The 207,772-nt window shown below is 35.3% G+C and carries 215 protein-coding genes, 8 tRNA genes, 1 other RNA gene, 1 pseudogene, 1 riboswitch and 6 other annotated features; of the genes and pseudogenes, 196 read left to right on the plus strand and 29 right to left on the minus strand.

The annotated features are described in order from the left end of the window. From HP569_RS06520 to HP569_RS06530, 3 genes are all read left to right on the plus strand, one after another. Positions 1 to 197 (plus strand): IS3 family transposase (locus tag HP569_RS06520; RefSeq protein ID WP_182199027.1); only part of this gene is annotated, 197 nt, incomplete at its 5' end. A gap of 340 nt (positions 198 to 537) precedes the next feature. Continuing rightward, positions 538 to 813 carry a DUF1294 domain-containing protein gene (locus HP569_RS06525; RefSeq protein ID WP_182200367.1) on the plus strand — a complete coding sequence of 92 codons (276 nt, stop codon included), beginning with the start codon at positions 538 to 540 and terminating at the stop codon, positions 811 to 813. Between the two features lie 44 nt (positions 814 to 857). Then, on the plus strand, positions 858 to 1,448 hold the full coding sequence (locus HP569_RS06530) for a TVP38/TMEM64 family protein (RefSeq protein WP_182200368.1): 591 nt from the start codon (positions 858 to 860) through the stop codon (positions 1,446 to 1,448). A gap of 34 nt (positions 1,449 to 1,482) precedes the next feature. On the opposite strand, the gene HP569_RS06535 is transcribed toward HP569_RS06530, so the two are convergent. Further along, complete coding sequence (locus HP569_RS06535) at positions 1,483 to 1,872, minus strand: protein kinase family protein (protein WP_182200369.1); 390 nt, start codon at positions 1,870 to 1,872, stop codon at positions 1,483 to 1,485. Between the two features lie 121 nt (positions 1,873 to 1,993). Here HP569_RS06535 and HP569_RS06540 point away from each other — a divergent pair, with 121 nt between their 5' ends. Together HP569_RS06540 and HP569_RS06545 are read left to right on the plus strand one after the other, a co-directional pair. Continuing rightward, positions 1,994 to 2,479: a dUTP diphosphatase gene (locus HP569_RS06540; protein WP_182200370.1), complete on the plus strand. Its 486-nt coding sequence runs from the start codon at positions 1,994 to 1,996 to the stop codon at positions 2,477 to 2,479. Positions 2,480 to 2,541: 62 nt separating this feature from the next. Continuing rightward, positions 2,542 to 3,627 carry a M42 family metallopeptidase gene (locus HP569_RS06545; RefSeq protein WP_182200371.1) on the plus strand — a complete coding sequence of 362 codons (1,086 nt, stop codon included), beginning with the start codon at positions 2,542 to 2,544 and terminating at the stop codon, positions 3,625 to 3,627. 53 nt (positions 3,628 to 3,680) lie between these two features. Here HP569_RS06545 and HP569_RS06550 read toward each other — a convergent pair whose 3' ends face one another. After that, on the minus strand, positions 3,681 to 4,289 hold the full coding sequence (locus HP569_RS06550; protein ID WP_182200372.1) for a lytic transglycosylase domain-containing protein: 609 nt from the start codon (positions 4,287 to 4,289) through the stop codon (positions 3,681 to 3,683). A gap of 99 nt (positions 4,290 to 4,388) precedes the next feature. Next, complete coding sequence (gene sspI, locus HP569_RS06555; RefSeq protein WP_182200373.1) at positions 4,389 to 4,604, minus strand: small acid-soluble spore protein SspI; 216 nt, start codon at positions 4,602 to 4,604, stop codon at positions 4,389 to 4,391. Between the two features lie 97 nt (positions 4,605 to 4,701). On the opposite strand from sspI, the gene HP569_RS06560 reads away from it, so the two are divergent. The 4 genes from HP569_RS06560 to HP569_RS06575 all read left to right on the plus strand — a co-directional run bounded on the left by HP569_RS06560 (position 4,702) and on the right by HP569_RS06575 (position 9,712). Next, positions 4,702 to 5,439 carry a TrmH family RNA methyltransferase gene (locus tag HP569_RS06560; RefSeq protein ID WP_182200374.1) on the plus strand — a complete coding sequence of 246 codons (738 nt, stop codon included), beginning with the start codon at positions 4,702 to 4,704 and terminating at the stop codon, positions 5,437 to 5,439. Between the two features lie 97 nt (positions 5,440 to 5,536). Continuing rightward, positions 5,537 to 5,774, plus strand: a binding site (T-box leader). Between the two features lie 58 nt (positions 5,775 to 5,832). After that, positions 5,833 to 6,867: a phenylalanine--tRNA ligase subunit alpha gene (gene pheS / locus HP569_RS06565; protein WP_182200375.1), complete on the plus strand. Its 1,035-nt coding sequence runs from the start codon at positions 5,833 to 5,835 to the stop codon at positions 6,865 to 6,867. A gap of 14 nt (positions 6,868 to 6,881) precedes the next feature. Further along, positions 6,882 to 9,308 carry a phenylalanine--tRNA ligase subunit beta gene (gene pheT / locus HP569_RS06570; protein WP_182200376.1) on the plus strand — a complete coding sequence of 809 codons (2,427 nt, stop codon included), beginning with the start codon at positions 6,882 to 6,884 and terminating at the stop codon, positions 9,306 to 9,308. A 173-nt stretch (positions 9,309 to 9,481) separates the two neighbouring features. Beyond that, a complete protein-coding gene (locus HP569_RS06575) occupies positions 9,482 to 9,712 on the plus strand; it encodes a hypothetical protein (RefSeq protein ID WP_182200377.1) in 231 nt (76 codons plus the stop codon). Between the two features lie 370 nt (positions 9,713 to 10,082). On the opposite strand, the gene HP569_RS06580 is transcribed toward HP569_RS06575, so the two are convergent. Both HP569_RS06580 and rnhC read right to left on the minus strand, forming a co-directional pair. Next, positions 10,083 to 10,274: a hypothetical protein gene (locus tag HP569_RS06580; protein WP_182200378.1), complete on the minus strand. Its 192-nt coding sequence runs from the start codon at positions 10,272 to 10,274 to the stop codon at positions 10,083 to 10,085. 120 nt (positions 10,275 to 10,394) lie between these two features. Continuing rightward, a complete protein-coding gene (gene rnhC, locus HP569_RS06585; RefSeq protein WP_182200379.1) occupies positions 10,395 to 11,330 on the minus strand; it encodes a ribonuclease HIII in 936 nt (311 codons plus the stop codon). Positions 11,331 to 11,456: 126 nt separating this feature from the next. Here rnhC and zapA point away from each other — a divergent pair, with 126 nt between their 5' ends. The 7 genes from zapA to uvrC all read left to right on the plus strand — a co-directional run bounded on the left by zapA (position 11,457) and on the right by uvrC (position 19,314). Beyond that, positions 11,457 to 11,732, plus strand: coding sequence for a cell division protein ZapA (gene zapA / locus HP569_RS06590; protein WP_182200380.1), 276 nt, complete (start codon positions 11,457 to 11,459; stop codon positions 11,730 to 11,732). Continuing rightward, the gene (locus HP569_RS06595) at positions 11,725 to 12,279 is read left to right on the plus strand and encodes a CvpA family protein (protein ID WP_182200381.1); all 555 of its coding nucleotides are present in this window, start codon (positions 11,725 to 11,727) and stop codon (positions 12,277 to 12,279) included. The genes zapA and HP569_RS06595 overlap by 8 nt, the downstream gene beginning before the upstream one ends. Before the next feature lie 87 nt (positions 12,280 to 12,366). Further along, positions 12,367 to 14,088: a DNA polymerase/3'-5' exonuclease PolX gene (polX, locus tag HP569_RS06600; RefSeq protein WP_182200382.1), complete on the plus strand. Its 1,722-nt coding sequence runs from the start codon at positions 12,367 to 12,369 to the stop codon at positions 14,086 to 14,088. A 15-nt stretch (positions 14,089 to 14,103) separates the two neighbouring features. Continuing rightward, entirely contained in the window at positions 14,104 to 16,449 is a 2,346-nt protein-coding gene (locus HP569_RS06605) for an endonuclease MutS2 (protein ID WP_182200383.1), read from the plus strand. 66 nt (positions 16,450 to 16,515) lie between these two features. After that, positions 16,516 to 16,923 (plus strand): DUF350 domain-containing protein, encoded by a 408-nt coding sequence (locus HP569_RS06610; RefSeq protein WP_182200384.1) that lies wholly within the window; start codon positions 16,516 to 16,518, stop codon positions 16,921 to 16,923. Between the two features lie 191 nt (positions 16,924 to 17,114). Next, positions 17,115 to 17,429, plus strand: coding sequence for a thioredoxin (gene trxA / locus HP569_RS06615; RefSeq protein WP_182200385.1), 315 nt, complete (start codon positions 17,115 to 17,117; stop codon positions 17,427 to 17,429). Positions 17,430 to 17,526: 97 nt separating this feature from the next. Then, a complete protein-coding gene (uvrC, locus tag HP569_RS06620) occupies positions 17,527 to 19,314 on the plus strand; it encodes an excinuclease ABC subunit UvrC (protein WP_182200386.1) in 1,788 nt (595 codons plus the stop codon). Positions 19,315 to 19,374: 60 nt separating this feature from the next. Here uvrC and HP569_RS06625 read toward each other — a convergent pair whose 3' ends face one another. Then, positions 19,375 to 19,809 carry a YslB family protein gene (locus HP569_RS06625; RefSeq protein ID WP_182200387.1) on the minus strand — a complete coding sequence of 145 codons (435 nt, stop codon included), beginning with the start codon at positions 19,807 to 19,809 and terminating at the stop codon, positions 19,375 to 19,377. A 170-nt stretch (positions 19,810 to 19,979) separates the two neighbouring features. Between HP569_RS06625 and HP569_RS06630 the strand changes: the two genes are divergently transcribed. Both HP569_RS06630 and HP569_RS06635 read left to right on the plus strand, forming a co-directional pair. Further along, positions 19,980 to 22,646: a YhgE/Pip domain-containing protein gene (locus HP569_RS06630; RefSeq protein ID WP_182200388.1), complete on the plus strand. Its 2,667-nt coding sequence runs from the start codon at positions 19,980 to 19,982 to the stop codon at positions 22,644 to 22,646. Between the two features lie 137 nt (positions 22,647 to 22,783). After that, positions 22,784 to 23,008 carry a helix-turn-helix domain-containing protein gene (locus HP569_RS06635; RefSeq protein ID WP_182200389.1) on the plus strand — a complete coding sequence of 75 codons (225 nt, stop codon included), beginning with the start codon at positions 22,784 to 22,786 and terminating at the stop codon, positions 23,006 to 23,008. A 152-nt stretch (positions 23,009 to 23,160) separates the two neighbouring features. On the opposite strand, the gene HP569_RS06640 is transcribed toward HP569_RS06635, so the two are convergent. Continuing rightward, positions 23,161 to 23,820 (minus strand): excalibur calcium-binding domain-containing protein, encoded by a 660-nt coding sequence (locus HP569_RS06640; protein ID WP_182200390.1) that lies wholly within the window; start codon positions 23,818 to 23,820, stop codon positions 23,161 to 23,163. A 449-nt stretch (positions 23,821 to 24,269) separates the two neighbouring features. Here HP569_RS06640 and HP569_RS06645 point away from each other — a divergent pair, with 449 nt between their 5' ends. The 10 genes from HP569_RS06645 to HP569_RS06690 all read left to right on the plus strand — a co-directional run bounded on the left by HP569_RS06645 (position 24,270) and on the right by HP569_RS06690 (position 31,161). Continuing rightward, entirely contained in the window at positions 24,270 to 24,734 is a 465-nt protein-coding gene (locus tag HP569_RS06645; protein WP_246366967.1) for a MarR family winged helix-turn-helix transcriptional regulator, read from the plus strand. A 23-nt stretch (positions 24,735 to 24,757) separates the two neighbouring features. Beyond that, the gene (gene racE / locus HP569_RS06650) at positions 24,758 to 25,564 is read left to right on the plus strand and encodes a glutamate racemase (protein WP_182200392.1); all 807 of its coding nucleotides are present in this window, start codon (positions 24,758 to 24,760) and stop codon (positions 25,562 to 25,564) included. A 184-nt stretch (positions 25,565 to 25,748) separates the two neighbouring features. Next, the gene (locus HP569_RS06655) at positions 25,749 to 26,837 is read left to right on the plus strand and encodes a GerMN domain-containing protein (protein ID WP_182200393.1); all 1,089 of its coding nucleotides are present in this window, start codon (positions 25,749 to 25,751) and stop codon (positions 26,835 to 26,837) included. A 190-nt stretch (positions 26,838 to 27,027) separates the two neighbouring features. Beyond that, positions 27,028 to 27,780 (plus strand): ribonuclease PH, encoded by a 753-nt coding sequence (gene rph, locus HP569_RS06660; protein WP_182200394.1) that lies wholly within the window; start codon positions 27,028 to 27,030, stop codon positions 27,778 to 27,780. A 3-nt stretch (positions 27,781 to 27,783) separates the two neighbouring features. Beyond that, positions 27,784 to 28,377 (plus strand): XTP/dITP diphosphatase, encoded by a 594-nt coding sequence (locus HP569_RS06665; RefSeq protein ID WP_182200395.1) that lies wholly within the window; start codon positions 27,784 to 27,786, stop codon positions 28,375 to 28,377. Between the two features lie 11 nt (positions 28,378 to 28,388). Beyond that, positions 28,389 to 28,907: a metallophosphoesterase gene (locus tag HP569_RS06670; RefSeq protein ID WP_182200396.1), complete on the plus strand. Its 519-nt coding sequence runs from the start codon at positions 28,389 to 28,391 to the stop codon at positions 28,905 to 28,907. Between the two features lie 138 nt (positions 28,908 to 29,045). Beyond that, positions 29,046 to 29,119, plus strand: a tRNA-Gly gene (locus HP569_RS06675). Between the two features lie 3 nt (positions 29,120 to 29,122). After that, a tRNA-Arg gene (locus HP569_RS06680) sits at positions 29,123 to 29,196 on the plus strand. A 100-nt stretch (positions 29,197 to 29,296) separates the two neighbouring features. Beyond that, positions 29,297 to 30,265, plus strand: coding sequence for a tyrosine-type recombinase/integrase (locus HP569_RS06685; protein WP_182200397.1), 969 nt, complete (start codon positions 29,297 to 29,299; stop codon positions 30,263 to 30,265). Between the two features lie 161 nt (positions 30,266 to 30,426). Beyond that, the gene (locus HP569_RS06690) at positions 30,427 to 31,161 is read left to right on the plus strand and encodes a helix-turn-helix domain-containing protein (RefSeq protein WP_182200398.1); all 735 of its coding nucleotides are present in this window, start codon (positions 30,427 to 30,429) and stop codon (positions 31,159 to 31,161) included. Between the two features lie 1,153 nt (positions 31,162 to 32,314). On the opposite strand, the gene HP569_RS06695 is transcribed toward HP569_RS06690, so the two are convergent. Then, complete coding sequence (locus HP569_RS06695) at positions 32,315 to 32,542, minus strand: helix-turn-helix domain-containing protein (RefSeq protein ID WP_182200399.1); 228 nt, start codon at positions 32,540 to 32,542, stop codon at positions 32,315 to 32,317. A gap of 148 nt (positions 32,543 to 32,690) precedes the next feature. Here HP569_RS06695 and HP569_RS06700 point away from each other — a divergent pair, with 148 nt between their 5' ends. The 13 genes from HP569_RS06700 to HP569_RS06760 all read left to right on the plus strand — a co-directional run bounded on the left by HP569_RS06700 (position 32,691) and on the right by HP569_RS06760 (position 40,738). Beyond that, complete coding sequence (locus tag HP569_RS06700) at positions 32,691 to 33,017, plus strand: hypothetical protein (protein ID WP_182200400.1); 327 nt, start codon at positions 32,691 to 32,693, stop codon at positions 33,015 to 33,017. A gap of 2 nt (positions 33,018 to 33,019) precedes the next feature. Beyond that, entirely contained in the window at positions 33,020 to 33,316 is a 297-nt protein-coding gene (locus tag HP569_RS06705; RefSeq protein WP_182200401.1) for a hypothetical protein, read from the plus strand. After that, a complete protein-coding gene (locus HP569_RS06710; protein WP_182200402.1) occupies positions 33,313 to 33,594 on the plus strand; it encodes a hypothetical protein in 282 nt (93 codons plus the stop codon). The genes HP569_RS06705 and HP569_RS06710 overlap by 4 nt, the downstream gene beginning before the upstream one ends. A gap of 232 nt (positions 33,595 to 33,826) precedes the next feature. Beyond that, positions 33,827 to 33,988, plus strand: a complete 162-nt coding sequence (locus tag HP569_RS06715) for a hypothetical protein (RefSeq protein WP_182200403.1) — start codon at positions 33,827 to 33,829, stop codon at positions 33,986 to 33,988. A gap of 10 nt (positions 33,989 to 33,998) precedes the next feature. Beyond that, the gene (locus HP569_RS06720; protein WP_182200404.1) at positions 33,999 to 35,426 is read left to right on the plus strand and encodes a TOTE conflict system archaeo-eukaryotic primase domain-containing protein; all 1,428 of its coding nucleotides are present in this window, start codon (positions 33,999 to 34,001) and stop codon (positions 35,424 to 35,426) included. A gap of 119 nt (positions 35,427 to 35,545) precedes the next feature. Continuing rightward, entirely contained in the window at positions 35,546 to 36,106 is a 561-nt protein-coding gene (locus tag HP569_RS06725) for a CGNR zinc finger domain-containing protein (RefSeq protein WP_182200405.1), read from the plus strand. Positions 36,107 to 36,251: 145 nt separating this feature from the next. Next, positions 36,252 to 36,455, plus strand: coding sequence for a helix-turn-helix domain-containing protein (locus HP569_RS06730; protein ID WP_182200406.1), 204 nt, complete (start codon positions 36,252 to 36,254; stop codon positions 36,453 to 36,455). 382 nt (positions 36,456 to 36,837) lie between these two features. Next, positions 36,838 to 37,023, plus strand: a complete 186-nt coding sequence (locus tag HP569_RS06735; protein ID WP_182200407.1) for a hypothetical protein — start codon at positions 36,838 to 36,840, stop codon at positions 37,021 to 37,023. Positions 37,024 to 37,025: 2 nt separating this feature from the next. After that, positions 37,026 to 37,736 carry a hypothetical protein gene (locus HP569_RS06740; RefSeq protein WP_182200408.1) on the plus strand — a complete coding sequence of 237 codons (711 nt, stop codon included), beginning with the start codon at positions 37,026 to 37,028 and terminating at the stop codon, positions 37,734 to 37,736. Then, complete coding sequence (locus tag HP569_RS06745; protein ID WP_182200409.1) at positions 37,733 to 37,909, plus strand: hypothetical protein; 177 nt, start codon at positions 37,733 to 37,735, stop codon at positions 37,907 to 37,909. The genes HP569_RS06740 and HP569_RS06745 overlap by 4 nt, the downstream gene beginning before the upstream one ends. Position 37,910: 1 nt before the next feature. Then, on the plus strand, positions 37,911 to 38,534 hold the full coding sequence (locus HP569_RS06750; RefSeq protein WP_182200410.1) for a hypothetical protein: 624 nt from the start codon (positions 37,911 to 37,913) through the stop codon (positions 38,532 to 38,534). A 4-nt stretch (positions 38,535 to 38,538) separates the two neighbouring features. After that, positions 38,539 to 38,874, plus strand: coding sequence for a hypothetical protein (locus HP569_RS06755; protein ID WP_182200411.1), 336 nt, complete (start codon positions 38,539 to 38,541; stop codon positions 38,872 to 38,874). Between the two features lie 4 nt (positions 38,875 to 38,878). Then, on the plus strand, positions 38,879 to 40,738 hold the full coding sequence (locus tag HP569_RS06760; protein WP_182200412.1) for a phage tail spike protein: 1,860 nt from the start codon (positions 38,879 to 38,881) through the stop codon (positions 40,736 to 40,738). Positions 40,739 to 41,860: 1,122 nt separating this feature from the next. Here HP569_RS06760 and HP569_RS06765 read toward each other — a convergent pair. The 3 genes from HP569_RS06765 to HP569_RS06775 all read right to left on the minus strand — a co-directional run bounded on the left by HP569_RS06765 (position 41,861) and on the right by HP569_RS06775 (position 42,814). Further along, positions 41,861 to 42,145 carry a hypothetical protein gene (locus tag HP569_RS06765; RefSeq protein ID WP_182200413.1) on the minus strand — a complete coding sequence of 95 codons (285 nt, stop codon included), beginning with the start codon at positions 42,143 to 42,145 and terminating at the stop codon, positions 41,861 to 41,863. A 75-nt stretch (positions 42,146 to 42,220) separates the two neighbouring features. Continuing rightward, a complete protein-coding gene (locus HP569_RS06770) occupies positions 42,221 to 42,451 on the minus strand; it encodes a hypothetical protein (protein ID WP_182200414.1) in 231 nt (76 codons plus the stop codon). Positions 42,452 to 42,574: 123 nt separating this feature from the next. After that, complete coding sequence (locus tag HP569_RS06775; RefSeq protein WP_182200415.1) at positions 42,575 to 42,814, minus strand: hypothetical protein; 240 nt, start codon at positions 42,812 to 42,814, stop codon at positions 42,575 to 42,577. A gap of 245 nt (positions 42,815 to 43,059) precedes the next feature. On the opposite strand from HP569_RS06775, the gene HP569_RS06780 reads away from it, so the two are divergent. Beyond that, the gene (locus HP569_RS06780) at positions 43,060 to 43,674 is read left to right on the plus strand and encodes a hypothetical protein (protein ID WP_246366969.1); all 615 of its coding nucleotides are present in this window, start codon (positions 43,060 to 43,062) and stop codon (positions 43,672 to 43,674) included. Between the two features lie 125 nt (positions 43,675 to 43,799). Here the strand turns inward: HP569_RS06780 and HP569_RS06785 are convergent, their stop codons facing one another. The 3 genes from HP569_RS06785 to HP569_RS14430 form a co-directional block, all read right to left on the minus strand. Continuing rightward, positions 43,800 to 44,531, minus strand: coding sequence for a potassium channel family protein (locus tag HP569_RS06785; protein ID WP_182200416.1), 732 nt, complete (start codon positions 44,529 to 44,531; stop codon positions 43,800 to 43,802). Between the two features lie 82 nt (positions 44,532 to 44,613). After that, positions 44,614 to 45,138: a dihydrofolate reductase family protein gene (locus tag HP569_RS06790; RefSeq protein WP_182200417.1), complete on the minus strand. Its 525-nt coding sequence runs from the start codon at positions 45,136 to 45,138 to the stop codon at positions 44,614 to 44,616. A 136-nt stretch (positions 45,139 to 45,274) separates the two neighbouring features. Then, entirely contained in the window at positions 45,275 to 47,320 is a 2,046-nt protein-coding gene (locus HP569_RS14430) for a BMQ_0737 family morphogenetic spore coat protein (RefSeq protein WP_246366971.1), read from the minus strand. Between the two features lie 158 nt (positions 47,321 to 47,478). Here HP569_RS14430 and HP569_RS06800 point away from each other — a divergent pair, with 158 nt between their 5' ends. The 7 genes from HP569_RS06800 (at position 47,479) to yihA (ending at position 56,613) form a co-directional block, all read left to right on the plus strand. Continuing rightward, positions 47,479 to 47,745, plus strand: a complete 267-nt coding sequence (locus HP569_RS06800; protein WP_182200418.1) for a holin — start codon at positions 47,479 to 47,481, stop codon at positions 47,743 to 47,745. Positions 47,746 to 47,793: 48 nt separating this feature from the next. After that, on the plus strand, positions 47,794 to 48,783 hold the full coding sequence (locus HP569_RS06805; RefSeq protein ID WP_182200419.1) for a hypothetical protein: 990 nt from the start codon (positions 47,794 to 47,796) through the stop codon (positions 48,781 to 48,783). Positions 48,784 to 48,933: 150 nt separating this feature from the next. Beyond that, a complete protein-coding gene (tig, locus tag HP569_RS06810; RefSeq protein ID WP_182200420.1) occupies positions 48,934 to 50,220 on the plus strand; it encodes a trigger factor in 1,287 nt (428 codons plus the stop codon). Positions 50,221 to 50,609: 389 nt separating this feature from the next. After that, complete coding sequence (gene clpX / locus HP569_RS06815) at positions 50,610 to 51,887, plus strand: ATP-dependent protease ATP-binding subunit ClpX (RefSeq protein ID WP_182200421.1); 1,278 nt, start codon at positions 50,610 to 50,612, stop codon at positions 51,885 to 51,887. A gap of 147 nt (positions 51,888 to 52,034) precedes the next feature. After that, positions 52,035 to 53,684 (plus strand): ATP-dependent protease LonB, encoded by a 1,650-nt coding sequence (gene lonB / locus HP569_RS06820; RefSeq protein WP_182200422.1) that lies wholly within the window; start codon positions 52,035 to 52,037, stop codon positions 53,682 to 53,684. A 29-nt stretch (positions 53,685 to 53,713) separates the two neighbouring features. Further along, a complete protein-coding gene (gene lon / locus HP569_RS06825) occupies positions 53,714 to 56,029 on the plus strand; it encodes an endopeptidase La (RefSeq protein WP_182200423.1) in 2,316 nt (771 codons plus the stop codon). Between the two features lie 2 nt (positions 56,030 to 56,031). Beyond that, a complete protein-coding gene (gene yihA / locus HP569_RS06830; protein ID WP_182200424.1) occupies positions 56,032 to 56,613 on the plus strand; it encodes a ribosome biogenesis GTP-binding protein YihA/YsxC in 582 nt (193 codons plus the stop codon). A 79-nt stretch (positions 56,614 to 56,692) separates the two neighbouring features. On the opposite strand, the gene HP569_RS06835 is transcribed toward yihA, so the two are convergent. Further along, a complete protein-coding gene (locus tag HP569_RS06835) occupies positions 56,693 to 57,175 on the minus strand; it encodes a LiaI-LiaF-like domain-containing protein (RefSeq protein WP_182200425.1) in 483 nt (160 codons plus the stop codon). A 239-nt stretch (positions 57,176 to 57,414) separates the two neighbouring features. Between HP569_RS06835 and hemA the strand changes: the two genes are divergently transcribed. The 10 genes from hemA (at position 57,415) to HP569_RS06885 (ending at position 67,718) form a co-directional block, all read left to right on the plus strand. Further along, on the plus strand, positions 57,415 to 58,788 hold the full coding sequence (gene hemA, locus HP569_RS06840; RefSeq protein ID WP_182200426.1) for a glutamyl-tRNA reductase: 1,374 nt from the start codon (positions 57,415 to 57,417) through the stop codon (positions 58,786 to 58,788). A 66-nt stretch (positions 58,789 to 58,854) separates the two neighbouring features. Then, a complete protein-coding gene (gene hemC / locus HP569_RS06845) occupies positions 58,855 to 59,790 on the plus strand; it encodes a hydroxymethylbilane synthase (RefSeq protein WP_182200427.1) in 936 nt (311 codons plus the stop codon). Further along, positions 59,783 to 60,565, plus strand: a complete 783-nt coding sequence (locus tag HP569_RS06850; protein WP_182200428.1) for a uroporphyrinogen-III synthase — start codon at positions 59,783 to 59,785, stop codon at positions 60,563 to 60,565. Before hemC ends, HP569_RS06850 begins: the two co-directional genes overlap by 8 nt. Before the next feature lie 16 nt (positions 60,566 to 60,581). After that, the gene (gene hemB / locus HP569_RS06855) at positions 60,582 to 61,559 is read left to right on the plus strand and encodes a porphobilinogen synthase (RefSeq protein ID WP_182200429.1); all 978 of its coding nucleotides are present in this window, start codon (positions 60,582 to 60,584) and stop codon (positions 61,557 to 61,559) included. Between the two features lie 21 nt (positions 61,560 to 61,580). Next, positions 61,581 to 62,882, plus strand: coding sequence for a glutamate-1-semialdehyde 2,1-aminomutase (gene hemL, locus HP569_RS06860; RefSeq protein ID WP_182200430.1), 1,302 nt, complete (start codon positions 61,581 to 61,583; stop codon positions 62,880 to 62,882). Positions 62,883 to 63,996: 1,114 nt separating this feature from the next. Continuing rightward, positions 63,997 to 64,479, plus strand: a complete 483-nt coding sequence (locus HP569_RS06865) for a DUF4825 domain-containing protein (protein ID WP_246366986.1) — start codon at positions 63,997 to 63,999, stop codon at positions 64,477 to 64,479. A gap of 31 nt (positions 64,480 to 64,510) precedes the next feature. Next, complete coding sequence (locus HP569_RS06870) at positions 64,511 to 64,792, plus strand: hypothetical protein (RefSeq protein ID WP_182200432.1); 282 nt, start codon at positions 64,511 to 64,513, stop codon at positions 64,790 to 64,792. 63 nt (positions 64,793 to 64,855) lie between these two features. Continuing rightward, on the plus strand, positions 64,856 to 65,350 hold the full coding sequence (locus tag HP569_RS06875) for a hypothetical protein (protein ID WP_182200433.1): 495 nt from the start codon (positions 64,856 to 64,858) through the stop codon (positions 65,348 to 65,350). A gap of 180 nt (positions 65,351 to 65,530) precedes the next feature. After that, positions 65,531 to 66,610, plus strand: coding sequence for a stage VI sporulation protein D (gene spoVID / locus HP569_RS06880; RefSeq protein WP_182200434.1), 1,080 nt, complete (start codon positions 65,531 to 65,533; stop codon positions 66,608 to 66,610). A gap of 85 nt (positions 66,611 to 66,695) precedes the next feature. Continuing rightward, entirely contained in the window at positions 66,696 to 67,718 is a 1,023-nt protein-coding gene (locus HP569_RS06885; RefSeq protein WP_182200435.1) for a protein kinase family protein, read from the plus strand. Here the strand turns inward: HP569_RS06885 and HP569_RS06890 are convergent. Next, the gene (locus HP569_RS06890) at positions 67,715 to 67,903 is read right to left on the minus strand and encodes a hypothetical protein (RefSeq protein ID WP_182200436.1); all 189 of its coding nucleotides are present in this window, start codon (positions 67,901 to 67,903) and stop codon (positions 67,715 to 67,717) included. The genes HP569_RS06885 and HP569_RS06890 overlap by 4 nt on opposite strands. A gap of 138 nt (positions 67,904 to 68,041) precedes the next feature. Then, positions 68,042 to 68,278 (plus strand) — a binding site (T-box leader). Positions 68,279 to 68,714: 436 nt separating this feature from the next. Between HP569_RS06890 and HP569_RS06895 the strand changes: the two genes are divergently transcribed. The 5 genes from HP569_RS06895 to HP569_RS06915 all read left to right on the plus strand — a co-directional run bounded on the left by HP569_RS06895 (position 68,715) and on the right by HP569_RS06915 (position 76,207). Continuing rightward, on the plus strand, positions 68,715 to 71,363 hold the full coding sequence (locus HP569_RS06895; RefSeq protein ID WP_182200437.1) for a valine--tRNA ligase: 2,649 nt from the start codon (positions 68,715 to 68,717) through the stop codon (positions 71,361 to 71,363). A gap of 180 nt (positions 71,364 to 71,543) precedes the next feature. After that, a complete protein-coding gene (locus HP569_RS06900) occupies positions 71,544 to 72,218 on the plus strand; it encodes a response regulator transcription factor (protein ID WP_182200438.1) in 675 nt (224 codons plus the stop codon). After that, positions 72,215 to 73,225 (plus strand): sensor histidine kinase, encoded by a 1,011-nt coding sequence (locus HP569_RS06905; RefSeq protein WP_182200439.1) that lies wholly within the window; start codon positions 72,215 to 72,217, stop codon positions 73,223 to 73,225. Before HP569_RS06900 ends, HP569_RS06905 begins: the two co-directional genes overlap by 4 nt. A gap of 239 nt (positions 73,226 to 73,464) precedes the next feature. Further along, positions 73,465 to 74,232, plus strand: coding sequence for an ABC transporter ATP-binding protein (locus tag HP569_RS06910; protein ID WP_182200440.1), 768 nt, complete (start codon positions 73,465 to 73,467; stop codon positions 74,230 to 74,232). Then, a complete protein-coding gene (locus HP569_RS06915; RefSeq protein ID WP_182200441.1) occupies positions 74,222 to 76,207 on the plus strand; it encodes an ABC transporter permease in 1,986 nt (661 codons plus the stop codon). Before HP569_RS06910 ends, HP569_RS06915 begins: the two co-directional genes overlap by 11 nt. 77 nt (positions 76,208 to 76,284) lie before the next feature. Here HP569_RS06915 and HP569_RS06920 read toward each other — a convergent pair whose 3' ends face one another. After that, entirely contained in the window at positions 76,285 to 77,175 is an 891-nt protein-coding gene (locus HP569_RS06920) for an ATP-grasp domain-containing protein (RefSeq protein WP_182200442.1), read from the minus strand. A gap of 78 nt (positions 77,176 to 77,253) precedes the next feature. Here HP569_RS06920 and HP569_RS06925 point away from each other — a divergent pair, with 78 nt between their 5' ends. The 41 genes from HP569_RS06925 (at position 77,254) to yajC (ending at position 112,069) form a co-directional block, all read left to right on the plus strand. Then, the gene (locus HP569_RS06925) at positions 77,254 to 78,522 is read left to right on the plus strand and encodes a bifunctional folylpolyglutamate synthase/dihydrofolate synthase (protein ID WP_182200443.1); all 1,269 of its coding nucleotides are present in this window, start codon (positions 77,254 to 77,256) and stop codon (positions 78,520 to 78,522) included. A gap of 118 nt (positions 78,523 to 78,640) precedes the next feature. Then, complete coding sequence (locus HP569_RS06930) at positions 78,641 to 79,111, plus strand: type IV pilus modification PilV family protein (protein ID WP_182200444.1); 471 nt, start codon at positions 78,641 to 78,643, stop codon at positions 79,109 to 79,111. A gap of 12 nt (positions 79,112 to 79,123) precedes the next feature. Next, entirely contained in the window at positions 79,124 to 79,543 is a 420-nt protein-coding gene (locus HP569_RS06935; protein WP_182200445.1) for a PilW family protein, read from the plus strand. A 10-nt stretch (positions 79,544 to 79,553) separates the two neighbouring features. Next, positions 79,554 to 81,008 carry a DUF7305 domain-containing protein gene (locus HP569_RS06940; RefSeq protein WP_182200446.1) on the plus strand — a complete coding sequence of 485 codons (1,455 nt, stop codon included), beginning with the start codon at positions 79,554 to 79,556 and terminating at the stop codon, positions 81,006 to 81,008. 32 nt (positions 81,009 to 81,040) lie between these two features. Next, positions 81,041 to 82,666: a GspE/PulE family protein gene (locus HP569_RS06945; RefSeq protein ID WP_182200447.1), complete on the plus strand. Its 1,626-nt coding sequence runs from the start codon at positions 81,041 to 81,043 to the stop codon at positions 82,664 to 82,666. 9 nt (positions 82,667 to 82,675) lie between these two features. Next, the gene (locus HP569_RS06950; protein WP_182200448.1) at positions 82,676 to 83,707 is read left to right on the plus strand and encodes a type IV pilus twitching motility protein PilT; all 1,032 of its coding nucleotides are present in this window, start codon (positions 82,676 to 82,678) and stop codon (positions 83,705 to 83,707) included. 42 nt (positions 83,708 to 83,749) lie between these two features. Next, positions 83,750 to 84,952, plus strand: a complete 1,203-nt coding sequence (locus HP569_RS06955) for a type II secretion system F family protein (RefSeq protein ID WP_182200449.1) — start codon at positions 83,750 to 83,752, stop codon at positions 84,950 to 84,952. A 70-nt stretch (positions 84,953 to 85,022) separates the two neighbouring features. Beyond that, positions 85,023 to 85,106: riboswitch (cyclic di-GMP riboswitch) on the plus strand. Positions 85,107 to 85,160: 54 nt separating this feature from the next. Next, complete coding sequence (locus HP569_RS06960) at positions 85,161 to 85,502, plus strand: prepilin-type N-terminal cleavage/methylation domain-containing protein (protein WP_182200450.1); 342 nt, start codon at positions 85,161 to 85,163, stop codon at positions 85,500 to 85,502. Between the two features lie 68 nt (positions 85,503 to 85,570). Then, positions 85,571 to 86,326, plus strand: a complete 756-nt coding sequence (locus tag HP569_RS06965; RefSeq protein WP_182200451.1) for a prepilin peptidase — start codon at positions 85,571 to 85,573, stop codon at positions 86,324 to 86,326. A gap of 12 nt (positions 86,327 to 86,338) precedes the next feature. Further along, positions 86,339 to 87,274, plus strand: coding sequence for a type IV pilus biogenesis protein PilM (gene pilM / locus HP569_RS06970; protein ID WP_182200452.1), 936 nt, complete (start codon positions 86,339 to 86,341; stop codon positions 87,272 to 87,274). A 41-nt stretch (positions 87,275 to 87,315) separates the two neighbouring features. Then, complete coding sequence (locus HP569_RS06975) at positions 87,316 to 87,843, plus strand: hypothetical protein (protein ID WP_182200453.1); 528 nt, start codon at positions 87,316 to 87,318, stop codon at positions 87,841 to 87,843. A gap of 1 nt (position 87,844) precedes the next feature. Beyond that, the gene (gene pilO, locus HP569_RS06980) at positions 87,845 to 88,378 is read left to right on the plus strand and encodes a type 4a pilus biogenesis protein PilO (RefSeq protein WP_182200454.1); all 534 of its coding nucleotides are present in this window, start codon (positions 87,845 to 87,847) and stop codon (positions 88,376 to 88,378) included. Between the two features lie 143 nt (positions 88,379 to 88,521). Beyond that, a complete protein-coding gene (locus HP569_RS06985; protein ID WP_182200455.1) occupies positions 88,522 to 89,457 on the plus strand; it encodes an SPOR domain-containing protein in 936 nt (311 codons plus the stop codon). 202 nt (positions 89,458 to 89,659) lie between these two features. After that, a complete protein-coding gene (radC, locus tag HP569_RS06990; protein ID WP_182200567.1) occupies positions 89,660 to 90,328 on the plus strand; it encodes a RadC family protein in 669 nt (222 codons plus the stop codon). Between the two features lie 222 nt (positions 90,329 to 90,550). Continuing rightward, entirely contained in the window at positions 90,551 to 91,585 is a 1,035-nt protein-coding gene (locus HP569_RS06995; protein WP_182200456.1) for a rod shape-determining protein, read from the plus strand. 14 nt (positions 91,586 to 91,599) lie between these two features. After that, positions 91,600 to 92,484 (plus strand): rod shape-determining protein MreC, encoded by an 885-nt coding sequence (gene mreC, locus HP569_RS07000; protein ID WP_182200457.1) that lies wholly within the window; start codon positions 91,600 to 91,602, stop codon positions 92,482 to 92,484. Then, entirely contained in the window at positions 92,484 to 93,014 is a 531-nt protein-coding gene (gene mreD / locus HP569_RS07005; RefSeq protein WP_182200458.1) for a rod shape-determining protein MreD, read from the plus strand. The genes mreC and mreD overlap by 1 nt, the downstream gene beginning before the upstream one ends. Before the next feature lie 126 nt (positions 93,015 to 93,140). Beyond that, on the plus strand, positions 93,141 to 93,827 hold the full coding sequence (minC, locus tag HP569_RS07010; protein ID WP_182200459.1) for a septum site-determining protein MinC: 687 nt from the start codon (positions 93,141 to 93,143) through the stop codon (positions 93,825 to 93,827). Continuing rightward, positions 93,820 to 94,617 (plus strand): septum site-determining protein MinD, encoded by a 798-nt coding sequence (gene minD / locus HP569_RS07015; protein ID WP_182200460.1) that lies wholly within the window; start codon positions 93,820 to 93,822, stop codon positions 94,615 to 94,617. Before minC ends, minD begins: the two co-directional genes overlap by 8 nt. A 150-nt stretch (positions 94,618 to 94,767) precedes the next feature. Beyond that, positions 94,768 to 95,541, plus strand: a complete 774-nt coding sequence (locus HP569_RS07020) for a M23 family metallopeptidase (protein WP_182200461.1) — start codon at positions 94,768 to 94,770, stop codon at positions 95,539 to 95,541. Then, positions 95,528 to 96,376 carry a M50 family metallopeptidase gene (locus tag HP569_RS07025; protein WP_182200462.1) on the plus strand — a complete coding sequence of 283 codons (849 nt, stop codon included), beginning with the start codon at positions 95,528 to 95,530 and terminating at the stop codon, positions 96,374 to 96,376. Before HP569_RS07020 ends, HP569_RS07025 begins: the two co-directional genes overlap by 14 nt. An 18-nt stretch (positions 96,377 to 96,394) precedes the next feature. Further along, positions 96,395 to 97,846, plus strand: a complete 1,452-nt coding sequence (locus HP569_RS07030; protein WP_182200463.1) for a ribonuclease E/G — start codon at positions 96,395 to 96,397, stop codon at positions 97,844 to 97,846. Positions 97,847 to 97,882: 36 nt separating this feature from the next. After that, positions 97,883 to 97,960, plus strand: a sequence feature (ribosomal protein L21 leader region). Positions 97,961 to 97,976: 16 nt separating this feature from the next. Next, positions 97,977 to 98,285 (plus strand): 50S ribosomal protein L21, encoded by a 309-nt coding sequence (gene rplU / locus HP569_RS07035; RefSeq protein WP_182200464.1) that lies wholly within the window; start codon positions 97,977 to 97,979, stop codon positions 98,283 to 98,285. An 11-nt stretch (positions 98,286 to 98,296) separates the two neighbouring features. Next, on the plus strand, positions 98,297 to 98,629 hold the full coding sequence (locus tag HP569_RS07040) for a ribosomal-processing cysteine protease Prp (RefSeq protein ID WP_182200465.1): 333 nt from the start codon (positions 98,297 to 98,299) through the stop codon (positions 98,627 to 98,629). 14 nt (positions 98,630 to 98,643) lie between these two features. Continuing rightward, complete coding sequence (gene rpmA / locus HP569_RS07045; RefSeq protein ID WP_182200466.1) at positions 98,644 to 98,940, plus strand: 50S ribosomal protein L27; 297 nt, start codon at positions 98,644 to 98,646, stop codon at positions 98,938 to 98,940. A gap of 165 nt (positions 98,941 to 99,105) precedes the next feature. Then, a complete protein-coding gene (locus tag HP569_RS07050; protein WP_182200467.1) occupies positions 99,106 to 99,633 on the plus strand; it encodes a Spo0B domain-containing protein in 528 nt (175 codons plus the stop codon). A 12-nt stretch (positions 99,634 to 99,645) separates the two neighbouring features. Next, positions 99,646 to 100,926: a GTPase ObgE gene (obgE, locus tag HP569_RS07055; protein ID WP_182200468.1), complete on the plus strand. Its 1,281-nt coding sequence runs from the start codon at positions 99,646 to 99,648 to the stop codon at positions 100,924 to 100,926. A 65-nt stretch (positions 100,927 to 100,991) separates the two neighbouring features. After that, the gene (locus tag HP569_RS07060; protein ID WP_182200469.1) at positions 100,992 to 101,441 is read left to right on the plus strand and encodes an ACT domain-containing protein; all 450 of its coding nucleotides are present in this window, start codon (positions 100,992 to 100,994) and stop codon (positions 101,439 to 101,441) included. A gap of 12 nt (positions 101,442 to 101,453) precedes the next feature. Further along, entirely contained in the window at positions 101,454 to 102,308 is an 855-nt protein-coding gene (pheA, locus tag HP569_RS07065) for a prephenate dehydratase (RefSeq protein WP_182200470.1), read from the plus strand. 473 nt (positions 102,309 to 102,781) lie between these two features. Beyond that, on the plus strand, positions 102,782 to 103,807 hold the full coding sequence (safA, locus tag HP569_RS14535) for a SafA/ExsA family spore coat assembly protein (protein WP_182200471.1): 1,026 nt from the start codon (positions 102,782 to 102,784) through the stop codon (positions 103,805 to 103,807). Further along, the gene (locus tag HP569_RS07075) at positions 103,800 to 104,756 is read left to right on the plus strand and encodes a phosphotransferase (protein WP_182200472.1); all 957 of its coding nucleotides are present in this window, start codon (positions 103,800 to 103,802) and stop codon (positions 104,754 to 104,756) included. The genes safA and HP569_RS07075 overlap by 8 nt, the downstream gene beginning before the upstream one ends. Before the next feature lie 30 nt (positions 104,757 to 104,786). Beyond that, positions 104,787 to 105,530 (plus strand): NAD(+) synthase, encoded by a 744-nt coding sequence (gene nadE, locus HP569_RS07080; RefSeq protein WP_182200473.1) that lies wholly within the window; start codon positions 104,787 to 104,789, stop codon positions 105,528 to 105,530. A 125-nt stretch (positions 105,531 to 105,655) separates the two neighbouring features. After that, entirely contained in the window at positions 105,656 to 106,393 is a 738-nt protein-coding gene (locus HP569_RS07085) for a YebC/PmpR family DNA-binding transcriptional regulator (protein WP_182200474.1), read from the plus strand. 97 nt (positions 106,394 to 106,490) lie between these two features. Continuing rightward, complete coding sequence (locus HP569_RS07090; RefSeq protein ID WP_182200475.1) at positions 106,491 to 106,820, plus strand: hypothetical protein; 330 nt, start codon at positions 106,491 to 106,493, stop codon at positions 106,818 to 106,820. Positions 106,821 to 106,984: 164 nt separating this feature from the next. Next, a complete protein-coding gene (locus HP569_RS07095) occupies positions 106,985 to 107,554 on the plus strand; it encodes a BofC C-terminal domain-containing protein (protein ID WP_182200476.1) in 570 nt (189 codons plus the stop codon). A gap of 187 nt (positions 107,555 to 107,741) precedes the next feature. Next, positions 107,742 to 108,353, plus strand: coding sequence for a Holliday junction branch migration protein RuvA (ruvA, locus tag HP569_RS07100; protein WP_182200477.1), 612 nt, complete (start codon positions 107,742 to 107,744; stop codon positions 108,351 to 108,353). Positions 108,354 to 108,368: 15 nt separating this feature from the next. After that, complete coding sequence (gene ruvB, locus HP569_RS07105) at positions 108,369 to 109,370, plus strand: Holliday junction branch migration DNA helicase RuvB (protein WP_182200478.1); 1,002 nt, start codon at positions 108,369 to 108,371, stop codon at positions 109,368 to 109,370. Further along, positions 109,367 to 109,567: a DUF2905 domain-containing protein gene (locus HP569_RS07110; protein WP_182200479.1), complete on the plus strand. Its 201-nt coding sequence runs from the start codon at positions 109,367 to 109,369 to the stop codon at positions 109,565 to 109,567. The genes ruvB and HP569_RS07110 overlap by 4 nt, the downstream gene beginning before the upstream one ends. A 13-nt stretch (positions 109,568 to 109,580) precedes the next feature. Next, on the plus strand, positions 109,581 to 110,609 hold the full coding sequence (queA, locus tag HP569_RS07115) for a tRNA preQ1(34) S-adenosylmethionine ribosyltransferase-isomerase QueA (RefSeq protein ID WP_182200480.1): 1,029 nt from the start codon (positions 109,581 to 109,583) through the stop codon (positions 110,607 to 110,609). Positions 110,610 to 110,638: 29 nt separating this feature from the next. Continuing rightward, positions 110,639 to 111,778 (plus strand): tRNA guanosine(34) transglycosylase Tgt, encoded by a 1,140-nt coding sequence (gene tgt, locus HP569_RS07120; protein ID WP_182200568.1) that lies wholly within the window; start codon positions 110,639 to 110,641, stop codon positions 111,776 to 111,778. 18 nt (positions 111,779 to 111,796) lie between these two features. Next, on the plus strand, positions 111,797 to 112,069 hold the full coding sequence (gene yajC / locus HP569_RS07125; protein ID WP_182200481.1) for a preprotein translocase subunit YajC: 273 nt from the start codon (positions 111,797 to 111,799) through the stop codon (positions 112,067 to 112,069). A gap of 258 nt (positions 112,070 to 112,327) precedes the next feature. Here the strand turns inward: yajC and HP569_RS07130 are convergent, their stop codons facing one another. Then, entirely contained in the window at positions 112,328 to 112,702 is a 375-nt protein-coding gene (locus HP569_RS07130) for a TIGR04086 family membrane protein (RefSeq protein ID WP_182200482.1), read from the minus strand. Positions 112,703 to 112,847: 145 nt separating this feature from the next. Between HP569_RS07130 and HP569_RS07135 the strand changes: the two genes are divergently transcribed. Continuing rightward, positions 112,848 to 114,146 (plus strand): ArsB/NhaD family transporter, encoded by a 1,299-nt coding sequence (locus HP569_RS07135; protein ID WP_182200483.1) that lies wholly within the window; start codon positions 112,848 to 112,850, stop codon positions 114,144 to 114,146. A gap of 70 nt (positions 114,147 to 114,216) precedes the next feature. Then, positions 114,217 to 114,873, plus strand: a complete 657-nt coding sequence (locus HP569_RS07140) for a DUF421 domain-containing protein (RefSeq protein ID WP_182200484.1) — start codon at positions 114,217 to 114,219, stop codon at positions 114,871 to 114,873. Here HP569_RS07140 and spoVB read toward each other — a convergent pair. Continuing rightward, positions 114,870 to 116,423: a stage V sporulation protein B gene (spoVB, locus tag HP569_RS07145; protein WP_182200485.1), complete on the minus strand. Its 1,554-nt coding sequence runs from the start codon at positions 116,421 to 116,423 to the stop codon at positions 114,870 to 114,872. The two genes, HP569_RS07140 and spoVB, sit on opposite strands and share 4 nt — an antisense overlap. A gap of 119 nt (positions 116,424 to 116,542) precedes the next feature. Between spoVB and HP569_RS07150 the strand changes: the two genes are divergently transcribed. From HP569_RS07150 to dtd, 7 genes are all read left to right on the plus strand, one after another. Further along, complete coding sequence (locus HP569_RS07150) at positions 116,543 to 116,842, plus strand: post-transcriptional regulator (protein ID WP_246366973.1); 300 nt, start codon at positions 116,543 to 116,545, stop codon at positions 116,840 to 116,842. 117 nt (positions 116,843 to 116,959) lie between these two features. Next, a complete protein-coding gene (gene secDF, locus HP569_RS07155) occupies positions 116,960 to 119,215 on the plus strand; it encodes a protein translocase subunit SecDF (RefSeq protein WP_182200486.1) in 2,256 nt (751 codons plus the stop codon). 145 nt (positions 119,216 to 119,360) lie between these two features. After that, entirely contained in the window at positions 119,361 to 119,690 is a 330-nt protein-coding gene (locus HP569_RS07160) for a LapA family protein (RefSeq protein WP_182200487.1), read from the plus strand. A 79-nt stretch (positions 119,691 to 119,769) separates the two neighbouring features. Next, positions 119,770 to 122,124 (plus strand): single-stranded-DNA-specific exonuclease RecJ, encoded by a 2,355-nt coding sequence (gene recJ, locus HP569_RS07165; RefSeq protein ID WP_182200488.1) that lies wholly within the window; start codon positions 119,770 to 119,772, stop codon positions 122,122 to 122,124. Further along, complete coding sequence (locus HP569_RS07170) at positions 122,114 to 122,626, plus strand: adenine phosphoribosyltransferase (RefSeq protein ID WP_182200489.1); 513 nt, start codon at positions 122,114 to 122,116, stop codon at positions 122,624 to 122,626. Before recJ ends, HP569_RS07170 begins: the two co-directional genes overlap by 11 nt. A gap of 214 nt (positions 122,627 to 122,840) precedes the next feature. Beyond that, a complete protein-coding gene (locus tag HP569_RS07175; RefSeq protein WP_182200490.1) occupies positions 122,841 to 125,042 on the plus strand; it encodes a RelA/SpoT family protein in 2,202 nt (733 codons plus the stop codon). 20 nt (positions 125,043 to 125,062) lie between these two features. Further along, positions 125,063 to 125,509 carry a D-aminoacyl-tRNA deacylase gene (dtd, locus tag HP569_RS07180; protein WP_182200491.1) on the plus strand — a complete coding sequence of 149 codons (447 nt, stop codon included), beginning with the start codon at positions 125,063 to 125,065 and terminating at the stop codon, positions 125,507 to 125,509. A gap of 48 nt (positions 125,510 to 125,557) precedes the next feature. Here dtd and HP569_RS07185 read toward each other — a convergent pair whose 3' ends face one another. Next, a complete protein-coding gene (locus HP569_RS07185; protein ID WP_182200492.1) occupies positions 125,558 to 126,469 on the minus strand; it encodes an N-acetylmuramoyl-L-alanine amidase family protein in 912 nt (303 codons plus the stop codon). 104 nt (positions 126,470 to 126,573) lie between these two features. Between HP569_RS07185 and HP569_RS07190 the strand changes: the two genes are divergently transcribed. The 4 genes from HP569_RS07190 to ssrS all read left to right on the plus strand — a co-directional run bounded on the left by HP569_RS07190 (position 126,574) and on the right by ssrS (position 130,446). Then, entirely contained in the window at positions 126,574 to 126,747 is a 174-nt protein-coding gene (locus tag HP569_RS07190; protein WP_182200493.1) for a hypothetical protein, read from the plus strand. Between the two features lie 52 nt (positions 126,748 to 126,799). Then, positions 126,800 to 127,032: a binding site (T-box leader), on the plus strand. Between the two features lie 94 nt (positions 127,033 to 127,126). After that, positions 127,127 to 128,407, plus strand: coding sequence for a histidine--tRNA ligase (gene hisS, locus HP569_RS07195; RefSeq protein WP_246366975.1), 1,281 nt, complete (start codon positions 127,127 to 127,129; stop codon positions 128,405 to 128,407). Further along, complete coding sequence (gene aspS, locus HP569_RS07200; protein WP_182200494.1) at positions 128,408 to 130,192, plus strand: aspartate--tRNA ligase; 1,785 nt, start codon at positions 128,408 to 128,410, stop codon at positions 130,190 to 130,192. It begins immediately after the preceding gene. Positions 130,193 to 130,267: 75 nt separating this feature from the next. Then, positions 130,268 to 130,446: non-coding RNA, 6S RNA (ssrS, locus tag HP569_RS07205), on the plus strand. A gap of 98 nt (positions 130,447 to 130,544) precedes the next feature. On the opposite strand, the gene HP569_RS07210 is transcribed toward ssrS, so the two are convergent. Beyond that, complete coding sequence (locus HP569_RS07210; protein ID WP_182200495.1) at positions 130,545 to 131,216, minus strand: RsfA family transcriptional regulator; 672 nt, start codon at positions 131,214 to 131,216, stop codon at positions 130,545 to 130,547. Positions 131,217 to 131,334: 118 nt separating this feature from the next. Further along, positions 131,335 to 132,597, minus strand: a complete 1,263-nt coding sequence (locus tag HP569_RS07215; RefSeq protein WP_182200496.1) for a replication-associated recombination protein A — start codon at positions 132,595 to 132,597, stop codon at positions 131,335 to 131,337. A gap of 278 nt (positions 132,598 to 132,875) precedes the next feature. Here HP569_RS07215 and cymR point away from each other — a divergent pair, with 278 nt between their 5' ends. The 18 genes from cymR (at position 132,876) to HP569_RS07305 (ending at position 149,467) form a co-directional block, all read left to right on the plus strand. Continuing rightward, positions 132,876 to 133,301: a cysteine metabolism transcriptional regulator CymR gene (gene cymR, locus HP569_RS07220; protein WP_182200497.1), complete on the plus strand. Its 426-nt coding sequence runs from the start codon at positions 132,876 to 132,878 to the stop codon at positions 133,299 to 133,301. A 44-nt stretch (positions 133,302 to 133,345) separates the two neighbouring features. Further along, positions 133,346 to 134,485, plus strand: a complete 1,140-nt coding sequence (locus HP569_RS07225; protein ID WP_182200498.1) for a cysteine desulfurase family protein — start codon at positions 133,346 to 133,348, stop codon at positions 134,483 to 134,485. Positions 134,486 to 134,499: 14 nt separating this feature from the next. Continuing rightward, complete coding sequence (gene mnmA, locus HP569_RS07230; protein WP_182200499.1) at positions 134,500 to 135,609, plus strand: tRNA 2-thiouridine(34) synthase MnmA; 1,110 nt, start codon at positions 134,500 to 134,502, stop codon at positions 135,607 to 135,609. Between the two features lie 65 nt (positions 135,610 to 135,674). Next, positions 135,675 to 136,343, plus strand: coding sequence for a tetratricopeptide repeat protein (locus tag HP569_RS07235; RefSeq protein WP_182200571.1), 669 nt, complete (start codon positions 135,675 to 135,677; stop codon positions 136,341 to 136,343). Positions 136,344 to 136,367: 24 nt separating this feature from the next. Next, positions 136,368 to 138,692: an SF1B family DNA helicase RecD2 gene (gene recD2 / locus HP569_RS07240; RefSeq protein ID WP_182200572.1), complete on the plus strand. Its 2,325-nt coding sequence runs from the start codon at positions 136,368 to 136,370 to the stop codon at positions 138,690 to 138,692. A gap of 146 nt (positions 138,693 to 138,838) precedes the next feature. Then, a complete protein-coding gene (locus tag HP569_RS07245) occupies positions 138,839 to 139,027 on the plus strand; it encodes a hypothetical protein (RefSeq protein WP_182200500.1) in 189 nt (62 codons plus the stop codon). Between the two features lie 21 nt (positions 139,028 to 139,048). Further along, positions 139,049 to 140,107 (plus strand): AI-2E family transporter, encoded by a 1,059-nt coding sequence (locus HP569_RS07250; protein WP_182200501.1) that lies wholly within the window; start codon positions 139,049 to 139,051, stop codon positions 140,105 to 140,107. A gap of 67 nt (positions 140,108 to 140,174) precedes the next feature. Further along, positions 140,175 to 140,381: a binding site (T-box leader), on the plus strand. Between the two features lie 69 nt (positions 140,382 to 140,450). Further along, positions 140,451 to 143,084, plus strand: a complete 2,634-nt coding sequence (gene alaS / locus HP569_RS07255; protein ID WP_182200502.1) for an alanine--tRNA ligase — start codon at positions 140,451 to 140,453, stop codon at positions 143,082 to 143,084. Between the two features lie 106 nt (positions 143,085 to 143,190). Next, on the plus strand, positions 143,191 to 143,457 hold the full coding sequence (locus HP569_RS07260; protein WP_182200573.1) for an IreB family regulatory phosphoprotein: 267 nt from the start codon (positions 143,191 to 143,193) through the stop codon (positions 143,455 to 143,457). 1 nt (position 143,458) lies between these two features. After that, on the plus strand, positions 143,459 to 143,878 hold the full coding sequence (gene ruvX / locus HP569_RS07265) for a Holliday junction resolvase RuvX (protein ID WP_182200503.1): 420 nt from the start codon (positions 143,459 to 143,461) through the stop codon (positions 143,876 to 143,878). Between the two features lie 10 nt (positions 143,879 to 143,888). Then, positions 143,889 to 144,167: a DUF1292 domain-containing protein gene (locus HP569_RS07270; RefSeq protein ID WP_182200504.1), complete on the plus strand. Its 279-nt coding sequence runs from the start codon at positions 143,889 to 143,891 to the stop codon at positions 144,165 to 144,167. A gap of 205 nt (positions 144,168 to 144,372) precedes the next feature. Then, positions 144,373 to 145,551, plus strand: a complete 1,179-nt coding sequence (mltG, locus tag HP569_RS07275) for an endolytic transglycosylase MltG (protein WP_182200505.1) — start codon at positions 144,373 to 144,375, stop codon at positions 145,549 to 145,551. 89 nt (positions 145,552 to 145,640) lie between these two features. Beyond that, on the plus strand, positions 145,641 to 146,294 hold the full coding sequence (locus tag HP569_RS07280; RefSeq protein WP_182200506.1) for an O-methyltransferase: 654 nt from the start codon (positions 145,641 to 145,643) through the stop codon (positions 146,292 to 146,294). A 19-nt stretch (positions 146,295 to 146,313) separates the two neighbouring features. After that, the gene (gene udk / locus HP569_RS07285; protein ID WP_182200507.1) at positions 146,314 to 146,949 is read left to right on the plus strand and encodes a uridine kinase; all 636 of its coding nucleotides are present in this window, start codon (positions 146,314 to 146,316) and stop codon (positions 146,947 to 146,949) included. 168 nt (positions 146,950 to 147,117) lie between these two features. Then, positions 147,118 to 147,594, plus strand: coding sequence for a transcription elongation factor GreA (gene greA, locus HP569_RS07290; RefSeq protein WP_182200508.1), 477 nt, complete (start codon positions 147,118 to 147,120; stop codon positions 147,592 to 147,594). A 141-nt stretch (positions 147,595 to 147,735) separates the two neighbouring features. Continuing rightward, the gene (locus HP569_RS07295; protein WP_182200509.1) at positions 147,736 to 148,449 is read left to right on the plus strand and encodes a DUF1510 family protein; all 714 of its coding nucleotides are present in this window, start codon (positions 147,736 to 147,738) and stop codon (positions 148,447 to 148,449) included. A gap of 13 nt (positions 148,450 to 148,462) precedes the next feature. Then, positions 148,463 to 149,158, plus strand: coding sequence for a 5'-methylthioadenosine/S-adenosylhomocysteine nucleosidase (gene mtnN / locus HP569_RS07300; protein WP_182200510.1), 696 nt, complete (start codon positions 148,463 to 148,465; stop codon positions 149,156 to 149,158). An 84-nt stretch (positions 149,159 to 149,242) separates the two neighbouring features. After that, positions 149,243 to 149,467, plus strand: coding sequence for a YrhC family protein (locus tag HP569_RS07305; protein ID WP_182200511.1), 225 nt, complete (start codon positions 149,243 to 149,245; stop codon positions 149,465 to 149,467). A gap of 111 nt (positions 149,468 to 149,578) precedes the next feature. Here HP569_RS07305 and sigK read toward each other — a convergent pair whose 3' ends face one another. Further along, positions 149,579 to 150,277 (minus strand): RNA polymerase sporulation sigma factor SigK, encoded by a 699-nt coding sequence (gene sigK / locus HP569_RS07310; RefSeq protein WP_182200512.1) that lies wholly within the window; start codon positions 150,275 to 150,277, stop codon positions 149,579 to 149,581. A gap of 105 nt (positions 150,278 to 150,382) precedes the next feature. Beyond that, positions 150,383 to 150,529 carry a sporulation histidine kinase inhibitor Sda gene (locus HP569_RS07315; RefSeq protein ID WP_182200513.1) on the minus strand — a complete coding sequence of 49 codons (147 nt, stop codon included), beginning with the start codon at positions 150,527 to 150,529 and terminating at the stop codon, positions 150,383 to 150,385. A gap of 380 nt (positions 150,530 to 150,909) precedes the next feature. On the opposite strand from HP569_RS07315, the gene HP569_RS07320 reads away from it, so the two are divergent. The 12 genes and pseudogenes from HP569_RS07320 (at position 150,910) to holA (ending at position 160,889) form a co-directional block, all read left to right on the plus strand. After that, positions 150,910 to 151,425, plus strand: a complete 516-nt coding sequence (locus tag HP569_RS07320) for a YqeG family HAD IIIA-type phosphatase (RefSeq protein ID WP_182200514.1) — start codon at positions 150,910 to 150,912, stop codon at positions 151,423 to 151,425. Beyond that, on the plus strand, positions 151,413 to 152,516 hold the full coding sequence (gene yqeH, locus HP569_RS07325) for a ribosome biogenesis GTPase YqeH (protein ID WP_182200515.1): 1,104 nt from the start codon (positions 151,413 to 151,415) through the stop codon (positions 152,514 to 152,516). The genes HP569_RS07320 and yqeH overlap by 13 nt, the downstream gene beginning before the upstream one ends. 21 nt (positions 152,517 to 152,537) lie before the next feature. After that, positions 152,538 to 153,356, plus strand: coding sequence for a shikimate dehydrogenase (aroE, locus tag HP569_RS07330; protein ID WP_182200516.1), 819 nt, complete (start codon positions 152,538 to 152,540; stop codon positions 153,354 to 153,356). A gap of 16 nt (positions 153,357 to 153,372) precedes the next feature. Then, a complete protein-coding gene (yhbY, locus tag HP569_RS07335) occupies positions 153,373 to 153,663 on the plus strand; it encodes a ribosome assembly RNA-binding protein YhbY (protein ID WP_182200517.1) in 291 nt (96 codons plus the stop codon). 10 nt (positions 153,664 to 153,673) lie between these two features. Next, positions 153,674 to 154,252, plus strand: a complete 579-nt coding sequence (locus HP569_RS07340) for a nicotinate-nucleotide adenylyltransferase (RefSeq protein WP_182200518.1) — start codon at positions 153,674 to 153,676, stop codon at positions 154,250 to 154,252. After that, the gene (yqeK, locus tag HP569_RS07345) at positions 154,230 to 154,802 is read left to right on the plus strand and encodes a bis(5'-nucleosyl)-tetraphosphatase (symmetrical) YqeK (RefSeq protein WP_182200519.1); all 573 of its coding nucleotides are present in this window, start codon (positions 154,230 to 154,232) and stop codon (positions 154,800 to 154,802) included. The genes HP569_RS07340 and yqeK overlap by 23 nt, the downstream gene beginning before the upstream one ends. Continuing rightward, complete coding sequence (rsfS, locus tag HP569_RS07350) at positions 154,803 to 155,159, plus strand: ribosome silencing factor (RefSeq protein WP_182200520.1); 357 nt, start codon at positions 154,803 to 154,805, stop codon at positions 155,157 to 155,159. It abuts the gene before it with no gap. Positions 155,160 to 155,165: 6 nt separating this feature from the next. Then, positions 155,166 to 155,915, plus strand: a complete 750-nt coding sequence (locus HP569_RS07355) for a class I SAM-dependent DNA methyltransferase (protein WP_182200521.1) — start codon at positions 155,166 to 155,168, stop codon at positions 155,913 to 155,915. Between the two features lie 210 nt (positions 155,916 to 156,125). Further along, positions 156,126 to 156,737, plus strand: coding sequence for a helix-hairpin-helix domain-containing protein (locus HP569_RS07360; protein ID WP_182200522.1), 612 nt, complete (start codon positions 156,126 to 156,128; stop codon positions 156,735 to 156,737). Positions 156,738 to 156,800: 63 nt separating this feature from the next. Beyond that, positions 156,801 to 157,262, plus strand: a pseudogene (locus HP569_RS07365) (ComE operon protein 2); the annotation flags it as partial. Positions 157,263 to 157,293: 31 nt separating this feature from the next. Further along, positions 157,294 to 159,558 (plus strand): DNA internalization-related competence protein ComEC/Rec2, encoded by a 2,265-nt coding sequence (locus HP569_RS07370; protein WP_246366989.1) that lies wholly within the window; start codon positions 157,294 to 157,296, stop codon positions 159,556 to 159,558. A gap of 302 nt (positions 159,559 to 159,860) precedes the next feature. After that, positions 159,861 to 160,889 carry a DNA polymerase III subunit delta gene (gene holA, locus HP569_RS07375; protein ID WP_182200525.1) on the plus strand — a complete coding sequence of 343 codons (1,029 nt, stop codon included), beginning with the start codon at positions 159,861 to 159,863 and terminating at the stop codon, positions 160,887 to 160,889. 107 nt (positions 160,890 to 160,996) lie between these two features. Here holA and rpsT read toward each other — a convergent pair whose 3' ends face one another. Further along, positions 160,997 to 161,263, minus strand: coding sequence for a 30S ribosomal protein S20 (gene rpsT / locus HP569_RS07380; protein ID WP_182200526.1), 267 nt, complete (start codon positions 161,261 to 161,263; stop codon positions 160,997 to 160,999). 162 nt (positions 161,264 to 161,425) lie between these two features. On the opposite strand from rpsT, the gene gpr reads away from it, so the two are divergent. The 12 genes from gpr to mtaB all read left to right on the plus strand — a co-directional run bounded on the left by gpr (position 161,426) and on the right by mtaB (position 175,803). Then, the gene (gpr, locus tag HP569_RS07385; RefSeq protein WP_182200527.1) at positions 161,426 to 162,526 is read left to right on the plus strand and encodes a GPR endopeptidase; all 1,101 of its coding nucleotides are present in this window, start codon (positions 161,426 to 161,428) and stop codon (positions 162,524 to 162,526) included. A gap of 109 nt (positions 162,527 to 162,635) precedes the next feature. Continuing rightward, positions 162,636 to 163,814, plus strand: a complete 1,179-nt coding sequence (spoIIP, locus tag HP569_RS07390) for a stage II sporulation protein P (RefSeq protein WP_246366980.1) — start codon at positions 162,636 to 162,638, stop codon at positions 163,812 to 163,814. 23 nt (positions 163,815 to 163,837) lie between these two features. Beyond that, positions 163,838 to 164,164: a hypothetical protein gene (locus HP569_RS07395; RefSeq protein ID WP_182200528.1), complete on the plus strand. Its 327-nt coding sequence runs from the start codon at positions 163,838 to 163,840 to the stop codon at positions 164,162 to 164,164. Between the two features lie 128 nt (positions 164,165 to 164,292). Beyond that, positions 164,293 to 166,107: a translation elongation factor 4 gene (gene lepA / locus HP569_RS07400; protein WP_425501840.1), complete on the plus strand. Its 1,815-nt coding sequence runs from the start codon at positions 164,293 to 164,295 to the stop codon at positions 166,105 to 166,107. 352 nt (positions 166,108 to 166,459) lie between these two features. Then, complete coding sequence (gene hemW / locus HP569_RS07405) at positions 166,460 to 167,605, plus strand: radical SAM family heme chaperone HemW (protein WP_182200575.1); 1,146 nt, start codon at positions 166,460 to 166,462, stop codon at positions 167,603 to 167,605. Between the two features lie 129 nt (positions 167,606 to 167,734). Next, a complete protein-coding gene (hrcA, locus tag HP569_RS07410) occupies positions 167,735 to 168,757 on the plus strand; it encodes a heat-inducible transcriptional repressor HrcA (protein ID WP_182200530.1) in 1,023 nt (340 codons plus the stop codon). A gap of 179 nt (positions 168,758 to 168,936) precedes the next feature. Continuing rightward, on the plus strand, positions 168,937 to 169,491 hold the full coding sequence (gene grpE, locus HP569_RS07415; protein ID WP_182200531.1) for a nucleotide exchange factor GrpE: 555 nt from the start codon (positions 168,937 to 168,939) through the stop codon (positions 169,489 to 169,491). 30 nt (positions 169,492 to 169,521) lie between these two features. After that, on the plus strand, positions 169,522 to 171,354 hold the full coding sequence (gene dnaK / locus HP569_RS07420) for a molecular chaperone DnaK (protein WP_182200532.1): 1,833 nt from the start codon (positions 169,522 to 169,524) through the stop codon (positions 171,352 to 171,354). A gap of 195 nt (positions 171,355 to 171,549) precedes the next feature. Continuing rightward, positions 171,550 to 172,671 (plus strand): molecular chaperone DnaJ, encoded by a 1,122-nt coding sequence (gene dnaJ, locus HP569_RS07425; RefSeq protein ID WP_182200533.1) that lies wholly within the window; start codon positions 171,550 to 171,552, stop codon positions 172,669 to 172,671. Positions 172,672 to 172,735: 64 nt separating this feature from the next. Further along, positions 172,736 to 173,671 carry a 50S ribosomal protein L11 methyltransferase gene (gene prmA, locus HP569_RS07430; protein ID WP_182200534.1) on the plus strand — a complete coding sequence of 312 codons (936 nt, stop codon included), beginning with the start codon at positions 172,736 to 172,738 and terminating at the stop codon, positions 173,669 to 173,671. A 21-nt stretch (positions 173,672 to 173,692) separates the two neighbouring features. Beyond that, a complete protein-coding gene (locus HP569_RS07435; RefSeq protein WP_182200535.1) occupies positions 173,693 to 174,445 on the plus strand; it encodes a 16S rRNA (uracil(1498)-N(3))-methyltransferase in 753 nt (250 codons plus the stop codon). 5 nt (positions 174,446 to 174,450) lie between these two features. Further along, a complete protein-coding gene (gene mtaB, locus HP569_RS07440) occupies positions 174,451 to 175,803 on the plus strand; it encodes a tRNA (N(6)-L-threonylcarbamoyladenosine(37)-C(2))-methylthiotransferase MtaB (protein ID WP_182200536.1) in 1,353 nt (450 codons plus the stop codon). A gap of 115 nt (positions 175,804 to 175,918) precedes the next feature. Here mtaB and HP569_RS07445 read toward each other — a convergent pair whose 3' ends face one another. Next, on the minus strand, positions 175,919 to 176,836 hold the full coding sequence (locus HP569_RS07445) for a Na/Pi symporter (protein ID WP_182200537.1): 918 nt from the start codon (positions 176,834 to 176,836) through the stop codon (positions 175,919 to 175,921). 180 nt (positions 176,837 to 177,016) lie between these two features. On the opposite strand from HP569_RS07445, the gene rpsU reads away from it, so the two are divergent. The 24 genes from rpsU (at position 177,017) to HP569_RS07565 (ending at position 200,782) form a co-directional block, all read left to right on the plus strand. Continuing rightward, positions 177,017 to 177,190 carry a 30S ribosomal protein S21 gene (rpsU, locus tag HP569_RS07450; protein WP_067837072.1) on the plus strand — a complete coding sequence of 58 codons (174 nt, stop codon included), beginning with the start codon at positions 177,017 to 177,019 and terminating at the stop codon, positions 177,188 to 177,190. Between the two features lie 60 nt (positions 177,191 to 177,250). Further along, positions 177,251 to 177,697 carry a GatB/YqeY domain-containing protein gene (locus HP569_RS07455; protein ID WP_182200538.1) on the plus strand — a complete coding sequence of 149 codons (447 nt, stop codon included), beginning with the start codon at positions 177,251 to 177,253 and terminating at the stop codon, positions 177,695 to 177,697. 216 nt (positions 177,698 to 177,913) lie between these two features. Next, the gene (locus tag HP569_RS07460) at positions 177,914 to 179,200 is read left to right on the plus strand and encodes an NfeD family protein (protein ID WP_182200576.1); all 1,287 of its coding nucleotides are present in this window, start codon (positions 177,914 to 177,916) and stop codon (positions 179,198 to 179,200) included. A 13-nt stretch (positions 179,201 to 179,213) separates the two neighbouring features. Next, a complete protein-coding gene (floA, locus tag HP569_RS07465; protein ID WP_182200539.1) occupies positions 179,214 to 180,200 on the plus strand; it encodes a flotillin-like protein FloA in 987 nt (328 codons plus the stop codon). Positions 180,201 to 180,252: 52 nt separating this feature from the next. Continuing rightward, positions 180,253 to 180,699 (plus strand): hypothetical protein, encoded by a 447-nt coding sequence (locus tag HP569_RS07470; protein ID WP_182200540.1) that lies wholly within the window; start codon positions 180,253 to 180,255, stop codon positions 180,697 to 180,699. A gap of 117 nt (positions 180,700 to 180,816) precedes the next feature. Continuing rightward, positions 180,817 to 181,113 (plus strand): sporulation protein YqfC, encoded by a 297-nt coding sequence (gene yqfC / locus HP569_RS07475; protein ID WP_182200541.1) that lies wholly within the window; start codon positions 180,817 to 180,819, stop codon positions 181,111 to 181,113. 22 nt (positions 181,114 to 181,135) lie between these two features. After that, positions 181,136 to 182,350: a sporulation protein YqfD gene (yqfD, locus tag HP569_RS07480; protein ID WP_182200542.1), complete on the plus strand. Its 1,215-nt coding sequence runs from the start codon at positions 181,136 to 181,138 to the stop codon at positions 182,348 to 182,350. A gap of 3 nt (positions 182,351 to 182,353) precedes the next feature. Beyond that, entirely contained in the window at positions 182,354 to 183,319 is a 966-nt protein-coding gene (locus tag HP569_RS07485) for a PhoH family protein (protein WP_182200543.1), read from the plus strand. Positions 183,320 to 183,559: 240 nt separating this feature from the next. Then, complete coding sequence (locus HP569_RS07490) at positions 183,560 to 185,695, plus strand: HD family phosphohydrolase (protein WP_246366982.1); 2,136 nt, start codon at positions 183,560 to 183,562, stop codon at positions 185,693 to 185,695. Continuing rightward, positions 185,696 to 186,163: an rRNA maturation RNase YbeY gene (gene ybeY, locus HP569_RS07495; RefSeq protein WP_182200544.1), complete on the plus strand. Its 468-nt coding sequence runs from the start codon at positions 185,696 to 185,698 to the stop codon at positions 186,161 to 186,163. It begins immediately after the preceding gene. Further along, positions 186,138 to 186,515, plus strand: a complete 378-nt coding sequence (locus HP569_RS07500; RefSeq protein ID WP_182200545.1) for a diacylglycerol kinase family protein — start codon at positions 186,138 to 186,140, stop codon at positions 186,513 to 186,515. The genes ybeY and HP569_RS07500 overlap by 26 nt, the downstream gene beginning before the upstream one ends. Positions 186,516 to 186,614: 99 nt before the next feature. Beyond that, positions 186,615 to 187,517 carry a GTPase Era gene (era, locus tag HP569_RS07505; RefSeq protein ID WP_182200546.1) on the plus strand — a complete coding sequence of 301 codons (903 nt, stop codon included), beginning with the start codon at positions 186,615 to 186,617 and terminating at the stop codon, positions 187,515 to 187,517. Positions 187,518 to 187,645: 128 nt separating this feature from the next. After that, positions 187,646 to 187,789 (plus strand): YqzL family protein, encoded by a 144-nt coding sequence (locus HP569_RS07510; protein WP_182200547.1) that lies wholly within the window; start codon positions 187,646 to 187,648, stop codon positions 187,787 to 187,789. Between the two features lie 38 nt (positions 187,790 to 187,827). Beyond that, entirely contained in the window at positions 187,828 to 188,598 is a 771-nt protein-coding gene (gene recO, locus HP569_RS07515; protein WP_343051110.1) for a DNA repair protein RecO, read from the plus strand. A gap of 60 nt (positions 188,599 to 188,658) precedes the next feature. Further along, positions 188,659 to 188,832, plus strand: a binding site (T-box leader). Between the two features lie 74 nt (positions 188,833 to 188,906). Then, a complete protein-coding gene (gene glyQ, locus HP569_RS07520; protein WP_182200549.1) occupies positions 188,907 to 189,800 on the plus strand; it encodes a glycine--tRNA ligase subunit alpha in 894 nt (297 codons plus the stop codon). Further along, a complete protein-coding gene (gene glyS, locus HP569_RS07525; RefSeq protein ID WP_182200550.1) occupies positions 189,787 to 191,880 on the plus strand; it encodes a glycine--tRNA ligase subunit beta in 2,094 nt (697 codons plus the stop codon). The genes glyQ and glyS overlap by 14 nt, the downstream gene beginning before the upstream one ends. 18 nt (positions 191,881 to 191,898) lie before the next feature. Continuing rightward, complete coding sequence (locus HP569_RS07530; RefSeq protein ID WP_182200551.1) at positions 191,899 to 192,702, plus strand: pyruvate, water dikinase regulatory protein; 804 nt, start codon at positions 191,899 to 191,901, stop codon at positions 192,700 to 192,702. A gap of 302 nt (positions 192,703 to 193,004) precedes the next feature. Continuing rightward, positions 193,005 to 194,825: a DNA primase gene (dnaG, locus tag HP569_RS07535; RefSeq protein ID WP_182200552.1), complete on the plus strand. Its 1,821-nt coding sequence runs from the start codon at positions 193,005 to 193,007 to the stop codon at positions 194,823 to 194,825. Positions 194,826 to 194,857: 32 nt separating this feature from the next. Continuing rightward, positions 194,858 to 195,973 carry an RNA polymerase sigma factor RpoD gene (gene rpoD, locus HP569_RS07540; protein ID WP_182200553.1) on the plus strand — a complete coding sequence of 372 codons (1,116 nt, stop codon included), beginning with the start codon at positions 194,858 to 194,860 and terminating at the stop codon, positions 195,971 to 195,973. A gap of 135 nt (positions 195,974 to 196,108) precedes the next feature. Further along, positions 196,109 to 196,657: a hypothetical protein gene (locus HP569_RS07545; RefSeq protein ID WP_220464454.1), complete on the plus strand. Its 549-nt coding sequence runs from the start codon at positions 196,109 to 196,111 to the stop codon at positions 196,655 to 196,657. A gap of 22 nt (positions 196,658 to 196,679) precedes the next feature. Beyond that, the gene (locus HP569_RS07550; protein WP_182200555.1) at positions 196,680 to 197,390 is read left to right on the plus strand and encodes a tRNA (adenine(22)-N(1))-methyltransferase; all 711 of its coding nucleotides are present in this window, start codon (positions 196,680 to 196,682) and stop codon (positions 197,388 to 197,390) included. Further along, positions 197,383 to 198,492: a Nif3-like dinuclear metal center hexameric protein gene (locus HP569_RS07555; RefSeq protein WP_182200556.1), complete on the plus strand. Its 1,110-nt coding sequence runs from the start codon at positions 197,383 to 197,385 to the stop codon at positions 198,490 to 198,492. Before HP569_RS07550 ends, HP569_RS07555 begins: the two co-directional genes overlap by 8 nt. Positions 198,493 to 198,549: 57 nt before the next feature. Next, positions 198,550 to 199,860 carry a DEAD/DEAH box helicase gene (locus tag HP569_RS07560; protein ID WP_182200557.1) on the plus strand — a complete coding sequence of 437 codons (1,311 nt, stop codon included), beginning with the start codon at positions 198,550 to 198,552 and terminating at the stop codon, positions 199,858 to 199,860. Between the two features lie 31 nt (positions 199,861 to 199,891). Further along, on the plus strand, positions 199,892 to 200,782 hold the full coding sequence (locus tag HP569_RS07565; RefSeq protein WP_182200558.1) for a deoxyribonuclease IV: 891 nt from the start codon (positions 199,892 to 199,894) through the stop codon (positions 200,780 to 200,782). A 72-nt stretch (positions 200,783 to 200,854) separates the two neighbouring features. Here HP569_RS07565 and HP569_RS07570 read toward each other — a convergent pair whose 3' ends face one another. Beyond that, on the minus strand, positions 200,855 to 201,139 hold the full coding sequence (locus HP569_RS07570; RefSeq protein ID WP_246366984.1) for a DUF2624 family protein: 285 nt from the start codon (positions 201,137 to 201,139) through the stop codon (positions 200,855 to 200,857). Between the two features lie 151 nt (positions 201,140 to 201,290). On the opposite strand from HP569_RS07570, the gene HP569_RS07575 reads away from it, so the two are divergent. Both HP569_RS07575 and HP569_RS07580 read left to right on the plus strand, forming a co-directional pair. Next, a complete protein-coding gene (locus HP569_RS07575) occupies positions 201,291 to 201,992 on the plus strand; it encodes a lytic transglycosylase domain-containing protein (RefSeq protein ID WP_182200559.1) in 702 nt (233 codons plus the stop codon). 80 nt (positions 201,993 to 202,072) lie between these two features. Beyond that, positions 202,073 to 202,504, plus strand: coding sequence for a DUF4190 domain-containing protein (locus tag HP569_RS07580; RefSeq protein ID WP_182200560.1), 432 nt, complete (start codon positions 202,073 to 202,075; stop codon positions 202,502 to 202,504). 90 nt (positions 202,505 to 202,594) lie between these two features. On the opposite strand, the gene HP569_RS07585 is transcribed toward HP569_RS07580, so the two are convergent. Continuing rightward, on the minus strand, positions 202,595 to 202,768 hold the full coding sequence (locus HP569_RS07585; RefSeq protein WP_182200561.1) for a hypothetical protein: 174 nt from the start codon (positions 202,766 to 202,768) through the stop codon (positions 202,595 to 202,597). A 251-nt stretch (positions 202,769 to 203,019) separates the two neighbouring features. On the opposite strand from HP569_RS07585, the gene HP569_RS07590 reads away from it, so the two are divergent. The 10 genes from HP569_RS07590 (at position 203,020) to HP569_RS07635 (ending at position 207,622) form a co-directional block, all read left to right on the plus strand. Then, on the plus strand, positions 203,020 to 203,652 hold the full coding sequence (locus HP569_RS07590; RefSeq protein ID WP_425501843.1) for an NfeD family protein: 633 nt from the start codon (positions 203,020 to 203,022) through the stop codon (positions 203,650 to 203,652). A 254-nt stretch (positions 203,653 to 203,906) separates the two neighbouring features. Further along, positions 203,907 to 205,550 carry a Na/Pi cotransporter family protein gene (locus tag HP569_RS07595; protein ID WP_182200562.1) on the plus strand — a complete coding sequence of 548 codons (1,644 nt, stop codon included), beginning with the start codon at positions 203,907 to 203,909 and terminating at the stop codon, positions 205,548 to 205,550. A 190-nt stretch (positions 205,551 to 205,740) separates the two neighbouring features. Beyond that, positions 205,741 to 205,815, plus strand: a tRNA-Asn gene (locus tag HP569_RS07600). A 4-nt stretch (positions 205,816 to 205,819) separates the two neighbouring features. Further along, positions 205,820 to 205,896 (plus strand) — tRNA-Met (locus HP569_RS07605). Positions 205,897 to 205,927: 31 nt separating this feature from the next. Beyond that, positions 205,928 to 206,003 (plus strand) — tRNA-His (locus tag HP569_RS07610). An 11-nt stretch (positions 206,004 to 206,014) separates the two neighbouring features. Continuing rightward, a tRNA-Ile gene (locus HP569_RS07615) sits at positions 206,015 to 206,091 on the plus strand. A 15-nt stretch (positions 206,092 to 206,106) separates the two neighbouring features. After that, positions 206,107 to 206,199: transfer RNA gene (locus HP569_RS07620), tRNA-Ser, on the plus strand. Positions 206,200 to 206,224: 25 nt separating this feature from the next. Next, positions 206,225 to 206,297 (plus strand) — tRNA-Phe (locus HP569_RS07625). Between the two features lie 140 nt (positions 206,298 to 206,437). Then, positions 206,438 to 206,785: a TraR/DksA C4-type zinc finger protein gene (locus HP569_RS07630; protein WP_182200563.1), complete on the plus strand. Its 348-nt coding sequence runs from the start codon at positions 206,438 to 206,440 to the stop codon at positions 206,783 to 206,785. A 225-nt stretch (positions 206,786 to 207,010) separates the two neighbouring features. Next, positions 207,011 to 207,622 carry a superoxide dismutase gene (locus HP569_RS07635; RefSeq protein WP_182200564.1) on the plus strand — a complete coding sequence of 204 codons (612 nt, stop codon included), beginning with the start codon at positions 207,011 to 207,013 and terminating at the stop codon, positions 207,620 to 207,622. Positions 207,623 to 207,681: 59 nt separating this feature from the next. Here HP569_RS07635 and HP569_RS07640 read toward each other — a convergent pair. After that, a partial coding sequence (locus tag HP569_RS07640; RefSeq protein WP_182200158.1) for an IS3 family transposase occupies positions 207,682 to 207,772 on the minus strand: 91 nt, incomplete at its 5' end.

Raw genomic sequence — 207,772 nt, forward strand, 5'->3', positions numbered from 1 at the left:
ATAATTCGCCCATGGAGAACTTTTTTGGTTTACTAAAACAAGAGATGTATTACGGAGAGGCACTGTGCTCGTTTGAAGAATTAAAAAATAAAATTAAGGAACATATCAATTATTATAATAATAAGCGTATAAAGCAAAAATTGGCAGGCATGAGTCCAGTTCAATACCGAATTCACACCAGCCAATTAGCTGCTTAATATAATACTCTAACTTTTTGGGGTCACATCTTTTCCGAAATGAAGATAGTAGTTCTTTTTTATGATTAAATAATATATAAGGATGTCCATTTTGTTTATAAAAATTAATCATTTTGATCCTATGTACACGTTTTATGACCATTTTAATAAACAGATTGTTGATTGTGGTCACGAGAAGCTGTTTTTAACTACTTTTTAAAAATCAAGGTAAAAATGTGGTCAATTCATTATTCACAATAAAAAATATCAATTAATGAATAGCTAATCCATGTTATTATTTGTATTACATTAGATGTGAAAAGTGGTTAAACTAGACAGTCAAAATAAAAGGAGAAAAACTATGCAGTGGATTAGTTTAATTTATATTATAGCAGTAAATGGTATCGCGTTTATCGTAATGGGGATCGATAAGCATCGAGCAGAAAAAAGAAAATGGCGTGTGCCTGAGAAAAATTTATGGTTACTTGCTATTATTGGCGGTTCGATAGGTAGCATAATAGGAATGAAGACCTTCCGACACAAAACAAAGCACCGATCGTTTCAATTTGGTATGCCAATCCTACTAATCGGACAAATTTTACTTTATATTTTCTTGAATACATCAATCCTGTCATAAAGGCTCGTCTCCTGTCATAGAATGAATATGAAGGAGGAGAAGTTATGGAGTATATCGGTGCTTCTGTCACAATGATGATGGAAACAGCGGGGATTTTTGCACCTTTGATATTCATTGCACTGCATTTACTTCGACCAATATTATTTCTTCCCGTCGTTTTTCTATGCATCACTGGAGGACTTTTATTTGGGGTGATACCAGGTATTGCATATTCCCTTGTAGGTGTAACATTATCTAGCCTTATGTTTTATAAAATGAGTGAAAAAATGCCTAGTACACTACAACGCTTTATTCGAATGAAACAAAAATTGTTAGGAAAACAGCCTGATTTAACCACTTCTCAAATTGCTATTTTAAGATTAATTCCATTTATTCATTTCCATCTATTATCGCTATGCATCCTAGAAGTATCCCGTCATCTAAAAGATTATATGCGATCCTCTATCATTTCGAATATTCCACTAACAGTCGTGTACACATCAATTGGAGAATCGATTACAAATTTATCACCAGCCTTGAGTGGTAGTATGATGATAGGAATATTGCCGCTTCTATATTTCGTGAGGAGAAAAGAAATATATATTAGCTGGCATGACTTCTTTCATCCAAAAACAACAAATAGTGATGTAATCTAAAAATGAAACAGTATGCTGCTGTTTCATTTTTAGATTAATAAATATCTAATAATTGACTAATTGGATGCTTCCACTCTACTTTTGCATAAGGATAATATATAAGTATTTCTTTTTCAAGAAAATATAAGTCGTCACGCTCTAAACCCTTTAATTCGTGTGGCTGTTTGGCGTAAACAATGACGGTGACAACATCAAACGCGCTTTCGGTTGTTCCAATATATTTTTCCCCTTCAAATAAAATCCCTTTATAAGTCATAAGAAAATTTTTTTCAACATGATCAGGTTCATCTAAGAAATAGAACTGTTTTTTATTTTTGGCTACTTCTAGCTTTCTAGCTGGATTAGTGACATATTTATAAACGGTATACAATAGAAACAGAATAGCTATAACAATAAATATACGAAATAGGTATACAATAAACATTGGCATCACTCCCTATGAGTATGTTCACCCTACTATACGAATAAGTATACCGTTTGGTTTCACGAAAATAAATAAATTCATGTTATAATGAAAAAAGTTTGCCACAGAAAGAGGGATATAAATGAATTGGGAAAAGCTTTTTGTTATGCAAAAGCAATTAGATCAGTACATAGAATCAAATCATCGCCTAGAAAAAAGCGAGTTATTTGATAAAAAGGTTTTAGCTTTACTGGTTGAATTAGGGGAGCTTGCGAATGAAACGCGCTGCTTTAAGTTTTGGAGTAAGAAAGGTCCGAGTGAAAATCATGTTATTTTAGAAGAGTATGTGGATGGACTTCACTTTATTTTATCACTTGGGATTGATCAAGGATTTGAACAGAATCAAATTGATATTCCAACAAAAGAAGCTGATCCGACAACATTATTTCACCAAGTTTATCAAGCGAGCTTAAGTTTAAAAACTGAAACGACGAGTGAAAATTATCAAAACTTATTCGGAGTCTTTTTACGATTAGGACAAGTACTTGGATTTTCTGAACAAGCAATTATGACCGCTTACATAGATAAAAATGAAGTGAATTTTAACCGACAAGACCAAAACTATTGAGTGAAACGTTTCAAATTAGATAAGAATAAGTCTATAATGATTGTAAGAGGAGGTTATACATAATGACACAATTAAATGAAAAATTAACAATGCTTAAAGAATTAACCGATGCAAAAGGGATTTCAGGAAATGAAAAAGAAGCAAGAGAGGTAATGAAGAAATATATTGCACCTCATGCGACAGAAGTTTACACTGATAATCTTGGAAGTTTAATTGCAAAAAAAGTAGGTAAAGAAGATGGACCGAAAGTAATGGTAGCCGGACATTTAGATGAAATTGGTTTCATGGTGACACGAATCGATGATAAAGGATTCTTATATTTCCAAACCATTGGTGGCTGGTGGAGTCAAGTTATGTTAGCGCAGCGCGTGACGATTCAAACATCAAAAGGTGATGTTACTGGAATTATTGGCTCAAAACCGCCACACATTATGCCTGCTGAAGCGCGTAAAAAACCATATGAAATAAAAGATATGTTTATTGATATCGGAGCATCTAGTCGTGAAGAGGCAGAAGAATTTGGTGTACGACCAGGCGATTCTGTTGTCCCATATTTTGAATTCACACAGATGAATAATGAAAAGCTACTATTAGCAAAAGCGTGGGATAATCGCATTGGTTGTGCAATTGCGATTGAAGTATTGAAGCAATTAGACGGAGTAGATCACCCGAACGTCGTATATGGTGTGGGTACAGTGCAAGAAGAGGTTGGCTTACGTGGTGCAAAAACCGCAACGAGCACGATTCAGCCGGACATTGGCTTTGCAGTTGATACAGGTATTGCTGGTGACACACCTGGTATTTCGCCTAATGAATCTGATAGTAAGCTTGGTGAAGGACCACAAATTATTATATACGATGCATCTATGATCTCTCATAAGGGTGTACGTGATTTTGTAGTAGAAACGGCAGAAACAAATAATATTCCATTCCAGTATGCTAGCCTCGCTGCTGGTGGAACAGATTCAGGTTCTATTCACTTGACTGCGAATGGTGTTCCTGCACTATCGATTACTATTGCGACAAGATATATTCACTCACATGCTGCAATGATTCATCAAGATGACTTTGATCATGCCGTACATTTGATTGTCGAAGTGATTAAACGCTTGGATACAGATAAAGTGAAAGAAATTACTTTTGATTAAATCATAAAAAGTTGCTGGGGTATCGTTCAATCATACTCCAGCAACTTTTTTATTTAAACATATTGTGACATTATCTTAGTTACATAGTTTTGCGTTTCTTTAAAAGGAGGAATTCCACCGTATTTATCTACATTTCCAGGACCTGCATTGTATGCTGCAAGCGCTAGCGATGTATCTCCATTGTATTTCGTAAGCATTTGCTTCAAATAACGTGTGCCACCGTTAATATTTTGGCGTGCATCGAAAGAATCGGTCACTCCAAGTCCAGCTGCGGTTCCAGGCATCAATTGCATAAAACCTTGAGCTCCAGCACTACTTACTGCATGTTGATTAAAATTAGACTCTGCCCGAATGACAGTAGCGATTAAATTTCGGTCAACACCGTATGTATTGGCGGCCTGATCAATAATGCTTTGCACGTCATTGGAGACTTTTGATTGAACAGGTGATGGGCTATTATATAAACGATTAGTAGTTACTTGATTCGGTTGTAATTGACTTCGAATTGATGGACCGGTCGAATCTTTTATCTGTTGAGCCATCATTGATTCTAGAACATTTTGAAACATAGTAGAAGTACTAGAATTAGTATTCATTGTATTCGATGAAAAGTTTGCCATCGCTTGAGCCTTCATCATACTCTGTATCAATCGAATATCCATTATTAATCCCCTTTTTTTCGACAACATATTAAGTTTAGTTTATCTGAAACGGGGCATCAAAGCAATGTTATTTGTAAAAATAAAGTAAAAAGTACTAATTTAGTGTGCTTGTTTTACACCTTGCTCTAGCGCAGTTAACATTTCTTCTTTTTCACTATTATCTGATTCTTGCCAGATCAGTTCAAATAGAACACCCAAACCAGGTAACATTTTTTCTTCTCCACTTTGGATTGCATCAACAATCGTCGCTTCTAATTGCTCTTTATTATTCTCCGAGATATTTGCTAAAATCGCCTTGCGTAAATTTAAATCCAATTCAATCACCTCAACAATAATTTATTTTAAAATTAGTTTGACCATAAGACTAAAAAATATGTATGATAAGATATGAGATTAAAAAAGGATGAGTAAAATGATTACATCAGTAAAAAATGAAACAGTGAAACAATGGAATAAAATGAAGAAAAGAAAACATCGTGAACAAACAAATCATTTTTTAATAGAAGGTACACATTTAGTAGAAGAAGCAATCAAAAGTGATTGGTCAATTGAAACGTTGATTGTACAAGAAAACATGGACATCCCTTTTAGTAATGGAGATTTTGATATTATTACCGTTTCAGCTAACGTAATGGACCATTTAGCAGATACAAAAACACCTCAAGGAATCATGGCGGTAGTTAATCGAAAAGAAATACGACTTACAAACAATCATCGCTTACTATTGTTAGATTCGATCCAAGACCCTGGTAATGTAGGCACAATGATTCGTACAGCTGATGCAGCAGGTTTCACAGGGGTTATTTTAGGTGAAAATACAGTAGATCTGTTTAATGATAAAGTGATTCGATCGACACAAGGTTCATTGTTTCATATCCCTGTCATACAAGCTAATTTGGAAACGTTTTGCCGAAAATTAAAAAAGGAGTCTGTTTCCATCTGGGCTTCTACCTTAGAGCGAGCTGATGCGATTAATGAATTAACAGTCCCAGACAAAGTGGCATTAATTGTCGGCAATGAAGGTGCAGGTGTTTCTAGTACTTTAATAGAGCAAGCAGACCAACGTGTGCATATTCCTATCTACGGTCAAGCAGAGTCTCTAAATGTTAGTGTTGCGACTGGAATTATGTTATATCAATTAGTTCAATAATAATTTCTGATAATTTTTCGGTAAGTAGTTGCATATTGTCGGTTACTTTCCTATAATAAAGTAAGATATCGAGCGAAAGTACTCGAAAATTGAATAGAAATAGGCTGAGAAAGAGTCAGTAGACTTTATAAGTAAACAATGTTTAGGGATAAAAAGCCATGGACTGGAAGCTTTTTTCATTGTAGTAAGGTTGAAATTTCACTCTGGAGCCGACGTTTGGGACCTTGTTATTTACAAGTAAGAACGTTTCCGGAATGTTTTCCGTTATCAATGAAAGTGGGCAAATGCTAATTTGTCAACAAGGGTGGTACCGCGATCCAAGCCTCGTCCCTTTTTATAAGGGATAGGGGCTTTTTCTATTGCAAAAAACTGTTATATAGGAGGGTGTTAGAAATGAAGGAACGTCTACAAGAGCTTCAACAAGAAGCATTAGACAAAGTAAATGAAGCGACAACACTTGAAGCATTACAAACGATTCGTGTTTCTTATTTAGGAAAGAAAGGACCAATCACAGAAGTATTACGAGGTATGGGGAAATTATCTCCGGAAGAACGTCCAGTCATTGGAGAGCTAGCTAACAAAGTTCGAGAGGCGATTGCTAACCAATTAGACAATAAGAAAGCGGACTTAGAGGCACAAGCTTTGGAGAAAAAGTTAGAAACAGAAAAAATTGATGTCACACTTCCAGGACGTCCAGTTTCTGTTGGAGGACCGCATCTTCTAACGAGTATCGTAGAAGAGATAGAAGACTTATTTATCGGAATGGGCTTTGAGGTTCGAGAAGGTCCAGAGGTGGAGACAGATTATTATAATTTTGAGGCATTGAACTTACCAAAGGATCACCCAGCAAGAGATATGCAAGACTCATTTTACATTACAGAAGATTTGTTGCTACGTACGCACACCTCACCTGTCCAAGCACGAACAATGAATGAATACAAAGGGAATAAGCCTGTGAAAATGATTTGCCCGGGTAAAGTGTATCGTCGTGATACGGATGATGCAACACACTCACACCAATTTACTCAAGTGGAAGGCCTTTATGTAGATAAAGACGTACGAATGAGTGATTTAAAAGGGGTATTAAATCAATTTGCTAAACAATTCTTTGGCGAAGAAAGAGAGATTCGCTTACGCCCAAGCTTCTTCCCATTTACAGAGCCATCCGTAGAAATGGATATCTCATGTAAGGTGTGTCATGGAGAAGGCTGTTCTGTTTGTAAGCAAACAGGTTGGATTGAAATATTAGGTGGAGGAATGGTGCATCCACGAGTGTTAGAAATGGCAGGATATGATCCAACTGTTTACAGTGGATTTGCATTCGGTATGGGGCCAGAGCGAATTGCAATGTTAAAATATGGTGTCGATGATATAAGACATTTCTATACAAATGATGTTCGATTTTTAAAACAATATCATAAAGCGTAAAAAGGAGGAATAGCATGCTTGTTTCATTAAATTGGTTAAAAAATTATGTTGATTTACAAGGGTTACCCCCTGAATCATTAGCAGATAAAATAACAAAGACAGGTATTGAAGTAGAAGGTATCGATTATGTTGCAGCGAAAAGCACCAATGTTGTCGTTGGTTATGTAGAAAGCTGTGAAAAGCATCCAGATGCGGATAAATTAAATGTGTGTCAAGTAAATGTTGGGGAGGAAACACTGCAGATTGTGTGTGGTGCACCTAATGTAGCGGCTGGACAAAAAGTTGTAGTTGCAAAACCAGGTGCTGTTTTACCTGGAAACTTTAAAATTAAAAAGGCGAAGCTAAGAGGCGTGGAGTCTAATGGCATGATTTGCTCCTTGCAAGAGCTTGGCATCGTGGAGAAATTCGTACCTAAAGATGTAGCTGAAGGAATATTCGTTCTTCCAAATGATGTAGAAGCTGGAGCGGATGCACTACAATTATTAAATTTAGATGATGCAATTTTAGAGCTTGGATTAACACCAAATCGCTCAGACGCATTAAGTATGCTTGGTGTTGCTTATGAAGTAGCAGCTATTTTAGATGTAGATGTTAAACTACCTGATACATCCGTAAGCATGATCGAAGCAAAAGCAACAGATGAAGTTGGATTAACAGTAGATGCTCCAGAATTAAATCCATATTATGCTGCATTTGTAATTAAAGATATCAAAGTAGGCCCATCACCGTTATGGATGCGAAATTATTTAATAGCAGCTGGTATTCGACCAATAAATAATGTGGTTGATATTACGAACTATGTATTACTTGAGTATGGTCAGCCACTTCATGCTTTTGACTTTGATACATTTGGTTCAGATGAAATCGTCGTTCGTCGTGCTAAGCAGAATGAAACAATGACAACATTAGACGATCAAACAAGAGATTTAACTACTGATCATTTAGTCATTACAAATGGGCAAGAACCTACAGCGCTAGCAGGCGTAATGGGTGGAGCAAACGCGGAAGTATCTGATACAACAACAACTGTTCTGTTAGAAGCTGCTTATTTTGACCCGAAAGCCGTGCGTATTGCATCGAAGCACCATGGTTTACGCAGTGAATCTAGTGCTCGTTTTGAAAAAGGAATTGATCCGAACCGTGTTTATGCAGCAGGTCTTCGTGCTTGTCAGTTATTAGCAGCACATGCAAATGGAACAGTACTAAGCGATCCTGTGATTTTTGATCGATTAGATAAATCAGAAAAGCAAGTTACGATTGAAACGACTCGGATAAATGAACGTCTTGGAACAGATATGACAGACGAAGAAATTGCTATAATCTTGAAAAAATTAGGGTTCACATTTGAGCAAGATGGAGAAAAATTTGACGTAGCTATCCCGACAAGAAGACAAGATATTAGTCAATTTGAGGACATGTTAGAGGAAGTTGCTCGTATTTATGGGTATGATCACTTACCATATACGTTACCTCAGGGCGCAGCACAAGCAGGTGGTTTAACAAAGGCGCAAGAATTAAAGCGTTTTGTGAAAAATTACTTTGAAGGAGCTGGTTTAAAAGAGGCTATTACTTACTCCTTAACAACAACGAATCGTGCGCAAATGTTAGTAAGTCCTGAGATTAAAGCACAATCAGTAACGCCAATTCGTTTAGCTATGCCAATGAGTGAAGAGCATAGTACACTGCGATTGAGTATTTTACCAGAAATGCTAGATTCATTAGCGTATAACCTGGCACGTAAGCAAGCCAATCTTGGTTATTATGAAGTAGGAACAGTCTTTATTTCTGAAGAAGAAAAAGTAACAAAGCAACCGAAAGAACTCTTGCGTGCTGGTGCAGCCGTTACTGGCGAATGGCTTGCTCATCCTTGGCAGCAAGAAAAGAAAGCAGCCGACTTTTTCTTAATAAAAGGTATCTTAGAAGGATTATTTGACAGATTACATGTCGATGCAACATTCGAGCCTACGAAGATCGACGGCATGCACCCTGGACGTACTGCAATCGTGAAGGTAGGTCATACGGTAATTGGTTTTGTTGGTCAAGTACATCCAAAGCTTCAAAAAGATTTTGACTTGAAGGATACATTCGTATTTGATATTGATTTAGAATATCTTATCGAACAACATGAAAATGAACCAAGCTTTAATAAAATACCACGTTTCCCTACAGTTACTCGTGACATTGCACTAGTTGTTGATGAGACAGTTTCTGCAGGTGATATTCAACAAACGATTGAAACAAACGCTGGTCCATTATTGAAGGAAATACAAGTGTTTGATCTGTATCAAGGCGATCGATTAGAAGCAGGGAAGAAATCATTAGCGTTCCACTTGCTTTATTTAGATCCAGAGCGTACTTTAACAGACGATGAAGTAGAAGCATCGTATCAAACAATCTTAACAGCAGTACAAGATGCACATAAAGCTGAATTAAGAAGTTAAGTCTATTTGTAAGAAGGTTTTGATTTCAAAGATGAAGTCAAAGCCTTTTTTATTATAATTCATATATCATGGTTATATATTTAAATAAGACCTAGAAGTGGGAACTGTTATAGAATAGTAAACGTCTAATTATTAGAAAAAAAGAAATCATGATTAAAGAGGAGGGTTTTTTTATGCTATGGATAATGATTCAAAACAGACAAAGCTTGGTTAAAGTAAAAGATGTAACTGTAAAAGGAAAAAACATAGAAGGATTTATAGAAAATAGTTTTTTAGACCAATGGAACAAAACGTTGGGTAAATATGAATCTAAACAAAGAGCAATGAAAGTTATAGGTGAAATATTTATGGAAATAAAGGAAAATAATAATTTACATGTGACCTACACGATGCCTGAAAAATAAAAGTCAACAAATTCAATTATTTTAATAAAAATTCGAGGTAAGATCACATATAAGTCTAGATTATGGAGGCGTTTTTTTTTTTGGAAGAAGTAAAAAAGAATGTAATAAAAATTAAATTTATAGTAGTTATAGGATCGTTTTTGGTGATAGCAATACCTTTTATATTTAAGGCTTTTAGTTAAAAGTTTTAGAGAAAAATGGTGCAGTTGTTTAATATGCGATTGTGAATAAAATTATCATTTTATTGGATTAGTAACGATAAGCATGATTAATAACAGAAAGATTAAAAAGAAATCATAGTTTATAAAACAATCCCTCAAACTTATTCGTTCGAGGGATTGAAGTATGATTTTAAAGAAATTCAATTCAACTAAAACTGCGGCAATAGACCTAATACATACATAATACCCAACACTATTACAAGAACACCAGCAATTTTGTAAATCCATTTTTGGCCGTTAGATAACTTATGTTCATTTGAACCAATTGTTTTTCCTTTTATTCCAATCGTTAAATTAATAACCCCAACAACGATTACTAATAACCCTATTAAATAATTCATGCTCCGTCTCCTTTGATGTTGTTATCGCTTTAAGTATATGAATCTTTCTCAAACTTTGTATGTTAAAGTTTGCATGACAAGTGATCGAACGTCAACCTTTATTTATTTGAAAAAATTCACTTATAAATAAGCGGATGCTTTTTTTGTGTTTGCAAAATGTACTTTTGCAAAGCTGTTTAGGTTATCTCTTCCATATTTCTTAATCATAGTAGCAATCGCCCGGTCTACTTTTGCAGATGCGCCCTTAGGCAATGTCATTTCGGCTTTCTTTGATAGTTTGTTCATCTCTTGAACAAAACTAGCACGTGCAATAATCGATCCAGCAGCAACCGCAATGGAATGACTTTCTGCTTTCGTCATAAAATACACATTTTCTTGTAGCGCATTTTTTTCTGATTGTAAGTGACGCTGATATACTTGCGGTTCACAGAACTGATCAATAATAATTCCGTCTGGCTTTACTGGTTCAATTTTTTTAATTAATTGATTGATTGCATGGTTGTGTAACATAGCTTTCATTTTCCCTTGCGTCCAACCTTTTTGTTGTAGCTTATTGTATTTGGGATTATGTAAGATTACTAATGAGTATGGTAACTCAAGCTGAAGTAGTTTTCTTGCAATGGAAGTAATAGAGGCATCCGTCAAATTTTTTGAATCCTTTACTCCTAGTTCCTTTAATAATGGAATTTGACTTTGCTCCACGTAAGCTGCGGCTACAGTAATTGGTCCAAAGTAATCTCCAGTACCTGCTTCATCTGACCCGATATGTGATTGTGTGAATAAACTAGGGTTAGGCATAAAGTTATGTTGTTTTGGTTTAGAATTGTTTGATGGACTAAAGGAACCAGTTTCTTCAATATCCCCCCATTTTCCAGCCTCTATTTCAGGGTTTTTACCTTGAAATAATACCTTACCAGATCGATAGGCTGTAATAGAACTGTTTGGTGTTTTTGCAGCGAATACAGCTCCTTGAGGTGCCTGCTTTAACTGTGATTGATAAGCTTGCATCATTTCTTCAATTTTATTTAATGGCAATTTTAGTACAATTTGTCCCATAATAACTCCTTCTTTGATAAGATAAATATAGTATAGCAAAAGAAAACACAATAGAATAGTTTCCTAAATGATAATGTTCATGTTAATATTAACTTTAGGATTTGATAGAATTGAGGGGGTATAATCGTGTCCCAATCAGATAAAACACGGATAACGGTTGATATATATGGTAAGACTTACAAAATTATAGGTGAAGAAAATTTACATCACGTTAAATTAGTCGCTAGCTTAGTTGATGAAAAAATGAGAGAGATTCATGATGTGAACAAAAGCTTGGATACGTCCAGATTAGCGGTATTAACAGCTGTTAATACAATGAATGATTATATGAAATTACAAAAAAAATATGAAGAATTAGAACAGACATTAAATCAGAAAGAGGACCAAAAATATCATGATTAGTATATTAATAATTGGCCTATTAGTATTAGGTTTATTACGTGGTTTAAAAAGAGGTTTCATTCTACAAGCTTTTCATTTAGTAAGCTTTATCATTTCATTTATTGTAGCAGCAATATACTATGATAAATTAGCGGATAAGCTTATTATGTGGATACCTTACCCTAATTTACCTGAAGGAGAAACATGGGCAGTATTTCTTGATTCTCTACCATTAGAAGCTGCGTTTTATAATGCTATTGCGTTTGCAATTATTTTCTTTAGCGTAAAAATTATATTAAGCATTATAAGCTCTATGTTAGATTTTGTTGCAGAACTTCCTGTTTTGCATTCCATTAATCGTTTATTAGGTGCGATCTTAGGATTTATTGAATCATATGTTGTTTTATTTGTTTTATTATACATAGCAGCACTTGCACCAGTAGGAATTGTACAGCAAGCAATAGAGGGCTCTTCTGTTGCACAATTTATTATCGAACATACACCAATATTATCAGCAGAACTAAAATCATTATGGTTTGAGCATGTTGCAAGCTTGTTTGGTGAATAATGATTGAATAAGTATATCAAAGAAACCCTTGCGCATATTGATAAGCAAGGGTTTCTCTACTGAATAAAAGTACCGGAGGATGAAGAGATGAATCAGATTAACAAAAAAGATGTCATCGGTTTATTAGAAAAAATAGCGCTTTATCTAGAACTTAAAGGAGAAAATCCGTTTAAAATTTCTGCCTATCGAAAGGCGGCGCAGGCATTAGAAACAGATAATCGTTCTTTATCAGAAATTGATGATTTCACCGCCCTAAACGGCATCGGTAAAGGAACTGCCGCTGTGATTCATGAATACGTAGACCAAGGTACTTCAGAAGCTTTATCGGCTTTAGAAGAAGAAGTTCCTGCTGGTTTAATTCCTTTATTAAATTTACCTGGCTTAGGTGGGAAAAAACTGGCCAAACTTTATCAAGAATTAGAAGTTGTTGATGCAGATTCATTACGTGAAGCATGTACAAGCGGAAAGGTTGCTGAATTAAAAGGATTCGGTAAAAAAACGAGTGAAAAAATAATTAAGGCTCTAGATGAAGCAGACAGCCAACCTGATCGTCTCCCGATCGCAAATATGCTACCCATTGTAGAAAAATTAGAAGCGTATTTAGAAGAAATAAATACTGTATTGCGCTATTCACGCGCTGGAAGTATTCGACGCATGCGTGAGACAGTGAAAGACTTAGACTTTATCATCGCTAGCGACGAGCCTGATAAGGTTAGAGATGAATTATTAGCGATAGCCAATATAAAAGAGATTATCGCATCAGGAAATACAAAGGTTTCGATTGTATTAGAAGAATCCTATGATATTTCTGTAGATTTCCGCATTGTGAAACCAGAGGAATTCACAACAACATTACATCATTTTACTGGTTCTAAAGATCATAATGTAGCGATGCGCCAACGAGCGAAAGCACAGAATGAAAAGATTAGTGAATATGGTGTGGAAAATAATGATACAGGCGAATTGTTAACTTTTGAAACAGAGAAAGATTTCTTCCATCACTTTGGCTTAACTTATATTCCGCCAGAAGTACGCGAGAATGCAGGGGAATTAGATGCATTTGAGCAAGAAGTAGCTTTAGTAGAGCCTGATGATATTAAGGGCGATTTGCATATGCATACAACTTGGAGTGATGGCGCGCAATCTGTAGAAGAAATGGTGAATGCGGCAATCGATCGTGGATATCAGTATATTGCTATAACGGATCACTCAAAGTTTTTAAGAGTAGCAAACGGATTAAATGAAAACCGATTACGAGAACAAAGAGAAGAAATTGAACGATTAAAACAAAAGTATCCAGCTATTCATATTTTTGCAGGGGTAGAAATGGATATTTTACCTGATGGGAATTTAGATTTTGATGATGCATTTTTAAAGGAAATGGATTATGTAATTGGTGCAATACATTCTAGTTTTAACCAAACAGAAGAAGAAATTATGAAACGGCTTTATCATGCATGTGATAACCCGTATGTTACGATTATTGCACATCCAACTGGAAGAATTATCGGTCGCCGTAAAGGATACCAAGTCAATGTAGAAAAATTAATTAAGCGGGCGAAGGAAACGGGTACTGTGTTAGAATTAAATGCAAATCCGAATCGATTTGATCTAGCGCCTGAGTGGTTGCAGTTAGCACAAGAACAAGGGGTTAAGATCGCGATAAACACGGATGCGCATAATGAAGCCTCGCTTGATTATATGAAAGATGGTGTCCGTGTAGCAAAACGCGGCTGGTTAAAGAAAGAGACTGTAATCAATACATGGTCAAAGGAAGAACTCACAAACTTATTTAAAAGCAAACGGTAAAAGGGGTCACAATATATGAATGATCGAATATTTCATGTGTTAGAATTTCATAAAATTATTGAACAACTAGAAAATCATGCCGCATCATCACTTGGAAAAGAACAAGCACGAAAGTTAAAACCTTTAACTGATTTGCAAGAGGTGCTGCAGTTGCAAGCAGAAACAGATGAAGCTGTAAGTATTGTTAGGTTAAAAGGAAACGTACCACTTGGTGGAGTCGTCGATATAAGACCAAGTATTAAGCGTGCACTGATTGGTGGTGCTTTAAATACACAGGAATGCTTAGATATCGCAGGTACTATTTATGGCGGAAAACAGTTAAAACGATTTATTCATGCGATGGAAGAGCCAGAACTACCAATTATTCGAGGCTTGGTAGAAGAAATAACCTCACTAAGTGAATTAGAAACAGAAATTAAGAGCTGTATCGATGACCATGGACATATGATGGACGGAGCATCTGACAAGTTACGTTCCTTGCGTTCTAAAATAAGAACAAATGAGTCTAGACTAAGAGATAAATTAGATAACTATACAAAATCAAAAAGTAGTATGTTATCTGATGCAATTGTAACGATTCGAAATGATCGTTATGTCATACCGGTAAAACAAGAGTATCGTGGGGCAATTGGTGGTATTGTTCATGACCAATCAGCGTCTGGTCAAACACTATTTATGGAACCACAAGCAGTAGTAGACTTGAATAACCAGCTGCAAGAAGCAAAAGCTCAAGAGAAAACCGAGATTGACCGGATTCTTCATGAATTATCTACTAGAATAGCTGCGGACCATGACTTTTTAGCGCATAATGTAGTGATCTTAGCAAAATTAGATTTTATGTTTGCACGAGCACATTTAGGGCAATCAATGCGCGCAGCTATGCCGAAAATGAATGATCAAGGAATTATTGAAATGAAGCAGGCGCGTCATCCGTTATTAACAGATGATGAAGTAGTAGCTAATGATATTGCATTAGGAAAAGATTATCATGCGATTGTGATTACTGGACCAAATACAGGTGGGAAAACAGTTACACTAAAAATGGTAGGATTATTTACATTAATGGCACAATCCGGCCTTCAAGTACCAGCTTTAGATGGCTGTGAATTAGCAGTTTTTGAGGATGTATTTGCTGATATTGGAGATGAACAATCTATTGAGCAAAGCCTAAGTACATTTTCATCACATATGACTAACATTGTAGAAATTTTAAAGCATGTTAATGAAAAAACATTAGTGTTGTTTGATGAATTAGGTGCGGGAACAGACCCACAAGAAGGTGCTGCTCTTGCGATGGCTATTTTAGATGATGTTGTTAGACGAAATGCAAGGATTATTGCGACGACACACTATCCAGAATTAAAAGCGTATGGCTACAATCGTGAAGGAGTAATCAACGCTTCTGTTGAATTTAATGTCCAGACTCTTCAGCCGACTTATCGTTTACTAATTGGTGTACCAGGAAGAAGTAATGCATTTGAAATTTCTAAACGTTTAGGGCTAAATGCAGAAGTAATTGACGCTGCCAAGGGGCATATCGGTACCGATTCAACAAGTGTAGAGAACATGATTGCATCACTTGAGAATGCAAGAAGAGAAGCGGAGAAGGACCAAGAGGAAGCAGCACGTTTATTAGAAGAAGCTGATGAGCTGAAGAAAGAACTAGAAAATCAATGGAATCAATTTGATCAAAAGAAAGAAAGTCTATACCAAAAGGCGGAAGAAAAAGCGGAAAAAGCACTTCAAAAGGCACGCGAAGAATCAGAAGCAATTGTTGCAACGATTAGAGACATGAAGCATCAGGCTACATTAAAAGAACATGAATGGATTGAAGCACGTAAACTATTTGATGAGGCACAACCTCAACTTTCTAGTAAGAAAAAACAACCGAAGAAAATCGTTAAAGATGAAGACCGTGAGCTAGAGCCAGGTAATGAAGTACTGTTATTAACATTGAATCAACAGGGAAGCATTGTTAATAAAATTAGTAAAAATGAATATCAAGTACAAGTTGGTATTATGAAAGTAAAAGCAAAACGTAAAGATTTACAATTCGTTAAACGTCAAGAAGCGATCATCGAAAAACCAATGGCTACTGTTAAAGGATCAAATTATCACGTTAAACCTGAGCTTGACTTACGCGGGGAAAGATATGAAGATGCATTGCACCAACTTGAAAAATATGTGGATGATGCATTATTAGCAGGATATCCCAATGTATCGATTATTCATGGAAAAGGAACCGGGGCGTTAAGAAAAGGTGTACAAGCTTTCGCGAAACGTCATTCACATATTAAAAACCAACGAGCTGGTGAAATGAATGAAGGCGGAACGGGTGTGACAATACTAGAATTCAAGTAAGAGACTTTCTTACATTGGTCAAAGTAGAAAGTTGATAACTAGGAAAGGGAGATTGAGATGTATATCATGGCAGCGTTTTGGGAAAATCCATTTATTGCTTCAGCAGCACGATACAGTGTAGTCATTCTATGTATGATCGTCTTTCTAGCAATATTTGAACTTGTAACCTCCTATAAAAACTGGGAAGAAATAAAAAAAGGAAACTTTGCAGTAGCGATGGCAACAGGCGGAAAAGTGTTTGGAATTGCTAACGTCTTTCGTTTTTCGATTCAACATAATGATACAATACTTGAAAGTATAAGTTGGGGTGCGTTTGGCTTTGTGCTACTTTTGATGGGATATTTTATATTTGAGTTCCTTACCCCCACATATAAAATTGATAAAGAAATAGGCAATGATAATCGTGCTGTAGGATTTCTTTCCATGGTGATATCAATCGGGTTATCATTCATTATCGGAGCTAGCATTATATAATCTACATTTTTAATTTATAAGAACGATTCTTGTGTAACGATAAGTAACTAAAATTAGAAGATACCAAACAAAGGTTTTATTTCTAATTTATCGGGTAAAGTAATAAATGAGCAAACTATTAGCCAGTTAACAAAACGTCATGATATACTACAACAAGTAAGATGGTTAAGTAATAAAGGAGGACGAAATAAATGGCAATTGTAAATGCAACAGACCGTTCGTTTATCAATGATACACGTGATGGTCTAGTATTAGTGGACTTTTGGGCAACATGGTGTGGCCCATGTAAGATGATTGCTCCAGTATTAGAAGAAATCGATGCTGAAATGAGCGATACAGTTAAAATTGTAAAACTTGATGTGGATGAAAACCAAGAAACTGCAGCGAAGCACGGTGTGATGAGTATTCCAACACTACTATTATTTAAAAATGGAGAAGTAGTAGATCAAGTAGTTGGTTACCAACCAAAAGAAGCACTTGAAGCATTAATCAACAAGCACGCATAATCAATAAGATTAATATATCCCTTGTTACTTTATGAGTAGCAAGGGATTCTTCTTTATTATACAATAGATGTAAGTATATCTAGTGGAGTTGTCAATTATGTCAGATAAAATTAAAGAGAAATTAGCTGTGCTCCCTGCCCAACCAGGCTGTTATTTAATGAAGGACAAGCATGGCACAATCATATATGTCGGAAAATCTAAGCTGTTGCGTAATCGTGTGCGGTCATATTTTACAGGGGCAAATGATCAAAAGACACAACGGTTAGTGCAAGAAATTGTTGATTTTGAATATATTGTTACCTCATCTGAGATTGAAGCATTGATCTTAGAGATGAATCTAATTAAAAAATATGATCCTAAATATAATGTATTGCTAAAAGATGACAAAAGTTATCCCTATTTAAAAATTACAAATGAACGTCATCCGAGATTAATCATTACACGTAAAGTGAAAAAAGATAAAGGGAAATACTTTGGACCATATCCAAATGTTCTAGCAGCAAGAGAAACAAAAAAGCTACTTGATCGTATGTACCCTCTAAAAAAATGTAATAATCCTCCTGGTAGACATTGTTTGTATTACCACATGGATCAATGCCTAGCATGTTCAGAAACACCACCAACTGTTGAAGAATATAGACAGATTGTGCAACAAATTGTCTCTTTTTTGAATGGTGGTCATAAGGAAATTAAACAACAAATTCAACAAAAAATGATGATCGCTAGTGACGCATTGAATTTCGAGCGGGCAAAAGAGTTAAGAGATCAAATACAGCATATTGAAGCAGTTATGGAACAACAGAAAATGACTCTAAATGATCAAGTCAATCGTGATGTATTTCATTATGCGTATGATAAAGGGTGGATGTGTGTTCAAGTCTTCTTTATTAGACAAGGGAAATTAATTGAACGTGACGTATCTATTTTTCCATTTTATGATGAAGCACAAGAAACGTTTATGAGCTTTGTAGGACGGTTTTATTTACATCAAAATCATCCTAAGCCAAAGCAAGTGTTAGTTCCTGCACCAGTTGATTACAAATTGTTAAGCGAGTTGTTAGAAATAGATGTAACAATTCCATATCGTGGACGTAAAAAAGAATTAATTGATTTAGCTGGGAAAAATGCTGAAATTGCACTAGAAGAAAAATTTTCTCTTATTGAAAGAGATGAGGCGAGAACAATCAAAGCTGTTGAAGGCTTAGGTGAGAAGCTTCATATTGAAACACCACACCGAATTGAAGCGTTTGATAACTCAAATATCCAAGGGACAGATCCTGTTTCAGCAATGGTTGTTTTCATGGATGGCCGTCCACTAAAAAAAGAATATCGGAAATATAAAATACGAGACGTCAAAGGTCCAGATGATTATGAAACGATGCGAGAAGTCGTTCGAAGACGTTATACAAGAGTGTTAAAAGAAGGACTACCTTTACCAGATCTAATTGTGATCGATGGAAGTAAAGGGCAAATGAGTGCTGCATCAGATGTATTAGAAAATGAATTAGGATTAGAGATTCCATTATGTGGTTTAGCCAAGGATGATAAACATAAGACAAGTGAATTACTATATGGCGTACCTCCAGAAACAATACCTTTGGACCGGAAATCACAAGAATTTTACTTAATCCAACGTATCCAGGATGAAGTCCATCGATTTGCGATTACCTTCCACCGCCAATTGCGAGGAAAAAGTGCTTTTAAGTCAGAGCTAGACGCTATTCCTGGTGTGGGAGAAAAGCGCAAGAAATTATTGTTAACACACTTTAAGTCGATTACTGAGATCAAGCAAGCAACAATAGAGGAACTCCAACGGTTAGGCATACCTAAACCAACAGCACAAACAATTCTTGATAATTTAACTAAAGAAAAAGATGATAAATAACAAGATGCACCTTATACATCGGTATTTTCAATGTTTAAGGTGCATCATATTATTCACTGTTTATTTTGATATAAGTACTTTAAATTCTACATAATTTTTCTTTGATTTGATTTCATCGATACATTCACAATCCAGCTGCTTTATTTGCTGTAATGCTTCGGCTAAAAAACCCGCCTCAAGTCTATAATCAGTAACGATATCTTGTTTCATTCGTTGTGTGATCGCCGAACCAGTCAATGAGAAAATAAACTCCCTACGTTTTTCTTTTACATCAACTAATTCTCCCCAACCCACTTTATAAAAAAAGTCTTTCACTTGTTCTATAGAATCCCATTTTATTTGTCGTGCTAAATTCTTTCCAAGTACATAAAGGATCGTTGCTGCATCTTTTCCAAGCAAATCTGGTAAACAAACATAGCGCAGTAAATCGTATCCACTACCTGTAGTTTGCATTAAATCTGCTATTTCCTCAGTTCTTTGTAAATTAGTATGCACAAATTTTTCCCCTTCCTAACAATAACCTGTTTATATTATCTCTTGAAAATGCAGGGATTGCAACGGTCAATTCTACTAATATAAAAGAGGTTAGAACGTGACATTTGTTAGAGAAAGTTTTACAATAACATGCATGATAAGTTTGTAATGAAAAAGTAGAAGGTGTAAAAATGAGAAAAATAATAGAGATTGTAAAAACAGATTGGAAGAACATAATTAAAACTCCTGTAGCTGCCTTTTTAATTGTATCATTAATGATTCTTCCATCTTTATATGCTTGGTTTAACTTAAAAGCGTCATGGGATCCATATTCCAATACAAGTGACATCGCCATTGCAGTAACAAATGATGACCGAGGAACAGAGGTAAGAGAGAAAGACATTAACATTGGTGAACAAATCATTGATAATTTAAAAGAAAATGATGCGCTTGGATGGACCTTTGTTTCAAAACAAGATGCTGAGCATGGTGTCAAACACGGGGATTATTATGCTAGCATTTATATTCCAACCGATTTTTCTGAAAAGATAGGTACGTTACTAGAAGAAGAACAGATTAGACCAGTGATTGAATATAGTGTTAACGAAAAGATTAACGCCATAGCACCGAAAATGACCTCTACTGGCGCATCGACTATCGTAACTCAGACTAGTGAAAGCTTTGTTGAACAAGTTAGTCAAGCGGTGTTAACAGGGTTTAATGAAATCGGAATAGAATTAGAAAAAGAATTGCCAACTATAAGAAATATAGAAAATAAAATATTTGCGTTAGAGGAACGACTACCCGATATTGAGGCTCTAGGGGATAAGGCAATTACACTTGAAGAAAAATTACCCGAAATTAATAAACAAGCAGAAAAAATAACAGAGCTTCAACAAGTTATGCCTGAAATAATGGATGCTGCCGACAGTGTGGTTCGATTAAATGAGAAGATGCCACAGATAGAAAAAGTAGGAGAGGGCATTGTGACGCTACAAGATAAAATGCCTGAAATAAAGCAAGTAGCAGACACCATTATTGATGTAGACAAAAACTTTGCTAAGATTGAGGAGTTAGTTGCTAATACATTACAAGATATACAAAGCGCACAAGATGTAATGAATAAAGCACAAGATGCATTACCTGAAATTAAAAAAGTGGCGGAAAATAGTGAAGTATTTGCAAAAGCGATTAGTGACTTTTTAGAAAATAATAATGGAGCTTTCGATACAGTTAACCCGGTATTAAAGCAGAACATATTACTATACCAGCAAACAGCTAATGCCGTCCATCAATTCGCTGTTCATCTAGATCGTAACGAGTTAGCTACACCTGAAATAGAAAAAGCTATCCCACAGCTGTTAAGTGATTTAGAGTCCAGTATAACTAGTATAGATCAATCTATACAATTATTAGAAGTGATTAATCAGCAAGCAAGTAACAAAGATTTAAAGCAAACGTTAAGTAACCTACAAGCATTGCAGGAAAGATTCTACTCCGAGCAAGATATGTTAACGAAGATGGGAAATAATATTCCTAACATAACAGACAGTCAAATCAATGACTTAGTGAATGTATCAGAACAAGCTTTAAATCAAGCCAATACACTTGTTTCGGATTATGACCAAACGATTTCTCCAGTTATAGATGAAGGAATTGGTCATTTGCAGGAGAGTGCAACGAACGCTAGTGACAATTTAGAGCAAGCTCAAGAAGCATTGCCTAAAGTAGAGACCATTTTAAAGAATACAGAAGAATCATTAGCTTATGGAGAAAAGCAAATTAAGGAATTACAGCAGCGTTTACCCGAAATAGGTGACGAAATTCATCAAACAGCGTTGACGATAAATGACAAACTTGATGATGTGGAAAGCGGAGTTAATCAAGCGGTAAGTTTTTATCAGAATCAATTCCCAAAGGTAAAGGATCAAATTCAACGAGCGGCATCTTTTGTTGAAAAAGACTTACCAGAAGCAGCAAAAGAAGTGGATAAAGTGGCAGATTTTATTGATAACCGACTGCCTGAATTGGAAACATCTGTTCACAAAATTGCTGATATTGTACAAAACGATCTGCCTGGATTAGAAGATACGGTACGACATACTGCTGATCGTATTAGGCAGTTTGAAGGCAGTCATGATCTGAATGATATTATTCAACTGTTGAAAAATGATATTGAACAAGAAAGTGATTTTCTTGCTAATCCGATTGAATTAAGTGAGAATAAAGTTTTTCCAATTCCAAACTATGGTTCAGCTAATTCTCCATTTTATACGACACTAAGTTTGTGGGTTGGAGCATTATTATTAATTTCTTTACTAACAGTAGATGTTCATAACAGGGAAGGTGTTTATAAGCATCATCATGTTTATTTTGGTAGAGGTTTAACCTTCGCCAGTATTGGATTGATGCAAGCATTAATCGTAACATTGGGTGACCTGTTTATTTTAGATGCATATGTTAAAGAACCAGTCTGGTTTGTTATCTTTGCTATTTTTATTAGCATGGTATTTATGTCGATTGTTTACACGCTTGTTTCTGTTTTCGGTAATGTTGGAAAAGGATTAGCAATTATATTGCTAGTGCTTCAATTGTCTGGATCAGGTGGTACATTTCCAATTCAAGTAGCACCTGCGTTTTTCCAAACAATTAATCCATTTTTACCATTTACGTATGCGATTAGCTTATTACGTGAAGCGGTAGGAGGAATAGTGCCAGAAATTGGTGTTCGTGATATTCTCGTTCTACTTGCGTTTATGATCATAGCAATTTTGTTCGCGATTTTATTAAAAAAACCTCTCGATTCACAAATTAGAAAAGTGTCTGAACAAGCGAAGAAGAGTGGGTTAATTCATTAGATTTGTAGGACAACGGTATATTTATCTTAAAACACGATAAAAGCAAGCACAGAAACAATTTTTAGAACATAAAATACTCTGACTAAATAAATACCCTTCAAAGCGTGGCTCTAAGAACAGCAAGGAGGGGTTAAGACTTGAAGGATAGTGAGTACAAGCCGAAGCAATTATTGACCAAACGAGAAAAAGAAGTGTTTGAGCTTTTAGTACAGGATAAAACAACAAAAGAAATAGCCCAGGAACTGTTTATATCCCAAAAAACAGTACGGAATCACATTTCGAACGCAATGCAAAAGCTTGGTGTGAAAGGGCGTTCGCAGGCAGTGGTAGAGCTTCTACGTATGGGAGAATTAAAGCTCTAATAAAAACCGACTTTCGTTTTTGAAAGTCGGTTTTTTGCATGAATTGATTATTTATCATAGTTTGTTTGTAAATTAAGGTCTTAACTAAATCAACAATTATGAATGTTTAAAGTACTATCTACTTTTGCTAACCTAATATTTGTAGCATTAATTTAAGATTCACATCCTACTCCATCACCGTCTCGATCTAGATGTCTAGCATACCCAGGGTCACCTTTGTAAACTGGAGCCGCTCCTGCTTCTTTTGCTGCGGTACAATTTTTATAGTAAGCAGAGGTAGAAAAATTACTGGATGTATTTGAATTAGTATTATTGTAAGAATTTGATGACTTGTTAGTAGATTGAATATCTAAGCTACTTTGTAAAGAAGCATTTTCATTTGTCAATTTGTCAATTTTTACATTTAACTCTTTAATTTCATTTTTTAATTCTTTATTGCTTTTAACTTGTTCATTAAGCTTACTATATTGTTTCTTAGCTTCATTAAGTTGGTCTTCAATTTCGGATTTGCTAGTGATTAAATCTTTAAGTTGTTTTTCAAGTTCCTTATTTTCATCAGTTATTTTTTCATTTTTTATTATAAGATCCTCATTTTTTTCTATTAACTCATTGTTTTCGTTCATTACTTGAACTAATTTTCCAGAAGCGGCAAATTCACTGTCGATTATTAAGAATATAATTCCTATTCCAAGAATTAAAAAAAATACTTTTTTTGATATATGCCTCTCTTTATTGGATATTTTCTTTATAAAATGATAAATAAGATAACCTAACGAATATAGGATAATCAATAGGCCAATAGCTGCAAACATTTTAAATCCTCCTAGTAAATCAGAATAGTTATATAATACAAATGTTATACCATATAGTGTATAAAATCTACCAAAAATAACATTTTATAAATTTATATGGAAATTAACAAAATGCACATCAAAATATTTAAAGCTATTTTCGGTAATAGAGTTATTTTGGAAATTAATTTATCTTTGATATTTTCTACTCCTTCTTCAATAACTGTTAAAAGGGTTACGGGTGTTGAATGTAAAAAAGTATCTATGAATTCAAAGATGCTCATTAGTAATATCTTCTAATTTTTATATGTATTTTTAAAATAATGAATTCTGTTACAAAACAACTATATTACAGATAAAAACATTAAAAATGCAGTCTTTCCCCAGCTTTCTAAACAAAATATATCCATCCCACCAAAAAAAATGATATGATGAAGGATGAATGTACTTTTAAAGGAGGATTTGCACTCGTGAATGAAGTAAAAAGTGCAACGACAATAGCGGAGATTGAAAGGGAATTACGCTATATTTCTGGTATTATCAAGCAAAAAGGACGAGAAATCTTAAACAATTATCCGATTACAACACCACAGTTTATTGCGCTGCAGTGGCTTTTGGAAGATGGCGACTTAACGATTGGTGAATTATCTAATAAAATAAATTTAGCTTTTAGTACCACAACGGATTTAGTAGACCGTATGGAAAATAATTTATTAGTAGAACGAAAAAAAGATACAAAAGATCGACGCGTTGTTCGAATATATCTATTAGACAAAGGAAAACAAATCATTCGAGAAGTCATTGAAAAAAGACAAGTATATCTACAAGATGTGCTAAATGATGTACCGAATGATAAAGTGGAGTCGTTATATGATGTCTTATACTTGCTTCATAATCAAATGAAAATGGACAAGGAAAAGGTCAATAACAAGTAGTATATAAAGAAGAGGGGATTTATGTGGATCAGCCGATAGGAGTCATTGACTCAGGAGTTGGTGGTCTGACAGTAGCTAGTGAGCTGATGCGTCAATTACCAAAAGAACAATTAATTTATTTAGGAGATACATTAAGATGTCCTTATGGTCCGCGGCCAAAGGAAGAAGTTATACAATACACATTAGAAATGGTCGATTTTCTAATGAAAAAAAACATCAAATTATTAGTGATTGCCTGTAATACGGCAACAGCATTTACATTAGATTTACTTAGAGAAAAATTAACTATCCCAGTGATTGGTGTAATTCAACCAGGTGCCCGTGCGGCGATTAAAACGACTCAAAATATGAAGATAGGTGTTATTGGGACGGAAGGAACGATTACAAGTAAAGCATATCCAGATGCATTACACAGCATCCATTCAGATATTAATGTTTATGACTTAGCATGTCCTCGTTTTGTTCCTATGGTAGAAAAAGGGGTACTAACAGGTGAGGAAGCGTATCGTGTGGTAGAGGAATCATTACAACCTTTAAAAAGTGAGAAAATTATTGATACATTAATTTTAGGTTGCACACATTATCCATTGTTAAAAGATACGATTCAGTCTGTAATGGGGGAAGAAGTAACAGTGATCTCTTCCGGTGAAGAAACTGCACGTGAAGTCAGTGCAATTTTAGGCTATCAAGCGTTATTATATGAGGGAGAACGCGCAACCAAACATGTTTTTTATACAACGGGATCATCCGAAGTATTTGCTCATATCGCAAAGCAATGGTTAGATATCCCGATAGCAACGGTAGAAACTGCATATCTTATATCAACTTAAACAAGTGGAATACACCACTTGTTTTTTCTATGTCCCAAAAGCATCTAATAATAGGATTAAGTATGAGTTATCGATACACTTTGAAAAATATTTTTTATTCTAAAATTCATCTATAACTGTTTGGTCTATTTTAAATAGCAGGCTCGTATACATAATAGTACAAACCATCGTAGGAGGGGAAAGCATGAAGCGAAACATAGAAGTGAAACGGAAATTGTCTATTGGGTTGCTTATGTTGTTTGTACTCTTGTTGACAGCCGGATGTGGTCTATTTAAAGGAGAACAAACATTAGAAGAGATAGATGTGCCGAAAGATCAACCAAGTGAAGAAACAATTGGTGAAGCGGCTGAAACATCTGAAGAATCAAATGGTATTGAAGTAGAAGCAGGTGACGCAGAAACAATCCCGAGAGAATTGTATTTATTGAATGAAGAAGGTTTGGTTGTTCCTCAAACGGTAGAGCTTCCGAAAACTGATGCCGTTGCGCAGCAAGTATTAGAATATATCATTAAAGACGGACCTGTAACATCCATTTTACCAAATGGATTCGAAGCGGTTCTGCCTGCTGGTACACAAGTAATAGGATTAAATCTGCAAGCGGATGGTACTTTAATAGTAGATGTATCAGAGGAATTTAAGCAATATCAGCCAGAACAAGAAGAACAAATTATTCAAGCAATGACTTATACTTTAACGCAATTCGACAATGTGGAACGTGTGACACTTTGGATTAATGGCCATGAACAAACAGAAATGCCAGTGAATGGTACACCTTTGCAGGAAGGGTACTCTAGAGCAGACGGAATAAATATTTATCACCCAGATGGTGTCGATCTAATGGATAGTAAAGCTGTTACGCTTTACTATCCAACACAGCAAGCTGAACAATTTTACTATGTACCAGTAACGCAATATGTTGAAATGGACAAGCAAACGAACTATCAAGCAATGGTTGAAGCATTGTTAGAAGGACCAGCATATGACTTGAATTTGCTAAACGTCTTCAATCCAAACATCTCGATTGTTGAAAAGCCTAAAGTAAAAGACGGTGTGCTACATGTCATGTTTAGCAAAGAGATTTTAAATGATGAGAATACTTCTTCGATTTCTGATGAAGTAATGGAGACATTAGTTCGGACATTAACAGATAAATCAGAAGTTGATGCAGTTTCAGTTGAAGTTAAAGGGGTAAAAGAAGTATTTAATGAGCATGGCGTTCCTTATACAGAGCCTGTTACAAGAGATGCTTTTGTACCAACAGGAAGTCTATAATATTTATGGAGAAGAGCTGAATCGTTCGGCTCTTTTTTTGTTTGTAAGACTAAAAAAACGAATACAAAGATGATAAGCTATAGTTGGATTAAAAAAGTTAAATCTATTTTCTAGAAATAAGCATGAATTTCTCGAACATGCCGAAAATATGTTAAGATGATGGAGTATGATAAGGAAGGATGAATAAACAATGAGACCAAATAATCGTCAAGTAAATCAATTACGTGAAATTACAATTGAAACTGGCTATACAAAACATCCTGAAGGCTCTGTTTTGATAACAGTTGGAGATACGAAAGTGATATGTAATGCAAGTATTGAAGAACGCGTACCACCATTTATGAGAGGGCAAGGAAAAGGCTGGATAACAGCGGAATATGCGATGTTACCGCGTGCAACCGATCAGCGGAATATCCGTGAATCCTCTAAAGGAAAAGTTTCAGGTAGAACAATGGAGATTCAACGCTTGATCGGTAGAGCATTACGTGCAGTTGTTGACTTGGATAAAATTGGGGAACGAACCATATGGATTGATTGTGACGTCATTCAAGCAGACGGTGGAACAAGAACAGCCTCTATTACGGGTGCATTTGTTGCAATGGTTTTAGCTTTTGGTAAGCTTATCGATAAATCAGTAATAAAGGAAATGCCTATCACTGATTATTTAGCAGCTACATCTGTTGGTGTGATGCCTGATGGAACAGAAATTTTAGATTTAGAATATGTAGAAGACTCCCAAGCACATGTGGATATGAACATTGTCATGACAGGTAAAGGAGAATTCGTTGAAATACAAGGCACAGGAGAAGAAGCAACGTTTAGTCCAGCACAATTACAAACGATGCTAAATCTTGCTGATCAAGGGTTAAAAGAAATTTTCGGTAAGCAACAAGAAGCAATTGGAAAATGGGCGAGTCATTTTGAGGCAAAGGAAGAGGAATAAGCAATGAAGAAATGGTTAATCGCAACAAAAAATAAGGGGAAAGTAGAAGATTTTCGACATTTATTTGTTAAATACAACATCGAAATTATATCATTACTTGATTTAGAAGAGCCGGTAGACGATGTTGAAGAGACAGGAACAACTTTTGAAGAGAATGCGATACTAAAAGCGGAAGCAATTGCAGAATTATTGAATATGCCAGTACTAGCAGATGACTCAGGTTTAGAGATTGATTCTTTAGATGGCAGGCCAGGCGTTTATTCAGCGCGCTATGCTGGTAAAGACAAAGATGATACGAAAAACTTACATAAAGTACTGAAGGAAATGGAAGACGTACCCGACGAGAAGCGTACAGGGCGATTTGTTTGTGTGTTAGCTGTTGCAAGCCCTGGAGAAGAAACCATAACTAAGCGTGGGACCTGTGAAGGGAAAATCATACGTGAACCAATTGGAACAAATGGATTTGGCTATGATCCAATCTTTCAACCAGACAACACGGAGAAAACGATGGCAGAACTTTCCGCAGCTGAAAAAAACGAAATTAGTCATAGAGGAAACGCGTTAAAAAAATTAGAAACTTGGGTAAAAGAGCAATAAGGAGTGATTTCATGCCAAGCGTATTAATTATAAGCGATAGCCATGGCTGGACGAACGAGTTAACTACTATAACAGACAAATATATCGATCAAGTAGATTATATGGTTCATTGCGGAGATTCCGAGCTTGATTTTGATGAAGAGCCAATGGATCGTTTTATGAAAGTCGCAGGAAATTGTGACTTTGATTCACGCTATCCAGATGAATTAGATTTTGATGTAGAAGATATAAAGTTTTTTATTACACATGGCCATTTACACAATGTAAAAATGTCATTAATGCCAATTTCCTATCGTGCAGAAGAAGTAGGAGCAAGAGTCATTTGTCACGGTCATTCACATATTGCAGGAGTTTGGCAAGTGGAGGATCATATTATAATAAACCCAGGTAGTATAAGACTTCCACGTGTTCGACAAGAAAAAACTTACGCAATCGCTTCATGGGATCAGGAAGAAACCTTTACCGTTACTTTTTATGATATTAACGGAAAAGAAGTGAAAGACTTAGCATTTGAAACAACACTATCATAAAACCTATTGCGGAAGACTCTTGCTTCTTCCGCAAAGTTTTTTTCATTTATTCATTGACAAACCTAGCTATAATTACTATAATAAATCTTGTCTGTTACAAGAAAAGCAACAAAGATTACATATAACTAATTGAATGATGCGGGTGTAGTTTAGTGGTAAAACCTCAGCCTTCCAAGCTGATGTCGAGGGTTCGATTCCCTTCACCCGCTCCATATGTCCCAGTAGCTCAGCTGGATAGAGCAACAGCCTTCTAAGCTGTGGGTCGGGAGTTCGAATCTCTCCTGGGACGCTACGATTTTAGGCGTTAAGCCGCGGTATATAAGCCTTCTTATTCGTAAGTTAATCGGTCAATGAATCGGTCAACTATCGAATAGGAGGCTTATTTTTTTATGACGAAACGAAAACCTTCACTTTCCGTTCAATCGGATTTATCCGACTTATTCCACGAACAATTAAAATCCCAAAACAAACGAGGCTTCCCGATAGAAAAGGCTCTAATTACGGTAATAAAGCAAATGAGAGCGACAGGGCTACGTCCAAGAACGATAAACGATTACGAGTTACACGTAAGGCATTTTATCAAAGTCACCGATATACAGCACGTAGAAGAAATAAGCGCAGATCATATCTACGAATGGCTATCATCTATGAATGTGAGTAATCAGACAAAACTTACTCGGCTTAAGTGTTTAAAAGCCTTTTTAAGTAGATGTAAAGATAACGGCTGGATTGGTCGCAATTTTTGGCGCAACGTAAAAATTAAAGTAGATAACCCAGTAAAAGAGGGCGTTACGGATAAAGAAATCAATTTACTTTTACATCTTTTAGATTTATCAAAATTTGTTGAGTTGAGGGACGCTACGGCAATTTTATTAATGTATCAAACAGGAATCAGAGTAGGCACTTTAAAAGACCTAGAAACAAAGCACATTAATCTACAATCACGGTTACTCCGAATAGACGGGAAGTTAATCAAAAATCATGAATCTATATATCTTCCGTTTAACGATGTTCTTTTCCGGTTGCTTGAAACGTTAATAGAGCAAAACAAACTTATCAAAATGGAACATGGCGTAAATAACGACTTATTATTTATCACTACAAACGGCGGAAAAATAGCCAGTGGAATGACGCACAACAATATTATGAAACGATTAAACAAATATTCAAAAGAATTTGGATTAAAAAACATAAATGCACATGCAATAAGAAGGGGATTTGCAAAGAATCTTCTGAAAAAGGGAGCTAATATCGCACTTATCTCGAAGGCGCTAGGGCATAGTGACATAGCTGTTACTAGCAGGTATTTGCATTTAGATAAAGAAGAGGTCGCAGAAAGTTTACGAGAGTATTTATAAAAAATAAAAAAAAAGAGCGCATGCACCGCAAACAAGCGATACATAACGCACCTAACCTATGTGTTATTTTATCGAAAAAATAGGCGCTTGTCAAATTCGGCAAGTTCGTCCGTTCAACAGAACATACGTTTGCTAACGCGTGCCTCGAAACGGAGGCTAACATGTACTACTTATCGCAATACCAAACGTTTGACGACGTACAAGAACTAAATTATCACGTGAAACAACACACAAATATACGTAAATACGAAATGAACGATACGCAACGCGATGTACTCCAATTTATTGCTCAATATTCTGTAAAGTATGCAGGGGCTAGTCATTTAAAAACGGAAACAATCGCAAAAGGGATTGGAAAGTCCCGGAGAACGATAGAGCGAGCAATTAGTGCGCTAGTAAATTTGGGAATCGTCGAAAAAATCTCTACTGTTCGTATAATTTCCGGTGGGAAAGGCGCAAATATTTATCGTATCTTGCCGTTTGTTTATCAAAGTGACGAGTCGCAAATGTCGCATTGCAGGGAGGTAGAGTTAGCTACGCAGACAAGCGATTCTAACGACTTTAAGCGAAAAGAATCCGACAATTTTATTAATCTATTAAAAAGTATTACATATACGTATGCAGACACGCCATATATTCGATTTAAAGCGTTTGTCGAGCAATTTGTAGGGGCAACGGAAAAACAGTTAATTCACCGCCTGTATGGCGTATATTTGGCTCAAACAAAGGCGTTACGAAAGGCGTATGAAGTAGACAAGTTAATAGGTATAGCAATCCAAGCGTTAGCCGTTACTTTTTCCCGGAGTAAGCAAATGAGGCTACGTAACCTAGTCGGCTATTTTAACGGAGTATTTGGACGCATGCTGGACGGACTAATGTCCGAATTGTTTGCGTGAAAATAGATTATATAAACGATTGGAGGCGATGAATGTGCGTATAAGACATTGGATAGACTGCCGTATACTTAAAAAACATCGGTATAATTACTATGATGATCGGTGTATAGTTTGCGGGCGTAAATCTAAGCGTTAGGTAAGTAATTCTCCGAAAGTGTACGTTTTCGGTACGAATAACTAATATATATATATGTGTACGTTAGTAAAGTAGTATAGGGACGGTTTTATTATCGGGCGCAAGGCGCAAGCTACCGATTGATTCCACACTTGCGATAATTGCGAACACTATATAGGAAGTGATCGGAATCATTACGTTTTATATGTGCGGTAATTTGTGGTATTGATCGGTAATTTATCATCGTTTTATCGGGCGCATGCCTGCTGCGCGTGACCCCTCGAACACTTTCGGGAGTAGGTATAACAGCATAACCGATAAATACGAACTATCTACAATTCAAACGTATGTAATTACGCTAAAATTGCCTGCATTAACGCCGATTTTATACGTTATTTTATACGGTATAATTTACGTATATTTATTCGGTCATATAAATCCGAAAGGGAACCGCCTTAAAACGTTGATATAAAGGCATTTCCGAAAGTGACTTCCGATAAGATACATTATGTAAACTAGAACGGTCAAAAACGGCTGTAATCGTTGGCGCACAAGGGATTTCGGAAACTGATTTCGGTATATTTACGGTGGAATAGTCAAACATTTTCGGAATATATCGAGCATAAATATACGGAAAATGAATAACCGAACTATGTCGAGGAATCGGCGTAAAAGGTTCGGAATATCCCGTATGTTATGCCGAATGTTACCTCAATCCAACGCATAGAATCGCACGTACTCCGAAATAAGTATAGCCAGCGCGCATATATTTAGGTGCTTCTCCGTACCATAGACGGATAGCTTATGCCGGCAAGCAGGCGTATATATTTACTAACGTATATAGGCGCTTGTGGGCGTAGCTGGCGCGCGGTTGCTTGTGCGCTAGGCTATCGGTATATATATCGCTTGTAATGCGCTTGTATGGCGGTGTAAATGCGGGGGAGATCGAGGGCATTCGGAGGGGCGAGGAATACCCGGGGGGGCGGTCTAAAATAACGGGCCTCCTCCTGGTGGATTTTAAATATGGACAACAAAATTTCACTTTGACTTTTCTATTGACAATAGCTCGTCCATGCTCGATAAGTCCAACGTTTGTATGATCGTCTCCAAGTGTTTTTTATTTATGCTAGTACGTTGATTATTCGCTATCTCGCTAATTGTGGCCGTTCTTAGTCCTGACATTTCCGCAAACTCCTGCTGCGTTATCCCTCTTTGATTTAATAACTCTTTTAGTTTGATCGTTATTTTAACGTTACTTTGCTCCATTGTGTACTCCTTCTTTCCGTTGGTTATATTTTATCCTATTATACGATAATAAAATAAATTACGCAATTTCGGAATTTGGGTTGACGACGACATTAAATTACGGTATATTGTAATTACGAAATAACGAATAAACGAAAGGGGGAACGAAATGAACGTAACTTATACAAATTATAACGAAATATTTCCGCCAGGCTTTGTAATACTTGAAGCCGACGCAACATGTAATAAGACTTATCAAATAGTCGCAAAAAGAACGGTCGTAGGTTGGTATAACGTGTACCTAATCGACGAGGGGGAGCAAATAGCGTGGATTAACGTATCACCGTCGAGGTTTAAGGAGATATTTACGGGAGCAAGCGAACAAAGCCGTCTAGCCTGCGACATGATCGCATATACACAAGTTTGGGACATATTCGGTGAGCAATTATCGGACGAATTGTATGTAAGAGAAAATAAATTAACGGGGGCGATTTAACGATGAAAACGATTGAAAAAACATGGATTAGCAGCGCAGGGCTTGAGGTAGGCACGCCGGTAAACGTAGAGGAGTATGTCGAGCAGAACTATAAGCATGTATACGAGCCATTCGAGGTTAACGTAGCGACGGAGGTATCCGGCAGAGAAGAAATGAAATTAATTTACGAATATATTACTTCCTTTGGAACCGTGGAAAATTTACCGATAAGCCTTATGAATATACTACTTAATCACGAATTTAGCAGGAATGAGCTTGCGCCCATGCGAAAAGAACTAGAAGGAGGTAATCGCTTATGATCGCCTCATACTATGAACAGATCGAACAATTACGCATAAAGGTCGAACAGGATTTTGAGTTTTACCGGAAAATGAATAGCCTTATTGACCGCAGGCTTAACGAATTAGGAAAACGTAATATATGGTCGGACGCGGACGAGATGGCCGAGCTAGCCGAGCAAAAGGCTATGGTCAAGGACGCTAGTTTACGGTTGTTGCCGTTACGGGACTTGTTTAAAAACGGTTGGGGCGAAGTTGTCGAACGCAAAAAGAAATTCGAGAAGTATAATTGCGAGTAGGCGCTGATAATAGCGCTTATTTTTTTTGAGAAAAATTCGCCGAAAACTCCGAACGAGGACAACTTTTGCGTATATATAAGTATAAGAGAAAATTTATTGCGCTTTGCTATGCCAAATTAGGGTGCAAATTGCCATAATGTATATAGAGGAGTTAATTAAATAATTTAGTTGAGGCGCTTATATATTAAGTGCCTATTTTGTTGCACACATTCAAACAAAACGGAGGGATTAAGTGGAAAAATACAAATGTATTTTAAGCCTAAGAGTTGCAAATGATTTAGTCGCAAAAGATTACGAGTTAGTCCATATTGAGCCGTCACACAAACTACCCGGCAAGCTAGTTTTTGTTTTTAGAAATAGCGAACAGCTAGAAAAAGAACTACAAAACTACTAGGAGGGATTAAGTGGAACAGCCTAACAAGCAACTTATTAGTAAGTTTAATGAGTTGTACATCCAAACTCGATACAAGTATTTAGTGCAATTTAACGACGGTAAATATGTGACTTTGATACACAAACCAGGCAAAAAAGTAGTTAAGCTAAACGACAGCATTATAAAAACACACTTAAAAGGCGATCTTACATATGGTATTTTTTCGGGCGGTCACTTCAACAAGTTTATAACTTTTGACGTAGATTGCAAAGAACATCACATTGCGCGCTGGGCGACGTTAAAACTAATTGACGTATTAATAAACAACTTTCAAATTAGCAGAGGCGGCATACACGCCAGTTTTAGCGGTAATAAAGGCTATCACGTGGATTTATTTTTAGATAAGCCAATCCTCGTAAGCGAGCTAAAGACGTTTTATCACAGCGTAATAGCTTGCGTCGGTAAAATCCCGAACGGAGAAATAGAGTTTAGAGCAACCGACACGCAAGGGGTTAAGCTACCGCTAGGCATTCACCAAAAAACGAAAAAGCGTTGTTGGTTTGTCGACAATGAAACGCTAGAACCGATCGAATCATTTGACTATTTGCTTGACGTCGAGCCGATGGACTCGGAGGTAATAACCGATAATGATTTCGGCTTGTCCGAGGAGCAGGTTGTCGAGTTTGAACACGTTGCTGCAAGTACGGACATTACGGTCAATGCCGTGGACATGTCGAAGGCGCTACAAAACGCAGCGAAGATAATAGAAACGGGTAGACTTACGCAAAGTGGGACGAGGCATAAAACGACGTTTACGCTCGCTCTATTCGGAAATACGCAAGGGTGGACAGAGGACGAAACAGTCGCGGTAATTATGGATATTCTACTAGCAACGCCGAGGGGCTACTTCTCCGAGGGGAGTACTCCGGAATACTGGGACAAAGAGGCGAAACGGTTAGTTGAATATGTGTTTACGAAGAATATAACGATAACTAGCAGTAAAGATAAAAAACTGGAAATCTATAAATCTGAAATTTTAGCCGTGTTGGACTGTGGAACCTTCCGCCAAAAACAACTTGCCTATGCAATGCTTATTACGTCAAAACGGTACGGAAAAATATTCTACCTAACTGTTAATACGGCCATGAGAATGATCGGAACAAAGTCTAGGGAGACCGTGCAGAACGCAATTAAACAATTAATAGAGTCCGGCTTTATAGAATATCAAAGAAAGGCTGAAATTGATAAAGCAAGGTCTTTAGAGTTAGGTGTCGCTAGATATAAGCCGAATAAGTATAAACTCTCGTTTGATATTTATTTAGAAAATGATAAATCGGTATTTATTGAAGGTGATAGAAACATGATTGAAGTTGCTTTAATGCTATGCGACGTGGCAGAAATCAAAAAATATGTTAAAAGAAGAGAGTTCGAAAATAGATGGCAAGCGCACGTGAGTTAAACACTGGCTACGCCCATCTCTTTCTAAGTTACATATATATAAATAAGTTATTAGTACCGATTACGTACAACCTATATTTTACCAACTACTAAATGAACAGCCAAAGGAGCAATTTTAAAATGAATTATAACAAAGAGGCAAGCCTGTTATACGAAAAAGGACTTACAAAATTTCAAATTACCAATCTGTATCAAGAAATTCTCGAAGAATTTTACAAGGCTTGCGGACACGTAGAAACAGACGTTTTTATACAGAAAGTGAAGGACGTAAAACGATATGAACGCTCATATCTTCACCAAATAATAGACGAGTCGTGCAAAAGGTATCTATACTCGACGGACTTAACATGGCGCGAGGTCAAGTTTGAGCCTAAACGTATAAAACGATGTAAAAACTGCAACGCGTATTTTTACGATGTCAGCAGGAACGGGCGTAGCTTAACATGTAATATCGGAGGAGACTATTTTGTATATGACTCTACTAATCGTAAATTCAGGAACTTTTACAAGAACGGTGAAAAGTTAAGTGTTTGCGGTGCTGAATTAGAGATACATAAACGCACACCTATCTATAAAAGAAAGGTAAATATGATACTAACAGACTTTTTTCCTGCTGAAGGTGATATTAAAGGACAAGCTTGGCTGGACGAGATAAATATTTTTCATCAGAATCACGGTTAAAACTAAAAACCTATCAAACAAAGGCACAAACCATACTATTAATGAAGGGCTATGCAGACACGGAGCAGTCTTTTTAAAACTGCGCATAGTCTATTTTTTTTTGTGTTTTAACTAAACAATTATTTGATTAAAGGGAGGGAGAAGTGTGGATAAAAAGACTTTTAAGTTAATTAGGCAAGTAGCTGGTCTTAATCAGCATGAGTTTGCTAAAAAAATAGGCGTTAGCCGATCAACAGTTGCTTACGTTGAGGCTGGCTACATAGGTATTTCAAAAGAAGTCGAACAAAAAGTGAAAAATAGATTTTCAGATATCGAGAAAATAAGAAAACTAACAATTGGAGCTGAATAGCAGTTGGCTTACTACGATAGAGAAGAGCAAGAAACAATCTATAATTACGATGTGTACGAAGGTAGATGGCGAGTTTACTCAACTTATCCGTCGCACATTAAAGCAATACTTAAAAAGTGTGATGTTATCCGGACAACGACGGACGAGGAAGGCAAAACGATAGCCGTCGATGGCTATGCAAAAACCAATCAGATAAGGCTTTATCAACAATAAGCTACCCCGCATTTTTTAGATATACCTATGTTCAAGGACTTATCATACTAGGCACAAAGGTAATACGTAAAAAACACCTATTTACCCTACCTTTTTTAGAGAAATAAATCACTTTAGGTAAAAATAGAAAGGAGCTAAACAATTGAAATCATGCAGGATTATTATAAGGGTGCAACAGCAAGCCGGAAATTGTTTGCATGCAACATTTAAAATCATCGACACCGAAACCGACGAAATCGTACATAACGACCGTCATACTTACGTCAATCAACCGTACCATTTTATTGTGGAACACACCAAGCGCAAAGCCTACGAAATAGCGCGCGATTTAGGCTATGACGAGGTGGCCAAATGACAATGGCGTGCGTAAGCGCAGTGAATACGTACATAAGTAATACCTTTAGCAAGCGCGACTTAATTAAAACGGATAGAGCCGGTAACGTAACGCCGTTCTTTAATGGAAGCACCCTAACTTTATCGTTTGAAAACGGCAAATATACGGTCACGATCGATAAAACGGGTGAAGTTATCGACAGAGGCAAGACGACAAATTGTATACGGTCGGTTTATAGCGCTAGATTTAAGCCGGATTACGTAATTGATGAGGGGAAGGAGTACAGTTACGCAGATTTTACGGAGATTTATGACAGCCTGGAAGATCAACGCCAACAAAAAGTTAAGTATAAGGCGTATTTTATCCAAAATGAAGGCGAAACGGGCGTCGGAATCGTTAAGTATTCGGAAGATAAGACGTATGCAATTGCTAGCATTTACGATAATGAGGCGGAAACTAACCGACAAGCATTCGGAATTTTAGAGCGCTATTTACACGAAACTTTGGACTTAGAAGAGTTTGGGTTTGCTAGAATCGGAAATCTAAATGTTAAAAAGTCATTTTTTGAGAACTTTATCGGCGCCGTTTACTTTCAGAAGGAAAGCAACGGGAACAAATTTAACGAGGTGGAGCAACTAGCAGCAGATGCAATTAAGCGTAAGTCAACCATACTAGAAAACTTTGGCGACGAAGGCTTGCCAAGCAATAAAATTAAAAAGGAGAGAGCAGAATGACAAAAGCAGAGCAACTCGCACAAATATTAGAAGAGGTAAATTTTGAAGAAAAACAAAATTACGCTGGTAAATTAGAGCTTTTATTAGTAAAAGAAGGTTTTAAAGAAGATGAGATTGACTTCTTAAAAAAAGTAGCGATGAATGACATGGAACTATTAAAGGAGGAAAAATAAAATGGAACAATTAAAAAACTTTGTAACTTTAAAAACAATTGACAACAAAATTGAAAAAATAACTAACGATTATAGCAACAACAAGAGGAATTTAAAAACAACAGACAGATATTTGGACAACGAGAGCGAGAGAACTTATCTACTGCAGCAATTAGAAGAAAAATTTAACAAAGAATACGACGAAATTGTGGATGAATTCAACCTGGAATTTAAGGTAATTGAGCAGGAAATCGCAAAAAACGCTTTTTCTCAAAAAATAGAGGATGATGGGTTTGCTAAAAATGTATTAGCGCAGATAAAAGCAACTGATAACATCGTAGATACCCTCTACTTACTATCATTAAAAACAATGAACTTATCCGAAACAGAAGAAGCTTCTCTTGCTTCGGAATTGGATTTAATCGAAGAAGCTAGTCTTAAAAAAGCAATCGAAAAACACCGAGAAGCTGAAGCTAAAAGCATACTTAAAGATATAAAGTATCATTTATCAAAGTATGGATTATCTGATCGTAAAAAGTTAGCAGAATTACAAGGGATTAAGAGAAATTACAATCCTAATCGACGAAGAAATATACTTGAAGCGATTGCGCAATCAAAACAAACAACTAGATCAAGGGAGATTTAACTAGATGAATGTAGAAAAACATGAATTGTATAGAGATCATTATTTAACAAGTAAATTGATTGAGATTAAAGTAAAAGACGATGAGTTAGACGCAGCCAAAGAGTTTATACATGACCGTCTAAATGAAAACGACGATAATTTAGACGACGTTTTAGACGAGTTAAAAATAAATATGCGCCTAGCAGAGCGATCAAAATACGTCGATCCCTCGCCCGGAAACTACACAAAGCAACGCCCTAAAAGAACGGATGTTAGCGAAAGGGCAAAGGCGTCATTAGAGCGATTGAGAAAAGCAGGACGACTTAATACTAAAGGACCGAGTATAAAAGAAAAGAGGTAATTAATTGATTACAGTTATACAAAAGAACAGAGAACCAATAGGCGCACTCGAAAACGCCTACGCAATATCCTACGAGAAGCCGTGGAACGAAATTCCGCTGGCTTCTTTTTCTTTGCCGTTAGATGACCCGAAGAATGCGCTATGCACGCCGTTAAATTACGTTGAAATCGTCGATGACAATTACGCAGGCGGGCGGTACATCGGACTATTCCGCATTATGCCGTCCTTAACCGTAAAGGATTCGACGGACAACGTAATTACCTACGAATGCCAGCACGTATTGTCAACGTTACTCGACGACGTGCTGTTCGGCTACCGGCAATTCTCGAATTGGACGACGAGAAACGTGCTTGAGGCGCTATTAAACGAACAAACGACGAAGCATTGGGCGCTAGGCGCTTGCGCGTTCACACGGTATTTCCACTACGGATTCCAAGACGAAAACGGAATTATCGGACCTATCTTCTCGACAGCCGAGCCGTTAGACGAACCGTACGAATGGACGTATGACACGCAGGCTTATCCGTGGACGCTCGGCTTAGAACGTCCTTCCAACGAGGTAAAAGGCGAGATTCGCTACGGAAAGAATATGCGGGCGATTGACCGTGAAATCGACCCGTCCAACGTAACCAACCGGATTTATCCGAAAGGGGCCGGGGAGGGCGTCAATCAGCTTACGATAAAGGATGTAAACGGGGGCGTTCCTTACCTCGAAAATGCCGAATCTATCGCAGAATACGGCTTACGTTCGTACATATGGGTCGACAATCGCTTCGAGGTAGATACGTCGTTAAAGGCGTATGCAAAGTCGCTACTGGACGAATGGTCAACGCCTAAAGTGACGTATCGCATAAGCGCTGCGGACTTATCGAGCCTGCCCGGATTCGAGCACGAAATTATCGAGGTTGGCGACTTAATCCGCATCATCGACCCGGACTTCGGCGAAATTGAAGCGCGCGTCGTCAAGGAATCAAAGTCGGACTTGAACGGGGAGCCTTACGCGATAACCTACGAGATTGCGAACCGCCTCGACGACATTACGACGAATCAAGCGAACCTTGAGCGGAAGCAGCAAGTTAACGAGGTGTATTCGCAAGGCTCAACGAACATCATGCCGTTTGATTACCAGGACAACGCGGACGAGAACAATCCGGCTGTTATCCGATTCTTTATTCCGGAGGACGTCCTCAATATAAATACGCTAGACTTAACGTTTGAAACCGAACAGGCTCGGACATATTCGAAAGCTACGGGTGGTGGTGGTGCAGTCGTCAAGTCAACGGGAAGTGGCGGAGGTACGAATAAAACTACCGGCGGAGGTGGCGGGACTGCGACTACTTCCGGAGCTGGCGGGAATCACCGGCACATGATTGCCTCATATAGCAGTGATCCATCAAGTACATTAGATAAAAAGCGCTATTACACTAGGTCACAGGGAGACGGTGGCTTTAACATAGCGTTGGATATTGAGTCCTCCAACACAGGAGACCTTTACACGCAAGGCGCTAGCGGCAATCATACGCACACAATCACATTAAATAACCACACACACCAATTTACCACAGACCCACATGCACACGAGATTACAATACCCGATCATACACACGGCATCAAACACGGAATATTTAAGCTAGGGAGCACGCCTTCGCAAGTATCAATCGAAGTCGACGGAAATCCCGTTCCTCATAACGGAAATAGAGCGACGAATCTCGATCTAATTCCGTACCTAGCTAAAAATTCAAACGGAAAAGTACGTAGGGGCGCTTGGCACGAAGTATCGATTAAACCTAACGGATTAGGGAGAATTAACGCAAACGTAATAACGCGACTATTTATACAAAGTCATATTGGCGGAAACTATTAAAATATTCGGAGTGATTAGATGAAGTTAATTATCGAACGACACAGTTCTTCGGAAGCCAAAACGGTGGAAGTTACGGAGTACGACGCAAAGTTACTCAACGAGCAAATAAACGACGAGACAATAAACACCGTCGTTATCGGAGATAAAATTATATCACGCATAGACGTGAAACTGGTCGAGCCAGTCGAGGAACCGGCGGAACCGACAACGTAAATAAAAAACGGGACGCGTGCACGCCTAAAACCAACGAAGCAACGAATAAACGGGGCGAATTAACGCCTCTGGCCGAAAAAATCCCACGGAAAAATATATAAATTGTAACGTAGATGGGCGCCTTAACTGGCGCCCGCTCTTTTTTTACCCTTTTTTCGGCGAGGTATTACGTTGGTATATACGAAGCACCCGCAATCACCGTTTTGTATATACGAATGTACTACGAAGGTATAACGATGTACTACGAATGTAATACCAAAAAGATGGGAGTTATGCCCGGACTATTGCCACGATCATCGTCCATTTAACTATTCCTTTTGCGCTTCCTACCTGGAATAGTACGTTGGAATAGTAAGAATGTCGTTATATCAACGTTTATAGCCGTTTTTAACTATTCCCGTTTTCCGGGACTTATATATAAAAGTTACGGGGAGTTATCGTTTTATTTTTCGGTAATGTTGAGCACCTGTACGATTTTATATGTAATCGTTGACTATCTCCGAAAGTTACGGTAAACTTTAAGAAAAGTACGGTTGTTCGACTCAATGACCGGTTCAACTTACGTATAGGATAACGTGGTATACCAACGTATAAACGTAGCAAACGGGAGTTCGAATCTCTCCTGGGACGCTAAAGATAGCCTTACAGCCTTAACAGTTGTGAGGTTTTTTGTTTGTTTGAATATAGGTTATTCCAAACAACTCATTTTATAGATTTTGAAGCACATAGAACAAAATTATTTCACTTAAAATAAAAATAATATGGTCAGAGAATCTCTTCAGCATGAAATATACTTGCTTATCACGGGCGATGAGAAATCAAAAATAATACAACAAGAAAAGCTGTCTTCGGGGAATTAAATGAGAAAAAGTTTATCATCATTAATAGCAAGAAATGATAAGATTGCAATTAAAAAATTGTAATTATAATGATTTTCCTTTGTTTAATTAAAGTTACTAAAGAAACATTATTAATTTTAAAAGAATGGAGTAGTTCTTTCGGATTGTCATCAAAATAACTACTAATTCTTTTTTTACCAATCCAAACAGCTCTACCCTTTTTTTCATTGGATATGAAGTATTGTACTTCATTATAAAAGAATTCAATTTCTCTACCTTGATTAAGATGACGCAAAAATCGATCATAATCTATATGTGAATTTTTAGTTTTATCATTATTTTGATTATTTATCATGTTAACAATATATACCTCCTACTGATCTAACGCGCTAAAAAATTTACTGTACTTTACCGACCTCATCATGATTTTTTATGAGTCTACTCTTTCGAAAGTAAGTATTTTTTCTTCAGGATTAATAGAAATTTTACAATCCCAAGTTGGCTTAATTTGAAGTTGATTCTTTTCATCTATCCAAATAAGACCATTAAATTCAAAATTGGATTCCACAAGTGCTAATTTTTTAGCTTTAATATCTACTACTGGACTTATATCTGCTGCTAACTTAACTGTCCAATCAAAAAATTCAATTTCTTTATACATTAGAATCTATCCTTTCTATCTTTACTAATATTATAGAGCGATCTAGATCATAATTCCTTTAAAAACTAATTATTTTATTGGTGGTTAGTGGGCTACCTTAATGCTATTACCAAATCTTATAATTTAATACATCCATTGTATATAAGGGTATAATAAGTTAAGGTTCTTATTTTTTAATTTTGCATTATTAAATAAAGAATCGACGTTATTAAATGTTTGCGTGAACGAATCTGTTACTCTTGTCAAATGACACAACCCATCAGGTGTATGACTTATCCAATATTCCTCATCATTATAATCAAAATTTATTTCCTCTCCAATTTTTACGAGTTGCTGCAGTTGTGCAAACTGTTGATCATTCATGAAATCACCTCATAAGACTAAATTAGGTATTTTAAACTCTTTTCCTGTATTTAATTTATTCATTATTTACTAATATAGTCTTATTAAGATTAATGTATCTGTTTAATTTTGTAAATGATTGTTTTTACAAATATACATAAAAGTGGTACTAAAACTTAGATAGTATAAAAGTTCTAACCTTCAATGGTAAAACAATCCAATAAATGATAAAATATTAATGAATTTTAAACAGGGGAGAGGTTAGTTTGAAAAAAATTGTACTTATATTATTTAGTATTATGCTAGTCGGTTTGGTTGCTTGTAGTGATGAGTCTTCTAAAGATGATTCATCAAATAAAGACGCTGAAGGGACGGAACAAGTAAAGAAAGAAGAAGATGAGAATGTAGAGGTAGATAAAAATTTATTAAGTGTAGAAATTACAATGCCCGCTTCAATGGTGGAGTCTATTGATCAATCCATTGCTGATGCTGAAGAAGAGGGGCTAAAAGTAAAAAAGAACGATGATGGCAGCTTAACTTATAAAATGTCAAAGGCAAAACACAAAAAATTAATGCACGAATATAAGGATCAAATCAATCAATCTATGGAAGAAATGACTTCAAGTGGAGATTTTCCATCTATACAGGATATAGAAGTAAATAAGGATTTCTCTAAATTCACAATGATTGTAGATCAAGAAAAATTTGAAAATAGTTTTGATGGCTTAGTTTCATTCACATTAGGAATATCTGGAATGTTTTATCAGTTATTCGATGGGGTTTCACCAGAAGACTATGATGTGACAATCGATGTCAAGAATTCGAATGGGGAAGTATTAGATACAATAAATTATCCAGAAGATATGGAAACAGCAGAATAGTTTTTATTAGATCACTTGTTGTAAGTCATTAATATAATTTCGATAGTACAAAAAAGCGTTTGTGAAATTAACCTCACGAACGCTTTTACCAATCTATTGATTACTTAAATCTATTCCATTTTTCTCTAATTAACATAATCATTGCTTTTACGCTTTTTAAGTTCATGTAAAATTGTTATCATTTCATTTATATCTTCTTCAGATAAATCTTCAAAGTTATTAAGCTGATCTTGAATAAACGAAACGCTTTTTATTTTCACCTTGTTTTCTTTTATAAAAAAAGTGGTTATAGAGCTTGTCAACATTCCAATTAAACCTATACCAACAATCATCAGAACTACCGCAACGACTCTGCCGACCATAGTTGAAGGGGAAATATCACCATAGCCAACAGTGGTAGTTGTAACGATAGACCACCAAACTCCATCAGAGAAAGTTTCAATATTTGGTTCAATATATGTAACAATTAAAGATGAAAGAAAGATCATAATAAATGATGTGTAAATAAGCTTATCTAATCCATTCGTTTTTAAGATTTTCAATAGGATAGGTACATGGTTTTTTGTCAAAAGAAATAAGCGAACTAGACGAAGTAATCGAGCGAATCTAGCAGTCTGGAATATAGCGTCCAGTGGAATAATTGCAATAATGTCAAAAATATTTGATTTCAAAAAACGCCATTTTTTTGTTGCAAAAATGAAGCGTACCAATACGTCAATAAAAAGAATTAACCAAACAATCCTATCAAAATAAATAAATAGTTCGTTATCAATCCATATAGTTGCTAGAGAAGCAATCACCAATATGAGGATGAATATTTCATAAATGAGATTAATTTTTACTTTATCAAATTTCATTTTTCTTTTCCTAACATTTAGATTTGGTTCTAATAGTTTAATTTTACCATACCATTGGTTGGAATTAATACATATTTTTCATTCATCTTCTCGTATATGTAAAAATCGGTAACCCTTCTTTCACAGTGTAATCTTCTAATTGTAATGGAATAGTTGGATTGTTGCCTTTAAACAAACGGATGCCGTCACCAAGAATGATTGGGACAATACCGATTATATATTCGTCAATTACATTTGCTTGAATAAAGTCTGCGGTCAAGGCGCTTCCACCAAATAGCCAAATATCTTTTCCCTCACGATTTTGAAGATCTTGAACGAAAGCAACGATGTCTGTATTTATAAATTCTATATTTACTTCATTCTTTTTATCTTGAGAAGTGGCTACAATGATTTTATGGTTAGCAAATGCTTCCATCGGACAATCTTCAAAGGACTTCCTTCCCATAATGATTGTATCTACTTGATTCATAAATTCAGGAAAACTGAAATCTTTTTCCGTATCAAGTTTGGTTTGACTATCTCCCTTGATCCACTCGTAGTTTCCATCCATATCTGCTATGTAGCCATCAAGACTTATTGCTAGATTAAGAATGATTTTTCTTTTCATAACATTCACCTACTTAAAATTATTACGTGAAGTATAACATACAAATAGCCGCAAGAAACCAATTTAAGCTTTTGATTTCGTGCGACTATCTTATAACTATATTAATTATTTTCTATTATAATACCCATCAATAATACTAAGGACGTTCATCACAATCTCCAATAAACGTAATGGGGTTTATTAGTGCTGCAAAAGTAGTAGAGAATGTATTGCCATGCATATCTGTAGCATCTACTGTCCAAGTACCGATGTTTCCAGCACCAATGGTTAACGTAATAATGACTTCATAGATTCCGTTTGGTAAATAGTTTCCTGTTGCTGTAGCTGTACCGCGTACGCTAGCAAATGTGTTTCCATCGCATTCAATTTCTATCCTTCTGCCGTTAATAAAGTTAATTGTATTTCCACCGTTTCCAAAGGCAACGTTAAAGTTGTCTACCGCTGGATTACACATTGGTGCAGCGGTGAAGCATTGTATCGCTGTAACATTAATCGTACCAGATAAGATAGCTGGTACGCCATTTCTAGTAACGTTAACAGTTGCTGGAGCTGCGCCTCCCTCGACCCCAATTCTGAATTTGCATGGACATTCTACTTCTGGACATTCAACCTGCACACCGATTGAAGTAGTGATTATTTCACCGTCTATTAATGTAGAAGCTGTAATAGTAGTAGAGAGTGTTGGTGTACCTTCTGGAATAGTTAGGGTAGTAGAAAAGGTGCCATCTGCGGCTGTTATAGTAGGGTTCGGTGTAAACGTCCCTACAGATGGAAAATCGTTAAATTCGATAAAAGCTCCTTCAACAGGCATACCATCACAAAATAATGAACCAGTAATAATTCCTTCACATGTTATTAGTGCATCTGCATTTAATTCTAATGAGCAATCTCGTTCACAGGAAACAATTACATTGATGGATGTAGTTAGTAAATCCCCATTAACTGTAGCTGAAGCGGTTATTTCAACATTCGTTGGTGGCGTACCAGCAGGAATGCTCACCGCAGACATATAATTACCATTTTCACCTGTATAAGCCGGGTTAGGATCGAAAGTTACAAAGGCTGGATTAGCAGTTAAAGTAACCTCAACATTAGGAATCAATTCACTTCCACATCGCACATTCCCGGCAATCATGTTATTGCATTCGATAAGATCTGGCCCAAATAGTGACAGCTCACAAGGTTCTATTGGACATTGAGCTAAGGTCGGCATTGAAACAGTTAACAATTGATCATCCACCATTGTACTTGCAATAATTTCAACCTCTGTTGGATCGGTACCATCAGGAACGGTTATAGTGCTAGTGAAATTTCCGAAGGCATCGGAAATAGTTGGATTAGGAGAGAAAGAAACGATGTTGGGTGAGGCAGATAAATTTATGATAGCCCCTTCGATAGGTTCATCATCACAAGTGATTGTACCAGATATTGTTCCTTCACAGACAGTTATAGCTGACACAAATAAATCTAATGAGCATATGTTACAAACAAAAGGAACTTGTTCTGCGCTTTTTCTAAGAGTTATCGTGGATTGACGTATAACCCAATCATATACTTTTGGTACATTGATACATACTTTTTCTCTGTTAGTACAATCTTTGTCCTTAAATTCTTCTGAAACGACAGGTAACATATTTTGATTAGGCTGGTTTAAATGATAGCAATTCGTTGTAATGCTTCGTTCATTGCAATGCTTTGCACTAATTTTTTCTCTAAGTTTACATAATTCTTCATCAACCTCAATCGTCGTATCTGTCACTGATTGAATGCTTTGACAGATATCCAGATTGATTTCCACTGACCTATAATTGTTGTTTCGACATTGGATTATTGCTGAACAATCAAACGCTGTGATTTTACACTCTACATCTGTCCCTTCTGGTGCGCAGAGTAACAAATTTTCAGTTTTATTGAATGGGATAGGGTCTGATAAACAAGTATCCATTCCATTTGACACTTTAATAACGATATAACCTGATTTTTGAATCACCACTTTCTGTAATAGGACTTCCTCGCCAGAAGGCAAGGTAACGATTACATCTTCTCTTTCATTTGAATGATCTTTAATTTCCTGACAAAGATTTGACGCAGGATCGCAGGGATCAATAGGATCGCCATTACTATTGCTCAAATAACATGAGACAATTCCCCCGTTATTTAATACGTCACATAATACAGCCAATTAACTCACCTACTTTTAATTAATTAGTACTAAAAGCAGTATATGAAGAGGTGATAAGAATGGTAAAGATACATGCCCTTTTAATAAAAACAATGATCAGGTGTCACTATATCATTTTTCATTCTATTTAATCGTATGCTATAGTGGAGGTGGATATAATGGATCAAGTATTGATGTTTGCAACAGTGTTAATCCCTATCGTTACTTCAATGGTTGAATTGATTAAAAAAACATTTTGTTTGCCGAAAAATTGGATTCCGATGATTAGTTTTGTTATTGGTCTTATTGTTGGTGTCCTCGCCTATCCATTTACAGAAATGGACTTAGTATTACGGTTGTGGGCGGGTGGGTTTGCAGGCTTATCTGCTACCGGATTGTTTGAAGTAATCAATAAAAGGGAAGGTATGACTAAAGAAAAAAAGTGAAAGGATGCTTTAATTCTGAAAATTTAGAACTGAGAGTAGGAATGACTCATGGAATCACATGATAAAAAAATTGTTTTATTTCCAAAATGGAAGGAGGAGATTGAAGGAAAAGCGTTTCAACTTGTAAGGGATAAAAAGTACGATGAAGCTCTAGAAAATCTCGATTTACTTCTTGATTATCAAGAAACAAATCAAGAAGCAGACATTGCTCGCTTAACTTGTTTAATTGAATTAGGTAAACAACAGCAAGCTGAAGTGCTTTGTGAAGAATTACTTGCTAAAAAAGACGATTATTATTTTGCGTACGTACATATTTATGCAACATTGTTATTTCAAGCTAATAAATATCATGATGTGTCACAGCTATTAGATGAAGTTTTTGAATCGGAAACATCTGTACCTGAGCCTTATTTATCACAATTAAATACACTTTATCAGCTAAATGAATCATTATTTAAGGAACAAACAGATCAACAAATTTCAACAACTTTGTCTAAGTTAAAAGAGGCAGTTGAGCAACAGGATGATGTGTTACAGTGGCATCTTGTGAATCACTTACACGATAGTGATATCACTCTATTTCTTGAGTTATTTAAGAAGATGCTAAAAAGTGATTCAATCAATCCGGTGGTAAAAACAGTCATTATTGGTTTGTTACAAGCCAATACATTTAATGAAGAAATAGAAATACGTAAATTTTCGAAAAAATTACATATCAACCCAAATGCTTTTCCTTATATGACAGATCATCCGGTTTATAAAAATATAAAAAAAGAATTGGAAGAGATAGAACAAAAAAATCCAACCCTATATGAATTGACAGATCAAATGTTATATCGGTACTTTTTTGTACTCTATCCATTTGTCTCAGACGATATCAATATTCTACATATTAAAGATGCAATTATCTACTTGAGTTCATTATCATTTAAAGACGAAAAAGCGATAGAATCAGAACAAATTAGTGAAACACTTGCAAGATACATAGAAGATCTTTTATATTATGAAAAAGTCTACTTTTCATTAATGAAGAAATAGTTTGTCGTTCCCAGTGAGTAAATGTTGAAAGGGAGCATGTTTATGTTATAATATAGTGGTTGTAATTTGCGTTCGGTCTCGTATAGAACAATCGTACTTTGAATGAACGGCAAATAGAAAGTATATAAGATTTTGATGGAGGGAAATAAAATGACAGCTAAATGGGAAAAACAAGAAGGCAATAAAGGCCTTTTAACTGTTGAAGTGGATGCGGAACAATTTGATAAAGCATTAGATGAAGCATTCAAAAAAGTAGTAAAGGATGTTCAATTACCTGGTTTCCGTAAAGGACGCGTACCACGTGGGCTATTCGAACAACGTTTTGGTGTAGAATCATTATACCAAGATGCTGTAGACATTATTCTACCAGAAGCATATGGTAATGCAATTGATGAGACAGGTATCGAACCAATTGATCAGCCAGAAGTAGATATTACACAAATCGAAAAAGGCCAACCACTAATTTTCACTGCTACTGTTGAAGTGAAGCCAGAAGTAACTCTAGGCGACTATAAAGGGCTAGAAGTTGAAGAAGTTTCAGTTGAAGTAACAGATGAAGATGTGGATCATGAATTAGAGCATCAACGTGAGCACCAAGCTGAATTAGTTGTAAAAGAAGAAGGAAAAGCTGAAGAAGGCGATACAGTTGTTATCGATTTTGAAGGTTTTGTTGATGGAGAAGCGTTCGAAGGTGGAGCTGCTGAAAACCATTCATTAGAAATTGGATCAGGTTCATTCATTCCAGGCTTTGAAGAGCAACTAGTTGGTAAAGAAACTGGCGAAGAATCAGAAGTAACTGTTACATTCCCAGAAGAATACCATGCAGAAGAATTAGCTGGTAAAGAAGCTACTTTCAAAGTGAAAATTCACGAAATCAAAGCAAAAGAATTACCAGAAATGGACGATGAATTTGCTAAAGATGTAGATGAAGAAGTAGAAACACTTGACGAGCTAAAAGAAAAAACGAAGAAGCGTCTAGAAGAGCAGAAGCAAACAGAAGCAGATAACAACAAGCGTGAATCACTAATTAATCAAGCTTCTGAAAATGCAACTGTTGAGATCCCAGATGCAATGATTAAAGCAGAGTTGGATCGTATGGTTCGTGAATTCGAACAAAGACTTCAAATGCAAGGTATGACAATGGATATGTACTACCAATTCTCAGGACAAGATGAAAATGCGTTAAAAGACCAAATGAAACAAGATGCATCAAAACGCGTGAAAACAAATCTTGTATTAGAAGCAATTTCTAACGCTGAAGAATTAGAAGTAACAGAAGAAGACATTAATAAAGAGCTAGAAACAATGGCTGGTATGTACCAAGTAGATGTTGAGCAATTAACTCAAATGCTTGGTGGCAATACAAACATGATTGAAGAAGATCTAAAATTCAAGAAAGCAATTGATTTCTTAGTAGAAAATAGTACTACAAAGTAAGAAATTATTGAGAAACAAGACACAAGTTGTCTTGTTTCTCTACATAGTAAAGAAAAAATGTATACTTTTAGTTGCTACATACATATAACATATATTAGTTGACAAATACGTAATTTTATACATAATGTAATATACCTTGATTTATAAGAATAAATAATCACGGCAACTAAAAATCATTTTTGAAAGAATATGTAATGATTTTACAGGTTCCAATGTTTCACATGTTTAGTGAAAGTTTGGAATGGAAACACTAAAAAACAGATGACAAAGTATTTTATTTTATTAAGATCCTTTTATCTGATATGATGTGAAAAAGAAGTAATAGGGAATAATATGCATGCTCTGTTTCCTGTTTCAGTAGATTTACTTACACTTGAGGGGTGAAATAGATGTATAAGTTTAATGAAGAAAAAGGACAATTAAAATGTTCATTTTGTGGAAAAAGTCAAGATCAAGTACGCAAACTTGTTGCTGGTCCTGGCGTTTATATATGTGATGAATGTATAGAATTGTGCACAGAAATTGTTGAAGAAGAGTTAGGTTCAGAGGAAGAAGTGGAATTTACAGAAATTCCAAAACCTCAAGAAATTCGTAACATTCTTGATGATTATGTTATTGGTCAAGATAAGGCGAAAAAGAACCTTGCAGTAGCTGTCTATAATCACTACAAACGTATTAATGCACCAAAAGTCGCTGATGATGTAGAATTGGCAAAGAGTAATATTGCAATGATCGGACCAACAGGTAGTGGTAAGACATTATTAGCGCAAACATTAGCGCGAATTATTAATGTGCCATTTGCAATTGCAGATGCAACATCATTAACGGAAGCGGGGTATGTTGGAGAAGATGTAGAGAACATCTTGCTAAAACTTATTCAAGCGGCAGATTATGATGTAGAAAAAGCAGAAAAAGGTATTATCTATATTGATGAGATTGATAAAGTAGCAAGAAAATCCGAAAATCCTTCTATTACACGTGATGTTTCAGGTGAAGGTGTACAGCAAGCATTGCTAAAAATATTAGAAGGTACTACTGCTAGTGTTCCGCCACAAGGTGGGAGAAAGCATCCTCATCAAGAATTTATTCAAATTGATACAACGAATATTTTATTTATTTGTGGTGGAGCTTTTGATGGTATCGAACAAATTATTAAAAGTCGTCTAGGTAAAAAGGTAATTGGATTTGGCGCTGATTCTGAAACGGATGATATGGATAAAGGCGCATTGTTATCAAAAGTATTACCAGAAGATATGCTGAAATTTGGTTTAATACCTGAATTCATTGGACGTCTTCCTGTACTCGGAAGTTTAGAACCATTAGATGAAGATGCATTAATCGAAATTTTAACAAAACCTAAGAATGCACTTGTCAAACAGTATACAAAGTTATTTGACATGGATAATGTAGAGCTTGAGTTTGAAGAGGATGCTCTAGAAGAAATTGCTAAACTTGCAATTGAACGAAAGACTGGTGCACGTGGATTACGTTCTATCATTGAAAATATCATGCTAGACGTCATGTATGAATTACCATCACGTGATGACATTGTGAAATGTATTATTACGAAAGATACAGTAACATTAGAAAATGGTCATCCTAAGTTAGTATTAGAAGATGGTTCAATTAAAGACAAAAACAAACAGACGCCTAAAGAGAGTGCGTAACTTTTGCTAATACGATGTGTTAGAGATCCCTTGTTATGTAGATAGCAAGGGATTTCTATTACATATAAATGAATTCTAAAAAAACGGTTTAGCTTCCATATTTGCGGAAATACTAACAAGTATCATTTATATTGACGGAGGTTAAAAATGGGACTTGTTACTTTTATTGTGATTGCACAGCTGTTTTTTGCTGCAATTGTGGGAATGTATTTTTGGAATTTAATGAGGCGTCAACGTACAACAAAAAATGGAGTTGCTAAAGAATCAAAAAAAGAGTTAGAAAAACTACAACGAATGAGACAAACGCAATTAACCATGCCGCTGTCTGAAAAAATAAGACCGACACTATTAGAAGATGTTATTGGACAACAAAGTGGAATTGAAGCTTTACGAGCCGCAATCTGCCATAGTAATCCACAGCATGTGATTATTTATGGTCCACCTGGTATTGGTAAAACTGCAGCAGCTCGGTTAGTATTAGAAGAAGCAAAAAGAAATATCGACTCACCTTTCTCAAATACAGCACCATTTATTGAATTAGATGCAACAACCGCAAGATTTGATGAAAGAGGTATTGCAGACCCGCTAATTGGATCGGTACATGATCCGATTTATCAAGGTGCAGGGGCGATGGGACAAGCTGGTATTCCTCAACCGAAACAAGGTGCTGTGTCACATGCACATGGTGGTATTTTATTTATAGATGAAATCGGTGAGTTACATACAACACAAATGAACAAACTTCTTAAAGTTTTAGAAGATAGAAAAGTTATTTTTGAAAGTGCCTATTATAGTGAGGAAAATGAACAAATACCTAGTCACATTCATCAAATTTTTTCTGAAGGATTACCAGCTGACTTTCGACTGATTGGAGCGACCACGAGAAGGCCTGATGAAATTGCACCAGCTATTCGTTCAAGATGCTTAGAGATTTATTTCAAAGAACTTGATCAAAATGATATGAGGCAAATTGGCACGAGAGCCTCTGAGAGAATTGGTAGTGGTTTAACCGAAAAAGCATTAGATCTATTAACGATTTATGCGAAAAACGGACGAGAAGCTGTTAATATGATACAAATTGCGTCTACCGTTGCAAAAAACAAAAATAGAAAAGAAATTAATGAAACAGATATAAACTGGGTTGCTGATGTTAGCCGTTTAACCCCTAAATTAGTTCAACGTATTTTACCAAGCTCTCAAATTGGGAAAGTCAACGGTTTAGCAGTATCGGGTCCAAGTACTGGTCATATTCTTTCTATTGAAGTATTGACCCTACCAGCTATTAGTAAAGGGTGTATTACTATTACTGGTATTGCGGAAGAAGAAACATTACGTGCAGGTGGGAAATCGATAAAAAGAAAAAGTATGGCAAGGTCTTCTGTTGAGACTGTAGTTACCTTTTTAAAATCAATTGGTGTGCCGGCTCATCAATATGATATACATATCAATTTTCCTGGAGGCGTACCAGTTGATGGGCCTTCCGCTGGACTAGCAATGGCCTTGGCAGTTTATTCGAGTATAAATAAACTTCCAATTAATCACCTTGTTGCGATCACAGGAGAGATAGGGTTACATGGTGAAGTTCGTCCGGTTGGTGGTGTACCAGTGAAAGTAAAGACAGCAAAGCAAGCAGGTGCAAAGATTGCTCTTGTTCCTAAAGATAATATGGATACATTATCACAGGATGATGCTAGTATAGAAGTTATACCAATTACAAATTTTATGGACGCATTACCATATGTTATACAGTCTGAAGTATCTAAAGAAAAAATAAATATAAAGAAAAAATTAAGTTAAATAGTGCGTAATGTACTGGAGGGAATGACATGCCACGAAAAAAATATACAACGTTACCACTGCTCCCATTACGAGGGCTCTTAGTGTTCCCCTCAATGGTTTTACATTTAGATGTAGGGAGAGAACGATCGGTTCAAGCATTGGAAAAAGCAATGATGGAAGACAACAAAATCTTTTTAGTTGCACAAACAGAAAGTGATATTGAAGATCCAACAAAAAACGACTTGTATCAAGTAGGTACGATTGCACATGTTAAGCAAATGTTGAAATTACCCAATGGTACTTTTCGGGTGCTAGTAGAAGGGTTAGACAGGGGAAAAATAAAGAAAATAGTTGATGATGAGCTGATGACTGCTAATGTGGAAACACTAGCAGACGTTCATGTGGAAGCTAACGAAGAGGCAGCATTAATGCGATCCTTGCTCTCTCAATTTGAAGAATATGTACAAGTATCGTCCAAGCTTACAAAAGAAACCTTACACACAGTTCAAGATATTGAACAGCCTGGGAGGTTAGCCGATATCATCACTTCTCATTTAACATTAAAGTTACCTGTCAAACAACAGCTATTAGAGACAATCGATTTAAAAAAACGCCTACAGCAATTAATATTTATTATTTCCAATGAACGCGAAGTACTAGCTTTGGAGAAAAAGATTGGTCAACGCGTTAAAAAATCAATGGAGAAAACACAGAAAGAATACTATTTGCGTGAACAAATGCGTGCTATTCAAAAAGAATTAGGCGATCAGGATGGAAAAACAGGTGATGTTGCAAGTTTGAAAGAAAAAATTGAGGCTGCTCAAATGCCGGAGCGTATAGAGGAAGTAGCTCTGAAAGAATTGACACGGTTTGAAAAAATCCCGCAAACATCCGCGGAAAGCTCTGTCATTCGTAATTATATTGAATGGTTAGTCACATTGCCTTGGACGGAAGAGACAGAAGATAATTTAAATCTAAATCATGCGGAATGCACTTTAAATAGTGATCACTATGGTTTGGACAAAGTGAAAGAAAGAATATTAGAATATCTCGCTGTGCAACATCTTACCCAATCATTGAAAGGGCCAATTTTATGTTTAGTTGGACCACCAGGTGTTGGTAAAACATCACTTGCCCAATCTATTGCCCGGGCAATAAATCGCAAATTCGTCCGTATTTCTTTAGGTGGCATTCGAGATGAAGCAGAAATCAGGGGACACCGTCGCACGTATATTGGTGCGATGCCAGGGCGAATCATGCAAGGAATGAAAAAAGCAGGAACGATCAACCCTGTTTTCTTGCTAGATGAAATTGATAAAATGGCTAATGATTTTCGTGGTGACCCATCTTCTGCGATGCTAGAAGTGCTTGATCCAGAGCAAAACCACAATTTCAGTGATCACTTTATTGAAGAAACATATGATTTATCAAAAGTAATGTTTATTGCTACAGCAAACAATTTGCAAACTATTCCACGACCATTATTGGACCGAATGGAAATTATCTCACTAGCTGGTTATACAGAAGTAGAGAAACAATATATTGCAAAAGAACACTTGTTGCCAAAGCAAATAAAAGAAAATGGTTTAAAGAAGGGTCAGCTACAATTAAGAGAAGATGCACTATTAAAATTAATTCGCCGTTATACAAGAGAGGCAGGAGTAAGAGGTTTAGAGCGACAAATTGCCTCATTATGTCGCAAAGCTGCCAAAATTATTATTTCAGAAGAGAGAAAGAAAGTTGTTGTGACAGAGAAACAACTTGAGGAATTGTTAGGAAAACCTTTGTTCCGTTATGGTATGATGGAAGAAGAAGACCAAATTGGAGCAGCTACAGGTCTAGCTTATACGGCAGCAGGTGGCGATACTCTTTCCATTGAGGTTAGTATTGTACCTGGAAAAGGGAAATTAACACTGACAGGAAAATTAGGTGATGTTATGAAGGAGTCTGCTCAAGCCGCATTTAGCTATGTTCGTTCGAGGGCAGAAAAACTTAAGATAGATCCAGCATTTCATCAAAACAATGATATTCATATTCATGTTCCAGAGGGTGCGACACCAAAAGATGGCCCATCTGCAGGGATTACAATTGCTACCGCTCTCGTTTCAGCGCTTACGAATCGTCCAGTCCGCAAAGAAGTTGGCATGACAGGTGAAATAACTTTACGTGGTAGAGTGCTTCCGATCGGTGGATTAAAGGAGAAAACTTTAAGTGCACACAGAGCTGGTATCACAACTATTATTATGCCTAAAGATAATGAAAAAGATTTAGAAGATATTCCAGATAGTGTGAAGAAAGAGCTTACCTTTATTCCAGTAGAACATTTAGATACTGTACTAGAACATGCGTTATTGGGGGAATAAAAATGAAAGTAACCAAAGCAGAAATAGTAATTAGTGCTGTTTCACAGAAACAATATCCGGCAGAGCCAATATCAGAAATCGCGTTGGCTGGCCGTTCCAATGTTGGAAAATCATCTTTTATTAATAAGTTGATTAATCGAAAGGCATTGGCCCGAACTTCCTCAAAACCAGGAAAAACACAAACATTAAATTTTTATAATATTAACGATGCATTTCATTTTGTTGATGTTCCAGGCTATGGCTATGCGAAGGTTTCTAAAAAGGAACGAGAAGCTTGGGGAAAAATGATGGAAGAGTATTTTTCTACTCGTGAGCAATTAAAAGCAACCGTGCTTATTGTGGATATTAGACATCAACCAACAAGCGATGATGTCGCTATGTATGATTTTCTAAAGTTTCATGAAATTCCTGTTATTGTTATTGCAACAAAATTGGATAAGATTAAGAAAGCACAAGTTTCTAAGCATGTGAAGCGAGTTAAAGAAACATTGGAAATAGAACCTGAAGATCAAGTGATTCCTTTCTCTTCTGAAACAGCGCAAGGAAAAGAAGAAGCATGGAAAGCAATTCAATCTTTCTTATAAGTCGGTAAATGATAAACAAGGCAGTTTCAATCGTCACGATATAGTGACATTTGAAACTGCCTTGTTTTCTTTAAATCTATTACTTCTTTTTAAATAATAAATATAATCCTAGTACTATTAATGCTAATGGCCAGAAAGATTCTAAAAAGGACATGGATGAATTTATCCAATAAAACCAACTTGGCTTGTTTGAAGCGAAAATTGCGAATAAGGATAAACCGATTAAAAATAATCCAGGGAATAAACCTGATTTTGTTTTCTGGTATCGAATCACGAAAGCAAGACCAACAATTAATGTATAGACTCCCCAATGTTCAATCCAAAAGCCATAATACCGTACTCCGTGAAAATGAACGCCAAGTCCTAAAAGAACAGCTCCTGGGAATAATTTATCATAATCGTTAGCCATATAGGCGTGTAACAAAAAGGCTACACCTAAAATGATTAATAAAGTTGGCCATGAATAGAAGTCTGTAATAATTGGTAATTTTAACTGTCTTAATAAGAAATATCCGCCAATTCCAATTAATAAAAAAGCTGTCAAAGAATGTTGTTTGCGCATCGCTTTCTCCTTGTTTATAATAGTTATTAGATAATATTCGTTTCTTGAATATGTTTAATAGATATGATAAAGTACATTAGTATTGAATAATAGATGAATGTTATTTATACATTCTATCATAGTGGAAATCATTATTGGAAAATAATTTATTCTACATTCAAAGAAATTAAACTTTCATAATTAAAATATAGAAATAAGTCAGGCAGCGTATGCTTGCAAAATACTTGGGGGTAGATAGTGTGCATATCCTTATGGTTGGTGTTAATTTTCGAACTGCTCCAATTGAAATACGTGAAAAGCTAACTTTTCATCAGGATAAGCTCGTTGAAGCAATGCAAACATTAAATCAACAAAAAAGTGTGCTAGAGAATGTGATTATTTCAACATGTAACAGAACAGAGTTATATGCAGTGGTAGATCAATTACACACTGGTCGATATTATCTTAAACAATTTTTGGCAAATTGGTTTGGTATGGAGAAGGAAATCTTTTCTTCACATTTAGTTATATACGAAAATGACGGAGCGAAGGAGCATTTGTTCCGTGTGACAGCAGGACTTGATTCAATGGTTGTTGGAGAAACGCAAATATTAGGTCAAGTGAAGGATGCATTTCATTTAGCTCAATCCAATCAAGCGACAGGTACGGTTTTTAATCAATTATTTAAACAGGCTGTTACTTTAGCAAAGCGTGCGCACAAAGAAACAGGAATTAGCGACCATCCTGTGTCCATTAGCTATGCAGCTGTTAGCCTGATTAAAAAGTTATTTTATGATATGACTTCAAAACACATCGCCATATTAGGTGCCGGGAAAATGGGCGAATTAGCAGCGAAAAGCCTATATGATACTGGGGTTGAAACCCTTACCGTATTAAACCGATCACTAGAGAAGGCGAAAGTATTAGCAAATCAATTTAATGGACAAGCACTAACTACTGCACAATTAAGTCAAACACTGATGGAAACAGATGTCTTAATCAGTTCAACAAATACCGATCATTTTGTTGTTACTAAAAATACACTTGAATCAGTGATGGAAAAACGTCAAAGTGAGCGACCATTAGTAATGATAGATATTGCTGTTCCAAGAGATATAGATCCTGAAATCGCAAAATTTGATAATATTTATCTTTATGATATTGATGATTTACAAGATGTCGTTGATAGTAATCTTTCACAAAGACGCCAAGCTTCCGATGAAATTGAGTTAATGATAGAAGTCGAGATTGTAGCTTTTAATCAATGGTTGAATACATTAGGTGTCGTGCCAATCATTTCATCATTGCGTGAACATGCGCTTTCTATACAAGCTGAAACGATGGATAGTATTGAACGAAAAATTCCGGATTTAACAGATCGTGAAAGAAAAGTAATTAGTAAGCATACAAAAAGTATTATTAACCAATTATTGAAAAAACCAGTATTAGAAGCAAAAGAATTAGCTGTTGAACCAAACGCAACAGAAGCTTTAGAATTTTTTGTAAAAATATTTGGTATAGAAGAGTTAGTAAATCAAAAACTAAAAGAACAAATGAATCAAAATAATGTAATTCCATTAAAAGCAAGTGGCAGTCAATCAGAGCAAGCATTTGAAACAGTTGCAACGCACTAGTCTACTCTATACCCCACCCTTAAAAAGGTGGGGTATTATCCTATTACGAACAAAGGGTGATCAAACATGCGCAAAATTATTATAGGCTCACGTAAAAGTGAACTGGCGATAACACAAACGGAATGGGTAATTGAAAAATTAAAAGCTGCAGGAGCTCCTTTTACTTTTGAAATAAAAAGAATCACAACAAAAGGTGATAAAATTTTAAATGTTACGTTATCAAAAGTAGGTGGAAAAGGATTATTTGTAAAAGAAATTGAACAAGCGATGTACAATGAAGAGATTGATATGGCGGTACATAGTATGAAAGATATGCCAGCAGCCGTGGCAGAAGGCTTAACGATTGGTACAATTCCAGAACGAGAAGATCATCGTGACGCACTTATTTCAAAGAACCATGAAAAGTTAATGGATTTACCAAAAGGGGCAATTGTTGGGACAAGCAGTTTGCGTAGAAGCTCACAGATTCTTGCTGCTCGACCTGATTTAGAAATTAAATGGATTCGTGGAAACATTGGAACACGCCTTCGTAAATTGAAGGAAGAAGACTTTGATGCAATTATTCTAGCAGCTGCAGGGTTAAGTAGAATGGGATGGAGTCAGGAAATTGTTACAGAATATTTGGACCCTACTTTAAGTGTACCAGCAATTGGGCAAGGTGCATTAGCAATTGAATGTCGCGAATCAGATACAGAATTGATTACCTGGCTAGAGAAAATTAAAGACGAAGAAACAACAAATACAGTAACAGCAGAACGAACCTTCTTACACCGAATGGAAGGTGGATGTTCTGTCCCGATTGCAGGCTATGCAAAAATAGATAAAGATGAGATCGTGCTATCAGCATTAGTCGCTACACCTGATGGCAAGACTGTTTTGCATGAAGAGGTAAGAGGAACAGAGCCAGTTCAAGTTGGTGAACGAGCTGCCGATCTTTTAAAAGAAAGAGGCGCAAAAGAAATTATTGATCAAGTGAAGCGGGAGCTAGCAGAAAATGAATGATACCTTGAAAGGTAAAAGAATTCTTGTTACCCGTTCAACTGATCAAGCACAACCGATGATAGAAAGTCTTTCTGCTTTGGGTGCTGAACCGGAGCATATACCTTTAATAACCTTTCAAGCAAAGTATAGTGATCAGAATAGAAAAAAGCTACAACGAGTAAAGTGTTATGATTGGATTTTTTTAACTAGCTCAAATGGTGTTCGTTTTTTCTTTGAAAATATGCAGTATTATCACATTGGAGAAGCACAATTAAAGGATGCGAAATTTGCTGTTATTGGAGAAAAAACAGAGCAAATTTTATTGGAATATGGCTACAGAGCACATTTTGTACCAAGTGAGTATCAAGCAACAGCTATGGCTAATCAATTTATAGACCAATTTGGTAGCTATCATCATGTTTTGTTAGCATTAGGTAAACAATCCTCTCTAGAGGTAAAGAAAGTATTAGAAAATCAAGCAGTTGAAACAGATGTGCTGTTTGTTTATGAGACAATTTATGAGACTGCATACCAAGAAAAGTTAAGGAAATGGATCAAGCAAGATAGACTAGATGTATATACGTTTACTAGTACTTCAACTGTGTATTCTTTTGACGAACAAACAAAAGCTATTCCTAATGAAGTAACGTATATTAAGGAAAATAGGTTATGTGTATGTATTGGTACAACAACAGAAGAGGCTGCTTTAGCTAGTGGGTTTCAACATATACTCATACCAAAAAAATTCACTACAGAAGAGATGATTTCGATCATTTCCGATTTTTTCAAAAAATGAAGTAAGGAGTGTTAAGATGCGTGAGCTAAACTTTAAAAGACATCGTCGATTACGTTCCACAGAGGCAATAAGAGCGTTGGTTCGTGAAACAGCCTTAACGATCGATGATTTAATTTATCCATTGTTCGTGGTAGAAGGAAAAAACATCCGTACTGAGGTTGTTTCCATGCCGGGTGTTTACCAAGTTTCATTGGACTACTTGGAGCAAGAAATACAACAATTAGAGCAATTAGGTATTCGTGCTGTATTACTGTTTGGTATACCAAAAGAAAAAGATGAAGTAGGCAGTCAAGCTTATTGTGAAACAGGCATTGTCCAAGAGGCGTTGAAACTGATTAAAAGTCAATTCCCTGCTATGCTGACTATAGCAGATACGTGTTTATGTGAATATACTTCACATGGTCACTGTGGTGTAATACATAAAGATGGTCATGTTGACAATGACGAATCATTACCTTTGCATGTGCAAACAGCTATCTCACAAGCAAAGGCTGGAGCTGATATCATTGCACCATCTAATATGATGGATGGGTTCGTTTCAGCAATAAGAAAAGGACTTGATGAAGCAGGTTTCAAACAAACACCAATCATGTCCTATGCGGTAAAATATGCATCCGCCTTTTACGGTCCTTTTCGTGATGCGGCTGATAGTGCACCACAATTTGGTGATCGCAAGCAGTATCAAATGGACCCATCTAATCGTATAGAAGCATTTCGAGAAGCAGCATCTGATGTAGAAGAGGGCGCAGACTTTTTGATTGTAAAGCCTGCTTTAGCCTATATGGATATTATTCGTGATACTCGAGAAAGACAAGATGTTCCGGTCGTAGCGTATAATGTTAGTGGAGAATATGCAATGGTCAAAGCAGCTGCTCAGAATGGTTGGATCGATGAAAAAGCAGTTGTGCTAGAATCACTAACAGCGATGAAGCGAGCAGGAGCGGATTTAATTATTAGCTACCATGCCAAAGATGTGGCAAACTGGTTGCAATAAAAGAGAGGATGAATTCTTACAATGAAATCATTTAACCATTCCATTGATGCCTATAAAGAAGCAGTAGATTTAATGCCTGGTGGTGTTAACTCACCAGTGCGTGCATTTAAATCGATTGGTATGAATCCAATTTTTATGGAACGTGGTAAAGGATCAAAAATTTATGATATTGACGGAAATAGCTATATTGATTATGTATTAAGTTGGGGACCGTTAATTCTTGGTCATGCACATCCAAATGTGGTAGATAAATTGAAAAAAGCAACAGAGAACGGAACTAGTTTTGGTGCGCCAACACTGTTAGAAAACGAATTAGCGAAATTAGTTATCGATCGTGTCCCTTCGATTGAAATGGTACGTATGGTCAACTCAGGAACAGAAGCAACGATGAGTGCATTACGTTTAGCGCGTGGCTATACAGGGCGAAATAAAATTCTTAAATTTGAAGGCAACTATCATGGACATGGTGATTCACTTCTGATTAAGGCGGGATCAGGTGTAGCAACACTTGGCTTACCAGATAGCCCTGGTGTGCCGGATTCTGTTGCAGCTCATACCATTACTGTACCTTATAATGATTTAGAAAGTGCGACATATGCATTTGAACAATATGGTGATGATATTGCAGCTGTAATTGTAGAGCCTGTATCTGGAAACATGGGAGTTGTTCCACCGTCTGAACAATTTTTACCTGGCTTACGTCAACTAACAGAACAATATGGTTCAGTATTAATTTTTGATGAGGTAATGACTGGTTTTCGTGTAGGTTACAATTGTGCACAAGGTCATTTTAATGTCACACCAGACTTAACTTGTTTAGGAAAAGTAATCGGTGGAGGTCTGCCTGTTGGTGCCTATGGTGGTAAACGAGAAATCATGGAAAAAGTCGCTCCAACTGGTAATATTTATCAAGCTGGTACATTGTCTGGTAACCCATTAGCGATGACTGCAGGATTAGAAACATTAAAAGCAATGGACAAACCTGCTTATGAAAAATTAAATCTGAAAGTGGATCGATTAATTGAAGGCTTCATGCAAGCAGCAGAAGATTTTCAAATTGACTTGCAAGTAAATCGTGCAGGTTCGATGGTCGGCTTCTTCTTTAATGACCAACCGGTAGTTAACTATGAAACTGCGAGCAATTCAAATGTAAAACGATTTGCTAGCTATTATCGCCAAATGATAGAGCAAGGTGTGTTTCTTCCACCATCTCAATTTGAAGGTGTATTCTTATCAACTGCGCATACCGATGAGGATATTGAAGAAACGATCAAAGCAGTGCGTGTAGCCTTTGAATATATATCAAAAGAAGAAACTGTTTAATATTTTTAATAATTATGTTGCTGAATGAATGAGCTACGCTTTTTCAGGGTGTTTGACGGGGCTAAGTTACCGTTCAAGAGAATTTTTTGCAACGACGGTAACTTAAAAGTGTTCTAAGTTACCGCGTGAGAAGATTTATGGTACAAATGGTCACTTAGAGTCGTTCTAAGTGACCGTTGAAGGAGATTCATAGTGATAACGGTCACTTAAAGCTGTTCTAAGTTACCGTATAAGAAGTTTAACAGCTAAAATGGTCACTTAAAGTAGTTTTAAGTTACCATTCGAGACGAATAGAAGCGATATAGGTCACTTAAAACAGTACTTTGTCATCGAGTAGGTTACAAGAAGTATTTTTTAATAAATACATTTATTAAAATCTCTCTAGCACAGCAAATAATTTTACTGCGAAAGTAATTGTTATTACGAATTGAGAATACAGCTTGTAAAGAAGCAGTTATCAGTAGTGCGATAGCTGCTTTTTTTAACTAACATATTGATTCTATAAGCTAACAAAATATTTACTTAATAATGGAAATGTGATGCATGTAGAATAAAGGCATCTAATACCTATTAAAATAGGGAACTTTTTTATAATGTTTACCGTCACTACAATAGAAGTTAGTCAGTTAGAGCTGTAAGTTGTTGATTTTACACTTATATCTAATTAACTTTAATAATAAAGAGCCCTATGCAACAAACAGGTGTAAAAACCAATAATAAAAATGTAATGTGAAAGTAATGATAGGATGGGCATATGTATCTGAAAGGAAGAGATATTTGGAAAACAAGAAAATTACAGTATTGATATTATTTTTTATTTTAGGTTCTTCAATGGTGAGTAGTATGGATTCACTTAGTCATACGTTTAAGTCGATTTTTTTTGGTATCGCTATGACCGTTTTGATTGTTATAGGGATAATAAGTTTATATCAATATTTCAGGAGTCTTAAGCTCAAATAACTTGTATTTTAATAACATAGAGGTGAGAAAATGAAAAGTCGCCTTATTTTTCTTATAGTGCACCGTTAATAATCAGAAAAGTTAGAAAGATAGAATTTCATGTTATATTTATATGATGATATTTAATAAAGGGAGAGAAATAAAGTTGAGGAAAATGATTAAATGGCTGTTGTTTTCATTACTTGTAATGTTCTTATTAAGTGGTTGTAACTCCAATTCTAGTAATACAGATGCTGATTTATTTCAATACAAAGATTCATATGTAGGTGATAACAGTGCAGTGGTTAATTCTGTTATTCGACTGCAAGGTGAACAACATTTTAGTGGTATAGAATTGAAAACAAAAGAGAAACCATATGGGATAACAGTAAACTATGAATGGTCAGAATCAAAATTAAATACAAAAGAAACAGTAATTAACAATGCATCGTATTTATTCACATTAATACAAAATGTTGACTGGATAACTTTTAATTTTGAAATGGTTGAAGGTATGGAAACGTATAAGATTACGAGAGAGGGTCTACAAGAATGGTATGGAATAGAGTGGAATGAAGTTCAAAATGAAAATAGCTTAAATAAGATCATAAAAGAATCTTTAGAAGACAAAAAGAAGGTAAACCAGTTTTTAAATTAAATGGTACAAATGTAAAAAGGGTGATGCTAGGATGAAAAAAATCAATATTGCATCATTCATATCTTCATTCGTTTGTATTTTTTTATTTTATATCGTTTCTTTTTCAGGCCCAATTGATTATTCCGTTATGGGTTTCCATCCTCTAAATCTAGTCTTAATTATTACGTTAATAACGTTAGTTTTCGGTGTATTAGGTTTTGCAGGTGTTCGAAATTGGAAAGAGATGGTGATGAGTGTAACTACCGTCATTCTTACATTGGGATTATCAACCTTTTTAGCATTCGTTTTATTTTTTGGAAATTTATTAAGCTAGCAGTATCATTCGCTAAAGGTTTCGTCTTTTATAGCCAACTAATAAAAGAAGGTGAAATGGAAGATGTATAGAATCATTTTTATGTTATTTACTATATTATTCTTATTAACTGGTTGTATGGAGAGTAAAGTGAATACAAACAATGAAGCTCCAAAAGAAGGCATCACAGAGTTTTCTTATTTAAATAATTTATCAGAAGATGAAATATCCTCGTACAACCTATTCAAGAAAGACAAAGACATCAATCATCTCAGGTCCTTTTCGTCTGAAAACATTGTCTTAGTTTATTTACATTCAGTGGCTGAAAATGATTTGGAGGGCATTTATTCTTTAACCTATCATGGTGAGATAACGCATGACTTTTTTGAATTTGAAAAGCAATATTCTAAAAAACGTCAATTAAAAGATGAAAACTTTGCATTGACATTTAGGAATTATGATTCTATTTCATCGAAAGAATCGAAAGTGAATTTAAAAGTATCATTCGGTTCTATTTCGTATTCTTTATTTATTGCTGTAAAAAAAGAGCACGATGTTTGGAAAGTTGATATGTCCTAGCCAGCTTTTTCAACAAACCATTTAAAAAGGGAATATTGTACACATTATCCTCTCTAAAAATGATATATCTTATCTCCTCTCCCTTACATGTTTTAAGCATATTTATTGTATAAAATCATATACCTGTAAAAGAGAAGATTGTTTGTCTAATGGTATTTGATTTGGAGAGGAGGAATTTTTGTGTCAGATCAGAATCAGAATGTATTTACATTTGAATTAGATGAATCATTAAGATTGAAAAACGGACAGGAAGTAGGGGAGATGATCCATATTTCCTTGGAGCCTGAAATTTCTATAGAGACATTTTCAGATCACATATCTGTCCGGGGTGTTATGGAATTAAGAGGGGAATATTATGTAGATCTTGATGCTAGTCCAGTTTATATGGATGAAGCACTTGATATTCGAGAGTATCCTAATCAACGGTATTTGGATACTGTTGAACGTCAAGAAGATGGTGTGAATTATTTTGCACATCAATTTCCTATTGAAATTTCCATTCCGTCACATCGAGTTTCTAATTTAGATGAAGTTTTAGTTGGTATTGAAACGTTTGACTACGAAATCCCAGAACAAAGTAAATTGCGATTAAATGCGACCATTGCTATACACGGAATTGATTGTGAAGAACGCAGTGAAGAGCAAGAAGAAGTGAGTGAATTAGAGGAAGTAACTGCTGAACTTGATGAAGAAACAAGCGAATCAGATACTTTTCGTTTTGAGGTGGAAGAACCAGAAATAAAAGAGAGTGATGAAGAATCAGAAGAATCGATAGAATTAAATGAAACAAAAGAAATGGAATCATCGAATGAATCAAGTGAGGACACAACAGACAATGCGGATGATGAAAAAACAGGTAGATGGCCAACAAATAAATCGCAGTCATTTGCAGACTTTTTTGGTAAAAAAACAGAGCTGGATGAATCATCAGAGTCTTCGGATGAGATTGAATCCATTGAGTCAGTCGAGTCTATCGAATCAATTGAAAGTATAGAAGTCAATGAAGTACCATCTGAAGAGTCCTCTGAAACACAAAGAACAGAAGACGAAACGAGTATTGCTAACTTTTTTAACCATGAAGAAGAACAATCTTATACAAAACTACGTATGTGTATTGTTCAAGAATCTGATACATTAGCAACCATTGCTGAACGCTATAAAGTACCAACGATACAGCTTTTACAAACAAATGCATTAGAAAATGATGACTTATCGGCAGGTCAAATTTTATATATTCCAAACAAACGTAAAAAGAAATAATCAATTTGAAATTGACAGGATAAGATTTTCTTGGTAGCTGCACATTGCTGTGTTGTTACCATTTTTTCTTTTAACCTACAAGGAGGTGAAAGGGATCGAGCAATTAAAAGAGATATTAAAACAGTATGGATTAACACAATTTAGAGCAGAACAAATAACCCCGCGTCTGTGGAAAATATATAGCCAAAATGGAGTATTCGCACTGAAAATGTCGTCACTTACACCAAATACATTAAATAATTGGTACGAGATCTATCAATTAAAGGAAAAAAGACAGTTATCTTTCATTTTACCTGTATTTCGGAATTTACAAGGTACTATCTTTACTTCACATCAATCAACCATTTACTATGTTATGCCATGGGTGGATCTACAAGAAAACACACAAATGAATGGCTCCTATAAAGATCTTTTTGGAGTACTTGGGAGTTTACATGATGTAACGAAACAACGTCATTATGTTAACCTTTCTTTAATAGAAGAACAAATAAAGCGGGATAAGCTTGAAACAGAAAAAAAACTCTCATTACTCTTGGATTATGTTGAGCAAATCGAGCAAAAGCGCTATCTATCTCCTTTTGAATTAGAGCTCTGTACACAGTTTCATGAAATAGAACCCATTTTTCAAAACCTAAATAATTGGTACGATAACTATCTAATAGATATAAAGGAAGAAGAAATTGGTTATCAATCAGTATGTCATGGATTTGCAACAGCCTCACATTATGTTGCAACTGGTGATCAAGGCTACTTAATTAACTGGGAGCATACGCATATAGGTGATCCTATGACAGAAATTGCATCCTTCATTTATCATCAGACTTCTACACACGATACGGACATGTCACAGATCACCCAAGCAATCCCTTATTATGAAAAAAATTATCCACTTACAAATAGTCAACGTAGCTTATTAGCTATTTATTTATTACAGCCTGATCCTTATCTTCAAATCATCGAACAGTACTTTGAAAGGAAAAATAAACAAATAGAACTGATTCCTTCACTAATCCAAGGCTATCGTAGGTTAATGGCAGGAGTAATGGTTCAAGAACAACAGCAAATCGCTCGAGACAAAATGATTGAAAACAACAAAGAAGAATCTTAAATCCACTCTAAATAAAAAGCTACATAAATACCAGTAAATAGCCCAAGCAAAAACACATCTAGTGTTGTTGGGAAAAATAATGTACGTAGACATTGAACAATCAAAACAGGCAACAGACATCGTTCAATAATAATTAACCAAGTTCGGCACCATGGTGGTAATCGATAACGATAATAACGACTCATGATAAACACCTCAAATCTTCTTTTGGTGTATAGTATGATTACACTTAGTTTGATGTTCTAATTTTACTGTATTTCGTTTAAATATTGACTTTTATGCTGAGAATTGTATACAATAACGAATATACAATTGAATGAATTTGAAATGCTTAGAAGAGGAAGAGTACAAAATTGACCCCAACAGAGAAGAAAGCCATTTGCTGAAAGGTTTTCTAGGATTGTCCATTTTGGAATGTCGCCTCAGATGCAGCTCCTCAGAAATAGTAGTAAGAGCAGCCGGTGAAGAATCGTTACATCATTATTGAGTGTGCATGTAGGCTTATTTATACATGCAAATGAAGGTGGTACCACGGAAACTAGACCCTTTTCGTCCTTTAATTAGGATGAAAAGGGTTTTTTACGTCCATTTCATGTAGAATAGTAGGCTCTATATTAGAAGACGTGGATTCTTTTGTTAGATAAAGCAAAGGGATAGGAATTTTTAAAACATGAGAACCCTAGCAGAGAAAATATACGAGACTCCTGCAGGAACAGCACGAGTCCGAAGATCCACTTGGATGTATGTTAGACTAAGACCGTCACGTCCTGTGACAACGTCTAACTGACCCACCTCATGTGGGCCCGAGGCCGTGCCTGCGGAAAGCGAGTATATTTTATCTGCGGTTCAAGAATCACCACAATTTTAATTATAAAGTCTTTTATCATAGGTGTTATGGAGCGAACATTACATCACCACTTTTTACAAATAACAAAAAAATGATGGGTAATGATTTTTCATGAAAAAGTTTTTAAAGGAATGAAGGAGGATTATAGCATGGAGCAAAACAATACAAATTTACCACCAAAGTACGATCCAGCAGCAGTTGAAAAAGACCGCTATGATTTCTGGGTGAACGGAAAATTTTTCGAGGCAAGTGGAGACACAGATAAAGAGCCATTTACAATTGTTATTCCACCACCAAACGTAACAGGAAAGTTACACATTGGTCATGCTTGGGATACGACACTACAAGATATCATTACACGAATGAAGCGAATGCAAGGGTATGATGTGTTATATCTACCAGGGATGGATCACGCTGGTATTGCAACACAAGCTAAAGTAGAAGCGAAATTAAAAGAGCAAGGAACAAACCGATATGAACTTGGTCGTGAAACGTTTCTCGAAAAAGCTTGGGATTGGAAAGAAGAGTATGCTTCTTTTATTCGAGAACAGTGGGCGAAGATTGGCCTAGGTTTAGATTACTCGAGAGAACGATTCACATTGGACGAAGGGCTTTCAAACGCAGTAAAAGATGTGTTTGTTTCCTTGTATGAAAAAGGGTTAATCTATCGTGGGGAGTATATTATTAACTGGGATCCAGCGACAAAAACAGCTTTGTCCGATATTGAAGTAATTCATGAAGAAGTAAAAGGCCATTTTTATCATATGCGTTACCCGTTAAAGGATGAAGAAGGTGCAATTGAGATTGCGACAACTCGTCCAGAAACAATGCTTGGTGATACGGCGGTGGCTGTAAACCCTAATGATGAACGTTATCAGCATTTGATTGGTAAGAAAGTAATTTTACCGATTGTAGGTAGAGAAATTGAAATCGTAGCTGATGACTATGTTGATATGGAATTCGGATCAGGAGCAGTAAAAATCACACCAGCGCATGATCCGAATGATTTTGAAATTGGAAACCGCCACAATCTAGAACGCGTTTTAGTAATGAATGAAGACGGTACAATGAATGAAAACGCTGGTAAATACCAAGGACTTGATCGCTTTGAATGTAGAAAGCAATTGGTGGCAGATTTACAAGAGCAAGGTATTTTATTTGGAATTGAAGAGCATATGCATTCTGTTGGTCATTCTGAACGAAGCGGTGCTGTAGTAGAGCCTTATTTATCTACGCAATGGTTTGTGAATATGAAGCCTTTAGCAGAAGCGGCAGTGGAACTTCAGAAAAAATCAGAAGATGAAAAGGTTAATTTTGTACCAAATCGATTTGAAGGAACGTACCTTCATTGGATGGATAATATTCGTGACTGGTGTATTTCCCGTCAATTATGGTGGGGACACAGAATTCCAGCTTGGTATCACAAAGAAACTGGTGAATTGTATGTAGGGAAAGAGGCACCAGCAGATATCGAAAACTGGGAACAGGATAGTGATGTGTTAGATACTTGGTTCTCCTCTGCTTTATGGCCGTTTTCGACATTAAATTGGCCAAACACAGAAGATGAGGAATTCAAGCATTTCTTCCCAACAAATGTGTTAGTTACTGGTTACGATATTATTTTCTTCTGGGTAGCTCGAATGATCTTCCAATCGCTTGAATTTAACGATGAACGTCCATTTAAAGATGTATTAATTCATGGTTTAGTTCGTGATGCAGAAGGAAGAAAAATGAGTAAGTCATTAGGAAATGGTGTTGACCCGATGGAGGTCATTGACCAATATGGTGCAGACGCCTTACGTTACTTCCTAGCAACGGGTTCTACACCTGGGCAGGATTTACGTTTCCAGTATGAAAAAATCGAATCAACTTGGAATTTCATTAATAAAATATGGAATGCTTCTCGATTTGTTTTAATGAATTTAGAAGGATTAAAGTACGAAGATATTGACTTGTCAGGAGAAAAATCGGTTGCTGATAAATGGATTTTAACACGCTTAAATGAAACGATTGAGCAAGTGAACAAACACACGGATAGATATGACTTTGGTGAGGCTGGTCGTCACCTTTACAACTTCATTTGGGATGATTTCTGTGATTGGTATATCGAAATGGCGAAGCTTCCATTGTATGGTGATGATGAAGCGGCAAAGCAAAAAACAAGATCAATCCTTGCTTATGTGTTAGATCAAATCATGCGGATGCTTCATCCATTAATGCCTTTTGTTACGGAAGAAATTTGGCAGTATCTACCACATAAAGGAGAATCAATTACACGTGCGGCATGGCCGGTTGTACGTCCAGAATTACATGATGCACAAGCTGCTGAAGAAATGAATCGTCTTGTAGGAATCATTCGTTCTGTACGTAATATTCGTGCGGAAGTGGATACGCCAATGTCTAAACAAATTGTGTTGCTAGTTAAAGCTGGAGATAAAGCCATTGAATCACAACTACAAGCGAATCGTCATTATCTAGAACGTTTCTGTAATACAAGTGAATTAACAATTGCTACAGAAGTTACAACACCAGAAAAAGCAATGTCTGCAGTAGTTACTGGAGCAGAGCTGTATTTACCTATTGAAGGATTAATCGATATTGATAAAGAAATCGAACGATTAAATGCTGAATTAGATAAATTAAATAAAGAAGTAGAACGTGTACAGAAGAAGCTAGGAAATGAAGGTTTTGTTAAAAAAGCACCTGAAAAAGTAGTCGAAGAAGAGCGTCAAAAAGAAAAAGACTATTTAGACAAGCGTGCAAAAGTACAAGAAAGATTAGAAGAACTAAAAGGTTAATACTAAAAGTCCAAGCATAAAATTGCTTGGGCTTTTTCCTTTCTACAATGAAACCATGATGTACACAGTAGATAACCTAATAGATTTAACCTTATTAAACGATGATTTCAGCAAAAGGTTGTGTGGAATTTGTTTTTTTATTATAGTTAACATAAAAAGTAGGAATGAGTGTCTAATCCAATGAGTGATTTTGAAATACTAATAATTGAAGATGATAAAAAAATACGTGAAGAATTAAGCTATTATTTAAAAAACATAGGATACAAAACAAATACGATTAATGACTTCCAAAACATTTTACTCTATGTTCGCGAATCAAGTTCTAACCTTATTCTTTTGGATATTAATTTGCCCTTCATTGATGGATATACGCTTTGTCGAGAGATACGTAAAGAGTCTGATATTCCCATTATTATTGTAACGAGTAGAGACAGCGAAATGGATGAGTTGATGAGCATCAACCTAGGTGCAGATGATTTCATAACGAAACCATATAACTTACAAATCCTATCTGCAAGAATAGAAGCAATTTTAAAAAGGATATATAAAAGTGCATCTCCCACCATTCTTTCTTATGAAGGTTTAAAATTAGATATAGCAAAAGGAAAGATTTATTATAACGAAAAGGAAGAGATTCTAACTAAGAATGAGCTGAAAATACTTCACTTTTTAATTCTGCATAAAAGCACGATCGTTTCAAGAGAAGATTTAATGGAATATCTTTGGTCTTCTGAATTATTCGTGGATGATAATACTCTTTCCGTTAATATGACGCGTCTGCGAAAGAAGCTTGAGGATATAGGGCTAACTAATCCTATTGAAACGCGAAGAGGGTTAGGATATATAATGCCATGAAGATGATTGATTATTTTTTAGGAAAAGCGACATTCTTAGCCATAAACGTTGCATTGTTTAGTATATTTGGTATTATACTTTGGAAAATCGATGTGAATACATTCATGATTGTTTTGTTAGGTTTAGTGTGGTTTGCTCCATTGCTTCTAGCTTTCCTGCTTGATTATGTGAAAAAGCATAGTTATTATCAAAACTTAGTTCATTATCAATCATCTTTAGATAAAAAATATTTACTTCCAGAAATGTTGGATAAGCCAACTTTTTTGGAAGGGGAAATTGTTCATGAGGCTATAGCAGATGCTTATAAACAAATGCATGAGCACATTAATGAATATAAGCGGGAACAAAAAGAGTACCAAGAATATATCGAGACATGGGTTCATGAAATTAAAACACCTTTAGCTTCTGCTAAACTAATTTTGCATAACCGTGATTTGGACTATGGTATATTAGAAGAACTGAACAAGACAGAACAGTATGTAGAGCAAGTGCTATATTTTGCTAGAAGTAGCCATGTAAGTAAAGACTATCTAATAAGTGCATTTTCACTTCATGAGGTGGTCAATACAGTAGTCAAACGTAACGCAAAGGATTTTATCTACAAAAAGATCAAACTGGACTTAGGGACAATTAGACAAGTAGTCTATAGTGATAAAAAATGGATTGAGTTTATTATTAATCAAATTGTAGGAAATGCGATCAAGTATAGTAAAGAACCAAGTGCTGAGATAAAAATCTCTTCCATGTCATTTGAAAATAAAGTACAGTTGCAAATTCAAGATAATGGAATTGGGATTGGTATGAAGGATGTATCAAGAGTTTTTGATAAAGGCTTTACTGGAGAAAATGGAAGAGTTCATAGTAAATCAACCGGTATGGGCCTGTATTTATGTAAACGCCTAGCGAAGAAACTCCATTTGAGAATTAGTTTGGTATCTGAAGAAGGTGTTGGAACGATGGTTTTATTAACTTTTCCTATCAACAAAGCCTTGATAATAGAGAAATAATGTGACAATTTTTTTAACTTTAAGCCCCTAATGATGATTTATAATTCATCATTAGGGGCTTTGTATTTGATAGATTATTCTTAAATACCAAACTTTAGGGAAGAATGATTATAGAGTGGTTAATTACTGAAATTGAAGCTATCTTTCAAAATTGTAAGATTCATGACACTAAAACGAATAGGACGTTTCGATAATAAAGTGTATGCTAAGATCAGATCAGTTAAAGGAGGAATTCTTTTATGTCTTCTATTTTAGAAGTTACACATATAGAGAAGTATTTTGGAAGTAAAGGTAATATAACGAAGGCCATTGATGATATTTCCTTTGAGGTAGAGAAGGGTGAATTTGTTGGAATTATGGGCCCTTCAGGGAGTGGGAAAACAACTTTACTCAATTGTCTATCGACTATTGATGCAGTAACAACAGGACATATCACGATAGATAACCAAGACATTACGACATTAAAAAAGAAAAAATTAGAAACGTTTCGCCGTGATGAACTTGGGTTTATTTTTCAAGACTTTAATTTGCTAGATACACTCACAGCATATGAAAACATTGCGCTAGCGTTAACGATTAAAAAAACAAAGCCGCATGAAATTCATTCAATTGTTGAGGATATCGCAAAAAAACTAGAAATAAACGAAGTATTGGATAAATTTCCGTATGAAATGTCAGGCGGACAACAGCAACGAGTTGCATCTGCGCGAGCTATAGCAACGAACCCATCGCTTGTATTGGCAGATGAGCCAACAGGATCACTGGATTCAAAATCTTCACGCTTGTTATTAGAGTCATTCAAAAAGCTTAACGAAGAGTATAAAGCGACAATTTTAATGGTAACACATGACGCATTTACGGCTAGTTATGCTGATCGTATTCTATTTATAAAAGATGGAAAAATATTTAATGAGCTAATAAAAGGGTCAGATACGAGAAAGGGGTTCTTTAATCGTATCATGGAAGTCGTTACTCTTCTTGGAGGTGATTTAGACGATGTATTCTAAATTATCACTACGAAATATTAAACGAAGCGTGAGAGATTATACGATTTATTTTCTAACTATTACGTTTGCTGTTTGTCTGTTCTATAGTTTTAACTCATTACATGCACAGCAAGCAATGCTGAAGATTTCAACTAGTCAAGAAGATATGTTGCAAAATTTAACTAACATGATTGGAGCAATTTCTGTTTTTATTTCGGTTGTATTAGCTTTTCTTATTATTTACGCGAATGGTTTTCTAATTAGGCGCCGTAAAAAAGAATTAGGCATGTACATGACGCTTGGAATGAGTAAGTTCCACATTTCTCGAATTCTTGTAATAGAAACTTTATTCATTGGTCTTATTTCTTTAGTAATTGGAATAGCTCTGGGTGTATTGGTTTCTCAGGGGCTATCTATTTTAACAGCTGCCTTATTTGAAGTCGATTTAAAAGCATATACATTTGTTTTTTCTGGAGATGCAACAGTAAAAACTATTTTGTATTTTGGTATTATCTTTCTATTCGTTATGGCGTTTAATGTATTCATAATCAACCGATATAAATTAATTGATTTGCTTACTGCCAGTAAAAAGAATCAACATGTAAAACTACGAAAAACATCAACAGCGATAAGTATTTTTATATTATCTATTATCCTTATTGGAACTGCCTACAGTTTAATGTTGAAGTATGGTTTATTAGAGAGTATGACGCTTGTTTGGATTAGTGTTGGATTAGGAGCAATTGGTACGTTTCTTTTCTTCTTCTCTTTATCAGGTTTTTTATTGAATTTATTTAAGAAAAACGAAAAGTTGTACTATAAGGATATCAACATGTTTGTTCTTAGACAAATCAACAGTAAAGTAAATACAACGTTCATTTCCATGACTATCATTTGTCTGATGTTATTTTTTACAATGGGTGTATTATCAACAGGATTTAGCTTAAAGAATAGTTTAGAAAAAGATCTGACTGTAACTACGCCATATGATGCAACTTTTTACGTATATCATTATGATGAGGAGCAACAAGAAGCTAATGATATGTTTAACTCCTTACAGTTAGAACAGTATGGAGATACCGTCACATATAGCGAGTATGATACAGGGGAAGGTATTAACAGTTATTTATTGAATTATGCTGACAGTGAATCAAAAGATTTACTTAAGGGTATGCCTTTGTATGCGATTAAGCAATCTTCCTATCAAAAATTAATGGAGTTACAGGGGAAAGATCCAATATCTTTAAAACATGATGAAACTTTATTTCTCACTAATAAGAAAGAAATGACTAATACAATTGAACGTTTTTTAAATAAGGAGAATGAAGTGGAAATTGCTAATAAGACATACACCATAGCATCCGAAGGGTACCAATTCACTTCTGTAAAAACAGATATAATGGCACTAGAATTCTTTGTAGCTGTTTTACCTGATGCTGTTGTAAAAGATATGAGTGCAATAACAACAGTAGCGAACCTGCAATATGATGTGGAGAAGCAAACTGCAGATGCAGCGATTTATCAGACTTTGGAAACGTATAATGATAAGTATCAGGGTGATCTGTATTTGTTAGGTATGACTAAAACACTGGCATATGAAAGTGCATCTGGAACGTCTACAACCGTCGTTTACATTGGAGTGTATTTAGGTATTGTATTTCTAATATCTAGTGCAGCTATCTTAGCATTACAACAGCTCTCTGAAGCTAGTGATAATATGGTGCGTTACGACACACTGAAAAAAATTGGTGTAACAAAAGCGGAAGTGAATAAATCTATATTTAGGCAAATTTTTATTTATTTCATGATGCCTTTATCCTTAGCTATTATCCATTCTATTTTTGGAATAATAGTTGTGAATGATGCACTTGCAGTTGCTGGACAAGCTAGTGTATTAGTTCCTTCTCTCCTAACAGCTGGTGTTATTGTTTTGGTATATGGAGGATATTTTATAGCTACCTACTCTGGTTATAAATCCATTGTAAACAACAAATGATAGCAATGAAAGTTTAACAAGAGGTGAAATCATATAGATTTCACCTCTTGTTTTGTTGCAGAATGTTTATTAATACGCTAACTCTTCAATTTCCTTATGGTCCAAGTCATAATATGCTCAGCAATATTTACGCCTGTATAATCGTAAATATTCTTAATATGCGCACTTGTGTTAACCTCACAAACAATCGGTTCTTCGTTTTCATCATACAAGAGATCCACGCCTGCAAAATCTGCTCCAACCGCTTGTGCGGCGTCAATTGCTAGTTTTTTTTCTTTTTCAGTAGCTAGGTGTGCCTTTACTGTACCTCCGACGGAAACATTTGCACGAAAATCATCTTGAGCGGTTCGTGCTAACCCAGCAACTACCTCGTTTCCTACTACATATATCCGAAGATCTCTCCCACAACTAGAACCAATGAATTCCTGGAATAAGAAAGGTCGATCAGCAATTTCTTTTATTTTTTCATCTAATTCCTTTCGATTATGAATCAAATACACTTGTTGACCATATGATCCATAGCCTTCTTTGATAATAAAAGGATATGTAAAAATATCTTCTAGATAATGAAAGGAAGATAACTGTATTGGATTTGCTTTAGAAAATATTTTTGGTGCGATGACTGTTCTGGGAATTGCAATATTAGCTTGATGTAACACAGGATACATGTCTACTTTATTATCGCAGGTGGCAATCGCTTGTGCCGAATTAAATACAGGTATACCAATCGCCTCTAATTGTTTAGCCAACGCAATATCTTTATCAATGAAAATAACGAAATCAGGATTATGTTGGTAATTTAGCGTGTCCATTAACGGCTTATCCTGTTCTAATAATACAAAGAGCTCATTGTTTTTTCGTTGCTCAATCGTAATGCCAAGTTTTTTGCCTGCATCATGTATCCACTGTGAAAAAGTGAGGAATGCTTCACTTTGTAAGTGTCCATTATATATAACCCATCCATGCATAGTTGCTAATCCTTTCTTGTGACGATTTGATATACTATATTATGACGGAAAAACATTGGTAATGGAAGTAGGGATCATATGATACAATCAATCCAACAAGTGAATGAATTTTTAGATAAACGAGAAAAAATAGGAGTTAAACCGGGATTACAACGAGTAGAACGACTGTTAAAAATATGTAACCATCCTGAAAATAGCTTAAAGACGATTCATATTGCCGGTACGAATGGAAAAGGTTCAACCTTAGCGTTTATGGAATCCGCATTACGACAAGCGAATTATACGGTCGGTACGTTTACTTCTCCATCATTAACGACTAGAAATGCGATGATTCAACTAGACGGAAAAGCAATCAGTGATGAATCGTTTGTTAGATATTTTCTTCTATTATTAGAGGAAATCGAACGTCTAGATTTTGAGGGAGATCCCCCAAGTCCATTTGAAATTATTGTTGTCATTTCACTTAACTTTTTAAGTGATCATGCTGATATCGCTTTAATTGAAACGGGAATGGGTGGAAAAGATGATGCTACGAATGTTGTAAAACCAATTCTTAGTATTATTACAACGATAGGGAAAGACCACCAACACTTTTTAGGTAATACCTATGAAGAAATTGCATCACATAAAGCAGGTATTATTAAAGATAAAACTCCAGTGATTGTCGGTGATTTGCCAGCAGAAACAATATCAGTAATCCAAACGATTGCAAAGGAAAAAGATGCACAGCTGTTTCGACTTGGTGTTGATTTTTTCAACGAATTAGAAAATAGCAAAAAAACATTTCATTTTATAAATGCGAATCACCGCTTTCCTGTGTCTTTAGGAACAAGAGGTGTCTATCAAATACATAATGCAACGTTAGCGGTACAGGCATTATTGCTATTAAATGAAAGTAGCCTAAGTCTTTCGAATCACTCAATTCTAACGGGCATTGCAGAAACTAATATAAGTGGTCGGTTTGAACAGGTTTTAGATCAGCCAATAGTTATTGTAGATAGCGCACATAACGCAGAAGGAATCGAACAATTTGTTAGATCAGTGAAAGCCTATTATCCGACAGAAAAGAAGCAACTAATTATGGCTGTATTTAAAGATAAGCCGATCAAACAGATGATTCAGCAGGTTGACCCAGTATTTGATCGAATTATATTTACAAGCTTTGATCATCTTCGTGCTGCACAAGCAATTGATTTATATCATTTTTCGAAAAACGAAAATAAACAGATAATAGAAGATTATCAAGAGGTGTTGAGCGCTCTAAAAGATCAAACGATGCTGACTTGTATTACGGGCTCATTAGACTTTGTCGGAAAAGTAAGAAAAATAATGCAAGGAAATAACTGAGATATCGAGAGTAATATGGTATAGTTAAAATAGTTCATTTTTCTTGGAATTATATATACAAATAGATGCATTTGTACTATATTTAGTGTGAAACCTAGTATAAAGGAATGGATTAATCTTGAGAAAGCTATATCATTTTAGAATAAAAAAATCTATTATAGGTGAAGAAAAAGCTATGACTCTAGTAGAAGTACTGGCTTCTATTTTATTATTGTCTATTATTATTGTGACTTTCTTAACTTTTTTCATTCAATCTAGGAAGACAGTAGACGTATCAAATGAAATAAGTGATGCGACTTATATTGCCCAAACAGAAATAGAGAACATTTATCATATTAGCGAAACAGTGCCTTTTTTAGATGGAGTGGATCAGTTGAAGACCGAATCAAATTCATACGATGGTTCATCTGGTCAGCATAAGTTCACTAAAACAGTAGAGACGAATAAAGTGAAAATTAGTATTGCAGCAGCAAAAGATGAAGCAGATCAAGTAATTAGTGATAAATTGAAAAGTGTACTTGTGCTTGTATATGATCCATCAGGTAAATTAAAAGGTCAAATGGAAACAAAAATTCTTTGGGAAGAATAGTAGGTGTTTTCCATGTGGAAGGAACAAAAAGGAATTACATTAGTCGAGTTGTTAGCTGTTCTATCTTTAATGTCCATCATTATTATGCTAGTAGGTTCTGCTATGATGTTTGGCCAGAAGCAATACAAAAATCAAACAGAAATAATAGAACAACAGGATCAGGTTCGTTACGTCATGGCAACGTTAACGAAGGAAATACGTTCACATAACTCTAGTCAAATAAGTGTGTCTGGTAATGTGTTAAATATCGGATCAGATAGCTATGAATTCAGTGCACCACAAGTATTAAAGAATGGAACTCCAATGAGTGATCGAATTGGAGTATTTGAAGTTGAAAAAAATGATTTAGAACTAGATATTACGATAGCTAGTTCAGCTGTTGGAGGAAATGAACAACAACGCTTATCGACAATATTATACCTAAGGAAGTAGGTGAAAGTCGGTGTTTTTTTCTATAAAAGATCGATGGAAAGAAGAAGATGGTTCCATTTTAGCTACTGTATTGATGACATTAACTGTATTGTCTTTATTAGGTACAGCACTAGCTACCGCTTCATTTGCCAATGTGAATTTATCCAGTGTTGATCGTGCGTATCAATCAACTTTTTATATTGCAGAGGGTGGGGCTAACCAAACGTATGCTTCAATAGAAACTATTGTTAAAGATGTCTATAATACCACTAGTAATCAAGCAGAATTTTATACAACATTTAATAACAAGCTAGACGAGTTAGATAACAAAGTACTGACTAACTTTTCTAGTGTATTTGAAGATAACCCCTCAGCGAATATATCCATCCAAGAGCTAAATACTACAAATCCTAGAAATTATCAAATTGTATCAGAAGGTGTAATTGGTGAAAGAGCCCGTACAGTGACACGCCCTTTTCAGATTAATTGGACATCAGGAAATGTCTTGAATATTCCAGATAGAGCAGTAGCAATCGTTAAAAATGATATTAACTTATCAGGCTCATCAGCTTTAAAAGGAAATGTCTATATTAAATCATCTGATCCTAACACGATCAATATGCGTGGGAACCCATCAATTACAGATGGATTTGCATATGTGCCAGAAGTTGCCGTTGATCAGGCTTTGAATCATTCAGGGGGAACACCACCGGGAGTAAAACCAAATATAGATATATTACCTTGGACAGCATATCACCAGATTGTTGATTCGTTTCCGGTTTTCCCTTCTTATCCTCTAGCAGATGATGAGAGGGTTGGAAGCTTTGATGTTATTAAGAATGGAGATTTGAATATAACCAACTATCAAGCAGACGGTTATACATTAAATTTGTCAGAAGATATATCTCTAAAAAATATATCTATAAATAGCAATTACGATTTACAAATTAACACAAACAATCAGAATGTTGACATTGTCGTTAACAATTTAAATGTAACAAATGGGAAGGTAAAGATTATCGGGAGAGGAACCGTTAATTTTTATATTAAAAATAAACTAGCAGTGGGTTCAGGAAGTGAAGTCAACACTGGAGGTTCGATTAACCAAGTAAATGTCTATTTAGCAGGTAATAAAAGTGTGAATTTAGCTGGTAGTACAAACATTAATGGTTCGTTATTTGCTGAAGCTGCTGATGTTACGCTAAGCGGTGGTGGGGGCTTTAAAGGATTTATTGTTACTGGAGGTAACAACGTAACTTTTAATGGTGGTTCTTTTTCGGATTTATTATTACTAGCCCCGAATGCAAATGTTAATGTCAAGGGTGGAGCAAAGATCACAGGAACATTAATTGGAAATTCATTGACTGGTAGTGGTGGGACTGGTGTTACGTATAAAGATATGTCAAGCGAATTTCCTTTTGACTCAGGTGGCTCAACATCAGATGATGATTTAATTACAAAAGAACCATCGGTAGAAATAAATTGATGTAAGAAAATTAACACGAAACGAGGTATCTCATGGTTACTCGAACGAAACGAAAACTTGGTGATGTTTTAAAGGAAAACGAGCTAATTACAGAGCAAGAAATTATTCAGGCACTAGAACAGAAAAAACCAGAGCAAAAGCTAGGCGATGCATTAGTTGAGCAAGGGTATATCACAGAGCGACAACTGTTAGAAGTTTTAGAGATTCATTTAAAAATTAATAGTGTTTCTTTATATCGCTTTTCAATTGATGTCGAGCTGATCGATTTAGTTCAAAAGGATTTTGCGAGACAATATATCTTATTACCGATCGAGCAAAGAGAAAACATATTGACTGTTGCAATGAATGATCCGTTAGATTATTACGCTATTGATTATTTAGAGCTTTCAACTGGTTTTACCGTAAAACCAGTCATTGCAACAAAAGATGATATCCTTCAAGCCATTAATAAATATTATGATATGGGTAGCGTCTATACAGACGATGAGATGGATGCAGATGACGCGCCAGCTATTCGTGTGTTAGATCAAATATTACAAACTGGTGTAACAATGAAAGCTAGTGACATTCATATTGATCCGACAGAAACGAAAGTAATTATCCGATATAGAGTGGATGGTACGTTGCGTTCTGAAAAAACAGTACCAAGAAAATTACAAAATGCACTAATTGCTCGTGTGAAAATTTTATCAGAATTAAATATTACTGAAACGAGATTACCGCAAGATGGTCGAATTCGGTTAATGATTGATACGAAGCCAGTTGATCTACGTATTTCTACTTTGCCAACTGTTTTCGGTGAAAAAATTGTTATTCGTATTTTAGATTTATCTAATATATTTAAAACATTAACAGAGCTTGACTTCTCTGAAGCGACACTAAATAAATATAGCGAAGCAATTAAACAACCATCTGGGTTAATTTTGCTAACAGGCCCCACTGGTTCTGGTAAGACAACAACCTTATATGGATCGATAAATGAGCTTAATCAGGAAGATGTCAACATTATTACAATTGAAGATCCAGTGGAATATCAGTTGGAAGGGATTAACCAAGTGCAAGTAAACAGTACTGTTGGGTTGACATTCGCTAAAGGTTTGCGATCAATATTGCGACAGGACCCAAATATTATTATGGTTGGGGAAATTCGAGATAGAGAAACGGCTGAGATTGCTATCCGATCAGCACTTACTGGACATTTAGTATTTAGTACACTGCACACCAACAGTGCAATTGCTGCAATTCCCCGTCTTTTTGATATGGGTGTTGAACCTTATCTTGTTGTCTCTGCATTATCTGCGGTTATGGCACAACGTTTGGTAAAAAAAGTATGTCCGGATTGCAAAAAAAAGCGTCCTATTTCTGAGATGGAAAAGCAAATCCTTAAAAACCGTCCAATAGAGATAAATGAAGTATATGAAGGACCAGGTTGTGATGGCTGTAGACATACAGGATATCGCGGACGGTTAGCAATCCACGAATTATTAATCATTGACGAAAAAGTAAAGAGTTTAATGATGAATCAATCAAACATGTCTGAAATTAAAGCATATTTAAAAGATAACCAAATGCGATTTTTATTAGATGATGGATTGTTAAAAGTAAAAAATGGTTTAACAACAATAGATGAAGTATTACGAGTAGCAACGGAAGAGTAGGTGAATTTCATGCATTATGATTTGGAAGATTTACTAATATCCGCACACCGAAAGAACGCATCAGATGTTCATTTAACAGTCGGATCAAAACCTGTATTTAGAATTGATGGAAGACTACAACCTTTTGGTGAAAAGAAACTACAACCAGAAGATACAGAAAGAATGGCAAAGGGGATTTTAACCGAAGCATTATGGGACAAGTTAGTGAAAGAGCGTGAGCTGGACTTATCACATGGAGTGAAGCAAGTTTCGCGTTTCAGAATGAATATTTATTTTCAGCGGAATTGTCTTTCGTTAGCAATTCGAACTATCCCGACATCCATTCCGTCAATTGAGTCTTTAAATCTTTCTGATGTAATCAAAGAAGTTGCGCAATTATCACAAGGGTTAGTATTAGTAACGGGACCTACAGGAAGCGGGAAAAGTACGTCATTAGCTTCGATGATCGATTATATGAATCAACGAATGAATCGTCACATTATAACGTTAGAAGATCCGATTGAATATTTGCATCAACATAATCAGTGTCTAATTGACCAACGTGAAATTGGCTTTGATACGATGAATTTCCAAAAAGGTTTACGTGCATGTTTACGACAAGATCCTGATGTCATTTTAGTAGGTGAAATGAGAGATTTAGAGACGATATCAACAGCCATAACAGCTGCAGAAACAGGTCATTTAGTTTTAGGTACTTTACATACAACAAGTGCAGCATCTACGATGGATCGAATTATTGATGTGTTTCCTGCTCATCAAAAAGGACAAATTAGAGTCCAACTTGCTAACGTATTAGAGGCAATCATTTCGCAGAGATTGTTTCCTTTACTAAAGGGAGCAGGAAGAGTAGCAGCAACAGAAATATTAATCAATACACCAGCTGTTAAAAATTTAATTCGTTCAGAAAAAATGCATCAGATTCCTAATACAATGCAAACATCAAAAGAGTTTGGCATGCACACGATGACAATGGATATTAAACGATTATTGCAAGCAGGTATGATAAGTGAAAAACATGCGGCAGCATATTTGAAAGATTAAAACTATTAAATTCATTGCAAGTAGAGAAAGAAGGTGAAGCGAATGAAGTATTTCTCATATAAAGCAAAAGATCTCGAAGGAAAATTGATCAAAGGAAAAGTTAATAGTGAAACAGAAAAGGAAGCAATTAGACATTTAAAGACAAATGATCTTATCTTGTTTGAACTAAAGGAACTGAACCCATTATTACATAAGGATATTTATATTGGTAGTCCTGTTAAGAATAAGGACTTTGTTATTTTTTTGCGACAGTTTGCTACATTAATTGATGCAGGAATCACCCTGGTTGAGGCGACAGTTATTCTGCAAGAACAAACACAAAGTAAACCGTTAAGAAAAGCGTTAAACCAAGTGCAATATTCATTGGAAGAAGGAATTAGCTTATCAGATTCATTGACGGAGTTCCCTCGACTATTCCCAGAATTATTTATTAGTATGGTGCGAGCTGGGGAAGTAAGTGGTAATTTAGATGAAATACTAAATCGAATGGCCAATTATTACGAAAAACAATACCAACTGCGGCAGAAAATTGTAACCGCATTGACCTATCCAATGGTTGTTGGAGTTGTAGCTGTTGTTATTACTATATTTTTATTAGCGGTCATTGTGCCTATATTTACGGATATGTTTCTATCATTTGATCAAGAGATTCCAGCTTACACGCAAGTCGTTTTACAGATCAGTGAAGTGGTTCAAACATATTGGTGGGTGTTGCTATTTATTGCTTTCATGGGTGTGATTTCTGTACGTCTGTTGGATAAAAACCCAACGATGTCCTACTATATGGATGTATTAAAATTAAGAATTCCGATATTCGGTGTATTTATTCAAAAAGCCTTGTTAGCTAGAATGACTCAAACTTTAAGTTCATTATTAAATAGTTCTGTTCCTATTTTACAAGCAGTCGCTATTACGGAGAACGTGATTGATAACAAGGTGATGAAACAAGTGCTACAAAGCTCCAAAGATTCATTGGAACGAGGAGAATCAATGACGGAACCAATGAAAAAACATTGGATATTTCCTAGATTAATTACACAAATGATCACAGTAGGAGAACGAACTGGCTCGGTGGATGCGATGCTAAAAAAAGTATCGGAATTCTATGAGCAAGAACTAGATGAAAGCTCTGATAAATTAAAATCTTTGATCGAACCTGTCATGATTATTTTCTTAGCTTTTGTTGTAGGAGCAATTGTTTTATCAATTGTCATCCCAATGTTTAGTTTATTTGAAAATATCTAAAAATAATCAAAAATATAGTAGTAAAGTTATAGACAGTTACCAGTTTTATAGTATAATAGTAATTGTTAGAAATGAATATAGGAGTGAAGAAGATCTATCTTTATCTGGGCACTTTGATAGATTGGAGCGAGTAGTGCAACCGACTGACACCATGAATGAGTTTGATGATGTGAGTCTTTTTTTTATATAAAATAGGGGAGGTAACAAAATGGTAAACAAGTTGAAAAAGGTTTTTCGTAATGAGAAAGGTTTTACACTAGTTGAGCTGTTGGCGGTAATTGTTATTTTAGGTATTATTATTGCAATCGCAGTGCCGGCTATTGGTAGCATTATTGATAAAGCGGAAACTGACGCTAGTGAAAGTCAAAAAGAATTAATAATTGATGCTGCAAAGTTAGCAGATGCCAATAATGAATTTACAGGCGCAACTGAGAATGTAATGACAGTTGAAGAATTAGTTAGTGCAGGGTATTTAGAAGATAGTGATGACTCAGATTTTCCTAGCGGTAGCGTTACAAAAAGCGGAAATAAGTTTACGTATAGTGATTAATGATTAAAATCACCCATCTTAAGAGATCCCTTGTACTAGGGGTCTCTCTACATATCTAGGAGAATACAATGGAGCTAACTATTACAATTCTATTTTTTATATTTGGAAGTGTGTTTGGTTCATTCTTTAATGTTGTTGGATTAAGAATCCCGACGAATAATTTTTTAGAGTCAAAACGCTCGTATTGTCCACAATGTAATAAAAACTTATCTTGGTATGAACTTATGCCGATTCTGTCCTATATACTTCAAACTGGAAAGTGCAGAGGGTGTAAGAAGCGTATTTCATCCATCTATCCAACGATGGAATTATTTACAGCTTTATTATTTGCACTAAGCTACTATTTAATCGGTTTTCAAATCGAATTACTAATGGCGTTATTACTTGTGTCACTATGTGCGATCGTCATTGTTTCTGATATAAAATATATGCTAATCCCCAATAAAATTCTTCTGTTTTTTTCACCTTTAATCCTACTCGTGCGCATGCTATCACCACTTGATCCATGGTGGTCTCCAATTGTTGGCTCGCTGTTAGGATTTATTATGATTTTTCTCATTATACTCATTAGTAAAGGTGGGATGGGAGCAGGAGATATGAAGCTATTCGCTTTACTAGGATTGATTGTTGGTTATCAAGGTATATTACTGACATTTTTTCTTTCTACTTTATTAGGAACAATAGGTAGTGCAATATTACTCATTAGAAAAAAAGTAGATCGTAAATCACCAATACCGTTTGGTCCGTTTATTTGTATAGCTGCTTGTATCACTTATTTTTTCGGACAAGACATATTAAATTGGTATATGACATCATTTTTTTAAGGACGGATGAAAATGGGACTTCTCAAAAAAGATCGAATTAATATGATGATAACGGATCATGTTATTCGGTATCTGTATCAAAATAATAGAACAAGTGATCATGGTGAAGTTAAATTAGAGCCTGGTTTAATAGAAGATGGAAAAATTCTTGATAAGCCTAGATTAATCGGCATTCTAAAAACATTAGTTAAAGAGAAGAAGTGGAGAAATAAAGAGGTAGCCTTTTGTGTTCCTGACGCTTTTGTTACATTACGTGATGAAAAGGTTCCGAAGCAATTAAGTGGTGATGAAGTTAAACAATATATACAAATGGAATTAGATAAAACGATTCGATTGCCGTTTAAAAATCCAGTCATTGATTTTGAAGTAATTAAACGGGAAGAAGATTCGAATCACATTTTGCTATTTGCATACCCGAAAGATCGCTTAGAGACATACATCGATGTTTTTCGCCAAGCAAATTGTAAATTGACGATCGCAGACTTTTCTTTTTTATCTGTCTATCGCACTTTTGCTGCACATGAATTAATCAAAAAAGAGTCACATGTACTAATAATTCAATGGAGAAAAGACGATGTTGTTTTGACAGTATTTCATAATGATCGACCATATTTTAATCGACACATTCAGCTTGAAGGATCGAGTCTACCCGAACATGATCAAGTAGTGGAAGATAATATTTCTAGCGTAGTCGAACTAGAAACTTTTCAAAGAGTAGTTGATGAACAGCTTATCACTATTGAGCGTTTTATGGATTTTTATCAATATTCTGTTATGAATAATAGCGCACAAATTGATAGTATTGCGTTAGCTGGAGATTCTACCTATCACTCAGAGATAAAACAATTATTAGAAGATCGGTTCAATTTGACTGTTCTCACGTTATTAAATCATCAAGAGCTTCCACTACCATACACGGAACTATATGGCCTAACGTTAAGAAAATAGATACTTATATCCCATATTAAAACGTATAGGAGTTCAATCATATGATAGAAGTTAATTTAGTTGAAAAGAAACAAACAAATGCCTCTCCGTATATCTTAGTTGGTTTTTTTGTATTCAGTGCTTTGCTAATAGGATTAAGTTTCTTTTTATATCAAAATTTTTTAGAGGGTAAACAAGAGTCGCTAATGAAGGTCTATGCTGAAAATAATATTCATCTCAATGAAATAAGACAGGAAAGCCAAGTGATTCAACAAGTTAATGTGATAGAAAGGGATATAGAGCATTTACAAAGCATTATTTTTCCAAGCTCTCACGTATTACAACAAACCAATGCTACGTTACCTGAGCAATCTACTATTCAGCATTATACTTTCACGATCACTGATGGATTACGAGTGAAATTGAGGGCAGAATCCATTGAAGAGACGTCTCAATTTGTTCAATCTATGCGTAGCTTTTCTTTTGTTGAGCAAGCCGAATTAGTGGAACTAGAGCAAACGGGCGATCAGTATGTAGCTGAATTCACGTTTGCTGTTAATAAAGATTCTTTATTAGAGGAAGCTGATTAAAATGAAAATAGAATGGAATAGAAGTTATTCAATCGCCTTAATCGTCATAGTGTTTGTGCTTATCCTTGGGGGAGTATTAGGTTTCTATAAATATGTTAATCCAACGCAAAAAGAACTGAAGCAGCTTGAAGAAGAGATAGTATCCCAAGAGAAGTTAATTAAAGAAGTAAAAGCAAATCAAAAAGCAATTGGTGAAGCAACCGTACGTAATGAACAATTAGAAAAACAATTGCCAAAAACTTTATTAGTTGATCAATTACTAGTAGAAATAGAAGCGTTAGAAGAGGCATCGGACATTGAAATCTCAAAAATAGTAGCTAGTGAAGCTTCTGTTTTACCAGAATCTTATCCAGCCTTAATCCCAACAAACTACTCGATTGAATTTAACGCGGGTAATTATGATGCAATGTACAATTTTATCGACGAATTAACAAATGCAGAGCGAATATTGGAGATCGGACAGCTTGAGTATGAGCAAAATAGTGAAAGTGGAATGAAGGCTATTGTCAATATAACAGCGTTTAGCTCTGAATAAAATCAGTTATGACTTTTATAAAAAATTAAATGTGGATTGTCGAACGAATGATAACTATGTATTTCAATAGTTAATGATTCGTTTTTTTGTTGAAAAATTGTTTATAGCAATAGACAAAACTCGCCTTTCTTTTTAGTTGAACTGTGATAGAGTATGGCAAAACAGGCTTTGAGATTGGGGAGAGAGTTATGCGCGGTGATGATAAAATTGTTGTGAAATTAAACAATGAAAATATAGAAGCAAACAAACGAAAAGTAGATCCATCTTATGATTGGTATAAGGAGCAGGCTGCCTCAATTGACAGTCAGGATAATGAAATAGATGAATTGGAACGACGAACACCAGTTTATTCTATGTCTAATCCAAAAAAGAAGAAAAATCGATATCTTAAATCTATTCTATTAACAACCAGTCTGGCGATTATAGTAGGTATCGGCTTTGGGTTTGGTGTCCTGAAAATGTTCGTCGAGATCGATAAGCCGAACGCAACTGTATCATCGAATCAATCTATCATAGTAGATGATGAAGAGGAAGATGGTAAAAAGAAATCAGGCGCTGAAACATCATCTATCATACTACCTAGTATCTCAGCATTTATTGTCCAAGCAGGGATGTTTTCTACTGAAGACAAAGCCAGTGAATGGAAAGGAAAGTTAGAACAGGCTGGCTTCAATGCTTTTTCTTGGAAGTCTGATGATGGCGTTCGATTAATTACAAGTATCCACGGGACGAAAGAAAAAGGGGAACAAATGGCTGATAAGTTAGCTGAATCGAATTATGAAGGGTATGTACGTCAGTGGAGTACAGAGGAAAAGGCAATGGAATTATCTGCAGAAGAAGGGAAATGGCTACAGGAATTTGCCTCACTATTCATGAGCATAGTAGAAAACGTTTCGGATGAAAAAGTAATTGGAGATAAATTGGTAGAGTGGAATGATTGGGTAGAATCTGGCCCAAAAGAAATGTCAGACGCGTTAACCAGTTTCAAAAAAACAGCTAGTACGTTTTCTAAAATGAAAACAAAAGAAAAACGTCATGAACATTTGTTAAACATCTGGTACCATTATGATCAATTGTAATTTTCATATCAAAATCATTATTTACAATAGATAATTTGTCAGAAAACCTATGAATTACTGAATGTAGGTTAATTTTAGACTAAATCATTATGCTGTTTATATCTTTTTGACCATTTGTTTTCTATTGGCCATATTCGTAAACTAATAATAATAATATTAATTTTGCGAATGAGGTGGAACATTGAGTAAAACACATGTGACAATGAAAGATGTACCAATGCAAGATCGCCCTAGAGAACGCTTAGCTAAATTAGGGGCACAACAAGTATCCAACCAAGAATTGTTATCAATTCTTTTAGGGACAGGCACAAAAACAGAGTCTGTTCAACAGCTGGCACAACGAGTGCTCATGCATTTTGAAGGAATTAACTTATTGCGTGATTCCACATTAGAAGAATTAACAGCAATTAAAGGAATTGGTACGGTTAAAGCGGTTATTGTTTTAGCCGCAATTGAATTAGGTAACCGGATCAATCAACTCAAGCCGCAGGAACGTTATTGTATACGAAGTCCAGAAGATGGCGCTAACTTCGTAATGGAAGAAATGCGCATGTTGAAACAGGAGCATTTTGTTGTTATTTTTCTGAACACGAAGAATCAAGTTATTCATCGACAGACCGTGTTTATTGGAAGCCTTAATGCATCGATTGTACATCCTCGTGAAGTTTTCAGAGAAGCAGTTAAACGTGCTGCTGCATCAATCATTTGTTGTCATAATCATCCCTCTGGAGATCCCTCTCCCTCACAAGAAGATATTCAAGTAACAAAAAGGTTAGCCGAATGTGGTAAGATGATCGGTATAGAACTTTTAGACCATCTAGTTATTGGTGATCATAAATTTATTTCATTAAAAGAAAAAGGATATGTATAGCACTATCTATTTTTTGTATTTTTTCGTATAATTGTATAGACGAAATTCTTATTAGCGCCATTTTACAAGATTTTCTTGTGTTTGGCGCTAATTGTTATGATAAATCGAAATATCGTCCTAGCCTTTTCATGTTATGATATTTATAATGAAAAATATTACTTCATGGATGCAAATTTGAAAAAATCAATTAGACATTGTGTGTTTTAGAGAGGGAGATTTAAGTTGGCATTTAATTTTTCGCAGGATTTAGGTATAGATTTAGGTACTGCAAATACGTTAGTTTATATGAAATCAAAAGGGATCGTTGTTAGGGAACCTTCTGTCGTTGCTCGCAACAATTCAACAGGAGATATTGAAGCGGTTGGTGGCGACGCACGTAATATGATTGGTCGAACACCAGGAAATATTTCTGTTATTCGCCCGATGAGAGATGGTGTGATTGCAGATTACGATACAACTGCTGCAATGATGAAGTACTATATTCGTTTAGCACAAAAAAATCGCTCTGCTTTTGCTAGAAAACCAAATGTGATGGTTTGTGTTCCTTCAGGGATTACAATGGTAGAAGAACGAGCAGTAATTGACGCGACAAAACAAGCAGGAGCAAAAGAGGCATATCCAATTGCTGAACCATTTGCCGCCGCTATTGGTGCTGGTCTACCAGTTTGGGAACCAACCGGAAGTATGATTGTTGATATTGGTGGGGGAACAACAGAAGTAGCGATTATTTCGTTAGGCGGCATTGTTACAAGTAAATCTATTCGAGTTGCTGGTGACGATATGGACGAAGCAATTATTCAATATGTTAGAAAAAAATATAACTTAATGATTGGTGAGCGCTCGGCTGAATCTATAAAAATGGATATCGGTTATGCAGGAGAACCGACAGAGGATGCCGAAATGGATATCAGAGGAAGAGATCTATTAACAGGCCTACCTAAAACAATTTCAGTAACTGCTAAAGAAATTTCTAGTTCTTTAAATGATACAATTAGCGCTATTGTAGATGCTGTAAAAAATACATTAGAAAAAACACCTCCAGAGCTAGCAGCAGATATAATGGACCGTGGGATTGTGTTATCCGGTGGAGGAGCCTTACTTGCTGGGTTAGATCAGGTAATAAGTGATGAAACGAAAATGCCTGTTTTTCTTGCTGAATCTCCTTTAGATAGTGTAGCGATAGGAACTGGAAAATCATTAGATTATATTCAACACTTTAAATCACAGCCAAATATTGCTACTAGATCAATGGAATAAGTGGGTGTTCATGCATGTCTTTTTTTCGCAGGAAAAGATTATTTACCATACTAATAGGAATCATTATCCTTGTTGGCTTGATTGGATTCTCGATGAGTGATCGAGAAAAACTATCTGCTCCAGAGCAATTCGCTAAGGATGCGACAGGATGGTTGCAACAAATTATTCATACACCAGTTGAGTATGTGTCATCTATTTTTACCGCAATCGATGATATGAAAAATGTGTACGATGAAAATCAGCGATTAAAGGAAGAACTTAATCAGTATCAACAAACACTTTATGAAGTACAAGAGCTTCGTAAAGAAAATAAAAAGCTGGAGTCAATCATAGATAAAACAGATTCTGATAATATTGATGCTTATCGACCGATTCAGGCATCTGTTACGTCAAGAAGTCCTGAGCAATGGTTTAAGCAGGTTACAATTAACAAGGGAACTCAAGATGGGATAAAGAAGAATATGGCTGTTATTACAGGTGAAGGAATGATTGGTAAAATTCAATCGACTTCACAATTTTCCTCTACTGTACTATTGTTAAATGGTTTTGACCGTTCTAATCGAATTTCAGTTAAAGTAAATTTACCTGATAAAGAAGAAGATGCTAGTGGATTTATCTTAGGCTACGATGAAGAAAGAGAATCACTATTGCTTGAATTCACTGACTATGATCATGAAATTAAAGAAGATTCATATGTCTTCTCTTCTGGTTTAGGTGGTGTGTTTCCAAAAGGATTAGAAATAGGGAAAATAACCGAGGTTACAATGGATCAGTATGGATTAAGTAAAGTAGCATATGTAGAGACGTCTGCAGATTTGTCTGACATCTATCATGTTATAGTAATTGATCGACAAATGGATGGTGCAATAGAAGAAACAGAAGGGGAGGACAAAGAGTAATGTCACGTATTTATATTCCACTCTTACTCCTTTTCTTGTTTGTAATAGAAGGTATTGGTTATGACTTTATTCCAAATGCTATGCTGCAACAAGGCTGGTTACTTGTTGCACACTGGGCATTTATCTTCATTATTTTAATGGGATTATTTTATGATTTAGAAAAAACATACTACTCTATTTTGGCTGCAATTATCATCGGTTTAATGAGAGATGTTATCTATACAGATATAATCGGTGTCTACATGTTTGCTTATGGTCTTGTTATCTATTTCATTCATGGTGTTCGAAAGGTATTACACGCTAACTTTTTTGTAACATTATTGCTTGTAATCGTAGGTGTTATATTAGTGGACAGCGGTGTATCTTTTGCGTATTATTCTATTGGAATTAATAAAATGCTGTTTACCGATTACCTTTTCAGTCGGCTTTTACCAACTCTTGGCTTTAATATTCTTGTTTTTTGTTTGTTATACCCTATTTTTAAGAACCGTCTTTTAACCTGGTCAGAAAACCGTTTTTCCAACAAATAATTTTTGACAAGAGTATTATAAACAAATAGCTACTGTATTTTTAAAATATATTATGTTCGCAATAAGTGTATTTTAGCTATTATTTAAAAAAATGTTAATGATAAAGAAGAATGAGGTGAACCAACCGTGACAAAAAGTAAGCAACTGATTACAATTAAAGGAACACGGGATGGCTTAACATTGAATATAGATGATTCCTGTTCGTTTGGGACAGTGTTAAATGAATTAGAGCGCGTCTTATCGACTGAATATATGGATGAAGATGCTCCTATGATCACCGTGACAATTCACCTAGGTAATCGGTATTTACATAAAGAGCAAGAACAGGAGCTTCGTGATTTAATCAGAAGTAAACATAAGTTGGTAGTACAAGCTATAGAATCAAATGTTCTTTTAAAAGAAGATGCTTTAACATGGAAGAATGAAAGTGAATTGAAAGTTATTACTAAAATGGTTCGTTCAGGTCAGGTGGTTGAAATCGTAGGTGATGTGTTACTAATAGGTGATATCAATCCTGGTGGAAAGTTAGTAGCAACCGGTAACATCTTTGTTTTAGGTAGTTTGCGCGGGATTGCCCATGCAGGTACTCACGGAAACCGACAGGCGGTCATTGCTGCGTCTTATATGCAACCAACACAATTGCGCATCGCAGATCATATTAGTAGATCACCCGATTATGAATCCACAGGTGTCTATATGGAATGTGGCTTTATTGATGAAAAGGAAGAAAAAATAGTCATTGATCGATTGCAAATTCTTACACAAAAAAGACCAGATTTAAATGGGTTTGAAAGGAGAATTTTAAATGGGTGAGGCAATTGTAATCACTTCTGGGAAAGGTGGCGTTGGTAAAACAACGACAACCGCCAATCTAGGAACGGCATTAGCATTAAATGATAAGAAAGTTTGTTTGATGGATACAGACATAGGGCTTAGAAATCTTGATGTAGTGATGGGATTAGAAAACCGTATTATCTATGACATCATTGATGTTGCACAAGAACGGTGTAAACTAAAACAAGCATTAATTAGAGATAAGCGATTTGATTATTTGTATTTGTTACCAGCTGCGCAAACAAGTGATAAAACAGATTTAACACCTGAAGCAATGGTGAAAATGATTTCAGAATTAAAACAAGAGTTTGATTATATTTTAATTGATTGTCCTGCTGGGATTGAACAAGGTTATCAAAACGCAGTTGCTGGAGCAGATAAAGCGATCGTTGTAACAACACCTGAGAAATCAAGTGTACGTGATGCGGATCGTATTATCGGTTTATTAGAAAAAGAGGATATTGAACCTGCAAAACTAGTAATCAATCGAATAAGAAATCATATGATGAAAAATGGAGATATGCTAGATATTGATGAAATCGTACAAATTTTATCAATCGAACTTCTGGGTATTATTGCTGATGATGATGAAGTAATTAAGGCATCAAATCATGGTGAACCTGTTGCGTTTCAACCAAACACAAAAGCATCTATTGCATACCGTAATATTAGTAGACGAATCTTAGGGGAATCAGTACCTTTACAATCCTTTGAAGACGAAAAAGGTATGTTCTCAAAAGTGAAAAAATTCTTCGGCATGCGTTCATAAAAAAACAAAAAGTATTTACGCTCAAACGTAAATACTTTTTGTTTTGGTCGTAATCTTAATGGAACTAAAGTGAATTATCAAAGTCTGTTCATATTAAACCTATTTTGTTCATAGACTTGTACAAATCGTTTATGAAGGATAGTGAAGCTAATGAAAAAAGATGTGGAACAGATTAGAAAAGAAATCGCCCGACGTAAACAAAAAAAAATACCAGCTAGTCAAAGAAAAACAAACCACTTACCAACGTCTACTAATAGATATTTTTTAGACGATGAAGAAAAACACGGTTACATGCCAACATTTGCATCAACTTCTACATCTTCAGATAAAAACAAACGAAACGCCTCATTTTTATTAAAATCAATGATTGCCGCAATTATCTTTATGTTTTTTACAATCAGTCATCAAGTCGACCAGTCATGGTTAGCTAAACCGAAGCAATGGGCGACTACTGCTTTGACTGAAGAATTCCCATTTGCAACCGTCAATCATTGGTATCAACAACAATTTGGTTCACCATTAGCATTGGTTACTAATGATACAACAATACAAACGGAACCTGTTTCTGCTTTACCGGTAAACGGAACGATTAGTGAGTCATTTCAAGCAAATGGACAAGGGATTATGATTAAAGCGGACGAGCTTTTAAAGGTATACGCTATGGATGGTGGAACGGTTATTTTTGCCGGAAATGATAGAAAGACAAACAAAACGATTATTGTGCAACATCCCGATAAAAGTACATCGATTTATGGAAACTTATCTGACATTCAGGTTAATCAATATCAATTTATTAAAGCAAATCAGCAAATAGGTGTATTTTCTCCGTCAAAGGACAATGAAAAGGAGCTGTACTTTGCTATTAAGAAAAACAATCAATATCTTGATCCAGTGCAGGTGATTCAAGTTGATGATGCTTCGTAATCAACTGCCACCACTTGTTATTCACCCAACTTTATGGTTTAGTTTAACCGTTTCGTTATTGACTGGTACGATCATGGAATTCATCATCATTTTCTCGATTGTATGTATACATGAATCAGGGCATTTTGTTGCGGCCAAATTTTACAAGTGGAAAATAAGAAAGGTAATGCTATGGATGTTTGGGGGAGTGATGGAAACAGATGAATATGCAAATCGTCCCTTGCATGAAGAAATGGTCATAACATTAGCCGGTCCCTTTCAACATATAGGGATATTTTTTTTATTGCAATGGATCGAGCAACATGCTTTACTTTCAGATTCATTATTGAGTTTGGCTTATCAATATAATTGGACGATTTGCTTTTTTAATCTACTGCCTATTTTTCCTTTAGATGGTGGGAAGATTTTATTGACCATTTTATCTTTTCAATATCCATTTCGTAAAGCACATTCGATGACAATCATTACATCCATCATGTTCTGCCTCTTTTTAGTAGCTTTCATGCTATATGAACAAACCGTAGCATTTAGTACATTATTATTATTTGCTTTTATCCTATGGGAAAATCGATTAGAATGGAAACAACGCTTTTATGTGTTTATCCGTTTTTTATTGAATCGACAACAGACAAAGTATGCTAAACAAAAAAAGCGACCCATTATAGTACCGACACAAACGAAATTAATTGATTTATTTAGTCAATTTCATAGAGGCTACCATCATGAGATCTATGTTCAGAATAGTTTACGTGTGAGGAATGAAGAGCAATGCCTTTATACATATTTCATATTGAAAAAGTATTTAGCAACGGTTGAAGACGTGCGTGAAAATTAGTAGAAATGAGGTTTATCTGTGGTTTCCCTTTATATCTTTGATGAAACAACCGAAAAAATAGCCATAGCTATGGAGGACAATCAAGTAAAAGAACTGTTGATCGATCGTCCAGACCACCCGCAACAAGTTGGCAATATTTACTTAGGAAAAGTAGAAAACATTGAAAAAGGCTTACAAGCAGCTTTTATTGATTTTGGGGCAGAAAAAAAAGGGTTTTTACAACGAAAAGAGCTGCCTTTTAGTCCAGACAAACGAATAGAATCCATTATAACAGAAGGACAAACATTGATCGTGCAAGTGATGAAAGATGCATATGAATCAAAAGGGGCCAAATTAACAGCTAATATTACTCTACCTGGCCAGCACCTCATTTATTTGCCATACGGAAGGCATGTTGTTGTTTCTAAAAAACTGTCTGCGTCAATAATTGAATCTAAAAAAGTATTGCTCACTACACTGCGTGAAAAAGAGGAAGGAATCATTGTTCGGACAGCTGCTTCAGAGGTAGAAGACGACATACTTAAAACAGAATTTCTTCTTTTACAGGCTCAGATGAATCAATTATTCCATCAGGTTAAATTAAGCAAGGCTCCGTCTCTACTTTTTAATGATTCGGTTGCTGATCGACTAATACGTAGCTACAAACTGGATGAGATTAAAGAGATCAATCTAGATAGTAGTTACCGTAGTAAGCAATTAAAAGAGCGGTATCCAACAATGGCAAAATGCATTAAGTATAAAAATGCACTAGAACAAGCTTTACCAACATCAATGGATCAACTGTACAAGCAATTACTTGATCCAACAGTAACTTTGCAAAATGGAATTACTATAACAATAGAAGAAACAGAGGCAATGGTTGTCATTGATGTGAACTCTGGAGGTTTTACTGATAGTTATCACCATGATAAAACTTATGTAAAAACGAATATTATCGCAGCAAATGCTATTGCTAAACAAATTCGTTTACGTAATTTATCTGGTATTATTATCATTGATTTTATAAATATGAAATCTACTAAAGACCAACCGAAATTAGTTCAGGCATTAAAAAAAGCCCTTAAGTCTGATCGTGCTCATTCTGTTATATACGGATTTACGAAGTTGGGTCTACTTGAGTTAACGCGTAAGAGGGAAGCTCCTTCCATTGCTAAATTACTTGGTGAAACAGTCGAAACTAAAAAAATTAATTATTCCCCAATTTCTTTTGTGTTTAGTTTGGAACGTACATTGTACCAATATCAATCAAATAATGTGGAGGCATTACTTATTCAAGTAGAACCAAAAGTAATTGAATTGTGGCACCAATATATCGATCATGAAAAGATAGAAGCGAATATTCATTTATCGATTTATTTTGAGCATTCAAAAGGCGTAAAAGGGTTTCACATTAAACGAGCAGGGACAGAACAATTAATTGATGAATATATCGAAAAGAATAAGGATCGAGTTATTGACAAACTAGTTTGATTCATGATAATATCAATACGTTATTCATCGTAGCACCCGTTGCTACAACCGCACAGAACAGGTAACATATAAGTTGTATTTTACAACACCTGTATGGCGAGTCTGAGTTTTTGAAGGAGGTGCAGGTAGTATGTACGCTATTATTGAAACTGGTGGTAAGCAAGTTAAAGTTGAAGAGGGACAAACAGTTTATGTTGAGAAATTAGAAGCAGAAGCTGGAGAAGCAGTAACTTTTGATAAAGTACTTTTCGTTAGTGGTGATGATGTAAAAGTCGGAGCTCCTTACGTTGAAGGTGCAACCGTTGCGGCGAAAGTTGAAAAGCAAGGTCGTCAAAAGAAAGTAACTGTATTCAAATACAAACCTAAAAAGAACTACCACCGTAAACAAGGTCATCGTCAGCCATATACAAAAGTAACGATTGAAAAAATCAATGCGTAAGGTTGACTCATATGATTAAAGTTACGATTTATCGTAAATCGGATAAGAAAGTTTACGCTTTTGAGTTAAGCGGACATGCAGAAAGTGGTCCTGCTGGTCATGATTTAGTTTGTGCAGCAGTTTCAGCCGTTTCGTTTGGGTCCGTAAATGCTGTAATAAAGCTTTGTGAGATTGAGCCAATTATTGGCCAAGGTGGCGAAGGTGGATATCTACATGTCGAGCTTCCTGAAAAGTTAACGACAGAGACACGCAGACGTGCTGAGTTGTTACTTGAAGGAATGATTGTATCATTAGAAACCATCGAACGTGATTATGGTCGATATATTACCATCTCTGAAAAATAAGGAGGTGCAAACCAATGCTACGTTTAGATTTGCAATTTTTCGCATCTAAAAAAGGTGTGGGTAGTACAAAGAACGGTCGTGATTCAGAGTCAAAACGTCTAGGCGCGAAACGTGCTGATGGGCAATTTGTTTCTGGTGGATCTATTCTTTACCGTCAACGCGGAACAAAAGTATATCCAGGCGTCAATGTAGGACGTGGTGGAGACGATACGCTTTACGCTAAAACAGACGGTGTTGTTCGCTTTGAACGTGTTGGACGTAACCGTAAAAAAGTGAGCGTATATCCATTGCCAGAAACACAAGAAGCATAATATTCACAAACGATTTTGTGATAAAAAAGAAACCAAACTATTCTATATTTGAATAGTTTGGTTTCTTTGTTTTTTATCCAATACAATTATAGGCGATATATTTTCTTTTAACAAACACCTATTTTTGCTATACTTTTAATAATGCAGGATAAGGTGGTGTAACCTATGGATGAACAAGAAGTAATGAAACTATTGCGTCACTATCGTCATGATTGGATGAATGAGTTACAAATTATTTTAGGGTATGCGCAAATGGGTAAATTAGATAAAGTGGAAGAAAAGATAAAAAGTTCAGTGGAAATAGCAGAAAAAGAACGTGAATTACAACGCCTACCACTACCAAAGACAGCATTACGAATTATACAATTAAAATGTTATTATGAAAACTTTCGAATAGATTTTTTAATTCAGCAAGAAGGAACAATTTCTGCTGATGATGATCAGCTAGTTACTCAATTGGATCAACTAATGAATTATTTTGTTGAACATAGTATCAAAACAACACTTTATCATGGTACAATAAAACTTCATCAAGCGAAGGATAGCCAATTACAGCTGTCTTTTGATATCAGTGATGAATTTCTTGAAAGAGAAAACTTGTTAAAAAAAATATCAAAAATCGATCACTCTATGGTGATGGAAAAGCGTTCATATAAAGAAGATTACATAAATTTTTTATGGACAGTAAATTGAAGAGGTGACAATATGTTTGTCGATCAGGTTAAAGTATATGTAAAAGCAGGAGACGGCGGTAACGGCTTAGTTGCATTTCGTCGTGAAATATATGTTCCAATGGGAGGACCAGCAGGTGGCGATGGTGGTAATGGGGCAGATATTGTTTTTGAAGTAGATGAAGGGTTAAATACCTTAATGGACTTCCGATATCAACGTCATTTCAAGGCAAAACGTGGAGAGAATGGAATGAGTAAAGGCCAGCATGGTAAAAATTCCGCACCAATGATATTAGCTGTACCTCCAGGAACTACAGTGAGAGATGAGCAAACTGGAGAAGTATTAGCAGATCTAACAGAACATGGCCAACAAGCTGTGATCGCAAAAGGTGGTCGCGGTGGTCGTGGTAATATCCGTTTTGCTACGCCTCGAAATCCGGCACCAGAGCTTGCAGAAAATGGTGAGCCTGGAGTAGAGCGAGATATTATTATTGAATTAAAAGTATTAGCAGATGTTGGTTTAGTAGGTTTTCCTAGTGTAGGAAAGTCCACCTTGTTATCTGTCGTAAGTGCTGCAAAACCTAAAATTGCAGACTATCATTTCACCACATTGGCTCCGAACCTCGGTGTGGTAGATACTAGTGATAACAGAAGCTTTGTTATGGCGGATCTTCCTGGTCTTATTGAAGGAGCAAGTGAGGGCGTTGGCCTAGGCTATCAATTTTTACGACATGTGGAACGAACAAGAGTGATTGTGCATGTGCTTGATATGGCAGCAATAGAAGGACGAGATCCCTATGAAGATTTTGTTACGATTAATGCAGAGCTTCGTGACTACGATGAAACGTTAATGCAACGCCCGCAAATTATTGTAGCAAATAAAATGGACATGCCGGATGCAGAAGATAATTTAGAGATGTTTAAAGAACAGTTAACTGAGGACTATCCGATATACCCAATTTCCACTATAACTAAAGATGGTGTACGTGACTTGTTATTTGCGATCGCTAATACATTAGATGAGACACCTAAATTTACAAAAGCAGTTGAAGAAGCACCGAAACGTGTGGTTTATCGTCACCAAGCAGAACCAGAGGCATTTAAGATTAGTCGTGATTCAGATGGTGCCTATGTACTAACAGGTGAAAAAATTGAAAAACTATTCAAGATGACAGACTTTTCAAGAGACGAATCAGTGCAACGTTTCGCTCGCCAAATTCGTGGAATGGGAGTAGATGATGCACTTCGTGAAAGAGGCGCGGTAGATGGAGACACGATTAGAATATTAGATTATGAATTCGAGTTTATCGAGTAAATAAATGGCCGAATGTTAAACATTGATCAATCTTCGGTCTTTAACAGTAAAGGGGAATGTTTAGCATGCAAGAAAAAGAAGATACCTTTTATCTCATTCGAAGTGATTTTCTCCCAGAATCGATGCGCAAAACACTTGAAGCAAAACAGTTACTAGACAGAGGTAAAGTAAACTCTGTCTATGAGGCTGTTAAGCAAGTCGATTTATCGAGGAGCGCTTTTTATAAATATCGTGATGCAGTATTCCCTTTTAAAACAGTTGTTCAAGAGCGTATTATTACATTATTTATCCATCTTGAAGATCAAGCAGGTGCGTTATCCAAGTTATTAACCACAGTAGCTGGGGCCGGAGGAAATATACTAACGATTCATCAGACCATACCAATACAGGATAAAGCAAACGTAACACTTTCACTAGACGTACAACAAATGCAAGTTCCCATTGAACAACTTATGAAAAAGATAAAAGAGCTTTCATTTATAGAGAAAATCGAAATTGTAAGCTCAGGTGCGTAAGGGGGAAAAGAAATGACAGAACGAATTGGTTATTTAGGACCGAAAGGCACATTTACGAAAGCAGCAGTAGATGCTATTTTCAATGGGGAAGATAAACAAGCTTATCGGACCATTCCAGAATGTATTGATGCGGTAAAACAAGGATATGTCACTTTTGGTGTATTACCATTAGAGAATGCACTTGAAGGTACTGTGAATTTAACAATAGATTATTTAATCCAATATAAGATGTTAAAAATAGTTAGTGAAGTCGTTGTTCCTATTTATCAGCATTTAATGGTACACCCAGCTAATAAACAAGCATGGAAGAACATTTCGACTGTCTATTCACATCCTCATGCGCTTGCGCAGTGTCATCGCTTCTTACATAATGATATGAGGCATGTTACAGCAGAAACGTTTACTTCGACTGGAGCAGCAGCAAAATATGTGAGCGAACATCCAGAGCTTCAGATTGGTGCGATTGCCAATGAATTAGCTGCCAAGGAGTATGGATTGGAAATTGTGAAACCAGACATTCATGACTTCTCTAACAATCATACGAGATTCGTTGTTTTACACAAAAACGATAACGCGATACGATCCAAGCGATTAAAAGAATCTGGTTTTAAGACGACATTAATGATTGCTTTACCTACAGATCATGCTGGTGCACTTCACCAAGTCTTATCGGCTTTTGCTTGGAGGAATATTAATTTATCTAAAATTGAATCAAGGCCAATGAAAACAGGGTTAGGCAATTATTATTTCTTGATTGATATTGAACAAAAAATGGATGACATTTTAATACCGAACACGATCTTAGAGCTTGAAGCACTTGGTTGTTCTGTAGAAGTACTCGGGAGCTATCCGTATTATCTTTATTAAAAATAATTTAGCGAATATAGCATAAAACATTTAAATAAAATCGCCATTGAATGAATATAATCAATCAACGGCGATTTTTTATTTGTCTTAAAAAATAAGGAATGATACGGCTCTATACTAAATGTGATAGCAAATGCTATTCTTTCAACGCTGGAAAAAGAGAAAAAGGCTAATTCGAACAAAAGGAAAGAAAATCAGGTGATGAATGATCGAATTAATGGCTGATTCGAACAAAAGGGAAGAAAACCAAGTACTGGATGACCAAATTATAAGTTCTTTAAAACCATTGTAGCAAAAAACAAATTATGAGTGTTTATAAACTTTATTAAATGAACATTCGTGTAATAACATCTATATCCTATATTTTTTTGAGAAAATTAATCAACTTTTTAGGGCATTCGCATATCTTGTTAATGAATTAGACTACTAACTATTTTGTTTTACTGATTAAAATAAAGGAAGGAGTTACAATATTGAAAATTCATATCGTACAAAAAGGGGATACTCTTTGGAAGCTTGCTGAAAAATATGATGTAGATTTTGAAGCGTTAAAACAAATGAATGCGCAATTAGCAAATCCGGGTATGATTATGCCGGGAATGAAGATTAAAATCCCTTCTTCTAACAACCAAGTACAAAAACAACCAACGATGGATAAAACTATACACCCTTATAAGAATACGTCACCAAAAGCAATGCCGGTTGTAAAAGAGGATGATAAAAAAACAGCACCAGTAGTAAAGAAAGAAATGCCAAAGCCTACTCCTAAAAAAGAGGTGCCGATGCAACCAGTTCAACCAATTCAAATGCCTAGCCTACCTGACTTTTACTCAAACCAATATAATATTGATGTAGATATAGAGGATAATGATACCGAGATCAACCAGTATGCTTTTCATCATCAAATGAATCAACAACCAGCCCAGCAACAGCCTGTACAACAACCAGTTCAAAAGCCTGTACAACAGCCAATGATGCCTATATGTTATATGATGCCACCATGTATGCCGATGTATCCTATGCCACACCCTCAACCAATCATGTACCCAATGCATGCGACGCCAAATCAATGTGATCACCCTGTAGATCCATGTGAAACTTTCCAATCACCGCAGCAATGGATGCATAATCAAGAACCTACGATGCCATCCTTTTATCAAGGTGAAGAACAAATGGAATCTTCAAGTGTAGAGATGCCGCCATTACCTAATCAATCGATGGCAATGCAACAACCGAGTCAGCAAATGCCATATGGTGATTGGTCACAAAACATGCAACAAGCTCCAATGTGGTCGCCTCAGCAACAGAGTCCAATGCAACAAGCGCCTTACATGGGAGAGCAAGGGCCAGGTATGCCACACCAAATGATGCATCATCCGCCTTATCAACCAATGCCGTTTCAACAACCTGGAATGCCAATGCCGAATCAAGGAAATATAAATCCGTATCAGCAACAAAGCGTATATCCTTACCGTGAGAGTTGCGAGGAAAATGAGTAACAACGGAAAAGACGATTCAATCTTGAATCGTCTTGTTGTTTTTTTAAAAGATGAAGCATGTTTATCCATTCAATCAATTAACTTGATAAAGCCAACTATTTATTTCATCATCGATCAACATAATCAGCAATTCATTTTAAAGGGATATCGAAAAAATGAAACAATTGATAAGCAATTAGAATTGTTTAATCAATTAGATGCATCCTTTGTCATACCATTTTGTGCTTTTCCAAATAAAAAGCAATACCTTTTATGGGAAGGATACTATTGGACATTACAGAAATATTGTTCGGGAAGAAAATTGAATTTTAATAATAAAAAGGACAGAGATGATGCTTGGAAAACAATGAAACAATTTCACAACCAAACAAATGAACTAAATCTGACAAGGAAGTCTAGATCAACTGATTTTATATCAAAGTGGCAGGGTAGATTAGATAAATGGAAACAGTCAAAAGAGTTAATTAATTACCTAGGATTTCCTATTCTTTATGATGAAATAGAGGAACAGTTACTGCATAGTATAGATGCGTTTCTATCTATTAATCAGCCAGCGATTGAAGAAAACCCACTATATCAAACAAATTGGATTCACGGAGATGTTGCTTCTCATAATTTTTTGAGAGATAATAAAGGTAACGTATACTTAATTGATTTCGACTTATTGTCAGCATCTCCTAGCATTTATGATGAGATACAACTCGGACAACGTTATTTACCTTACATTGGGCATGATTTTAATCAACTAGCTGATTATATAGAACCAGGAAGTACACAAGCGTATCAGCTTTTTCGTGTTGCTTTAACGATTCCTGCTGATTTTGTCAGGGAATGGTGGTATTTTGTTGTTAAAACGAATGAGTTAACTAAAATCTCACATTTTTTAATTGATTTTCAGTTAAGTTGGGAGGAAAGAAAGCAATTTGTTAGAAAGATAAACAAAACATGATTTAGTTAAATGTGAAAAGGGGTAAAACAAATGCAAGAAATAGCAGACAAACTCGTAAAATGGCTACAGCAACAACTACAATTAACTGGTATGAAAGGACTGGTCGTTGGCGTCAGTGGGGGGATTGATTCAGCGGTCGTAGCTAATTTAATTAAACGTGCAGCTCCGAATGCTTCACTTGGGGTTATGATGCCGTGTAATAGTGATCCACAAGACCTCATCCATGCACAAAGTGTGGTTGATGCTGCTGGAATTGATCATTTGACAATTGACGTCACAAAGTCACATGCAGTCATGCTAGAAGAGGTTAAAGAGCAACTAACAAAATCGAATATGTTTCATGAGGAAAACTATCGTCTGACTGATGCAAATTTACGTGCTCGCTTGCGAATGAGTGCGTTGTATAGTGTAGCATCCAATCACAATTACTTAGTAGTGGGGACAGATAACGCGGCAGAATGGTTTACTGGTTATTTTACAAAATATGGAGATGGCGGTGTTGATTTAGGTCCTTTAATTCATCTGACTAAAGGAGAGGTAAAGGAGCTAGCACACTATCTTAAAGTTCCAGTTGAAGTGATTGACAAGCAACCTAGTGCCGGACTTTGGGAAGGTCAGACAGATGAGAATGAAATGGGAACAAGTTATGACATGATAGATAATTATTTAAAAGGAAATCAAATCCCTGAAAAGGATAAGGAAATTATTGAGCAATTGCATAATAGAAGTGCTCACAAACGACAATTACCAAAAACACCGGAAGATTTTAGTTAGAAAATCGAGAAACCTCTTTGTAGATTAAAGGGGTTTCTTATTGATTTATCGCTTTATTTTTTCGCTAGTGATAGATGTGTTATAGTTTTAACCAATGATGATTTGTCAGAAAGGAGTTCATAAAAATGGCAGGACACTCTAAATGGAAAAATATTCAACGCAGAAAAAATGCACAAGATGCCAAAAAAGGAAAAGTATTTATGAAAATGGCAAAGGAACTTTATGTAGCGGCTAAAGAAGGTGGAGGAGACCCTGAAATGAATCCTTCCTTGCGACTAGCTATTGATAAAGCAAAAGCAAGTAATATGCCAAATGATAATATAGAACGTGCAATAAAAAAAGCAACAGGCGATTTAGATGGAGCAAATTATGAAGAGGTAGTCTATGAAGGATATGGACCTGGTGGAGCTGCTGTTATGGTGGAATTGTTAACTGATAATAAAAATAGAGCAGCTGCAGATGTAAGGCATAGTTTTTCAAAGCACGGAGGAAACCTTGGGGAAAATGGCTGTGTTGCATTTATGTTTGATCGTAAAGGATATATTGTAGTCGAACGCTCAACCACATCAGCTGATGAAGACGATATGATGCTCCTTGCAATCGAGGCTGGGGCAGAAGAAATGGAAACGACAGAACAAGTTTTTGAAATTTATACATCACCGGAACAGTTTCAAGATGTAAAACAACAACTTTTGGATAATAATTATCAATTGTCTATTGCAGAAGTTACGATGTTTCCTCAGACATATGCTTCCTTATCAGAGGATGACGAAACCAAAATGATAAAGTTGATTGAACGATTAGAAGATTTAGAGGATGTACAAGAAATTTATCATAACGCAGAATTAGTTGATGAATCATAATTTAAATGTTCGTATATAAAGAATAGCTTTCTTTTTGTTTCTAAACGAATGGAGTTAGAATATAATAATATTAAAAAATACAACGAGGTGTCTAATCATGGATGAATCAAGTGATTATGAAGATTTTCAAGGTCAACAGATTCTAGAAAAGGAAGCAGCAATTAATGAATTAGAAAACTTTCATTTCGATGATAAAGAATATTATCTTGTTTATCAAAAAGAAAACCAGCCGGCTCAAAGACAAATGAAATTTAACAAAGTAGAGAAAAAATCAAAAAATACGTTTGCGATTGCAATGCAAACAGAAGACAAGGTCAATTCAATTCGTTGCTATTATGGTGAAGAGATCCTAATCAGTCGAGATGAAATTATACAATTAATAATTATAAAACCAGGTTCCGACGAATTTGTTGTGTATACAGATTGATGTTTTATAGTTAGTTACAAAGTAATGAACAAGCTTGGCTATATTTTATATAGGTAGATTGTTATAGAAGAGCATAAACTTCATTAAATTGGTTAAACATAGATGTAAAAGCTATTTATCAATGATTTAGTAAGATAATTCTATGTTTGACCGAGGTGATTAAAATGAAAAGTAAATTTCAATTATTCGTTTTTGCTATTCTGTTGTTTTTAGCGGGATTTAGTACACACGCTGCCATTGTTAAAGAGAATGAATCAGCAGATGATTTAGAAGATAAAACAACAGAAGTGACAAATTCTACTCAAGTTGTTGCTAATGAGCCATTACAATTAACAGTCACACTTCAAAAGCAGTATCTTGATGGGAAGATAGAAGAAAGCTCGGAGGAACAAACCATCTATGCTATGGAAGATTTCTGGTCAATGTATGAAGGATGGCAATTGGTGGATCAAAATCAAGAAGAAATGGTTTTTAGACAGCAAGTAGATGATATTTCACCTTATTTAAAGAAGTCTGGCTATTTTGGTTTACAAAATAGTATGCTTTCTATCTTTGAAGGGGAGCCGATTCATCAACAGGTGATTCAATCTTTTTATCAAATCGATACAGAGACCCTTGAAAGTCGACAAATTGAAGCATTAGAAAAAGGTATTCAAATTGAATCGAAAGAAAAGTATTTACAGGTACTTGAAATGTATCGCGATCTCTCACCAACTAAACAAGTGCAAGGATAACAAGCAAAGAGGCTCTAGTCCTTTGCTTGTTTTGTTTGCTATACTAGTAAATGTAATGAGAAAATTTGTCGAACATATGCCTTTTTTTCTTAAAAGAGATAATGTTTAGATGTGCGAACGTATGGTTGTATGCTAGAATGATAGTAGTTAAATGGATTGGTAAGTGGAGAGGGAGTTACGATACAAAATGATAGCATATATATATGGTAAACTAGAAATGATTCATGATACATCGATTGTTCTAGAAACAAATGGAGTCGGCTATGAGCTAATTTGTGCAAACCCACTTCAGTTTCAAAGTAAGTTAGGTGAAAAGATACGAGTATACACGTTTCATTACATAAGAGAAGATGCACAAATTTTATATGGCTTTCAGAATACAGAAGAAAAGATGTTGTTCTCTAGAATACTTCAAGTTTCAGGGATTGGGCCAAAAGGTGCGCTAGCTATTGTAGGAACTGCAGGAGTGAATGATTTCGTTGTCGCAATTGAAACAGAAGATGAAAAATTCCTTACTCGTTTTCCGGGAGTAGGTAAGAAGACTGCACGTCAAATGATCCTTGACTTAAAAGGAAAGCTAGCTACCGAGTTTGGTGTGTCCGCACAGGATAGTGAAGCAGAAACAAATGTGTTGGCTATGGAAAATATTCAAGCACTAGAAGAAGCGTTAGAAGCGCTTCGTTCGCTTGGTTATGGAGATAAGGAACTGAAAAAAATTACGCCAAAATTAAAACAAGAAACAAACGGAAAAACAGATCATTATATTCGAACTGGTTTAGCTTTACTGACGCAAAAATAAGACGGGGTGATTTTAATGGAAGAACGTATGGTATCTAATGAATATCAAGCGGATGATGCATCAATTGAGCTTAGTTTGCGCCCCAGTACACTTGCACAATATATTGGTCAAGATAAAGCAAAAGAGAATTTATCCATCTTTATTGAGGCAGCAAGATTACGTAATGAGGCGTTAGACCATGTGTTATTGTATGGTCCTCCAGGGTTGGGAAAAACAACAATGGCGTCGATTATCGCTAATGAAATGGGAGTGGAATTTCGGACAACATCTGGTCCAGCAATTGAAAAAGCAGGAGATCTTGCAGCAATCCTGTCTTCACTTGAAGTAGGTGATGTTTTATTTATTGATGAAATTCATCGCTTGCCAAGATCGGTAGAAGAAATACTGTATCCGGCAATGGAGGATTTTTGTCTTGATATTGTTATTGGAACAGGTCCAAGTGCTAGGTCAGTTCGACTTGATCTTCCGCCTTTTACTTTAGTTGGAGCAACAACAAGAGCTGGATTATTAACGGCCCCGTTACGAGATCGTTTTGGTGTATTGAGTCGTTTGGAATTTTATACAACGGAAGATTTGTGCGATATTGTTGAACGCACAGCAACGATATTTGATGTCACAATTGCAAAGGAAGCAGCCATCGAAATCGCAAGAAGATCAAGAGGTACCCCTCGAATAGCAAACCGCTTGCTTAAACGTGTAAGGGATATTTCCCAAGTTCGTGGAGAAACAGAAATTAGTTTGGATACTACTAAAACGGCATTACAAATGCTTCAAGTAGACCAATCTGGTTTAGACCATATTGATCATAAAATACTTCAATCCATTATGGATGCTTTTCAAGGGGGGCCTGTCGGGTTAGACACGCTTGCTTCCACAATTGGAGAGGAATCACAAACGATTGAGGATGTTTACGAGCCATTTTTACTACAACAAGGATTTATCCAACGCACGCCAAGAGGACGTGTTGTTACTGCAAAAGCTTACCAGCATTTCAATCGGGAGGTGCCTAGCACTTGACCGATTTCGGTAAAATGCTTATTGTAATAGGGGTTATACTAATAGTAATTGGTTTACTATCTGGTATTGTTGGTAAATTACCTGGAGACATTAGTTTTAAAAAAGGAAATGTGTCATTCTATTTTCCGATTATGACTTCCATTTTAGTAAGTATCGTTTTATCTATTATTTTTATTATTATTAGTAAGTTTCGTTAGATAGGAGTAAACAATGAACATAAATGATTTTGATTTTGATTTACCTGAGCACTTAATCGCACAAACACCACTTAAAGATCGTACGTCATCTAAATTATTAATAATGAATAGAGAAGAACAAGCTATCTCACATCATAGATTTAGTGACATCATAGATTATATTCAACCAGGTGACTGTCTCGTCCTTAACGATACAAAAGTATTGCCTGCACGGCTATATGGTTCAAAAAAAGAAACGGGTGCAAAAATTGAAGTACTTCTGCTTCATCAGCAAGAAGGGGATGAATGGGAAGTACTAGTGAAACCTGCTAAAAAAATAAAGGCAGGGTCTGAAATTACTTTTGGTGATGGGAAATTAACTGCAATTTGTACAGAAGAAAAAGAGCATGGAGGTAGAATGCTCCAATTTAGTTACAACGGTATTTTTTTAGAAGTGTTGAATGAACTTGGTGAAATGCCTCTTCCTCCATATATTAAAGAACAGCTACCAGATCAAGAGCGCTATCAGACTGTTTATGCACGAGAAGAAGGATCCGCAGCTGCTCCTACAGCAGGCTTGCATTTCACTCAGGAATTATTAACTCAATTAAAAGCTAAAGGCGTAAAGATTGCTTTTTTAACTTTACACGTGGGATTAGGAACGTTTCGCCCTGTTAGTGTCGATACAATTGAGTCGCATGATATGCATGCTGAATTTTATCAAATGGCACAAGAAACAGCTGATATGATAAATGAAGTGAAACAAAGCGGTGGGAAAGTTATTTCTGTTGGTACAACATCGACACGTACTTTAGAAACTATTGCGAGGGATAACGACGGGAAGCTTGTAGCTGCTAGTGGTTGGACAGATATTTTTATTTATCCACCGTATCAATTTCGGGCAGTAGATGGATTAATCACTAACTTCCATTTACCAAAATCAACATTAGTAATGTTAGTTAGTGCATTTGCAACAAGAGATTTCGTTATGGAAGCCTATCATGAAGCAATCAAACAGGATTATCGTTTCTTTAGTTTCGGTGATGCAATGCTTATTCTATAATCTTGAATGTAAAAAGAGAGGAACAAACAATGGAAGCTATTCGTTATGAATTAATTAAAACATGTAAACAAACAGGCGCAAGACTTGGAAAGGTGCATACACCACATGGTTCATTTGAAACTCCAATGTTCATGCCTGTGGGTACATTAGCTACAGTGAAAACAATGAGCCCAGAAGAATTAGAAGAAATGGGTGCTAAAATTATATTATCTAACACCTATCACTTATGGTTACGTCCGGGAGAGGATATAATAAAAGAAGCAGGTGGATTGCATAAATTCATGAATTGGGATGGTGCAATATTAACTGATTCTGGAGGGTTTCAAGTTTTTAGTTTGAGTGATTTGCGTGAAATTGAAGAAAAAGGTGTTCATTTCCGTAATCATATTAGTGGTGAGAAGTTATTTTTATCACCTGAAAAAGCAATGAATATCCAGAATGCACTTGGTTCGGATATTATGATGGCATTTGATGAATGCCCACCATATCCAGCAGAACATAAGTACATGAAAGACTCTGTTGAACGAACAAGTAGGTGGGCGGAGCGCTGTTTACAAGCGCACGAAAGACCAAGTGACCAAGGGTTATTTGGGATTGTGCAAGGTGGGGAGTATGAAGATTTAAGACGTTTAAGTGCAAGCGATCTAACATCTATGGATTTCCCTGGTTATGCCATTGGTGGACTTTCAGTTGGAGAACCCAAAGATGTCATGAATCGTGTTCTTGAATTTACAACACCTTTATTGCCGAATAACAAGCCGCGTTATTTAATGGGGGTAGGTTCACCGGATTCATTGATTGATGGTGCGATACGCGGAGTGGATATGTTTGACTGTGTACTTCCAACTCGAATTGCAAGAAATGGTACGTGCATGACTTCAAATGGACGTCTGGTGGTTCGTAATGCAAAATATGCGCGCGATTTCTCACCAATTGATCCAAATTGTAATTGTCATACGTGTAGAAATTACTCGCGGGCATACATTCGTCATCTAGTAAAATCAAATGAAACATTCGGATTAAGATTAACTACTTATCATAATCTATATTTTCTGTTAGAATTAATGGGGCAAGTACGCAAAGCGATAAAAGAAGATCGTCTTGGCGATTTCAGAGAAGAATTCTTTGAACAATATGGTTTTAACAAGCCTAATGCTAAAAACTTTTAATGAAAGGAGGCGAAAAGTTTGCAAGCAATCGCAGGTTTACTACCATTTATACTAATGTTTGTGATTTTTTATTTTCTTTTGATTCGTCCACAACAAAAACGTCAAAAGCAAGTAAAACAAATGCAAGATAGTTTACAAAAAGGTGATAAAATTATTACCATTGGCGGAATGCACGGTACAGTGCACGCTATTGATGAAAACGCAATTGTGATTGATGTACATGAAGGCACAAAGCTTACATATGATCGATCAGCTATTAGAGAAGTTGTCTCAAAAAATGAACAAGAATAGTTTATGATTAAGAGATAACAAAAACGAGCACCCCTACAGGTTAGATGAACCATTCTAAACTTGTAGGGGTGTTTTTATAATGGATTGGAAATTAGTTAGCTCGGATAATTTAATATCAACTACGCTTAGTTGTATTTTTCCCTAACTTGCTACCTGAAAAAATCGTATCTGTTGTCTATCGACCCCAAATTGTCATGAAACAGTTTAATTGTGCTCAAAAGTGTTACAATTCGAACTATTGCTCGAATTTATCATATCTTAACTATTTTTTCTCTTAATATTTACACCAATCACACCACCGATTATACCTGCTAATAAGAATCCTCCGTGATAGAGTAATTGTATCCAAGAGAAAGATTGTTGCAAGCCAAGGTATTGATATAAGAATACAAATAGGCTAAAACCTAAACTAGTTAATAAACCAACAAGCCAACCTTTCTCCCCAGTTTTAAGTCCTGCAAAAATACCGCCGCTTAAAAATGCAATGATACTAATTACGGTTGTAGTTTGTGAGAGTGTTGATGCTCCCAAGCTAGTGAAGCGAAGTAATAAAGATAAAATAATACTTGCTACAATCATTAGTGTTAAAATTGTTAGCCATCCGTACAATAAACCGTTTAACTGTTTCTTCATGCATATTCCCCTTTCTTGCTTGTCCTTTAATAAAGAATATGCAAAACCAGGTTAATTAGAATAAAATACTTTTAAATTAATACATATATGGATAGAGCAGTTGATTTTAAATCTTCTTAAAACCTAAAAGAGGAGCGGATTTCATTTGGGGCCCATCATTGCGATATCAATATTCATTGTTTGTTATGCTTTTATTATTTCAGAAAAAATAAATCAAGCTCTAATTGCACTTTTAGGTGGGATATTGCTCTTACTAACAAAAATTTATACGTTAGAAGACGCATTTACAAATTATATTGACTGGGAAACTATTGCACTATTGTTCTCTATGATGGTACTTGTATCCATTACTAAAAAGACGGGAATTTTTTCATTCATAGCAATCTATTTTGCACAAAAGGTAAAAGGAGAACCGACCGCATTACTAGTTGGAACAGCACTGTTAACAGCAATTGGATCAGCGTTACTAGATAATGTTACGACTGTATTATTATTTGTTCCGATTATGTTTACAATTATTAGAATTCTTCATCTTCCATCATTCCCCTATATATTAATTATTATTTTTAGTTCGAATATTGGCGGGACGGCTACACTTATTGGTGATCCCCCAAATATTATGATTGGACAAGCTGTCGAACATCTTAGTTTTATATCGTTTGTAAATCATTTAGGACCTGTTGTACTTATTATATTTACCTGCATGATAACTTTCTTTTCTTTTAATTTTCGTAAGCAATTAAAAAGAAAGCCAGAAGCAGTGAAAGAGCTGTTACAAATGAATCCGTCTGCTTATGTAAAAAAAACACCGATGGTTTACCAATCGATTATTGTTTTATGCCTAACAATTTCAGGCTTCTTATTACATCCATTCCTTCATATTGACATAACAACTGTTGCGGTTAGCGGAGCGATTTTACTCATGTTGTTAACCGAGAAAGAACTATCAACAGAAAAGGTATTTCAAGAAGTAGAATGGATTACATTATTTTTCTTTATCGGACTTTTTATGCTTGTAGGAGGTTTAGAAGAGGTTGGTGCAATTGATGAATTGGCACGTTATATTATTTGGATAACGTCAGGTGATTTGCCCCTTACTGCAATTTTACTTTTATGGATTTCTGGCTTAGTTTCACAAATAATTAATAATATTCCGTTTGTTGCCGCAATGATTCCAGTTATTCAAGAATTTCAAACCTATGGAATGGCAAATGTTGACCCGTTATGGTGGTCTTTGGCATTAGGCGCATGTTTGGGTGGCAATGGAACATTAATTGGTGCCTCGGCAAATGTAGTTGTTGCTGGAATGGCTGAGGCGGAAGATGAAGGAATTGGCTTTATGCAGTTTTTAAAGTATGGCATTCCTTTAGTAGTATTTTCATTAATCGTGTCTAGTGCATACGTTTATGTACGTTATTTGATTCCTTTTTTACAAAAATTTTAAATCATATTAGAAACTTAGAGGATATTAAAAAAAGAAAGGGTGAAGCTAGGTAAAGAGGGGTGAACATAACATGGACATTGAAATAGGAAAAATAATTTTCAGAACAATTTTTACGTATAGTATGATTGTTCTTGTTTTTCGTTTAATGGGAAAAAGAGAAATAGGCGAATTAAGTCTTTTAGATATTGTCGTTTTCATAATGGTGGCTGAAATAGGTGCATTTACTATTGAAGAACCGAAACGGCAATTAATTGAAGCGATCATACCAGTAACTATTTTACTTCTTATTCAACGATTGATTGCTTATACTTCTTTAAAAAGCAAAAAATTTAGAGATTGGTTTGAAGGAAAACCCTCTGTAATTATTTCGTATGGAAAAATAGATGAATATGAGATGAAAAAACAGCGTTATAATTTAAATGACTTAATGCAGCAATTAAGGGAGAATGGAACAAGAAGTATTGAAGACGTTGCTTTTGCCATTTTGGAGCCTTCGGGAAAATTGTCTATTTTTGAGCAAGATGAAGGTGGAAGTGAGGGAGATGTTTATCCTTTAGTAATGGATGGAGAGATTCAAGAGCTAAGCTTGAAAAAGATAAACAAGTCAGAAGCCTGGTTAATAAAACAACTAAACACAAAAGGATATCCATCCGTAGCCGAGATATCCTTTTGTTCGATAAACGCAGAGGGAGATTGGTATATTGATCTAAAAAACGAACGCCGCTAATCAATTAACTTCTGAATGAAAGGGATTTGACGTAATTCATCTTTTGTTATAAATCGCAAAAGGAAAAGGAAAAAAATATACATTATGAAAATTATACTAAGTAAGCTAAGAAATGCTTGTAAGCTAGATGAGTAGGACGGTATAATATGCTTTAACACATAGCTTACAAACCAAGTCGTTACAACTAACAAAATCATTCTCAATATATCTAGAGAAGGAATGCGAAATTTAGCAACTTTATACAATGTAGCTAAATGCAAAAAGGTTCCTAATACAAACCCAGTTGTAACTGAAATAGCTGCTCCCATAATGCCATAGGTGGGATTCGTTGTTAGTGTAATTAATAGAATAAATTTAACCGTTGTACTAATTATATTATTCCACATGGCGGGTTTCGCATAGTCTAATGCTTGGAGAGCTGCATTCAACGGGAATTGAATATATAACAATAGAAAGAAAGGTGCCATAAGGATCAAAAATCGACTGGCACTACTTGTTCCATACATGTACATTAAGATGGGCTCAGCAAACATGGTCAAAATAACAGTGGCAATCGCTCCAGAAGCAAAGGAAATACGTATTGCTTGATGTATACGATAATGAACTAAGTTATGTTGTTTTTTTGCTTCAGCCTCACTAATATTCGGTATTAATGCAATAGCTAGTGAATGCGTAATGAATGTAGGCAAGAACAGTAGTGGAATCGCATAACCAGTTAATGCACCGTATTGTTTAGTCGCGACTGCTGTTTGAATTCCTGCAATCGCTAGGCTTTGAGAAACGAGAATAGGCTCTAAAAAATTTGAAACAGAACCAACAAGTCTACTGCCGGTACTCGGTAATGCAATAGAAAGTAAAGATTTTAATGTATCCTTACCTGACGATAAATAAGAGAAGAATCGATGGTGTAATGTGATTCTTTTATGAAAACGAAACATTCTAAGCATAAAGAGCAATGAAATTAATTCGCCTATAATGACAGAGATCATTGCACCACACGCTGCGAATTCAATCCCATACGGAAGCAAAAGTTTGACAAAAAAAGCAACACAAGATATTCTAACAATCTGTTCAATGACTTGTGCATAGCTTTGTGGTTTCATATTTTGTCTACCTTGAAAATAACCACGAATAACAGAAGCAATCGCACTAATTGGAACCATTGGAGTAATTGCAAGCAATGGGTATAGTGTTCGTTCATCTGTTAAGAAATGCTTTGCAATTAAAGGTGCACTTACAATCATTCCGATCGTAAACACAATACTCAACGTCCCAGTAATTGCTAGAGAGATGATTAATATTTTTTTTATTTGTCGTGTATTATTATTAGCTTCTGCTTCCGCAACTCGCTTAGAAATAGCAATCGGTAATCCGAATTGTGATAAAGTATAAATTAAGAATAAAGTGGGAAGGGCCATGTTATATAGTCCGATTCCTTCTTCGCCCATTAATCGTGCGACAACAATTCGATTGATAAAACCTAATAATCTTGTAATTAATCCAGCTAAAACTAGAATAAGTGTACCTTTTACAAATGATTGCTTTGTCATTATTGCCAATCCTACCTTCTCAAAGAAATAAAATTCCTATACAATGATGTATATGCACATAAGTTGGTCAAGCATGACAAGCAACTATAATTTACATAATATAAGGGAGAGCGATTGTATTGGCTATAACTAGAAAAGTAGACGATTGGCGCGCGTTTTTATCCGTTGTGTTAGAGAGTAAGACAGAAGAATTTAAGTTAATGGGTTATAAAGATACTACAGATGATATAGTGTGGCAATGTTTAAAACAAAAAGTGTGGAAAGGTAACCCAGAGAAACGTTTATATCAAGTTGTTGAGGATATTTTACATTTAAATACGAATAAATACATGAGCTTTTTGACTGTTGAATCTTATAAACAAGATGATTTAATGGCGTCCATTGCAGCACTCACTGAAAACGAAGGACAAGATGACTGAATTTCTAATTGACATTAGCACTTATTGGTAGCATAATACGTTTGAAACTAAAAAAACGGAATAGGAAAAGACTTGCTTGATTTTAAAAAGTAATCAAGCAGAGGAGGCGTAATACATATGGTGAAACGAGGCAGAATAATTGCCTTTTTTCTAATTGTACTAACACTTATTGGGACAATTGGAACGACAATAACTGGAATTACAAAAGACATGAAGCTTGGTTTAGATCTTCAAGGTGGAGTAGAAATATTGTATGAGGTCGAACCACTGAATAAAGAGCAAGAGATAAATATAGAAGTACTTGAGGCTACGGTTGAATCGCTGAGACAACGTGTAGACGTTCTTGGGGTTAGTGAACCTAATTTCAATATAGAAGAGCCTAACCGGATAAGAGTACAGCTAGCAGGTATTGAAAATGAAGATGAGGCAAGAGAACTTTTATCTACTTCTGCAAGGTTATCCTTTAGAGATGTCGAAAATAAGGAATATTTAGATGGGTCAGATATTGTAGAGGGAAGCGCAAGGCAGGATTTTGATCCTCAAACGAATCAACCCATTGTAACAGTAGAGTTTAAGAGTACATCAGCCTTTGGTGATGCTACACGCGAAATTATGAATGATCCTAATTTGGATAATCGCATTGTCATCTGGATGGATTACCAAGAAGGAGACTCATTTGAAGCAGAGGCATCAAAAGCAGATCCGAAGTATATTTCAGCACCTGGATTTAAAGAGGTTTTAAACAATAAAAATATAATGATTTCAGGTAATTTCACTGTTGAATCAGCAAAACAGCTAGCAGATATATTAAACGCTGGCTCTTTACCAGTAAACTTGGTGGAGAAATATACGACATCTGTCGGTGCTCAGTTTGGGCTTCAAGCAATGGATAAAACAATCTTTGCTGGAATGCTTGGTGTAGCATTTATATTCTTATTTATGATTGCATATTACCGCTTTCCAGGGTTTATTGCGGTTATATCATTAAGTTTATATATCTACCTTGTTTTACTTGTATTTGAACTTATGAACGGTGTACTGACATTACCGGGTATAGCAGCATTGATACTAGGTGTCGGTATGGCTGTTGATGCAAATATTATAACTTATGAACGAATGAAGGAAGAGTTAAAAGAAGGTAAATCAATCATGGCAGCCTTTAAAGCGGGGAATAGTAATTCATTATCAACTATTTTCGATGCAAATATAACCACATTAATCGCTGCTACAGTTCTATTTATATTTGGTACAAGCTCTGTAAAAGGGTTTGCGACATTATTAATAGTGAGTGTTATGTTAAGTTTTGTTACCGCAGTGTTTGGTGCGAGATTCTTCTTAAGCCTATGGGTGAAGAGTAGATACTTAAACAAACGCCCAGGTTGGTTTGGTGTAAAGCAATCAGAAATTAAAGATATTGCTGATTCAACCGAAATTGAACCGACTGTTTTCGGAAAACAATTTGATTTTGTGAAGCATCGAAAAAAATTCTTCTTAACATCAGGTGTATTAGTGGTAGCAGGCATAGCCTTCTTGAGTATATTTGGTTTGAACTTAGGAATAGACTTTACTCAGGGTTCACGTGTTGAAATAAATGCAGGGAATACAGTATCAGTAGAGGAAATAGAAAGTCATTTTGAAGAATTAACGTTAGAACCAGATAAAATTTCGCTTTCAGGAAATGATAATGAAATTGCTGTTGCTCGTTTTGATTCACAATTAGAAAAAGAAACAGTTGCAACAATTAAATCGCATTTTAATGATGCTTATGGCTCTGATCCTAATGTTAGTACTGTATCACCTGTAGTAGGGAAAGAGCTAGCTAAAAATGCAATGTTAGCTGTGCTATATGCATCAATTGGGATTATCATTTATGTAACGATAAGGTTTGAGTTTTATTTTGCTTTAACAGCAATTATTGCTTTATTACATGATGCGTTCTTTATTCTAGCTTTATTTAGTATTACTCAGCTGGAATTTGATATTACAATTATTGCCGCGATATTGACCATTGTGGGTTATTCGATTAATGATACGATTGTTACATTTGATCGAATTAGAGAAAACTTGAAGAAAAAGCAACGTGTTCGCTCTTTTGATGAGTTAGCTGCGATTGTAAATAAGAGTTTAATGCAAACATTGGGCAGAAGTATAAACACAGTATTAACTGTAATCGTTGCTGCGGTTATGTTGTATATCTTTGGTGCGGTATCTATTACCAATTTCTCTTTTGCATTAGTCGTTGGTTTGATCGCCGGAACATACTCTTCTCTATTTATCGCTGCACAATTATGGTTGGTTTGGAGAGGAAGAAATATCAAAGAAAAACCTATCGTTTATATTAAAAAGAAAAAAACTGACGGACCAGTAGTATAATAAAAGTTATATTATAGCTTTTGAAACAAAAAACAAACTCTCCTTAATTTGGTTTAAGGAGAGTTTTTCTGTGGAATAAATAAGCAAAAGAATAAAAAAATTTGCCGAACAAGCTAATATTAATTTGTGTTAAGGGGTGATTTTATTGAGAGGTCAAACATATATTATTTCTGCATTGGTTTTTGCACTCATTGTAGCTATTTTTGCTGTTATTAATGGTGATGCAGTAACCGTTAATTACTTATTTGGTACAGGGCAAGTACCTCTAATTCTTGTTATTCTTATATCGACGCTTTTAGGTGGATTAATCACAGGAGCATTCGGTTTGTTTCGTTTGTTAAAGCTACAACGAACGCTTCGTGTACTACAAAAAGAAAATGAAACATTAAAGGGAAACGCAATAGATGAATTAAGTGAGGATACATCGGTTAAGGATCAAACAAAGCCAGGCGAAGACAATTTGACACAAGATTGATTTAAATCGTAAAAAAGATAATAATTTATTTGAACCCCCTGACTGACTGCTGTATAATGAGTTGGTCAGGGGTGAATTTATGTTACAAAGCAAGGCAAATTGGAATTTTAAAAATGATGACATGAAAGCATTGACTAATAACGCCTTTCATGGATTAGGGTTACCCCCTTTAATTGAACATTTATTAATGAAGCGTGGTGTAGAAACGAAAGAAGATGCGATATCTTTTTTAGAACCAAACCTCGACCATTTATATGATCCATCACGATTAACTGATATTGATAGAGTGAGAGAACGTATTAATCAAGCGATTGATAATGGTGAAAGTATACTTGTTTTTGGAGATTATGATGCAGATGGTGTAACTGCTACTGCTGTTTTAATAGAAGCATTACGAGAATTAGGAGCTATGTGTGATTATTATATACCAAACCGATTCACAGAAGGATATGGTCCTAATGAACAAGCATTTCGTGAGGCACATAAACAAGGGTTTCAGTTAATTATAACTGTTGATACAGGTATTGCAGCTTTTGGTCCTGCTCAATTAGCTAAAGAATTAGGTATAGATTTGATTATAACCGATCACCATGAAGTTCAATCGGAATTACCAGAAGCTTATGCAATTATACATCCAAAAACATCTTCAGATTATCCTTTTAAGGAACTGGCTGGTGTGGGTGTTGCATTTAAATTAGCACATTATTTACTTGGTTATTTTCCAAAGCAATTTTTAGATTTAGTTGTAATTGGGACTATTGCAGATCTTGTTCCACTAGTAAATGAAAATCGTATTCTAGCTTTCCATGGTCTAAAAGCGATTAGCCAATCAAAACGTCCTGGTATCATCTCGTTAAAAAACATAGCTGGGATAACAAACGCCGTATCTGAAGAAGATATTGGTTTTTTAATTGGACCTAGAATCAATGCGGTTGGTAGGCTGCAGAGTGCTTACCCTGCCTTAGAGCTACTTTTATCTGAGGATGTAGAACAAGCTGAATCTATCGCAAAAGAAATCAACGAAATAAATCAAGAAAGACAAAAGATTGTAGGGAATATTACAGAAGAAGCGATTGGACATGTAGAAGAAAATATAGAAGCGAACAAACGGGTAATTGTTGTTGCTAAGGAAGGTTGGAATGAAGGAGTGCTAGGTATCGTCGCATCTAAACTCGTTCGTTTATATCAACGCCCGGCAATCGTTCTAACACTTCAACCTGATAAACAAAGAGCAAAAGGATCAGCACGTAGTATACCTGCTTTTGATCTGTTTGCAAATGGGATGGAAATAAAAGATTTGTTCCAGCAATTTGGTGGTCATTCTCAAGCAGCAGGTATGACTTTATCAATTGATTCTATTGCTCAAGTTAGGGATGAATTCAATCAGTTAGCTGAGCAAAAGTTGTCAGATGATGATTATAAAGAAAAGCTTGAAGTAGAAAAACAAATAGAATTGGATAACATTGATATTAAATTAGTCCAAACGTTAGACAAATTAGCCCCTTTTGGTATGGGCAATCCAAAGCCATTGTTTTATATAAAAGGTAAGCCGACCGAGTTACGCCAGATAGGTAGCAAACAAAATCACTTAAAAGCTATCTTTCAAGGTGAGAATGAACGAGTACAAGCTATAGGTTTTGGTATGGGTGAACTTTATCAACAAGTTAGTCCGCAAGCAGAAATGGAAGTTGTTGGTTTTCTGCAAATAAACGAATGGAATGGTAAAAAGAACACCCAAATCATGATGAAAGATATCGCTGTATCGGAATGGCAACTATTTGATTTTAGAGGATCAAAACTATGGGAAAAACAAGTTGCTAATTATGATCCGGAATCTACAGCAATTGTTACATTCCAAGCTGCTAATCATTCTTTCACTCTTCCATATAAACACTATCAATTAGATCAATTAAGAGAAGATGATGTGCATGATGGACTTAAAGAATATAAGACCATTATAATTGCTGATCTTCCAAGTGAACGTGAGGACATCCAATGGTTAATCCAATCGGTTTCTCCAGAAAACGTAGTTGTCAGTTATCATGTTTCGGATAATCAGCTATCACAGGCTTTTCCTAATCGAAATGATTTTAAATGGTTTTATGGTATGCTACTTAAACGAGGAGAATTTACGGTTTCAACTGATGTCCCTTTGTTGATTAAACATAAAGGTTGGAAAAAAGACAAAATTGAATTCATTATTAAGGTGTTTTCTGAATTAGAATTTGTTAAAATAAATGATGGGGTTCTAAGACCGATAGAACAACCATCAAAACGTGATTTAACTGAGTCTCAACTATATCAAAAAATGATAGAGCAAGCTGAAATTGAGAAGATAATGTATTATTCTACTTACCAAGAATTAAAAGATTGGTTAACAAGTCAAATGGAGCAACAAGGCTCGATTAAGGAGGAAATGATTTATGGATTATAAATCGTATATTACAGTAGTGGAAGATTGGCCAAAAGAAGGAGTTCAGTTTAAAGATATTACCACATTGATGGATAATGGAAAAGCATATAAATCAGCTGTAAATGAAATAGTAAAATATGCAGAAGAAAAGGAAATAGATCTTGTAGTAGGACCAGAGGCGCGCGGGTTTATCGTTGGTTGCCCTGTCTCATACGCACTAGAGGTAGGTTTTGCTCCTGTTCGAAAAGAAGGAAAGTTACCACGTGAAGTAATAAAAGTTGATTATGGTTTAGAATATGGAACGAACGTTTTAACTATTCATAAAGATGCTATTAAACCAGGACAACGTGTATTAATAACAGATGATTTATTAGCAACTGGTGGTACGATCGAAGCTACAATTAAATTAGTGGAAGAATTAGGTGGTATAGTTATTGGATGTGCCTTCTTAATTGAGCTTACATATTTAAACGGTCGTGATAAATTGGAAGGTTATGATATTCTTACATTGATGGAGTATTAAGTATAATTAGATAGAAAGGAGTGCCTTTTAGAAAAGGTACTCCTTATTTTACAATTATTACGCAAGAAATGTAGTAAAATGTTTAAAAGAATAGACTTAATTGATGGGAAAGCATTGTATCATTGTCAAAAATCTTTTATTATACTATGTAAAGTTATTATTATATATTAATTTTTCTAAATGAACTGACGGTAAAAAGGACAAAGGTGATAAAATGTCGAAGGATAATATTCTAACAGCTGAAGACGTAATTAAACAGGCATCTCAGTATCTTTCAAAAGAAGATACTGATTTTATTAGACATGCATATGAATATGCCGAAAAGTCGCATGCAAATCAATTTAGAAAATCGGGAGAACCGTATATTATTCATCCGATTCAAGTTGCAGGCATACTAGTTCATTTAGAATTAGATCCAGAAACAATTGCTGGTGGATTTTTGCATGACGTGGTAGAAGATACTGACACTACCGTAGCTATGATTGAGGAATCTTTTAATAGCGAAGTAGCCATGCTAGTAGATGGTGTGACAAAGCTTGGGAAGATTAAATACAAGTCAAAAGAAGAACAGCAAGCCGAAAATCATCGCAAAATGTTTATTGCTATGGCTAAGGATATAAGGGTTATCTTAATAAAATTAGCAGACCGCTTACACAATATGCGAACATTAAAACATTTACCTGCAGAAAAACAACGTCGCATCTCAAATGAAACATTAGAAATTTTTGCCCCGCTTGCGCATCGATTAGGTATATCTGCTGTGAAATGGGAATTAGAAGACACAGCTTTGCGCTACCTTAATCCTCAACAATATTATCGTATTGTTAATTTAATGAAACAAAAAAGACAAGAACGTGAGCATTATATCGAAGAAGTGATGAAGGAAGTTCAAAGTCAGCTGGAAGAAGTAAATATTCATGCTGATTTCTCTGGACGTCCCAAACACTTATATAGTATCTATCGTAAAATGGTTTTGCAAAACAAGCAGTTTAATGAAATTTATGACTTATTAGCGGTTCGAATTATTGTCGATAGTATTAAAGATTGTTATGCAGTATTGGGAATTATTCATACATGCTGGAAACCGATGCCCGGACGATTTAAAGATTATATCGCGATGCCTAAAGCTAATTTATATCAATCTCTCCACACAACCGTAATTGGACCAAAAGGCGCCCCGTTAGAAGTGCAAATTAGAACAAAAGAGATGCATGATATTGCCGAATACGGTATTGCAGCTCACTGGGCATATAAAGAAGGGCAAAAGCTAGAACAAGGAAAAGCGAATTCAGAAGAAAAGCTTGCTTGGTTCCGGGAGATCATAGAATGGCAGAATGAAACAAACGATGCTGAAGAGTTTATGGAATCATTAAAAGTTGATTTATTCTCAGATATGGTTTACGTTTTCACACCGAAAGGCGATGTAATTGAGTTGCCCGCCGGGTCTGTTCCTATTGATTTCGCTTATAAAATTCATACAGAAATCGGTAATCAAACGATTGGGGCAAAAATTAACGGTAAAATGGAACCATTAGATTATCAATTGAAAAACGGGGATATCGTCGAAGTAATGACATCAAAGCATTCCTATGGTCCTTCACGAGATTGGATCAAGATTACGCAAACATCTCAAGCAAAAAATAAAATTAAACAATTTTTCAAAAAGCAACAACGTGATGAAAACGTGGTTAAAGGTAAAGAAGCAATTGAAAAAGAAATTAAACAGCTTGGGTTTGAATCGAAAGAAGCAATGACTAATGAAGACTTGACTCGTGTAGCTAACCGATTTAATTTTGTTAGTATTGACGACATGTTTGCTGCCGTTGGTTATCAAGGGATTACAGCGTCACAAATTGCTACGCGATTAACTGAAAAACTAAGAAAAGAAGAAAAGAATCAAATTTTAGAACGAACGATTGAAGATGCACAAAAACAAACAGTTAAACCTAAATCCACCAAAAAGAAAGATACTGGAGTAAAAGTAGAAGGTATTGATAATCTGTTAGTGCGTTTAGCCAAATGTTGTAATCCCGTTCCTGGTGATGCTATTGTAGGCTATATTACGAAGGGACGCGGTGTATCCGTTCATCGTGAAGATTGCCCAAACATGCAAACAGAACAAGTAGATCATCGTTTACTAAATGTAGAATGGGAAGATACAGGTGCACAGTCGAAGCAATATCATGTTGATCTTGAGATATCAGGATATGATCGACGTGGCTTATTAAATGATGTACTACAAACAGTGAATGAAATGCGTACAAACATAATCGCTGTAAGTGGTAGGTCCGATCGAAATAAAATGGCCGTCGTGAACCTTACGATATTAATCCATAATATTGATCATCTTCGAAAGATAGTTGAACGATTAAAGCAAATCAAAGACGTATATACAGTAGAAAGAGTGGTTCAGTAGTATAAAGGGGTTTTTAATAAATGAAAGCAGTTATTCAACGTGTATCACATGCTAGTGTACGTGTAGACCAAGAAACAGTTGGGAAAATAGATGAAGGTATCTTAGTGCTATTAGGTGTAGCTGACGATGATACTGAGGCTGATGCAGATTATTTAGTAAATAAAGTTGTTCATTTAAGAATTTTTGAAGATGAAAATGAAAAAATGAATTTATCCTTACTTGATAAAAAGGGAGGGCTATTGTCTGTATCCCAATTTACACTGTACGGAGATACTCGCAAAGGGAGACGCCCTAACTTCATGCGTGCCGCACGCCCGGGGATTGCACAACAACACTATCAATACTTTAACGAACAAGTTAAGCAAGCAGGAATAACTGTAGAGACAGGTGTTTTTGGAGCGATGATGGAAGTGGATAGTGTGAATGACGGTCCAGTTACTTTAATTATCGATAGTAAAGAAAAATAGTTAGTGGGCGTATGATCCCCTCTAACTATTTTTTTATTTTATCCATGATCAATTTGAACTGTGGAAAAAATATCGCTGCAATCCTGCTATAATTCCTCTACTAAGTTTTTGTTGGTAAGTATTCGTTTGTATTCGTTCTTCTTCAGACGCATTGGAGATGAAACCGAGTTCTAATAATAGCGAAGGAGTATGATTTGTACGTAATACTTGAAAATCACCAAATTGTGCAGCTCGGTCATCACTTCCTGTCGATTCAATCAAACCTTCATGAACATATGTTGCTAATAATTTGTCTTTATCATCATAATAATATGTTCCAATACCATTTGCACTAGGATATTGTGGTGTACTATTGTAATGAATACTCAGAAATACATCTGCTTCTTTAAAATTCGCATAACTTGATCTAGGTGTTAGTGAAATAAACCGATCATCAGATCTAGTCAAATGGACAATTGCCCCTAGCTGTTCTAAATAGTTCTTTATATTGTGTGCAGTTTCAAGTGTATAATCCTTCTCGTATAAATCACTTCTACCTGTTGCCCCAATATCTCTACCACCATGGCCAGCATCTATCACAATTACTTTTTGTTTTAAATTTGTTGTGAGAATTTCACTTTCAGCCTTATCTGTTAAGACAATTTCTTCGCTTTCAGAAGTGTTTTTTTCGTTTTGTTCTGAATTTTGATTATTTCGTTTTTCTATTTCTATAAACTCTTTTGCAACCCAACCTGTTCCATTAGAATATTCTATTTCAATCCACTCTTGTTTCTCGTCTATGTATGTGTAAGTTTCACCCTCATTTACCTCACCAATTACCTCATAGTCTAATCCAGGACCATTCCTAACACGTAAATCATTTGCTTTTATATTTACGTTTGCTGCATAGACAATGTTAGAAAAGGACACAATAAAAATAGTAAAGACGAGGAACCATATCCACTTGATCGGTTGTTTCATTTGTTATTCCTCCAGTTAAAATGTAAATATTTCTCTTCTAATCATAATAATCAACTAATTATAAGTCAAAAAAATATAAAATTAAAGGATGATAAGGTGATCACATGCGTAAATCAAACAAAATGAATATTTCTCAACAACATGACTCTGTTTTTGGAATTGATTTTCATCAATTTCTAACGTTAGAAGCAGATCGGAACAATTTAGAAATAGCAGAAGAATTAGGGATCTCATTGAAAGATGTTCACAAACTAAAAGAAAAGCTAAAACAATCTTGACAATTCAGGAACCAAACAGTATTATTATAAACAATTCTAATTTCTTATTTAACCAAAACCAATGAGGGAAATAGTAATTTAGATAGGTGAGGAAAGAGAGAGAAACCCATCGGCTGAAAGGTTTCTTGCTTAACGTCTAAATGAAGGACATTCCGTAGGTGTTGTATTGAAAAGTAGATTGAGTAAATACAACCGTAATAACAGGCGTTAACTGTTAAAGTGGGAATACGGCTAATAAATGTATTTCAACTAGGGTGGCAACACGGGTTAGCTCTCGTCCCTTTTTTAGGGACGGGAGTTTATTTATGTTTATTTGAATTGGCAGAAAAATCTAATTTTTTTATGATAGATTGTTTTTTAATGAAGGAGGAACTATAAATTGATTAATTTACCGCGTGGAACACAAGACTTGTTACCGGAACAAACACAGAAATGGCAGTATGTTGAAGAGCAGTTTAAAGCACTATGCCATACATATAACTATAAAGAAATTCGGACACCAATTTTTGAGCATACAGAGTTATTTCAAAGAGGTGTCGGGGATACAACAGACATTGTACAAAAAGAAATGTACACCTTTAAGGACCGAGGGGATCGAAGCTTGACTCTTCGTCCAGAAGGAACTGCATCTGTAGTAAGAGCTTTTGTTCAACACAAAATGTTTGGCAATCCAACCCAACCAACCAAACTGTTTTATATTGGGCCAATGTTTAGATATGAACGTCCACAGCAAGGAAGAATGAGACAGTTTGTTCAGTTTGGAGTAGAAGCGCTAGGAAGTGCGGATCCAGCAATAGATGCTGAAGTAATGGCTTTAGCGATGAATTTATATCAGACATTGGGGCTTAAATCGTTGAAGCTAGTTGTAAACAGTCTAGGTGATAATGAAAGTAGAGCAAATCATAGAGAAGCATTAGTTAATCACTTCGAGCCTCATGCACATGAATTATGTAGTGATTGTCAACTTCGCTTACAAAAAAATCCGCTACGTATATTGGATTGTAAAAAAGACAAGGATCACCCAAGTATGAAGACCGCACCATCTATTTTAGACCACTTAAACAACTACTCAAAAACATACTTTGAGCAAGTAAAAGCTTATTTGGACCAAATGGGGATTGAGTATGTAGTAGATCAAAACTTGGTTCGAGGTTTGGATTATTACAACCATACAGCTTTTGAAATTATGAGTAATGCAGAAGGTTTTGGTTCGATTACCACACTATCTGGTGGTGGACGCTTTAATGGATTAGTAGAAGACTTAGGTGGACCTGAAACACCAGGAATTGGTTTTGCTTTGAGTGTTGAACGTTTATTGATGGCATTGGAAGCAGAATCTGTTATATTACCTATTGATGAAGCGTTGGATTGTTATTTTGTTGCCTTGGGTGAAAAAGCCGAGAAAAAAGCGGTTGAACTAGTATATACGCTAAGAAATGCTGGTATTCAAGTGGACAAGGATTATCAAGGGAAAAAATTCAAAGCGCAGTTTAAAGCTGCTGACAGATTAAAAGCCAAGTATGTCGTGATATTAGGGGACGAGGAATTGGAAAATAATGTGGTGAATGTGAAAGAAATGTCCACTGGAAAACAAGAACAAGTAAAAATAGATGAAATTGATTCTACATTGAAGCGTTTCGTTCAAGGAGGTATTAGTTAAATGCAGCAAACAAGACAATTAGCTGGTGAAATTAGAAAATCTGATGTTGGTAAAAAAATATGTTTAAAAGGATGGGTGCAGAAAAGACGTGATTTGGGTGGATTGATTTTCATTGATTTACGTGATCGTTCTGGCATTGTACAGATTGTTTTTAATCCGACATTTTCAGAGTCTGCTTTAACAATTGCTGAATCCGTAAGAAGTGAATATGTGATTGAAGTAAATGGAGAAGTGGTGGAACGTAGTGTAGATACAGTGAATGATAAAATGACTACAGGACAGGTTGAGGTAGTGGTATCTGAAATTACAGTTTTAAATGAAGCGAAGAATCCACCTTTCTCTATTTATGAGGACAAAGATATCGCAGAGGAATTACGCTTGAAATATAGATATTTAGATTTACGAAGACAATCTATGCAACAAACATTCCTTTTAAGACATCAAATGACACAAGTGATTCGTCAATTTTTAAATGAGGAAGCATACTTAGAGATGGAAACACCGATGTTAACCAAAAGTACACCAGAAGGGGCGCGTGATTATTTAGTTCCTAGTCGTGTTCATCCGGGACACTTCTACGCATTACCACAGTCACCGCAATTATTTAAGCAGTTGATCATGGTAGGTGGATTTGAAAGATATTATCAATTCGCACGTTGTTTCCGTGATGAAGACTTACGCGCTGATCGTCAGCCAGAGTTTACACAGGTTGATATCGAAACATCCTTCATGTCGAGTGATGAGATAATGGCAATGACAGAGCGAATGATGAAAAAGATGATGCTCGAGGTGAAAAACACAGAGATTACATTACCATTCCCACGATTGAGTTATGATGAAGCGATGGCTCGCTATGGTTCTGATAAACCAGATACAAGGTTTGATATGGAGCTCATCGATGTATCAGGTGTAGTGAAAGATTCAGGATTTAAGGTATTTAACAGTACAGTACATTCAGGTGGAAAAGTAAATGCGATTAATGTTAAAGGACATGCATCCTCTTATTCACGTAAAGATATAGATAAATTAACTGAGTTTGTAAATGTTTATGGTGCAAAAGGGTTAGCTTGGTTAAAAGTAGAAAGTGAAGGATTAAAAGGACCAATTGCTAAATTCTTCTCAGAAGAAGAGCAATTATCAATTATTAAAACATTACAGGCAGAAGAAAACGACTTATTACTATTCGTTGCTGATAAACAATCTGTCGTGTATGATAGCTTAGGCGCATTACGATTGAAGTTAGGTAAAGAATTAAATCTAATTGACGAAAACCAGTTTAATTTCTTATGGGTTACAGATTGGCCATTGCTTGAATATGATGAAGATGCAGGAAGATATTTCGCAGCACACCATCCATTCACAATGCCTGCCAATGAAGATTTAGAGAAGCTTAGTACAAATCCTGAACAAGTGAAAGCACAAGCATATGATTTAGTTTTAAATGGCTTTGAGCTCGGTGGAGGTTCATTGAGAATTCACAAAAAAGAGATTCAGGACAAAATGTTTGAAGTATTAGGATTTTCAAAAGAGGAAGCGGATCAGCAGTTCTCATTCTTACTAGAAGCTTTACAATATGGTACACCACCTCATGGAGGTATTGCACTTGGTTTTGACCGTTTAGTCATGTTATTAGCAGGAAAATCTAACTTGCGTGATACCATTCTGTTTCCAAAAACAGCTTCAGCAACGGATCCATTAACAGAAGCTCCGGGTAATGTAAGTGTTGAACAATTGAATGAATTAAGCCTTTCTGTACAGTATAAAAATACAGAAGACGAAGAATAGAAACGCTTACAATTTAACTTGAATTTAATTTATTTTTATGCTAAGATACAAATATAAGTTAATACAAAGTAATGCACATTCCTGATGTGTTCGTTGAATTATTAATGTTTTGACCGAACATTTATAATATTGGGAGCTTGACGTTTTTATGTTGCGTACACGCCTATTGTTGGACGTATAATGCATAAAACAAAGCACCCACCTGCGAAGAGCGGGCCAAAACTTTTAAGTAAGACGGCACGATCGGGATTGCATTACTATACATAAAAAAACGTACCCTTTAAGGTACGTTTTTTGTCTGTTTAAAATTTATTTATTAGAGAGCCATTAAAGAGTGGAGGTTCAATTTTTGTTATCTAGCTACTTGTTCAAGGTTTCCGTTCTTCTCCATACGAAATTTAGGGATAGTAGCATCCTCTTGATCTTGAAATACAACCATTTTTCGAGCTCTGTCCATAATTTGTAGGAAAGCTTGATAATCTGTTTGTACCGTTTCTAATTGTTTTTCCAAATGCTTTATCTCTTTTTGTAACTTCTCGTTTTCATTGTGTAAATGATCACGTTCTTGCTCTGCTTTTTGTAGACTGTTTCTAGAAAGCATTGAATCTTGCATTTCTTTTTGGAGCGTTTTTAAATATTGAATAACTTGATTTAAGTTCAATTCTTGTGCTTCGTTGGATATTTCGTTTGATACGTGAGAATGAGCACTAAATGTCTTTTCATTTTCTTGCTCTAACAAACCATTATCTAAATGAAAGGAACGATTTAATTGATTCTGCTGTTTAGCAATACTTCTTTTCTTCTCTTTTCGCTGTCTTTTTGCAATAGAGACTGCTTGTTCATAACGTTGTCTAATTTCGGCATTCCAACGAAAACCACAAGCTGCTGAAGTTCGATTTAATTTATCACCAACCTCTTCAAACGCGTTTAACTGTGTACTGCCTTCACGTATATGCCTGAGTACTGTTTCAGCAAGTAATAGATCATCCTCGTGTGACCAGGCGTCTTGTCTTACCTTTGCCAATTGTTTCACTCCTTAACTCTTTTCTATCTAGTAACTTCTAATATAAAGCTAGTTACTGGACTAGAACTTATATTGTTTTTTACTAGTATGTTCAGAAATGATTGGCAATATACAAAACTTAATTTAAATTGTCATAGATTTGTTTAAAAGCACGTTCTACCTTACTTGTTTCTTTTGGTTGATAGTACTTCTTATTTTTAAGATTATCAGGTAAGTATTGTTGTTTCACCCAACCACTTTCAAATTGATGAGGATATTGGTAATCAACTCCTCTTCCTAATTGCTTAGCTCCTTGATAGTGCGCGTCTTTAAGGTGTGCTGGGATGTCCCCGAAATCTCCTTGACGTATATCAGATAAGGCTTGATCGAGTGCTGTGTAAGCTGAATTAGATTTTGGTGATAAACACAGTTCTACAATTGCGACAGATAAAGGAATGCGCGCTTCTGGGAATCCTAAACGTTCGGCTGCCTCCACTGCTGCTAGGGCTCGAGGTCCTGCTTGTGGATTTGCAATACCGATATCTTCATAAGCACAAACAACCAGTCTACGAGCGATACTTTCTAAGTCTCCGGCTTCAATCAATCTACTTAAATAGTGAAGTGCAGCATTGACATCACTACCACGGATTGATTTTTGGAATGCTGATAGTACATCATAGTGAGCATCACCATTTTTATCGTGTGAAAAACTCTTCTTTTGCATGCATGCTTCGGCTACTTCAAGTGTAATCTGAATAATTCCCTGTTCATCTTTGGGAGTGGAATATGCAGCGAGCTCAAGACCATTTAGAGCAGCGCGCAAATCTCCATTAGCAGCATGAGCGAAATGGGAATAAGCATTAGCGGTAATATTTAACAAAATGTTACCTAATCCATTCTCTTTATCCATTGCAGCTCGTTCTATTGCCACTTTTACATCGCTTGGTTGAAGTCTTTCTAATTCGAATAAATGTACACGACTTCTTATCGCAGGGTTGATTGAATGAAATGGATTGCTTGTTGTACATCCAATTAAAGTAATTAAATTGCTTTCTACATGTGGTAATAAAAAGTCTTGTTTTGCTTTGTCTAATCGATGAACTTCATCTAATACGACGACAAGCTGTCCAAACATTTTTGCTTCTTCTACAACTATTTCCATGTCCTTCTTTTTATCTACCACCGCATTTAATAATTTATATTTTATGTTTAGACTTTTGGCAAGGGCTATTGCCATTGATGTTTTACCTGTTCCTGGTGGTCCGAATAAAATCATAGAAGACAACCGATTTGCCTCGATCATTCTTCTAATCATTTTACCTTCATTTACAAGATGGTGTTGACCAATAATATCGTTAATATGAGCAGGCCTCATTCGATAAGCTAAAGGGTTGTTTACCACGATATATGCACTCCTTCGATCTATCATTGACTTGACTTATAATTGATAAATAGCTAAAATATAAATTTGTTTTTAAGCATTCTATTTAGTTATTTTCTCTAGCGTACTGATAACCTTTTGAAAATGCAAGAATAATACGATTCATGCTATAATAAAAGATAGTGTATTTCATACTATTTTAAACGGTTATCATATATTGCTTGTTTTGAAAAAACGATATTTAAATAAATAGTATTAAACGATTTTTAACAGGAAAGTGTTAATAGAGGAGTGTTATGGTGAAAATATCTACAAAGGGTCGTTATGGACTAACTATTATGATCGAATTAGCCAAACGTGTTGGAGAAGGGCCTATTTCCTTAAAAACAATCGCTAATGAAAAAGAGCTATCTGAACATTATTTAGAACAATTAGTACCTCCTTTGCGAAATGCTTGTTTAGTGAAGAGTGTTCGCGGGGCGTATGGTGGCTATATGTTAGCTAAAGATGCTAAAGATATTACTGCTGGAGATATCATCAGAATCTTAGAAGGACCAATTACACCTGTAGAGGGAATTGAAGATGAAGAGCCTGCAAAGCAAGCGTTATGGATAAGAGTACGTGATGCAGTGAAAAATGTATTAGATACGACGACATTGGATGATTTGTCTAAGTTTGATGAAGAAGATCAACAAGGTCAAGATCCGTACATGTTCTATATTTAAATGAAAATAACTAGTCAGTTTACAATAGAAAGAAGGCGTAACAGATGGAGCCAATTTACCTTGATCATGCAGCAACTACACCTATGCATCCAGATGTGATAAAGGAAATGAACCACACAATGGAAACTACGTTTGGTAATCCATCTAGTGTGCATTATTTTGGAAGGAAAGCTCGAAAATATCTTGATGAGGCTAGACGTGTCGCTTCAAATAGTATCGGAGCAAATGAAAAGGACATTATCTTTACTAGTGGTGGAACTGAAGCAGACAACATGGCTTTATTAGGCACAGCACTTGCTAATAAACAAAAAGGAAATCATATTATAACAACTGAAATTGAACACCATGCTACACTGCATGCAATTCAGTACTTGGAACATCAAGGGTTCGAAGTAACGTATTTACCAGTGAACGAAATGGGACAAGTAATTGTTGAGGACGTTGAAAAAGCACTTACAGATGAAACCATTCTTGTATCTATAATGATGGTAAATAATGAAACAGGTGCGATTCAACCGATTGAACAAATTGGTAAGCTACTTCAAGAACATCAAGCATATTTTCACACGGATGCAGTACAAGCTTATGGTCTACTTTCTATCAATGTGCAACAGCTTGGTGTTGATTTATTGACTACTTCTTCCCATAAAATCAATGGTCCAAAAGGTATTGGATTTCTATATGTGAAGCAAGGTGTGCATTTTGAAGCATTGCATCACGGGGGAGAACAGGAACGAAAGCGCCGCCCTGGAACAGAAAACATCCCTGCAATTGTTGGTTTTCAAAAAGCAATTGAACTGGCTGGTGCAGAAAGAAACGAGCGAACAGAGACATATAATTATTATAAACAATTATTTGTAGATAGTTTACAAGAAGCGGGTATTAAGTTTTCAGTTAATAGCTCAAAAGAAGTAATCCCTACGATCATAAATATTAGCTTCCCAGGTACGAATGTAGAAGCTTTATTAATGAACTTTGATTTAGATGGAATTGCAGCATCGAGTGGTAGTGCTTGTACTGCTGGTTCGGTTGAAGCCTCTCATGTATTATCAGCGATGTTTGGAAAAGGGAGCGAAAGAACACTTAATTCTATTCGTTTTAGCTTTGGAATTGCAAATAATGAACAACAAATAAAAACAGCAGCTAATCGTATAGCGAAGGTTGTAAATAGACTTAGAAAGTAGTGAGGTGACGAAAAATGACAGATAATAGTAATACACGTGTTGTAGTAGGAATGAGTGGGGGAGTAGATTCTTCTGTCACAGCCTTATTGCTTAAACAACAAGGATATGATGTGGTAGGTATCTTTATGAAAAACTGGGATGACACGGATGAATTTGGTGTTTGTACAGCTACAGAGGATTTTGATGATGTCGTTCGTGTTTGTAACCAGTTAGATATTCCTTATTATGCAGTGAACTTTGAAAAGCAATATTGGGATAAGGTGTTTACTTATTTCTTGGATGAGTACAAAGCAGGACGTACGCCAAATCCAGATGTTATGTGTAATAAAGAAATTAAATTTAAAGCATTTTTAGAACACGCCCTATCTCTAGGAGCGGATTATGTAGCGACAGGTCATTATGCACAAGTAAGAGAAGTGGATGGACGTTATGAAATGCTTCGTGGGGTAGATGATAATAAAGATCAAACGTATTTCTTAAATCAATTAACTTCTGATGTGTTAGCGAAAGTGATGTTCCCGTTAGGACATTTACCAAAAAAAGAAGTACGCCGAATAGCTAATGAACATGGTTTGGCAACAGCTACTAAAAAGGATAGTACAGGTATATGTTTTATAGGTGAACGTAATTTCAAGGAATTCCTTAGTGAATATCTACCAGCACAACCTGGGAAAATGAAAACAATGACTGGAGAAGACAAAGGTCAGCACGAAGGATTAATGTACTATACAATCGGACAAAGACAAGGATTAGGTATAGGTGGTCCAGGAGATCCGTGGTTTGTTGTAGGTAAAGATTTAGAAAAAAATGTTCTTTTTGTAGAGCAAGGGTATGCGAATGATTATTTATATTCTGATGGTTTAATTGCTACTGATGTAAATTGGATAAATGGCGCACCAACCGAAGCAATGGTTTGTACTGCCAAGTTTCGTTATCGTCAAAAAGATAGTAAAGTAACCGTTGTTCCAATCGATGATAATCGCGTGGAAGTCATATTTGATGAGCGAGAAAGAGCGATCACACCTGGACAAGCAGTTGTTTTTTATGATGAAGAAGTATGTCTAGGTGGGGCAACCATCGATGAAATCTTTAAAGATAAAGAAAAATTAAACTATGTAGGTTAATGAAGTACAGAACAGATGACGTTTCTGTTCTGTATTTTCATATCATTAGAGAGGTGAATGACTTTATGGAAGAAATGAATCAAGGTATTCAATATATGCAAGAAGGGAAATATCAAGAGGCAGCGCAATGTTTTAATGATGCTATTGAGAGTTCGCCAAATGATCCGGTCGGTTACATTAACTTTGGAAATTTATTAGTCCACATAAATGATTTTGATCGCGCTATTCGTTTTTTTCAAAAAGCGATTGCTTTAGATGAAACAGCTGCAACAGCTTATTATGGATTAGGCAATCTATACTTTGAAAAAGAAGATTATGCAAAGGCGCAACGTTATTATCAGAAAGCGGTACATTATGGACTTGAAGAGGCTGATGTGTTTTTTATGCTAGGACTATCCTTTCAACAAGAAAAGAATGATAAACTAGCATTACCATATTTTCTACGTGCAAAAGAAATTCAACCAGACGATGAGATCATTCTTTTCCAATATGGGTTATCGTTAGCACAATCAGAACAGTTAACTCTAGCAAAAGAAACGTTTGAACAAGTACTAGAAATTAACCCTTCGCACAGTGATGCGCATTATAATCTTGCTGTAGCGTTTTTATTTGAAGAAAATAGTGAAAAAGCATTGTACCACTTAAATGAAGCTATTCGATTGCAACCAGATCATACATTAGCCTTAAGTTTGAAGGAGCAAGTAGAGACGTTGCTACAGCAAAATGAGGAATAATCTTGGTAAAGGGGCCCTTCTGTGATGGAAGAAATTCAAGAGAATAAAGAAGAACGATATATTAAGGGAGAACTAATCCATACTATTTTTTCTAATCAGCAGGAAGGTTTCTCAATTGCAAAAATTAAGGTGACCGATACGAATGAATCCTTTAGTGACAAGGAATTAGTGATTAAAGGGTACTTTGGAGAATTAGCAGTCGGGGAATCATATATTTTTCAAGGTTATTTTGTTGATCACAAAAAATTCGGTCGGCAATATCAGGTCGAACATTATCGACGGTTTATTCCAGACACAACAGAAGGATTAATCGCCTATTTATCAAGTGATTTATTTCATGGTATCGGTAAAAAATTAGCACAACGAATAGTAGATAAATTAGGAGATACTGCTGTATCGAAAATTTTAAAAGATGCTACTGTCTTAGATTCAATTAAAGGATTAACCAAAGAAAAAGCAGAGAATTTATCACGCAGTCTTCAAGAGCATCAAGGGTTTGAACACGTGGTAGTTCATCTGTCCAAATATGGATTTGGATTAAAGATGGCACAAAAAATATACGGAACCTATCAAGCAGAGGCAATAGATATTTTGCAAAACAATCCGTATCAATATGTTTTTGATATTGAGGGATTTGGATTTATACGAGCAGATGAAGTTGCAAAACAAAATGAGTTAGAAATGAATCATCCGATGCGATTGCAAGCTGGATGTTTATATACGTTACACGAGTCTATTCAAGATGGTCATGTTTATTTACCAATTAATGAATTATTAGCGAAGTCTAGTATTTTAATTCAAGCGCAGCGTTATCAAATTACTGAGAATGAATTGAATGAACAACTAGAAGCATTACATACGAGTAAACACGTGATTATTGATAACCAACGTGTTTATTTGCCGGTATTATATTATGCGGAATCAGGTTTTTGCACACAATTAAAACGTACACTTGATCATAATTTAGACTATGACATTGTGGAAGCTGATTTGTTGAAAATTGTTGGCGATATCGAAGAAGAAGAATACTTAAGTTATGGTAAAGAACAATTTACAGCAATTCAACAAGCTCTATCTCAAAAAGTGATGATCTTAACAGGTGGTCCTGGAACTGGAAAGACAACCGTGATAAAAGGTATCTTGCGTGGTTATAGTGAACTGCATGATATGTCACTTGATCCCAATACATATGATAACAAGTCAGACTTTCCTTTTATTTTAACAGCCCCTACAGGTAGAGCGGCGAAACGAATGACAGAATCAACTGGCTTACCCGCAGTGACGATTCATCGGTTGTTAGGCTGGGATGGAAATGATAGTTTCGAAAAAGATGAAAACAATCAATTAAACGGGAAATTATTAGTAGTTGATGAATTTTCTATGGTGGACGTCTTTTTGGCAAATCAATTATTTAAAGCGATTCCGAACGAAATGCAAGTATTATTAGTTGGAGATGAAGATCAATTACCATCGGTTGGTCCGGGTCAAGTTCTGTCGGATCTACTTGCTAGCGATCGAATTCCTGCAGTTAAATTAGATGAAGTTTATCGCCAAAAAGAAGGATCAAAAATAATACAATTAGCACACGAAATAAAGCGTCAGGATGTATCTATCACATCATTAGCTAAATCATCAGATTTTAATTTTATTGATTGTAATGAGCATCAGGTTGTCGAAGTTGTAAAACAAATTATGAATAAAGCGCAATCAAAGGGGCTAGATTTAAAAGATATGCAAGTGGTTGCCCCTATGTATCGTACACAAGCCGGGATTCACCGTTTAAATGAAGAAATCCAACAGCTAATTAATCCTAAGCAAAAAGGAAAACGCGAAATTAAAACAAGGGATGCTGTTTTTCGGGCTGGAGATAAGGTAATTCAATTAGTCAATCAACCTGAAGATGGTGTGTTTAACGGAGATATCGGAGAAATTGTGGCGATTCAACAAGAAGATGAATCAGATGAACAAGAAGAACAAGTCATTGTTGTGTATGATGATAAAGAAGTTGCTTATAATAGACAAGAATTACTGAACATTATGCATGCTTATTGTATTTCCATTCACAAATCTCAAGGCAGTGAGTTTCCTATTGTTATTTTACCGGTTGTATCCAGTTATCGCCGAATGTTGAAGAAGAATTTGTTATATACTGCAATTACCCGTGCAAAACAGTCCCTATTGTTGTGTGGAGATAAGCACTCCTTTTTAAAAGGAGTTCAACAAGAAGACAGTAATACTAGATTTACTACTTTAAAAGAAAAGCTACAATTATTACTTGATGGTAAGTTAAACATTGAAGATGAAGAAACAGTGGAAGAAGCAGAATTATCACCTTATGATTTTTTATAATCGTTTTGGATAAAAAAATATGCTGTAACATTAGACGAACTTTAATTTATTTTAAAATATAAGTTCGTCTTTTGTTATTCCTTACTTGTATATTTTTATTATTTATTGGAAAAAATGATAATAAAATTACAGTAGGAGTGAATCAATTGCATTGTCCAAATTGTAAAACGAAAAACATTGGCAAAATCGGTAGTCAACATTATTATTGTTGGGGATGTTTTATCGAATTAAGGTTAGAGAATAATATACTCCATATGGATCAAGTAGAAGAAGATGGTTCGTTAAGTTCATTACACGATCTTTTTACAGAAGAAGAACGATCGTTATTAAGATAATGATGTCAGGGAGTAATTGATATGCTTTCAAGAAGAATCATCAGGAAATGGCTTTCTATTTTTATTCTGGGAATTATTATTCTACTGTTTATTTATTTGTTATATCTCTTGTTTCCATTTTATAGTCAATTAGTAGCGGTAGTTATTAAAATTTTAACGCCATTTCTTATTGCGGCATTTATTGCTTATTTACTACATCCAATGATTGAAAAAATCCATCAGTATCATATTCCTAGAAGTTTAGTCATTGTTGGTGTGTATGTTTTGTTCTTCGGTGGAAGTGCTATTGCTATGTACTATGGATTTCCTGCATTACTAAAACAAATTAAGGAAATACAACAGGCATTACCTAATTTCTTTGATACTTATCGTTATACTGTTTATCAGTTGTATGAGAGCACTGCTTTTCTACCTGAATCCTTTCATGATCAAATGGATTTGTTCTTTAACCATATTGAAAAAAGTATAGAGCAGTGGGTTGCACAGCTATTAAATCGTGCTACTAAAATTATGGATATCCTTATGGTTGTAGCGGTTATTCCTGTTTTAGTTTTTTATATGTTAAACGATTTTGATTTAATCAAGTCTAGCTTAATCAAACTATTCCCAAAAAGATATCGAACTAGAGTGAATCGGGTCTTGCCTGCGGTTGATAAAGGATTAGGAAGTTATATACGTGGACAGCTTCTTGTTTGTTTTTTTGTGGGAGTAATTTCTTATTTCATCTTACTATTCATTAAGATGAAATATCCACTTGTCTTAGCGGTAATCATGTCAGTGACAAATATTATTCCATATTTTGGACCGATTATTGGCGCCTTGCCAGCAGTGATTATTGCATTTACCATTTCAACAAAGCAAGTGATTTATGTTGTGTTAGGAGTTGTGATCGTTCAAATAATAGAAGGAAATTTACTATCGCCATATATCGTTGGTAAAAGTGTACACTTGCACCCTGTTTTTATCATATTTATATTATTAGTCGGTGGTGAAGTTGCTGGCCTAATTGGTATGATTGTTTCTATCCCTTTGGTAACAATCATTAAAGTTATTATTTTTCAAAGTAAAAACGACGATTGATTGTATATATAAAACTTGAAAGATTGACAGAAGGGCAAAAGTTAACTATAATATCGTCAATAGTTAGTAAAAAACGTAGAAAAACATTAGTATGTGACAGACCATTTCAAGAGAGGAATTTCCTTGGCTGAAAGAAATTCTAAATGAAGGGTTACAGAAGCTAGTTTGGAGTGCAGCTAATTCCTGCCGGTTAAACACCGTTATCGTTTTAAGGTGATGAATCTTATGGTTCATAATCAGGGTGGTACCGCGATAGTCAACTCTCGTCCCTGCAAGTATTTGCAGAGAAGAGAGTTTTTTTAATTCTATAAAGAAGATTAATTATTTTAGGAGGCTTTGTAAGATGAAGCAATTAACGTCTGCGGAAGTACGACAAATGTTTTTAGATTTTTTTGAAGAAAAAGGACACCGAATAGAACCAAGTGCATCTCTTGTACCGAAGGATGATCCAACTTTACTTTGGATTAATAGTGGTGTAGCTACATTAAAGAAATATTTTGATGGACGAGTGATTCCTGATAATCCAAGACTAGCTAATGCACAAAAGTCTATTCGAACAAATGATATTGAAAATGTTGGTTTCACTGCTAGACACCATACTTTTTTTGAAATGTTAGGAAACTTTTCTATTGGTGATTATTTTAAAAAAGAAGCAATCTTATGGGCGTGGGAGTTTTTAACTGACGAGAAATGGATTGGCTTTGATCCTGAGAAATTGTCAGTCACTGTCCACCCAGAGGATGATGAGGCGTATGATCTTTGGAAAAATGAAGTTAAACTTCCTGAAGAACGAATTATTCGCTTAGAAGAGAATTTTTGGGATATTGGTGAAGGACCGAGTGGACCCAATACAGAGATATTCTATGATCGTGGCGAATCATTCGGCAATGATCCAAATGATCCGGAATTATACCCTGGTGGGGAAAACGATCGCTATTTGGAAATTTGGAATTTAGTATTCTCTCAGTTTAATCATAACCCAGACGATACATATACACCATTACCGAAGAAAAATATTGATACAGGGATGGGCTTAGAACGAATGGTATCTGTTATTCAAGATACACCAACCAATTTCGAGACGGATTTGTTTCTTCCTTTAATCAAGAAGATTGAAACCTATGCAAATGTAAAATACGGAAAAAATGATCAAACAGATGTAGCGTTCAAAGTTATTTCTGACCATATTCGAACTGTTTCATTTGCGATTGCTGACGGTGCATTGCCTTCGAATGATGGGCGTGGATATGTCTTAAGAAGATTGTTAAGAAGAGCGGTTCGTTTTGCAAAACAAATAGGTATTGAAAAACCATTTATGTATCAGTTAGTTGGTACTGTTGCAGAAATTATGCAAGCATTTTATCCAGACTTAAAGAAAAAGCAGGAGTTTATTGAAACCGTAGTAAAAACAGAGGAAGAAAGATTTCACGAAACTCTACATGAAGGTTTAATTATCTTAGAAGAGATCATTAAAAAAGAAAAAGAACAAGGAAAAAATATTTTTCCGGGAATTGAAGTGTTTCGATTATATGACACATATGGATTTCCTAAAGAGCTAACAGAAGAATATATAGCAGATGCTGGTTTTACAATCGATGAAGCTGGTTTTGAAAAGGAAATGCAAAAACAAAAAGAACGTGCACGAAATGCAAGACAAAAAGTAGACTCAATGCAAGTACAAGACGAGATATTTCATGCACTAACAGCTGAAAGTAAATTTATTGGCTATGATCAATTAGCAATTGATACAACAGTGGAAGCTATCATTCAAAATAAAACATTCGTTGAAGCTTCTACAGAAGAAGAGTTGTATATTGTGCTAAAAGATACTCCTTTCTATGCTGAAAGCGGTGGCCAGATTGCAGACAAAGGCTGGATATATGCTGAACACGGTGAGGCGAGAGTAGAAGATGTACAAAAAGCACCTAAAGGACAAAATTTACTTCGTGTAATTGTTACAAAAGGAACATTACAACAAGGTAGTAAGGTGAAGGCAGTTGTTGATAAAAACGGGCGAACATTAATCGAAAAAAACCACACTGCGACACACTTATTACATCAAGCATTAAAAGATGTACTTGGAGAACATGTGAATCAAGCAGGATCACTAGTATCAGCGGATCGCTTACGTTTTGATTTTTCTCATTTTAATGCAATTACAGATGAAGAAATAAAAGAAATTGAATGGAATGTGAATCAAAAAATATGGGATTCTTTAGCTGTTACAACAAATTATCATTCTGTCGAACAAGCTAAGCAAATGGGTGCGACTGCATTGTTTGGTGAAAAATATGGTGATATTGTAAGAGTGGTTTCTGTTGGAGACTATAGTTTAGAATTGTGTGGTGGTTGTCACGTCCAAAACACTTCTGAGATTGGTGTATTCAAGATTGTTACAGAAACAGGTATTGGAGCAGGTACAAGAAGAATCGAAGCAATGACTGCAAAAGGTGCATATCAATTTGTTACACAACAACAACAAGTTTTGACACAAGCTGGACAGTTATTAAAGGCTTCTAAAGATAAGGTGCCAACAAGAATTAATGATCTATTTATCGAAATCAAAGAGTTACAAAAAGAAAAAGAAAAGCTAAACCAGAAATTGTCTAACCTTGAAGCGGCATCCATTTTGGACAAGGTAGAGCAGTTAAATAGCGTTCCTGTTTTAATAGAAAAAGTAGATGTATCAGATATGGAACAATTACGTGGCATGGTTGACGAGCTGAAACAAAAAATTGGTTCAGGTATTATTCTGCTTGGAGCTGTTAATAATGGGAAGGTACAGTTAGCTGCCGGTGTTTCAAAAGATTTAATTGACCAAGGCTATCATGCGGGTAAATTAATTAAAGAAACAGCTACACGTTGCGGTGGTGGCGGCGGTGGTCGACCAGACATGGCTCAAGCTGGTGGTAAAAACCCAGAAAAATTACATGACGCACTAGCATATGCAAAAACATACATTTCCAATCAAGTTTAAATTGTGAAATTTTTATGAAAAAAGGTATAATTATTAAACAAGCAGTCATTTATGTTATGATGATTGCATGAACAAAGATAATATATGGATAAAGGCGGGTGCTATTATGGGGTCAATGGATAAAACAATGAAATTTAACTTCTCTGAAGAACCTTTTGAAGAAAATATAAATGCTGTACTACTAACAGTATATGAAGCACTGCATGAGAAAGGTTATAATCCAATTAATCAAATTGTTGGTTATTTACTATCAGGTGATCCAGCCTATATTCCGAGATATAAAGATGCACGAAATTTAATACGACGAGTGGAAAGAGATGAGCTTATAGAAGAACTGGTTACCTTCTATTTGCAAAAACATAAAGAGGACTAATATGAAAAAGATGGGTTTAGATGTTGGTTCTAAGACGATTGGAGTGGCTGTCAGCGATGCAATGGGTTGGACAGCCCAAGGTCTTAAAACCATACGGTGGGACGAGAATGACTATCAAACTGCTAAAGACGAATTAGCGCTCATTATTCAACAACATGAAATATCTAAAGTTATTGTTGGATTACCGAAAAATATGAATGGTACAATAGGTGAAAGGGCAGAAATGTCACAGCACTTTGCATCGTATATCGAAGAGCAGTTTAATATACCAACGATCCTTTGGGATGAACGTTTGTCAACTATGGCAGCTGAACGTGTGCTTTTAGAAGCAGATGTTAGTAGAAAAAAAAGAAAAAAAGTAATTGATAAGATGGCAGCAGTGATGATCTTACAAGGTTATCTTGATGCTAATCAAAATTAGGAGGCTAACTATGGCTTTAGAAGAAAAAGAACGTATTATTATTCCTGACGAAAATGGAGAAGAGCATTTATTTGAAGTGCTTTTTACATTTGACATTGACGAAAATGGTCAATCTTACATCGCTGTTGTTCCAGTTGAACAAAAAGATGATGAAGAAGTAGAAGTATTTGCATTCCGTTATGAAGACAAAGAAAATGAAGATGATTTAGCATTATTCCAAATTGAAACAGAAGAAGAATGGCAAATGGTTGAAGAAATGCTAAATACATTAACAGACGAAATGGAATAACCTATGAAGCAGAGGGCAAACACCTTCTGCTTTTTTATTTAATTTTTCTTACTAGTTTCACCACGCTTTATAAGTATTGCTCATAGAAAATATTATTTTGAATTAAAAATGCGTTAAATGCCGATAAAATACAAAGTTTTTAAAATTACATAGAAATTATGTGGAATGTTGTAGTATAATATAGCGGGTGAAGGGAGGAATCAAGATGTCCACGTCTGATCATGAACAAAATAACAAAGCAGAAATGCATAACGATAATAATCAAACACATGAACAAATGAAAAAAGAAAACTTTTTGAAGCGATGTAAAGAAGCTAGTACCGTAAGGAAGATTGTTTTCGGCCTATTATTGCTATTGTCGATAGTAATCGTTGTTGGAGGAACCTCTGGATATTTTTATGTTAAAAATGGACTTGAACCAGTAGATCCATCTGATGAATCAACGAAAACAGTAACAATACCGTTAGGATCTTCTACTTCACAAATTGCTAGTATTTTAGAAGATAATGGGATCATTTCGAATGATTTAATTTATCGCTTTTATGTTAAGTTTAATAACGCGTCACAATTCCAAGCTGGGGAATATCAACTTTCTCCTTCAATGTCATTAAAGGAGATCACTGATAAAATACAAACAGGTGTTATTATGCAAGATCCTGTGTTTAGTGTGACGATACCAGAAGGAAAAACTTTAGAAGAGATAGCTCAACTCTATGAAACGAATGCAGAGATTGATGCAGATGAATTTATGAAAAAAATGAAAGATCAAGAATACATCAAACAATTGATTGATGCATATCCTGAAATTTTATCTGATAAGATTTTAGCAGAGGATATACGCTATCCTTTAGAAGGGTATTTATTTGCTGCTACCTATCAATTTTATGAAAAGAATCCATCTATCGATAGTATTATTCATGATATGCTAGAGAAAACGCAGCAAGTAGTAATGGATTACTCACCACAAATAGATAAGGTAAAAGAATATAGTGTACATGAGGTATTAACATTAGCTTCACTAGTTGAAAAAGAAGCTAGAACCCAAGAAGATCGGGAACGTATTGCCGGTGTCTTCTTTAATCGTTTGAATAAAGATATGATTCTTCAAACAGATCCAACCGTGTTATACGCGTTAGGTGAGCATAAGGATCGAGTATTATACAAAGACTTAGAGGTAGAATCACCTTATAATACTTATCAAAATAAAGGATTAACACCTGGTCCTATATCCAATTTTGGTGAAAACTCACTTGATGCAGTGCTAGACCCTGAGTCAACAAATTACCTATACTTTGTTGCTGCGCCAGATGGAGAGGTTTATTATGCTGAAACGTATGACAGACATAAGCAGTTAGTACAAGAACATCTAAGACGAAGTAAATAATTTAAAAAGGGAGACTTTAAACGAGTTTCCCTTATTTTCTATCCTAGTGAGCATTAAGTTGATAGGTATATACTATAGAGATAGGATGAATGACAGAAATGAATAGCAAGTATTTAGAAAGTTTATTAAAAGAAACACCTGAATGGATTAAAGAACTTGAGACGTATGCGACTCTTAATCAAGTGCCAATTATGGAACCGCTAGGAATTGATTTTTTAACGCAACTAATAAGAATAAAGCAACCGAAAAAAATTTTAGAAATTGGCACTGCTATCGGGTATTCAGCATTAAGAATGCTTGAAGCGTACCCACAAACATCGATTATAACCATTGAACGTGATGAAGCGCGTTATAAACAAGCACTTATTAATTTAGAAAAATATGATCAAGCAAATAAAATCAAAGTCATATTTGGTGATGCTCTAGAAAGCGAAGAAATAGTTAGAAATGAAGGACCTTATGATGTACTGTTTGTTGATGCAGCAAAAGGACAATATAAACGCTTTTTTGAATTGTATGCACCTATGCTTGCAAATGACGGGATCATTATATCGGATAATGTACTATTTAAAGGTTTGGTAGCATCAGAAGAAATATCCGATGTGAAAAGAAAGAATAATTTAGTAAATAAGATTAAAGCATATAATCAATGGTTAACTAGCCATTCGGACTATCATACATCTATTATTCCGATAGGTGATGGAGTAGCTATTACAACAAGAAAACAAAATACAACAGATTAGTAAAGGGGTATGAAAGATAATGAAAGAGAAACCTATTATAATTGGTGTAGCGGGTGGTTCAGGTTCAGGTAAAACGTCTGTCACTCGATCAATTTGTCAACGATTTGCAGACAAGACCATTTTGGTGCTTGAACAAGATTATTATTACAAAGACCAATCACATCTACCTTTTGAGGAGAGATTACAAACAAACTATGATCATCCCTTTGCTTTTGATAACGATTTGTTAATCGAACATGTCAATCAATTGATTCAGCATCAAGCAATTGAAAAACCAATCTATGATTACAAACGTCATACGAGATCTAAAGACGTGTTAGAAGTTGAGCCGAAAGAAGTAATTATTTTAGAGGGAATACTTATTTTAGAAGACCCACGGTTAGTTGATCTAATGGATATTAAGGTGTATGTAGATACAGATGCAGATGTTAGAATTATCCGCCGACTGCTTAGAGATATAAAAGAAAGAGGGAGAACAATTGATTCTGTGATCGACCAATATATTAATGTCGTTCGTCCAATGCATTTACAGTTCGTTGAGCCAACAAAGCGTTATGCAGATATAATTATTCCTGAGGGCGGAGAAAATCATGTTGCAATTGATTTGATGGCGACAAAAATTCAAACGATTTTAAATCGAAAAGAAAATAACTAGTACTTAATAAACTAACTATTGAAAAATTCTCTAAAATCTGCCATAGTATTGGTTAGTACATTTATTAACCGTTTACTTTTCAATAAGTGAATAGGTATATTTCTTTCTTTGTAAGAATAAATATCAGAAAAATACTTGAAAAAGGTTTGGATTAAAGGAGTGTAACTTATGGCTATAGAAAAAAGCTATTATATGACACAAGAAGGTAAAGAAAAATTAGAAAAAGAATTACATGATTTGAAAACAATAAAACGTCAAGAAGTGGTAGAACGGATTAAAGTTGCTAGAGACTTTGGTGACCTATCTGAGAACTCTGAATATGATGCAGCAAAAGATGAACAAGCTTTTGTGGAATCTAGAATTGGCCAAGTCGAAAACATGATCCGTAATGCGGTTATTATCGAAAATAATGATCAAAATCCTAATGTCGTTTCATTAGGAAAATCAGTTACCTTTAAAGAATTACCTGATGGTGACGAGGAAACCTATATGATTGTAGGTAGTGCAGAGGCTGATCCTTTCGAGGGGAAAATATCGAATGATTCACCAATCGCTAAAAGCTTACTTGGCTGTGAAATTGGTCATGAAGTGACTGTACCGACACCTGCTGGAGACATGCATGTTAAAATTATAAGTGTTGACTAATTAAGAACTTGGCATATTGCCAAGTTCTTTTATCCATAAGTATGAATAACGTTAATAAGCGTTCTTTATGGATAGGACAAGCATAGTATAAAGAAGTTAGATTACTCTAACTAAAATAATAATAATCAGGGAGGGAGAAATATGCCGGAAGAATATGATTACCATTTAAGTAGAACAAATCGTTTTGAAAAACGTCGAAAAAACAAAAAATTACTTATTATATTTAGTATTAGTGCAGCAGTGATTCTCTTGTTGTTTTTTACTGTTCAATTAATAACTGGTGATCCTGCAGAAGAACAATCTGCTCAAAATGATCAACAGCCAGTACAAGACAGTGAACAAACAGAGCAAGCAAACCAATCGGATATTGACGGATTAGAAGATAAAGATAACGCTGATAAAGAACAATCAGATGAAGAGTCAACCATTCGTAATGATGAAGCAGAAGCTAATTCTAATTCAAATGTAAAATTAGAAAAAGTGGAAACCGATGATGAGCTAGTGGTGAATGCATATACTGGAGATTGGAGCCCTATACCGACTGAGCAATCAGGACCTCATGAAATTTCTTGGGAACAGGAATCACAGGACTGGGAGGAAATGATGGAAGCTGCTACTTTGGCTACAGGTGTCACACAAGAAGACATGTCTTATTTATGGGTATCAGGTGATGGTCCGCAAAAGGTAGTTGCAACATTTTCAAATAAGGCAGAATCTGAACATTACCGTGTGTATTTATCTTGGATTGAAAATGAAGGATGGCAGCCTCAAAGAGTGGATGAATTAAAAGAAAATGATCAGAGACACCGATTCAATTCAGATGAATCATCCGAAGAAGAATCAACTGAAGAATAGAGGAGAGTCTAAATTGAAAATAGGTATTATAGGTGCAATGGATGAGGAAATAACATTATTAAGAAATAAAATGACAATACACGATGAGGTAACGATCGCTAACTGTAGATTTATTGAAGGTGAATTAGAAAATAAAGATATTGTTCTTTTACAATCAGGTATAGGTAAAGTAAACGCCGCGATGGCAACTACTATATTACACGAGCGATATAAGCCAAGCCATATTATTAACACAGGCTCAGCTGGTGGTTTTGATGAAAAATTACAGGTTGGTGATTTAGTAATCGGCAATGAGGTAACACATCATGATGTAGATGTGACTGCTTTTGATTATGTTTATGGCCAAGTTCCTGGTATGCCAGCACGTTATTTAGCGAATGAACAATTAATGGAATATACAGAAGCAGCGATTAATGATTTTACCGATTTGAATCAATGTAAGCGCGGATTAATTGCGACGGGTGATTCTTTTATGAGTGATTCCAATAGAGTGGCATTTGTTAGAGAGACCTTCCCTAATCTTATTGCTGCGGAGATGGAAGCTGCTGCCATTGCACAAGTTTGTCATCAATACGAAACACCATTTGTTGTTATTAGAGCTTTGTCAGATATTGCTGGTAAAGAATCGTCTATTTCATTTGATGCATTTTTGCAAACAGCAGCAAAACATGCCTCAGAATTAATTATAAAAGTACTACAAAAAATGTAGCTCTAAAATGAATGAATTACCAGGTAACTAGTTGCCTTTACCATGTTATGATAGTTTTATATCATAATAGAAAGGGGAGGCAACATGGAGCAAGCGATCATAGATCGAGTAATTGATTATAGCCGCTTTACTTTTGTGCTTCTCATTTTAAGTGCATATTTGTATGCCGGAATGTTAATTCAATTATATATAAGACAAACAACAGAACATACCAGCTTCATTGTTTATTTACTGGTGTTATGTTTATTGGGAGCATGTTTTTTTGCAATGAAGATAAATAGGTTGAGTCATAAAAACGATGTCATGTAAATAGGGTGAAGAATATGGAACAAATGCAACTTTATATTTGTATTTGTTCCATATTTACATATATTTTGATGAGTGAAATTAGAAAGTAACTGAATTTTGATGTTAGTGTGGTTATTTTTCTTTACGATAGTACTCATGAAAAACTTTCATGAGAGCACGTTTTTCAATCCGTGATACATAGCTGCGTGATATGTTTAGTCTTCTTGCTATTTCCCGCTGTGTTAGTTCATCTTCGTTTGAGAGGCCATATCTACTAATAATTACCTGTTTTTCTCTTTTATCCAATATGTTTAAGTATTGTTTTATTTTTTCAACTTCCATGTTTAGTTGGATAAATTCAACGATATCTTCATTCTCGGCTTCTAAAATATCAATTAAACTAATTTCGTTTCCTTCCTTATCCTGTCCGATGGGATCTTGCAAAGATACATCTTTCTTTGTTTTTTTTAGTGCACGTAAATGCATTAATATTTCGTTCTCTATACATCTCGCAGCATAAGTTGCTAACTTTGTTCCTTTACCTGCTGAATAACTCTCAATTCCTTTTATTAGGCCGATTGTTCCAACAGAAATTAGATCTTCTGTATCTTCGCCGGTGTTTTCGAATTTTTTTACTATATGGGCAACTAGACGCAAATTATGTTCAATCAGCTTATTTCTTGCCTCCTCATCACCTTCTTGCATCTTTTGGATTTGTATTTGTTCCTCTTTTGGCTTGAGCGGTTGCGGGAAAGCGTGGTTTTTAACGTATGAAACAAAAAAAAGTACATCCTTCATAATAAAGGCAAGTGCACTTAAAACTACAGACATAGATGCACCTCCATAAAGTATTTGGGCCATAGCCTATACTTAACTTTATGATTGTGCTTGAAGAATTGTGTCTGTCCATGATCAATATGTTTTTATCGATTAGATTTAGCTAATGTTTTGATTTATATAATCAGTTTTAATGGATCTTTTACGCATCTCTTGCTCAATCAAATGAATGAAGTCAGGGTTTAATTGTAATTCATTGGCTTTGTAGTAAGACTCAACTAATAATTCATCTGATAAATTTTGCATGATCTAACCTCCATTATTATTTGATAGAATTTGTATAAGTCGTTTTCATATGCTGATGAAATAGGTTAACATAACAGTAGCAAAATAAATTTATAGATACAAGCGATTAGTTATCTACATGCACCTGTAGATAACTTGTGAATAAAGTGTTCAAAAATTAAAAAAAAGATTGATTTAAAGAGTATTATTTTGTTGATAAACTTATCCACATGTTGAAAAAAGAGAGAAATTGTCGAACGATTTATACGGTTTTTTCTTAAAAAGATGCATAAAATAATTTTTTTGCTGTTTTTTACACAATTAGTTTTGAAAGAACGGTATAAATTGTTTATGATGAATAGGTGGAAATGATGTTATAGAATACTGAGGTGAGTTAAGTCGTGTTAAAAAGGTTTTTACCCAATCAACATGTACAAGATGTTTTTGAAATAACACCAGCGATGTTAAAAGAAAAAGGAATCAAAGGAATTATTACGGATTTGGATAATACGTTGGTTGCGTGGGATGTAGCTGATGCTACTCCAGAAATTATACAATGGTTTAAACAGATGGAAGATAACGGTATTCGTGTTACGATTATATCTAATAATAACGAGAAACGAGTGAAGTTGTTTTCGGAACCATTGAAAACCCCATTCGTTTACAGTGCGCGTAAACCATTAACAAAAGCTTTTAAAAAAGCGTCTAAACAAATGGAGTTATCTAAAGATGAAATTGTAGTAATCGGTGATCAATTAATGACGGATGTGTTAGGCGGTAATAGTGCTGGTTTTTACACTATACTTGTCGTACCAATTGTTCAAACGGATGGGTTCTGGACAAAATTTAATCGTCGCGTGGAACGTAGAATATTAAGCTGGATGAGAAGGAAAGGATTAATTACATGGAAAGAGTAACGTATTGTCAAGGTTGTGGTGTAGGTATCCAAACAAAGGATAAACAGGAACCAGGATATGCTCCTAGTTCTGCATTAACGAATGAAACGGTCATTTGTCAGCGATGTTTTCGACTAAAGCATTATAATGAAGTGCAGGATGTTTCATATACCGATCAAGATTTTTTGGATATGATTAGTCAAATCGGTCAATCAAAAGGGTTAATTGTTAAGATTGTAGATATTTTTGATTTCAGTGGTAGCTTTATTAAGAGTATGCATCGACTAACTGGTAAAAACCCGATTATCTTAATAGGAAACAAAGTAGATTTGTTACCTAAATCAACGAATTTAAATCGATTAAAGCACTGGATGAAAAAAACAGCTGCTGATTTAGGCTTGGTGGTACAGGACGTGTATTTAATTTCTGCTGCTAAAGGTAAAGGAATGGAAGAAGTTAAACATGCTATTGAACATTACCGAAATGCGAATGATGTATATGTTGTCGGTTGTACAAACGTTGGGAAGTCAACATTCATTAATCGCTTAATCAATGAAACTACAGGAACAAAGGATGCGATTACAACGTCGTATTTTCCTGGAACAACGTTAGGATTTATTGAAATACCATTAGATGAAAATACCGCACTGTTTGATACGCCTGGCGTAATCAATCGAGGACAAATGGCACATTATATTTCAAATAAAGACTTGAAATTAATCACTCCTACGAAGGAAATAAAGCCAATTGTTCATCAGCTTCAATCGGGTCAAACCTTATTTATTGGTGGATTAGCAAGAATTGATTTTATTAAAGGTGAGAAACAACCATTTGTTTGTTATTTCGCCAATCAGCTATCAATTCATCGGACAAAGCTGGAAAATGCTGATGCATTGTATGAATCACATAAAGGGGAGTTACTTGCTCCACCAAGCAAAGAAAATCTGTCACAATTACCAGATTGGTCTACACACACATTTAAAATTACTGGAGACAAAAAAGATATTGTCATACCTGGTCTTGGTTGGATTACGTTGTCCGGTGAGCCAGCAACTGTTTCTATTCATACACCGAAAACAGTAGCTCCAGCTTTTCGAGATGCGATTATTTAAAGAAAATTAGGGAGGGATAAAATGAAATTAGGATTAATTGGTTATCCAATTCAGCATTCATTGTCCCCGTGGATTCATAAACATTTTCTTGAACAAATTAATCAAGAGGGACAATATCAACTGTATGAAACGAGTGGAGATAAATTCTCTGAAGTTGTTGAAGAAATGAAATGCGGTGGATTAAAAGGTTTTAATGTAACGGTTCCTTATAAACAAACAATCATCCCTTACTTAGATGAGTTAGATAGTTATGCAAAGCAAATTGGTGCAGTTAACACGGTTGTTTTTGAGAATAATAAATGGATAGGGTATAATACAGACGGATTAGGATACGTTCAAGCAGTAAAAGATCAATACCCAGGATTATTTACTGGTGATAAAAAAGTGTTAATCCTTGGGGCTGGTGGAGCTGCTAGAGGTATTTTTTATGCGCTTTGCCAACAAGATTTTCAAAAAATCGATATTGCAAATCGTACAATGGAAAAAGCAATAGCATTAAAAGACCTTAACCAAAGAGAAGAGATTGAAACCGATTGTTTTACATTTGCAGAAGCTGAAATAAAGGTAAACAACTATGATCTTATCGTACAAACAACATCTGTAGGAACAAACGAAGACTTGTCCGTTCTTTCATTAGAAAAACTAACAGATACTAGCGTTGTTAGTGATATTGTCTATCAACCTTTAACGACAACGTTTTTACAACAAGCCAAAGACAAAGGGGCAAGAATTCATCGTGGTCATACGATGCTTTTATATCAAGCGAAGTTAGCGTTTCAAAAATGGTCAGGACAAACAGTTACTGTAACAGAATTAATGAAAGAGCTAGAAAAACAATGAATAAAGGATGACTAATATGTTAACAGGAAAACAAAAAAGATTTTTACGAGCAAAAGCAAATCGCTTACGTCCAATTTTTCAAGTTGGAAAAGTTGGTGTGAATGACAATATGATTGTACAAATAGAAGAAGCTTTGGAGAAAAGAGAGCTAATTAAAGTTAGCATACTTCAAAATTGTATCGAAGAAAAAGATGAAGTAGCTGAAGGGCTAGTTCAAGGTACAGGAGCAGAATTAGTACAAATTATTGGAAACAATATTGTTTTGTATAAGGAATCAGTAGAAAACAAAACGATAGAATTGCCATAAGGTGTGACATATGAAAAAAGTAGGATTATTAGGTGGTACGTTCGATCCACCTCACATTGGGCATCTAGTGATCGCAGAAGAGGTTTATCACGAATTAGGTTTAGATGAAGTGTGGTTCATTCCTTCAAATGAACCACCACATAAAAATAAAGCGACCACTACTGTTAAACACCGTCTTTCGATGGTTGAAGCAGCAATAGCGAGTAATGATCATTTTTTATTAAACCCAATAGAAATAGAACGACCTGGGAAATCATATACATTTGATACGATTCAATTATTAATTCAAAAACACCCAGATATTTCATTTTACTTTATTATTGGTGCGGATATGGTGGAATATCTGCCTAAATGGAATCGAATAGATGAACTAGTTAATTTAATCACGTTTGTTGGCGTAAAACGGCCAGAATATGAATTAAAGACAGACTATCCAATTCAAGTGATTGATATTCCAGGCTTGGATATTTCATCAACAATGATACGTGAACGTTTAGCTGAAAGAAAACCGGTTACTTATTTTATTCCACCTTCTGTCAGACAAGTGATAAAGGAGAATCAATTATATGAACCGAGAGAGCGCTCTTGAGCTTCTGAAACCACATTTAACTCAAAGCAGATACGATCATACAGTTAGAGTGACCGATGTAGCAATTAAATTAGCGGAGCATTATCAGGTTGATTCATCCAAAGTTGAATTAGCGGCTATTTTTCATGATTATGCAAAATATAGAGATGTGAAAGAGATGGAGCAAATTATTCTTCAATCTAATTTACCAAAAGATCTATTGCACTTTCATTCAGAACTATGGCACGGTCCAGTTGGTGCTTTATTAGTTAAACAAGAGATTGGTATAACAGATGCGGATATACTAAGTGGTATTCATTGGCACACAACAGGAAAAGCGCATATGAGTACATTTGAAAAAATTATTTTTATAGCTGATTATATTGAACCTGGACGAGATTTCCCTGGTTTGCATGAAGTAAGACAACAAGCAGAGCATGATTTAGACACAGCATGTTTTTTAGCGCTAAAAAACACAATTGCTTTTTTAGTGAAAAAACAACAGTCAATATATCCAGATACGTTTCATGCATATAATTATTTTAAAAGAAAAATAAGAGGTGTTATTTAGATGAATCATAAAGAAATTTTAAAAATAGCAGCACAAGCCTGTGACGATAAACGAGCAAGTGATATTGTTGCTTTAGATATGAATGATGTGTCGTTAATGGCAGATTATTTTTTGATCTGCGATGGTTCAAATGAAAGGCAAGTACAGGCAATCGCTAGAGAAATTAAACAGCAAGCAGAAGCAAATGATTTTACTGTTAAGAGAATGGAAGGATTTGACCAAGCAAGATGGATTCTGGTTGATTTAGGGGATGTCGTTTGCCACGTTTTCCATAAAGATGAGCGTAACTATTACAACCTAGAACGACTTTGGGGAGATGCTCCACATGTAGACTTAGAGCTATCGTCAGAAGGGTAAGAGGCGATGGTTTATAACAAAATGGCTACTGTCTATGATCGTTTTATGGATAGCGCACCATACGCGCAATGGGCTTCTTTTACAAAAGAAGTGTTAGATCAAATCAAACCAGATGCAAAAACTGTAATTGACTTAGGGTGTGGAACTGGAACACTAACATTACGATTAGCAGCTGAAGGTTATCAAATGACTGGTGTGGATTTCGCATCCGATATGTTGTCGATCGCAGCGCAGCATGCTGCAGAAGAGGGAACACAAATTCAGTGGCTTCAACAAGATTTAACTACATTGGATGTTGGTAAAACCTTTGATGTGGCAGTAAGCTATTGTGATGTTATAAATTATATTACAACCGAAAGCGATATAAAAAGCGTATTTAAAAATGTATATGAAACCCTCACTGATAGCGGTGTGTTTATTTTCGATGTACATGCCATATCATATGCTGAAAATGTGTTAACAGATAATCTCTTTTCCGAAATAGACGAAGATATGGGATATGTTTGGTTCTGTGAGCCTGGTGAACATATTGGAGAAATGCACCATGATATGACATTCTTCGTTAAAGATAAAGAACAATATGATCGTTTTGACGAACAACATCATCAACGAACGTTTCCTACAGCTACTTATCTAACGTGGTTAAAAGGTGTTGGTTTTGATAGTGTTACGATCTGTGCTGATTTTAATCCAACAATGATTACAGCTGAACAAGCGGATGAATCAGAAAGAGTATTCATTATTTGTAAAAAATAAAACGTTTAATACACGTTTTATTTTTTACAGAATATTTTTAGAAAAATGCAGGAATTACTTATTTTTTGTAGAATATATACGTTAAATGTAAATCAGCCATACTTGCAGTTACTTCCCCCCGATTACCTCATATGATTACATCGTCTTTTCTAGAATTATTTCTCTTATGAATAAAATGATTTGAAAAATATTATAAAGTAGGTGTTGTGTGTGAAAAATTGGATCAAGCACAATTGGTTACTCTCCTGTATTGTTTTACTTGTTCTTTCAGTAGGTATGTGGGAATGGTTTGGCCCGGATAAATCATCAGAATCTAACAATGATTTACAATTAGAAGATACCTCCGTAAATGAACCTACCGACACAAATCAAGAAACATCAAATATAATTATTGTTGATGTAAAAGGTGAAGTTGAAAATCCAGACATTTATCAAGTGTCAGAAGATGAACGTGTAAAAGATGTCATTCTACTTGCTGGCGGTTTTTCAGAGGAAGCAGATTCGAGTAGTGTCAATTTAGCGCAAAAAGTTTTTGATGAAATGGTTATCACTGTTCCTAGGAAAAACAACAATTCAAATCAATCCTCAACATCCTCTTCAACTATTTCCTCAACTGAATCTACCTCTTCATTAGTAAAAATCAATCAAGCAACAAAAGAGGAAATTGAAACACTTCCTGGAATAGGCGCTGTTAAAGCGGAAGCAATTGTACAATACAGAGAAGAGCATGGTTTTTTCCAATCTGTAAGCGATTTAGAATCTATTACTGGAATCGGACAAAAAACAGTAGAAAAATTAGAGCCTCACATCCAAATACCATAAATCATATTGACGGATGTTGTCGTTTTTCTTAAACTGAATAAAAAAACAAGTGGGGTAATTAAAGTGGATAGAATTTCTTGGGATCAATATTTTATGGCGCAGAGTCATCTGTTAGCTTTACGAAGTACATGTGAACGATTAATGGTAGGTGCAACAATTGTTCGAGATAAACGAATTATTGCAGGTGGATATAATGGTAGTGTATCTGGAAGTGACCATTGTATTGATGAAGGTTGTTATGTGATCGATAACCATTGTGTAAGAACAGTACATGCCGAGATCAATGCTTTATTACAATGTGCTAAATTTGGTGTTGCAACAAGTAACGCAGAAATATACGTGACTCATTTTCCGTGTTTACAATGTACAAAATCAATTATTCAGGCAGGAATTAAAGCAGTTTACTATGCAGCGGATTATAAAAATCATCCATACGCAATGGAGTTGTTTAAACAGGCTGGTGTATCCACAGAAAAGGTAGAATTAGAGCAAGTATCAATTGATTTATTACCACAAAATAAAATTTAATTAAAAGGATAGAAGGTATGTGTCACTCATGAGAGGGTATTGGCATCTGTTTGCAATTGCTTCATCCATATCCATTATTGCAATTACATTTAAGAGTTATTTTTTATATGGCTTGATTGTTTTGTGGATATACATATTATATAGGCGTCAACGAATTCAAACTTTTCATGCTTTATTATTGATTGGCTTAACTGTACTCACTTCTTTATATTATTCAACGACAGAAGTGAGTACAACTATTGACTTAAGTCAAGATAGCTTTACTGGTACAATTCCTTCACCAGTTGAAAGAAAGGAAAATCTAACCTCCCTCGTTTTTCAAACTGTAGACAAAACAAACATTCAAGTCACATATTTTGATGATGATGGATCAAATCTGTCACAAACTTGGAAAACTGGGGCGGATTGCCAACTCCAAGGAATACCTCAATCTCCTCAACCTAGTACAAACCCTGGTCAATTCAATTTCCAAAAATACCTAAAGAATAAAAGAATTTCACATCAAGTAATACTGCGTGACTCAAACAATCTCACTTGTAAAGGGGAAAACGCTTTAGAGAAAATATATAATACAAGAAATATCGGAATAAATAACGTAAATGATTCTTTTAGCCAATTTACTTCAAGTTGGATACTAGCCTTGTTTTTTGGCTTTGATGAACAGCTTGATGATCGCATCGTTACAGTTTTCGAGCATTGGAATTTGTCCCATCTGTTGGCTATTTCAGGGTTACATGTTGGGCTGATAACTGGCCTTTTATATTTTCTCTTAGTCAAAACATCGATTTTATCAAAAGAAAAAGCTACATCTGTTATTGTCATTTTTCTGTTTCTCTATCCGTTTATTAGTGGAGGGGCCCCATCTGTTTGGCGAGCATCACTGATGACAATTACTGCAATGACAATGCTGCGATTTCGCAAACAAGGAAGTGTAGTAGATATTGTTAGCATTATATTTTTGGTGTGTGTTTTTTTTGATAAACAACTGATTTATCAGCTTGGATTCCAGTTCTCTTTTCTTGTAACAAGTAGCTTGATTTTATCAAGAAAATGGTTGAGGAGAACATCAAAAGCAAAGTTGATTGTACGCATTAGTTTAATTAGTATGTTTACATTATTACCACTACAGCTATTGCATTTTTACTATATTAATCCTTTTGCTATCTTGCTTAATATTGTGGTTGTCCCATATTATTCAATATTAGTCATGCCGTTTCTATTCCTATTATTGTTCGTCAGTTTCATTTCCCCAAACGCAATAACTTTTTTGGACTTCTTGTTCCAATCCATGCATCAACCAATGCTACAGATCATTACTTCGATCGACACCCACTTGTTTCATCCTTTCGTTATAGGAAAAATACCTCTTATGTACATTTGGATTTATTATGGTTTGCTTATTGTATTGTTTTATTCGATTGAAAAGCATCAAAAAAAATTAATGGTTATCTCCGTTTCTACAGTATGCGTCTTACTTTTATGGTTAGAGTTTCGTCCGTACATAGATGAACATGGTACAGTAACCATGCTTGATGTAGGGCAAGGAGATGCGATTGTAATTGAACTGCCATATCGAGAAGGCATCATCATGATTGATGCGGCAGGAACACTTAAAAAAGACTTTCAAACACCTTCTGACAAAACGTACAAACAAATCATTAATCCTTTTTTGTATAGCAAAGGGATTGATCAAATAGACATCATGTTTTTATCCCATGCAGATCATGATCATATTGGAAGTGTTCCCTATCTACTTAAAAATTTTGATGTAAACCATGTTGTAACAAGTGATTTTTTTGATAAAAGCATGTTACCTAACGCATTGTTACAAAAAACAACATTTCACGTTGCAAGAGGTCAATCGATTGTAGACTATAGAGACTTATCGTTTCAAGTATTACATCCGGTTAAAGATATGAAAAACCGTAATGATAATTCACTTGTACTGCAAGCGAGGATTGGTCAGTTAAATTGGCTGTTTACTGGTGATATTAGTCAAGAAACTGAGCAAGTAATATTAAAGCGTAATCCTAATCTAAAAGTCGATGTTTTAAAGTTGGCTCATCACGGAAGTAAAGATTCCTCAGCGGAACAATTTATTAACCAGTTGAACCCAAAGATAGCCTTAATTTCTGTTGGTAGAGACAACCGTTATGGCCATCCAGCAGAGGAGGTTTTGCAACGATTAAAGAACAGTGAAACTCCTGTTTTAAGGACAGATAGACAAGGTGCAATAATTTATACCTATAAAGATAATGGGGAAACCGGAACATTTTCAACATTTTTACCATAATATATCTTAGAAGAAACCAAGGAGTAAGCGAAAGTAAATCAGTTTATATTTCTAAATGTCATATTCACTTGTGTTTACCTAAGTTAGCAAGACTTAACATGCTTACTTCTCGCTTTTTTGGTCAATCTATACTTGAAAACATCGTTTAATTTGTAGCTGCCTAGGACTACAAATTAAACGTTCATATAGATTGAGGAGGGAGTAACTTCATTACTTCCTCCATTTATTTTAGAAAAATGTACTTGTTTTCTAACTTGATTACAATTAGGATGAATATAGAATTGTAATCAGGATGTGAGTAAATGGATTATTTTAAAGCAATAAAGAAAATAGAGCAAAGGCAATTTCAATCGATTTATTTATTACAAGGAACCGAGTCCTATTTAGTTGAAAATATAGTTAATAAATTGAAGCAAAATGGATTAATGGACAATGATGATTATGCAAATTTTATCCGTTATGACTTAGAAGAAACAACCATACAGGAAGTAATTATGGATGTAGAAACCTATCCTTTTTTTGGAGAACGTAAAATTGTTTTAGCCTACCATCCTGTCTTTTTAACAGCGAAGCCGGACAAGACTGGCTTAACACATCAAATACAGTCTTTATTAGACTATGCCTCAAACCCGGTAGATTATTCAATATTAGTACTTATAGCACCATATGAAAAATTAGATGAAAGAAAAAAAATTACCAAAACGCTTAAGAAGCAAGCAGAAATAATTGATTGTCAGCCAGTGAAAGAATGGGAAATAGATAAATGGATTGACTATTTAGTAAAGCAGTTCCATGTAGGAATCGAAAAAGCAGCCTATGAAACGATAACGAAAGAAACCGGTCCTAATTTAATGTTGTTGGAAAAAGAAATTGAAAAAATGGCCACTTATTTAGGGGGAAATGGGACAATCACTCCAGAAGTAGCAGAAGGATTAGTAGCACATCAATCAGCCACTAATTCAGGTTTCAAACTAGTTGATGCAGTTATTGCAAAACAATTAGGGAAAGCAATTGAAACTTACCAAGATTTATCCAAAATGAATGAAGAAGAAATCGCACTTGTAGCATTATTGGCATCACAATTCAGAACACTTAGCCACGTTAAGACTTTAAAAAAGTCAGGGTATAGTCAACAACAGATGGCACAGCAATTAAAAGTACATCCTTATGTCATTAAAATGTCTCTATCAAGAGAAAAATATTTTACAAAAGAGAAAATTGAATCCATCTTAAATGAATGTGCAAATGCAGATATTAAGATAAAACAAGGATTGATGGATAAGAAGTTAGTGTTTGAATTATTACTTTATCAAATTATTTTTTCGGATTAATTTAACTTATAAACAGAAATCGTATCATATCAAATGTATAAAATAGCAATGAAAAAAAGCTTGTAGAACGCTCTACAAGCTTTTTGTGTTGGTCATATTAAAAGAGATTAAGCTGTAAGCTCATTTACTTTTTTAGTAAGACGTGATTTTTGACGATTACCATTATTTTTATGGATAATCCCTTTTTGTACTGCTTTATCAATTTTCTTAACTGCTTTTTGTAGAGCAGCTTTTGCATCTTCCACATCTTTATTAGCAACAAATTTTTCAACTTGTTTAATGTGTGAACGCATTTCTGTTTTAATAGGTGCGTTATGCGCACGTAATTCGTTGTTTAAACGCACACGTTTAATTGCAGATTTAATATTAGCCATTTTTTCACCTCCACGTTCTCAATTCGAAAACAATTATAGAACAATCGTCATTGTACCAAAGCTTTGGACAATTTTCAATATAAATATAACTTATAAATTGTAGAAACGTATCTTTTTTTAAAATAATGGTAACGATAAGAATAAAAAAAGTGGTGACTACTTATGAATAATGATAACAAAAAATCGTTTTCTATTCGAACAGATTTAGCTGTTGAAGCGAGAGATATGTTTGTTGAAAATAATGAAGTAGAAGAAAAACAATTAGATGGCATTAATATAAAAGAAACAACAAAAGGAAACACTACTATTTCATATGTGAATATTGATCAAGTAGGAGCAGAAAAGCTCGGTAAAAAAGCCGGTAAATATATTACGATTCATACAGAAAGTGTGAAATCTCAAGATAGTGAAGAACAAAATAAAGCCGCAAATACATTTTCAGAAGAATTAAAGCTTCTATTAGAACAAGAAGGGATCCTGGCGAATGCAACTTGTTTAATTGTAGGGTTAGGAAATTGGAATGTGACTCCAGATGCACTAGGGCCCATGGTAGCAGAGAAAGTTCTTGTTACAAGCCACTTATTTGCACTTCATCCAGAAACAGTGGCTGAAGGATATCGTCCCGTTTCTGCTATTACACCAGGAGTAATGGGAGTAACAGGAATTGAAACGAGTGACATCATACAAGGTATTGTTGAAAAACAATCACCTGATTTCATTATTGCGATTGATGCTCTAGCATCACGATCCGTTGAACGAGTGAATGCTACTATTCAACTTGCTAATACAGGAATTCATCCAGGATCTGGCGTTGGAAATAAAAGAAAAGAGCTAAGTAAAGAAACATTAGGAATTCCAGTTATTGCGATTGGTGTACCAACTGTTGTAGATGCTGTAACAATTACGAGTGATACGATTGATTATGTTTTTAAGCATTTCGGTAGAGAATGGAAGGAAAAAGATCGACCATCAAAGAGTCTTGCACCTGCTAGCATGCGTTTTGGTAAAAGAACACTAACAGAAGATGATTTACCAAGCGTTGAAAAAAGAGAAGCCGTTTTTGGGATGATGGGTAAACTGGATGAAGCAGAAAAGCGTGCCTTAATCTCAGAAGTACTGACACCTCTAGGACATAACTTGATGGTAACACCAAAAGAAGTTGATGATTATATGAAAGATATGGCGTATCTTATTTCTTCAGGCTTAAATGCAGCGATTCATGAGACAATCCAAGTTGAATCAACTGGCTTTTACACTCGATAGTATACAAATAAAGAGAAATGCTCACATTTTAATTAAACATAAGTTCTACTTTTCCATACTCTATCATAATATCTAGTAAAGTTGATAGAACAGTGGGAGAGGAATATTTATGAATTACCTTAGACAACTATGTCGTTCCATAATGCGCAATCTATTAGGCCATTTACGTAGAGGCACAATATGGATTATCTTATTGGGATTATTATTTGTGAGTATAAGCTTTGTTACAACCATTAAACCCGCTTATCAATTGTCCTCTTCTATTATTACGAATTGGACAAGTCAAATCGATCAATCTGTATTCATTTATCTGTTTAGAATGGAAAATAAACAGTATAGAAGTAATATTTATTCAGATGGACCAGAAGAATTAAGTTGGTCAGATTTATTGCTTGAATTTGCAACAAACATAAGAATAAATGATGTTCGAAGTTTACTCGGTAGGGAAATCCCCAATTTTTATGCATATGATCAGAAAATCATTATCGCAGGAGAAGGAACAGATTACACGGATTTACCAATTGAATCTGCACCTCCACTAGAAACAGTATTAGAAAACAGAAATGCATCATTAGAAGAGGATTTACCTAATGAAGATGATTCAAAGACACCAAATGTAGAGAAAACAACTGGTGATAGGAAAGTAGTTTTTTTGTACAATACACATAACCGAGAGTCCTTTCTTCCTCATTTAGATGGTGTGAAGGATCCGAATCAAGCATTTCATGGTGAAGTCAATATTACAAAGGTGAGTGACCGACTGGCTAAGAGCTTGCATAAAAATGGTATTGGTGCCCAAGTAGATCACACTGATTTCATGAGTGTATTAAATCAAAAGGGATGGGAGTATTGGCAATCCTATGACGCTTCACAGCCAGTTGTGAAAGAAGCTTTAGCTAATAATAAAGATATCACTTATGTGTTTGACTTACACCGTGATAGCAGGAGAAGAACCGATACGACAAAAACAATCAATGGAGAGCAATATGCAAGTTTATTCTTTGTTATTGGTTCTGATTATAGTAATAATAGTAAAAATGTGGCACTGGCTACATCACTGCACGAGAAGTTAGAAGAGAAGTACCCGGGATTAAGCAGAGGGGTAACACAACAAGGTGGAGCTGGTAATAACGGGGTATATAATCAGAATCTATCAAAAAATGCTATTCTGATTGAATTTGGTGGTGTGGATAATACGATGACAGAGCTTTATCGTTCGGCAGATGCTTTAGCAGAAATTTTTGCTTCTTATTATTGGGAGGCTGAAGCTGTTCAAAGCCAACAATAAATAGGGATGAGGAGAATAAAATAATGAAAATGCTCGTTTATACTTTATTAATTACTGTTGTATTTTTAACTGGTATAATTTTAGGGACAACTAATAAAAATTTCTCTGTTCATGCACCAGAAAGACAAGAGGTTGTTTCAGATGAAGCTAGACAAGAAAATCTTTCAATTGTTAATGAGAAAAAAGAAGAAGAATTGAATGTTGATCAGCGAACAGCAACAATGGTTCAGCAACCAGTGGAAAATAAACCGGTTTTTGAAAAAGCAGCATTGATTATTGAGGAAACATCTGTATGGGTATACGATCAGGTGATTCAAGTAGCATATTACATTTCAGAGATTTTTATTTGAATCAGATTAAAAAGAATTAAATTTAATGAAATAATCGCACCTATTCAGTTCGAAAATAATTGAATCATCATGTTTTCACTGCTATAATCAATCCTAGTATTGTGCTCGACAAATAGGAGTGAATGAAATTGCCAAAAAATAGAGATCAAAAACGAGTTCGAAACTTTTCGATTATTGCACATATTGACCACGGGAAGTCAACATTAGCAGATCGGATTTTAGAGAAAACCAAAGCTTTAACACAACGTGAAATGAAACAACAATTTTTGGATGCGATGGACTTAGAGCGTGAACGTGGTATTACTATTAAGCTAAATGCAGTCCAATTAAAATATCAACATCATGACGATGAAGAGTATATTTTTCACTTAATTGATACTCCGGGACATGTTGACTTCACTTATGAAGTATCTCGAAGTTTAGCCGCATGTGAAGGTGCTATCCTTGTCGTGGATGCTGCTCAAGGGATTGAAGCTCAAACATTGGCAAACGTCTACTTAGCGCTTGATAATGATTTAGAAATTATTCCAGTAATTAATAAAATAGATCTACCAGGTGCAGATCCAGACCGAGTGAAACAAGAAATAACTGATGTAATCGGAATAGATGGAGAATCGGCTATTCTTGCTAGCGCGAAAGACGGAATCGGTATTGATGAAATATTAGAAAGAATTGTTGAAGATGTACCACCACCATTAGGTGAGCAAGAAGAACCATTAAAAGGATTAATCTTTGATTCCCTGTATGATTCGTATCGTGGCGTCATTGCATATGTATGTATTAAAGAAGGATCTGTAAAGGTCGGAGATAAAATTAAAATGATGGCGACCGGCAAAGAATTTGAAGTGAACGAAGTGGGCGTGTTTACACCTAAGCCACATCAATTAGATGTTTTATCGGTTGGTGATGTTGGTTATCTTACTGCATCGATAAAAAATGTTGGAGATTCGCGTGTTGGGGATACGATTACATTAGCAAATCGACCGGCTAAGGAGCCATTACCTGGTTACCGTAAATTAAACCCAATGGTATTCTGTGGACTTTATCCAGTCGATGCAAATAAATACAATGATTTGCGAGAAGCATTAGAACGCCTCGAATTAAATGATTCTTCTCTTCAATATGAAGCAGAAACTTCCCAAGCATTAGGGTTTGGTTTCCGTTGTGGTTTTCTAGGCTTGCTTCATATGGAAATCATTCAAGAAAGAATTGAAAGAGAATTTAATATCGATTTGATTACGACTGCGCCAAGTGTAATTTATCAAGTAACTCAAACTGATGGAACGGAAATATCTATTGATAACCCGTCATTCATGCCAGACAATCAATCCATTCAAGAAGTTAGTGAACCATATGTAAAAGCTTCTGTAATGGTACCGAATGATTATGTTGGCTCAGTAATGGAATTATGTCAGAAAAAACGTGGTATTTTTCAAAATATGGAGTATTTAGATGATAATCGAGTGAATGTGATTTATGAAATTCCTTTATCTGAAATTGTTTATGATTTCTTTGATTCATTAAAATCACAAACAAAAGGTTATGCCTCTTTTGATTATGAAATTATTGGCTATCAACCATCTAATTTAGTGAAGATGGATATTTGGTTAAATGGGGATACGATCGATGCACTATCCTTTATCGTACACCGTGATTTTTCTTACGAACGTGGTAAGCAAATCGTAGAAAAATTAAAGAATTTGATTCCGAGGCAACAATTTGAAGTGCCAGTACAAGCTGCAATTGGTAATAAAATTGTAGCGCGTTCAACAATCAAAGCAATGCGTAAGAATGTTTTGTCTAAGTGTTATGGTGGAGACATTTCACGTAAACGTAAGCTACTAGAAAAACAAAAAGAAGGTAAGAAGCGCATGAAAATGGTTGGTTCGGTTGAAGTTCCACAAGAAGCTTTTATGGCTGTTTTGAAAATGGACGAAGATTAATCAATTGTCTAACAAACAATGAATAAGTATTACAGTCCCTTTAAGGCTAGTAGTTTGCATACTACGAAATGTGGCCTTGAAGGGATCTTTATTTTCATTCAAAGGGATGCTGCCTTATATAATGTTAAAAGCCATCAGTAGTAGGCTTTTTGAAAATATGTTAAAATATTTGTTGTTATTTGCATTATACAATATGTTAATCAGTTATACCTTGAATGATACATTTTTTAACCCTTGTCACATTATCCGACAAGGGTTTCGGTTATTATGAAACAAGTAAAGTTCGTGACAACGTATAACTTTTTATCTTAAAATACACTGTATAAAATTTTTGAGGAACAAGGTGAGCGATATGATATCATCCGTATATATTCACATCCCTTTTTGTGAAAAAATATGTCATTATTGTGATTTTACGAAATTTTTTTATGAAGAGAAAATGGCAGATGACTACTTAATTGCATTAGAAAAAGAAATCTCTGCATATATTGACACACCAAAGCAGCCAATGCGTACGATATTTGTTGGAGGAGGAACACCTACTGCGTTAAATGTAAAACAGCTAAAAAAATTATTATTGACGATTGAGCATTATTTTGATGTGAGTAATGTAGAGGAATATACCTTTGAAGCAAATCCTGGTGATCTAGACGAAGAAAAAATAAAGTTATTAGTAGCGTATGGTGTGAACCGAATATCTATGGGAGCGCAGGTTTTTGATGATGCGTTACTTGAGCATTTAGGTAGGTTGCATCGAGTGAAGGACGTATATAAAAACGTTAATGATCTTAAGAGGAATAACTTAACTAACATTAGTATTGATCTAATGTATGGATTGCCAAACCAAACACTAGAAGGGTTTAGTCGTTCCTTACAAGAAGCACTATCTTTTGATTTACCTCATTATTCATCGTATTCATTGCAAATTGAGCCCAAAACAGTCTTTTATCAACGATATAATAAAGGAAAGCTTCAAAAACCACCAGAAGAAACGGAAGCCGCGATGTATCATATGTTGATTGAAGAAATGGAGAATATGGGGAAATTCCAGTATGAAATTAGTAATTTTTCTGAGAGGAATTTTGAAAGTAAACATAATCTAACGTATTGGGATAACAGCTATTATTATGGTTTTGGAGCAGGAGCAAGTGGGTATTTACCAGGAGAAAGAATCATTAATTTAAGACCCTTTCCTGCTTATGTTAAGCAAACGAATGAAACAGGAAAGCCTGTACTTCATGCTGAACCAATAGGTAGAAAAGAACAAATTGAAGAGGAGCTGTTCTTGGGCTTACGTAAACAAACAGGCGTTCGATTTAAATCTTTTAAAGAAAAGTATGGTTTAGCACTAACAGATATATATAAAGAAGAGTTGAATTATCTTAAAGCAAAACAATGGCTCATTCAGGATGATGAAGGAATAAGATTAACGAGGAATGGTAAGCTATTTGGTAATGAAGTGTTTCAAGCATTTTTATTAGATAATGACCCAACCTAAATGATTGTTTAAAAAGAATAATTATTTTAAATAAATTCAAGCATTCGCATTGACATTTACAATCTGTTTTGATAATTTAATAATAGATTTAGCACTCGGACGATAAGAGTGCTAACAGAGGTGATCATCATGCTGTCTAAACGACAATTATTGATTTTACAAGTAATTATTGATGAATTCATCCAGACTGCACAACCGATAGGATCGCGTGCAATTTCAAAAAAGGATGAAGTCACGTTCAGCCCTGCTACTATTCGTAATGAAATGGCTGATCTTGAAGAGATGGGATTTATTGAGAAAACACACTCTTCTTCAGGTAGAGTTCCATCTGAAAAGGGATACCGTTTTTATGTGGATCATCTATTATCGCCTTTTCATCTATCAAAAACAGAAATGCATGTCATATCTAACACTTTTGAAGAAGAAATGTTGGAATTTGAACAAGTCGTTCAAAAATCAGCCAAAATTTTGTCTGAACTTACGAATTACACGTCAATTATTTTAGGTCCAAAAGTGTATGAAACAACATTAAAGCAATTAGAGATCATTCAATTATCACCACATCTTGCGGTTGCTATTCTTGTAACAAATACTGGTCATGTAGAGCATCGATCTTTTTCAATTCCAACTGAAATTGAACCAAGTGACCTAGAGAAGTTAGTTAACATGCTGAATGAACGATTAAAAAATGTTCCAATTATTCATTTGCATGATCGACTTAAAAAAGAATTAACTGTGTTAATGCACAAATATATGAATGATTTTGATCTTGCCTATCAATATTTAAAAGCAGCTCTATTCGATGAACAGCCTGTACAACTATATGTGAGTGGGATTACGAATATATTACTTCAACCAGAGTTTAAAGATGTAAGTAAAATTCATTCTCTTTACTCTGCGATGGAGCAAGAAGATGCAATGGCTGACATGTTAAGGTCTTACAAAAATGGTATTCACGTATCCATTGGGCAAGAAAATATTATGGATGAAATGCAAGATTGTAGTTTAATCACTGCCAATTACTCACTTGGCAATCAGCAATTAGGTACCATCGCATTGCTTGGACCAACACGGATGGAATACGCTAGAGTGATTTCTCTATTACATGCATTATCTAACAGGATGTCACATACGTTTCACTCCTGGTTTTGATAAAGATAAAGCTGAAATGCGTTATCAAGGTTTTTTTTATTTTGAAGGTTAAACTGCCTTCCAATTGATGATGAATGTGACGAAAGAATAAATGATTCCGCTGAATAACTTTATTTCGAGTCTTATTCATGATATATTCAAAAATGTTTGATTGCAAAGAACTAGAGGAGGTGACAGTCATGGAAACCAACAAAGAAAAAATGGATGAACAAGAGACTGTTGAAGAAGTAGTAGAAGCAGATCAAGAACTAGTTGATGAATCACCAGAAGATGAATCAACTTCTAATCAAGAAATGGAAGCATTACAAAAAGAAAAAAATGAACTATATGAAAAAATGCTTAGAATTCAAGCAGAATATGATAATTTTCGTAAAAGGACGCAAAAAGAAAAAGAAGCTGATCGTAAATACAGGTCACAATCACTTATAACTGAGTTATTACCTGTAGTAGACAACTTCGAGCGCGCGTTAAATACGGAAGTACAAGATGACAGTACAAAGTCATTTATAGAAGGTATGGAAATGATCTATCGTCAATTCAATCAAGCTTTGTTAAATGAAGGTGTCGAGGTCATTGAGACAGTCGGTACTGAATTTGATCCTAACTACCATCAAGCAGTAATGCAGGTTGAAGATGATCAATATGATTCTAATATTGTAGTGGAAGAGCTACAAAAAGGATATAAATTAAAAGATCGGGTAATACGCCCAGCAATGGTAAAAGTAAATCAATAGTTACATATTGTAAGAAGGAGGAAGCAAATCATGGGAAAAATTATTGGTATTGATTTAGGTACAACAAATTCATGTGTTGCAGTAATGGAAGGTGGAGAAGCAAAGGTTATTCCAAACCCGGAAGGAAACCGTACAACACCGTCAGTTATTGCATTTAAAAATGGTGAAAGACAAGTAGGGGAAGTAGCAAAACGTCAAGCGATTACTAACCCTAATACAATTCAATCAATTAAAAGACATATGGGTACAGATTATAAAGTAGAAATAGAAGGAAAAGAGTATACGCCACAAGAAATTTCCGCTATTATTTTACAACACATTAAATCTTATGCAGAAGATTATTTAGGTGAAACAGTAGATAAAGCTGTAGTTACTGTTCCTGCATATTTTAATGATGCAGAGCGCCAGGCAACAAAAGATGCTGGTAAAATTGCTGGACTAGAAGTGGAACGTATTATTAACGAACCAACAGCTGCAGCGCTAGCATATGGTATCGATAAAGGTGACCAAGATCAAACGGTATTAGTTTATGACCTTGGTGGAGGTACTTTTGATGTATCTATCCTTGATATTGGTGAGGGAACATTTGAAGTAGTTGCAACTGCAGGTGATAATCGCCTTGGTGGGGATGATTTTGATGAAGTAATCATTGATCACATGGTTGCAGAATTTAAAAAAGAAAATGGTATTGATTTATCTAAGGATAAAATGGCAGTTCAACGTTTGAAAGACGCTGCTGAGAAAGCGAAAAAAGATCTTTCAGGTGTAACGCAAACACAAATTTCATTGCCATTTATTACAGCTGGTGAAGCAGGACCATTACACCTAGAAATGAACTTAACACGTGCTAAATTCGATGAACTTTCTTCAGACTTAGTAGAGCGTACAATGGGACCAACGCGCCAAGCGTTGAAAGATGCTGGAATGAATCCAAGCGAGATTAACAAAGTATTACTTGTTGGTGGTTCTACTCGTATCCCTGCAGTACAAGAAGCAATTAAAAAAGAAGTAGGTCAAGAACCTTCTAAAGGTGTAAACCCTGATGAAGTAGTTGCACTTGGTGCGGCAATTCAAGGTGGTGTCTTGCAAGGTGATGTAAAAGATGTTGTACTTCTTGATGTTACACCATTGTCATTAGGTATTGAAACAATGGGGAATGTAACAACAAAATTAATTGAACGTAATACAACAATTCCAACAAGTCATTCACAAGTATTCTCAACAGCAGCTGACAATCAAACAGCAGTTGATATTCATGTACTACAAGGTGAGCGTGAAATGGCTCAAGACAACAAGACTCTTGGACGCTTCCAATTAACAGATATTCCACCAGCACCACGTGGTGTACCACAAATTGAAGTATCATTTGATATCGATGCTAATGGAATCGTGAATGTTCGTGCGAAAGATCTAGGAACAAACAAAGAGCAATCTATTACGATTAAATCATCTTCTGGTCTTTCTGATGAAGAAGTAGAACAAATGGTAAGAGATGCAGAGGAAAATGCTGAAGCAGATAAAAAACGTCGTGAAGAAGTAGATCTTCGTAACGAAGCAGATCAACTTGTTTTCCAAACAGATAAGACAATTAAAGATTTAGGTGAGCAAGTATCTGATGAAGAGAAACAAAAAGCTGAAACTGCAAAAGATGAACTAAAACAAGCGCTAGAAGGCGAAGATTTAGATGCAATTAAAGAAAAGAAAGAAGCATTAGAAGAGCAAGTGCAAGCTTTATCAGTGAAGTTGTATGAGCAAGCACAACAACAAGCGCAAGCTGCACAAGGTGAAGAAGGGGAAGCATCTGATGATGTAGTAGATGCTGACTATGAAGAAGTTAATGAAGATGAGGAAGACAAAAAGTAAGTAAAAGATTTAATAAACAAACTTGTAGGAAGAGTCAAAGTCAGGTTTCACTTGGCTTTGACTTTTCCTCTGTTTAATCCCTTTAATATCAACTAACTTCTATCATGCATCTCCTCTAAAAGCAATTTGCTCAAAGTAGAGTTTCAATGTTATGATAAAATCTATGCAAAGAAGAGTCGGGAGAGTGATCATGCAGTGAGTAAAAGAGACTATTATGATGTACTTGGTGTCTCTAAAGAGGCAGGAAAAGATGAAATAAAGAAGGCTTATAGAAAACTAGCAAGAAAATATCATCCAGATGTAAATAAAGAAGATGATGCAGCAGATAAATTTAAAGAAGCTAAAGAAGCTTATGAAGTTTTAAGTGACGACCAGAAGCGTACACAATATGATCAATTCGGTCATGCAGGCCCACAAGGTCAAGGATTTGGTGGTTTTGGTGGTGCAGAAGACTTCGGTGGTTTTGGTGACATTTTTGATATGTTTTTTGGTGGTGGACGCCGTCGAGATCCTAACGCACCAAGACAAGGCGCGGATCTACAATATACAATGGTGTTAAACTTTGAGGAAGCCATCTTTGGGAAAGAAACGGATATTGAGATTCCAAAAGATGAAACATGTGAGACCTGTGATGGATCTGGTGCGAAACCAGGTACAAAACCAAAAACATGTAGCCAATGTAATGGTAGTGGACAATTAAATGTTGAACAAAATACACCGTTCGGACGTGTTGTAAACAAACGTGTATGTAATCAATGTAATGGAACAGGAAAAATCATTCCAGAAAAATGTACGACATGTGGTGGCGCTGGAAAGGTTAAAAAGCGTAAGAAAATCCATATTAACATCCCTGCTGGAATCGATGATGGACAACAAATTAGAGTTGCTGGCCAAGGTGAACCTGGAGAAAACGGAGGCCCTCCTGGAGACTTATATGTTGTCGTTCAAATCAGATCACATGAATTTTACAAGCGTGATGGTGACCATGTTTTCTGTGAAATGCCAATTACGTTTGCACAAGCAGCACTAGGCGATGAAGTGGAAATCCCAACTGTACACGGAAAAGTAAAACTTAAGGTGCCTGCAGGAACACAAACGGGTAAAACATTCCGACTAAAAGGAAAGGGTGCTCCTAATGTTCGTGGATATGGTCACGGTGATCAGCACGTTAAAATTCGTGTCATCACACCGACTAATTTAACGGATCGCCAAAAAGAATTATTGCGAGAATTAAATGAAATCAGTGGTAATAAACCTACAGATGAACATGAAGATTCTTTTTTTGACAGAGTGAAACGCGCGTTTAAAGGAGAATAGTTATTTAATCTGTATAAAGCAATGCAACAAAACGAAATAAATCATTAGAAATGAGTTGATTCACTTGAAATGGTCTGAACTATGCATTCATACGACTAATGAAGCAATTGAGCCGATCTCAAACATTTTACATGAAGCAGGGGCAAGCGGAGTAGTAATTGAGGACTCAGAAGATTTAGATAAAGATCGTCCGACAGATTTTGGTGAAATGTATGAATTAGATCCTATTGATTTTCCTGAACAAGGTGTATTATTGAAAGCTTATTTACCTATGAATAGTTTTTTAGGTGAGACGGTTGATCAGATCAAACAAGCTATCAATAATTTATTACTTTATGATATTGACCTTGGTACAAATCAAATTACTTTAAGTGAAGTAAATGAAGAGGAATGGGCAACGGCTTGGAAAAAATACTATAAACCAGTTAAAATCTCTGAAAAAATAACGATAACGCCGAGTTGGGAGGATTATCAACCCGTTTCTAGTGACGAATTAATTATCGAGCTTGATCCTGGTATGGCTTTCGGAACCGGTACACATCCAACTACCGTATTAAGTATGCAAGCTTTAGAACGTTATTTAAAGCCAAATGACACTGTAATAGATGTCGGAACAGGTTCAGGTGTTTTAAGTATTGCTTCTGCACTTCTCGGTGCTCAGCGTGTAGCTGCTTATGATCTTGATGAAGTGGCAGTTAACTCGGCTCGAATTAATACGAAACTCAATAAAGTTCATGATAAAATTCAAGTGAAACAAAATAATTTGTTAGACCATATTGATGAAAAACCGGATCTGATTGTTGCCAATATCCTTGCTGAAATTATATTGCGTTTTGAAAAAGATGCTTATCAATTGTTAAAGCCTGAAGGAATTTTTATTACATCAGGTATTATACAAGCAAAGAAGGAACAAGTAAGGCAAGCATTGATAGATGCTGGTTTTCGAATAATTGAAATAAATCAAATGGAAGATTGGATTTCTATTATTGCGCAAAAGTAAAGCAGAAGGTAGGTAAATCACGTGCAACACTATTTTGTTCCCGCTGATCAATGGACTGCTAGCGAAGTGTATATTACCGATGATGATTTACACCATATCTCTCGAGTCATGCGAATGAAGCAAGGAGACCAAATTATTTGTAATCGGCCAGATGGTCAAACTGCAATTTGCTCTATTTTAGACATCACAGAAAATCAAGTTGTAACAAAAATTGTTAAGTGGTTAGAAACTAATGTAGAAATGCCTGTGAAAGTTTCGATTGCTCAAGCGTTTCCCAAAGGTGATAAATTAGATTTGATTTTACAAAAAGGGACTGAATTAGGCGCAGTTGATTTTTTCCTTTTTCATGGTGCTCGTTCTATTGTAAAATTAGATAGTAAGAAAGTAGATAAAAAACTTCAACGCTATCGTAAAATAGTCAAAGAAGCTGCTGAACAATCACATCGCAGCTTGCTACCTAACGTGCAGGTTATATCAAGTTTTTCTGAATTGTTAAAGCAGGCAAATACATTCGATCATAAGCTTGTTGCTTATGAAGAAACGACACGATCAGAAAAAAGTGATAAGCTACATGTAACCTATCAAAAGGTAAAAGAAGGACAATCTATTTTTATTTGTATAGGACCAGAGGGTGGATTTTCTGAATCAGAAATAGCTACATTAAAAGAGCATGATTTCACCTGTATTCGTTTAGGTCCTAGAATTCTTAGAACAGAAACGGCTGGATTATATGCGTTGGCTAGTCTCTCATATCATTTTGAAGAAATGGAGTGATCTTTATGCCTACAGTGGCATTTCATACATTAGGTTGTAAGGTAAATCATTATGAAACAGAAGGAATTTGGCAAATTTTTCAACAACAAGGCTATGAACGAGTTGAATTTGATCGTGAGTCAGATGTTTACGTAATTAATACATGTACTGTTACAAATACAGGTGATAAAAAAAGTCGTCAAGTTATTCGTCGAGCAATTCGTAAAAATCCAGAAGCAGTTATCTGTGTAACAGGATGCTATGCACAAACCTCACCTGGGGAGATTATGGAAATACCAGGAGTGGATGTTGTTGTCGGTACACAGAATCGCGAAAAAATGATTGAGTATATTGAAGAACATCAAGAGACACGTTTGCCGATTAATGGTGTATCTAACATTATGAAGAATCGTGTGTTTGAGGAAATGGATGTTCCGGTATTCTCAGATAGAACGCGAGCTTCTTTAAAAATTCAAGAAGGCTGTAATAACTTCTGTACATTTTGTATTATTCCTTGGTCTCGTGGACTGCTTCGTTCAAGAAAGCCTGAGAATGTGTTAGAACAAGCCCAACAATTAGTTGATGCAGGGTATAAAGAAATTGTATTGACTGGTATTCATACTGCTGGATATGGGGAAGACATGAAAGATTATAACTTTGCCGATTTATTGCGTGATCTTGAGCACAAAGTAAATGGATTAAAACGTATTCGGATTTCTTCTATAGAAGCTAGCCAAATTACGGATGAAGTGATTCAAGTGTTAGACGAATCAGAGAAAATTGTTCGTCACCTACATATTCCATTACAATCAGGTTCAGACACAGTGTTAGAAAGAATGCGCCGTAAGTATTCAAGCGACTTTTATAAGCAAAAAGTCGATCGAATCAAGCAAGCGTTACCTGGACTTGCGATTACATCTGATGTTATTGTAGGGTTTCCGGGAGAAACAGATCGAGAATTTCAAGAAACCTATGATTTTATTAGAGAAATAGGTTACTCGGAGCTTCATGTATTCCCATTTTCTAAACGTACGGGTACTCCGGCAGCTAGAATGGACAATCAAGTAGATGATGAGGTGAAAAACGAACGCGTACATCAACTTATCGAGCTGTCCAATCAACAAGCAAAAGAGTATGCGTCCCTTTATGAGGGAGAAGTATTAGAAGTTATACCTGAAGAACATGATGAATCAGATAATAACCAAACGATGCTAATTGGTTATACAGATAACTATTTAAAAGTTAGATTTGCAGGAACAACTGATATGATTGGTGAAATTGTACGTGTGAAAATAACTCAAGCTGGTTATCCATTAAATGAAGCAGAATTTGTTCGCGTAATGGATGGGCCTGCTAGAAATCAAACGGTTAGTGTTTAATGATGCAAATCAGAAAAATATAAATAAAGTAAATATAAACAAAAGATCATTCTAATAGTGTGAATGATCTTTTGTTTATATTATTATGCTGTTTAATAGATGGCATAGATTGAGGTTAATACAATCTATTTCGAAGATGCTTCTCTAAAAAAGGTATAAAAGGTAATACGATGATGACAGAGAAAATATTAAACAGAACGGCAGCATGTGCTAGTTGACTTACACTATTTGATGCTAATTGTTCACCGATAGAAGTAACCAGTGATAAGAATGGAACAACGATCAACACAGTGAATATATTAAAGATGGTATGAGTGATAGCCACTAATTTAGCTTGCTTTGATGTACGAATAGAGGCTATTAAAGTTGTTACACAAGTACCAATATTTGAACCTAACATAATGGCAATAGAAGCAGCCAAAGAAATGATCCCTTCATGTAATAGGCTTGCAGTTAAAGCAAAGGTGGCACTAGAAGATTGAATAATTGCACTAACAATAATACCAATAAGCAATCCGAATTCTGGAAATGTATGTGTGGTTGAAAATGCATATTTTAATGAAAAACTATCATTAATTAAGGGCATTAGAGATTGAAAGCCGTCCATCGCAATAAATATATTTCCTAACCCTAAAAGAATACAGCCAATATAAAAAATGTTCTTTTGATTAATAAAAACAAACACAATTCCAATAAATAAACTAATGTGAAATGGGAATACATCCCCTAGAGTCAGTAATTCTCCAGTGATTGTTGTACCAATATTAGCACCAAGAATAATTCCGATTGTCTGTTTAAATGTTAAAATCCCTACAGTAACCATACTAATAGTAATGATTAAAACTACCGAGCTACTTTGTAAAATAGCCGTAGCGATTGTTCCGACCATAATACTTCCAAACAAATGATTCGTACTAGAAGAGATCCAATTCGTTAGCTTTGACTCTGCATAAAATTTCATACCAGTTTGTAATAAGCGCATCCCTATAAAAAATAGCATAATAAATACAAATAACAATGAAATTAGTTCCACTATAGTTCACCTCTAATTAAACTATATGGACATGCCCTAGCAAACATGTTAATAAATCAATGAATAATAAAACAAAAAGTTGACCTACAAAATTCCTTATATTATAATATCAAAGAGACATGTGTAGAGGATACATATGTCGTAACAAATGGTTGATGCTCCGGAGGGAGGGAAATTAGCATGTCAAACACAACTCGCGTTCGTAAAAACGAGTCTCTTGAGGATGCTCTTCGTCGCTTTAAACGCAGTGTATCAAAATCAGGTACATTGTCAGAATACCGTAAGCGTGAATTCTATGAGAAACCTAGTGTTCGTCGCAAGAAAAAATCTGAGGCGGCTAGAAAGCGTAAGTAATTTTATTGCATGAACGGAAATGAAGTTTTTTTATTTCCGAAAAGAGGGTGTAGAACTATAATGTCATTATTAGAACGTCTCAACCAAGACATGAAAGCTGCAATGAAAAGTAAGGATAAAGAAAAACTAAGCGTTATTCGCATGGTTAAAGCATCTTTACAAAATGAAGCTATTAAACTTGGTAATGACGAATTAAATGAAGAACAAGAAGTAACTGTTTTATCTCGAGAGGTAAAGCAAAGAAAAGATTCCCTCCATGAATTTCAAGAAGCTGGACGTGTTGATCTTGTAGAAAAATTAGAAGTTGAATTAAATGTTTTACAAGCATATATGCCTGAACAGCTATCAGATGAAGCGTTAGAAAAAATTGTATTGCAAACCATTGAGGAAGTGAACGCTACTTCTAAAAAAGAAATGGGTAAAGTAATGGGTGCTTTAATGCCTAAGGTAAAAGGTAAGGCAGATGGAACCCAAGTAAAACAACTTGTTCAAAAGCACTTGTCTTAATCTATTTTAATGGTTTATAAACAAATAATCCCCTATCATTATTACTTGATAGGGGATTATTTTTATTAACATAATTATGCTATAATAAGTAACTGAATGAAACTTTTTCCCGCGTTTTAACGTAGATATTATACATAATAGAAAATAGAAAGGAGGGAGAAGGTGTCGAGCGCAAAACGTATTTCTTGGATTTTTTTAATAACGTTCATTTTTAGTATGAGTTTGCAATTACCAAATGTTAATGCAGAAGAAAGTAGTGATGGGGATGGCAAACTTGTATATATCATACCAATTGAAAAAGAAGTAGAACGTGGCTTAGAAGCTTTTTTAAAACGAACAACTACAGAAGCAAAAGAGGCGTCTGCAGATCATATCATATTTGAACTGAATACGCCAGGTGGTCGTGTAGATGCTGCAAATAACATTGCAGAGCTATTGCAAGATTTAGAAATTCCAACGACATCATTTATTACTAGTCGTGCATTATCAGCTGGATCATACATCTCATTAAATACGGATAACATATACATGAAACCACAAGCAACAATGGGATCTAGTGGTGTCATTAATTCAGATGGGACGGCGGCTGATAAAAAGGCCCAATCAGCATGGTTAAGTGCGATGCGAAGTGCTGCCGAATCTAAAGGCAGAGATCCTTTATATGCAGCTGCTATGGCTGATGCGGCTATCGATCTACCTGAATACAATGCTCCAAAAGGCGAATACTTAACTCTTGGTCCATCAGAAGCCGTTGAGGTTGGCTATGCAGCAGCTGTAGTGAACCATCGAACAGAACTATTGAATGAACTTGGACTCAGTAATGCAGAGATCGTTGAAACCGAAGTAACTTTCGCGGAAGAACTAGCTCGTTTCTTTACTAGTTCAACAGTAGTTCCTATATTATTGTCATTGGCTAGTATTGGGCTAATTGTAGAGTTGTATTCACCTGGATTCGGTATACCGGGATCAATTGGTTTAGTTTCTCTTGTTTTGTTTTTCTATGGACATATCGTAGCTGGATTTGCCGGGTATGAAGCGATTATATTACTAGGTCTAGGTATTATTTTAATTGTTGCAGAGTTATTTGTACCTGGAGGAATTGTAGGTGCTCTGGGGATCGGTGCTGTCATAGGATCGTTGTACATGTCAGCAGCTGATGTAGGTATGATGAGTTTAAGTATTGCGATTGCTCTAGTTGTGGCTATCATAACAGCTATTGTATTATATAAATTTATTGGTTTAGAAAAAGGCTTTTTCAGACACATTATTCTTAGTGATGCTACAACGACAGAGAAGGGGTACGTTTCTTCTATTAATCGATTAGAATTAATCGGGTTAGAAGGTATAGCACTTACACCGCTTCGTCCATCAGGAACTGCTATATTTGATGGTGAACGTCTTGATGTCGTTACTGAGGGGGGGTATATCGCAAGCCAACAACCAGTAAAGATTGTTAAAACAGAAGGCTCAAGAATTGTAGTTAGAGAATTGAAAAACAATTAGGAGGAATTCGTTTATGGGACCAGATCAAATTATTTCTTTAGTTATTATCGGTATTATTGTTATAGCAGTTGCCGTATTATTTACTTTTATTCCAGTAATGCTATGGATTAGTGCATTAGCTGCCGGTGTAAAAGTTAGTATTTTCACTTTAGTGGGGATGCGATTACGTCGTGTTGTTCCTGCTCGTGTGATTAATCCACTGATCAAGGCACATAAAGCAGGAATTGATGTAAATACAAACCAACTTGAAAGCCACTATTTAGCCGGTGGTAATGTTGACCGAGTTGTTAATGCGTTAATCGCTGCGCAACGTGCAAACATTGAACTTAGCTTTGAAAGAGCGGCTGCGATTGACTTAGCTGGCCGTGATGTACTTCAAGCAGTTCAAATGAGTGTTAACCCGAAAGTAATTGAAACGCCATTTATCGCTGGTATTGCAATGGATGGTATTGAAGTAAAAGCAAAAGCTCGTATTACAGTTCGTGCAAATATTGATCGTTTAGTCGGTGGTGCAGGAGAAGATACGGTTATCGCTCGTGTAGGTGAAGGGGTTGTTAGCACAATTGGTAGCTCAGTGGCACATACTGCAGTACTAGAAAACCCTGATTCCATTTCGCACAATGTTTTAAATAGAGGACTAGATGCTGGAACTGCATTTGAAATTCTGTCGATTGATATTGCTGATGTTGATATTGGTAAGAACATTGGAGCAATTCTTCAAACAGATCAAGCAGAAGCAGATAAAAACATTGCACAAGCAAAAGCAGAAGAGCGTCGTGCAATGGCTGTTGCACAAGAACAGGAAATGGTTGCACGAGTTCAAGAAATGCGTGCGAAAGTTGTGGAAGCAGAAGCTGACGTTCCATTAGCATTGGCAGAAGCTTTGCGTTCAGGTAACATGGGTGTCATGGATTACATGAATTACAAGAATATTGATGCAGATACAGATATGCGTGATTCTATAGGTAAATTATCTGAAGACGATTCTGATGAAAATTAAGAATGAAATGCCCAATACCTATACAGTATTTTCTGAAAGGGAGTGATGGCAGATGGAGAATATTGTAGGAATCTTAACATTGTTAATTGCAATTGGTGGAGGCTTATTAGGTTGGTTTGGACAAAACGAAGATGAAGATAGTAAGAAAACATCTTTTCCTTTTCCGAACCAGAAGAAGCCACAAGCACCTAACAATCATCCTAAAAAAGAGAATCCAACTGTCGATTATTCAGAAACATATTTTGATGAAAAACAAGCGCAATTGGATCACTTAAAATCCACCATGGACATCGATTACGATCAAATGGATTTACCAGCAAAAGAAAATATTGGTACTGTTAGAAAAGCAAACAAAGAAGTTAAAGTTAATAAAAGAAAGACTTCACTTTCTATTGGAAAAAATATTTCTAAAGAAGGATTAGCTGAAAGTGTGATTATGGCAGAAGTATTAGGACCACCACGAGCTAAGAAACCATATCAAAGAAAAATTTATAAGTAAAGCAAAGATCCCCTTACCTATTCTAAAGGTAAGGGGATTTACTATTAGTAAATTCAAATTAAATTAGTTCTGTTTTATGACCACATACATATATTAAAAATGGAGGAGGGTATCTTGATGAATAAATGGCAGCAACGATTAGGTAATTGGTTAACAAATCATCTTCACTTACCTTCTGATACAATTTTGAACCTTCCAAGAATTACAACCATTGGTCAATTTCATGCTTACATTGAAAACCATCGAGGATTACTTATTTTTAAGGATGAAGAAATACAATTAAAAACGATGCAAGGGGTAGTGGTGATCACGGGCAGTGATTTTGTTATAAAGACCCTTCTTCCAGAAGAGATACTAATCGAAGGAACAATTTCCACTATTCATTTCATTGACAGCAAGAATAACGAACAGTAATCAGATAATTGGAGGGTAATTTATGAATCACATCCAAGCCACTTGGTTACAAGGATATGTACAGCTAAAAATAGAAGGGTATCGCCCAGAATTATTTTTTGACTTGTGTGCTAGAAACCAAGTGCATGTATGGAAAATCAAAAAAATAAATGAAACAACCTGTACAGGACACATGTTTATAAAAGATTTAAAACAAATGAAGAAGTTAAGGAAACAGACACGATACAAAGTTTATTTTGTCAAAAAAAAGGGGCTTCCTTTTCTTTTTAAGCAAACAACAAGCAATCGACCTTTCATATTAGGTTTAATTGCTAGCTTTTTTTTCGTTTTACTTTTGTCTAATATGGTCTGGAGCATTGATGTACAAGGAGTACGACCTGAGATAGAGAAACAAATACGAACGACGTTAAATGAGAATGGAGTATACAAGGGTAAACTAAAATTCACTATTCGATCGGTGACAGATATGCAACAGTTACTTTTGGATGAAATTCCGGAGTTACTGTGGGTAGGTGTGAAGGAAAAAGGGACAACTTATGCATTAGAAGGAGTAGAAAAAACACAAGTATCTGAAACAGAAGAATCTTCCCCACGTCACATTGTAGCTAAGAAAAATGGGGTTATTACGGATATGTATGTTTCAAAAGGGCGTCCAATAGTCTCAGTAAATGATTATGTAAAAAAAGGTGATATACTAGTTGCTGGTACATTAAAAGAGGAGCAAGAGGAAGAAAGTGAAGATAAAAAAAGCAAGAACATATATGTAGCAGCACAGGCAGAAATATATGCTAATACTTGGTATGAATCTACTGTTTCCACTCCAACTGAAGCAGATTATCATGTGTTAACCGGGGACAATAAAAATAAATATTATGTTACTATTGGAAATGTTAGCTTTCCTGTTTGGGGTTTTTTTCAAAAGGATTATGAGGATCAACAGATTGAAATGGAGAAACGCCCATTGCACTTTTTTCAATGGACATTACCTATACATATTATCAAAATGAATATACATGAAAGAGACCATATTAAAGAAAAAAGAACAAAAGAGGAAGCAAAACAAATAGGTATCGAACAAGCCAAGAAAAATCTGCAATTGCAATTAGGAAGAGATTCAAAAATAATTAAAGAAAAAATTTTGCACGAAACAGCTGGGAATGATAAAGTGAAATTACGCTTATACTTTACAGTTAAAGAAAATATAGCGAAAACACAAGATCTTTCTCAAGGAGATTAATTTATGTCAGAAGCATTACATTTAATTGATTTAGAAATTAATGACCCAAACGAAGCACTTGCGTTATTTGGTGCTGAAGATAAGTATTTAAAACAAATGGAGCAACAGCTACAAGTTTCTATTATTACAAGAGGGCAACAAGTTCGTGTCTCAGGTAATGAAGAAGAAGTTAAAGTAATCCAAGAAATTTTAAATGCACTGCTAAATGTTATTAGAAAAGGACTAATCATTTCAGAGCGAGATATAGTCTATGCTGTTGAACTTGCTAAAAAGGGAAAAATACACCAGTTTGAAACGCTTTTTGAAGATGAGATAATTAAAAATGCCAAAGGTAAGCCAATTCGCGTTAAAACTTTAGGGCAGCGAACGTATGTAAATGCAATTAAGTCAAATGATTTAGTTTTTGGTATTGGTCCTGCTGGTACCGGAAAAACATACCTTGCTGTAGTGATGGCGATACAAGCACTTAAAAAAGGCAGTGTTAAACGTATCATCTTGACTAGACCAGCTGTGGAAGCTGGTGAAAGCTTAGGATTCTTACCGGGTGATCTAAAAGAAAAAGTTGATCCATACTTACGACCACTTTATGATGCGCTCCATGATTTGTTAGGATCAGAATACACGTTACGGTTAATCGAACGAGGTACAATAGAGATTGCTCCTTTAGCATACATGAGAGGCCGAACATTGGATGATGCATTTGTCATTTTAGATGAGGCACAAAACACGACACACGCACAAATGAAGATGTTTCTTACCCGTCTAGGTTTTGGATCGAAAATGGTGATCACAGGTGACATCACTCAAGTTGACTTACCAAAAGGTGTACAATCCGGATTAAAAACAGTGGAATCTAAGCTTAATCATGTATCTGGAATTTCATTCATATACCTACAACAAACTGATGTAGTAAGGCATCCGTTAGTTCAGAAAATAATTGACGCCTTTGAAACGTCTAGTAGCGAATGAATAGATTAATGTTAATTGCTATACAAACTAAATAACACGATCAAACGCATGATCCCTTATAATCCAATGATTATAAGGGCTTTTGTATATAGAAAAAATGGTATTACATGTAACAAATTATCTACCTCTATACATCAAGTTTAAATCAGTGTATGATAAAAGTGACAATAAATAGCAAGATTCCTGTTCGATGTTCTGTAGCTAACTGTATATTGTAGTAGCTGGAAAAGGGGAATATGGATGATAGAAAAGTGGAAAAATATAATACAATCTATGGGTTCAATAAACAAGCCATTTCCGATGATTATTTCAAGTCTGTTAATTGGTTTTCTGTTTTTTATTTTCATGTTATCAAACGTTTTTACTGAAACTTATGAAATAGAGCGGTTTAATAATGCAAAGGAAACCATACGATCACCAATAACAATAGAAGACAAGAAAGAAACAGAACAGAGACGAAGAGAAGCGGTTCAGTCTGTAAGTGATCGTTATTATATTTCCACAGAGACCACTGATGAACGTATCGGTTACATAGAAGAACTATTCGATGCAATTGCAACAACAAAGTCCAATTCTGAGAAGCAAGATGAACAAGATAAAGAGAAGTCTGTAAGTGATCGGGTAGAAGATTTACAACAAATTCTAAGCTCAGAAATAATCGTGGCTATAGATCAAGATTCATTATCTACATTAATTCAAATGAATGAAAATGACCTCTCCGTTGCTAAAGAATTATTGAGAACGACGCTATACAATATATTTAATGATGGTATACGCACAGAAGAAATTGATCAAGCAATAGAGCGATTTAATGACAGATTGCGATTTTCCAGTTTAAGTGTTGAAGTCAAACAAGCTTTGAGAGATGTTGGGTCATTTGCACTGGTTGCAAACTCGTTTTTCTCGGCAGAAAAGACGCAAGAAGCGGAGAAACAAGCGATAAACAATGTTGAGCCTGTCATGATTCGGGCTGGTGAAGTGATTGTTCAGGAAGAACAAACGATAACTAATGAAATATATGAGAAACTTGAGCTTGTAGGTTTACTCAATACAAATCGCAATTTTTACCCTGTAATTGGATTAACTTTACTTGTTCTTTTATTTGTCAGCTTCATTTTTCACGAAATGCTTCAATTAAATAAAAGTATTAAGTTAAATATGCGTTCTTTAATGGCGATTGTTGTGATTAGTTTATTAATAATAGCTATGATGAAATTTACTAGCTATTATACATTATCAAATAATCCGCTCTATTATTTATTACCTGTACCTATGGGTGTTATGTTAATAAAACTCTTATTCCGTGAACAAACAGCTATTAAATTTGCTGTGATTTTCTCTATTGTTGGAAGTATAGTCTTTAATGGACAAATTCCAGGAGCATTAAATACTGAAGTGGCATTATACTTTCTTGCCTCACAACTTGCCGGTATTGTGATGGTTCATTCAATAGAAGATAAAACCACTATATTAAAAGCAAGTATTGGCATGGCTATTGTTAATGCTAGTATGATAAGCATGTTTTTCTTTCTTTCATTTGAGAAAAATGAATGGATGACCCTTCTGTTGTATGAAGGATATGGACTAACAGCTGCTTTAATTGCTTGCGCGTTAACCATTGGTATTTTGCCATTCCTAGAATCAGGCTTAGGGATATTATCTGATTCCAAACTGTTAACATTAGCAAGCCCGAATCATCCATTATTACGTAAGATTTTAGTGGAAGCACCTGGTACGTATCACCACAGTGTTATGGTTGCTAACTTAAGCGAGGCTGCTTGTGAGAAAATAGGTGCTAATGGTTTGCTTGCAAGAGTGGCATCCTATTATCATGACTTAGGTAAAACAAAGTATCCACATTACTTTATAGAAAATCAAATGGGGATACAGAATCCCCACAAATTTATTGAACCAATGCAAAGTGCTGCTATTATTATTTCACACCCTTATGATGGAGCACACATGTTAGAAAAGCATCATATGCCTAAAGAAATTATTGATATCGCAAAACAACATCATGGCACAACATTACTGAAGTATTTTTATTATCAAGCAAAAGAAGTATATAAAGATGTATTAGAATCGGATTATCGTTATCCTGGGCCTAAACCGCAAACGAAAGAGGCTGCTGTCATTTCTATTTGTGACTCTATTGAAGCAGCCGTTCGGTCCATTGATGCTCCTTCAAAAGAGAAAATCAATGAAATGATTGAAAACATAATTCAAGCAAGACTTACAGATGGACAATTGAATGAAAGTTCATTAACATTTAATGAATTAGAAATGGTTCGGGTAACAATTAGTGAAACCTTAAATGGAATATATCATTCGAGAATCCAATATCCAGATGATAAAAAATTGAAGGAGGAAAAGTAAATGCATATTGATTTTCATGATCAAACAAATGAGGTGAATGAATCGTATATTGATATGATTCAACGTTTGATTAGTTTTGCAGCACAGCAGGAAAAGATTACAGAAGAAGCGGAAATATCAATTAATTTTGTAGACAACAGAGAAATTCAAATTATAAATCGTAATTATCGTCAAATCGATCGACCTACTGATGTCATCTCCTTTGCACTTGAAGAAGAAGGAGAGGGAGAAGTTAAAATAATCGGTGAAGACATGCCTTTAATATTAGGGGATATAGTTATCTCTGTAGACATGGCAAAAGAGCAAGCAGATGAATATAATCATTCATTAGAAAGAGAATTGGGCTTTTTGGCATTGCACGGTTTCTTGCACTTACTCGGATATGATCACATGAATGATGCTGATGAAAAAACAATGTTATCCAGACAAGAGGAATTGTTAAATGCATTCGGACTATCAAGGGAATAAAAAAAAGCGAATCGGACTTAGTTATGCCTTAGCAGGTATTCGTTATGCAATTTTGACAGAGTGGAATTTGCGAATTCATGTGATTGCTTTTATATCCGTTATGATTTTGAGTGCTTTCTTGAAAATCTCCATGTTAGAGTGGGTATCGGTCATTATTATAAGTGGACTTGTGCTCATTACAGAAATGCTAAATACTTCCTTGGAACATTTGTTAGATTATTTAGCTCCAGAATGGCATCCCGAAGTTGGTAAGATTAAAGATATGATGGCTGGAACGGTTTTCATAGCTGCTTTGTTAGCTATTATTGTTGGAACCATTATATTCTTGCCTAAGCTTATGGCATTCTTTTAATAATAAGATGAAGATATTTGAAAGCTTTTGTCGAATCTGTGAAATCGGTTTAAAGATATAGTAAAATAATTTTAGAGACATATTAATGGAGGAAACATCATGGAACAATCATACAAATCAGGTTTTATCACGATCATTGGTCGACCTAACGTGGGGAAGTCTACTTTTCTGAACCATGTCATTGGCCAAAAGATTGCAATAATGAGTGATAAAGCACAAACAACAAGAAATACAATTCAAGGCGTTTTAACAGAGCAAGATGCACAATTTGTTTTTATTGATACACCTGGAATCCATAAACCTAAACATCGATTAGGTGATTTCATGGTAAAGTTAGCAGAAAACACATTAAACGAAGTAGATATCATTATGTTTATGATCAATGCAGAGGAAGGTTTTGGTCGAGGAGATCAATATATTATTGATCGATTAGAAAATGTGAAAAAACCTGTTTTTCTAATTATTAACAAAATTGATCAAATACATCCAGATAAATTACTTGAGATTATTGATCAGTACAAGGACAAGTACCCATTTGAGGAAATCGTACCTATTTCCGCCTTGGAAGGTAATAATGTTTCACATTTGTTAGGGGTACTCAAGCGACATTTACCTGAGGGACCACAGTATTATCCAGAAGATCAAGTAACAGATCATCCGGAACGTTTTATCATGAGTGAATTAATTAGGGAGAAAGCGCTTGAATTAACTCGTGAAGAAATACCTCACAGTATAGCTGTTGTTATTGACCAGATTGAAAAAAATGATAATGAAAAAGTTCGCATTCAAGCAACTATTGTAGTGGAAAGAAGTTCCCAAAAAGGTATAGTGATTGGTAAACAAGGATCTATGTTAAAACAAATAGGTACAAAAGCGAGAAAAGATATAGAAGGTTTATTAGGAACAAAAATATACCTAGAGCTATGGGTTAAAGTGCAAAAAGACTGGCGAAACCGTACTCAACTTTTACAATCCTATGGTTTTAGTGAAGATGATTATTAATTCATGGTAAATTTTAAAACACATGCTTTATTACGTTATGGAAATTCTATAAGTGAATGAACAATGATAGAAGGAAGATGTATCATTTGAGAAGTAATCATTTATAAAATAGAAAGGTGGGGTTTCTTGTGATCGACTTGTCATGGAAAATATTTAGTCAGACAGGAAACATTGAAACCTATTTACTAATGAAAGAAATGGAAGCAGTGTATAGTGAAGGTGCATTAGCACAATTTAGAGAAGTAATGAAAGAGTATGACCAGAGAGTTTAAGGCCGTGATGACCTTTTTGTAGTGAGATAAGGGATAGGGTGAAACGATTGTTTGAGAAATTAGAGGGTACGATTTTACGTACACAAGATTATGGGGAAACACATAAAATTGTTACTTTGTTTACAAGAGAAAAGGGAAAAATTGCTTGTATTGCTCGTGGTGCAAAAAAACCAAAAAGCCGAATGGCTTCTATTACCCAGCCATTCATTCATGGGATGTTTTTAGTCCAAGGTGGTAAAGGTCTAGGAACAATGCAGCAAGGAGAAGTTATTCTTTCTTTTCGTAAAATTAGAGAAGACATTGTTAAAACAGCTTATGCCAGCTATTTAGCTGAGTTAACAGAAAAAACGTTAGACCAACAAAAGATTGAAAGTTATATATATCAGCAATTTTTCTTTTCTCTGCAAGCAATCGAAGCGGGTAAGGATCCAGATATCATTATGATGATGTATGAATTGAAGCTTTTTAGAAAAGCGGGTTTTGCGCCTGTATTACATCAATGTGTGCGATGCGCTAGAACAGAGAATACGTATGCTTTTTCTATTCAAGAAGGTGGTTTTCTTTGCAGTAAATGTAAGCTAGTAGATGAACGATCTGTGCAATTATCAGAAAAACTGACGAAGTTGCTTCAAATTTTTTCTCAAGTAGACTTACAGCAAATTGGGGAAATCTCTGTTAAAAAAGAAAATAAGGAATTATTGAAACAATTAGTTGAGGCTTATTACGACCATTATGGCAGTTTTTATTTAAAGTCAAAAAAGTTCCTCAAGCAAATTGATGTATTTAATGGTTGGTATGATACAGAATAACTTATAACAGTGACTTGACAAGCCATTACTTATATCTTATGATCTTATTACAAGTAGAGATAGGTCGCAATGATAGAAACAAGTACCTTTATTTTTTCTATTTTAGAGAGTTCAGGATGGTGAAAGCTGAACATAGAATGTAAAGGGAAGGCATTCTGGAGCACAGGTTATTTACAAAAGTGGTTATTCATTGAATAACAAATAGGGTGGAACCGCGGAAATCCCGTCCCTATACTTCAAATTATTGAAGTATAGGGACGGGATTTTATTTGTTACTGAGACAGCTTTAAATAAATGGAGGTAAGAAAATGAATATTCAAGAAATGATTTTAACCTTGCAAAAACACTGGTCGGATCAAAACTGTATTTTAATGCAAGCATATGACGTAGAAAAAGGAGCAGGAACGATGTCTCCAATGACTTTATTAAGAAGTTTAGGGCCAGAACCTTGGAATGTAGCATATGTTGAACCTTCAAGGAGACCAGCAGATGGGCGTTATGGAGAAAATCCCAACAGGCTATATCAACATCACCAATTTCAAGTTATCATGAAACCTTCTCCTGATAACATTCAAGAATTGTATCTTGAATCACTTGAAAAATTAGGGATTGATCCATTAAAGCATGATATTCGTTTTGTTGAAGATAACTGGGAGAATCCAACATTAGGGGCTGCCGGTCTGGGTTGGGAAGTTTGGTTAGATGGCATGGAAATTACACAGTTTACCTATTTTCAACAAATCGGCGGATTAGAAGCAAAACCAGTTTCTGTTGAGATCACTTACGGTATAGAGAGACTTGCCTCTTATATTCAGGATAAAGAAAATGTGTTTGAGCTTGAATGGACCAATGGTGTAACGGTTCATGATATCTTTTACCAACCTGAGTTCGAGCATTCTACTTATACATTTAAAGAATCGAACACGGATATGCTATTCGAATTATTTACAACGTATGAAGAAGAAGCGAAACATATTATGGAAAAAGGGCTTGTATTCCCTGCTTATGATTATGTTTTAAAATGTTCACATACATTTAATTTACTTGATGCAAAAGGTGTAATATCTGTAACTGAGCGAACAGGTTATATTGGCCGAGTGCGTAAATTAGCGAGAGAAATAGCGAAATTATATGTTGAAGAACGTGAACGATTAGGTTTTCCAATGTTAAAAGAGGAGGGAAATCAACATGACAACAACTAATGTATTATTTGAGATTGGTCTAGAAGAAATGCCTGCACGTTTTTTAGCAGATACTGAAAAACAATTAGAGGAAAAAACGATAGATTGGTTACAATCGCTTCGTTTACCATATAAAAAACTAACAACTTTTGTTACGCCAAGAAGATTAGCTGTCGTAATTGAAGGGTTAGCAGAAAAACAGTCAGATCAATCTGAAAAGGCGAAAGGACCTGCTAAAAATATAGCTTTGGATCAAGATGGTAATTGGTCAAAAGCGGCAATAGGCTTTACCAAAGGACAAGGAAAAACTGTAGATGATATATACTTTGAAGATGTAAAAGGGACAGAATATGTATTTGTAAATAAATATATTGAAGGTGCGACAGCTGAGAAGTTATTGCCTAGCTTTAAAGAAGTTATTTTAAATTTGAATTTCCCAAAGAACATGCGCTGGGCAGATAAGAATTTACGATTTATTCGTCCGATAAGATGGATTGTTGCTTTGAATAATCAATCTGTGATTCCCATTGAGATTGAAGGGGTGACAAGTTCAAATATTACATTTGGACATCGATTCTTAGGAGAAAAGTTTACAATCAACGATCCATTATCCTACCAAAAAGAACTGGAAAATCAATATGTACTTGTAGACAGCAAGCAACGAAAACAAATGATCATCAACCAAATAGAACAGTTAGAACAAAAAGAAGGATGGCGCATTCCTGTTGATGAAGAATTACTAGAAGAAGTTACGCAACTTGTAGAGTATCCAACCGTGTTCTTTGGTACATTTAACGAAAAATTTCTCGACATTCCTGACGAAGTGTTAATTACTTCTATGAAAGAACATCAGCGTTATTTTCCTGTGTTGAATAACACAGACGGTTTATTACCGTATTTCGTAGCAGTTAGAAATGGAGATGACAAGCACATTGATGTAGTAACAAAAGGAAATGAAAAGGTACTTAAAGCTAGATTAGCTGATGCGATGTTCTTTTATGAAGAAGACCAAAAACAATCAATCGAAGAAAATAATAAAAAACTTACTAGAATGGTCTTTCAAGAGAAGTTAGGAACAATTTCTGATAAGGTTAACCGCGTAGTTAAATTGACAAGTAAATTAACAGATCTCTTAGAAGTGGACCAACACACAAAAACAAATGCTATTCGTGCTGCAGAAATTAGTAAATTTGATTTAGTATCTAACATGGTTAATGAATTTACTAATCTTCAAGGAATAATGGGAGAGAAATACGCACGGATTTTTGGTGAAAATGAGCAGGTTGCAAAAGCAGTAAATGAGCATTATATGCCACGCTCTGCTAATGGTATATTACCAACCACGATCGAAGGTTCTATTGTAAGTATTGCTGACAAGCTAGATACAATTATTGGATGTATTTCTGTTGGTTTAATTCCTAGTGGCTCACAGGATCCATATGCATTAAGAAGACAAGCGATGGGTGTTTTACAAATTCTTGATGATAGAGGCTGGACCATTTCCGTTGAAACATTATTGCAGAAAGCTATGGAAATCTATCAGGAAATGGATGACGTGATAAAAATAGAAGAAGGAGCAGAATCGCATATTCATTCTTTCTTTTATGCTCGTGCTTCTTTCCATCTCAAACAAGTAACGAGTGAACAAGATATTATCCAGGCTGTCCTTGCAAGCGGGATTGGAAATATTTCATTTGCGTATAAAAAGGCACAAGTATTAACAACGAAAAAACATGACCAGTCCTTTAAAGATACACAAGAGGCGCTTGTTCGGAGTTTAAATATTGCAAAAAAAGGTGAATATAGTGGTGTTGATAGCAACCTGTTTGAAAATGAATATGAGAAAGTGCTTTATGATAATTATCAATCAATCAAACCAGTTGTATTGAAACACCTTGATCAATTAGACGCAGAATCATCTATTCATACGTTAAGTGAATTAACAAATTCCATTCACGCATTTTTTGATCATACAATGGTTATGGCTGAGAATGAGAAACTTAAGCAAAACAGAATTTCTTTATTAAAAGATATTGCTGCATTAGTTTATCAATATGCTGATTTGAGCCTGGTGGAATGGAAACAACAAGCTAGCTCTTAATAAGTTGGAGGATTATACATGAAACCAATTATTTATTTAGTGTCGGATTCAGTAGGAGAAACTGCGGAACAGGTAATTAAAGCAGCTCTTTCTCAATTCATTAATGGGATAGAATATGAAATCATTCGCATTCCTTATGTGGAAGATGTGATGAAACTTGAAGAGGTAGTAGAAAAAGCGGCAGAAAAAAATGCTATTATTGGTTTCACACTAGTTAACCCTATTTTACGACAATGTATGACACAAAAATCATTAGAGTTAAATGTTGAATCAATTGATATCATTGGTCCTATGTTGGAAGGAATGGAAAGGTATTTTCAACAAAAACCTAAATTAAAACCTGGACTAGTCCACCAACTAGATGAAGCATACTTTAGAAGGGTTGAAGCAATCGAATTTGCGGTTCGATTTGATGATGGGCGTGATCCAAGGGGTATAGAGCAAGCAGATATTATTTTAGTCGGTGTTTCGCGTACATCAAAGACACCATTATCTCAATATTTAGCCTTGAAAAGTTTTAAAGTTGCAAACGTACCAATTGTTCCAGAAGTAGATCCTCCATCAGAGTTGTTTCAAATTGAACCACACAAATGTATTGGGTTGAAGATCAGTCCTGAGAAGCTAAATGACATAAGAAAAGAAAGACTTAAATCTTTAGGTCTTAAGGAAGAAGCTAGTTATGCAACCTTTGAAAGAATTGATTATGAATTAGATTATTTTCAATCTGTCATAAATCGTATAGGTTGCCCAGTTATAGATGTTTCGCATAAAGCGGTAGAGGAAACAGCAAACCTCATTCTACAGATGCAAACTCCTATTTAATGAACAACGTAACAAGTGATAGTCAATTTTTCACTTGTTACGTTGTTTTATGGCGTTTGTTTAGAGGAAACATTTTTTAATAGTATTTTTAATAGTTTTGTATTATAATTAATATTTGTGAAAAAAATGTTTAAAAAAGCAAAATGATTGCTTTAATATACTCCTGTCTATGTTTATTCAGAGTGAAACAGAGGTATTATATAAATATATTTGGAAAAAGTACGAATTAATTTATAAAAAAATGTCGAATGTTGCAGGGATTCTTCTTTTTTTATAGAAATAATAACGATGGTGATGTAAAAATGACAATGCATATTCCAGAGGAAACTGTGGATGAAATTCGTCAGTCAAACGATATAGTCGACGTAGTGGGAGAATATGTTGCATTAAAAAAGCAAGGGAAAAACTTTTTTGGTTTATGTCCTTTTCATGGAGAGAAAACTCCGTCCTTTTCAGTTACCCAGGATAAGCAAATTTTTCATTGCTTTGGGTGTGGTAAGGGTGGTAACGTATTTACATTTTTGATGGAAATAGAAGGTTTTTCCTTTTATCAAGCGGTGCAACATTTAGCTGATAAAAAAGGATTCTCTTTGTCTGAAAGTTTGGGATCACAGCAAGAGCAAGGCGTTTCAAATGAGGAACAAATGAACTTGAAGGCTTTTGAATGGTTAACGAAACTATATCATCATCTACTACGCCATACAAAAGAAGGAAAACAGGCTTATCAATATTTGTTAGAACGTGGCTTTTCCGATGAAATCATTCATACCTTTCAATTAGGTTATTCGCCCCAATCAAAAGATCTTATTACACAATTTCTAGAGAAAAAAGGTTATCATTCGCAACACATGGTAAATGCTGGTGTGCTAACAACAAATGATCATAATCAAACAACAGATCGATTTCGGGGAAGAGTCATTTTTCCGATTCGAAATCATCTTGGAAAAAGTGTTGGGTTTGGTGGCAGAACGATCACGGATCAAGAGCCTAAATATTTAAATAGTCCTGAATCAATTTTATTTCAAAAAGGGAAGTTACTATTTAATTTTGATCTGGCAAGAAGCTCAATAAGAAAGAGTGGTCAAGCAATACTTTTTGAAGGCTATATGGATGTAATCGCTGCTTATCAAGCTGGTATAATGAATGGATTAGCTACACTAGGTACTTCTATCACAGAAGCACAAGCGCGTTTACTTAATCGATATGCCGACACAATCATCGTTTGCTACGATGGAGATGAAGCTGGAATTAACGCATCTTACAAGGCAGCGAGATTATTGCATCATATCGGTAGTAATGTAAAGGTTAGTGCCATTCCAGAAGGATTAGATCCGGATTCTTATATTGCTAAATATGGATCAGATCGCTTTAAACATGAAATAATTGAGGCAAGTTATACGTATATATCATTTCTAATGGAATATTTTAAAAAAGATTATAATCTCAAATTAGAAGGAGATCGTATACAGTATATCGAAAAAGTAATAGACGAGCTGGCATTAATTAATCGTCCGATGGAACGTGAATACTATGCAAAAGAATTAGCATCTGAATATGAACTTTCCATGGATACGATTGTTTATGAAATTAACAACCGTAGGAAAAAGTTAGGAAATCACCAGGATAAGCAAAGAACAACTAGCCATACTAAAAGCAAATTAAGCTTTAAAAAGCAAAATAAACTACTTCCAGCTTTTCATAATGCAGAAAAACAATTACTTACTTATATGCTTCATGATTTTTATATTGCTGAAAAGGTTAAGGAAAGTCTTGGTGCTTCTTTCAACATTGATATGCATAAAATTATTGTAACGCATTTATATGCTTTTTATGAAGAAGGTCATGAAGCTAATATTAGTCAGTTTATCGAGCGAATAGACGATGATAAAATTAAAAATTTTATTATTGAATTGGCTATGGAGAACGTTCATGCTGATATTAGCGATAAAGAAATACAAGACTACATTCGTATTATTAAAGCTGAACATGGAGACAAGGCAATTATACGAGGATTACAAGAAGAACAAAAAAATGCAGAGATACAACAAGATTTTGTTAGAGCTGCACAAATCGGTATGGAAATACTAGAGATTCAAAAGAAGATCAAAAATGCTAACCACTGATAGAGTATGTAGTTTTGGAAGGAGGGGGACTCATGGCAGACAACAAGCCATCACGTTCAAAAGAAAATGAATTGACACTAGAACAAGTGAAAGAACAATTATTAGAAATGGGTAAAAAAAGAGGCGTATTAGCATACGAAGAAGTAGCTGAACGCTTAGCAAATTTCGAACTAGAGTCAGACCAAATGGATGAATATTATGAGTACCTAGGTGAGCAAGGGATAGAAATAATAGGTGATTCAGAAGAAGATCCTAGCATGCAACAGATTGCAAAAGAAGAGGAATTTGATTTAAATGATTTAAGTGTTCCGCTAGGCATAAAAATCAATGACCCGGTTCGTATGTACTTAAAAGAGATTGGCCGAGTAGATTTATTGTCAGCAGCAGAAGAAATTAGCTTAGCAGAAAAAATTGAGCAAGGGGATGAAGAAGCTAAGAAACGTTTAGCTGAGGCGAACTTACGTTTAGTTGTAAGTATTGCTAAACGATATGTCGGTAGAGGTATGTTATTCTTAGATTTAATTCAAGAAGGAAACATGGGACTAATTAAAGCTGTAGAAAAATTTGATTACAGAAAAGGCTTTAAATTTAGTACGTATGCTACTTGGTGGATTCGTCAAGCAATTACAAGAGCAATTGCTGACCAAGCAAGAACTATTCGTATCCCTGTTCATATGGTCGAAACGATTAACAAATTAATTCGTGTGCAAAGACAACTATTGCAAGATTTTGGCCGCGAACCAACACCTGAAGAAATTGGTGCGGAAATGGAACTAACTCCAGAAAAGGTACGTGAAATCCTAAAAATCGCACAAGAACCTGTCTCTTTGGAAACGCCAATAGGTGAAGAAGATGACTCCCATTTAGGTGATTTCATTGAAGACCAAGAAGCTACCTCACCTTCTGACCATGCTGCTTATGAATTGCTAAAAGAACAGCTTGAGGATGTACTGGATACATTAACCGACAGAGAAGAAAATGTATTACGCCTACGTTTTGGTCTTGACGACGGTCGTACAAGAACATTAGAAGAAGTAGGTAAGGTGTTTGGTGTGACACGTGAACGTATCAGACAAATAGAAGCTAAAGCACTTCGTAAATTACGTCACCCAAGCCGTAGCAAACGATTAAAAGATTTTCTCGAATAAAAAAACAAACATAAGGCTCAGTCTCTTGCTTCCAATTAGTTTAGATTGGTTGGGCATGTTGACTGTGTCTTTTTTTATGAATTATTTGGTTTTTGAACTGTTAGTATATGTCAAATGGACTGGGGTGTACAACACATGTCAGATGAAAAAAAGACCATTATCATCAAGGAAATTCACAATTGGAAAGAGAATCATTTATTGCCTGAAAAATATTGTGATTACCTATTAGCTTTATATACACAAGGTGATTCAACAGAATTAGAATTTGAAAGCAATAATTTGAAAGAATCACCAAAAATAAGCATGTTACATGTATTATTATTCATTGTGAATATTTTTGTTTTGCCAATTACATTTATTGTATTATATTTTACTGATTTTAATATCAACTTGCAAGTTTCTATTGGAATTTTCCTGGTAATGTTCAGTTTATTTATTTATTATGTTATCAGGAAAAAAGTTCAATATTTACATTATTATTCTTTTTTTATTTTATTATTAACACTATTACTTACTTCAATTGGAATACTGCAACGCTATACAAATCATTTTGCATTATTAAATGCTGTAGCATCGGTTCAATTGCTAACTTGGGGATTGATAGGAGTATTAAAAAAACGTATACTCCTAATTAGTATTGGTTCTATTGGCTTTATCATCACGATAATATTATTTTTATTTTAAAAACGAACGAGGAGTACCTAAAATGAATGAAAGAATACTTTCAAAACGCTTACGACAAATTGCGAATTATCTTCCTGAGAAGGCTAATTTTGCTGATATAGGTAGTGATCATGCTTATTTGCCTTGTTTTGTATGTAGTCAAGATAAAAATGCAACTGCAATTGCTGGTGAAATTAATGAAGGGCCTTATCGTAGTGCTGAAAGAAATGTAGCTGCACTTCATTTAACTGATCAAGTTAAGGTAATAAAAGGGGACGGATTAGCTGTTCTGAATAATCAAGACGTCGATCAAGTTGTTATTGCAGGGATGGGTGGAACACTAATTCGAACCATATTAATGCAAGGGAAAGATAAGCTTACAAATGTGAAACGAATTATTGCGCAGCCGAATGTAGATGCGTATGCAGTTCGTGAATGGTTTTACAACAATAATTATCACTTGATTGCTGAAGAAATTATTAAAGAGGATGGTCACATTTATGAAATTTTAATAGCCGACAAAGAAGTGACTACTCCTATTTATGATGAGAAGCAACTCAGGGCATCTTTGCTATTCGGGCCGTATTTATTAAAAGAAAATAGTGTAGTATTTCAAGAAAAATGGGAATCAGAGAAAAATAAACTTGAACGAGTTGTAAAACAGATGCACCAAGCGAAAGAGATCGATTATGAGAAAATAAAACAGTTTCAATATGAGATAGAACTGATTGAGGAGGTCTTAAATCATGACTAATTCGATTTTGGCAAAGGATGTAATCAATATTATTGAAAGATGGGCACCAAAAAAACTTGCTTCCGATTGGGATAATGTAGGTCTGCAGATTGGTACATTGCAAAAAGAAGTGAAAAATGTGATGGTGACCCTAGATGTTTTAGAGTGTGTCGTTGATGAAGCGATTGAGAAACAAGTAGATTTAATCATTGCACATCATCCTATATTATTCAAAGGGTTAAAACAAATTAACTATGATCAGGCTAAAGGAAGAACGATTCAAAAGTTAATAAAAAATGATATAGCTGTCTATGCAGCACACACCAATTTGGATATAGCTGTTGGCGGAGTAAATGATATGTTAGCAAAAAAATTGGGTGTTAGAGATACAAATGTACTCGTACCATCCGATCACGAAGGTCTAATGAAGTTAGTTGCTTATGTTCCTGAAACACACGTTGAACAAGTGAAAATAGCATTAGGAGATCAAGGGGCAGGACATATAGGTAATTATAGTCATTGTACTTTTACACAAGAAGGTACAGGATCGTTTGTTCCGCGCGAAGGTACAGATCCTTATATCGGTTCTCTTGGAAAAGAAGAAAAAGTGAAAGAAATGAAATTAGAAACGATTATTTACGAATCAGAAAAAGACTTTTTTGTAAAAATACTACTCGAGTCACATCCATATGAAGAACCTGCATTTGATTTAATACCGCTAGCTAATCATGGAAAAGTAAACGGACTTGGACGAATTGGTTTCTTAGCACATGAAGTAAAATTAGAAGACTTTTGTAATCAAGTGAAAGAGAAGCTTGATATATCTAATCTACGTGTGATTGGTAACTTAAATAAGAAAGTAAGCAAGGTTGCGATACTTGGTGGAAGTGGAGAAGGTTTTATTTCTAAGGCAAAACAACTGGGAGCAGATGTCTATATTACCGGCGACCTCACCTTTCATGAGGCACAAGATGCTATGGAAATGGGTTTGGCAGTAATAGACCCTGGGCATTACGTAGAGAAAGTGATGATCGAAGGAATGATCACATATTTACAAGAAGAGAAATTACCAGTAACATTTATTCCTTCAACTAATAATACAGATCCTTTTCAATTTTTGTGAAGTCATAAGGTAGAACAACACAAAATGAAAGAAATAGATCGTAGAGGAGTTTTTAAAATGAAAAATCATCAATTTAAACAATATCAATTACAGGAATGGATGCATAATGTTATCGATCAATTAGAGTTTAGTGAACCAACACCAATTCAACAAAAAGTTATCCCAGCAGCATTGCGTAAAGAAAATATTATCGGACAATCACATACAGGTTCAGGTAAAACACACGCATTTCTTATTCCGATATTTAACCAACTAAATTTGGACAAGCAAGAGGTTCAATGTGTGATCACATCGCCAACAAGAGAATTAGCAACTCAAATTTATAACGAAGTAAAGAATATGATTCGCTTTTCTGAACATGCAGAACAAATCGATGCAAAGTTATTAATTGGTGGAACAGACAAAAAAAGAACAATAGAAAAATTAACAACACAACCTAAAATTGTAGTAGGAACACCTGGAAGAATATTAGATCTAATTGAAGAAGGTGCGTTAGATATTTATTCTGCTCAATCTTTTGTGGTTGATGAAGCTGATTTAATGCTTGATTTAGGACTTATCCAAGAAATTGATAAAATGTTAGTCCGAGCACAAGAACGTATTCAGACCTATGTTTTCTCAGCTACTATACCAGAACGGTTACAACCATTTTTAACGAAATATTTGCATAACCCTTCTTATTTTCATATTAAAGACCATTATGCACCTGAGACTATTGAACACCGTCTAATACCTTTGCGGCACCGTGAAATTTCTGACGTGATTATGAGTATAACGCAAGTGATTAATCCATATCTTGCAATTATTTTTACTAATGGGAAGGAAGCTGCAAACAAGCTTCAGCAAGAATTACAAGAAAAAGGATTATCAAGTGGTGTCATTCATGGTGGTTTAAAGCCAAGGGAACGAAAACGTGTGTTAAAGGATATCCAGGGTTTGCGATATCAGTACATTGTAGCGACTGATTTAGCTGCTCGAGGGATTGATATTAAAGGGATAAGCCATGTTATTAATGCGCAAATGCCTAAGGAAGAACCATTTTACATTCATCGTGTTGGCCGAACTGCTCGTGCAGGTATGGAAGGAACTGCAATTAATATATACACAGATGAAGACAAGCCATTAATAGAAAAGCTTACGCAAAATGGTCTAACCTTTTCAAACTATGATATTGTTAAAGGTGAATGGCGAGAAGTTAAAGCTTGGGATGAACGAACACAGCGTAAAAAAGAAGGACATGACGTTGATAAAGAAGCATGGAGTAAGGTAAGAAAGACTAAAAAAGTAAAGCCTGGCTATAAGAAAAAAATGAAGTATCAACATGCGAAAATAAAAAAACAATTAAACAAAAAGAAATATAAAAAGTAAGGTATATTTTAGTTTGGGAGAGGTGTTATGATTGAAGATAGGTTCACATGTTTCCATGAGCGGAAAGAAAATGCTATTAGGCTCAAGTGAAGAAGCAATTTCTTATGGTGCATCTACATTTATGATTTATACTGGCGCACCACAAAATACGAGAAGAAAAGCGATTGAAGAATTAAATATCGAGGCTGGCTTGGCCCATATGAAAGAGCATGGAATAGAAGACATTGTTGTACATGCTCCGTACATTATTAACTTAGGTAATACAACAAAAAAAGAAACATTTGAATTAGGTGTTTCTTTTATGCAAAATGAAATCGCAAGAACAGCAGCGATCGGAGCAAAACAAATTGTGCTTCATCCAGGTGCACATGTTGGACAAGGAGCAGACAAAGGGATTGCAAGAATCATCGAAGGTCTTAATGAAGTATTAGAAAAAGATCAAGATGTACAAATTGCATTGGAAACGATGGCTGGCAAAGGTTCTGAGGTTGGAAGAACATTTGATGAGCTTGCACAGATTATTAATGGTGTAACACGTAATGAAAAGCTGTCAGTTTGCATGGATACCTGTCACGTTCATGATGCAGGTTATGATATTGTTAATGATTTTGACGGGGTTTTAAATGAATTTGATCGAATAATTGGTATTGATCGATTAAAAGTGATTCATGTCAACGATAGTAAAAATCCAATGGGAGCACATAAAGATAGACACGAAAATATAGGGTTTGGCCATATTGGTTTTGATGCATTAAACTATATCGTTCATCATAAACAATTAGAGCACTTGCCAAAAATATTAGAGACGCCATATGTAGGTGAAGATAAGAAAAATAAAAAAGCTCCTTATAAATTTGAAATAGAAATGTTAAAGGGAAATCGCTTTGATGTTGATTTAAAAGATAAGATTATGCAACAATAACAAAAAAACGCAGCTACTTCTATATGATGTGGCTGCGTTTTTGTTGTTGAGAGGATGATTGATTGACACAGTTTATGAAAACCACTCTTCCACACCATACTGTTTTATTAATTCATTAAATAGTCGTTGGGTTTGTTTTGCTGTATTTAAGTCAGTTATTTCTGCGAGTGCTCTAAACATTTTCATTCGATCGGTTCGCAACAGTGGATTTAGATTTGTGGATTGGAGAAACTGAACAATGTGATTAGCTTGTACGGAAGTGATGCTAATTTGATACTGTTGAGCGTAATCAAGAAGTTCTGAGACGGATAAGTTTTTTATTTTTTTTTCTATCATTTGTTTAATAAATGGCTGCACAAAGAACACTCCTAATTAATCATTTTGTTTTATATAATCTATGCATTTGCGAAGAAAAAAGTGTGTATTAGTTGCAATTCATTCGCTTCTACGTTAGCATATCAAGCTGTAAGAGGAATGTTGCAGAAAAAAATGGAAAGGAGTGCGATCTATGCGTAAAGATTTTACAGTTGTGCTTTTAGGAATAGCGTCGATTACTGTTATTATTTTAATGTTATCCTTTCAAAACTATTCCACTAAGCTTGACGCACTGACAAAAGAAAATGAACAATTGTTGTTAAAAAACAAGCAATTGGAATCGACTGTTAGCTATAAAAATACAATGACAGTTAATAATAAAGGTGAAAATTATGAAAGCTGGGGAGAACTAGAAGGAATAGCTTCTAGTTTTTCAACCGATAGTGAGGGTGCGTTTAAGAAATCATGGGGAATTTATTTAGCAAAGGAAGCTGAGAAACATGGACTTGATCCATATATTGTTTATGAATTGTTGAAAGTAGAAACTGGAGGGACATTTGATCCTAAATTGGTAGGACCAAAAACGAAATATGGTCATGCCTATGGAATGTCTCAATTCATGAAAAATACTGCACCTTGGATAGCTGACATGGCAGAAATGCCTTATAAAGAAGAGCTCTTGTTTGACCCTTATTATTCCATTAAGCTTTCTGTTGTTTATTTAGATTATTTATATCAACAGTACAATAATTGGAATGAAGCACTAACGGCTTATCATAGGGGTATGGCTGGAATGGAAGCATACAAAGAAACAAATGGCACCGCAAAAAGTAATTATGCGGTAAAAATTCAATCAAATGCAGAAACGCATAGAACGGTTGTGTTTGCCAACTGAAAATGGAACTAAACGAATGAATTTACATGACATGCACATACTATTAAGGCACCTCAACGATTAGAAAGTGAGGGTCTTAAATGGAACACAATAACGATCGATCTCGTAATCCACGTATTGAAAATGCGCCAAAATTCGGTGAAAATAATATTGTGAAATCTCCGGTGTATACGGAGGATGAGATGGATGAAGTTACATCTGCTTCACATCATCAAAAGTCTTACGATGAAGAATATGCCCGAGAATTTGCTGCCGATTATGCACCACAAGCACTAACCCCTGATCCTGAATTAGCAAACAAGAACAGTGAAAAAGCACAAACAGGATTTGGATGGTTTGCAGTTGTTATGGCAATTGCTTCTTTGTTTATTTTACCAATATTCTTGAGTGTAGCTGCTGTGATTGTTGGTTTTATTGCCAAAGGAAAAGGTGCTGACACACTTGGTAATACTGCGATTATTATAGGTGCGTTGTCATTTGTTATTACGTTGTTCATTGTTCCTCTCGCATAACTGATATTTAAAAAGGATGATCTCTAAGTAAATAGGAGATCATCCTTTTCTTATTATTTATACGATGCATATAAGCCTCACACAATAAATTCAATTTACTTTTTTATAAACTGGAAATAGATAGATCTCTTCGATTTGCAACTGAGAAACTTCAATGTTAGGATTTAAATTTTCGAAATCATAAACCATTTTGTTCAGATCATATTTTTTTAGGTGCGGATTTAATTGATCAATGACACTAATAAATGTATCTGTTTGTTTCATTTTGTAGGAAACAACAGTAAAATTTGTCTCAGATATAACTTTTTCATTGTTCTCATTATGAGTTGTGCTATGATTTAGAGGGGGAGTGATCGACAGGTCAATTTTAATACTGTATAACAAAAAGATAAAAAATATGAATAACAATAGTTTGTTAAATCCATTCATTTTAATCCCTCATTTTTATTTAAAGTGAAACATTTTTAGAGCGTTGATCGTAAGTAAAGACAAGAGAATTTGAGGAGTGATGCAAAGTGATGTTTTTAGACATTAGTTGGATAAGCTTTGTGATTGTTGGATTAGGAACACTTTTCTTAGTAGGAGAACTACTAGTTAACATGCGTGGTCTTTCTGCTATATTAGGATTTGGCTTCATTTCAATTTACTTTTTAAACTACTTAGAACCAAACATGTTCTTCATTATGCTTATTATTTATTTAACTGGAATATTACTAATAATTATAGATGGTAAATTAATAAATGATGGCACATTGGCAACTATAGGAGTTATTTGTATGGTGTTATCCGTAGGTTTAAGTTCCCCAAATTGGACAGCAGGGTTATTTGCTGTTAGTGGTGTGTTTGTAGGCGGTGTTAGTTCTTTATTTTTTTTAAAAGTTTTTAAGAAAAGAAAAATGTGGGGCAAATTAGCTTTATTGGATCAGCTAACAGAAGAGAAAGGATACAGTACAATGAATCGTTCTTATAAAGCGTTAGTTGGTGAAACGGGGAATACATTGACAGATATGCGTCCTGTAGGCACTATTCGTGTGAAAGATACAGATTATAGTGCTGTATCAAATGGTCAGTGGATAGAAAAGGGTACGCCAATTATAGTCAAACAAGTGGATGGCACAAGAATATTAGTCGAAAAAACACAAAAATAGTCAAACATTGCTTCTTTAAATAGGAGCAATGTTTTTTTGTTGTTTTGAGTAATTAGTTGGATGAATATTGCTAAAAACAAGTTATTTTTATGAATTTTTTTCTATTTAAGAAAACATATGTCGAAAACAAAAGGTTATTGTGTAAATTTAGTGTAAATTTTGCTTAAAAAACTTTACATTTGCATTGTAATTCATTAATAATGAAATAGATGTTTTTTATAAATAGATAAATGAAAACGAAGGGATGAGAATCCATGGAAATCGATGTACAGACACTGGTTTTTGAATTTATCGGTGGTTTAGGGATTTTTCTTTTAGGTTTAAAGTCAATGGGCGACGGACTTCAAAAATCCGCTGGGGACAAGCTTAGAGAAATACTAGATCGCTTTACAAGTAACCCGTTTATGGGTGTATTAGCAGGTATTATTGTAACTGTTCTAATTCAGAGTAGTTCAGGGACCACAGTTCTTACAGTTGGTCTAGTTAACGCCGGGTTTATGACTTTACGTCAATCAATTGGTGTGATTATGGGGGCCAATATAGGTACAACAGTAACTGCATTTATTATCGGTATTGATATCGGTCAATACGCATTACCAATATTAGCAGCAGGCGCATTTTTGATTTTCTTCTTTAAGAATAATCGAATCATTTATTTAGGACAAACAATTTTTGGTTTTGGTGCATTGTTTTTCGGGTTAGAGTTAATGAGCTCTGGAATGTATCCATTACGTGAATTACAAGCGTTTCAAGATTTAACAGTTAGCATGAGTGATAACTCAATTTTGGGTGTTGTTATTGGAACTGTGTTCACGTTTATTGTTCAAAGTTCTAGTGCAACAATTGGTATTTTACAGGAGTTATTTAGTAGTGACGCGATTAAACTAGAGGCAGCCCTACCTGTATTATTTGGTGATAATGTCGGTACAACAATTACAGCTGTACTAGCATCGATTGGTGCAACTATTGCCGCTAAACGTGCTGCATTTACACACGTAATTTTTAATTTAATTGGGACAACTGTTTTTGTAATCTTGATAGGACCATTTACAGAATTAGTTATGTTTTTACAAGCACAATTTAACTTAAATGATCCAATGACGATAGCTTTTGCTCACGGAACATTTAATATTACGAATACATTAATGCAATTTCCATTCATTGGAGGACTTGCTTGGTTGGTAACAAAACTGATCCCTGGTGAAGACGTGTTAGTCGAATACAAACCTAAGCATCTTGATCCGATTTTTATTCAACAGTCACCTTCTGTTGCATTAGATCAAGCAAAAGAGGAAATCCTTCATATGGGTGAGTATGCTCACAAAGGTTTAGTAGAAACCAGTCAGTATTTAAATACACATAATCAAAAACATGCTGAATTAGCAATGCAAATTGAAGGTGCTCTAAACAATTTAGATAGAGAAATAACAAATTATCTTGTCCAATTATCTGGAACATCTTTCTCAGATCAAGAAAGTGCTAAACACACGGCTTTATTAGATTCTGTTAGAGATGTAGAACGTATTGGGGATCATTTCGAGAACATCCTTGAATTAATTCAGTACAAAATTTCTAATAAAATCAATTTAACAGCACAGGCAAAAGTGGATTTAAATGAAATGTTTGACCTCACTGCAATAACTGTTAAACAAGCTATTCAGGCTTTAGGTGATATGAACCGTGAAACAGCATTAGAGGTTGTACACAAAGAAAATCAGATTGACCAAATGGAACGTACTTTTCGTAAAAAACATATCATTCGTCTAAATGAGGGAGAATGTGTTGGTGCAGCTGGTATTGTCTTCGTTGATATTCTTAGTAACTTAGAACGAATTGGTGATCACGCAGTGAATATCGCTGAAGAAGTATTGCAAGGCAAAGGGCCAGAACAACAATAAAACTAGAAAATGATTAGGGCTGTCTGAATCAGATAGCCCTAAATAAAAAAAATGCTTGAACATTCAATGTGGACGTGCTATATTATTTTTGTTGTTGAAATATTTTTATCAAAGAAATTATTGACGATTAAGGAAATACGTGTTATATTATATATCGTCGCTTAAGGGAAGTAGACATAATACATATTATTCCACAGTAGCTCAGTGGTAGAGCTATCGGCTGTTAACCGATCGGTCGTAGGTTCGAATCCTACCTGTGGAGCCATTATGGCGGTGTAGCTCAGCTGGCGAGAGCGTACGGTTCATACCCGTGAGGTCGGGGGTTCGATCCCCTCCGCCGCTACCATATTTATAAATAGATAAAACAATACATTATGGCGGTCGTGGCGAAGTGGTTAACGCACCGGATTGTGGTTCCGGCATACGTGGGTTCGATCCCCACCGGTCGCCCCATAATATTATTAGGACCCTTAGCTCAGCTGGTTAGAGCTATCGGCTCATAACCGATCGGTCGCAGGTTCGAGTCCTGCAGGGTCCACCATTGTATTGTTTGTTCGGAGGAGTACCCAAGTCCGGCTGAAGGGATCGGTCTTGAAAACCGACAGGGGCTTCACGGCCCGCGGGGGTTCGAATCCCTCCTCCTCCGCCATTTATACATATTATCGTAATACTTAGGCTCGGTAGCTCAGTCGGTAGAGCAACGGACTGAAAATCCGTGTGTCGGCGGTTCGATTCCGTCCCGAGCCATCCAAAAAACAACCAGGTTTACCTGGTTGTTTTTTTTGTGTTTAGGAAGTCTTGTAGGTCCATTTTGGTATAAAAAATGTTTAACAGGTAAATATGTGGGAACACATAATACAAATGATCAAAAAAGGGAGCTTAATTATATGACAACGGAAAAGGATTTAAATCATGTAAGAATGCTTTTAAAAGAACGTGAACAGCAACTTAGTCAATTATTAAGACAACAAGATGCTGATGAACAGAATAGTGTGGGAGAAGCTGAATTTACTGCTTACGACAATCATCCTGCTGACCAAGGCTCTAAACTTTTTGAACAAGAAAAAGAGCTGACACTACAAGAAGTTAGGCAGCAAGAGTTAAATGAGGTGCATCAGGCGTTACAAGCGATTGAAGATGGATCTTACGGGAGATGTGTTATTTGCAATAAAGAGATTGATTCTCAACGATTAATGGCAGTACCTACTACAAAGTATTGTATTGATCATGCATAAATGATCGAGATAACAAATATATTAAATAATTATATAAGATATAAATGAAAGAAACGTTTAAATGTATTGGAAAAGTGGAACAATTTAAACAGGTCGTTGTTCAGTTTATATATGATAAGCATATAAATTGCAAGAAAACAACACCTTTGTTACGATAAGGATAGATGAAAAACGAAAATTCTGTGAACGTTTTTCTTACATATCTAAATTAGGGAGGAATTTATAATGGCAAAATTTGAATTACCAGAATTACCATATGCTTATGATGCATTAGAACCACATATTGATAAGGAAACAATGAACATTCACCATACGAAGCATCACAACACGTATGTTACAAAATTAAACGCAGCATTAGAAGGACATGCAGACTTGCAAGATAAGTCTTTAAATGATTTAATTGCTGATTTGAAAAGCTTACCTGAGTCTATTCAAACTGCAGTACGTAACAATGGTGGTGGCCATGCAAACCACTCTCTATTCTGGACTTTACTATCACCGAATGGTGGAGGACAGCCAACTGGTGAAGTAGCAACAAAGATTAACGAAACTTTTGGTAGTTTCGATGCTTTTAAAGAAAAATTCACAGCTGCAGCTACAGGTCGTTTCGGTTCTGGTTGGGCATGGTTAATTGTTAATGATGGTAACTTAGAAATTACAAGCACACCAAATCAAGATAGTCCAGTAATGGAAGGTAAAACTCCAATTTTAGGACTTGATGTTTGGGAGCACGCATATTACCTTAAATATCAAAATAAACGCCCTGATTACATTTCAGCTTTTTGGAATGTAGTTAATTGGGACGAAGTTGAAAAGTTATATCAAGCAGCTAAATAATGCAAACAAAAAAGCTAAGATTTTGAAGTGACCCCTTAAAGTTAGACACGGTTATTTCATTAGGCAGCTTGTTCAAAATGAGTTCGGTATTGTACCGGACTCATTTTAAATTTCGCCTTTATCCGTTTCATATTATAGTATTCTATATAT

Origin of the sequence: Paraliobacillus salinarum (genome assembly GCF_014083865.1) — a bacterium.
In the GTDB taxonomy this organism is placed as follows: Bacteria; Bacillota; Bacilli; order Bacillales; family Amphibacillaceae; genus Paraliobacillus; species Paraliobacillus salinarum.

Coding starts and splice junctions, on each gene's coding strand:
- HP569_RS07185 (WP_182200492.1), bottom strand. CDS start 126,469: ATGAAACAACCGATCAAGTGGATATGGTTCCTCGTCTTTACTATTTTT.
- HP569_RS07130 (WP_182200482.1), bottom strand. CDS start 112,702: ATGAAGAAACAGTTAAACGGTTTATTGTACGGATGGCTAACAATTTTA.
- ruvB (WP_182200478.1), top strand. CDS start 108,369: ATGGAAGAACGTATGGTATCTAATGAATATCAAGCGGATGATGCATCA.
- HP569_RS06670 (WP_182200396.1), top strand. CDS start 28,389: ATGCCAAGCGTATTAATTATAAGCGATAGCCATGGCTGGACGAACGAG.
- HP569_RS06770 (WP_182200414.1), bottom strand. CDS start 42,451: ATGTATAAAGAAATTGAATTTTTTGATTGGACAGTTAAGTTAGCAGCA.
- HP569_RS07470 (WP_182200540.1), top strand. CDS start 180,253: ATGGAGAATATTGTAGGAATCTTAACATTGTTAATTGCAATTGGTGGA.
- HP569_RS07190 (WP_182200493.1), top strand. CDS start 126,574: ATGCGTAAATCAAACAAAATGAATATTTCTCAACAACATGACTCTGTT.
- HP569_RS07545 (WP_220464454.1), top strand. CDS start 196,109: ATGTCAGATGAAAAAAAGACCATTATCATCAAGGAAATTCACAATTGG.
- gpr (WP_182200527.1), top strand. CDS start 161,426: ATGAATAATGATAACAAAAAATCGTTTTCTATTCGAACAGATTTAGCT.
- HP569_RS06935 (WP_182200445.1), top strand. CDS start 79,124: ATGTGGAAGGAACAAAAAGGAATTACATTAGTCGAGTTGTTAGCTGTT.
- HP569_RS06535 (WP_182200369.1), bottom strand. CDS start 1,872: ATGTTTATTGTATACCTATTTCGTATATTTATTGTTATAGCTATTCTG.
- HP569_RS07560 (WP_182200557.1), top strand. CDS start 198,550: ATGAAAAATCATCAATTTAAACAATATCAATTACAGGAATGGATGCAT.
- glyS (WP_182200550.1), top strand. CDS start 189,787: ATGACAACAACTAATGTATTATTTGAGATTGGTCTAGAAGAAATGCCT.
- HP569_RS07075 (WP_182200472.1), top strand. CDS start 103,800: ATGAGTAACAACGGAAAAGACGATTCAATCTTGAATCGTCTTGTTGTT.
- uvrC (WP_182200386.1), top strand. CDS start 17,527: ATGTCAGATAAAATTAAAGAGAAATTAGCTGTGCTCCCTGCCCAACCA.
- spoVB (WP_182200485.1), bottom strand. CDS start 116,423: ATGACAAAGCAATCATTTGTAAAAGGTACACTTATTCTAGTTTTAGCT.
- HP569_RS07140 (WP_182200484.1), top strand. CDS start 114,217: ATGGACATTGAAATAGGAAAAATAATTTTCAGAACAATTTTTACGTAT.
- obgE (WP_182200468.1), top strand. CDS start 99,646: ATGTTTGTCGATCAGGTTAAAGTATATGTAAAAGCAGGAGACGGCGGT.
- HP569_RS07315 (WP_182200513.1), bottom strand. CDS start 150,529: ATGCAAAATTTATCAGATGAATTATTAGTTGAGTCTTACTACAAAGCC.
- pilM (WP_182200452.1), top strand. CDS start 86,339: ATGGGACTTCTCAAAAAAGATCGAATTAATATGATGATAACGGATCAT.
- mreC (WP_182200457.1), top strand. CDS start 91,600: ATGTCTTTTTTTCGCAGGAAAAGATTATTTACCATACTAATAGGAATC.
- rsfS (WP_182200520.1), top strand. CDS start 154,803: ATGAATCATAAAGAAATTTTAAAAATAGCAGCACAAGCCTGTGACGAT.
- HP569_RS06605 (WP_182200383.1), top strand. CDS start 14,104: ATGAATGATCGAATATTTCATGTGTTAGAATTTCATAAAATTATTGAA.
- HP569_RS07635 (WP_182200564.1), top strand. CDS start 207,011: ATGGCAAAATTTGAATTACCAGAATTACCATATGCTTATGATGCATTA.
- mreD (WP_182200458.1), top strand. CDS start 92,484: ATGTCACGTATTTATATTCCACTCTTACTCCTTTTCTTGTTTGTAATA.
- HP569_RS06975 (WP_182200453.1), top strand. CDS start 87,316: ATGATAGAAGTTAATTTAGTTGAAAAGAAACAAACAAATGCCTCTCCG.
- mnmA (WP_182200499.1), top strand. CDS start 134,500: ATGACAGATAATAGTAATACACGTGTTGTAGTAGGAATGAGTGGGGGA.
- HP569_RS06890 (WP_182200436.1), bottom strand. CDS start 67,903: ATGAGTCGTTATTATCGTTATCGATTACCACCATGGTGCCGAACTTGG.
- HP569_RS07225 (WP_182200498.1), top strand. CDS start 133,346: ATGGAGCCAATTTACCTTGATCATGCAGCAACTACACCTATGCATCCA.
- HP569_RS07305 (WP_182200511.1), top strand. CDS start 149,243: ATGGAGCAAGCGATCATAGATCGAGTAATTGATTATAGCCGCTTTACT.
- yqeH (WP_182200515.1), top strand. CDS start 151,413: ATGGAAAGAGTAACGTATTGTCAAGGTTGTGGTGTAGGTATCCAAACA.
- recD2 (WP_182200572.1), top strand. CDS start 136,368: ATGGAAGAAATTCAAGAGAATAAAGAAGAACGATATATTAAGGGAGAA.
- HP569_RS06690 (WP_182200398.1), top strand. CDS start 30,427: ATGTACTACTTATCGCAATACCAAACGTTTGACGACGTACAAGAACTA.
- HP569_RS07575 (WP_182200559.1), top strand. CDS start 201,291: ATGCGTAAAGATTTTACAGTTGTGCTTTTAGGAATAGCGTCGATTACT.
- HP569_RS07340 (WP_182200518.1), top strand. CDS start 153,674: ATGAAAAAAGTAGGATTATTAGGTGGTACGTTCGATCCACCTCACATT.
- yqfD (WP_182200542.1), top strand. CDS start 181,136: ATGAATCACATCCAAGCCACTTGGTTACAAGGATATGTACAGCTAAAA.
- HP569_RS06595 (WP_182200381.1), top strand. CDS start 11,725: ATGATTAGTATATTAATAATTGGCCTATTAGTATTAGGTTTATTACGT.
- HP569_RS06725 (WP_182200405.1), top strand. CDS start 35,546: ATGAATTATAACAAAGAGGCAAGCCTGTTATACGAAAAAGGACTTACA.
- HP569_RS07090 (WP_182200475.1), top strand. CDS start 106,491: ATGGATGAATCAAGTGATTATGAAGATTTTCAAGGTCAACAGATTCTA.
- hemC (WP_182200427.1), top strand. CDS start 58,855: ATGCGCAAAATTATTATAGGCTCACGTAAAAGTGAACTGGCGATAACA.
- HP569_RS06895 (WP_182200437.1), top strand. CDS start 68,715: ATGGAGCAAAACAATACAAATTTACCACCAAAGTACGATCCAGCAGCA.
- HP569_RS07555 (WP_182200556.1), top strand. CDS start 197,383: ATGACTAATTCGATTTTGGCAAAGGATGTAATCAATATTATTGAAAGA.
- HP569_RS06920 (WP_182200442.1), bottom strand. CDS start 77,175: ATGCATGGATGGGTTATATATAATGGACACTTACAAAGTGAAGCATTC.
- HP569_RS07085 (WP_182200474.1), top strand. CDS start 105,656: ATGGCAGGACACTCTAAATGGAAAAATATTCAACGCAGAAAAAATGCA.
- HP569_RS07060 (WP_182200469.1), top strand. CDS start 100,992: ATGCAAGAAAAAGAAGATACCTTTTATCTCATTCGAAGTGATTTTCTC.
- yqfC (WP_182200541.1), top strand. CDS start 180,817: ATGAATAAATGGCAGCAACGATTAGGTAATTGGTTAACAAATCATCTT.
- ruvX (WP_182200503.1), top strand. CDS start 143,459: ATGAAAAAGATGGGTTTAGATGTTGGTTCTAAGACGATTGGAGTGGCT.
- HP569_RS07270 (WP_182200504.1), top strand. CDS start 143,889: ATGGCTTTAGAAGAAAAAGAACGTATTATTATTCCTGACGAAAATGGA.
- HP569_RS06575 (WP_182200377.1), top strand. CDS start 9,482: ATGCTATGGATAATGATTCAAAACAGACAAAGCTTGGTTAAAGTAAAA.
- HP569_RS06870 (WP_182200432.1), top strand. CDS start 64,511: ATGAAAAAAATCAATATTGCATCATTCATATCTTCATTCGTTTGTATT.
- HP569_RS07250 (WP_182200501.1), top strand. CDS start 139,049: ATGCTTTCAAGAAGAATCATCAGGAAATGGCTTTCTATTTTTATTCTG.
- glyQ (WP_182200549.1), top strand. CDS start 188,907: ATGAATATTCAAGAAATGATTTTAACCTTGCAAAAACACTGGTCGGAT.
- HP569_RS06765 (WP_182200413.1), bottom strand. CDS start 42,145: ATGATAAATAATCAAAATAATGATAAAACTAAAAATTCACATATAGAT.
- greA (WP_182200508.1), top strand. CDS start 147,118: ATGGCTATAGAAAAAAGCTATTATATGACACAAGAAGGTAAAGAAAAA.
- HP569_RS06800 (WP_182200418.1), top strand. CDS start 47,479: ATGGATCAAGTATTGATGTTTGCAACAGTGTTAATCCCTATCGTTACT.
- HP569_RS06875 (WP_182200433.1), top strand. CDS start 64,856: ATGTATAGAATCATTTTTATGTTATTTACTATATTATTCTTATTAACT.
- minD (WP_182200460.1), top strand. CDS start 93,820: ATGGGTGAGGCAATTGTAATCACTTCTGGGAAAGGTGGCGTTGGTAAA.
- HP569_RS06775 (WP_182200415.1), bottom strand. CDS start 42,814: ATGAATGATCAACAGTTTGCACAACTGCAGCAACTCGTAAAAATTGGA.
- HP569_RS07040 (WP_182200465.1), top strand. CDS start 98,297: ATGATTAAAGTTACGATTTATCGTAAATCGGATAAGAAAGTTTACGCT.
- secDF (WP_182200486.1), top strand. CDS start 116,960: ATGGTGAAACGAGGCAGAATAATTGCCTTTTTTCTAATTGTACTAACA.
- HP569_RS06655 (WP_182200393.1), top strand. CDS start 25,749: ATGAAGCGAAACATAGAAGTGAAACGGAAATTGTCTATTGGGTTGCTT.
- HP569_RS06740 (WP_182200408.1), top strand. CDS start 37,026: ATGGCGTGCGTAAGCGCAGTGAATACGTACATAAGTAATACCTTTAGC.
- HP569_RS06865 (WP_246366986.1), top strand. CDS start 63,997: ATGATTAAATGGCTGTTGTTTTCATTACTTGTAATGTTCTTATTAAGT.
- holA (WP_182200525.1), top strand. CDS start 159,861: ATGGATTATTTTAAAGCAATAAAGAAAATAGAGCAAAGGCAATTTCAA.
- HP569_RS06710 (WP_182200402.1), top strand. CDS start 33,313: ATGATCGCCTCATACTATGAACAGATCGAACAATTACGCATAAAGGTC.
- HP569_RS06900 (WP_182200438.1), top strand. CDS start 71,544: ATGAGTGATTTTGAAATACTAATAATTGAAGATGATAAAAAAATACGT.
- trxA (WP_182200385.1), top strand. CDS start 17,115: ATGGCAATTGTAAATGCAACAGACCGTTCGTTTATCAATGATACACGT.
- HP569_RS06630 (WP_182200388.1), top strand. CDS start 19,980: ATGAGAAAAATAATAGAGATTGTAAAAACAGATTGGAAGAACATAATT.
- HP569_RS06545 (WP_182200371.1), top strand. CDS start 2,542: ATGACACAATTAAATGAAAAATTAACAATGCTTAAAGAATTAACCGAT.
- ybeY (WP_182200544.1), top strand. CDS start 185,696: ATGCATATTGATTTTCATGATCAAACAAATGAGGTGAATGAATCGTAT.
- HP569_RS07370 (WP_246366989.1), top strand. CDS start 157,294: ATGAGAGGGTATTGGCATCTGTTTGCAATTGCTTCATCCATATCCATT.
- radC (WP_182200567.1), top strand. CDS start 89,660: ATGAAAGATGTACCAATGCAAGATCGCCCTAGAGAACGCTTAGCTAAA.
- era (WP_182200546.1), top strand. CDS start 186,615: ATGGAACAATCATACAAATCAGGTTTTATCACGATCATTGGTCGACCT.
- HP569_RS07025 (WP_182200462.1), top strand. CDS start 95,528: ATGATGCTTCGTAATCAACTGCCACCACTTGTTATTCACCCAACTTTA.
- spoIIP (WP_246366980.1), top strand. CDS start 162,636: ATGAATTACCTTAGACAACTATGTCGTTCCATAATGCGCAATCTATTA.
- HP569_RS07595 (WP_182200562.1), top strand. CDS start 203,907: ATGGAAATCGATGTACAGACACTGGTTTTTGAATTTATCGGTGGTTTA.
- tig (WP_182200420.1), top strand. CDS start 48,934: ATGACAGCTAAATGGGAAAAACAAGAAGGCAATAAAGGCCTTTTAACT.
- HP569_RS06530 (WP_182200368.1), top strand. CDS start 858: ATGGAGTATATCGGTGCTTCTGTCACAATGATGATGGAAACAGCGGGG.
- HP569_RS06805 (WP_182200419.1), top strand. CDS start 47,794: ATGGAATCACATGATAAAAAAATTGTTTTATTTCCAAAATGGAAGGAG.
- HP569_RS07630 (WP_182200563.1), top strand. CDS start 206,438: ATGACAACGGAAAAGGATTTAAATCATGTAAGAATGCTTTTAAAAGAA.
- HP569_RS06925 (WP_182200443.1), top strand. CDS start 77,254: ATGATACAATCAATCCAACAAGTGAATGAATTTTTAGATAAACGAGAA.
- dtd (WP_182200491.1), top strand. CDS start 125,063: ATGAAAGCAGTTATTCAACGTGTATCACATGCTAGTGTACGTGTAGAC.
- yhbY (WP_182200517.1), top strand. CDS start 153,373: ATGTTAACAGGAAAACAAAAAAGATTTTTACGAGCAAAAGCAAATCGC.
- HP569_RS06640 (WP_182200390.1), bottom strand. CDS start 23,820: ATGTTTGCAGCTATTGGCCTATTGATTATCCTATATTCGTTAGGTTAT.
- HP569_RS07395 (WP_182200528.1), top strand. CDS start 163,838: ATGAAAATGCTCGTTTATACTTTATTAATTACTGTTGTATTTTTAACT.
- alaS (WP_182200502.1), top strand. CDS start 140,451: ATGAAGCAATTAACGTCTGCGGAAGTACGACAAATGTTTTTAGATTTT.
- aroE (WP_182200516.1), top strand. CDS start 152,538: ATGAAATTAGGATTAATTGGTTATCCAATTCAGCATTCATTGTCCCCG.
- aspS (WP_182200494.1), top strand. CDS start 128,408: ATGCAGCAAACAAGACAATTAGCTGGTGAAATTAGAAAATCTGATGTT.
- yqeK (WP_182200519.1), top strand. CDS start 154,230: ATGAACCGAGAGAGCGCTCTTGAGCTTCTGAAACCACATTTAACTCAA.
- HP569_RS06850 (WP_182200428.1), top strand. CDS start 59,783: ATGAATGATACCTTGAAAGGTAAAAGAATTCTTGTTACCCGTTCAACT.
- HP569_RS07235 (WP_182200571.1), top strand. CDS start 135,675: ATGGAAGAAATGAATCAAGGTATTCAATATATGCAAGAAGGGAAATAT.
- hemW (WP_182200575.1), top strand. CDS start 166,460: ATGATATCATCCGTATATATTCACATCCCTTTTTGTGAAAAAATATGT.
- HP569_RS06540 (WP_182200370.1), top strand. CDS start 1,994: ATGAATTGGGAAAAGCTTTTTGTTATGCAAAAGCAATTAGATCAGTAC.
- floA (WP_182200539.1), top strand. CDS start 179,214: ATGGGACCAGATCAAATTATTTCTTTAGTTATTATCGGTATTATTGTT.
- sigK (WP_182200512.1), bottom strand. CDS start 150,277: ATGTCTGTAGTTTTAAGTGCACTTGCCTTTATTATGAAGGATGTACTT.
- rplU (WP_182200464.1), top strand. CDS start 97,977: ATGTACGCTATTATTGAAACTGGTGGTAAGCAAGTTAAAGTTGAAGAG.
- HP569_RS06950 (WP_182200448.1), top strand. CDS start 82,676: ATGCATTATGATTTGGAAGATTTACTAATATCCGCACACCGAAAGAAC.
- dnaK (WP_182200532.1), top strand. CDS start 169,522: ATGGGAAAAATTATTGGTATTGATTTAGGTACAACAAATTCATGTGTT.
- HP569_RS06550 (WP_182200372.1), bottom strand. CDS start 4,289: ATGGATATTCGATTGATACAGAGTATGATGAAGGCTCAAGCGATGGCA.
- rpsT (WP_182200526.1), bottom strand. CDS start 161,263: ATGGCTAATATTAAATCTGCAATTAAACGTGTGCGTTTAAACAACGAA.
- lonB (WP_182200422.1), top strand. CDS start 52,035: ATGGGACTTGTTACTTTTATTGTGATTGCACAGCTGTTTTTTGCTGCA.
- HP569_RS06790 (WP_182200417.1), bottom strand. CDS start 45,138: ATGAAAAGAAAAATCATTCTTAATCTAGCAATAAGTCTTGATGGCTAC.
- udk (WP_182200507.1), top strand. CDS start 146,314: ATGAAAGAGAAACCTATTATAATTGGTGTAGCGGGTGGTTCAGGTTCA.
- HP569_RS06915 (WP_182200441.1), top strand. CDS start 74,222: ATGTATTCTAAATTATCACTACGAAATATTAAACGAAGCGTGAGAGAT.
- HP569_RS07550 (WP_182200555.1), top strand. CDS start 196,680: ATGAATGAAAGAATACTTTCAAAACGCTTACGACAAATTGCGAATTAT.
- clpX (WP_182200421.1), top strand. CDS start 50,610: ATGTATAAGTTTAATGAAGAAAAAGGACAATTAAAATGTTCATTTTGT.
- rpmA (WP_182200466.1), top strand. CDS start 98,644: ATGCTACGTTTAGATTTGCAATTTTTCGCATCTAAAAAAGGTGTGGGT.
- HP569_RS06955 (WP_182200449.1), top strand. CDS start 83,750: ATGAAGTATTTCTCATATAAAGCAAAAGATCTCGAAGGAAAATTGATC.
- yihA (WP_182200424.1), top strand. CDS start 56,032: ATGAAAGTAACCAAAGCAGAAATAGTAATTAGTGCTGTTTCACAGAAA.
- HP569_RS06905 (WP_182200439.1), top strand. CDS start 72,215: ATGAAGATGATTGATTATTTTTTAGGAAAAGCGACATTCTTAGCCATA.
- HP569_RS07490 (WP_246366982.1), top strand. CDS start 183,560: ATGATAGAAAAGTGGAAAAATATAATACAATCTATGGGTTCAATAAAC.
- lon (WP_182200423.1), top strand. CDS start 53,714: ATGCCACGAAAAAAATATACAACGTTACCACTGCTCCCATTACGAGGG.
- nadE (WP_182200473.1), top strand. CDS start 104,787: ATGCAAGAAATAGCAGACAAACTCGTAAAATGGCTACAGCAACAACTA.
- HP569_RS06960 (WP_182200450.1), top strand. CDS start 85,161: ATGGTAAACAAGTTGAAAAAGGTTTTTCGTAATGAGAAAGGTTTTACA.
- HP569_RS07280 (WP_182200506.1), top strand. CDS start 145,641: ATGACAGAAATGAATAGCAAGTATTTAGAAAGTTTATTAAAAGAAACA.
- HP569_RS06685 (WP_182200397.1), top strand. CDS start 29,297: ATGACGAAACGAAAACCTTCACTTTCCGTTCAATCGGATTTATCCGAC.
- HP569_RS07580 (WP_182200560.1), top strand. CDS start 202,073: ATGGAACACAATAACGATCGATCTCGTAATCCACGTATTGAAAATGCG.
- HP569_RS07530 (WP_182200551.1), top strand. CDS start 191,899: ATGAAACCAATTATTTATTTAGTGTCGGATTCAGTAGGAGAAACTGCG.
- mtaB (WP_182200536.1), top strand. CDS start 174,451: ATGCCTACAGTGGCATTTCATACATTAGGTTGTAAGGTAAATCATTAT.
- mltG (WP_182200505.1), top strand. CDS start 144,373: ATGTCCACGTCTGATCATGAACAAAATAACAAAGCAGAAATGCATAAC.
- HP569_RS06700 (WP_182200400.1), top strand. CDS start 32,691: ATGAACGTAACTTATACAAATTATAACGAAATATTTCCGCCAGGCTTT.
- HP569_RS07175 (WP_182200490.1), top strand. CDS start 122,841: ATGTCGAAGGATAATATTCTAACAGCTGAAGACGTAATTAAACAGGCA.
- tgt (WP_182200568.1), top strand. CDS start 110,639: ATGGAAGCTATTCGTTATGAATTAATTAAAACATGTAAACAAACAGGC.
- HP569_RS07485 (WP_182200543.1), top strand. CDS start 182,354: ATGTCAGAAGCATTACATTTAATTGATTTAGAAATTAATGACCCAAAC.
- HP569_RS06835 (WP_182200425.1), bottom strand. CDS start 57,175: ATGCGCAAACAACATTCTTTGACAGCTTTTTTATTAATTGGAATTGGC.
- ruvA (WP_182200477.1), top strand. CDS start 107,742: ATGATAGCATATATATATGGTAAACTAGAAATGATTCATGATACATCG.
- HP569_RS07260 (WP_182200573.1), top strand. CDS start 143,191: ATGGGGTCAATGGATAAAACAATGAAATTTAACTTCTCTGAAGAACCT.
- HP569_RS06945 (WP_182200447.1), top strand. CDS start 81,041: ATGGTTACTCGAACGAAACGAAAACTTGGTGATGTTTTAAAGGAAAAC.
- HP569_RS07095 (WP_182200476.1), top strand. CDS start 106,985: ATGAAAAGTAAATTTCAATTATTCGTTTTTGCTATTCTGTTGTTTTTA.
- HP569_RS07170 (WP_182200489.1), top strand. CDS start 122,114: ATGGATTATAAATCGTATATTACAGTAGTGGAAGATTGGCCAAAAGAA.
- HP569_RS07460 (WP_182200576.1), top strand. CDS start 177,914: ATGAGTTTGCAATTACCAAATGTTAATGCAGAAGAAAGTAGTGATGGG.
- pheA (WP_182200470.1), top strand. CDS start 101,454: ATGACAGAACGAATTGGTTATTTAGGACCGAAAGGCACATTTACGAAA.
- queA (WP_182200480.1), top strand. CDS start 109,581: ATGAACATAAATGATTTTGATTTTGATTTACCTGAGCACTTAATCGCA.
- rph (WP_182200394.1), top strand. CDS start 27,028: ATGAGACCAAATAATCGTCAAGTAAATCAATTACGTGAAATTACAATT.
- HP569_RS07020 (WP_182200461.1), top strand. CDS start 94,768: ATGAAAAAAGATGTGGAACAGATTAGAAAAGAAATCGCCCGACGTAAA.
- pheS (WP_182200375.1), top strand. CDS start 5,833: ATGAAGGAACGTCTACAAGAGCTTCAACAAGAAGCATTAGACAAAGTA.
- HP569_RS06965 (WP_182200451.1), top strand. CDS start 85,571: ATGGAGCTAACTATTACAATTCTATTTTTTATATTTGGAAGTGTGTTT.
- HP569_RS06910 (WP_182200440.1), top strand. CDS start 73,465: ATGTCTTCTATTTTAGAAGTTACACATATAGAGAAGTATTTTGGAAGT.
- hemL (WP_182200430.1), top strand. CDS start 61,581: ATGAAATCATTTAACCATTCCATTGATGCCTATAAAGAAGCAGTAGAT.
- recJ (WP_182200488.1), top strand. CDS start 119,770: ATGTTACAAAGCAAGGCAAATTGGAATTTTAAAAATGATGACATGAAA.
- HP569_RS06705 (WP_182200401.1), top strand. CDS start 33,020: ATGAAAACGATTGAAAAAACATGGATTAGCAGCGCAGGGCTTGAGGTA.
- HP569_RS06695 (WP_182200399.1), bottom strand. CDS start 32,542: ATGGAGCAAAGTAACGTTAAAATAACGATCAAACTAAAAGAGTTATTA.
- HP569_RS07295 (WP_182200509.1), top strand. CDS start 147,736: ATGCCGGAAGAATATGATTACCATTTAAGTAGAACAAATCGTTTTGAA.
- grpE (WP_182200531.1), top strand. CDS start 168,937: ATGGAAACCAACAAAGAAAAAATGGATGAACAAGAGACTGTTGAAGAA.
- HP569_RS07585 (WP_182200561.1), bottom strand. CDS start 202,768: ATGAAACAAACAGATACATTTATTAGTGTCATTGATCAATTAAATCCG.
- HP569_RS07500 (WP_182200545.1), top strand. CDS start 186,138: ATGCATTCGGACTATCAAGGGAATAAAAAAAAGCGAATCGGACTTAGT.
- HP569_RS07455 (WP_182200538.1), top strand. CDS start 177,251: ATGTCATTATTAGAACGTCTCAACCAAGACATGAAAGCTGCAATGAAA.
- HP569_RS06610 (WP_182200384.1), top strand. CDS start 16,516: ATGGCAGCGTTTTGGGAAAATCCATTTATTGCTTCAGCAGCACGATAC.
- polX (WP_182200382.1), top strand. CDS start 12,367: ATGAATCAGATTAACAAAAAAGATGTCATCGGTTTATTAGAAAAAATA.
- HP569_RS06755 (WP_182200411.1), top strand. CDS start 38,539: ATGAATGTAGAAAAACATGAATTGTATAGAGATCATTATTTAACAAGT.
- hemB (WP_182200429.1), top strand. CDS start 60,582: ATGCGTGAGCTAAACTTTAAAAGACATCGTCGATTACGTTCCACAGAG.
- HP569_RS06560 (WP_182200374.1), top strand. CDS start 4,702: ATGATTACATCAGTAAAAAATGAAACAGTGAAACAATGGAATAAAATG.
- HP569_RS06785 (WP_182200416.1), bottom strand. CDS start 44,531: ATGAAATTTGATAAAGTAAAAATTAATCTCATTTATGAAATATTCATC.
- dnaG (WP_182200552.1), top strand. CDS start 193,005: ATGACAATGCATATTCCAGAGGAAACTGTGGATGAAATTCGTCAGTCA.
- HP569_RS07050 (WP_182200467.1), top strand. CDS start 99,106: ATGGATGAACAAGAAGTAATGAAACTATTGCGTCACTATCGTCATGAT.
- HP569_RS06525 (WP_182200367.1), top strand. CDS start 538: ATGCAGTGGATTAGTTTAATTTATATTATAGCAGTAAATGGTATCGCG.
- rnhC (WP_182200379.1), bottom strand. CDS start 11,330: ATGGGACAAATTGTACTAAAATTGCCATTAAATAAAATTGAAGAAATG.
- HP569_RS06750 (WP_182200410.1), top strand. CDS start 37,911: ATGGAACAATTAAAAAACTTTGTAACTTTAAAAACAATTGACAACAAA.
- pheT (WP_182200376.1), top strand. CDS start 6,882: ATGCTTGTTTCATTAAATTGGTTAAAAAATTATGTTGATTTACAAGGG.
- rpoD (WP_182200553.1), top strand. CDS start 194,858: ATGGCAGACAACAAGCCATCACGTTCAAAAGAAAATGAATTGACACTA.
- pilO (WP_182200454.1), top strand. CDS start 87,845: ATGAAAATAGAATGGAATAGAAGTTATTCAATCGCCTTAATCGTCATA.
- HP569_RS06580 (WP_182200378.1), bottom strand. CDS start 10,274: ATGAATTATTTAATAGGGTTATTAGTAATCGTTGTTGGGGTTATTAAT.
- HP569_RS06665 (WP_182200395.1), top strand. CDS start 27,784: ATGAAGAAATGGTTAATCGCAACAAAAAATAAGGGGAAAGTAGAAGAT.
- rpsU (WP_067837072.1), top strand. CDS start 177,017: ATGTCAAACACAACTCGCGTTCGTAAAAACGAGTCTCTTGAGGATGCT.
- hrcA (WP_182200530.1), top strand. CDS start 167,735: ATGCTGTCTAAACGACAATTATTGATTTTACAAGTAATTATTGATGAA.
- HP569_RS06745 (WP_182200409.1), top strand. CDS start 37,733: ATGACAAAAGCAGAGCAACTCGCACAAATATTAGAAGAGGTAAATTTT.
- HP569_RS07355 (WP_182200521.1), top strand. CDS start 155,166: ATGGTTTATAACAAAATGGCTACTGTCTATGATCGTTTTATGGATAGC.